The organism is Labrenzia sp. R5_0, assembly GCF_017743835.1.
GTDB classification, from domain to species: Bacteria; Pseudomonadota; Alphaproteobacteria; order Rhizobiales; family Stappiaceae; genus Roseibium; species Roseibium algicola.
This window is the reverse complement of the sequence record NZ_JAGHRK010000004.1, coordinates 1-230686: the sequence shown is the minus strand read 5'-3', so window position 1 is coordinate 230686 and position 230686 is coordinate 1. Positions and strand designations below refer to the sequence as shown.

Sequence of the window (230686 nt, the reverse complement as noted above, 5' to 3'; positions counted from 1 at the left end):
GCGTTCCCTCCACTCCCGATAAAGACTTGCCGGAAGCGCTTCTCCGGCCGTCAGGCCGTGGCGAAGATCGGGAAAGGAGGCGGGCGTAACAGCGCCATACTTCAGGATACGCCGGTAGAGACTGGGCACGGCGGCAAACAGCGTCGCCCTTGTGTCTGTCATCAGGTCCGGCCAGAGGTCCGGGTCTCGAGGCCCGTCATAAACAACACTGGTCGCGCCATTGGCCCAGGGGTCCATCAAGCCGGCACCCAGCGTATAGGTCCAGTTGAACGCTCCGGCATGAAGCAGTCGGTCGGAAGCGCCGATGCCATACCAGCCGGAATACATGGGCCGGCGCGCACTGGCGGCGCGCTGCGCATGCAGGACGCCCTTCGGCGTGCCGCTGGTACCGGACGTATAGACAAGAAAAGCCGGGGCGTCAGCGTGGGTCTCCGCAAAGTCTCCCGGCTTTGCCTGCTTCAGTTCGACCAAGGCCTCTGGACCCAGCAACGTCGCGCTGCCCGCGTTCGGCAGCACAGTATGTCCGTCGTGCAGCACCATCCGCGCGCCGCTATCGGCCAGGATCGCGTCAGCTTCGGATGCAGTGAGTTGGGAAGACGTCGGGATCGGCACGAAACCACCCGCAATTGCCCCGAAGAACGCCAGCGGAAAATCGCTGGAGTGACCGATCCTGAGAAGGATACGGTCACCGGACGAAAGATCCGTGGCACGCAAACCCGCGGCAACCGAAAGAACGGCCCGCGTCAGCGAGCCATAGCTCCATGTTTCCAGAAGGGCGCCACCGGCCCCCACCAGTTCCAGCGCCGTCTTGCCCGGGTCCGGGGTGGCGCTGGTCAGGCAATAGCGGGCTAGGTTCATTGTTACCGGGGCTTCTGCGGTGGCTGGCGAACCGATTACCGGGTCGGAACCGGGTGCTCGCCGCGGTAATCATAGAAACCGCGTTGGGTCTTGCGGCCGAGCCAGCCTGCTTCAACATATTTCACGAGCAGCGGGCACGGACGATACTTGGTGTCCGCCAGACCTTCGTAAAGCACCTGCATGATCGACAGGCAGGTATCGAGGCCAATGAAATCCGCAAGCTGCAGCGGCCCCATCGGATGGTTGGCCCCGAGACGCATGGCCTTGTCGATGGAATCAACAGAACCGACGCCTTCATAGAGCGTGTAGATTGCTTCGTTGATCATCGGCAGAAGGATACGGTTGACCATGAAGGCCGGAAAATCCTCTGCGACGGCAATCTGCTTGCCGAGACGGACGCAGAACCCTTTCGAGGCTTCGAAAGTCTCGTCTTCCGTGGCTATGCCGCGCACCAGCTCGACCAGCTCCATGACCGGAACCGGGTTCATGAAGTGGATGCCGATAAAGCGTTCCGGACGATCGGTCGAAGCGGCAAGACGCGTGATCGAGATCGACGAAGTGTTGGTCGCCAGGATCGCTTCGGGCTTCAGGATCGGACAAAGCTGCGAAAAGATCTTGCGTTTGACCTGCTCGTTCTCGACGGCGGATTCAATCACCAGGTCTGCATCACGCAGAAGATCGAGGTCTTCGGCTGCCTTGATGCGATCCAGCGCCGCGTTGCGCTCTTCCTCGGTGATCATGGACTTGGACACTTGGCGCGCCAGGTTGCCGTTGATCGAAGCCAGGCCGGATTCGATCCGTTCCATGGAGAGATCGCTCAATCCCACGTCGAAGCCCGCAAGTGCACACACATGCGCAATGCCGCTGCCCATCTGACCAGCGCCGATTACGCCGACTTTCTTGATTTCGACTGCCATCCTGAAAATCCGATCTTTAGAAAACATCCCGATTGGACGGGTTGCGGCTATTTTTGGCAAGTCTTGCGCCGAACAGCAAGAACCCCGGAGCGAAAACTGTTATTCGCCCCGGGGTCCGTGATCAATTTGCCGCAGGTGTTACTCGACGGCAGCCTTCAATTCCGGCAGCACGTCGAAGAGATCCGCCACGAGGCCATAGTCCGCGACCTGGAAGATCGGAGCTTCCTCGTCCTTGTTGATCGCGACGATCACCTTGGAATCCTTCATGCCGGCAAGGTGCTGGATGGCACCGGAAATGCCACAGGCAATGTAGAGATCTGGAGCGACCACCTTGCCGGTCTGGCCGACCTGCCAGTCGTTCGGGGCGTAGCCCGCATCGACAGCGGCGCGCGATGCGCCAACCGCCGCGCCGAGGGCATCGGCCACCGGCATGATGACTTCCTGGAACTTCTCGGAAGAACCGAGCGCGCGGCCGCCGGAGATGATGATCTTGGCAGACGTCAGTTCCGGACGGTCGGACTTGGAAAGCTCCTCGCCGACGAATTCCGATAGACCCGAACCGTCCGTTCCCGCAACGGTTTCAACAGCGGCAGAACCGCCTGCTTCCGCTGCCGCGAACGTGGAGGTCCGCACGGTGATCACCTTCTTGGGATCGCCGGATTTCACGGTCTGGATCGCGTTGCCCGCGTAGATCGGACGCTCGAAAGTATCCGCGTCGACAACAGCCGTCACGTCGGAGATCTGCATCACGTCCAGAAGGGCTGCGACGCGCGGCAGGGTGTTCTTGCCGTTGGCGGTTGCCGGGGCAACGATCGCGTCATAATCGCCTGCGAGGCCGACGATCAGATCGGCGGTCGGCTCGGCCAGCTGGTGCTCCAGCGCATCGCTTTCAGCAAGCAGAACCTTGGCGACGCCGGAAAGCTTGGACGCGGCATCCGCAACGCCCTGAACGCCCTTGCCGGCGACCAGCACGTGAACGTCGGCACCAAGAGCGACGGCAGCCGTCAGGGCCTTTGCCGTGGCATCGCTCAGTTCGCCACCGGCGTATTCGGCCACAAGAAGTGTTGTCATGTTTTATCCTCCTGCGACGGGTCTTAAAGGACGCCGGCTTCGTTCTTGAGTTTGTCGACCAGCTCGGAAACGGAACCGACCTTGATACCGGCCTGGCGCGATGCCGGCTCGGTGGTGGTGACAACGGTGAGGCGCGGCGTGGTGTCGACACCAAAATCGGCCGGAGACTTTTCGTCGATCGGCTTCTTCTTCGCTTTCATGATGTTCGGCAGGGACGCATAGCGCGGCTCATTGAGGCGCAGGTCCGTGGTCACGATGGCCGGCAGCTTCAGCTTTACGGTCTGCAGGCCGCCATCCACTTCACGGGTGACATCGACAGTGCCGTCGCCCAGATCGACCTTGGAGGCAAACGTGCCCTGGCTCCAACCGAGGAGGGCTGCCAGCATCTGGCCGGTCTGGTTGCAGTCGTCGTCAATCGCCTGCTTGCCGAGGATCACGAGACCCGGCTCTTCGGCTTCGACGATCGCTTTCAGGATCTTCGCGACTGCCAGCGGCTCGGTGGTGTCGTCGGTCTTCACCAGAATGCCGCGGTCGGCGCCCATGGCAAGGCCGGTGCGCAGCGTTTCGGTGGCCTGTTGCGGCCCGACGGACACGACGATCACTTCACTCGCCTTGCCCGCTTCCTTCAGCCGAAGGGCTTCTTCGACGGAGATTTCGTCAAACGGGTTCATGGACATCTTGACGTTGGCAAGATCGACGCCAGAACCATCCGCCTTCACACGGACCTTCACGTTGTAGTCGATGACCCGTTTTACGGGTACGAGGATCTTCATTTGGTCTCAACCTCTTGCTGGGCCGGCTTTCACCGCACCGCATTCTCCGGCTCTCTGCCCTCATGACGCTAGGTTACAAACGGCAGAATTGAGCCAATCGTGGCGCATGGCGGGGGACGGTACTGACCGACACGGCACCTGTCAATTGCGGTAAAAGGTCTAAGGCGGCAATTTGCCGGGCTTGGAAAAACATGCGTCGCAATGATGATAGTTCGGCAACGCAACAATGCGTGGAAAACCGGGGCTCAGTACAAAAAAGAAACCGCGCGCACCTGTTACGGCAACACGCGGCGACTTCTCTGTTTTCCTGGTCCCCGGTCAGATGCCGGGGGTCTGCGGCGAGAACTTGTCGGACACCGGTTCGGCGAACACGGTCACCCAGGTGCCGTTCTCGTCCCGGCAGGCCGTGCCACGAATGGAAAGGTCCAGCCTGCTGAAGGTGGTCTCGCGAAGGTACTCGCGGCACCAGTGCCCGCTCTTGCTGCGGTAGGTCTTGATCGGTGTCAGGATCTCGCGCCAGTCGCCTTCCTGCCCAACGAACACGGGCTCGCCGCTGACTTTCGTTTCCAGCGCTTCCTGGACGGTCTGTGCCAGGAGCATCCGCTCAGTTTCCATATGTGCTGCAAGAGAAGACACGGCACTGTCCATCCGCGTCTGCATCCAGTAGGTGGTAAAGCCGAATGTGCCGGCAACCATCACAAGTGCGGCGGCGATCTGGATCAGCACGCCTGTCCAGGACGCATGCGCGTGACGGGGCGCAGGACCTTCGCGCTTGGCGAATTCCTTTTCGATGAGTGCTTCGAACCGTGCCATTGATTCGTCAGGCACCGGCGCGGCAACCGCTTTTTGCAGAATGGTATTGTCCTTGGACATCTGCTCCAGCAGATCATGTCCGCCACCTGTCGCCTCGATCCGGCGAAGCAGAGCTGCACGCTCCTCTTCCGAACCTTCCTCGTCCAGGATCTTGCCGATATCCTTTGCAAGCAGGATCTGTTCGCGCTTTTCATCAAATGTCATCACATACCCCCTGGCATGCTGCGCAGCCTGACGCCCTGCGGGGCATCGTTCGTGTCCAGCCACTCGCGCAGTTTCAGTCTTGCGCGGGCAAGCCGGCTGGTTACCGTTCCAATCGGAACACCGAGTTCATCCGCCACATCCTTGTAGCTTCTGCCCTCAACGGCGATCTTCAGAAGGACCTCGCGGTTGTCTTCTTCCAGCTCGCCAATGAAATCCTGCACTTTCTGGAGTTCCAGGCTGTCGGCGGCGGCTTTCGCGCCGTCGTAGCTTTCCTCGAAATCCAGCATGGCAAGGTCGAAAAGCCTGGCCCGGTTTGCGGTGTCGCGAACCGAATTGAAGTACAGATTCTGCAAAATCCGGAACATCCAGCTGTCGAGCCGGGTGGCCGGATCGAACTGGTCGAGCGATCGGATTGCACGTTCGCATGTCATCTGCACCAGATCGTCTGCCTGATCCGGATTCCGGCACAGCCTTAAAGCAAAACTCCTCAGCTTCGGGAGCAGACGGATCATCTCCGTCTTTAACGTATCTTCAGGCAAGGAGTTCTCCGCAAAACCGCTCTCAGCGAGACAACACGTAAGGAGACCTTTTGATCCCGACTTTTTTTAGACTATCTTCGGGAAGAACAAAGATTGCCCAGGTGTTATGCGTGCGAAGGTCGTAAAACCGCTCTCGTCGACCGCTAAAAACCCCTTATTACGAATTGAATCGCATCAGATGAAACGCGCCCGCCAGATTACATTGCAAGACCGCCTCTCTGCGATGTTTCGCATACTGCCGGGTGTTGCAGCTGCGGCAATGATGTTCTCTCTTGTCTACTTCAGCCCCTTGTTCGACATGAAGGACAGCATTGCCGCGGCCGCAGATTCGCATGGTGATCGCGGCAGTCGCAGCGAACGCGGTGACCGTGGAGGCCGCAGCGAACGTGGAGACCGCGGCGGCGACAGCGGAAGCAAGAGCTCCGGTGGTGACAGCGGTAGCAAGAGTTCCGGCGGTGACAGCACCGGTGGCAGCAGTTCCGGTGGCGGCGACACAGGTGGCAGCCGTTCGGGCGGCGGCGACTCAACTGGTAACAGTTCGAGCGGAAAAAGCTCCACCGGTAACAGTTCGGCAGGAAACAAATCGGCCGGCAGAAGCTCGGAAAGCAAAGGCAACTCCGGTCGCAGCGGAGGCTCCTCTTCTCCTTCCTCCTCCCGCTCTTCGTCGGGTGGATCGTCATCCGGCGGTTCGTCGTCCGGCGGTTCGTCAGAACGAACTTCTTTTAGCTCTGCCACACAAAAGTCCGGTTCAGGCGGTTTTTTAGATCGCATCTTTGGCGGGCGTCAGTTTAATGGTGATAGCGAGCCTTCTGGTGGGTCCCTCAGCGCGCGGGAAGAACGGGAGGCTATCTCCAACGGCTGGCAATAGATCCAAGAGGCGGGATCGGACTTGATTTTTCGTGGGTTTCACGTTCCGAAAGGGACGTTTTTTCTGTTTTTTTTGGCAAATATCCTCACAGGCTGTTCCGTGGCGTCAGTGCAGGACACGCTTGTCTCCCTGCAGGAACCCGCCGCGGCGGAAACCCGCAAACCGGCTTCAAAACTGCAAGCATCGGACAAATACCGGGCTGAAACCACGCTTCAGGCTGCGCTGGAGAAGTCTGTTTCCGGCAAGGACCGAAGCTGGAGAAACCCCTCGAGTGGAGCGAGCGGCACAATTACGCCTCTGAAGACCTGGAAAAATACGTCGGGCGACTTCTGCCGCTCCTACCGCGAACGGATCAAGCTGGCTGACGGTCGAATGATCAGCCGCCGGGGAGTCGCCTGCCGCACCGCCGATGCTGTCTGGAAAGCAGCCTAGTTTCCTGACCGGTCCGCATTCTTTTTGAAAACTGTGCCTAGGCGATGTTTCGGTCGAACAGGGGCACACCCCTGCGCCGGAAAAACAAGATCAGCACGGCACCCGCCGCCATGCCGCCGATATGCGCGATCCAGGCGACATCGCTGTCGGACGCAATCACGGCATTGACGATCTGATAAAGGATCCAGCCGCCGAGCAACCATCCGGCGGAAAGGCGCAAGGGTATCCGGCCCAGTGCCAGCACCCACACCTTCACCCGCGGGTGCAGCATCAGATAGGCGGCAACAACGCCTGAAACGGCGCCGGACGCCCCGATCAACGGCACATCTGAATTGACGTCGATGGAGGCGTAGGCCAACCCGCCGGCTATCGCACACAGCAGATAGAAGACCAGGTAACGCAGATGCCCCATGGCATCCTCGACATTATCGCCGAACACCCACAGGAACAGCATGTTGCCGATGAGGTGCATGTAGCCGCCATGGAGGAAGGCATAGGTGACCACCGACATCCAGTCGGGCAGCATCTGCAGCTCCGGCGACAGATCCCGGATATCGAACAGGACAACCGGGATAAGGCCGAAGGAATAGGAGGACGCGGCCACCGCCTGCTGAGACCCCGCACCCTGATACAGAAGAAAGATCAGGATGTTGGCGGCAATCAGGAAAAGGTTCACAAAGGGGCGGGGAACATGGACCAGCCGATTGTGATCGTGAAGGGGAATGAACATTCAGCGCCAGGCCTCCGGCAAGGGGAACTGACCTAACGGTTCTGTCCAGGCACCCAAAGAACGTCCTGCTCACCCTTTTCATTCAGGTACCGCGAGGCAACGAAGAAATAGTCCGACAGGCGGTTCATGTAGCGCACGGCAGCGGGATTGATCTGCTCGCGGGCTGCCAGTTCCACCATCAGACGTTCTGCCCGGCGCGAGACCGTGCGAGCCAGATGCAGGTAGGCAGCGGCAGGACTGCCACCCGGCAGCACGAAGGAACGCAGCGGCTTGAGCTCCGCGTTGAGGACGTCAATCGCCTGTTCGATCGCCGTGACCTGGGCGTCGGTGATCCGAAGCGGCTCGTACCCAAGGTCCTCACCCGTTTCCGGTGTTGCAAGATCGGCCCCCAGGTCGAACAGGTCGTTCTGGATCCTGCCGAGCGTCTGGTCGACGTCCGGCGCAGACTGCCCGGTCTGAAGGCGAATCAGACCAACCACGGAGTTGGTCTCGTCGACGGTCCCGTATGCCTCGATCCTGAGGTCGCTCTTTCGGCGCCGTTCTCCGGAACCCAGCGCGGTCGTGCCGTCGTCACCCGTCTTCGTATAGATCTTGTTCAGAACAACCATTGTGCCCCCAGTTCCTCCAGTAGTGTCCGGTTATCTTGTCTTAGTGGCCGGTGCCGAAAAAGTAGAGACCGCCCATCACCAGGACAATCACCAGAAACTGAAGACCGACACGCCAGCGCATCAGGAGCTGCGAGCGGTTGGCCGGCCCGTGACGGAACATGTTCCAGATACCGAGCAGCAACACGAGTGCAACCGCGGCGAGGCCGACGGGAATGAGAAAGTTGATCAGATCTGCCATTTCGTTTTCCTTGTTTCACCACTGTCCGGCGCAGCCACCTGTCGGCAGGCAGCTATTCCTCGCCGTCGGCAGCCCAGATGCAGAACCGGTCGAGCAGACTGGTCGGCAGCACCCGTTTGGCCACCGCCATGACGGTGGTCGGAATTGTTACATGATAGCGCGCTTTCGGCCGATTTGCTTCCACCGCATGCACCAGCCGTTTGACCACGGCCTCTGGCGGCAGCTTGAACGGCCCGGGCTCTCCCGCCTCCATCCGGATGCGGCGCTTTTCGTAGGTCTTACGATGCCGCGACGCCTGCAGACCATCCTCGCCGATCCAGCGCTGAAAATTCGCCAGTGCGTTTTGCGTGAACCGGGTATCGATAGGACCGGGTTCGATCAGGCTGACGTGAATGCCGGTGCCTTTCAGTTCCTGGCGAAGCGTGTCCGAATAGGCTTCAAGCGCGAATTTGGAAGCGGTGTAGGCTCCGCGATACTTGAGTGCCACAAACCCCAGTACGGAGGAACACTGCACGATCCGCCCGGAACCGTTGGCGCGCATTGAAGGCACCAACCGGCGGGTAAGATCATGCCAGCCGATGAAGTTCGCCTCGAAAAGCGACCGCAGGGCTTCCGTTGGCAGGTCTTCCAGCGCACCTGGAACCGCATAGGCGCCATTGTTGAACACCGCGCTCAACGCACCATCGGTCCGCCGCAGAACTTCGCTTGCCGTCGCCTCGATGCTGTCCGGATCCTCATAATCCAGGCGAAAGGCTTCGAAACCAAGATTGCTCAACCCGTCAACATCCGCCTGGCTCCGCGCAGTCGGAAAAACACGCCAGTTGCGCCCGCGCATGATGTGGGCTGCCGAAAGGCCGATGCCGGAGGAACAGCCCGTAATCAGGATCGACCGGTGCGCGGAAAAACTCTCCGGATTGGCAATCATCAAATGGAAATCCTGCGGAGTGGAAGACGGTCCGATCCAACTCCTATCAGATAGGTTCGCCGGAAAGCAATTTCGGCACCGGCCCCGCAAAACCGGCAGCTTCCTTGATGAACTGCGTTTTCAGGCCCGGCATCCTGTCCACAATACCAAGTCCGAAATCGCGCATGGCGCGCAACACGTCATTGTCATTGGAAAACAGGCGGTTCAGTACGTCGGTGACAACGCCCATCTGGAACGTGTCGAACCGGCGCCAGCGCTGGTAGCGTTCCAGAACGTCGAAACCGCCGAGATCCTGCCCCAGACGGCGGGCATCCACCAGCACTTCGGCCAGTGCCGCGACATCCTTGAAGCCCAGATTGAGCCCCTGGCCCGCAATCGGATGAATGCCATGGGCGGCATCGCCGATCAGGGCGAAGCGCGGCTTGACGAAATCACGCGCCAGCTTCAGCCCGAGCGGATAGGCCCGGCGCGGACCGTCCAGCTCCAGTGTGCCGAGGTGATGTCCGAAACGGCGTTCCAGTTCCAGTTCGAAAGTAAAGTCGTCAGACCGCACAAGCCGGTCGGCGTCCGCTGTCTTTTCCGTCCAGACCAGCGACGACCGGTTGCCCGGCAAGGGCAGGATCGCAAATGGTCCGGCAGGCAGGAAATGTTCTTCCGCCCGACCGTTGTGAGGCCGTTCATGCTTGACTGTTGTGACGATGCCGGACTGGCCGTAGTCCCAGTTGACCGTCCGGATACCGGCAAGGTCGCGCAGGCGGGAGCGCACGCCGTCGGCTGCAACGAGCAGCCGGCTTTTCAGAAGGGTCCCGTCTTCCAGCGCCAGTTCGACGTGGTCTGGATGAGTGCGAAAGGTTTCCGCGGTTCCCGGTGCGAAAAAGCTCACGCCAAGCGCCTTGGCCGCCTTGTAGAGCGCAGGCATCATCACGCCGTTCGGCATCATGTGGGCAAAGGGTTCACCCTCCGCCGCCTCGCCGCCGAACGTCAGGAAGACCGGGCGAACCGCATCGCGAAGCTTGCTGTCGGTGACGATCATTTCGTTGATCGGCTGGGCCTCGCCCGCAATCTTCTGCCAGATGCCGAGTTGCGACAGCATGCGTGAGGCAGCTGCCGCGATGGCTGAGGCGCGAGGATCCTTGTGGAGGTCTTCCATCGGCTTGGGATCGACCACGGCACAGGTGAGGCCGGCATCGCCCTGCTTCAACGCCACCGCCAGAGACAGGCCGACATAGCCGCCGCCTGCGATCACGACATCGAACATGTCCGGGACGCTTTTTTTCCTCGCCATCGTCTTCTTCTCCTTGCCTTCGGTTTCCCTAAAGGCATCTTGACTTTAACGTCAACTGCCGTCCAAGAGTGCGGTGCCGGGGCTCCAAGCCTCGAACCAAATCACCTGCCGTCTATCTAACAGGGATCGCGCCGATGAACACGGCCATTGATAATCTTCTCCAGATTCTCGACCTGGAACCACTGGAACGCAACCTGTTCCGTGGTCGCAGCCCGCAGGTCGGCTGGCAACGCGTATTTGGCGGGCAGGTGATCGGCCAGGCGCTGGTTGCCGCCTCGCGCACCGTGGTGGAAGACCGTCACGTCCATTCCCTGCATGGCTACTTCCTGAGGCCCGGCGATCCGTCAGTCCCCATCATCTACGAAGTCGACCGCATCCGCGACGGTGGCAGCTTCACCACACGGCGCGTTGTCGCGATCCAGCACGGCGAAGCTATCTTTTCCATGTCCGCCTCCTTTCAGGTGCATGAAGAGGGGCTGGAGCACCAGATCGACATGCCGGACGTTCCGACGCCTGAAGATCTTCCCAGCGAACAGGAACTGAAGGAAAAATTCCTGTCGATGGCCCCGGAAAACATCCGCCGCTACTGGGAACGCGAGCGGCCGATCGAGATGCGCCCGGTCGACATGACCCATTATTTCAGCAAGAAGCCCCTGCCACCTCAGCAGTATGTCTGGGTACGTGCGACAGGCCCACTACCGGACGACGAACGCATGCACCATTGCGTCCTCGCCTATGCTTCCGACATGACGTTGCTGGACACCTCGCTGTTTCCCCATGGCACGTCCGTCTTCAGCCCGAAGATCCAGGCCGCCAGCCTGGACCATGCCATGTGGTTTCACCGCCCTTTCCGCGCCGACGACTGGCTGCTTTACGCCACCGACAGCACCTCATCTTCCGGCTCACGCGGGATAAACCGCGGATCTCTGTTCACCAGGGACGGGGCCCTGATCGCCTCGACCGCCCAGGAAGGACTGATCCGCCTGCGCAAGAAAGATTGAGTTTCCGAGACGATGGTGCAGTCACCGCTGGCAGCTACTCAAAACCCCAGAGCCTCATCCTGAGGAGGGCCTTAAGGCCCGTCTCGAAGGATGGGCCACTTGTTCCTGTGGGTGCCGCCCATTCTTCGAGACGCCGCTTCGCGGCTCCTCAGGATGAGGGATCCCATTGGAGAGCGCCGGGGTATTGCGGATCTGCCGCCTACCTCACCGGACTGGTAAAGCCCGACACCGCCAACGGATTGTCGGTCAGGGCCTGGTGATCCGGCGTATCGGGCAGCAAGGCGCCCGAAAAGGCCTCGAACATGCGCCTGACGAACCCTTCCGGCAGGTCCTTGGTGATGAACACCATGCGGGTTCTGTGATCCGCGTCCGGCCAGGCCTCCAGTGTCGCGGGCGGATGGAAGACATGCTGGACACCGTGGATGACGACCGGCCTTTCCGGATCCTCGGCCAGCTGCACGATACCCTTCACCCGAAGCAGTTTCGGTCCGTGCGCCGAACGCAGCAGATCGAGGAACATTTCCAGCGCGGACGCCGGCACCGGTCGATCTGTCGACAGGGTAAAGGCCCGGATGGCATCACTATGCCGGTTCACGTCATGAGCATGGGCATGGTCGTGGCCGTGGTGATGCCCGTGCGAATGGCCATGTGCATGATCGTGACCGTGATGGTGGTCATGCTGCTGGTCTTCGTAGGCTTCCGCGTTCAGCCAGGCAGCCACGTCCGGGATCTTGCTCTTGGGATCATAAAGACCGGCGTTGAAAAGATTTTCCACCGTCGCATCATTTGCTTGCGCGTCCAGCCTGCGGGCGCCGGGATTGAGCTGCTGCAAACGCTGCTTGAGGGCGTCGAAGGAGGCCCGCGCCTCTTCGCCTTGAACGAGATCGGTCTTGGTGAAGACCAGCCGGTCGGCAACAGCGGCCTGCTTGCGCGCTTCCTCGTGATTGTCGAGGGTCGACAGACCGTTGACCGCGTCCACAAGCGTGATCACGCTGTCGAGCCGGTAGCGCATCACCAGATAGGGATGCAGCATGACCGTGTGCAGGATGGGCGCCGGATCCGCCAGACCCGTCGTCTCGATGATCACCCGGTTGAGCCTGTCCATGCGGCCGTTATCCAGTCGGCGCAATAGGTTTTCGAGCGTCGTCACAAGATCGCCGCGAATGGTGCAGCACAGGCAACCGGAGGCAAGCTCCACGATGCCGTCGCCGGCCTGATCGACAAACAGATGATCGAGCCCGATCTCGCCGAATTCATTGATGATGACCGCTGTGTCCGCCATCGACGGGTCCTTCAGGATCCGATTGAGGAGCGTTGTCTTGCCTGACCCCAGAAACCCGGTCAGGACTGACAGGGGAATGGGGGGCTTCGGACCCTTGGTTTTTTGTCCTTCGGCAACCGGTGTCGGCGAGGCCATGGTATCTCTCCAGATGCATTCGCCGGTCCTTGATCGGACCCGGCGGACTTTCCGCAGACACATAGGCAGAAAGGCGGGTCAGCGCAAATGCTGGTCCCGCCACGTTGGCTTGTTCAGTTGGAAAAATGTCCGGCTGACGCCGAATCACCCCGCGTTGAGGATGATGTCTTCTTCTTCGGAGGCCGCTTCGGCGTCCTTCTTGTCGAGGGCGACAATTTTCCTGTCGGCCTCGTCCTCGGACAGATCCATCGGGGTCAGATCCTGGACGATGTCCGCTTCAGACGCTTCCAGTTCGGCTTCCACGTCTGTGTCGCTGTCAGCTTCGAACTCGAAGTCGTCCAGTTCCTCTTCCGCCTCGACATCAACCACGAGCCGGACAGCCTCCGCCGCCTTTCGCAAGGTGGCGATCACATGGTCGACCGAAACCCCTTCCTCCAGTTGATTGGCGGAAAGTTCCGCAAGGCTGGCCAGAGCCTTGATGGTGGCGGTGGATCTCGGTTCAATCATCATGCGATCTCTCGACCTGTTGTACCGGCATATTCTGTGCCGCAGTGGCATTTAGAGGTCCGGCAGGGAGCACGCCTTTGCCAGAAAAATGCTTACTGCAGTGTTAAGGAGTAGCGTAAATAAAAGGTTAACTCCGTTAACCGCAACGCTACATCATCGGCACCGTCAAAGATCTGGAAATCGAATTACTTGCGAGGACTTGGGGAAGGAACCGGAACGGTGAAATCCAGACCCTTGCGGAAGATCGATCCGGGTGAAGATTTCGAAAGTTCAACCGCGGCTCCCGGGCGTGACACGGTATCGCCACCCTGCGGAATTGCGCCTGCGGTTTTGGCATTGGCCGTCAGCTGCATCTTCGCCCGGATTTCGTTTTCTGCCCGCCGCACGGGATTGGCGACCGGCAGCGGTACGTCTTCCGCGGCAATATCCTCGCCCGCGATGGCTGCGACCGCTTCGCTGGCGGCACCGGCGGGAACGGTGCCCGGGCTGACGGAAGGCGACCCTTTCGGGTTGCCGAGGCCGACATCCAGCGGACGGTAGGCAATTCGGCGAGGGCCGAGCGTACGATCAAGGATCTTTGCCCAGTCCGGTTTGCCGTTGGACAGCTTGAAACCGCTGTCGTCGAGCTTGTCCTCATCGGACTTGTTGGCCTTGGCGAAGAACAGGAACCCGCCCTGCTTTTCCTTTTCCATGTCGAACCGGGCCATGTAACCCTTGGGACCTGGGCTCTTGTTGCGCCGGCAGTAACCGTCGGCCGGCGGATTGCCGCTGGTGCCCGAAAGGCTCGTTATGCTACGGCCGCCGCGCTTGCGGAACCCTTCGTCAAAAAGCTGGCGTGCAAAGGCGGTGCGCTCCAGACCGGAACCCGCGCCAAGGATAATCGCGATCAAGGTCTTGTTGCCGCGCGTCGCGGAGGCGGCAACATTGTACCCGGAATTGCAGATGTAGCCGGTCTTCATGCCGTTGGCGCCGGGCACGCGCAGCAGGAATTCCCGATTGGCCGACCTCAGGGTCTTCTTGCCGAAGCGGATCCCCGGGTGGTCATAGTAGTTTCGGGATTCCGGAAAGTCCCGGCGCAGCGCCAGGGCCAGAATGGCAAGGTCCCGCGCCGTGGTCACCTGCCGGTTGTCTGGCAGACCATGCGGATTGTAGAACCGGGTATTGGACATTCCCAGGCGCTGAGCTTCCGCATTCATCATGGCGATGAAGCCGGCTTCAGATCCCGCGATCGACTCGCCGAGCGCTACCGCAACATCGTTGGCCGACTTGATCAGAATGATCTTCAGCGCCGTGTCGACAGTGAACCGCGTCCCGACCTTGAACCCCATCTTGCTGGGTGGTTCGGCCGCGGAGTTCTTGGATTGCACCACCGCGCTGTCGAGCGAGGCGCGGCCTTCGCGGATCGCCTTGAAGGTGACATAGGCCGTCATGAGCTTGGTGAGTGAGGCCGGGTACCACTTGCGCGTGGCGTTTTCCTGCTCGATCACAGCGCCGGAACTCGCGTCGATCAGGACATAGGCACCTATATCCGCCCGTGCCTGGCTCATGGCCAGACTCATCACAAGAGCGGTTACGGTCAGACAAACGGAAGTCAGGCGGCCAATCGGGCTCAAAAACACGGTTTCCCTCGCTCGTCATCCAGCGGATGACACGTCGCAATTGGGCAATGGCAGTATGAATAGCTGCTGTCTTCTTAAAAAACCGGAACATCGGCGCGAGAGCAACCCCTTCCTCAAATCCACTCCACGCCAATCTTTCTTGCAATTGCCTTATTTTTGAGCAACTTTTGCGAGCAGGCATTGATAAGCTGCGGGAAACAGGGACTTTTTTCGCCGGTGTCGTCTTGCCTTTCCACTTGCCGGCCTTGGCCCGGCTCTTGCTAAGATTGCCGAGGGCATATTGCCCATTGCGGCCCGGCGACGGTCTGGACCAATTTGAACAGATGTGAAAAATAACAATGACTGAATGAGCCCGCAGGGGGGGCGGTCAAGCAATGTATGATGCTGGTCTGGCATCAGAAACGGGCGGGAAAGCCGTAGTTCTGCAGCGCGTGAAAGGCATCGGCAAGGTGCGTTTTTCGGCGCCGGATGGCAAAACCCGTCTGACCGATCTGTATCAGAGCGGGTCGGCCAAGGTTCGCCTGCCGAAGGTCTATGATACCCCTGCAACAGCCGTTCTCATCAACACCGCCGGTGGTCTCACCGGAGGTGACCAGCTCGACTATGAAGTCGGCGCTGACGCCGGTGTACACGTAATTGTGACCAGCCAGACGGCCGAACGTGCCTACCGCAGCCCGGGCGGCACCGCCCAGGTGAGCGGCCATTTCACGGTCGGACCCGGTGCGACCCTGGAATGGCTGCCCCAGGAAACCATCCTTTTCAACGCCTCGCGCCTTCGCCGCACGCTGCAGGCGGACCTGGAAGGTGACGCAAGGCTGATGATGGTCGAATCCTTCGTCCTTGGCCGAAAGGCGATGGGCGAGCAGGTCAAGTCCGTATTCTACCGCGACAGCTGGCGCATCCGCCGGGACGGGAAGCTGGTGTTTGCTGACGACATCCGGCTGGATGGCGACCCGGCCGACTCGCTGACCGGCCCGGCTACGGCCGCCGGCGCCCTGGCCGCGGCAACCTTTGTCGATTGCTCCGCCGATGCCGAAGACCGGCTCGCCAGGGCAAGAGAGCTGATCGAAACATTGCCGGATGGAACCGCCCAGGCGGCCGCCAGCGCCTGGAACGGCTTGCTGATAACCCGGTTTGTGTCCAATGATGGCCGCGGCTTGCGCACGGCCCTGATGTCGTTTCTCACCGGATACCGAATGACGGCGCTGCCGCGCGTCTGGTATTGCTGATTTGGAGGACTTTCTTTCATGAACCTGACGCCCCGCGAAAAGGACAAGTTGCTCATTTCCATGGCCGCGATGGTCGCCCGCCGCCGCCTGGAGCGGGGCGTGAAGCTGAACCATCCGGAAGCTGTCGCCCTGATCACCGATTTTGTTGTCGAGGGGGCCCGTGACGGGCGCACCGTTGCCGACCTGATGTCCGCGGGCGCCAAGGTACTGACACGCGACCAGGTGATGGAAGGCGTGTCCGAGATGATTCACGATGTTCAGGTCGAGGCCACCTTTCCTGACGGCACCAAGCTCGTGACCGTGCACGAACCGATCCGCTGACCGCAATTTCCAAGGAGACGCGCATGATCCCCGGAGAACTGTTTCCCGCCGAAGGCGAAATCGAACTGAACACAGGCCTTGAGACCGTGACGGTGGAAGTCGCCAACACGGGTGATCGGCCGATCCAGGTCGGCAGCCACTATCACTTCTTCGAAACCAATGAAGGCCTGTCTTTCGACCGGGAAAAGACCCGCGGCATGCGCCTGGATATTCCGGCAGGCACAGCCGTGCGCTTCGAGCCCGGCCAGTCCAGATCCGTGACACTGGTGCCTTATCGCGGCAGCCGCACGGTCTACGGCTTCAACCAGAAGGTCATGGGCGAATTGTGATCAGATCCGCATCATCTCTTTCGTTTTCGCTGATCGGGCTCGGTCTTCTGCTCGCCGGACCTGTCGCCGCGCAGGAAACACCCAACTGCGAAAATGCCATGACGCAGTCGGAGATGACCCAGTGTGCCAACATCGACTGGCTGAAGGCGGATGCGGAGCTGAACGCGGTCTACAGATCCGCAATGGAAAAGATGACCGAGACCGACGCTTATTTGCCGGAAGGGCTGAAAGGGGCGGTCGAAACATTGCGCGAGGCCCAGCGTGCCTGGATCCCCTATCGTGACAAGGCCTGCGACGCCTACGGCTTTCTGGCCCGCGGCGGAACCATGGAACCCATGCTGGTCTACGGCTGCCGCGCAGATCTGACCCGCAACCGCATCGACGAGTTGAGACAGCTCGGCGAAGGTCTGGGGAATTGATGCCTGTGCGCGGTGTGACCCTTCCTGCTTTAGCCCTGTTTCTGGCCACCGCCGGCACGGCGGTTGCTGAGGAAGAAAAGGTCAATGACAACATCGACTGCGGCTATCCGCTGACCGAAGCCGAACGCAGCTTTTGTGCCGACAAGGCCCTGAAAGACGCTGACACGCGCCTGAAGGAGGCCTTCGACCGGCTGCGTGCACGGCTGGTCGAGATCGATGCGGAATTGCCGGAACACCTGAAGGGCGCCCCCGCCAGCCTCGACGATGCCCAGGCCGCCTGGAAAACCTACGCCGACAAGGATTGCACCGCCTACAGCTTCCCCTTCAGGGGCGGCACACGCGGCAACGAACTGTACCGGAACTGCCTGATCGTCCTCACCATGAAACGCACAGAGGATCTGGATGCGACGGTTGAGGACTACGCGAATTAAACACACCGATTTCTGATCGCCGATTGGAGACTAGATATGGCCTACAAGATGCCCCGCGCCGCTTATGCGGACATGTTTGGACCGACAACCGGCGACAGGCTGCGCCTTGCGGATACCGATCTCATCATCGAGGTGGAAAAGGATTTCACCACCTATGGCGACGAGGTGAAGTTCGGTGGCGGCAAGGTTATCCGCGACGGCATGGGCCAGTCCCAGGCACCCCGTTCCGCCGGCGCCGTCGACACGGTCATCACCAATGTGCTGATCATCGACCACTGGGGTATCGTCAAGGCCGATGTCGGGCTGAAGGACGGCCGGATCGTCGGCATCGGCAAGGCCGGCAACCCGGATGTCCAGAACGGTGTCGACATCATCGTCGGTCCCGGCACGGAAGCGATCGCCGGGGAGGGCAAGATCCTCACCGCAGGTTCGATCGATGCTCATATCCACTACATCTGCCCGCAGCAGATCGATGAAGCCCTGTGCTCCGGCGTGACCACCATGATCGGCGGTGGCACCGGTCCGGCAACGGGCACCAACGCGACCACCTGTACGCCCGGCCCGTGGCACATCACCCGGATGCTTCAGGCTGCCGACAGCTTTCCGATGAACCTTATCTTCGCCGGCAAGGGCAACGCCTCCCTGCCTGCCGCGCTGGAAGAGCAGGTGATGGCAGGGGCTGCTGCCCTCAAGATCCACGAAGACTGGGGCTCCACACCGGCAACCATCGACAACTGCCTGTCGGTTGCCGATGAATACGACGTCCAGGTGATGATCCACACCGACACCTTGAACGAGTCCGGTTTTGTCGAGAACACCACCGCTGCGTTCAAGAACCGCACCATCCACGCCTTCCACACCGAAGGCGCCGGCGGCGGCCACGCACCGGACATCATCAAGGTGGTTGGCGAACCCAACGTCATTCCGTCGTCCACCAACCCGACACGGCCTTACACGGTCAACACGCTGGAAGAGCATCTCGACATGCTCATGGTCTGTCACCACCTGCACAAGGACATTCCGGAGGACGTTGCTTTTGCCGAAAGCCGCATCCGCAAGGAAACCATTGCGGCGGAAGACATTCTTCATGACATGGGTGCTTTCTCGATCATCTCCTCCGACAGCCAGGCCATGGGCCGCGTCGGCGAAATCATCATCCGCACCATGCAGACCGCGCACAAGATGAAGGTGCAACGCGGCCGCCTTTCGGATGAAACCGGCGAGAACGACAACTTCCGGGTCAAGCGCTACATGGCCAAGACCACCATCAACCCGGCCATCGCTCATGGCCTGGACGAGTACATCGGCTCGGTTGAGGTCGGCAAGCTGGCCGACCTTGTGCTCTGGGACCCGAAATTCTTCGGTATCAAGCCGGCGCTGGTGCTGAAGCTCGGCTCCATCGCGACCGCTCCGATGGGCGATCCGAACGGGTCCATCCCGACACCGCAGCCGGTGCATTACCGGCCGATGTTCGCCTCCTACGGCAAGATGCTGACGCACAGCCGTGTCACCTTCGTGTCCCAGGCGGCCTATGACACCGGCGTCAAGCACAAGGCAGGTCTCGACAGCCTGGTGCTTCCGGTCAAGAACACCCGTGGCGGAATCTCCAAAAAGTCGATGATTCACAACAACATGATGCCAAAGATCGAAGTGCATCCGGAAACCTACGAGGTGCGCGCCGACGGCGAACTGCTGACCTGCGAACCTGCCGAAGTGTTGCCGATGGCCCAGCGCTACTTCCTGTTCTAAGCTCCGCAAGAACGCGTTCGGGAGAGGAAAGGCATGTATAAGATCGTCGGATTTCCGCGGACCCGCGCCATGCGGGTAATGTGGCTGCTTGAGGAACTGGGCGAACCCTACGAGGTTGACCCGGCTCTGCCGCAGTCGGATACCGTCAAGGCGCTCAATCCAAGCGGCAAGGTGCCCGTGCTGGTCGACGGTGACGCCGTCATCACCGATTCCGTCGCAATCTGTACCTATCTGGCCGACAAGCACGGCCGGTTTACCTTTCCTGCCGGAACTCTTGATCGCGCCCGTCAGGACAGCATCACCCAGTTCGGTGTCGATGTGCTGGAAGGCGCGCTCTGGACCGCTGCGAAGAACACCTTCATCCATCCCGAAGATGTCCGTGTTCCGGCGGTCAAGGACGTCTGCCGGCGCGAATTCGAGCAAGGCCTGAAAACGCTGGAAACGCTGATCGGTGACGGTCCCTATGCCATGGGCGAAACCTTCACCATTGCCGACATCATCGTCGGGCACTGCTCCGGCTGGGCACTGGCCGCCAAATTCGACCTGCCCAAAGAAGGTCCGGTCTACGATTATTTCAAACGCCTCAGGGAGCGTCCCGCTTTCCAGGCCATGATGGCAAAGGTGATGGAAGCCGCATGATCCGCGTCGCGAAAATCCACAAGGCCGAAACTTGGACCGGCGATGTCACCGACCGGGTCACGCTTGACCGGGAAGACCGGTATCGGCGCAGGGCAGTCCTGACAGGCGCAGCCGGATTGACCTTCCTGCTGGATGAACCGATGGCGATCCATTTGCGCCATGGCGACGGGCTGGAACTTGAAGACGGTCGGATCGTCGAAGTTCTCGCAGAACCTGAGGCAGTGGTCGAAATTCACGCCGACGACACCGCCCACCTGGTGAAGATCGCCTGGCATCTGGGCAACAGGCACCTGCCGACACAGCTCATGGGCAACACCCTGCGGATCCGGCGGGACCACGTGATTGAAGACATGGTGGAAAAGCTCGGCGGCCGGCTGACCAGGCTATCCGCGCCCTTCGACCCGGAAGGCGGCGCCTACGGCCATGGTCGCACCCACGGCCACGATCATGGTCACGGTCATTCGCACGACCATGAGCACGGGCATAGTCACGACCATGGGTCCGGGCATTCCCATGACTGAGCCCTCAACGCCCCGATTACCCCTGTCGCCCCAGGCGCTTTACCGGCTGCAGGCCTTTCTGTCGCCAGCCTTTCCCATCGGCGCCTTTACTTACAGCCACGGGCTGGAACAGGTGATCGAGCAGGGCGGGGTGGCAAGTGCGGCGGAACTTGGCGTCTGGCTGCGTGAAATCCTCCGCTTCGGCGCTGGACGAAGCGACGCCATCCTGCTGAAGGAAACCTACCGGGCCGCTCTTGCGGGAGAACGAGCGACCGTTGACGAGCTGCGTGACCTGGGGCTGGCCCTGCAACCCTCCAGGGAGCGGCATCTGGAATCCAGTGCCCAGGGCAGCGCCTTTTTCAGAGCCGTGTGCAACAGCTGGATGCCGGAAGCGGGCACCGAGGCCACACGCCTGTTTCACGAATTCGCGGGCGAGGAAAACACCTCCTGGCCTTACCCGGTAGTGCTGGGACTGGCAGCTGCGGCTCACGGCTTGCCGGTGGATGCCGCGCTTCACTGTTTCCTGCATGCTTTCGCGGCCAATCTGATTTCCGTTGCCGTGCGGGTGGTGCCGCTTGGCCAGAGCGACGGCCAGAAGGTGCTGGCAGGTCTGGAACCGGTGATCTTCGAAATTGCAGAAGAGGCCGAGGCGGCAGGTCTTGACGATCTCGGCACCTCCACCTTCCTTGCAGATATCGCCTCCATGGCACATGAAACCCAGTATTCGAGGTTGTTCCGTTCATGACTTCCCAAAATGGTCCCTTGCGCGTCGGCATCGGCGGTCCCGTCGGTTCCGGCAAGACCACGCTGACCGACAAGCTGTGCAAGGCCATGCGCGACCGCTACTCGCTCGCCGTCATCACCAATGACATCTACACAAGCGAGGACGCCGAAGCCCTGATGCGCTCGCAGGCCTTGACCAGTGACCGCATTCGCGGTGTCGAGACCGGCGGCTGCCCGCATACGGCAATCCGTGAAGACGCCTCCATCAATCTGGCCGCCGTGGCGGACCTGACCAAAAGCATCCCGGATCTCGACCTGATCCTGATCGAATCCGGCGGTGACAACCTCGCCGCAACCTTTTCACCAGAGCTCGCCGACCTGACGATTTACGTGATCGATGTTGCCGCCGGCGAGGAAATTCCGCGCAAAGGCGGGCCGGGCATCACGCGCTCCGATCTCCTGATCATCAACAAGACAGACCTTGCGCCCTATGTCGGCGTCAATCTGGAGGTCATGGACCGGGATGCAAAGAAGATGCGCAAGGAACGACCCTTTGTCTTCGCCAATACAAAGGCGGGAGAGGGCGTCGAATCCGTGGTAGACTTCATCGTCCAAAAGGGTGGGCTGAACGCTTAAATCTTCGATGTTGATGGCCGAATGATCGCTGGCAGACAGGATGCCTGCGCGCATAACAATGCGCTCTGGTGCGATGCGGTCCTGAAAACCGCAGGTGCGAAAACCGAATTTCATGCAGGGTTCTGGTGCGCTCGGGACAAGGCCCTGCCGCTCTATCCGAACATCGTCACCCTGTCGCCGAAGCAGGGAGCGGATTTTTATGCCGCGCTGCCCGATTTGCCGCAGGGGGCCGGGGTGAAGGACAAGTTTCGACAGTCTGGACCTGGCACCTTACGGCTTTCAGAGGCTTTTTACCGGCACCTGGCTGTTTCGTCCGCCGCCAAGTGCCAAACGTGCCCCGATCAGCTCCGATTGGCACAAGGTGGCGACATCGGAAAGCCTGAAGAAGTGGCTGGCGGGCTGGAACGAGAACGAAAGCCTCCATGCCGTTTTCCCGTCCAGACTGCTGGAACGCAAAACCATCGATTTCGCCGCCATCATCAAGGACGGCAAGGTGAAGGCAGGAGCGGTCTTCAACACCGGTCCGAAGCTTGACGGCAAGGATATCCTTGGCCTTTCAAACGTCTTCTGCCGCAAGAGCTGGCTCTACAGTGCTCTGCATGATCTTCTGGAACCGTTTCCGAACAGGTCGATTTGCACCTACGAAAATGATGCAAGCGTGCTACCGGTCTATCGGCAACTCGGTTTCGAGCCTTGCGGACAGCTTTCCGTCTGGCTGAAACAGTAGCTCCGGACAGAGCGAAGCCCGCAACTTTACAGCTGCGGGCTCCGATTTTCGTTGATGACCGGTCGCGCTATTTCACCGTCACGGTCTGCCGCGCAACGATTTCCGCGTCACCTGCGGACAGCACGAAGCGCAGCTCGTAAGTACCCGGCTCTTCCGGTGTCCGCACCTCCACAACGCCGTTGGAGATGTTGTCCGCAATCTCCCAGGCCCCCGGTGCCGTACCCCAGGCATCCTGAGACGGTTCGGCGAAACCGATGAAGTTGCTGCTGTTGGCAGGGCCGCTCGCCTTTACGCTGACATAGCTGGCAGCCGGAACTTCGGACGGGCCCTCCAGCGTCACCTTCGGATCCGTGATCTTCAAAGGTTGGCTGGCCAGGATCTTCGATCCGTCGGACGTCGAGAGAATGTAACGCAGCTCGTAATCGCCCCGAGCCAACGGCGCGATGATCGAAACACTGTCCCCATCCGGACGTTCGTAGGTCACATAGGCCGAAGGGTCGGAGCCGACCGGCGCGATGCCGATCCAGTCGTCGGGCGCCTTCGGGCCGCTCCAGGTCACGTTCAGTCTGCCGGCCGCCTCAACCGTGCTGTCGGCCTGAAGCGTTGCTGCACTTTCGCCAACGGTTAGCGGTTGGCGCGTCAGGATCGTCTGGTCGATGCCGGTGACATAGATGACGTCATAGGTGCCGGCTTCGCTCGGTGCCTGAAGGGTGACGGGAGACCCATCGGCAGTGCCTTTCCAGCGGCCCTGGTAATCGTCAACCGTGCCGTCCTTCGGAACGATCCCGATCCAGTCCTCCGGCCCGTTCGGACCTTCAAAGGCAATCTCCACCGGCTGACCGGCGGCAACTTCGGGGGCGTAGGTCAGGATTGCCTGAACTTCGGTCACTTTGATCGGTGCCTTGGCCAGAACACGTTCACCGCTATCGGCCCAGACATAGACGATTTCATAGTCGCCCGGCTGGGTTGGCAGGGCCAGTTTGGCGGGATTACCGTCGCGCACATACACCCAGAGATCCCGTTCGAGCCTGTTTCCGTCCGGGGTGACGACACGCAGGAAATCACCATCCAGGCCCGGGCCTTCAAAGGCAACTTCCAGCAGCGAGGTTGCAGGTGCTTCAGGGGAGGCGGGCGTGACACGCGCCTCGGGAAGATTGCCGTCGAGAAGAACAGTCTGCTGTCCGCCCTTGTCGGACACCTCAAGCGATGCACCGCCTGCCTTTTCACCAAGTTCTGCACTGACGACGTAGGATCCCGGTTCGAGCTCGACCTCGACGCTGCCACCTGTCATGCCGGACGCCACCACGGTCTCGTCGTCGACGGTGGCCACTGTCCATTGCACGGGGCCTGAAACAGGCTGGCCGCTTTCCTTGTCCGCCGCTGTCAGGACTGTCACAGGCAGCGGCGCTTTTTCCTCAACCGCAGCGACGCTTTCCTTCAGCGCTTCGGTCAGGCCGTCGGCGTCCTTGGCGTTCCAGTAAGTGCCGCCTGTCAGATGCGCAATACAGGCAATCTTGGCCTGATCCGCCTTGGAAGCAATGTCGAAACCGATGACATGGGCCTTGAAATCGACACCGGACTTGGCAAGTGCCTCGGCGAGGGCGCAAGGATCTCCGCCGCAGGTCTCGATACCATCGGAGATCAGGATCAGCCGTCCCGGGCGGTCGTTCTGCGCCAGAAGTTCCGCGGCCTGCCGAAGTGTTTCGGTAATCGGCGTCTTGCCGCGCGGCGTGAGCGCCTTGACGCTTTGCACCAGTTTGGAGCGGTCCAGCTCACTCACCGGCACCAGCGTTTCCACATCGCCGCAATCGGCCTTGCGGCGGTGACCATAGGCCATCACGCCAGCCCTGGTTCCATCCGGAAGACCGGCAACAAAACCTTCGAAGGCAGACCGGGCAATTTCCGCTTTCGCGGTACCGTCGATCTGGCCCCACATGGAATTGGAAGAATCCAGGACGAACAAAAGATCAGAAGGTGTGTTCGTCTGTGCCCCTGCAGGGGACATGAACATCGTGCCGCCGATGAGGGCGGCTCCCATAAGTCGAAACACAGGTCGCTTTGAAAAGAGCATGAAACCTTGGGCTCCTGTAATGAATTTTCGAAAAAGCCTTATCCGGAAAGGAGATAGGCGAGACGGGCCGAATTTAGAGACACTTGCAATCCCGAAGTGTGATAAAAGTCGCAAGTAGACAGAATTGCCAAGGAAAAAATGACGTTGGGAGACCTGCAATGATGTTCGACGGTATCAACCTGATTGCAGTTGCTGCGGCCGCCATTGTGTCTTTCCTGTTCGGCGCGCTCTGGTACGGCATCCTCGGCAAGGCCTGGATGAACGCCGCCGGTCTGACCAAGGAGCAGACGAGGCCAAACCCGGTTGTCTTTGCAACGGCCTTTTTCTGCCAGATCATCATGGCATTCGTCTTTGCGGGCGTGATCTATCACACCGGTGGAACCGATATCAGGAACGGCATCATCTCCGCGCTGATGATCTGGGTCGGCATCGTCATGACCACGCAGATCGTCAACCACCGCTTTCAAGGGCTGTCCTGGAACCTGACGCTGATCGACGGCGGTCACTGGCTCGGGGTACTGCTTGTCCAGGGTATCGTGATCGGATGGCTGAGCTGACGTGATCGCCGGGAAATACGCGTAAATCCGTACGAGATTGAAGGTCTTAGGCCTTGCCATAGACCAAAGACTCGCCGACTAAAGTACCAAGTCTAGGTTCTGGACGCTTTGAGGGGCCATACGCATAATGGCCCCGGCAAAACAAGGCCGCGGAAGGGAGAACTCGCTTACCGCAGGTCCAATTGTGGTTTCTGGGAGGTTTCACATGACTGAGTCCGTATTTCCCGTTCCCGCGGAGGTTGCCGCGCGGGCGCATGTCGACAATGCCAAATATCAGGAAATGTATCAGCGTTCCGTGGAAGACCCCGACGGCTTCTGGGGTGAGCACGGCAAACGGGTGGACTGGATCAAGCCTTTCACCAAGGTGAAGAACACTTCCTACGACTATCACAACGTTTCGATCAAATGGTTCGAGGACGGCACGCTCAACGTTTCGGCCAACTGCGTTGACCGCCACCTGGAAAAGCGCGGCGACCAGCCCGCGATCATCTGGGAAGGCGACGACCCGAACGAGCACAAGGTCATCACCTACAAGGAACTGCACCGCGAGGTGAACAAGTTCGCCAACGTGCTGCACGGCCAGGGTGTCAAGAAGGGCGACCGCGTCACCATCTATCTACCGATGATTCCGGAAGCAGCTTATGCAATGCTTGCCTGCGCCCGCATCGGCGCTGTGCATTCCATCGTCTTCGGCGGATTTTCACCGGACAGCCTTGCCCAGCGTATCGAGGATTGCGCCTCTGAATGCGTGATCACGGCAGACGAGGGCCTGCGCGGTGGCCGCAAGGTGCCGTTGAAGGCCAATGTCGACAAGGCTGCTGAAAAAGCGCCGGTAAAGAGCGTCATCGTGGTCAAGCGTACCGGCGGCGACATTGCCATGCAGGCCGGCCGAGACGTCTGGTACCACGACGAGGCGGACCGTGTGTCCGACCATTGTGCACCGGCGGAGATGAACGCGGAAGATCCGCTCTTCATCCTCTACACTTCCGGGTCGACCGGCAAACCCAAGGGTGTGATGCACACCACCGGCGGCTACCTGGTCTACGCCTCCATGACCCATGAATATGTCTTCGATTATCACGAAGGCGACGTCTACTGGTGCACGGCGGATGTGGGCTGGGTCACCGGTCACAGCTACATCGTCTACGGCCCGCTTGCCAACGGCGCCACCACGCTGATGTTCGAAGGTGTTCCGACCTATCCCGGTCCGGGCCGCTTCTGGGAAGTGTGCGACAAGCACAACGTCAACATCTTCTACACGGCACCCACCGCGATCCGCGCCCTGATGGGCGCCGGCGACGAACACGTCACCAAAACCTCGCGCAAGTCCCTGCGTCTTCTGGGGTCCGTTGGCGAGCCGATCAATCCGGAAGCCTGGACCTGGTACTACAATGTAGTTGGCGACAAGCGCTGCCCGATTGTCGACACCTGGTGGCAGACCGAAACCGGCGGCATCCTGATCACCCCGCTGCCGGGCGCAACCGACCTGAAGCCAGGTTCCGCCACCCGTCCGTTCTTCGGCGTCCAGCCGGCGATCGTCGACGCGGAAGGCAAGTTCCTGGAGGGGGCAACGGAAGGCAACCTTGTCATCAAGGACAGCTGGCCGGGCCAGATGCGCACGGTCTATGGCGACCATGAGCGCTTCGTCCAGACCTATTTTGCCACCTACAAGGGCCTCTATTTCACTGGTGACGGCTGCCGTCGTGACGAGGACGGCTACTACTGGATCACCGGCCGCGTCGATGACGTCATCAACGTTTCCGGTCACCGCATGGGCACGGCGGAAGTCGAGAGCGCACTGGTGGCGCATCCGAAGGTTTCCGAGGCCGCTGTGGTCGGCTATCCGCACGACATCAAGGGACAGGGCATCTATGCCTATGTCACGCTGATGGAAGGCGAAGAGCCGAGCGACGACCTGAAGAAGGAACTGGTGAAGCATGTTCGTTCGGAAATCGGGCCGATTGCCTCTCCGGACCTGATCCAGTTCGCACCCGGCCTGCCGAAGACCCGGTCGGGCAAGATCATGCGCCGTATCCTGCGCAAGATCGCCGAAGACAGCTTCGACAGCCTGGGCGACACCTCGACCCTGGCCGATCCGACCGTCGTCGACGACCTGATCGACAACCGCCAGAACCGCGGCTGACCGGCACACTCCGGACTATGAAATGCAAAAAGGCTCGCCACCCGGCGAGCCTTTTCAGTTTGGTCGACCCGTCCCAAAAAGCTTCGATTACCTCGAAACGTAGATCTGCTGGATCTTCTTGGCGATATTGGCAAAGGCGTTGATCAGCTCGTCCGAACTCGTTGCCTTGTAGAAATTGCCCGTGCTGGCGCAGGACTGCATGTTTCTCGACCCGGCCGAGGTGTTGCTGGTGCCGAAATAGACGCCGAAGATCGAAATTCCTTCGTCCTTCATGGCCTGGCAAAGCGCGCGCTGAGCCGTTGAGGAATTGTTGCTGTAGCTCTCGCTTTCGCTGCGTTCCTGCCACTGATTGATCGTAACCGTCTCACACTTGTACTGCCAGCCATGGCGTCTGGAATAAACCCAGTCGCATTCTTCCCGTTCGCCGATGTATTCGTAGTACCGGTTGTTATCCCCGTCGGTCATGATGATCGCGAACTTGAGAACATCCTCGTTGTCATAAGGCTCCGGCTTGCTTGCAAGGGGCCATACGTCCGAATAGTTCGGCGAGATGCTGTTCCAGCCCCAGACCACGCCGGTCTGGCCTGCCGTACCGCCGTTATCATCCAGGTCGGCGATCGCATCGAGCAACTCGTCCCGGTCGGATGTCAGCGGGATCATCTTCGACGTGCTGGAACAATTGTTGCTGCCACCGCCGTAAAACACGGCCTTCGGCGGCGGATCGGTCTTGTCGTAGTAATTGTAGGTCTTGTCGGTGTAGCGAACTTCGTAGAGATCTTCGCCGTCGTCGTAATCCTGGCGTTCCGTCACGCATTTGCTGCTGTCGGCATAGCCGAAGAGGCCGCCCTTCACCTTGGAAGCGTAAGCTCCTAGGTTGACCCCCTGGCTGTATGGCACCAGCGAGATACGGACCTTGCTTTCGGATTCTTCGGTTCCATCCGGGATCAAGATGTTCACCAGGCCTTCGGAGGCATCCCGCAGCGTATCCATGTCGTTGCGCATGGACCCGGTAACGTCGACGACGAGGGCCAGTTCGACGTCAAAGCGTGAGTAGGTGACCTGTGAGCTCGTTCCGAAGCTGAATGTTTCCGGGCCGAGGGCACTCTTGCCGTATCCGCCCATGTCGATGAAGTAGTTCTTGAGAGAGGCCGTGGACGTTACCTTGATGGTGCCGTTGTCCGGATCGACGACGAAATCGAGATTGTCGATTGCCTCGTCCAGGAATTCGACGTCGGCCAGGTTGGCCTTGAAGGAATCCGCCAGTGCCTGTTTGATCTGGTCGTCGCTCATGACGCTGGTCGACAGGTCCGCCGCGACCGAAAGTGCCGCGGCATCAATCGCAAAGGACAGTTTTTCGCGCGCATTCACCGTTCGGGACACGTCGATGGTAATCCCCGCGATCACGACGATCAGGATCACCAGCATACCGAAAATGGGCAAAATGGATGCTTTGCGGTCGCCGGTAAACTCTGCAAGCAGGGGTCGGCAAATGAGACGCTTCAAATACTGCATTACTGCCTCGTCATTTTGTGAGACAGTTACTCTAGAAAAGTACCTAATTCCTTAAACGGAATGTAGAAAATAGGGGGTTGTTTCCGTTTGGTAAACCAATCGGAAAGAATCGAGACTGACGCTTTTCGCTGGCCGGTCGTCCGGCAGGTCTTATTTGGACAGGTAGATCGACTGGATCTTCCGCGCGATGTTTGCGAACGCTCCTATGAGTTCATCGGACGATGCAGCCTGATAGTAGTTTCCCTGGCTTGCGCAGGACTGCATGTTTTTTGCCCCTGCGGATGTATTGCTGGTTCCGAAGTAAACTCCGAAAACCTGGATATTGGCAGCCTTCATGGCCGCACAGATGTCTCGTGAGCGGACGGAAGAGGTGTTGTTGTAGCTTTCGCTTTCACCTGTTTCCCGCCAGGCGTTCACGGCCACTGTGCTGCATTGCCAGGTCGACTTGCCGTTTTTCTTGACCCAGCCGCACTGCTCCTCCTGTTCGATATATTGGTAATACCGGTTGTTGTCGCCGTCAGTCATGATGATCGCGAACTTGAGCGTATCGCCGTCTGAATAGGCCGCAGGCGCGCTGTCCGCAGGCCATACGTTGGCGTAGTTCGGCGACAGGCTGTACCAGCCCCAGGCAACCCCGGTCTGACCCGCGGTACCGCCAGTGTTGTTGAGAGCGGAAATCGCCGGCAGCAACGTGGAGCGGCTCTTGGTCAATGGCACCAGCTTGGACGTGGACGAGCAACTGCTGCTGCCCCCGCCAAAAAAAGTCTGTGCCGGAGGAGGGCTGGACTTCTTGTAGTAGTTATAGGGATCGTCCGTGAGCATGACCTCATAGGTGGAATAATCCTGACGTTCCGTGACGCAGTTGCCGCTGACGCTGTAGAAATCGCCGCCCTTCACCTTTTTTGCATAGGTGCCGAGGTTGACGCCCTGGCTGTAGGGAACCAGCGAAATGCGCACCTTGGCATCGTCTTCTTCCACGTCCTCGGGCAGCAGGATGTTGACCACCGCCGTCGAGGCATCGCGCAGCGTGTTCATGTCACTTGAGGACATCGAGCCGGTGACGTCCACCACAAGGGCCAGCTCCACATTGAACTTGGAATAGGAGACCTGTGAACTGGTTCCGAAGGCAAAGGTCTCCGGACCCAGGTTCTTCATCATGTAGCCACCGAAATCGATGAAGTAATTCTGCAGGCTGGCCGTCGAGGAGACCTTGATGGTTCCATTTTCCGCATCGACCACAAAGGTCAGGTTCTTGATGGCTTCGGTCAGAAACTCGGCGCCGTCCAGGTTGGACTTGAAGGAATCCGTCAGCGCCTGCTTGATCTGTTCATCCGTCATGAGCGATGTCGACAGATCCGCCGCCACGGACAGTGCGGCTGCATCGATCGCATAAGACAGCTTCTCACGGGCGTTGACCGTGCGCGAAACGTCCACGGCTGCGCCCATGACGACGATCAGAAAAATCACCATCAACGCAAAGATGGGCAGCACGGCCCCTTCACGTTGCGTGAGAAATCGTCTGTTTATTTTGAAATTCCAGAAAAGAAGAGACATGTATGGCGCCGCCTCAAGGGAGATAAAGACAGCTACTACACACTTTAAGAAAAAACAGTGAATGAACTTTGGGAACGAGGTTAAAGCCTCGTTAAAATCAAATATTCAACGGCATAAATACATCCACTGGATGTCAACTGCCAGTTGCCTGCAACGTGGAATAGGCGCTCCGACGCAGACGCTTTCGAGCCGTCACAAGGGCTTTTGATGACCCCGCCTGAAGGCTCGCAATACGTACCGGGGACTACGGTTCCAGCTCGGTATCCCAGTAGAGGAAATCCAGCCAGCTATCGTGCAGATAGTTGGGCGGGAAACCGCGGCCGTTGTTGTGCAGGTCCTGGATGGTCGGCTGGAACGGCATGTGCATCGGCCACATGTTCAGTTGCTGGCACGACTTGTTGGACTTGCGCAGATTGCAGGGGGAGCAGGCGGTGATGACATTGTCCCAGGTCGTCAGACCACCCTTGGAACGCGGCACAAGGTGGTCAAAGGTCAGCTCATCCTTGGAGCCGCAGTACTGACACTGGAATTTGTCGCGGAGAAAGACGTTAAATCGGGTAAAGGCAGGGTATCGGCTGGGTTTCACGAAGGTCTTGAGAGAGACCACACTGGGTAATCGGAACTCGAAGCTCGGACTTCGAACCGCTGCATCGTATTCGGCAACGATGTTCACCCGGTCCAGGAACACAGCCTTGATGGTATCCTGCCAACTCCACAGCGACAGGGGGTAGTAGCTCAAAGGCCGGTAATCCGCATTGAGCACCAACGCCGGATGGGCGCCCGACGAAACCGCTATCGTCACCTTCCGCTCCTCATTCCCAGAGCATGCCGAATCCACACGCGGATGCGTTGCTCTAACGACTTACGTTGGATCAACTTCCAGCAATCAGGTGCCAACTGACAGCGCGTTGACCTGTCGGAATGTCCGTTATCCGGTCAATCGGACAGCGGAACAGTCCTTTTGTGACGGGAGTATTGTAGTGCCGAGGTGACAGTCTTGTGAAGCCCGGGAAAATCATTTCTGAGTGCAGTTGTCGCCAGATCAGACCCGGCAAAGGATTTTTCTTAACTACATGAATTATTTACGCAAAAGCAAAATCCCCTGCGTCATTGTGACTGTTTTACGGGGAGAAGCAAAAAGGGCGCCTTGCGACGCCCTTTCTCATCAACCGAAATGCGGTCGAATCAATTCGTCGTCCACTCGCGGATATCGACAAAATGGCCGGCGATTGCCGCCGCTGCCGCCATGGCCGGCGAAACAAGATGGGTCCGGCCCTTGTGACCCTGACGGCCTTCGAAGTTGCGGTTGGACGTCGACGCACAGCGCTCGCCCGGCTTCAGCTTGTCCGCATTCATGGCAAGGCACATGGAGCAGCCCGGCTCACGCCATTCAAAGCCTGCTTCCTTGAAGATGACGTCCAGACCTTCTTCCTCGGCCTGTTCCTTCACCAGACCAGAGCCCGGGACAACCATGGCGCTGACGCCTGCTGCCACCTTGTGGTTGCCGATGACGGCCGCCGCAGCACGCAGGTCTTCAATGCGACCGTTGGTGCACGAACCGATGAAGGCGCGGTCGATCTTGATGTCGGTGATCTTGGTGCCCGGCTGCAGGCCCATGTATTCCAGGGCGCGCTTCTTGGACTCGCGGCGGTTTTCATCAGCGATTTCGGCCGGATCCGGCACGACACCTTCCACCGAGATGACGTCTTCCGGAGACGAGCCCCAGGAAACGATCGGCGGCAGGTTGGCGGCGTCCAGCTCGATGACCTTGTCGAAATAGGCGTCTGCATCCGAATGCAGGGTCTTCCAGTAGCCGAGAGCCATGTCCCAGGCTTCGCCCTTGGGCGCCTTGGGGCGGCCTTCGATGTACTTGTAGGTGATTTCGTCCGGTGCAATCAGGCCTGCGCGTGCACCAGCCTCGATGGACATGTTGCAGACCGTCATGCGGCCTTCCATCGACAGGGCACGGATTGCTTCGCCGGCATACTCGATCACGTAGCCGGTTCCGCCTGCGGTGCCGATCTTGCCGATGATGGCCAGAACGATGTCTTTCGCGGTGACGCCGGCAGGGATCTTGCCGTCGACCTTCACCAGCATGTTCTTGGCTTTCTTCTGGATCAGCGTCTGCGTGGCCAGAACGTGTTCCACTTCGGATGTGCCGATACCGTGGGCGAGGGAGCCGAAAGCGCCATGGGTGGAGGTGTGGCTGTCGCCGCACACAATGGTCATGCCGGGCAGGGTGAAGCCTTGCTCGGGACCCACGATATGAACGACGCCCTGACGCATGTCGAGTTCGGAATAATATTCGATGCCGAATTCCGCCGCGTTCTTGGCCAATGTGTCGACCTGCAGGGCCGATTCCGGATCATCGATGCCGTGACGGCGGTCGGTGGTCGGAACGTTGTGGTCGACCACGGCAAGCGTCTTCTCCGGCTGGCGCACCTGGCGGCCGGCCATGCGCAGGCCTTCGAATGCCTGCGGGCTGGTAACTTCATGCACCAGGTGGCGATCGATGTAGAGCAGACCGGTTCCGTCCGGCTGCATGTCGACCACGTGGTCGTCCCAGATCTTGTCGTAAAGCGTCCGTGCGTTGGCCATGGGTCTCTCCTCGGTCCATCCGAGCAAACGGTCAAACGGTCTAAAGTTTGCGAAATGCCCGGTGATGCCCGTCGCGGCGCGTCCAGCCGCAAGGGTCTATCCTCGTTTATCGTAGCTAGTGAATGACGCAGCGCCGCCTGAAGGTCAAGCGTTCCGAGTTGAGCTGAATTCAACTCAGATTGACCGGCGCAGGAAGAACGGGGCGCAAAACCCCGGATTTGCATCGGGCTGCGCCTGGGTTTGGCGCAAATGCAAAAAAGGCGGCCCGAAGGACCGCCTTTTCGAAACGTTTTGCCGGGTCGGCTTATTCGGCTGCGTTCTCTGCAGCTTCCTTGGCAGCGGCCTTGGCTTCTGCAGCAGCTGCCTTGGCAGCAGCCACTTCCGCACGCACTTCTTCGTTGAGGCGCTTGGAACGAGCATTGGTGTTTTCGACGATACGGGCAGACTTGCCGCGACGGTCGCGCAGGTAGTAGAGCTTCGCGCGACGGACCTTACCGCGGCGAACCACTTCAACGCCTTCCAGCATCGGGGAGTAGACCGGGAAAACGCGCTCGACGCCTTCGCCGTAAGAAATCTTGCGAACCGTGAAGCTCTCGTTGATGCCGCCGCCGGAACGGGCGATGCAGACGCCTTCGTAAGCCTGGGTACGGGTACGCGTACCTTCGGTGACCTTCACGTTGACGCGAACGGTATCACCAGGAGAAAATTCCGGCAGCTTGCGCTGCTCTTCGATTTTCGCCATTTCCTCAGCATTGAGCTGCTCGATGATGTTCATGGCATATTTCCCTTTTGAATTACAAAGCGGTCAGAGCGTTTTCCGGTTTTGGCCGGAAACGGGTTCACCGACTTTGGGCCATGTTGCTTGTCGGCTGGACTTTCCTGATTTTCCGGTCCTTTTGGTCCGGTTCAGGACGCAGGTCTTTCCAAGGAAAAGACACAACTTCACCCAGCTTCGGCGCGCGTATACAGGAAATTTGCGCCACTGTCATGCGGATTCTTCAATCCACGTCGTCTTCATCCGCCATATAGGCATCCCAGAGATCCGGCCGCCGCTCGCGTGTCAGGCGCTCGGCTTCGGCCATGCGCCACTCGTGGATCTTCCGGTGATTGCCCGAGGTCAGAACCTCGGGAATGGTCAGGCCTTCGAACTCGGCCGGCCGCGTGTATTGCGGGTGTTCCAGCAGGCCACCTTCGAAGCTTTCGGTTTCCGCACTGTCCATGTTGCCCATGACGCCAGGGATGAGCCGGACAACAGCGTCCAGCATGGTCAGCGCGCCGATTTCGCCGCCGGACAGGATGTAGTCGCCGACGGAGACTTCCTCCAGACCGCGCGCGTCGATCACCCGCTGGTCGACCCCTTCGAACCGGCCGCAGACGATAACTGCGCCAGGGCCTTCGGCAAGTTCATGCGCACGGTCCTGGGTAAAGGGCGCCCCGCGCGGGCTCATCAGGAGCCGCGGGCGCGGGTCCTCAGCGGGTGCCGCCGCATCAATGGCCCTGGCCAGGATATCGGCCCTGAGCACCATACCGGCACCGCCACCGGCCGGTGTGTCGTCAACAGAGCGGTGTTTGTCCGTTGCAAAGTCGCGGATCTGGCTGGTTTCCAACTGCCAAAGCCCCTTGTCCAGCGCCCGGCCCGAAAGGCTGTGGCCCAGGGGCCCTGGAAACATGTCCGGGTAGAGCGTCAGAATGGTTGCCTTGAACGTCATTACGCCTGTCAGTTCTGCTGATTGGCCGGTATGCCCGGGTCCAAACCCGGTCATTGGTTAACGAGCCGTTTACCGCTTTCCTAAAAACCTGTCGAATTCTTCAGGGTAGCCGCCGGAAAGAAAGCTCTGATTAAGGCTCGCAGTATAAAGTGGCAAGAGCGTTTCAATCGGGTTTATTGCCGTGGCAAAATTTCCAGTCCTGCGTTTCAAGCTTCCCCGTTTCATTCAGGTGCATGTCGACCGCCACTATCTCGACATTTCCCTGAGCCGCGTGCTGCCCCTGTTCGCCTTGATGACCTTCGGCGTGCTGGCCGGCCTTGTGTTCAACACCGGCGTCGGCCACCCCTATGACAAGGTCATCCATATCGGCTTTTTCGCACTTCTGACCCTGTCGATCCATGCGCTGTTCTGTTGCCGGCTGCGTATTTCCGCCGTCGTCGCCTTCGGCATGGGTCTCGCGGGTGAAGTGGTGCAAGGCTTCATTCCCCACCACGAAATGTCGTTGCAGGATGCCTTTGCCAACGGGATCGGGGTTGCACTGGTCGTCGCACTGATTGCGCTGAAGCGTTCCGAGGTTCGGCAGGCTGTTCGCCAGGACGTTCCCGCGGAGGAGCGCGAAGAGCTCAACCTACGCAAGATGGGCTTGCAGCCCGTGCCAACGCGTTACCTGTCCGGCTCGTCTTCAGAAGGCTCAGGAGCTCCTTCGGAGAAGTAATCCTCCGGCAGCGAAGCGCTGACCCGGCCGTTCTCCAGATCGATCTCCGGCACGAATTCCTTCGTGAACGGAACATAGAAGCTGCGGCCGCGTTTTGGCCGGACTTCCAGCAGATCGCCGGCTCCGAAATCCTGCACCGCAATGATCTTCCCGAGTGTCTCGCCAGTCTGGTCGAGCACATCGAGGCCGGTCAGGTCGGAATAGTAGAATTCGTCTTCTTCAGGTTCGGGCAGCTGGTCACGGTCGATAAAGAGATCGACACCGTTCAGCTCTTCCGCCTGGTTGCGGTCCGCGATCCCCTTGAACTTGGTGATCACCACCGTCTTCTGCACCCGCGCCCGTTCCACCTCGAAGGACCGTTTGCCGTCCCGGGTGGTCAGAATGCCATAATCGGCAAAGGAAAGCGGGTCATCGCCGTAAGGTTTGACCCGCACTTCCCCGCGAATGCCATGCGCCGCACCGATCTTGGCCATCAGTACCTTCTGATCGTCCTTGGACGTCATCTCAAAAGGCTCCCTGGCCAATGTCTTCCGGTGCGGCTTGGCGCATCTGCTTATTCGGCAGCTGCTTCTTCTGCCGGAGCGGCAGCAGCTTCAGCGGCAGCAGCAGCTGCTTCTTCTTCAGCCTGACGCTTGGCTTCAACGCGTTCCTTCGCCTTTGCGCCCAGCTCGGCTTTCTTCGGGTTGTTGCGCGGCTCACGCTTCAAGAGGCCGGCAGCATCCAGGAAACGGTGAACGCGGTCGGTCGGCTTTGCGCCGCTGTCCAGCCAATGCTGAATACGCTCGACGTTCAGGGTCACGCGGTTTTCGGAATCCTTCGGCAGCATCGGGTCGTAGGAACCGACCTTTTCGATGAAACGGCCATCGCGCGGGGAGCGGATGTCAGCAACAACGATGCGGTAATACGGGCGCTTCTTGGAACCGCCACGTGCCAGGCGAATTTTCGTAGCCATTTTTATGTCTCCAGTTTGTTCAGTTGCCGGCTTCAGCGGCAATGGCTTCGTGGTGCCGGATCACTTCCTTGACGATGAAGTTCAGGAATTTCTCGGCAAAGTCAGGATCGAGGTTGGCGTCGCCCGCAAGCTGGCGCAGCCGTTCGATCTGAATTTTCTCCCGCGCCGGATCAGCCGGCGGCAGGTCGTTGGTGGCTTTCAGCACACCCACTTTCTGGGTGCACTTGAACCGTTCGGCGAGCATGTGAACAAGAGCCGCATCAATGTTGTCGATGGACGCCCGAAGAGCCTTCAGTTCGCGCAAGGCGGGGCTTTCACCCAGCTTGTTCTCCGCTTCGCTCATCGTTTCTTGCCTTTGCCCATACCCGGAAACCCGGGAAGTTTCGGACCGCCGAGGCCCGGAAGGCCCGGCATGCCCATGCCTGGCGGCAGACCGCCGCCCAACCCGCCGGGCAGGCCTTTCGGCATTTCCATGCCGCCCGGCAACTGGCCGGACTTGGCCATTTCTTCAAGCTGCTTGGGATCGACATCCGGCATTCCGCCGCCGCCAAGGCCGCCCATCAGCTTGCCCAGCATGCCTTTGCCCTTGCCCATCTTCTTCATCATGTCCGCCATCTGGCGGTGCATTTTCAGAAGCTTGTTGACGTCGGCAACATCCATGCCCGACCCGGCTGCAATACGCTTCTTGCGGCTGGCCTTGAGCAGTTCGGGCTTCTGACGCTCGGCCGGTGTCATCGATTCGATGATGGCGACCTGACGCTTGAACATCTTGTCGTCGATGTTCGAGGCCTCGATCTGCTTCTTCATCTTGCCGATGCCCGGCAACATGCCCATCATGCCGGACATGCCGCCCAGCTTTTCCATCTGGCGCAGCTGCTCGGCGAGATCTTCCAGGTCGAAGTGACCCTTCTGCATCTTCTTCGCCATTTTCGCGGCCTGTTCCGCGTCGATGGCTTCTGCAGCCTTTTCCACCAGCGAGACGATGTCGCCCATGCCCAGGATGCGGTCGGCGATCCGGCGCGGGTGGAAGTCTTCAAGTGCGTCTGATTTTTCGCCGGTACCGATCAGCTTGACCGGCTTGCCGGTGACCGCCTGCATGGAGAGCGCCGCACCGCCGCGGCCGTCGCCGTCCATACGGGTCAGGGCGATACCGGTGATGCCGACGCGCTCATCGAAACTCTGCGCCAGGTTGACGGCGTCCTGACCGGTCAGGCTATCCGCCACCAGCAGGATTTCATGCGGCTGGGCAGCGGCTTTCACCTCTGCCATTTCAACCATCAGCGGCTCGTCGATGTGAATACGGCCAGCGGTGTCGAGCATGACCACGTCATAACCGCCGAGCTTGGCGGCGGACATGGCCCGCTTGGCAATTTCGACCGGGCCCTGGCCGGCAACGATCGGCAGCGTGTCGATGTCGTTCTGCTCACCCAGAACCTTCAGCTGCTCCTGGGCAGCCGGACGGCGGGTGTCGAGCGATGCCATCAGCACCTTGCGCTTGTCGCGCTGGGTCAGGCGACGGGCAATCTTGGCCGTGGTGGTGGTTTTACCGGAGCCCTGCAGACCGACCATCATGATCGCCACCGGTGCCGGAGCGTTCAGGTCGATCGGATGGGCTTCTTCACCGAGCATCTCGACCAGCTGGTCATGAACGATCTTCACGACCATCTGGCCCGGGGTCACGGACTTGACCACCTCGGCACCGACGGCGCGGTTGCGTACCTTGTCGGTGAAGGAACGTACGATCGGCAGCGCAACGTCAGCCTCGATCAGCGCGCGGCGGATTTCGCGCAGCGCCTCGTTGACGTCGTTTTCCGACAGCGCACCGCGGCCGGTGAGCTTGTCGAAAATACCGCTTAGTCGATCGGACAGGCTTTCAAACATCAGTAGTCCTTGAATAGTCTCGGTTTCGGGAAGTCTCCCGAACCATATGGGCAACCGCCGGTCATTTCCAACCGGATCAATCCGCGCAAAGCAGTTTGACACCCGAGGGCGCAACGCGCTGTCGGATGTTAACCTCCGGGAACTCTTTACACCTTTGCGGGTCCCGGTCGGCGGATCGAAATTTCAATCACTCATATGGAGTTCGCGGGGATATGCCCGAAACCCGGGCAAGAGTCAAGGAAGCGGCGGAAATTCCCGTTTTCCTTGATCCGGATTTCTGTCTCTACCCCGTCATCCCGTGGCTTGACCATGGGATCCATGCCGTTTCGCCTTATCGAACACCTGGTTTTCGGTTCAGGCCATGAACGCTTGGGTGCTGATCGCAATCGACGTCAGGATGGCGATGGTGAGGAGCACCGCGGCCAGACCCAGCAACAGACCGAAGATGACGACCAGTCCGTCACGCTCGACAATGCCGACGCCGGCGATGAACAGCGCGACCGCCGGAAACCAGCCGCTGAGCGGCACTGGCAGAAACAACGTGAAAGCAATGACGAACAACGCAAGCCCGAGCAAGCGCTCATGTTTTCGTGCAAACAGACCTTCGTACCGGTGGGCCAGCACGCGCTCCAGCCGCATTGTGACGGGGCGCAGGCGCACCATCGTTCGCCGCAGCTTGTTGTGATTGAGCGACAGGCGCGCAAGCGGCCTGGGCAGTTTCACGTGCGGAAAGCCGAGCACCATCTGGAACGTGGTGACGAGCACCGGCAGACCGGTGACGAGCGAGGAGCCGGGAGGCAACGGAAGAAGTGTCAGCAGGGAAAACAGCACGATCGCCCAGCCGAACGACGTCTCGCCCAGCGCCAACAGCAAATTGCCGAGCGTCAGTGTGCCGTCCCGGTGCTGGTCGCGCGATGTCCGCAGGATCGGCAGCGACAGCGAAGGTCTTCGGCGTCTTTCGCCCTGCATTCAAGATTTCCGTTACAGCTTCTGAGTCGCGCAGGGTCTAACATTCCATCTGCAATAAATCCAACGCCGAGTAGCACGGGTTGGCGTATTTTGCAGTTCGGCAGAGCGACCGGGTTCCGGACAGTCCGGCGGCATCAATCCCGCTTGGACGTCTCGTATTTGGCCGAAACCTCATAATAGTCGTTGAAGCCGATCCGGTCCCGCAGCTCCTTGAAGTCCATGAGATCCGGCGTGCGGTCCTGGTCGCTCTTCAGCTGCTGCAACGTCGCGACCATTGCCTTCATGGCGCTGGCCATCAGGGTCAGCGGATAGGCGGCAATGGCGTAACCGATGTCCCGAAGCTCTTCATGCGAGAGGTCGGGAGTTTCGCCGCCTTCCACGATGTTGGCCATCTTCGGACCCGGCAGTTCCCGGCAGATTTCCTGCATTTCGGCAACCGTCTTGGGTGCCTCGACAAACAGGATATCAGCGCCGAGTTCCTTGAACTTTGCCGCCCGGGCAATTGCCTCGGCAAGGCCGTGCTCATGACGGGCATCGGTCCGGGCAAGGATCAGGATATCGGCTCCTGCCTCCTTGGCATCCTGCGCCGCCCGGATCCGGTCAAAGGCTTCCTCGCGCGAAACGACCGCCTTGCCCGGTGTGTGACCGCAGCGTTTCGGAGCCACCTGGTCCTCGATCATCACCGCCGCAGCGCCTGCCTTGGCCATGCCGGTCACGGTCCGGCGCACGTTCATGGCATTTCCGTAACCGGTGTCGCCATCCGCCAGCAGCGGAATCCGGACCGCATCGGTGATGTTGCGCGCCTGATCGAGCACTTCGCCATAGGACATCAGCCCCAGATCCGGCTGCCCGATCCGCGATGCAGAGGCGGCAAAGCCGGACATGAAGGTGAGATCGAACCCTGCCTGCTCGATCAGCTTGGCGGACAAGGCATCATAACAGCAAGGCATGACGTGAAGTTTCGGCTGCTCCAGCAGCGCGCGAAGGGTAGCTGCCGGTGACGGCATGACAAAAACCTCAGAACTTGAATGGCAGATAGAGCGCGAGATCGGTCCAGACATACAGGATCGCGACCGAAATCAACATGATCACCAGGAACGGCAGCACGCCACGGGAGACGTCGGACAGCTTCGATCGCGCGACTGACTGGATGACATAGAGATTGAGCCCGACCGGCGGTGTGATCAGGGCGCATTCCACCATGACGACCATGTAGACGCCGAACCAGATCGGATCGAAGCCCAATGCCATGGCTGCCGGCAGCAGTACGGGCGTCATGATCAACACCATGGACAGCGCCTCGAACACCAGCCCCATGATCAGAAGCACGATCGACACCACGATGATGAATGCGAGCGGCGTATCGATGGTCTGGCCGATGAAGACCGAGATATCCTGCGGAATCCGGTAAAGCGTGATCGCCTTGCCGAACACCTTGGCCCCGGCAATGATCAAGACGATGGCAACGGTCGTCACCATGGCATCGAACGCGGCTTCCTTCAGACCTTGCCAGGTAAGCGTACGCAGGATGGGCCCGGTAATCAGAAGCGCCACGGCGAAGCCGATGGCTGCAGCTTCCGTCGGTGTCGCCGCGCCGCTGTAGATGGCGCCGATAACAACAAGCGCCAACAGGATCGACGGAAATGCCCGCACTGTTGCCCGCATGCGCTCGTCCCAGCTTGACGCCGGCTCCGGCGTGTAGCCGCCGAACCAGCGGGCATAGACCATGGAAAAAACGATGAAGAACACCACAAGCATAAGGCCCGGGCCAACACCTGCCAGGAACAGCGCGATCACCGATTGTTCAGTAACGAAGCCATAGACGATCATCGGGATCGACGGCGGGATCAGAATGCCGAGCGTGCCACCGGCGGCAAGCAGGCCGTAGACGAATTTCCGCTCGTAGCCGCGCTGGATCATTTCGGGGATCGCAACTGTTCCGATGGTGGCGGCCGTTGCCACAGACGATCCGGAAATGGCTGCGAAGATGGCGCAGGACAGGATGGTCGCGACGGCCAGTCCACCCGGCCAGTGACCGACCCAGGCATGAACGGCGGCAAAGAGATCCCGCCCTACCCCGCCTTTCAGCAGGATGTTGGACATCAGCAGGAACAGCGGTACCGCTAGAAGAATGAAGCCATCCAGCGTCGACAGGATCGCTTGGGGCGCCATCAGCGGCGAGAAACCACCGAGAATGAGCATTCCAAGGCCGAGACCGCCCAGCGCGAACGCCACCGGCACGCGGATCAGCAACAAGGTGAACAGCGAAGCGAGAATGAGAACTGTCGTCATTCCATCACCACCGCTTCATGATCGCCCGACTTGGGCTTCTGGCCCAGTTCAATAAGGGCCTGCACGAACAGAAGCGCAAACCCGACCGGAACGGACAGTTCGGAGATCCACATGGGAAGGTCCAGCATGGAGCCCGAGGTGCGGCCTCGCTCGAAGGAATCGTAGAAGATCCCGCCGCCTTTCCAGGCGACCAGGATGCTGAACACCGCAACAAAGCCCATGGCAACCACATGGCAGGCGCGGCGCCAGCCCGGGCTTAGCTGGTCTGTCAGCGCATCAACCGCAATGTGCCGACCGGCTTTCAACAGCCATGGCATGGCAAGCATGGTGCCCCAGATCAGGCACAGCTGAGACAACTCCGACGCCCAGATGGTCGGTGCAACGAAAAGATACCGGGCCAGAACTTCATACGTGAGCATGCAGCCCACGGCGACGAACAGCAGCGCGGCGATCCAGGCAAAGGCCTGAAGAAGAAAATAGAAGGCTTTCATGAAACCATCTGTCGATCGAGCAATCGGCAAGGCCGGGAAAAGACGGCCGGTGAAACCCGACCGCGAAAAGACACCGGAACTCCGGCATCCGTGACTGGAAGCGGCCAGCATGACAGCGGCCGCTTCCGTCGTTCACGATCCGCGGACCGTCAGAATTTCTGAGCGGCTTCGAGAACCTGCTTGCCGAGGGGGCCCGCTTTTTCGACGAAGTTGTCGTAGACCGGCTGGCTTACGCTTTTCCAGGCAGTCATTTCTTCTGCGGTCGGCGTGTAGATGGTCATGCCGTTCTGTTCCGAAATCTCGTAAGCTTCGGCTTCGATCTGGGACATCCGATCCCGCACATCGGCTTCCGCCTTGAGGGCAGCAGCCTCGATGATCTTCTTGTGCTCGTCCGGCAGGCCGTTCCAGAAATCGGTGTTCACCACGACAATGAACTCGATATCCGCATTGTTGGTCACGGTGATCGTGTCCATGACTTCCCAGAGCTTGCGGGATTTCACGCCGGAAACACCGGTCATGCCGATATCCACGGTGCCGCGCTGGTAGGCCAGATACTGTTCGGAACCGGAAATCAGCGTCGGCGCGCCGCCGGCAACCGTGACAAAATCGCCAAGCGTCTTGCCGAAGACGCGAACCTTCTTGCCTTTCAGATCTTCCGGGGTTTTCAGCGGTCCGCCGTTGGACAGCATGATGGAGCCGCCATACGCCTGCCACCACAGAACGGTGGAACCGGTTTCCGCGATTGCCTCATCCAGCGGTCCGCGCACGGGAGATCCCTTGGCTACGGCCGCACGAACCTTTTCTTCCGTGTCGAACAGGAACGGCTGATAGAAAACGTCGACGGCAGGAATGTCGCCGACATAACGCGTCAGCGACGCAACGCCCATTTCAATGGAGCCGCTGCCGACGGCTGCCGGAACTTCGTTGTCCTTGTAGAGCTGAGCGGAATCGTAGATCTCCACGGCAATGTCGCCGTTGGAGTTTTTCTCTACTTCTTCCTTGAAGAGCTGCAGATTCTGGCCGAGGTGGCTCGTCAGAGGCAATTGCAGCGAAATGCGCAAGGTTGTGTCTGCTGCTTGTGCCGAACCGGCTGCCAGGCCAAGCGCCATTGCCGCGCCAAGCGCCCAGGAAAGTACTTTCATGTTTTCCTCCCAAATTTATGAAATCACTCTGGCAAAGCCTCCCGGTCCGGTCAACATGAACTGGCGTATAGGTGTGTTTTAGAAGCAGTTTTGCCGATCGCCCGCGGGTCAGCTACCCTGCCGGTCATTCCAGGCGATTGGCAGGCCTAAAACCCGACGGCCTTGCTTTTTGCGGTGCACAGGCAGATAACGACAGTCTTTTGACACACACGCCTGCTGTCCTGACAGCCGACCGTTGCGGACGTCCAGTCTATGAATTATCGCGCCATTGCTTTGCCAATCGGACGATTGCTCATCCTGATTTCAGTTCTGATGATCGTTCCGGGTATCGCGGATGTGTTCGCCAGAAACTCGGACTGGCAGGTCTTTCTGGTATCGGCCCTGGTTCTTGGAACCGCAGGCTTGCTCATGACCATGGCTTTCCAGGGAGAACAGCCGCCGAGCCACTTTCGCGAAGCGATCCTGTTCGTCAACGCCGCCTGGTTCACCTTCTCCTTCGCCGGCGCCGTACCCTTCTACTTCAGCGGCCTCGGCATCAGCTTCACAGACGCCTTCTTCGAGACCGCCTCCGGCCTGACCACAACCGGTTCGACAATCCTGACGGGTCTCGATACGTTGCCGCCGGGCATTTTGCTGTGGCGGGCGCTGCTGCAATGGGTTGGCGGCATTGGCGTGGTTGCCATCGGGATCTGGCTTCTGCCGGGCTTGCGCGTTGGTGGCAGCCAGCTATTCGCGCTGGAATCGTCTGAAAATACCAGCAAGCCCTATGGCCATGTCGGCCCATTCGTCTACCGGCTGCTGGCCCTTTATGCCGGACTGTCGATTGCCTGCGCCACGCTCTACCTGCTGTGTGGAATGACCTTTTTCGAAGCCGTGATCCATTCCATGACCACCGTCTCGACAGGAGGCTTCTCCACGTCCGACCAGTCCTTCGGCCAATTCGACGGCCTCGCCGTTTATTGGGTCGCATCGGTGTTCATGCTGGGGTCCGCCGTGCCGTTCCTCTATCTGATCCGGAGTATCGAGCGACGGCATTGGGTAAAAGACGTCCAGATCATGCTGCTGCTTGCCATTGTCGCCGCAGCTTCGATCAGCGTGTTCCTGTTCGAGCGGTTCATTGGACATGACACACCGTTCCAGATGTTCACATTCGCGGTCTTCAACGTGGTTTCGGTGATCACCACCACCGGCTATGCCGCCAACGACTACCTGCAGTTCGGTCCGCCCGTGATCGCGATTTTCTTCGTGCTGACGTTCTTCGGCGGCTGTAGCGGCTCCACGTCCGGAGGCTTCAAGATGTTCCGGATCGCAATTCTGGGCAGTTACATCCAGGGCCTGTTCCGACGGATGATCCGGCCACACCGGGTGGTCGAGCCGAAATACCAGGGTCGGGCCGTGTCAAATCCGGTTCTGGAAGGTGTGCTTGTCTTCGCCGTTCTTTATGCAGGCGCTTTTGCGGCGTTTTCGCTGGTCTACATGATGCTCGGTCTTGATCTCGAGACGGCGCTCAGCGCCTCCATCACAGCCCTTGCGAATGTCGGTCCCGGCGTTGGCGATACCATTGGACCGTCCGGTACGTTCCAGTCCCTGCCGGATCTCGCCAAATGGTTTCTGGCGGTTCAGATGATCCTCGGTCGACTGGAAATCCTGGCAGGTATCCTGCTCCTGACGCCGGATTTCTGGCTGGACTGAAGCCTGGCCCAACCGGATTGGCTCAATTGTTCGAGTAAAGTTCGAAAGTCCCCTTCAAAACGGAAAACCACCGCCGGCGTGACCTTACCGACGGTGGTCTTGTTCGGGCAATCTGGCTGCTGACGCAGCCGACGGGGGGTTTGATTGCCCGAAGCCCGGTTACGGCTGGACGGAGGAGAACTCTTCCGGATCCAGAAGGCTGTCCTGATTGCTGTCAGCCGCGTTGAATGCATCTTCGGAAAGGGTCGGGACGGCTGCCGCGATTTCCTCAAAGCTGACATAACCGTCCTGATCGAGATCCACCGCCTCGAACGACATGCCCTGGGCAAGAGCTGCGGAAGACGCGGTAAAGGCACCGATCAGAAGAGCAGCAGTAAGACGTTTGGACATGATATGACCTCCAATGGTTTGGGTCTTGTCAGGTGTCCCGTGTGCCATTCGGCTTTGGGCTCACCTGTCGTTCCGTCCGTTCGCCAGGCCCCTGCGACCCGTCGAACCGGAACGAGACAAACACTGCGGGCCGATCGCGACCGGCAAAGGGCAGCTCTTTGAAACCTTCGCGGCAATGTTGTGTTCCGCCATGGGGATCAGCCACAGGTCGGTCAAACTACCGTCATTTTTAACGATTTTAGGCAGTTCTGGGGCTTCCGCTGGAAAAACCAGTCTGAATATCTATTTGATTTTATTTATAAATTCGAAACAAACTGGTTGAAATGGCTATCCATTCTTCGGTTCGCGACCAGTCCTGCAAACCGAAGCAATACCAATCCCGGTCTGATTGCCGTTCCGTGAAACGGCAGGCTTTGATCAGGTGTAGTCGCGCGAGCCAAAGATGGCGGATCCGACACGCACATGCGTGGCCCCAAAGCCGACCGCGACCGGATAGTCGGAAGACATGCCCATGGAAAGCTGCTCAAGACCATTGCGGGCGGCGATCTTTTCCAGAAGCGCGAAATGTTCGCCCGGTGCTTCGTCGACCGGCGGAATGCACATCAGGCCGACAATGTTGAGCCCGACATCTTCCTTGCACTCTTTCACGAAGGCATCGACATCCTTCGGTGCGATGCCTGCCTTCTGGGGCTCTTCACCCGTGTTTACCTGAATGAAACACGGCAGATCCCTGCCCTGCTTTTCCATCTCGGCTTTCAGTGCCCTTGCGATTTTCGGCCGGTCAACCGTATGGACGACATCAAAGGTCGTGACCGCTTCCTTGGCCTTGTTGGATTGCAGCGGGCCGATCAGATGCAATTCAATGCCATCAAAGTCCTCGCGAAGCCCCGGCCACTTGTGCATGGCTTCCTGCACCCTGTTTTCGCCGAAAACCTGCTGACCTGCCTCAAGCACCGGGCGGATCTCGTCCGCTTCGAAGGTCTTGGAAACCGCAATCAACGTTACCGACCCTTCCGGCCTGCCGAACTCGGCTTCGGCACTTCTGATATCTGCCTGGACGTTTGCCAGTCGGTCTGCTGCGGAGGTCATCAGTTGGTCCTTCAAATTGTCAGGTGCTCTGCCGGATCGCGCGTTCCTTCTCATAGGCCCGGTCGCCCCTTGATCTCAAGTGGTCTTTGCAAAGACTCAAGCAACCTGGCGTGACTGCACAGCCGGTGAATTTTCACGCCAGGTATTCAATCAGGTTCACCTTTTCCTAGAGGTTTGCCGATAGTGTCTCGCCGCTTGCATCAAATGAAGATGGAGGGCCCGGTGTGAGGCAACTCGGTTCATTTATCTGCATACTGATGTTGTTCTGCTTTCTGTACGTTCCTGCATCGCGGAGTGAAACCTTCACGTTCGCGGTTGGCGAATGGCCGCCTTTTATTGGCGCGAAGTCACCGGGCTTCGGAAGCCACACCCAGATCGTCAGGCGCGTAATCGAAAAAGCCGGGCATCAGGCGAAATTCGACTTTCTGCCCTGGCAGCGATCGTACCAGATGGTCAGGAACGGGACTTACGCCGCAACCTTTTCCTGGTCCTACACGGATGAACGAAGCGAGGAATTCTATTTTCCCGAACGGCCCGTCGGACTGGCAACCTACGTACATTTTTACAAGAAAGACCGGTTTCCGGACGGCATCGGGCCACTGGGCTTCGATGATCTTCGCAAGGAAGGGCTCTCCGTGGTTGCGGTCAGAAACTACTGGTATGAAGACATGCTGGAGGCTGCCGGTGTCACTGTTGAATATGTGTCGACGGAACAGCTTGCCTGGTCGATGCTTCTGCACGAACGGGCCGATGTCTATATGGAGAGCACGGAAGTCGGCATGATCCGGAAGGCCGTGTTCCTGGGTGACGAAGCAAGCCTGCTCGTTCACTCCCCCACCTTCCTGGAAGTGCCCATGTATCCCATGTTCAGCAGGAAACACCCGGACGGGCGGCGCCTGTTGGAAATCTGGGAAGCTTCAAGCCCGCCTGATCCCGAAACAACGCCGGAAGCGGCCATCCGATAGCTTTACGAATGCGGCGTTGCGAAATAAACAGGCATCTGCAAGATCAATCTCTTCTCACATGTTGACCCCGGACGCGATTTCTGGTGACAGTCCGGCAGTCAATCTTTCAGGAAATCCGCCGGATCCGGCGGCAAGAACAAACGGCACATTTGATGGCAACGGAACGGTACAATGCGCGCGAAGTCGAAGCGCGCTGGCAAAAGGTCTGGAACGACAAGGACGTCTTCGTCACCCACAACGACGATCCCCGCGACAAATACTATGTCCTTGAAATGTTCCCCTATCCGTCCGGCCGCATCCACATGGGCCATGTGCGCAACTACGCCATGGGCGATGTTGTTGCCCGTTACAAGCGCGCCAAGGGCTTCAACGTCCTGCATCCGATGGGCTGGGACGCTTTCGGCATGCCTGCGGAAAACGCGGCCATGCAGAACAAGGTTCATCCCAAGGACTGGACCTACGAAAACATCGCCACCATGCGCGACCAGCTCAAGATCATGGGCCTGTCGCTGGACTGGAGCCGGGAATTCGCGACTTGCGACGTCGCCTATTACACCCAGCAGCAGCGGCTTTTCCTGAAGTTCCTGGAGGCCGGCCTCGTCTACCGCAAGAACGCCAAGGTCAACTGGGACCCGGTCGACATGACGGTTCTGGCCAACGAACAGGTGATCGACGGTCGCGGCTGGCGCTCCGGCGCTCTGGTTGAGCAGCGCGAGTTGACCCAATGGTTCTTCAAGATTTCCGATTACTCGGAAGACCTGCTGGAGGCGATCGACACGCTCGACCGCTGGCCGGACAAGGTGCGCCTGATGCAGAAGAACTGGATCGGCCGCTCCGAAGGCCTGCGTGTGCGCTTCGAGTTCACCGAGGCTGCGCCCACCGGCGACAAGACGCTGGAAATCTTCACCACCCGTCCGGACACGCTGTTCGGTGCGTCCTTCATGGGCCTGTCGCCGGATCATCCGATCTCGACCAAGCTGGCGGAAAGCAATCCGGAGCTGAAAGCCTTCATCGAAGAGTGCCGCCGGGTCGGTACATCCGAAGAAGCAATTGAAAAGGCAGAGAAAAAAGGCCTCGATACCGGTCTGCGCGTCAAGCACCCGCTGGATGCCTCCATCGAGCTGCCGGTATATGTCGCCAACTTCATCCTGATGGACTATGGCACCGGCGCCATCTTTGCCTGCCCGGCACATGACCAGCGCGACCTGGACTTCGCCCGCAAATACGGCCTGCCTGTCACGCCCGTTGTGCTGCCGAAGGATGCCGATCCGGCAACCTTTGATGTAGCCGACGAGGCTTTCACCGACGATGGCACCATCTTCAACTCCGACTTCCTCAACGGTCTTTCCATTCCGGACGCCAAGGAAGCAGTGGCGAAGAAGCTGGAAGAGATCACCGTCGACGGCGCATCCCAGGCAGAACGCCAGGTGAATTACCGCCTGCGCGACTGGGGCATTTCGCGTCAGCGCTACTGGGGCTGCCCGATCCCGGTCATTCATTGCGACGATTGCGGTGTGGTACCGGAGAAGGACGAGAACCTGCCGGTCCAGCTGCCGGACGACATCAACTTCGACAAGCCCGGTAATCCGCTCGACCGTCACCCGACCTGGCGCAACACGTCCTGCCCGAAATGCGGCAAGCCTGCCCGCCGCGAATCCGACACCATGGACACCTTCGTGGACAGTTCCTGGTACTTCGCCCGCTTCACGGCGCCGGACTGCGATCAGCCGACCGACCCGGAAGCCGCCAACGGCTGGCTGCCGGTGGACCAGTATATCGGCGGTATCGAGCATGCCATCCTGCACCTGCTCTATTCCCGTTTCTTCACACGGGCGATGCAGAAGGTCGGTGCGCTTGATCTGAAGGAGCCGTTCAAGGGCCTGTTTACACAGGGCATGGTCACCCACGAGACCTATCGCGTCGGCGAAGGTGCGAACGGGCGCTGGATTGCCCCGTCCGAGATCCGTATCGAGGATGTCGACGGCAAGCGCCGCGCGGTTCTTGTCGAAACCGGTGAGGATGTGGCCATCGGCTCCATCGAGAAGATGTCGAAGTCGAAGAAGAACACTGTCGATCCGACCGACATCATCGACACCTACGGCGCCGATACCGCCCGCTGGTTCATGCTGTCCGACAGCCCGCCGGAGCGGGACGTGATCTGGACCGAGGACGGCGTGCAAGGTGCCTGGCGTTTTGTCCAGCGCGTCTGGCGCCTGATCGGCGACATTGCCGAGAAGATCGAACCTCGTGGCGGCAAGGCACCGGAAGTCGACGGCAAGGCGCTTGATCTGCGCCGGGCCAGCCACAAGACCCTTGCGGCCGTTTCCGCCGATCTGGAAGGCCTCGGCTTCAACAGGGCCGTGGCCCGCCTCTATGAGCTGGTCAACACCATCAGCAAGGTCTTCAACGAAGGCGACGCCGATGCCGGCACCGAATATGCCGTACGTGAAGCAGCCGACTACCTCGTGCAGATGATGGCTCCGATGATGCCGCACCTGGCAGAAGAATGCTGGTCTGCACTCGGCCACGACAATCTGATTTCGGAAGCAAGCTGGCCGCAGGCCGACGAAGCCCTGCTGTCCGACGACACCGTTACCTACCCGATCCAGATCAACGGAAAGAAACGCGGTGAACTGACGATTGCAAAAGAGGCTTCCAAAGACGAGGTCGAAGCGGCTACCTTGGCCCTCGACGCAGTCAAGAAGGCTCTTGAAGGCAAGGCGCCGAAGAAGATCATCGTGGTACCGCAAAGGATCGTGAATGTCGTTGTTTAACAACCTCTTCCAGAGCAGCGGCGCGTTGCGGCGCGCTGCCCTTTGCGCCGGACTGGCAACTGCCATGGCTCTGGGCGGATGTCAGGTCCGCCCGCTTTACGGCAGCAGCACGGGCGACTTCGGTTCCCAGCCCTCTCCCGTGGCGGCGGAACTTGCGGCGATCGACCTGGAATCCATCTCCAGCCAGTACGCCAACGACGATGCATCGCGTGTTCTCTACAATGAACTGACCTACCGGTTCGAACGTGGGGCAGGCTCTGGTGCCAAGAAATATCGTCTCAAGGTGTTGATGGACATCGGCAGTTCGGAAGTCGGTGTTGAACAGTTCTCCGACGTGCCTTCCGCCTACACGACCACGATGAACTCGACCTTCGTCCTGAGCGATCTGGCGACCGACGAGACCCTGATGACCGGCCGGGCGTTCAAATCCGCTTCCTACGACTTCTCCAACCAGCGTTTTGCCAACACCCGTGCCTATCGTGATGCTCAGGAACGTGTTGCCAAGGCAGTTGCTGACGATATCGCAGCCCGGATTGCCGGCTATTTCGCCAGCCAGTCGTAACACTGACCCCGGAGGCAAACGGCCGTGACCGTCCTCAAAGCCGCGGAGATTGACCGTTTCGTCGCCAATCCCCCGGAGGCTGGCGGCGTTGTCCTGATCTTCGGTCCGGATACCGGACTTGTATCGGAACGCGCCACCCGCCTCGTCAACAAGGCCTCCGAAGGCGAAAGCGATCCGTTCAATCTGGTCAAGCTTGATGCGTCCGATCTCGGTTCGGATCCGAATCGGCTGATCGACGAAGTTCTGACCGTTCCGCTTTTTGGTGGCCGCAGGATCGTCTGGGTGAAGGATGCTTCCTCCCGCAATCTCAATCCTGCAGTCGAACCCGTTCTGAAGCTGGACGACTGGCAGACGCTGGTGGTCCTTGAGGGCGGCGACATCAAGAAGGGCGTCGGCCTCAGAAAGCTGATCGAACCGCACAAACGCGCCGTTGCGCTGCCCTGTTATGCCGACAATGACCGGGGCATCGACCAGTTGATCGACGAGGAAACCCGCGAGGCCGGTCTTTCGGTTACCCGGGAAGCCCGGGCAGCACTGCACAGCCTGCTGGGCGGTGATCGCATGGCCAGCCGCGGTGAGCTGAAAAAACTCTGCCTCTATGCCCTCAACAAGGGCCGCATCGACAGCGAGGATGTCGAGGCTATCATCGGCGATGCATCCGCCTTCGAAATGTCAGAGCTGATTGATGCCGCAGCATCGGGAGACCTTGCCTTGCTGGACCACGGGCTGGAACGGCTCGCGGAAGCCGGCTCCAAGGCCTCGGTGATCGCCAACCAGACATTGAAGCATTTTCAACATTTGCACCGGATGCGAATCGATATCGAACAGGGCAAAAACGCCCAGGCCGTCGTCGATGGACAGCGACCGCCTATCTTCTTCTCCCGCAAGCCGAAATTCACCCAGCAGCTGCGGATCTGGTCCCTGACGGATCTGGAACGCGCCATGGACATTCTGAGCGAGGCTACACGCATTTCCCGCCTCAACGATGCCCTTGGTGTACCCGTCCTCTCCGAAGCCCTCCTGAAGCTCGGCAGAGCCGCCAGAGCGCGACAACAGCGGCGCTAACGAGCTTACCTGCTCCTCTCCCTGAGTCTCCCTGTATTCTTGGCGTTCACTCACACGCCTCCCTCATCCTGAGGAAGCGCGCAAGCGCTGTCTCGAAGGATGGACGGCAACCACCGGGACATGTGGGCCATTCTGCGAGACGGGCCTGATGACAGTCCTCAGGATGAGGGATGTTGGGATTACAGGCTGGCAAAATCAAAACAAAAAAGCCGGAGCAATAATCGCTCCGGCTCTAAAATTTAAAATAAATTCAATATCTTAGCGCGTCTCAACGCCCAGCTTCTTGCAGATCTCGTCGAGCTGTTCCAGCGACGTGTACTTGATTTTCAGGTCGCCCGATTCCTTGCCCGGCTTGTGGCCGACGACGACTTTCAGACCGAGCGTGTCGGTGAGGCGCTTTTCCAGTGCCTTGGTGTCGGCGTCCTTCGGGGCCTTCTCGGTCGGGGTCTTCTGGCCCATCAGTTTGGCGAGAGCATCCGGGTCCTGAGCGATCTTTTCGGTCTCGCGGACGCTGAGGCCTTTTTCGACGATCAGATCGGCAAGTGCCCTCGGGTCATCGATGGTGATCAGCGCCCGGGCGTGGCCGGCCGTGAGCAGGCCTTCGTGCAGATAGTCCTTTACCGAATTCGGCAGCTTCAGCAGGCGCATGGTGTTGGCCACGTGACTACGGCTCTTGCCGATCACCTTGGCGAGTTCGCCCTGGCTGTAGCTGAACTCGGCGGTAAGCTGCTCATAGCCCATCGCTTCTTCGATCGGGTTGAGATCGGCACGCTGGACGTTCTCGATAATGGCGAGCTCAAGCGCCTCCTGATCGGTCACGTCCCGAATGATGATCGGTGCTTCGTGCAGCCCGGCCCGCTGTGCGGCCCGCCAACGGCGCTCGCCGGCGATGATCTCGAAACGATTGGCCTTCCCTGCTGCCGGACGTACCAGGATCGGCTGGACGATGCCTTTTGCCTTCAGGGACTCGGAAAGATCCGCCAGGTCTTTCTCGGTGAAGGTTTTGCGCGGGTTGCGCGGGTTGGGCTCCAGATGTTCGATCGGCACCCTGCGGGAGTCGCGAATGATCTTTTCCGGCGGTGCGGCCGCTTCGGGAGCCGAATCCCCGATCAGCGCCGCCAAACCACGGCCCAAACGCTTGTTCTTGACGTCTCTTTCCGCCATACCGCACCTTTTTCTTTTTATATTTCAATAGGATATAGCATGGCAACTGTGCCTCTTCGCCGCCATGCATCAAGGCTCGCCAAAACGGAGCCGAATCGATCGGGCTTTATGCCGCGACGCGTCGCAGTTCGCGCTCACGCTGGATGATTTCAGACGCAAGCCGCAGATAGGCCTGGCTGCCGGCGCATTTCAAATCGTAAAGCAGCGCCGGCTTGCCATAGGACGGAGCTTCCGAAATACGAACGTTGCGCGGAATGATCGTTTCGTAAACCGCATCACCCATGGTTTCGCGCACATCGGCGACCACCTGACTGGAGAGGTTGTTGCGGCTGTCATACATGGTCAGAACGATACCATGGATGCTGAGTTCAGGATTAAGCGCGTTCTTGACCTGCTCAACCGTGCTGAGCAACTGGCTGAGACCTTCAAGCGCGAAGAATTCGCATTGCAGCGGCACCAGGATGGAGTGCGACGCAGACAAGGCATTGATCGTCAGCAGGTTCAGTGACGGCGGACAGTCGACCAGCACGTAGGTAAAGCCGATCTCCTGGAACAGACGCGAATGGGTCAGGTTCTCGATGGCACTGCGCAGGCGGAACGCCCGGTCACCCGTGGAGGCGATTTCCAGCTCGAGGCCCAGCAGATCCATTGTGGACGGCGCCACCCAAAGACGCTGCACCGCCGTTTCGCGAACGGCCTCTGCAAGGGAGCAGTCACCGCTCAGTATTTCATACGTCGACAGACCACGGTCGCGATGCTCGATACCCAGACCCGTTGAAGCGTTACCCTGCGGGTCAAGGTCAATCACGAGAACTTTTTCGCCAATCGCCGCAAGCGCCGTGCCGAGGTTAATGGCGGTCGTGGTTTTGCCCACCCCACCCTTCTGATTTGCTAGCGCGAGAACGCGCGGCATTTCGGGAAGCATGCTCATTGCTACAACACCTTCCTGGCTACTCCGGCCGGGCTGAAATATTCGAGAAAAGAAGCATCCGGCTCATTGGATCAACAAGACTGTCTTTTTCTATCATGTCGAACTGCCAACGGGCAGTAGCTTCGTTAACTTCTCGCTGAAAATCCTGACCTTTGTGGAAAACAGCCTTTGCGCCGGCTGCCGTAAACGGCTCTGAAAGCTGAAAAAGCAGATCCAGCGACGCCAAAGCGCGCGCAGAAACAGCGTCCACCTGACCATGCTTCCAATCTTTCGCAACCGATTCGATCCGGCCAGGATGCACTGTCCCCTTGGACCCTGTCTCCCTCAAGGCCGTTCTGAGAAATGCCACCTTGCGCTGGTTGCTCTCGATCATGTGCACATGTGCGTCCGGCTCATCGGCGAGCAGGATTGCGGTCACCACACCGGGAAACCCACCGCCGCTGCCGATATCAACCCAGGTCCTTGCTTCCGGATTACACCACTGGGTTTGCAGGCTATCCGCCACGTGACGGGTCCAGATATCCGGGATGGTCGACGGTGCAATGAGGTTTTGCGCAGGCTGCCATTTCAGAACGAGGTCGACGTAGATCTGGAGTCTATCCAACGTTTCACGTGAAACATCCCCAAACTTATGCACAACCTGTCCAGAGGTATTCAACATCACCGGGCGGCCCATCAGGCAGCCCCTTTCTGGCTCTGGCGCTTCAGATGCGACAGGATCAGCGTGAGCGCGGCGGGTGTCATGCCATCCATGCGAGAAGCCTGGCCAAGAGTGGCCGGACGTATGTCGATCAGTTTCTGGCGCACTTCATTGGAAAGACCAATGATCGCTTCGTAGTCGAAACCATCCGGGATCGACAAGGCTTCGTCGCGTTTCAAGGCTTCGATATCTGCCATCTGACGATCGAGATAAACGGCATAAAGCGCATCTGTCGCAACCTGCTCAGCGATCGCCGGATCAATATCCTTCAGTTCGGGCCAGATGTCCGTCAGGCCTTCGAAGGTGACATTGGGATAGGACAGCAGATCGAAGGCAGACCGGCGAATGCCGTCCTGGTTTACAGGCAGGCCCTTCTTCTGAGCTTCGGAAGGCGTCACGGTCAGTCTCGTCAGAAGTTCCCGCGCAGTGGCGATCCTGGCCATCTTGTCTTCAAAGGCTTCTTTACGTGTGGTGGACACACACCCAATAGCGATACCCAAAGGGGTCAGGCGCTGGTCCGCATTATCCGCCCGCAGGGACAACCGGTACTCTGCTCGCGACGTGAACATCCGATAGGGTTCGGTGATGCCCCTGGTGATCAGGTCATCGATCATGACACCGATATATCCCTCGGACCGGTCAACCACGAACGGCGCCTTGCCGGCAGCCTTCAGAGCGGCGTTGAGCCCGGCCACAAGACCCTGTGCCCCGGCTTCCTCATACCCGGTCGTACCGTTGATCTGGCCGGCCAGGTAAAGACCGGAGCACCGCTTGGCTTCCAGTGTCGGACGCAGCTCGCGCGGGTCGACATGGTCATATTCGATCGCGTAACCCGGCTGCAGCACCACCACATCTTCCAGACCCGGAATGGTCTTCAGAAACGCTATCTGCGCATCTTCCGGCAACGATGTGGAAATGCCGTTCGGATAGACGGTGTGATCGTCCAGTCCTTCCGGCTCCAGGAAAATCTGGTGCCCGTCCCTGTCGCCGAAGCGAACGATCTTGTCTTCGATGGATGGACAATAGCGTGGCCCCCGCCCCTTGATCTCGCCTGAATACATAGCAGAGCGAGAAAGGTTCTCACGAATGATGCGATGGGTCTCGGGCGTCGTGCGTGTGATGTGGCACGGGATCTGAGGTGTCTCGATCCTGTCCGTCAGAGTAGAAAACGGAATCGGGTCGTCATCGCCCGGCTGCTCTTCCAGCCTGTCCCAGTGGATCGTCCGGCCGTCCAGCCGTGCGGGCGTACCTGTCTTGAGACGCCCAAGATCGAAGCCGATTTCCTCCAGTGATTCAGACAGCCCGAGTGCCGGCGCTTCGCCGGAGCGGCCCGCGGGTATCTTCTTGTCACCGATATGAATGAGGCCCCGGAGAAATGTACCGCTCGTCAGCACGATGGCGCGGCAGTTGATCACCCGGCCATCGGCCAGTTCGATACCCGAGACAGAACGTTTTTCGCCGTCAACCGCAAACCGGATCTTGTGGGCTTCGCCTTCAACGACGCTCAGACCTTCGACAGCGGCAATCTCACGCTGCATCGCTTCCCGGTAGAGCTTGCGGTCTGCCTGCGCGCGCGGACCACGCACCGCCGGTCCCTTGCGCCGATTAAGCATGCGGAACTGGATCCCGCCCTTGTCGGCAACACGCCCCATCAATCCATCAAGCGCATCGATCTCGCGAACGAGGTGCCCCTTCCCCAGACCACCAATAGCCGGGTTACAGGACATCACACCGATGGTATCGAAGCGATGCGTGACCAGAGCAGTCGCGGCGCCAGCACGTGCCGATGCCGCTGCAGCTTCACAGCCGGCATGACCACCACCAATCACCACCACATCGAATGTCAGGTCCAGTTCGTTCATAGTCTCTACCGCTCACGAAACCCGACAGCAGAGCCTCGGGTCCGGGTTTTTCCGGTTCGGTTTTCGGGATCTTTCTCCGGCCTAGGCCAGACTATCACAGGCCGCGCAAACCGGCACTTGTTCGCCGAGACTTATACGTGTGACGCAGCTGAAGGTCAAAGCGGAATTCCGGTCAGCAGGCAGATCGTCTGGTGGCGCAGGTCATTTTGCACCCAAGGCAGAAAAAATGATTCACGTGAAACATGTTCCGGTAGAGAATCGATCCGCAGTTCCCCTGAGATGATTCACGTGAAACAGGTCATTTCCCGATACAGAAATCCCGGAAGATCACATCGAGCAAATCCTCGACATCGATCCTCCCGGTGATCCGCCCGAGAGCATCCGCAGCCCGGCGAAGGTCTTCCGCGCGCAATTCCGCCGGCAGGTGCACCATATCCACGGCAGCTCTCAGGCCGGACAGACAATCCTTGAGATAGTGACGGTGCCGTTCCCGGGTGGCCAGTGGTGCTTCGCCGACAGATATCGTTTCCTCGGCAAAACGGGTAAGCCGGGAAAAAAGCGGGTTCATACCTTCAGCGCTTTTGCTGGAACAAGCAATTTCCTGGATCGTTCCGGAAGAGTCTTGTTCCGGAAGAGTCTCAAGATCAGCCTTCGTTCGAACGGTCCAGACAGGCACGCTACGGCGAAGGCCTTCCGGAAGGCCGGCGACGACATCGTCCTGTTCCACCCCACCAGGCTCCACCGCCCACAGGATGAGATCCGCTCCCCGGCCCCGTTCCTCCGCCCGACGTATGCCTTCCTTCTCAACCACACCCTCCGTCTTCCGGAGGCCGGCGGTATCGACAAGCGTCACGGGATACCCTGAAAGATCCAGATGAACCTCGATCACGTCCCGGGTCGTTCCGGCTTCTTCCGTGACGATGGCGACCTCCCGTCCTGCGATGGCATTCAGGAGACTAGACTTGCCGGCATTGGGTGCCCCCATCAGCACCACCTGCAAGCCGGACCGTAGACGCTCGCCGCTGCGGGATTTCTCAAGGTGCTCTGCAATCTCGCCATGGAGCTGGGTTGCTTCCGCCCAGACTTCATCGGCAACGCTGCCAGGAACATCCTCTTCATCGGCGAAATCGAAGTCTGCCTCGATCATTGCGCGCATATGGATGAGACGCTTTCTCCAGTCGTCATAGAGCTTGCCGAGGGCTCCACCCATCTGACGGACTGCCTGCTTGCGCTGGCTCTCGGTCTCTGCGGCGATGAGATCTGCCAGGCCCTCAACTTCCGTCAGGTCCATGCGGCCACGATCGAAAGCGCGGCGCGTGAACTCCCCTGCCTCGGCAGGACGGCAATTCGAAAACCGGGAAAGTACGGACAGGAGGCTTGAGACCACGGCACGTCCACCATGGCATTGGAACTCGGCAACGTCCTCTCCGGTGAAGCTGGAAGGTCCTTCAAAGTAGAGTACCAGGGCCTCGTCGAGAACGTCCTTCGTTTCCGGATCCCGGAGCTTGGCCAGCATCGTCTTCCGCGGCTGTGGCACCTTGCCAGCCACCGTCTCAACGATCTCCCTGGTACCTGGACCAGACACACGGATCACCGCAACGCCCGAAGGCACAGCTCCACTGGAGAGCGCAAAGATCGTGTCAGCCATGGTGTCTTCCGGTTCGTGGTCGGGTCGTGGACCGCCTCTTTATCAACTCTCGTCACCGCGGAAAAGAACAAGCCTCGCCATTCCGCCGCCGAATCGAAGTTGCTGGCGATACGGCAATCTGTTTCACGTGAATCAATTGTCAGAAAGTACCTGGCTTGGACAGGAGCGGCTTTCCTCTCAAGCGCGGTTCTCGTGCCTCACACACAGCTTCGGTCAGAGTGTACCCAGTCTCCTTCATTTCCTGCTCCCCCTTCAAATCGGGTCTAGGACGGAAACACACTGAATGAGGGAATCGCATTTCATTTGGGGAGACTACGTCACAACCTCACAATCTGTTCGAAGGTCTAGGATCGAGGTCTTTCACCCATGTCGTCACACGATGTAAGTGGAGGCGGTTAAGCTCCTGAACACAACAGTAGGCGATGAGTTCGGAGCCGATTCAAAACAGGGGATTCACGTGAAACACCGCTTCCGGGATTTCTCCGTCGTCCTCTGGTCCAGACACTGCAATCAGGCATGACGTCGGGTTCGAATGTGGCCCGCAAGAAATGTGAGAAAGAAACACTCACCTCAGGTGAAAACTTCGTCTGTCGGATCGGAGCCGATTCAACGTGACGGATTCACGTGAAACAAATTCAACCCGTAACGCCGCCCCTCTTCTGTTTCACGTGAATCTATGCGCTGGCAGTATTCGTCTTGAAGTGATCTTACCCAGCGCCGGCATCTGGCAATCGGCTTCTGTCAGACTTTTCGAGAACATTCCGTTTGAAGCGGCATCCGTCTCGAAGGTTCGGATGCAGGAAATCGCCGGGTGTATCGCACCCCATTCCAATTCGGCTCGTCGGTTCCTGCGTGGGAACATTGTCGGGAAAGGCGTCAGTCACCAAGCGATATAGACACCGGCACCATTGGGCAGCACATCTTCGTCGTCGAAATCAAGCACGTCGAAACGGATGCGATGCGGTTTTGTTTCACGTGAATCTGATCAACACACCGGACCAGAAGTCAGACTTGCTTCGGGCCGGACATCCAGTCGGACTTCGTCAGGCGATAGAGCACATGCTTTGCGATCGGATGATCAGCCGGAAGACTGGGGTGAAGAAAGTCCCCATCCCTGTCACGTGTCATGCCGATCTTTTCCATGACCCTTTGCGACGGCAGATTGTCCGGGATGGTGAAAGCCACGATCTCTTCAAGACCGATGGCTTCAAAACCGAATCGAAGCCACTCCCGCGCAGCCTCGCCTGCATAGCCCTTCCCCCAGGCAGTCCGCTTCAGGCGCCAGCCGATTTCGACACATGGCTCGAATGGCAGGGGCGCCGCATAGGACGGAACGTTCAAACCGACGAAGCCGAGAAATTCTCCCGTCTCCTTGATTTCAATCGGCGCCATGCTGAAACCGTCCTTCACCGTCTTTTCCCGGCACCGCGCAACCAGCAAGTCTGACTTCTCCCGCGTCAGCACCTCAGGGAAAAATCTCATCACCTCGGGGTCGGCACAGAGCCTGGCAAACGGGTCCAGGTCTTCATCCTTCCATGGACGAAGCAGGAGTCGGTCAGTCTCTAACAGGAACGAAGCTTCAGGCATCAGAACGGGTCCGATTCAACAAAAGGCAGGATTCACGTGAAACACGGTGGTGGGGTGTTTAATTCTTAACAAAAAGTAAAGGCGCGAACCCTCGCGGGCCGCGCCTTTGAATAGAACCCGATCCGTTTGGGATCAAGTGTTCATGCTGTCGAAGAAATCGTCGTTCGACTTGGTCTGCTTGAGCTTGTCGAGCAGGAACTCGATCGCATCCACCGTCCCCATCGGGTTGAGGATCCGGCGCAGCACGAAGGTCTTCTTGAGACGTTCGGCCGGTACCAGAAGCTCTTCCTTACGCGTACCGGAGCGCTGGATATCGATGGCCGGGTAAACACGCTTGTCGGAGATCTTGCGGTCCAGGATGATTTCGGAGTTACCCGTGCCCTTGAACTCTTCGAAGATGACTTCGTCCATGCGGCTGCCGGTATCGATTAGTGCGGTCGCGATGATCGTCAGCGAGCCACCCTCTTCAATGTTACGGGCCGCACCGAAGAAGCGCTTCGGCCGCTGCAGGGCGTTGGCATCCACACCACCGGTCAGGACCTTGCCTGAAGACGGAACGACGGTGTTGTACGCACGTCCCAGACGCGTGATGGAGTCCAGCAGGATGACGACGTCCCGGCCATGTTCGGTCAGGCGTTTGGCCTTCTCGATCACCATTTCGGCAACCTGCACGTGGCGGGCGGCCGGTTCGTCGAACGTGGAGGAAACCACTTCGCCGTCGACCGTACGCTGCATGTCGGTCACTTCTTCCGGACGTTCGTCGATCAGAAGAACGATCAGATAGCATTCCGGATGATTGGTGGTGATGGACTTCGCGATGTTCTGCAGGAACACCGTTTTACCTGTGCGCGGCGGCGCGGTGATCAGCGCACGCTGGCCTTTGCCGAGAGGCGCTACCAGGTCGATAACGCGGGAGGAGAGATCCTTGATCGTCGGATCTTCGATCTCCATCCGGAAACGTTCATCCGGATAAAGCGGCGTCAGGTTGTCGAAGTGAACCTTGTGCCGGGCCTTTTCCGGATCCTCGAAATTGATGGTGTTGACTTTGAGAAGGGCAAAATACCGTTCGCCCTCTTTGGGGCTGCGGATCTGGCCTTCAACGGTGTCCCCTGTCCGCAGCGAAAAGCGGCGGATCTGCGAGGGCGAGACGTAAATGTCGTCCGGGCCCGGCAGATAGTTCGCATCCGGAGACCGGAGAAAGCCGAAGCCGTCCTGAAGGACTTCAACGACGCCTTCGCCGATAATCTCCACATCCTGAGCAGCTAGGTTCTTCAGGATGGCGAACATCAGCTCCTGCTTGCGCATGGTGCTGGCGTTTTCGACTTCAAGCTCCTCAGCAGTCTGGAGCAGCTCTGTCGGTGTTTTTTCTTTTAGGTCTTTGAGTTTCATTTCCCGCATCGAGTTGGGGTCTTTTTTTGTGTTGTTATGGATTTAGGTTTGGAAAGGTCGTTCTGCGCCGGATGGATGGGTCGGCCAGAAGATATCTGAGAGACTTTTAGGCGTGTCCAGATTGTACGGCGACCGCGGAGCGATTGAAAACGAACACTGTGCCGTATGAAGATGCGCGAAAGATACGTTGATTTGCAATAAAGCGCAAGCCCGGAATTCTGCCGGTTTTTTAGGCCACACTTAGAATTCGAAAGGTGAAAATGACGGCCGCATGTCTGCGGCTGTCTCTATTGCCTGTTTCGTGCCGCTTAAAACGGTTTGACGATGACGAAGATGACGATCCCGATCATCAGGACAGTCGGAACTTCGTTGAGTATCCGGTAGTAACGCTGCGGCCTTTTGTTCTCGTCGCGGGCGAATTTCTTCACACAGCTGCTGAGATGGCCGTGAACACCGGACATGATCAGGACAAACGTGAACTTGGCGTGGAACCACCCGTCCTGCCAGGCCTGAAGTTCCCAGGCGAGCCACAGGCCAAACCCCCAGGAGGCGATCATGGCCGGGTTGATGATGGCCTTCAGCAGCCGCCGTTCCATGATCTTGAAGGTCTCGGACTGTTCCGATCCGATTTCCGTGGCCGCATGGTAGACGAACAGCCGCGGCAGATAGAGCATGCCGGCCATCCACGCGATGATCGAGATGACGTGGAGCGCCTTGATCCAGAGAAAGAGATCCATGCGCTTATCCCTTCCTGACCAGCTCGACCATGCGGGCAACGTTTTCCGGATCCGCGTCCGGCGTCACACCATGCCCCAGGTTGAAGACCAGCGGACCTTTGTCGAAGGTGTTCAGGATATGGGCCACGCCCTCTTCCAGCGCCTTGCCGCCAGCCACCAGCCGCATCGGATCGAGATTGCCCTGGATCGGGACCTTCTTCTGAATGTCGAGCGCAACCTGGTCCGGAGCCGTCCAGTCGAAACCGACCGCATCCACACCCGTACCTTCCACGAATGCCATCATCCGAGCCGAGGAAGCTTTCGGGAAACCGATGATCTTCGCATCCGGCCGCACGGCCCGAACACCATCAACGATCCGGCGTGTCGGTTCGATCGACCAGCGCTTGAAACCGGCTTCATCCAGAACGCCTGCCCAGGTATCGAAAATCTGGACCGCATCCGCGCCCGCATCCAGCTGTCGGATGAGATAGCGGATCGAGGCGGTGACGAGCTGATCGACGAAACGCTGCATCAGGTCAGGATCGCGATAGGCGCCCACACGGGCGGCAACCTGGTCCTGGGTGGTGTGACCGGCAACGGAGTAGCAGGCAACCGTCCACGGAGCGCCACAGAAGCCCAGAAGCGTCGTTTCCTCTGGCAGCTCCGCACGCAGGCGGGAAACCGTCTCTATGACCGGTTTGAGATGATCCTCGGCGCGATCCTGTTCCAGACGATCCAGAAGATCGGAAGACAGCGGTTCCAGAACGGGACCACGTCCTTCTTCAAAACGAACCGGGTACCCGATGGCGTCCGGTACGACGAAGATGTCGGAAAACAGAATGCTTGCATCAAAACCATACCGGCGGATCGGCTGGAGAGTGACCTCTGTTGCAAGGTCGGGCGAATAGCAGAACTCCAGAAAGTTTGCCGCTTTCGAACGCACTTCGCGATATTCGGGAAGATAGCGTCCGGCCTGACGCATCATCCAGATGGGAGGCGGCCAGAGCTTTTCTCCGGAGAGTACCCGCATCACGGACCTGTCTTGGGATTTCATGAGGTCGCCTTTCCCACATTTCAAATCAATAAAGATTCTTATTTTGAATCTGTTTTTTCTATTTGTGCGTGGATTACCGGGATCATTTTCTATCCACAATCCATCAGCCTGATTTTCTCGGCGGGAAAAAATCCGCTACTTGTTAAGCAGATTTCCTCCCCAGGAGTCGATAACAGGATTACGAATTGAATTACAATCACTTGTCCGCTTGTTTACGTTTCGTTAAGGAATTGGGCGGCAGTGGACAATCTGTCGATATGTCACAGCGCCTTTGTGAATCCACATCCATGCACAACCGTTTCGGGATCAGTTTCCGCTCGTTTAAGCATTGTTAATAAATTCGGCTGAGCGGGCATAAACTTCGTGCTAGGCACTGGGTGGCAGACATCTTACCCAAATCATCAACAGGCCTGGGGATGACAACGTGAACAAGTCGAGACACTACTTCCATCTCCATCTCGTGTCCGACTCCACCGGCGAAACGCTGATGACAGTGGCCCGTGCGGCAACGGTCCAGTACGAGAACGTGCAGGAAATCGAGCATGTCTATCCGTTGGTGCGCTCCCAGAAGCAGCTCGACCGGGTAATCACTGAAATCGAAAAGGCACCCGGCATCGTCCTCTATACCCTGGTCGATGTGGAAATCGCCGGCCGGCTGGAACTGAAATGCCGCGAGCTGGGTGTGCCTTTCGTCAATATCCTGGATCCGGTCTTCGCGGTCTTCCAGTCCTATCTCAATGTCACCCAAACCCACCGGGTCGGCGGACAGCATGAACTGGATGCGGAATATTTTCGCCGGATGGAAGCGCTCAACTACACCATGTTGCATGATGACGGTCAGATCTGGGACGATTTGGAATCCGCCGATATCGTGCTGATCGGCATTTCGCGCACATCCAAGACGCCAACCTGCATCTATCTGGCCAACCGGGGCATCAAGGCTGCAAACGTTCCGCTGGTCCCGGGCATTGCCCTGCCCGAACATGTGAAGAAACTCAAGCAGCCGATGATTGTCGGTCTGATCGCTTCTGCCGAACGCATTCAGCAAATCCGCCGCAACCGTGTGCTGTCTTTGAATTCGGAAGGCTATAACGACACGTATGTCGACCGGAAGGAGATCTCCCAGGAGATCAACATGACCCGCAGGCTCTGCACGGAACATGGCTGGCCGTTGATTGACGTTACGCGTCGTTCTGTCGAGGAGACAGCTGCGGAGATCCTGACCCTTTTCAAGGAATTCAAATCAGGGCAGGAAGGCGGAGGAGAAACCGGGCGCGCCGGATAACCAACAAAAGGGATGGAAATGGCACTTGTCTTGGCAAGCGGAAGCAGGATCCGCGCTGATCTTCTGAAAAACGCCGGGCTCGACGTTGAGGTCGACCCGGCCGATGTCGACGAACGTGTTGTCGAAGCCCCGCTCCTGGAAGCAGGCTTTCCTCCGGAAGACCTGGCAAGCGTTCTGGCGGAAGCCAAGGCGAATGACGTCAGTGACCGCCGCGCCGGTGATCTTGTCATCGGCGCCGATCAGATTCTGGCGTTCGAAGGTGAAAGACGCACAAAACCGGAGGACATGGAAGCTGCGCGCCGGCAACTGCTCGCCTTTTCCGGCAAGACTCACGAACTGCATTCCGCCGTGGTGATTTCGAAGGATGGCGAAGCAATCTGGCGCCACGTTTCCACGGCACGCCTGACCATGCGCGAACTGAGCCCGGCCTTCATTGGCCATTATCTGGCTGCGGCCGGTGAGGACGTGCTTTCCAGCGTCGGCGCCTATCAGCTGGAAAGTCTCGGCGTGCAGCTTTTTGAAAAGATAGATGGAGACTATTTCACCATTCTTGGCCTGCCGCTTTTGCCTCTTCTGGCAGAGTTGCGCAGCCTGAAGGTGATCGAAACATGAGCGGATCCGTGAAAAAAGCGGCCATCACAGGCCATCCGGTCACACATTCCCGCTCTCCGCTGGTGCATGGATACTGGTTGAAGAAGCACGGCATCGCCGGAGAATATGGCAGGGTCGATGTTCCGCCGGAAACTGCCGAGGACTTCTACCGGAATTTTGCTGACGCGGGTCTGTCCGGCGCCAATGTCACTGTTCCGAACAAGGAAGTGGCTGCCGCAGCCTGCGACTGGCTGGACGATGCGGCAAAATCCATGGGGGCTGCCAACACGATCTGGCTGGACGACAGCGGCCGGCTGTGCGGGGCCAATACGGATGGTCTCGGCTTTCTCGGCAATCTTGATCAGCTCGCCCCCGGGTGGGACGTTTCACGTGAATCTGCCGTGGTCCTGGGGGCAGGCGGAGCCGCACGTGCCGTAGTGTGGGCATTGCTTTCACGGAAATTCACAAGAGTGCATATCGTCAACCGGACATTCGAAAAAGCAAAAGCCATTGCGGATATGTTTGGTTCCGGAACGATTGCCCATGAATGGGACAACCTGGGGACAGTGCTTGAAGAAGCCGATCTTCTGGTGAACACCACTTCGCTCGGCATGGCCGGCAAGGCGCCGCTGGAAATCGATCTGTCACCCTTGCCGAAGACGGCAATCGTCACTGACGCAGTCTATGCTCCACTGGAAACCGACCTGCTGCGCAGCGCGAAGGCGCGGGGCAACCAGACTGTGGACGGCCTTGGCATGCTGCTGCATCAGGCCGTACCGGCTTTCGAACGCTGGTTCGGGGTTCGGCCGGAAGTGGACGACACCCTGCGCAACATTATACTCGCAGACCTTGGAGTAACTGCGTGATCCGGATCGGCCTTACCGGCTCCATCGGCATGGGCAAATCGACAACGGCAAAAATGTTCGCCGCTGAAGGTGTTCCCGTGCACGATGCCGATGCCACGGTCCACGCGCTCTATTCGGGCCGGGCCGCGCCGCTGATCGAGGCGGCGTTTCCCGGCACGGTATTGGACGGCAAGGTCGACCGTACGCTGCTCTCTCCGCATGTGCTCGGCAAGCCCAAAGCCATGAAAAAGCTCGAAGCCATCGTTCACCCACTGGTGCGTGAGGAAGAGCAACTCTTTCTGCAACGCGCCCGGGCGGACCATCGGCGCATCGTCATGCTGGATATCCCGTTGCTGTTCGAAACCGGCGGTGAGGCCCGTGTGGATGTCGTCGTTGTTGTCACGGCGGATGCCGACATCCAGCGAGACCGTGTCCTGTCCCGGCCTGGCATGAGCGAAGACAGGTTTGAGGCGATCCTCGCCAAGCAGATGCCTGACGCAGAAAAACGCCGCCGCGCGCATTTCCTGGTCGATACCGGCCGGGGCATGGAAGCGGCCAAGCGGCAGGTGAGAGCGATCCTGAAGGCATTGGCCGCGACAGGGTGACGTCTCTCTGATCTCCTCTTGCACCGAAGCTCTTTTCAACTTCGCCCTCATCCTGAGGAGGGCCTGCAAGGCCCGTCTCGAACGATGGGCGGCATACTCCGAAACCAGTGACCCATCCTTCGAGACACCCGGCAATGCCGGGCTCCTCTGAATGAAGTGTTGGAGGGAACAGGCACGGGGGCACTGGGATCAAACGCCAGAACCCCAGAACACCGGGGAAAACCGCGCGCAACTCTTGCCACTCACCCTGCAAGCTGCACAGTGAATCCATAGGCAAAAGGCGGAAAAATGCGCGAGATCTCGTTCGATACGGAAACAACAGGCCTGAACCCGCGCGGAGGCGATCGGCTGGTGGAAATCGGCGGTGTTGAGTTGATCAACCACATCGCGACGGGCAATTCCTATCATGTCTACATCAACCCGCTGCGCGACATGCCGGAAGAAGCTTTCCGGGTTCATGGCCTGTCGGCGGAGTTCCTGTCCGACAAGCCCTTGTTCGAGCACGTTGCGGATGAGTTTCTGGAGTTCGTTGGCGATGCCACGCTGGTGATCCACAACGCGGCTTTCGACATGGGCTTCATCAACATGGAGCTGGAACGGGCCGGACGGCGCACAATCCCGAATACCCAGGTGCTCGATACTCTGGATCTTGCCCGCCGCAAGCACCCATCAGGGCCGAATTCGCTGGATGCGCTGTGCTCTCGCTATGGCATCGACAACTCCAAGCGCATCAAGCACGGCGCTCTTCTGGATGCGGAAATCCTGGCTGAAGTCTATCTGGAGCTTATCGGCGGCCGTCAGACGGCCCTTGGCCTGCTGACAGACGAGGAAGAAACCTCTTCTGCAGGCTCCAGCTTCGAACCTGGCGAACTCGGCACCTTTAACGCCCGCCAGCGTCCCTCGCCGTTGCAGCGCCTGCTGCAGGAAAGCGAACTTGAAGCCCACAAGGCCTTCATCGAAGGCATGGGCGACAGCGCGATCTGGTCAAAATACAACGGCTGAGGCTCGAAAGACCTCTTAAACGGATTTGGTGGATCAATTGTCCGCCAGCAACCAGCGCACTGTTTCAAAGTGCCGTTCGGCATAGCTGCTGCTGAATGCCCAGGCCATGGTCTGGCCGATGGTCCAATATCTTGCCCGCTCCCGGTCAAGCTCCAGTTCTTCCGACAGTCGGTCCAGGCGGTAACGCGCTTCGGCTTTCGAATGTCCGAATTCGAAGCTCCTGACGATCGGGCTTAGCGCAAAGGCAGGATCGCCGGCGAGAGGCTTCGGGTCGATGGCAAGCCAGGTATCTCTTTCAGAGGACAGAATGTTGTGTCCGTGCAGGTCCTGGTGGAGCAGGACCTCTTCCGTCTCTTTCTCAAGACAAAGGTCCTGCAAGGCCTTGCGCGCAGCGTCCACCAGGTATTGCTCGCAAGGCTTCCCGGCAGCCATCCAGTTATGGTCGAGGCTATCCCGCCACCGTGCGGCTTCATCGTTGAGGCGGGTAAACGGATCACCGGCGGGGATCGTCAGGAGACGCAGCAACCCGGCAACAACGCCAATCCGGTCCGTTTCGGTGTCGTCGGCCAGAAACTGTCCCGGCCTGCAGCGCTCCAGCAGCAGTGCGCCCAGTTCCGGCGCATGCTTCAAAAGCCGAACAGCACCCTTGCCGTTCCAGCGCCCCAGTGCCTCTGCTTCGTGGCGGCATTCGTGATCGGGAAACTGCAGTTTGAGGACAACATCCTCACCGTCGTGTCTTGCCGGAACGACGAGAGATACATTACCGCCAGAAAACGGGCTCCCAATTTCTGAAAGTCCGAAGTGTTCGCACGCGGTTTCAAGCAGCACCGGCAGCTTGTCGAGCCAGATACGGCCGGTTTCGGTCGCCCTCAGCCAGTCGAGACTGGCCGGCACGGCAACCGCGCTGCCGATGAAACGATCAGCCAAGACATGAGACTCGCAAACGGGTCAAAGCATCGACGGCAGAACACGATCCGGCGGGCGGTGTCCGTCCATGAAGGTCTTGATGTTGATGATGACCTTCTCGCCCATTTCGATACGGCCCTCGATGGTGGCCGACCCCATGTGCGGCAGCAGCAGAACGCTTTCCAGCTTGGCCAGCTTCGGATTGACCGCGGGTTCGTGCTCGAACACGTCCAGACCGGCGCCGGCAAGCTCACCGCTCTCGAGCATCCGGATCAGGGCGTTTTCGTCGATCACCTCGCCACGGGCGGTGTTCACGACGTAGGCATCCTTTTTCAGAAGCTTCAGGCGTCGGGCGGACAGAAGGTGGAACGTTCCCGGCGTGTGCGGGCAGTGGATGGAGACGACATCCATGCGCGCCAGCATCTGGTCAAGGCTGTCCCAGTAGGTTGCCTCAAGCTCTTCCTCGACACTTTCGGCAAGGCGGCGGCGGTTGTGATAGTGGATCGACATGCCGAAGGCCTTGGCACGGCGTGCGACGGCCTGGCCAATACGGCCCATGCCGATGATACCCAGGCGTTTTCCCCAGATCCGGTGTCCAAGCATCCAGGTTGGCGACCAGCCGGCCCAGTCGCCGGCTTCCAGCGCCTTGATGCCTGTGGCAAGTCGACGCGGCACGGCCAGGATCAGCGCCATGGTCATGTCCGCGGTGTCTTCGGTCAGCACGCCAGGCGTGTTGGTGACATTGATTCCCCGGTTGTTGGCACTCACGACATCGATGTTGTCGACACCATTACCGAAATTTGCGATGAGCTTCAGGTTTTCACCAGCCTGCGAGAGGACAGATGAGTCGATCCGGTCGGTAACGGTCGGCACCAGAACATCGGCGGTTCGCACCGCTTCCACCAGTTCCGCCTGGCTGAAGGGCCTGTCATTATCATTGAGACGCGTCTCGAAAAGCTCACGCATCCGTGTTTCGACCACGTCCGGAAGCTTCCGGGTCACCACAACGACAGGCTTCTTTTTCGCCATACCAATTGCCTTTCGCGCTTCGTTGAGGACTTGTTAACCTCAACGGTACCACTTTGACGCTGCGCGTTGCGCGAGCGGATGAGACCACCCCTTTTCCTTACCAGATGGTCCGGCAGAAACAAGGGATCGGTTTCAATCGCCGCGGATCGCCAACCGGCCAAAACGACCAAGCTGGTTTTCGCGCAAATTTTTCGGTAGAGATTTGCCTCAAATCAAAGATCAATAACAATTGGACAACCGGACAATATGGCTCGCTCGTTCCAGGCTACCCGGATCTTCCTCACTGTGATGACATTGCTGTGCGGTCTGCTCGCAACTTCGGTCGCTTCGCAGGCCCAGGGCACCACGACCGGCGCAAGCGGCCTGCCGGTGCCGAGATTTGTCAGTCTGAAGTCCGACCGGGTCAATGTGCGCATCGGGCCTTCGCGCGAACATGATATCGCGTGGACCTTCGTGCAGTCCGGTTTGCCCGTGGAAATCGTCGGTGAATTCGAGAACTGGCGCCGCATTCGCGATTGGGAAGGCAAGCAGGGCTGGGTGTTCCGCTCGCTGCTGTCCAGCCGCCGCACGGCTCTCGTCACCCCATGGGAAAAAAGCGACCGCACACCGCTGCGCTCCCGCTCCCGCTCCGACGCCGATATCGTTGCCGAACTGGATCCCTTCGTGCTGACGACGGTTTCCGAATGTGCCGGAGGCTGGTGCCGGGTCAACGGCGAGAATTATGACGGCTGGCTGGATCAGACCCGCCTGTTCGGTGTCTATCCGGACGAGCTGATCGGAGACTGACGTCCTCCTCCCTCGATTGCCTGGGTTTCCTGATCCCTCATCCTGAGGAAAAAGGAACGGAAATTCTCGAACAAAAAAGGCGGCCAACGGCCGCCTTTTGCATGTCTGGATTGTTGGACGGGCCTCAGTCGGCCTGAACTTCCTGAACCTTGAGCTCTTCCAGACGCGGCATCGACATGATGTTGTAGCCACTGTCGACAAAGTGCACTTCACCGGTCACGCCACCGGAAAGATCCGACAGGAGATACAGGCCGGTTCCGCCGATTTCGTCCAGGGAAACGGTCCGGCAGAGCGGAGAATTGCGCTTCTGGAAGTTGAACATCAGGCGGGCATCGGAAACGCCGGATCCTGCAAGGGTCCGAACCGGGCCTGCGGAAATCGCGTTCACGCGGATGTTCTGCTCACCGTAGTCCACCGCCAGGTAACGGACGGAAGATTCCAGAGCGGCCTTGGCAACGCCCATCACGTTGTAGTTCGGCATGACCTTGGTGGAACCACCATAGGTCAGCGTCACCATGGAACCGCCATTGGTCATCAGAGCGGCAGCCCGCTTGGCGATTTCGGTGAAGGAGAAGCAGGAGATCAGCATGGTGCGGGAGAAATTCTCCCGCGTGGTGTCGGCGTATTTCCCGCGCAGTTCCGTCTTGTCGGAAAAGGCGATCGCATGCACCAGGAAGTCGATGCTGCCCCACTCTTCCTTCAGCGTGTCGAACACGCTGTCGACCGATGCAATGTCTTCCACGTCGCACGGCACAAGGATCTTGGAACCGACGGAATCCGCCAGCGGCTTGGTACGGCGGCCGAAAGCCTCTCCCTGATAGGTGAAGGCAAGTTCGGCACCGTGATCGGCGAGCGTCTTGGCAATACCCCAGGCAATGGAGTGGTCGTTGGCAACGCCCATGATCAGGCCGCGTTTGCCCTTCATCAGATCAGACATTCAAAACTCCTCAGCCGTGAAAGCGCGACAGCGCGAGCGACGCGTTGGTGCCGCCAAAGCCGAAGCTGTTGGAAAGAACCGTGTCGAGGCCTGCATTGTCCACGCGCTCGGTCACGATCTCGCCCGGCTTCAGGGCCGGATCCAGCTCGTTGATGTTGGCAGACGCGGTCATGAAGTCGTTCTGCAGCATCAGCAGGCAGTAAATGGCTTCCTGAACGCCGGTTGCACCCAGGCTGTGGCCGGTGAGCGATTTGGTCGAAGACACCGGCGGCTGGTTTTCACCGAACACGCGGCGGATCGCTTCGATTTCGCCGATATCGCCGACGGGTGTCGAAGTGCCGTGGCTGTTGATGTAGTTGACCTTGCGGTCGCCCAGGGTCGAGGTGGCAAGGCGCATGCAGCGCTCGCCGCCTTCACCGGAAGGCGCCACCATGTCGTAGCCGTCGGAGTTGGCTGCGTAGCCGGTAACCTCGGCATAGATTTTCGCGCCGCGCGCCTTGGCGTGTTCCAGTTCTTCCAGAACCACCACACCGCCACCACCGGCAATCACGAAGCCGTCGCGGGTCGCGTCATAGGCCCGCGATGCGGTCTGAGGAGTGTCGTTGTACTTGGAGGACATGGCGCCCATGGCGTCGAACAGACAGGACAGGGTCCAGTCGAGTTCCTCGCCACCACCGGCAAACATCACGTCCTGCTTGCCGAACTGGATCTGTTCGGTGGCTGCACCGATGCAATGCGCCGAGGTGGAGCAGGCCGACGTGATGGAATAGTTGATGCCCTTGATCTTGAACGGCGTCGCCAGGCAGGCAGAGTTGGTGGAGCTCATGCCGCGGGTCACCATGAACGGGCCCATGCGCTTGGGCGACCCTTTTTCCAGCACGATCTGGTGCGCCTGGAACAGGTTCTTGGTCGACGGACCACCGGAGCCCATGATCAGGCCGGTGCGCGGGTTGGAGATGTCGGTTTCTTCCAGACCGCTGTCGGCAATCGCCTGCTGCATGGAGATGTAGTTATAGGCGGCACCGTCGCCCATGAAGCGCAGCTGGCGCTTGTCGATGAGCGAAGCGATATCGACATTCGGCATGCCGTGTACCTGGCTTCTGAAGCCGTGTTCCGCGTAATCCGGAGCGAAGCTGATGCCGGACTTGCCTTCTCGAAGGCTGGACAGCACTTCTTCGGTGTTTGCTCCGATGGACGACACGATACCCATGCCGGTGACGACAACGCGTCTCATTGCGGTCTCCTATTGTCTTGACTGCACCACAGCTCTCAGGGGGTGTGTCGAGAGCCTGCAGGCACATACATAATATGCAAACCGGCGCTCCCAATGAAAAAGAAGCGCCGGTGCCATCAATTGATCCTGCGAACGGGTGTCAGGTCTTTGCCAGGCCGACGCGCAAATCGGTCGCCTTGTAAATCTGTTCACCGTCCGCCTTCAACCAGCCGTCGGCAATGCCGAGAACCAGGCGACCCTTCATGACCCGCTTGAAGTCGACACCGTATTCCACCAGCTTCACGTCCGGCGTAACCATGCCCTTGAACTTCACTTCACCGGTCGACAGGGCCATGCCCTTGCCTTCAAGGCCCAGCCAGCCAAGGAAGAAACCGGTCAGCTGCCACAGGGCGTCGAGACCAAGGCAGCCCGGCATTACCGGATTTCCCTGGAAATGGCACGGGAAGAACCAGAGATCCGGCTTGATGTCGAACTCGGCGCGAGCGAACCCCTTGTCGAATTCACCGCCGGTTTCGGAAAGTTCCGTGATCCGGTCGAACATCAGCATCGGGGGAAGAGGCAGCTGGGCATTGCCCGGGCCAAACAGCTCGCCGCGGCCGCAGGCGAGAAGTGCTTCATAATCGTAGCTGGAGCGGCGATCGGTCATTCGGGATCCGTGTTTTGTCTCCTGCCAGGGAAATTCCCAGGGCAGGTTCGGTTTGTTTTCGGTTCGTTTGAGGCGCCTTCCTAACACAGGGGAACCATGACCGAAAGATGTCACTTGCGCGAAGTTACTCGGTTTTTTCGGGCGTTTCGCCAAGTTTTGTGCGTATTCGACGTAATCTGCGCATCCGGCTCCGGGACACCGGCTTGCGGCTGTTTGGTCAGCGCTTGCACGAACCTTCCGAACGCGCCGCAGTTGCGCCCTGATTTCCGCTCAGGTTGCCCTTTACGTTTAAAACTTGCATCTTGGGTACAAGAAATGGCAGATATAGGCCAATGTTAGTGAAAACGGCCCGGCGCAACGTTTGCGCGGTACATATTTGCGCCGTTTCAAGAAGCGACCCTGGACCTGGATCGGATCGGAATGACAACACTTGTGGTGCATGAAACCGGCGACAAGAAGAATGTGACCGACATGCTGCGGTCTGCAGGCCTTCGGCCGACGCGCCAGCGTGTCTCGCTTGCAGAAATTCTGTACTCCCGGGGCGATCGCCACATCTCGGCCGAGCTGCTTCATGAAGAGGCGGTCGACGCCGATGTGCCGGTCTCTCTCGCCACGGTCTACAACACGCTGCACCAGTTCACCGAAGCCGGTCTGCTGCGCGAAGTCGCGATCGACGGCAACAAGACCTACTTCGACACCAATGTGTCCGACCACCATCACTTCTTCATCGAAGGCGAAAACCGGGTGATCGACATTCCGGGCGAAGGTGTAGGCATCGGCGCTCTGCCGAAAGCACCCGAAGGCATGGAAATCGTTCGTGTCGACGTGGTCGTACGCGTTCGCGAGAAACGCTGATCGTCGCGATTGATTGCGGCGGCCCTCAGGCCAGACCGCTTTCCACATAACGCAATTTCCATTCGTAATAGTTGGAGGTCGTCCCGATCTCCGCCAGATGCCGCTGGCCATCCGGCTCGAAGCCAAGTTTCTTCAGGAGGTTGGCGGAGCGGACGTTTTCCGGATGCGTGATCGCGCACAGCGTGCGCAGCTTCAGTTCCCGGGTAACGAAGTCCAGCACGCTCTGCCCGGCCTCGCGCCCGAACCCCTTTCCGCGGTGGTCTTCCAGAAAGGCAAAGCCAAGGTCCGGGTACTTCAGTTCCTTGCGCACCACCAGACCGCACACACCAACCGGTGTCAGCGACGGTTTCAGATCCAGAATCCAAAGCCCGACTCCATGGGCGGCAAAGCGCGCCAGCGTCTTGTTCTTGATGTAGTTGGCCGCGTCTTCCTCGGTCTTGATACCGTGGTCGGCGATAAATCGGATGTAATCCGGCTCATTCATGAGCTGGTGGTAAAAAGCGGCATCATTGCTGGAAGGCAAGCGGAAGCGAAGCCTCTCGCTCACGGGAAATGGTCCAAGCGGGAAACTCACGCAACTGTTTCCTTTTCAATAAGGGCTTTGGTGCGCAGGGCAATATCCGGCACCGCATCAAAAAGTTCTTTCTCCGTGCTCCGGCACAGATCGTAAATCACACAGCGCCGGCACTCCGGTTTGCGCGCCTTGCAGATGTACCGGCCATGCAGGATGAGCCAGTGGTGGGCATGGAGCGCAAATTCCACCGGCACGACCTTCTCCATGGCTTTTTCCACGTCGAGAGGCGTCTTGCCGGGGGCAATGCCGATACGGTTGCCCAGGCGAAACAGATGCGTGTCGACGGCAATGGTCGGGTGGCCGAAGAAGATGTTCAGAACCACATTCGCGGTCTTCCGGCCGACACCGGCTAGCGCTTCCAGCGCTTCGCGGTCTTCCGGAACCTCGCCGCCATGGTCGCGGATCAGCTGCTCGGACAACAGGATGACGTTCTTGGCCTTGTTCTTGTAAAGGCCGATCGTCTTTATTTCCTCCCGCACCCGGTCCTCCCCGAGCGCCACCATCTTTTCCGGTGTGTCGGCAATCTGGAACAGGTGTCTTGTTGCCCGGTTCACACCAACGTCGGTTGCCTGGGCCGACAGCACCACGGCAACCAGAAGCGTGAAAGCATTGACATAATCCAGTTCGCCCTTCGGTTCCGGGTTGTCGGCATGGAAGCGCTGGAAGATCGCAAAGGTTTCCGCCTTCGTATAGCGGGACCGTTTCAACACCTTGCCGGGGTTGTCCACGGAGGGTGTTTTTCTCCGGGTCTGTTTGGATTTTGCGGGCCGGCGTGCTGCCGCAGTCTTGGAAGGGCTCTTTGCTTGCGTCATCTTCTCTCTATAATCATGCCTCATGAGCGAGAACAATCCGAAACCCCTGCAGGATGGCGAATTGCCGGATCAGGACCGGCCGTTTTTCACTGCCGTTCTGACCCCCCACCGGTCTCTGGGGCCAAACGGATTCCTGGTTCTCATGTGCTTCTTCGGCGGTGTCAGTTTCATCGCCGGTATTCTGTTTCTGCGTATCGGCGCCTGGCCGGTTTTCGGGTTCTTCGGACTTGATATCGCGCTGCTCTGGTTTGCCTTTCGGATGAACTACCACTCCGCCCGAACTTTCGAGGAAGTGGTCGTCTCGCGGCACGAGATTGCGATCCGCAAGGTTGGCCCGGGCAAGAAATACCAGGAATACCGTTTCAATCCCTTCTGGGTCCGCCTGACGGTGGACCGGATCGAGGACGAAGGGGTCGTCAAGGTGACCCTCCTCAGTCGGGGTGAACAGGTCGATCTCGGCAATTTCCTGAATCCCGATGACAGAACGAGTTTTGCCGGTGCCATGGCCAATGCGTTGTCCGTCGCCAAGTCAGGCGGTGTCTAGGCTCCTTCTTCAATGACTTTGGGCTGCACCTTGAGCGTTGCAAGCAGAACGGCCAGGGCCGCGGTTGCCGAAAGCGCCGCGGTGTAAAGCACGGTCTGAAAGCTGGCCGCACTGGCGATGAAACCCATCGAAATGCTGCCGATCATGCCACCGAGGAACAGGCTGTTCATGTAAACCGCCGTTGCCCGGCCCGGCCGGTCCGGTGCGAAGCTCTGCACAAAGCTGATCGCGACACCGGCAAACAGGCCATAATAAGTCCCTTCCAGTACCGCGATGGCCAGCACCTGCCAGAGCGCGGTCACCTGGGCAAACAGCACCATGCTGACCGCGGCAAGGCATGCTGCCAGCATCAGCACCTGCCGAATGCCGATGCGCTCGGCAAGGCGAACCGAGCCGAAGATGACAAAGACTTCCAGCAGGCATTTGACCGACAGTGCCAGGCCGGGTGTTGCGCCGGGCAGATGTGTTTCCTGCACGAAGAACAGCGGCATCGCCGAGACGAACAGAGAATTGGTGATGACAAAGCCAAGGCAGGTCAGCCCGGCAATCTGAAGACCCCAGTTGATCGGCGCCTTGCCGTTTGTCTTGGAACGCTCTCGTGCTGACCTGAAGTCAGCCGGAACGACAATGTACCAGAGTATCAGGTAGACAATACCGATTGCAAAGGCGCACAGGAAGGCGGCGGCAAAGCCGAAGGCTGCAACCACCGAAAAGGAGACCGCCGGCCCGATCATCCACGCAAGTGAAACCATCATGCGCAGCCAGGAATTGACCCTGGCAACGTCCATGCCCTCCTGTTCGGCAAAAAGGCGGCCGAAAGTAAAGACGACGCCCGCGCCCATGTTGGATAGGCTCATAAGGGGGGCGATCAGAACGAGCAGCATCACCAGACTGCTGATCTGGGTCAGCAGTGCCGCGAGCGTGATATAGGCGACCACAGAGACGACCAGCAGGCTCTTGACCGGGAAACGGTTGTCCAGTCGTTCGCCTGCCCATCGATTGACGGCCAGCGTCAGCGGCATCACCAGACCGGAGTAAAGCCCCACCTGCCAGGGTTCGGCGCCCAGCCCTTCCACAATGAAAAAACTCATCAGCGGCACCAGCGCCGAAACGCCGAGGCTGTTGGTGAATTGAAGAAGCAGAATCAGCAATGCCTGTCGGGGCAGTTGCAGGAGGGACAACATGACGATCGCCGGAAAAGTGAAATAAGCAAGAATTACAACCTAACTGGGTTGTATCGCCCCGTCACCGGTTTTTTTGCCGAACGCGCGTCTGCCGATTGCGCTGCCCATTTCGGAAAGTTTCGAAAACCAGACAATCCCGAACGCTATCGTCACTCAAATCAGCGGCACAATTCGAACCTGACAACTAGTCGTCAGGGGTCATCCGCAATGTCTTCAGCCGGTACAGCGCTTCCAGCGCTTCGCGCGGGGTCATGTCATCCGGATTGATTGATTCAAGAGCGACCGAGACGGGATCGGGTTCCGCAAACCCTGCCGGAGCGCTGGGCGCAGGCGCGGTCAGGCTTGCGAAAAGCGGCAGTTCGTCGATCAGGCTCTCAGCCGGCGAGCGGCGGTCCTGCTCTTCCAACTGGCTAAGCACCTGCTTGGAGCGTTCGACGACGGATACCGGCAGACCCGCCAGCTTGGCCACCTGAATGCCGTAGGACCGGTCGGCTGCACCCGGAACGATCTCGTGCAGGAAGATAACGTCGCCTTTCCATTCCTTCACCGAGACGGTGGCATTTGAAAGCCGGGCCAGCTTGGCGGAAAGGGCAGTCAGTTCGTGGTAGTGGGTCGCAAACAGGGCACGGGACTTGTTGACCTCGTGAAGATGTTCGATCGTTGCCCAGGCAATAGACAGGCCGTCGAACGTCGCAGTGCCACGGCCGATCTCGTCCAGGATCACGAGTGAGCGGTCGCCAGCCTGATTGAGGATTGCAGCGGTCTCGACCATCTCCACCATGAAGGTGGATCGGCCACGCGCAAGATCATCTGCCGCGCCGACGCGGGAAAACAACCTGTCGACCACGCCGATATGGGCTGCTGCCGCCGGCACATATCCGCCCATCTGGGCCATCACGGCAATCAGTGCGTTCTGGCGCAGGAAAGTCGATTTACCGGCCATGTTCGGACCGGTTATCAGCCAGATATGGCCGATATCCTCGTCCGCTTCCGGACCGAGATTGGCATCATTGGCAACAAAACTGTCGCCGCCGGATTTTTTCAGCGCCTTTTCGACCACCGGATGACGTCCACCCTTGATGTCGAAGGCGCGGCTGTCATCGACCACGGGCCGGACATAGCTTTCTTCCTGGGCAAGTTTCGCAAGCGCGGCCGAAACATCCAGAATACTGAGGCCGTGGGCGGCGGCCTTGATTGCTTCCCCTGCGTCGATGATCGCCTTGGCAAGCCGGTCGAAGATTTCCAGCTCGATGGCAAGCGAGCGTTCGCCGGCACTGGCGATCTTCGATTCCAGATCCGCAAGCTCCGTGGTGGTGAAGCGCATGGCGCCGGCCATGGTCTGGCGGTGGATGAACCGACCGGGATCTGCGGTCAGCTTTTCCGTCTGCGCGGAAGGCGCCTCGATGAACCAGCCGAGCACATTGTTGTGCTTGATCTTCAGCGACCTCAGGCCGAGTTCTTCGGAATAATCAGCCTGAAGCTTCGCGATGACCTTTCGGCTTTCGTCGCGCAGGGAGCGCAGTTCGTCCAGATCGGCGTTGTAACCGGTGGCGATGAAACCGCCGTCGCGTTTCAGAAGCGGCGGCTCTTCTTTCAGCGCCGTCGTCAATTCGCTACCGAGATGGTGCGGAGCCTGTTCCAGACTGGCGCGCGCAGCAGCGATTTCCGCCGGGATCGTTCCCGCCGTCGCACTGGTCTGGTCGAGCACTGCCCGCGCGGCCTCAAGCCCCTGCGCAACCGACAGGATATCGCGCGGCCCGCCGCGGTTGAGCGCGATCCGCGACAGGGCCCGGGCCATGTCCGGGGCACCTTTCAGTGTCTGGCGCAGACCTTCGCGCATGATTTCGTTTTCAAGAAAGAAGGCAACGCCGTCGAGCCTGTGCTGGATCGCATCGACATTGACCAGCGGTCCGGCCAGGCGGCTGGCGAGCAGGCGCGAGCCGCCGCCTGTCACTGTCCGGTCGATCGTCGCCAGCAGCGAGCCCTGCTTTTCGCCGGAAAGCGTGCGGGACAGCTCAAGATTGGCCCGGGTTGCCGGATCGATCAGCATGCGCCCGGCGCCGGCCTCGCGCACGGGCGGATCCAGCGGAGGACGTTCGCCGAGCTGGGTCTTCTCGATGTAGGCAAGAATGCCAGCGGCGGCGGAAAGCTCCGCCCGGCTGAAGGTGCCGAAGCCGTCGAGGGTCTTCACACCAAAGTAATGCGCAAGCCGGTCCGTGGCGGTGGAACTGTCGAAAAAGGCACGCGGCACAGGTGACAGCGCACCGCCGGCCTGTTCGGCTGTCAGGCGCAACTCGCTTTCCTGCAGCAGATTGTCCGACAGGATGAGTTCGCGCGGGGAAACCTGGGCAAGGTCGGCGGCAAGGCGCTGATGATCGGTTTCCGACACCTGGAAGGAGCCGGTGGACATGTCGATCCAGGCAAGACCATAGACCGCGCTGCCGTCCAGCGAGCCGCCCTTCAACCGGGTCAGCGCCATCAGGTAGTTGTTGGCACCGGCATCCAGCAGGCGCTCTTCCGTCAGCGTTCCGGGGGTGACGAGACGCACGACATCGCGCCGGACGACGGATTTGGAGCCGCGTTTCTTGGCCTCGGCCGGATCTTCCGTCTGTTCGCAGACCGATACCCGGTGCCCCTTGGCAATCAGCTTGTTGAGATAGTCGTCGGCTGCATGCACCGGCACGCCGCACATCGGAATGTCGGCACCCTGATGCTTGCCACGCTTTGTCAGCGTGATGCCGAGCGCGGCGGAGGCAACTTCGGCGTCTTCGAAAAACAGTTCGTAGAAATCGCCCATCCGGTAGAACAGAAGGCTGTCAGGATTGGCAGCCTTGATCTCCAGGAACTGGGCCATCATTGGCGTGACCTTGTTGTCCGCCGGGGTGATTTCTTGCGCGCTCTGTCCACTCATGCCTGATACCTAGCAAACTGAGCGGACCATTCCACCAAGGGCCTATTCCATCTTGGCTTGAGGCTTCATTTTCCAGGGGATAAGGTCGGGCTCCCGCCCCGTAAAGAGAGCGCGCAAGAGGAAACGCCCAAACCATGTCCGCCGACAAGAAACCGACCAAGACCAATGTCAGCTTCACCGACCAGGAAGCGCTGCAATTCCACCAGGAAGGCCGCCCCGGGAAGCTGGAAATTGCGCCCACCAAACCGATGGCGACCCAGCGCGACCTGTCGCTGGCCTATTCGCCCGGCGTGGCGGTGCCGGTGCGGTCGATCGCGGAAGACCCCAGCCGTGCCTACGACTACACCACCAAGGGCAACATGGTTGCGGTGATTTCCAACGGCACGGCCATTCTGGGCCTCGGCAATCTGGGCGCGCTTGCCTCAAAGCCGGTGATGGAAGGCAAGTCCGTCCTGTTCAAGCGCTTCGCCGACGTCGATTCCATCGATCTGGAAGTCGATACCGAAGAGGTTGATGAATTCATCAATGCGGTCCGTTATCTCGGCCCTTCCTTCGGCGGCATCAACCTGGAGGACATCAAGGCGCCGGACTGTTTCATCATCGAACAGCGCCTGCGTGAACTGATGAACATTCCCGTCTTCCATGACGACCAGCATGGCACGGCCATCATCGCGGCGGCGGGTCTCATCAACGCCCTTCACCTGACCGGTCGCGACATGAAGGACACGAAGGTGGTCTGCAATGGCGCGGGTGCGGCCGGCATTGCCTGCATCGAACTCGTGAAGGCAATGGGCATTCCGAACGAGAACGTCACTTTGTGCGACACCAAGGGTGTCATCTACAAGGGCCGCGAAGAGGGCATGAACCAATGGAAGTCCGCCCATGCGGTCGAAACCAAGGCACGCTCGCTCTATGACGCCCTCAAGGGCGCTGACGTCTTCTTCGGCGTTTCTGCAAAGGGCGCGTTGACGCCCGACATGCTGCGGGTCATGGCACCGAACCCGATCATTTTCGCCATGGCCAACCCGGACCCGGAAATCACGCCGGAAGAGGCGGCGGAAGTGCGCGACGATGCAATTGTCGCGACCGGGCGTTCGGACTATCCGAACCAGGTCAACAACGTGCTCGGCTTTCCCTATATTTTCCGCGGCGCGCTTGATGTTCAGGCCACCACCATCAACGACGCCATGAAAGTTGCATGCGCACACGCACTGGCGGAACTGGCGCGTGAGGAAGTGCCGGACGAAGTGGCCGCGGCCTATCGGGGCAACCGGCCGAAGTTCGGTCCGGAATACATCATTCCGGTGCCCTTCGATCCGCGCCTGATCCACACCATTCCGCCCGCGGTCGCCCAGGCAGCGATGGAGTCCGGCGTCGCCCGCAAGCCGATTGTCGATATGGAGGCCTACAAGCACCAGCTCTCCGCCCGCCGCGATCCTGTCGCCGGCACCTTGCAGCGGATCTTCTCCAAGGTGCGCCAGCAGCCCAAGCGGGTCGTCTTCGCCGAGGGCGAGGAAGAACCGGTCATCCGCGCAGCGACAAGCTTCGTGTCGCAGGGCCTGGGTGAGGCCATCCTGATCGGCCGCGAGGACGAGATCAAATCCATGGCCGAACGCGCCGGCATCGACATCGACCGGCCGGGAATTTCCATCCAGAACGCGCGGCTTTCCAACCGCAACAGCGACTACGCGCAGTATCTCTACGGCCGCCTGCAGCGCCGGGGCTACCTGCTGCGCGACTGCCAGCGCATGGTCAACAACGACCGCAACTACTGGGGTGCGATCATGGTCGCGCGCGGCGACGCCGATGCCATGGTAACCGGTCTGACCCGGAACTATTCCGTCGCCCTCGATACGGTGAAGGCCACCATCGATCCGAAGCCCGGTCACCGGGTCATCGGCGTGTCGCTGGCACTCGCCCGCGGCCGTACCGTGCTGATCGCCGATACGGCGGTGATCGACATGCCGACATCGGAAGAACTGGCGGACATCGCCGAGGAAGCGGCGCATGTCGCACGCAAGTTCGGCTACGAACCGCGTGTTGCCATGCTGGCCTATTCCACCTTCGGCCATCCAAAGGGCGAACGCTCGGAAAAGGTCATCGAGGCGGTCAAGATCCTCGAACGCCGCCGGGTCGATTTCGAATTCGACGGCGAAATGGCCGCGGACATCGCGCTCAACATGGACCGAATGGCCGCCTATCCGTTCTGCCGCCTGTCCGGTCCGGCCAACGTTCTGGTCATGCCGGCGTTCCACTCGGCATCCATCTCCACCAAGATGTTGCAGGAACTGGGCGGCGCCACGGTCATCGGCCCGCTGCTCGTCGGCTTCGACAAGTCGATCCAGATCGTTCCCCTGGGTGCCAAGGACAGCGATATCGTCAACATGGCCGCCATCGCGGCGTTCAATGTGACGTGAGGTGGTGATTATTCCGCTGAATTAGGGGCGCTCCGATCCCGGATCTCCGCTGCGCTGCGTCCGGGATGACGAAGATAGGTCTGGTAAAACCTTTCAGTCGTCATCCCGGGCAAGCAAAGCGCGACCCGGGATCGGGGAGCCACCCCAAACCTCTCGAAACCCGGAGTGGCCATCGTTTGACAGCCTGGGTCTACATCCTTGCCTCGCGACCGTTCGAAACTCTTTACACGGGCGTAACGACGGACTTGGCCCGCCGGATTTACGAGCACCGCGAAGGTCTGATTGAGGGTTTTTCCAACCGATACGGAACGAAATCCCTGGTCTGGTATGAACAGCACGAAGAGACCAGGGCTGCGATTGCCCGCGAAAAACAGATCAAGCGTTGGCGCCGGCAATGGAAATTCGATCTGATCGAGGAGATGAACCCGGACTGGCAGGATCTGTATCTGGTTCTAAATCAGTAACAACTACCTTGATCTCTCGGTCGTCATCCCGGACGCAGCGTAGCGAAGATCCGGGATCGGGGAGCCCCAAAGCGCTGCGGCAACACACATGGAAATCCAAAGTCCGGTGTCTCGTCGTACTCAAGCTGCAAGTCACTCGATAGAGGGGCGATAGCGTGCAATTGCGCCTTTTCGCTTCGCGACAGCTAATCTTTTTTGACAAACCCTGCCCCAACGGCGATACCTCGAAACCATGTCGGATATTAAAGTCAAAATCTGCGGTCTTTCGACCGAGGACACCATGGCGGCGGCGCTGGATGCCGGTGCGGATATGGTCGGGTTGATGTTCTTCCCGAAGAGCCCGCGTCATGTGTCGCTCAGCCAGGCCTGCCGGCTGGCCGATATGGCGCGCGGCCGGGCGGAGATCGTGGCGGTAACCGTCAACATGGATCTCGACGGCCTGTCCCGTATCAACGAGCTGGTGAAGCCCGATACATTCCAGTTTCATGGCGAGGAAGCTCCGGAAGCCCTGGCAGCGGCCAAGGTGATGCAGGGCACCAAGGTCATGAAGGCGATTTCGATTTCCGACCGTTCAGATCTGGAGCAGGCGCACTATTATGCTGTTGTGGCAGATCGTCTCCTGTTCGATGCCAAGCCGCCGAAAGGGTCCGAACTGCCTGGCGGTAACGGCGTTTCCTACGACTGGACGATCCTGAAAGACCTTGACCTGAAGAAGCCCTTCATGCTTTCCGGAGGACTTGATCCGGAGAACGTCGCCGAGGCGATCCGTTTGAGCGGCGTCAGCGAGGTGGATGTTTCCTCCGGCGTCGAGCGGGAAAAGGGCGTCAAGGACAGTGGTCTCATTCGCGCATTCTTGGCGGCGGCCAAGGGCGTCAAGGTTCCGGGCTGAAGCCCGGGTGAAGGAGTAAACGCGTGAACGATATGGCTAACAGCATCCGGACCGGTCCGGACGACCGCGGGCATTTCGGTATTTTTGGCGGCCGCTATGTTGCCGAAACGCTGATGCCGCTGATCCTGGACCTGGAACAGCACTACAAGGACGCCAAGAACGATCCGGCTTTCAAGGCCGAGATCGAGACGCTGAACAAGCACTACACCGGCCGTCCGTCGCCGCTTTATTTTGCTGAGCGTCTGACGAAAGAACTCGGCGGTGCCAAGGTCTATTTCAAGCGTGATGAGCTGAACCACACCGGGTCGCACAAGATCAACAACTGCGTCGGTCAGATCCTGCTCGCCAAGCGCATGGGCAAGACCCGCATCATCGCGGAAACCGGCGCCGGTCAGCACGGTGTCGCGACAGCGACAGTCTGTGCCCGCTTCGGCCTGCCCTGCGTTGTCTACATGGGCAAGACCGACGTGGAACGGCAGAAGCCGAACGTCTTCCGCATGAAACTTCTGGGCGCGGAAATCGTGCCGGTGACCGCCGGTGCGGGCACCCTGAAGGACGCCATGAACGAGGCGCTGCGCGACTGGGTGACCAATGTCGAGGACACCTACTACCTGATCGGTACCGCTGCGGGCCCGCATCCCTATCCGGAAATGGTGCGCGACTTCCAGTCGGTGATCGGCAAGGAGCTGCGCGAACAGATGATGGAAGCCGAAGGCCGGTTGCCGGATGCGCTGGTTGCCGCCGTCGGTGGTGGATCCAATGCCATTGGCCTGTTCCATCCGTTCCTGGACGACAAGGACGTGAAGATTTACGGCGTCGAAGCTGGTGGCCGTGGCCTTCAGGGGGAAGAACACTGCGCTTCCCTGACCGCAGGCAAGCCGGGCGTTCTGCACGGCAACCGCACCTATCTGCTGCAGGACGACGACGGCCAGATCCTGGAAGGTCACTCGATTTCCGCCGGTCTCGATTATCCGGGCATTGGGCCGGAGCATTCCTGGCTGAAGGAAATCGGCCGTGTGGACTATGTACCGGTCATGGACGACGAGGCCTTGGAAGCTTTCCAGATGCTGACGCGCGTTGAAGGCATCATCCCGGCGCTGGAGCCGGCCCATGCGCTGGCTCATGTCGTGAAACTGGCCCCGCAAATGGACAAGGACCAGATCATCGTCATGAACCTGTGCGGCCGGGGCGACAAGGACGTCTTTGCCGTCGGCCAGATGCTGGGCTTCGATCTCTGACAGGCCGCTTCGAACGGAACCCTGGAAAACCGCGTATCGAAAGGTGCGCGGTTTTTCTTTTGGCCGCTCCGGAGTGTCATCCCCTCCGCCAAGGGAAAGACCTCGCGCCTGCTGGTCATCAATGCGGGTTTTGGATAGGGCCGACGTTCCGCTTTAACCGGAATGATAACGGGGTTTGCCACCGGCCCCTAACGCCGGTTAACCAGCCCCGCCAGTTTGGAAATGCTGCAATGCAAACTTGTGCGTTGTGAATCCGCCGGGAAAGACTAAATCAGCCGCGAATGAAACAGGGTCGGCGCTATTGCCGGCCGCTTGAGGAAACCCCGAAATGGCTTTCGATCTTCTGACCGGCTTCGTCCGCGACTTTCGCGCTTCCCGCAAGGTTGCCGGCGAAATCGCACGCATGAACCACCTGAACGACGCCCAGCTTGCCGATCTCGGCCTGGAACGCAGCGAAATCACCAGCCGCGCCTTCGCCCGTCATTTCAAACGGCGCTAAGGCTGCAGCCAGTCAGGCACTGCGTTTGTAAGCAGCGCGCGGTGGCACGGCTATGGGTTTTGCCGTCAACATGGCTTCCAGCAACTGCTGGCGGCCCCGGGCGTCCAGACCGGTCGCCTGTTGTGCCAGCGCCGGGTCTGATTGCTCGGAAGAAACGTCGGCAACACCCTTGCGCTGGGCAAAACCCAGGTGAAAATCCCTCATCCGGCGCCACAGCTTTTCTGTGAAAGGCTGAGGAGCGGGTTCGAACAGGGAATGGGCCATTTTCAGCTCCTTATTTGTTTGGTGGCTCAGTGGTTCGTTTTACAATAGGTGCACGCAGTGCATTTTTCTAGGCGCAATTTGTGCACATTTCGCCTATCAGCCATGCATTTTTCGCGGGTCTGACCTGCGCTTCCACAGCTTGCTGCACTGCAAAAAAGCCATAAGGTGCGGCCCGGTTGCGATTCCGGATCGCGGCATCAATCTTTTTTGGTTTTTGAGATGAGCACCTTGCAGGCCCTCCATATCAGCGCGCCATCGGCAGCGCCCCTCGCCACCGTGTTTCGCGGTGCCGGAAACCCGTTCACGCGCTCCGGCCGGGCGAAGCCCATGGGCAGCGAACATGTCTACCGGGCGGATGCCGCCCTGCGCGCTATCGGCCTGATCGACTATCCAAGCCGCTGACCGGTCTGGGTTCGGAGCCTGTTTCAACGCTCCGAATCTGCATGAGACAATTGACATTGCACGCACTGCCCCCGTACATCGCTGAAACGGAAACGCCCCGGAGGGTCCCGGATGGCGCGAAAAAGGGTAGCAGTGAATGACGGATACGCGTATCGACCGCCGTTTTAAAGCCTGTGCGGATGCCGGCCGGCCGGCCTTGGTCACCTTTATAACCGCAGGCGATCCGGATCTGCAGACCTCGCAAGCCCTCCTGAACGCCCTTCCGGCAGCAGGTGCCGACGTTATCGAACTCGGCATGCCGTTTTCCGACCCGATGGCCGAAGGCATCCCGATTCAGCTTGGCAACCAGCGTGCGCTGGCTGCGGGGCACACCATGGACAAGACCCTGGACATGGTTCGTGAATTCCGCAAGCAGGACCAGGATACGCCGATCATCCTGATGGGGTATTACAATCCGATCTACGTGCGGGACCCGAAGGTTTTCGTGCAAGTAGCCAAGGACGCTGGTGTAGACGGCTTCATCATTGTCGATATTCCGGCAGAAGCAGATGACGAACTCTGCATTCCGGCCCTGGAAGCAGGTCTCAATTTCATTCGCCTAGCAACACCTACCACTGACGACAAGCGTCTGCCTGCCGTTCTGGCCAACACCTCCGGTTTCGTTTATTACGTCTCCGTGACCGGCATCACCGGCGCCAATATCGCCGATACCGGTCGGGTGACCACCGCGGTCAAGCGGATCAAGGGCCATACGGACCTGCCGGTTGCCGTCGGTTTTGGCGTGAAGACCGCAGACCAGGCAGCGGAAATCGGCAAGGATGCCGACGGTGTCGTGGTCGGGTCGGTTCTGGTCAATGCCATCCGTGACAGCCTCGATGAGGCCGGCAAGGCGACTGACAAAACCGTTCAGACCGTCGTCGACCTGGTGTCCGACCTGGCCTCCGGATGCGCCCGGTCAAGAACAGCCTGACTGGTCAGCCATCGGCTGGTCTGAATTGAAGGATTTCGGACGGACCCCATATCTCCGTCCAATGGTAACTCGAGTAGCGGGACGCGTTTGACGTGAACTGGATCAATTCTATCGTACGCCCCAAGATCCGTGATCTTTGGAAAAAGCGCGAAGTTCCGGAAAACCTTTGGATCAAGTGTCCGGAAACCGGTGAAATGGTGTTTCACCGGGATCTGGAAGCCAATCTCTGGGTGATCCCGAATTCCGGTCATCACATGCGCATCCCGGCGCGCAAACGCGTTGAGGCTTTGTTTGACGGCGGCAAATACACCGAGGTCGATACCCCGGAAGTGCATGCCGATCCGCACAAGTTCCGCGACAGCAAGCGCTACACCGACCGCCTGAAGGAAGCCCGCACCAAATCCGGCGAAGACGAAGCTGTGATCGTGGCCCAGGGCCAGGTCAACGGCATGCCGCTGACCATTGCCGTGCAGAACTTCGATTTCATCGCCGGCTCGCTCGGCATGGCCGCGGGTGAAGCGATCCTTGCCGGCATGCTGAAAGCGGTCGATGACAAGACGCCTTTCGTCATGTTTGCCGCTTCCGGCGGTGCACGCATGCAGGAAGGCATTCTGTCGCTGATGCAGATGCCGCGCACCACGGTCGGTGTGCAGATGCTGCGCGAAGCGGGACTGCCCTATATCGTCGTCTTGACCAACCCGACCACGGGCGGCGTCTCGGCCTCCTACGCCATGCTTGGCGACGTGCACATTGCCGAACCGGGCGCCCAGATCGGCTTTGCAGGCCGCCGCGTGATCGAACAGACCGTGCGCGAAAAGTTGCCGGACGATTTCCAGACTGCCGAATATCTTCTCGACCACGGCATGATCGACATGGTGGTGCCGCGCCAGAAGATGAAGGAAACACTGGCACGCATCTGCGGTATCCTGATGAAGCGGGAAGTCGAACTGCCGAAGCTTGAAGCGCCGAAGGAGCCGGCACCGGAAGCCGAAGCCAAGCCTGCCGAAACGGCTGCAGAGCCTGCCAAGGGCGCGGAAGCGGCCAGCTAGGTGGCTTCGTTACACGAATACGTCGCGAAAGCGGCCTGACACGACATTTCCGGGCTGTCCGCTTGTCTCGCGGGCGGCCTTCCCGTAAAGGCGTTAGTCAAACGCAACCGGGAAAAAGGGACCCTGCGGAGGGCGCCTTGGATCAAATCACGAAAATTCTGGACCGTTTGCTGGCGCTGCATCCGAAGGAGATAGATCTCTCGCTCGGTCGCATGTACCGCCTGCTGGAAGCGCTCGGGCATCCCGAACAGCGCCTGCCGCCGGTGATTCACGTCGCCGGTACCAACGGCAAGGGCTCGGTTACCGCCACCATGCGGGCGATCCTGGAAGCTTCCGGAAAACGCTGCCACGTCTACACCTCGCCGCACCTGGTTTCCTTCAACGAGCGCATTCGGCTCGGCTCGGATGGCAAATTCGTCTCCGATCCGGTCCTCTATGAGGCCCTGCACCGCTGCGAAGAAGCCAATGGCGGTGAGGAAATCACCTTTTTCGAGATCACCACCGCTGCTGCCTTGCTCCTGTTCGCGGAAAATCCCGCAGATGTGCTGCTGCTTGAAGTCGGTCTCGGAGGCCGTCTTGACGCGACCAACGTGATCGACCGGCCGCTTGCCACGGTGATCACCCAGGTTTCGATGGACCACGAGAAGTTTCTGGGTGACGACCTGTCGGTGATCGCTGCCGAAAAGGCCGGTATCATCAAGCCGGGCGTGCCGGTCATCTGCGCTGCGCAGGAAGACAGCGCCATGGCAACGATTGCGCGTCAGGCAGCGCGCAACAAGGCGCCGATCGAAGTGTTCGGGCAGGATTTCGCAGCCCAGGAAGACCAGGGCCGCATGGCTTTTCAGGACGAGGACGAATTGATCGACCTGCCTGTGCCCGTGCTTGGTGGCCGTCACCAGTTCTCCAATGCGGCTGTCGCCATTGCGGCGTTGAAGGCGGCGGGCATGTTGCCGGATGGCGATACGATTGCCCACGGCCTGAAAACGGTCAACTGGCCCGGACGGCTGCAGCCGATCACCAGCGGACCGTTGCATGACCTGTGCCCGGAAGGGTCGGAAGTCTGGGTCGATGGTGGCCACAATCCCGGCGCGGGCATTTCGATCGCCCAGTTCATGGGCGAACAGGAAGAGCGCTCACCCCGGCCGCTTTACCTCGTGTCCGGCATGCTGACGACAAAGGATCCCGTCGGATTCTTCCGTCCGTTCCACGGACTGGCACGCCACGTCGGCACCGTGCCGATCACCACGACACCCACCGCAAGGGAGCCGGAAGACCTGGCCGATCTTGCCCGCTGTGCGGGACTTGAAGCGACACCGTTTCAATCACTGGACGCAGCGCTGGCAGATGTGGCAGCTTGTGCGGCAAAAGATGGCGAGCCACCCCGGATCCTGATTTGCGGGTCGCTCTATCTGGCTGGTGAAGTTCTGGCGCGCAGCGGTCTGGCGCCGGTCTGAGGCGTCACCGGCCTCTGCCCGAGGAGGCCCTGAATGTTCGGTTTTGAAACCTGTCGCCCAAAGCTTGCAGGCGCTTTCCTGGGCGCTCTGCTCTTGAGCGTGCCTGCAAACGCGCTCACCGAACAATATGAGACGCCACCGGAGCAGGATCCGGCCACACTTCTCGACGGCAAGGAACTCGGCCCCGGCTATGCGGTTCTCTCGCCGGTGCGCGGCGACGGTTTCCTGCGGATTTATCAGGTTCAGACCGATCTCGGCGTCGAGCAGATCGAAGGCGACGGCATGCTCAAGCTGCGCCTGCACGAAATCCAGGTGCTGATTGCCCTCGACAGTCTGAAAAACGACGCAAGCTTCGTTGACGGCCTCAAGCAGGCGGCCATGAAGCCGGTCGAGTTCGTCGAAAGCACGGTGACCGATCCAGTGGGAACCGCAAAGAACACCGTTTCCGGTGTCGGCCGCATGTTCGGCCGCCTCACCAAGGGCGTCGAGGCCGCTGTCAGCGGCAAGGGCGGATCTCCGGCGGAACTTGCCAAGTCGATCACCGGCCAGGCCAAGGCCCGGCGCGAACTTGCGGTCGATGTGGGTGTCGACCCCTATACGTTTTACCGGCCGCTATCGGAAAAACTCGACGAAACCGCCAGCGTGACCACGGCAGGCAACTGGACGGTGAGCGCAATTACCAGCCTCCTGCCCGGAGGTATCATCGTCAATGCCGCGCGGCAGGCAGACAATTTCCGCAATCTCATCGTCGACAGCACGCCGACCGAACTGCAGGAACGCACCTCCAGCGTTCTGCGCGCCGTGGGCGTGCCGGAGGTGACGAACGCCAAGCTCATGGGCAATCCGTTCTACACGGCTTCGGAAAAGGCCGCGATCGCCTATCAGATGCAGGCGATGCCCGGTGTGAAGGACCTTTACCTGATTGCCGAAAAGGCGGCTGATGCCGACAGCCGGGATCTTGCCTATTTCCAGCTTCGTCGTGTCGTTCTCATGGAAACCTACAACAGCACGGTTTCGCCGCTGGGAGATATCAAGCTGGTGTCCGGCATCCCTGTCGCCCTGCGCCGTGACGGCATCGCCGCCATCGTCATGCCTTTTGATCATGTGGCCTGGACCCAGACCGTGGCGCAGACCTTCTCCGCCATGCACGAAGGCCTCGGCACCTTGCCCTTCCCGCCAACGGGCGTCGACTTCCTGATCACCGGCGACGTCACACCCATGGCCGCCGAACGCATCGCCGCATTCGGCTGGGAAATTACCGGCAACTATCCGATGCCGAAGGGGCCGGTGTTTTAGGGCATCCGGCTGTCATTCCGGACAAGTAAGGCGAGCCGAACGCAGATCCGGAATCCAGATGCTTTTCGCGCCGAAGGCGCGGCCGCTTCTTCTTTCAAGCGGGTTTCGCTTCGCTCATGCTGATGTCTGGATTCCGGATCTGCGCGCATCGACGCTGCGCTTGTCCGGAATGACGGACGGTGGGTTCATTTTGCCCCCTCAAACACACTCCAGAACCGGCCCGGACAAGCCGCTTTCCCAGCCGAGGATGGCGCGTTTGCGGGTGAGGCCCCAGTGGTAGCCGCCGAGTTTGCCGCCTTTTGCGAGCACCCTGTGGCAGGGGACGACGAAGGAGAGCGGGTTGCGGCCGACTGCGGTGCCGACAGCGCGGGATGCCTTCGGGTTGCCGAGGCAGGCGGCAATGTCGGAATAGGTGGTGGCCTTGCCCATCGGGATCTTCAGTAGGGTTTGCCAGACCCTGATTTCAAAATCGGTACCAATCATAACGATGTTGAGCGGCTGGTCCTCTTGCCACTTTTTCGGATCGAAGACGCGCCGGGCAAATTGCGCCGTCGCATCCTGATCCTGGACGAAAACGGCTGCGGGCCAGCGCTCGCACATGTCTTCCAGGGCGGAGGTTTCCTCGCCCGGATCGGCAAATCCCAGACCGGCCAAACCCTTGTCGGTGGCCATCACCAGAACCTGGCCGAAAGGGGAAGGATGAAAGCCGTAGGCAATTGAAAGACCCGCGCCACGATTGCGGTAATCACCAGGCGTCATGGCTTCATGGGTGACGAAAAGGTCGTGCAGCCGGCCGGATCCGGACAGGCCCACTTCGTAGGTTGCGTCGAGAACACTGGCGGACTCGCGCAGCAGCGCCTTGGCGTGATCCAGCGTGATTGCCTGCAGGAACTGCTTCGGCGTCAGTCCGGCCCAGCGCGAAAACACACGTTGCAGCTGGATGGGTTGAAGACCGGCTTCCCTGGCCAGCTGGTCCAGCGTGGGCTGCTCGCGCCAGTCTTCGGTGATCCGCTTCAAGGTGCGGCGAACGACGTCGTAGTGCTGCGCAGCCTCCTCGCCGATGGAGATCGGGGTTGGTTCGGACGTCAGGCTGGTAAGGTCGAGCGCTTTGGTCATGGCGGTTTCTTCATGCTGAACTTGAAGTCTGCTCCGATCTTAGTCGGCGAACAACAGGGGATCGACCCGATTTGCGATCCGTTTCATGATCCTTGGCGCTTTGGTACCAGTTTCCGCTTCACGCGGCCGGAATGACGGCACAGAAACCGGGACTGGCGTTCCTACCCCAGAACATCCTTGAACTCGCTGGCCGAAACCGCCGGTCCCTTGCGGGTGGTCAGAAGCAGGCTCGTCTCTGTGCCGGTAATACCCTCGATCAGGCGAATGCGATTGAGTGCATCGTCAAAGGCAGCAAGATCGCGTGTGGCGACGTCCAGTACCAGATCCCACTTGCCATTTGTGGAATGGATCGCGCGAACCTCCGTCATGGCGCTGAGCGAGCGGATCACCGGTTCGGTATTGTGGCCGTCTACGACCACAAGCGTCACCGCGCGGATCGGCAGATCGCGCCAGTCGTCGCGCAGGACGGCGGTAAATCCCAGGATTTCTCCCGTGTCGACCAGCTTCTCCATGCGAGAGCGCACGGTGGCGCGTGAGACCTTCAGATCACCTGCCAATTCGGACACTGACCTTCGCCCGTCATGGCGCAGAAGCGAGATCAATCGAAGATCCAGATCGTCCATTTTTCCATTCCGATAAATTGAGCTTATCAAAATGATAAATCTGGCTGCTCTTTTGATCAAGTGTCCGGATTTACTCCGCCGCGGCGTTTCAGCACACTTTTGACAGTTGAATTTTGGGGCGGAGCAGGACGTGAACGTCGTTGAGAAACAGATTGTGCTGGTTGGAGCTCCGGTGGATGAAGGCGCCGGTCAGCGCGGCTGCCTCATGGGACCGGACGCCTATCGAACCGCCGGCCTGCAGGAGACGCTGCAGGAACTCGGCCATTCGGTCGTCGACCAAGGAAATCTGAGCCCGGCGGAGGTTGGCAGCCTCACCCCTCCCAACAGGATACTGCGGAATTACCGCGCCTATGTTGCCTGGACCCGGGCGCTCCACCAGAAGGCGGCGGAACTTGGCGAAGGACCGGGTTTTCCGATTTATCTTGGCGGCGATCACGCCATGGCGGCGGGCACCGTTTCGGGTCAGGCAAGGGCGGCAGCCGCACTCGGGCGCCCGCTGTTCGTGCTTTGGCTCGATGCGCATTCGGATTTTCACACGCTGGACAGCACCGCCAGCGGCAACCTTCACGGCACGCCGCTCGCGTTTCTGTGCGGCCTGCCCGGGTTTGACGATCTGCTCGGCAGTCCGCTGGAACACACCTTGAAACCGCAGAATGTCGAGATCCTCGGCGTTCGCTCGATCGATGATGCCGAGCGCAACCTGCTGGTCAGCCACGGCGTCGGTGTCAGCGACATGCGCCGGATCGACGAGGAAGGCATCGGCACTCTTCTGAAGCCGTTTCTGGAGCGTGTAAGGGCGGAAAACGGCCTTCTGCATGTCAGCCTGGATGTCGATTTTCTGGACCCGTCAATCGCCCCGGCCGTCGGCACCACCGTTCCGGGCGGCGCGACCTTCCGCGAAGCCCATCTGGTGATGGAGATGCTGCATGACAGTGGTCTCGTCACCTCTCTCGACCTGGTCGAGCTCAATCCCTTCCTGGACGAACGCGGAAAAACCGCGCGTCTGATGGTCGAACTGACCGGCAGCCTGTTTGGCCGCCGGGTCTTCGACCGGCCGACAAGAAGCTTCTAGAGGACCGAACAATGTCAAACAGCCCCATCAATCTCCTGCCGTCGGATCTGGCCTATGTGCCCTTCGTCAGCGTCGACAACATGATGCGCAATGTCCGCGCGATTGGCGTCGAAACCTTCATGCGTGGCATCGCCGAATATATCGAGCAGGATTTCCTGCGATGGGAAAGCTTCGACAAGAAACCGCGTATTCCGGCGCATGCGCCTCAGGGTGTCATCGAGCTGATGCCGACCAGTGACGGCAAGACCTTCGGCTTCAAGTATGTCAACGGTCATCCCGGCAACACCCGTGATGGTCTGCAGACCGTTACCGGCTTCGGTGTTCTGTCGAACCTGACGACCGGCTATCCGGTGCTGTTCACGGAGATGACCATCCTGACGGCCTTGCGCACGGCAGCCAACTCGGCACTTGCCGCCAAATACCTGGCTCCCAAGGGGTCCACCACGATGGCAATCATCGGCAATGGCGCGCAGTCCGACTTCCAGTGCCTGGCGTTCAAGGACATGCTCGGGATCACCGACATCCGCGCCTACGACATCGACAGCGCTGCAAGCTTGCGCCTTGCCCGCAACCTCGCCAATTCCGGACTGAACGTGACTATCTGCAAGACGCCGGAAGATGCGATCGAAGGCGCGCAGATCATCACCACCGTAACCGCGGACAAGAAATCGGCGACGATCCTGACCGACAACATGGTCGGCACCGGCGTTCACATCAACGCGGTCGGCGGCGACTGCCCGGGCAAGACCGAGCTGCATCGCGATATCCTGCTGCGGTCCGATATCTTTGTCGAGTTCCCGGACCAGACTCATATCGAGGGTGAATTCCAGCAGCTCGACCGCGATCATCCGGTTACCGAACTCTGGCAGGTCTACGCCGGCAAGGCCGAAGGCCGCACTTCGCAGGACCAGATTACGCTGTTCGACAGCGTCGGCTTTGCCATCGAGGACTTTGCCGCCCTGCGCTACGTCCGCGATCTTCTGCCCAGAACCGGTCACTTCGAGAAGCTCGACCTGCTGGCTGATCCGGACGACCCGCGTGACCTATACGGCATGGTTCTCCGGTCTGCGGCCAATGGAGACAACCAGGCAGCGTGACCTGAGATCACGTGATTGTAGCAAACTGGACCACCGCTTCGGCGGTGGTTTTTTCTGGCCTTGGTCAACCGGCCTCTACCCCTGCTCTCCAGGGAAAGAAACGGTTCCGGAAAGTACTTGTGTCATCCCGGGAAAGCATGGCGGAACCCGGTCCGCGTGGTTCAGGGGAGGAAGTGGGACCCGACAAGGGTAATGCCAAAAAACGCCTGACATCAGTCACTTATTTTAAGGTTTTCGGTGTTGAGTTGGCGTCATCCTACCTTTTCGGGGACTTTTTGATGACATTCAGAATTTTGACCGGCCTCGGACTCGGCCTGCTTGCCGCTTCCGCTGTTCAGGCCAAGGAACAGTATTTTTCTTACAAGGACTGGAATGTAGAGATTCAGTCGTTTGATACGGGCGAAGACTTTCGTATCAACTGCACCATGTGGACCGGCGGCGACGGCCTGCCCACCGTAGGCTTTGCGACGTCCAACAGCGATGCATTGCCGCCGGACTTCTTCCCCGGTGTCCAGCTGACGGAACGTGCCGTCCGCGGCCATGCGACGGTTCTTCAGAATGACCAGAAGGTCAATTTCGTCTTTGATGACGGCGACAGCGCGCAGGCAACGGTCCAAGCCTATTTCGATGAAGACGGTTTCGCCGTCGCCCAGACCTATTTCCCGATCGAGGACGCTCAGCGCGTCCTGCAGGCGATGCAACGGAACGGGCAGATCGATATCGTCGGACCGAGCGGCCTCATCTATACCGCTTCCCTGAGCGGATTTACCGCGTCATATCGAAAAGTTGCCGAAGGATGCGGCTTTCCGGTTACCGGTGTTATCGACTAGCGGCGGCAGGTTCAGCGCCTCTTCTATTTCGGCAACCACGGCATCGGCCGCCGCACCCGGATCTTCGGCCCGGCTGATCGGGCGGCCGACCACCAGGTAGTCGCTACCAGCCTGAATCGCGTCCGCCGGGGTCATCACCCGGCGCTGGTCTCCGGCGTCGCTGCCGGCAGGGCGGATGCCGGGGGTGACGATCACAAGCTCGTCTCCAAGGATGGCGCGCATTTTTGTGGCTTCGGTGGCGGCGCAGACGATGCCGCCCATGCCAGCCACACGGGCGTCCTTCGCCCGCGCTTCCACCACATCGGCAATCGGGCCGCGATACCCTGCATCGACCAGGTCCTGCTCGTCCATGGAGGTCAGCACCGTCACCCCAAGCAGGCACAGATCGGGATTGCCCTCTTCCCGCAGGCCTTTCACGGCAGCGCGCATGGTTTTCGGGTAGCCATGCAGGGTCATGAAGGTCATGCCCATCTTGGCGACATTGCGTACGGCCTTTTCGATGGTGTTGTCGATATCGTGCAGCTTGACGTCCAGAAAGATCTTCTTGCCGTCACGCGCCAGGTCACGGGCGAATTCCAACCCGCCGGCAAACTGGAGTTCCATGCCGATCTTGTAGACACCGACCTTGCCTTCAGTCTGCTTTACCAGCTTCTCGGCCTCGGCAACCGTCGGCACGTCGACAGGCAACATCAGGCGATCCAGAGCGGTTTTCGGGGAGAAAGGGCTGGTCGGCATGGGCAGATCCTCGGATTTTGGGGCAGGTGCCAGTGCATAGCACCAAGGATCGCCCAGCGCCAGAACTACCCAGAACTACGCCTTGCCTGTGCGCTCGAATTCCGCAAAGGCATCCTTGTAGTCGTCATGCCAGCGCGACAGCGGCGGCCGGTTTTCAATGATATCGCCGATGGCCCATTCTGCCCGGCGATTGTCCCTGGTGCTGTCGACGTCATTGTCCGGGCACAGGATGTAGAAATCGCCCGCTGACATCCGCTCGATGAAATGATCGACGGTCTGCTCGCTGGTCCAGGCCGCGTCCGGCTTCTCCGGAAAGTGGCTTGCGGTCATGCCCGTGTAGGTGAACCCAGGCACGAACAGATGCACCGAAATGGGCGCACCGGCCTGCCGCAGTTCATGGGCAAGCTGTTCACTGAGCACTTTCACGGCTGCCTTGGTGGTGTTGTAGCCGGGGTTTCCCGGAGGTGTCGTGATGCCCTGCTTCGATCCGGTGTTGACGATGACCGCCGGGCGGGCAGCCTCGATCAGGCGCGGCGTGAAGGCATGGACACCGCGCAGGACGCCGTAGAAATTGATGTCCATCAGGCGAACCCAGTTGTCGAAGTCTTCCCAGGCAGAGGTCGGCAGGCTGATACCGGCGTTGTTCATCAGGACCGCGACGGGCCCGGTCTGAAAAGCCTTCTCGGCCAGGGCTTCCACCTGCGCCATGTCACCGACATCGGTCGGAACCGCGAAAATATCGACACCGACCGTACCGGCGGCACGCACCTTTTCCGTTGCCTCTTCAAGGGCCGGACCGGGCAGATCGGCAAGAATGACGCCCAGTCCTGCCTGGGCGAAGCGGGTGGCAGCGGCCAGTCCGACGCCGCTGGCAGCACCGGTAACGACGGCAATCCCGCCTTCTGAAATGGCTTTTTTGTACATGATGGATTTCCCCCAAAATGGATTTCAGGAACGCGGCGACAGACGAATGCCGATTTGCCTGTCTGCAAGATAGTCCGGCCACAGAACCCTTTCACTATGAAACCGCTATTTTCTTAGACGGTTCAGGCTGCTACAACACCGCGGTTCTTCTTTCCCATTACCCACGGGGCATCAGCACATGCGCACAGCGAGTGTATCGCGCGACACCAAGGAAACCCGCATCGCGGTCGAGATCAACCTGGACGGCACGGGCGCATACGACGTCCAGACCGGCGTCGGGTTCTTCGACCATATGCTGGAGCAATTGTCGCGACATTCGCTGATCGACATCAAGGCCCGTGCCGATGGCGACACTCATATCGACTTTCACCACACGGTCGAGGATACCGGCATTGCGCTGGGCCAGGCAATTTCCGAAGCGCTGGGCGACATGGCGGGCATCACCCGTTATGCCGATACCCATCTTGCCATGGATGAAGCGCTGACCCGCTGCGCGCTGGATGTGTCCGGCCGTCCCTTCCTGGTCTGGGACGTCACTTTCGACCGGGACAAGATCGGTGAATTCGACACGGAGCTGTTCGAGGAGTTTTTCCGGGCATTTGCGATGAATTCCGGGATTACCCTTCATATTGCCAACCTTTATGGCTCCAATTGCCATCACATCGCCGAAACCTGCTTCAAGGCGGTTGCGCGCTCCTTGCGCAAGGCGGTGGAGATCGATCCGCGGCAGGCAGACCGCATTCCGACCACCAAGGGCCAGCTCGGCAGCTAGGGCAGGAAACGGCGCATGAGCACATATGTTGTGATGGCTCCGCCAGAATTCGAAGACGTGGCTGGCGATCCTCGCCAGACCGACAAGCTCGCCTTCGTTCCGGACGGCTTCTCGACACTTGCGTTCCTGTTTGCCGTCATCTGGCTGCTGGTCAACCGCATGTGGCTGGTGCTGCTTGGCTATCTCGCCGCGACGCTGATGATCGAGTTGCTGGCGCTGTCCGTCAGTCAGGAAGCCATGGCCGTCGTTGCCCTCTTCACCTCCATCCTTTTCGGCCTCGAGGCCCAGGCGCTGCGCCGCTGGTCGCTTGAACGCAAGGGCTGGCGCGTTGTCGGCATCGTCGACGCGCACAACAAGAGCGAAGCCGAACTCCGATTTCTCCACAAGGCGGCTGACCGAGTGTCGCCGCCCAGACCTCAAATCGACCGGCAACAGCGCCCCGCCTCCCAACCGATCATCCCGAGGATCGGTAGCGAGCAGGTGGTGGGCCTGACCCTCGGTCCGGAGACCCGTCAATGACAATTGCGATTATCGACTACGGCTCGGGCAACCTGCGCTCGGCCGAAAAGGCGTTTGAGCGCGCGGCCCGCGCCCACGCCCACACGCCCGACGTTATCGTGACGTCCGACCCCGAAAGGGTACTGAAGGCCGACCGTGTCGTGCTGCCGGGTGTCGGCGCCTTTGCCGACTGCAAGCGCGGCCTGTGGGCTGTCGAAGGCATGCCCGAGGCGCTGGAACAGGTCGTTCGCAAGGACGGCAAGCCGTTCTTCGGTATCTGCGTCGGCATGCAGCTGATGGCAAGCCGCGGCCTGGAGTTCGAGACCGTGGAAGGCCTTGGCTGGGTCGAAGGCGACGTTACAGCCATGGAACCGGCAGACAAGACGCTGAAAATCCCCCACATGGGCTGGAACACCATTGATGTACGCCCGGAAAGCCACCCGGTTTTCAAGGGGCTGGAAACGGGACCGGATGGCCTGCACGCCTATTTCGTGCACTCGTTCCACTTTGCCTGCGCCAGGGCGGAAGACCGCCTGGCAACATTCGACTATGCCGGCACCTTCACTGCCATGGTGGCGAAGGACAACATGATCGGCACCCAGTTCCACCCGGAAAAAAGCCAGCGGCTCGGTCTGGAGCTGATCGCCAATTTCCTGGACTGGACCCCTTAATCTAAAAGCGCCTGGGAGGCCAACATGAGCAAAGGTTACTGGATCGCCCGTGTCGACGTGCATGACGCCGACGGATATCCGGCATACGTGGAAACGGCAAAGCCCGCTTTCGAGCGGTTCGGCGCCAATTTCCTTGCCCGCGGCGGCAAGACCGATGCCATCGAAGGCCCGGGCCGGGCGCGCAACGTCATCATCGAATTTCCGAGCTTCCAGCACGCGGTTGATTGCTATAATTCGCCGGAATATCAGGAAGCGGTGAAAATCCGCCAGAAAGTAGCCGATGGCGAAATCGTCATCGTTGAAGGAATTTAAAGCGACATGATCCTCTTTCCCGCCATCGATCTGAAGGATGGCCAGTGCGTTCGCCTGAAACTGGGCGACATGGACCAGGCAACCGTGTTCAACGACAACCCGGGCGCGCAAGCCCGGGCGTTCGAGGATCAGGGCTTCGAATGGCTCCATGTGGTCGATCTCAACGGCGCCTTTGCCGGCGAGAGCGTCAACGGCGCGGCTGTCGATGCCATTCTGGGGGCAACGAAGAACCCGGTGCAGCTGGGTGGCGGGATCAGGACGCTGGAACATATCGAAACCTGGCTGGACAAAGGCATCAGCCGCGTCATCCTGGGCACTGTTGCCGTGCGCGATCCGGACCTGGTGAAGGAAGCCTGCCGCAAGTTCCCCGGCAAGGTCGCCGTCGGCATAGATGCCAAGGGCGGTTATGTCGCCGTCGAGGGCTGGGCGGAAACGTCCGAACTTACCGCCGTCGATCTTGCCAGGCAGTTCGAGGATGCAGGCGTTGCGGCGATCATCTACACCGATATCGATCGCGACGGCGTTCTGAAAGGCCTCAATATTCCCTCGACGCTGGACCTTGCCCGCGCCGTCTCCATTCCGGTCATCGCCTCGGGCGGCCTTGCGTCGATCGACGACATTCACCGCCTGCTGGAGCCGGACTGCGCTATCCTGGAAGGGGCAATCTCGGGCCGTGCACTCTACGACGGCCGTCTCGATCCGAAAGAAGCCATGGAATTGATCCTGGCCGCGCGGAGCAAAGCATCATGACCTTGAAAGCCCGTGTCATTCCCTGTCTCGACGTCAAGGACGGCCGTGTCGTCAAGGGCGTCAACTTCGTGGATCTGGTCGATGCCGGTGATCCGGTGGAAGCCGCCAAGGCCTATGACGCGGCCGGGGCGGACGAGCTCTGCTTTCTCGACATCACCGCCAGTCACGAGGGCCGGGACACGATCTACGACGTTGTCCGGCGCACGGCCGAGGCCTGTTTCATGCCGGTTACCGTCGGTGGCGGCGTGCGCACGGTGGAAGACATCCGCAAGCTGCTGATTGCCGGAGCCGACAAGGTGTCGATCAACACGGCGGCCGTTACCAATCCGGATTTCGTGCGCGAAGCGGCGGAAAAATTCGGCGCGCAATGCATTGTCGTTTCCATCGATGCCAAGCAGGTCAACGCTCCGGGCGAACCGGAAAAATTCGAGATCTTCACCCATGGCGGCCGCAATGCCACCGGCATCGATGCTGTTGAGTTCGCCAGGAAGGTTGTCGAACTGGGCGCCGGTGAACTGCTGGTCACGTCCATGGACCGGGATGGCACCAAGTCCGGCTACAATATCGCCCTCACCCGGGCGATTGCCGATGCGGTGCCGGTGCCGGTGATCGCCTCGGGCGGTGTCGGCAACCTGGATCATATGGTGGAAGGCATCCGTGATGGCCATGCCACTGCGGTGCTGGCCGCCTCGATCTTCCACTTTGGCGAATACACCATTCAGGAAGCCAAGCACTACATGAACGACGCCGGCGTACCAATGCGCCTCGACGCCTGAAACGGCCTCAAGGGAACTAGCCGAATGACCGACTTCACTTTGGAAGATCTGGACGCCATTATTGCTGCACGTGCGAATAGCGCGGACGACAAGTCCTATACGCGCAAGCTCGTCAACAAGGGCGTTGCCAAATGCGCCCAGAAGCTGGGGGAAGAAGCGGTTGAGGCGGCGATTGCCGCCGTTCAGAAGGACCGGCAGGAATTGACGGCCGAGGCCGCCGATGTGCTTTATCACTTGTTGGTGGTTCTCAATGTCTCCAATGTCCCCCTCGGGGATGTTATGAAGGAGCTTGCGAGCCGTACGGGACAGACCGGACTGGAAGAAAAGGCGTCCCGGCCTCAGGAATAATCCAGGGCCTGCAGGCTCTGTACCGGATCCGGCGTTCAGCCGCGCAGCAGGAACTGCGAAGTAATGGATCAGAAAGTCGCCACGGCCCTGGACATGGATCTGTCCCCCTACCAGGTGTTCACCGAGCGCGAGTGGGCAAGACTGCGTGCGGACACGCCCATGACGCTGGATGCGCATGAGGTGGCCCAGTTGCAGGGCCTCAATGCGCCGGTTTCGATCGAGCAGGTCGAGACAATCTACCTGCCGCTCTCCCGTCTGCTTGCCTTCTATGCCGAAGCAACCATCAGCATCTTTCAGGCAACGCAGAACTTCCTCGGCACCCGCGACGGCAAGACGCCGTTCATCATCGGTGTTGCCGGGTCGGTGTCTGTCGGCAAGTCGACCACCTCGCGCGTGCTGCGTGAGCTACTTGCCCGCTGGCCGGCCAGCCCCAAGGTCGACCTGATCACAACCGACGGGTTCCTGTATCCAAACGCGGTGCTGGAAGCCGAAGGGCTGATGTCCAAGAAGGGCTTTCCGGAAAGTTTCGACAGGCCACGTCTGTTGAAATTCCTGTCCGACATCAAGGCAGGCAAGCGGTTCGTCCGGGCACCGGTCTATTCGCACTTCTACTACGATGTCATGCCCGGCCACACGGTGACGGTCGACCGGCCCGATATTCTGATTGTCGAAGGCCTCAACGTGCTGCAGACGCGCGAATTGCCCAAGGACGGGCGGGCGGTGCCGTTCGTTTCGGATTTCTTCGACTTCTCGGTCTATATCGACGCCGATGAAACCCTGCTGCTGAACTGGTATGTCGACCGCTTCATGCGCCTGCGCGAGACAGCCTTCCGCGATCCGGGATCCTATTTCCATAAGTATTCGCGGATCACGGATCAGGAAGCCGTCACGACCGCCAATCGCATCTGGAACGACATCAACCTGGTCAACCTGCGCGAAAACATCCTGCCGACGCGGCCTCGCGCCGACCTGATCCTGACCAAGGATTCCAGTCACAAGATTGCCAAGGTCGCCCTGCGCAAGATCTGAGCTGCAGCTGACGCCTGTCCCTCAGAGGAAGGCACCCAGCTTGGCCAGAACAAGATCCGGCACCTCGAGTTGCGGCAGGTGGCCGGCGTTCGGCAGCGCTTCGAATGTCGACTGCGGAATGGCGGCGTGCAGAGCCCGGCCCCGGTCGATCGGGATCCACGGATCGTCCTCTCCCCAAAGGATCTTCACCGGGCACCGGATGTCGCCGTAAAGCGGTTCGATCTCGTTGGTATAGGCTTCGTCTGCCTGGGCGAACTGGCGATAGAAGCTGCCGCGGCCTTCTTCGGTCAGCCAGGGCTTTGCCAGTGCCGTGCGGGCCTCGGCCCCGATTTCGTTGACAAGGGCGCCGCCGATATAGGCATCGACAACCGCGCGGTGGATATGCGGCGGGAGCCCGACAAAGGCTTCCACATGGCGGCCGACATGATCGAAGAACTCCGACCCCCAGGGGCTGAGGGCAACGACGTTCATCAAGACGTATTTGTCGAAATCGCAGCCGTGCAGAAGATGCGCCCGCAACGTTGTTGCCCCGCCAAAGTCATGGGCCACGACCGATGGCCGTTCGAGTTGCCAATGATCGAGCATTTCGGCAAAGACCTTGCCCTGAATGTCGAGGGACGTGCGTTGATCAGGTGACTTTGCCGACTGGCCGTATCCAGGCATGTCGTACCAGTGGACGCGGAACTTCCTGGAGAGTACCGGAATGAGCCGATGCCAGGACCAGGACGACCACGGCCAGCCGTGTGCGAGCACCAGCGACGGCCCTTCACCCGCCCGGCCCGCCATGACGACACCGGCAGATGTCCGGATTTCTTCGGAAAGGTGCCAATTCGTGGCGTCGTTCATAACCTGGTCTCCATTGAACATGCATCGGCAGACATGCGCTGGAGAAGGTCAGTGTCCGTCTCCCAGCGCCTTCCGCACGTGGTGTGCCACGTCGCTGCTTGCAACGGTTGAACGGTTGGTTTCGGTCTGGCCTGCCTTCAGGCTCGATGAAACCGGAAGGCAGGTCTGCCGAAAAGGTGTCAGGCGTCGCCGGGAATTCGCGCGATGACCTTGATTTCAAAATCGAAACCGGCCAGCCAGTTGACGCCGACAGCCGTCCAGTTCGGATAAGGCGCTTCTTCGAAAACCTCGTCCTTCACCTTCATCAGGCTCTCGAACTGGTTTTCCGGGTCCGTGTGGAAGGTCGTGACGTCGACGATATCGTCCAGTCCGCAGCCGGCCGCTTTGAGCACGGCTTGCAGGTTTTCAAAGGCCAGGCGCACTTGATCTTCGTAGTTTGGTTCAGGCGTGCCATCTGCGCGGCTGCCGACCTGACCGGATACAAAAAGAAGGTCGCCGGAGCGAAGAGCGGCCGAGTATTTATGCGTGTCATATAGGGCGTGACGACCTTCCGGAAAAACGGGTTGGCTCTTGGTCATGTTCTGTCCTTTCAGGGTTGGCGCTTCGGTGTGAAACCGGGCTTAACGGGGAGCGCTTATTGAGATACGCTGCGTATGAGAATAACTCACATACGCGCCGTATGTCAATTGGCATACGCGACGTATGCGAATTTGCGAGGTAAGGATGGCGCCTGGAAAACGAGCCGAAATGATGGAGGAAACGCGGGCAAAGCTGATAGCGGCAGGGCGAAAAGCCTTTGCCGAACAGGGCTACGCGGCTGCGTCCATGGATGACCTGACCGCTTCTGTCGGCCTGACGCGCGGCGCGCTTTATCACAATTTCGGAGACAAGAAGGGCCTGCTGCAGGCGGTGGTCAATCAGCTCGATGGCGAAATTGCAGCCGAAGCCAAGGAAGCCGCCAGCCGGCTTGGCGGGAGCGAATGGGAGTCGCTCATGGCAGAAGGCATCGCCTATATCGAGATGGCTCTGAAGCCGGAAGTGCAGCGTATCGTGCTGCTGGACGGACCATCGGTCCTTGGCGATCCGTCACAGTGGCCGAGCCAGAATGTTTGCCTGCAGACAACGACCAGTGCGCTTGAACGTCTGATCGCCGAAGGCCTGGTAAAACCCGTCGACGCGGAAGCCGCTGCGCGGCTTCTGAACGGCGCTGCCTTCAATGCAGCGCTCTGGATTGCGGCAAGCGATGACCCGCAAGCGGACCTGAAGAAGGTGATCGACGCTTTCAAGGTTCTTGGAGAAGGCCTTCTGACGACCCCGCCGGGCTGACATACCACTTGGAAGCAGACACGAAAAAGCCCGCAGCCTTTGAGGGACTGCGGGCTTTTTGCGTCTGGTGTCCGGACCTTAGGCCACGGAGCGCTTGCGGACTTCCTGCAGGAAGGTGCCGACCTGATTGCGCAGCATCGAAGCATTTTCCTTCAGCTGCTGGGCCGAGCTGTCGACCTTTTCCGCGGTGTCGCGGGTGTTTTCGGCAGCCGCTGCAACGGTCTCGATGTTCGTGGTCACTTCAACCGTGCTGCGCGAGGCTTCGGTCGCGTTGCTGGCGATCTCCTGCGTCGCGACGCCTTGCTCTTCCACGGAAGAGGCAATGGACGAGGCGATTTCGTTCATGTTGTTGATGATCTCGGTAACCGAGGAGATGGCACTGGCCGCATGACCGGTCTCATCCTGGATCGCCGTGATCTGGCTGGAGATTTCCTCGGTCGCCTTGGAAGTCTGGGTGGCCAGCTCCTTGACTTCCGCCGCAACGACCGCAAATCCCCTGCCGGCTTCGCCTGCGCGTGCCGCCTCGATGGTCGCGTTAAGCGCCAGGAGGTTGGTCTGCTCGGCGATCGCCTGGATAAGGTTCACGACCTCGCCGATGCGGCTGGCGCTTTCGGAAAGGCCATGCATGCGCTGGTTGGTTGCCTGGGCTTCTCCGGCAGCGCGGGCCGCAATCTCGCTGGAAGACTGCACCTGCCGGCGGATTTCGTTGACCGAGGCCGACAGTTCTTCCGCCGCCGCCGCAACGGTTTCAACGTTGTGGGCTGCCTGGGAGGAGGCGTTGGAAACGCGACCACTCTGTTCCGTGGTCTGTGCCGCGACGCCGGTCATGTCGGCGGAAGCAGCCTGCAGGTTCTGCACGGAGCTGTCGATGATGTTTAGCATTTCCATGATCTGACGATCGAAGTCGCCGCTGAGCTGCTGGATTTCGGCTCCCTTGCGGGCAGCGTCTTCCTGGCTGGAATTCTGCTGCTCTTCAAGCTCGCGCCGGGCAGCTTCGTTGCGGACGAAAACTTCCATGGCGCTTGCCATCTGGCCGATCTCGTCGCCGCGGTCGGTACCGTCGATCGTGATGCTGGTGTTGCCTTCTGCCAGGAGGCTCATGTTGCCGGTCAGAGCCCGCAGCGGGCGGACCGTGTTGCGAACAGCAACAACAGCGATACCGATGGCGATCAGGGCGCCGACCAGGGCCAGGGCGATGATCGCGGTGGCAGCACTCCAGTAGGCTTCGTCGAGGTCGTCAACATAAACCCCCGTGCCGACCATCCAGCCCCACGGCTCGAAGCCGGATCCCCAGCCGTATTTTTCAACCGGAACCTCGCCGTTCGCGCGCGGCCAGTAGTAAAGCAGCGATCCGCCGCCGGCCTTGGCATCCTTGATCAGTTCGGCAACGATCTTGACACCCGTCTGGTCGGAAAAACCAATCATGTTGGTGCCGACCAGCTTGGCGTTCGGGTGGATCAGGTTCATGCCCTGGTAGTCATAGGCGAAGACATAGTTGTCGCCTTCGAACCGGATGGCACCGATGGCGGCGCGGGCTGCGGTCTGCGCTTCCTCGCGGCTCATCTGCCCGCTTTTTTCCAGGCCGTGGTAATAGGCGGCGATTGAAACCGCGCTATCGGAAATTTCCTCGATCTTCTTGAGACGTTCGGCGAACATCGCCGAATAGAGGCTGTTGAGGCTCACCACGCAGATCGCGGCTGTAAACAGCAGGATGGTTGCGATCGGGAGGCTGATCTTCCAGGTAATGGGCCAACGGGCGAAGGACATGGTTAAGTGATTCCTATCGAACTCTGTCCGACAAGATTTCCTCTCAATAATTGACCAAATGCTTAAGAAGACTGCAGATTTATGCCGTTAAAACGATTAAGGCTCCGAAAACTGTCAGACAGTCCGGATTTCTACCAAGTATTAAACCTGTCGTTTTTTACAGGTGTGTCTGAAATTTATCTGCGGGCGCAGAACACATCCCGCAATCCGGGACGGGACCAGGTGGCATTCTGAACCTGGCCCTTCAGCACATGCCCCTGGGATTCGTAATAGAACGTGTTGGCGCTGCCCTGTCTCTGCAGGGTGACTGCGCCATAGCCCATTTCGGCAACGGTCGCGGACTGCATGTCCGGCGAGAACACGACATTCAGATCTATGCCGGCGGTGCAAAGGTAGTCGGCCACATTGGCGCGAGCCGTCTGCTGTTGCTGGAAATTCGGCTGGTTTGAGCCTTCGATGGATCCCGGGGGGACAGGGCCGGACGGGAAATCGTTGCCGGGCTGACCGTCGAAACCGCCACCGTTGGGGGCACCCCAGGTGCCGCCATTATTGTCGAAGCCGTTGTTGCCGAACCCGTTGTTACCAAAGCCGTTGTTACCGGGGGCGCCGAAGTTCGCCGGTCCGTTGATCACGACTTCCCGGTACGGGGTCTTGGTGACGTAAATACCCCGGCATTCGCCACTGGAGCCGCGCACGGTCCAGGCGTGGGAGACATAGGTCTGCTGTTCCAGGATCTGCCCCGGCTCAAGGCGCGCGTAGGGCCGCTCGCCACCGCGGTAATCCACCCAGCTCACCTCGATGGGCTGACGGCTGGCGTTGCGGAACACGATCTGACCAGGCCGGACGGCTTCGACCGACCGCACCCGGCCGGCCTCGGAGCAGGAAAGATCCGAGTTCGCTTCTTCCGCACCGCTGCCGTAGGCATCGTCCGAAACGATCTGCTGAGGCTGGGCGCAGGTGGCAACGAACAGGCGCACCGGGTTGGCGCTGCCTTTCAGGGAAACTTCGTGTGCAGGCAGGCCTTCGACCGCGATCGACAGGGCAGACTGCTTGATCATGGCCTCCCACAGCGGGTCGGTCATTTCAATGTTGACTTCGGGCAGCGACGTGCCGGCTTCATTGGCGCTGGAAGAACCGAAAGCATTGTAGACGCTGTCGAATTCGCCTGCGGAAATGCGCACGGCCTGCGGCATGCCTTCCAGAAGCCCGGCGGGAGCCTGCTGGAACGTGATCTTGGCAAACCCGGACTGGGTGGTGCAATCGGCCCGGAAATCCCGGTCGTCGGTTTGCGCTACGGCGTGCTGAAGCAGCGATGGTGTTCCGGGCTGCGTACCCGGTTCGGCCAGCCACTCGCGCGCCTCGTTCGGGCTTACCAGAACCGGTTCGGAATTGGCGGCACCCGGATAACCGTCACCGGTTACCGTATCGATGTCATCAGGCAGGGAGGCCGTTTCGGTGCCGGGTGCGGAAATCGGGGTATCGACCTGGTCGAGCGGCTTCAGCCCGCCCTCTTCGGCAGGCGGTTTGATTTCCTCAACGGATGGGGTCGATGATCCGTTGGAGTTGGAAGCGGTCTGCTGTCCTTCGGCAGGTCGATCCTGCTGGGAAGACTGTGTTGCCGCCGGAGCATTGGAAACCGGGCCGGCGGCCGTTCCGGAAGTTGTGCCGACGATGCGGGCGACCGCGCCCGGCTTGCCGTCGTTCGAGACGTCGACCACAAGCGTGCCGCCGGAGCAGAAGCTGGCATCCCGATGCAGGACGCGGCTGTTTTCCAGAGTGACCTCAAGCTTGACGTCACAGGGCGGCAACTTGTTGTCGCTGCCCATCGTGTCGATGACCACGCCCTTGTCGTCGCGGCTGATGATCGGCCGGTATTTCTTGTTCACGGTGATGGACCGGATGCCGGGTTGCGGCGGTTCCACGTTGATGCGCACGGTTTCGGGAACCGATTGAGCCTGTGCAGGCAAAGCCGACATCATAAGAACCACGCTGCACGCGGCCAGCAGGCCGGATTTCAGCGCGGGGGTAACAAGAGCATGGGCAGCATCAAGCCGCATAAGCGATCTCCGTGGGAGCGCAGGTTATCACCGTTTGGGAATACTTAGGCAAAGTGGCAGTCTAAGGGCAAGCCCGCAATGGCGGGAAGCCCCGGCTTTCTCAGCGCGGCGCGCGCTTTGCCAGGATCCTTTGCAGGGTTCGGCGGTGCATGTTCAGCCGGCGTGCGGTCTCCGAAACGTTGCGGTCGCAAAGCTCGTACACCCGCTGGATATGCTCCCAGCGGACTCGGTCGGCCGACATCGGATTTTCCGGCGGCTGCGCCTTGTCTTCGGGCTTGCGCGCAAGGGCGGCAACGATATCGTCCGGATCGGCGGGCTTTGCGAGATAGTCGATGGCCCCCAGTTTGACCGCCGTGACCGCAGTGGCAATGTTGCCGTATCCGGTCAGCACGATGGCGCGGGCATCCGGACGGCGCTGGCGAAGCTGTTCGATGACATCAAGACCGTTGCCGTCTTCAAGCCGCATGTCGACAATGGCGAAGGCCGGGGCGTTCTGGGCAATCTTGCCGGCTGCGTCCTGAACACTGTCGGCTGTTTCCGTCGTAAAGCCGCGTTTTTCCATGGCGCGTGCGAGGCGCTGCTGAAACGGCTTGTCGTCGTCAACGATCAGGAGGGTCATGTCCTCCGAACTGTTCAGGGCAGGTGTCTGGTCCGTCATTTGGCTCTACCGGTCTTATTCTTGCGTCTTCTCCTGCACCCCGGATGGATTCACGGGCACAGCATGCATTGTTTGCGCTTTATTGCCGTTATGGGGTGAAAAAGCCGTTTCGTCCACTCTGCCGTCCTGTTCAAACACCTTGCGCGGCCAGCTTACGCGGATATGAGCCCCTGTCTGGGGTGGGGCCGAATTTTCCAGATGCAGCTTGGCACCCGTGCGTTCCAGCAGGGTTTTGGCAATGAAGATGCCAAGACCAAGCCCTCCGCCGGTGCCGCGTTGCGGCGACTTTCCGCCGCGCACGGAAACGTAGGGGTCGCCGATCTTGCCCAGAATTTCGACCGAAAAACCGGGACCGTCGTCCTTGATGGAAATCGAGAGTGTCGTTTCGTCCCAACTGGCGGACACATCGACGCGGGTCTTGGCGAAGTCGACGGCATTTTCCAGCAGGTTGCCAAGTCCGTAACGGATTGCCGCGTTTCGTGTACCCACCGGCTCGGCGCCGGTACCGGACCCGGTGGAGTGGATCGCAACGCCCGTGCCCCGGTGCGGGTCGACCACATCTTCCAGCAGTTGCGACACCGGCATGCGCTGGTAGGTCCGGTCCTCCTCGCTCGACAGGCTCGTGAGCTGACGCAGGATGGACCGGCAGCGCTCGGCCTGTGAGCGGATCAGGTCCACGTCCTCGGCCCTGGGGTCGCTCGCCTCGAATTCGTCCGTCAGTTCCTTGGCCACCAGGTAGATGGTGGCAAGCGGTGTGCCGAGCTCATGCGCGGCCGCGGTTGCCAGTCCGTCAAGCGCGTTGAGATGCTGCTCACGGGCAAGCACGAGTTCGGTTGCCGCAAGCGCATCCGCCATCTGGCGGGCCTCTTCGGCCACCCGGAACGCATAGATCGCCATGAAACCGAGCGTGGAGACGAGTGCTGTCCAGATGCCGACGGAATAGACGATCGGAAGCGAGAAATCGTCGCCCACCGGCCATGGCAGAGGCAGGTGGAAAACCGCAACCAGGCTGGCGCAAACCGTGGCCAGAATACCGAGGATCACCGTGTAACGGGCTGACAGGCCTGTCGCGGACACCATCACCGGCGCCATCAGCAGGAACGCGAATGGATTGCCCAGACCGCCGGTCAGGAACAGAAGCCCGCTCATCTGCAGGATGTCATAGGCAAGCTGCAGGGCTGCGGCGCGTTCCGACAGGCGCATGGCCGAGGGCCAGCGGATCTTCAGGAAGATGTTGAGCCAAGCGGACAGGGCCACCATGGCAAAGGCAGGTCCGGCCGGCGTCGGATAGCCCAGACCGACATGCACGACCAGGAGCGCTGCGGACTGGCCGCCCACGGCAAGCCAGCGCAGGCGCACCAGCGTGTCGAGTTTCAGGCGCCGGTGCGGCAGGGTGATATTGGATGTCGGTTGTTCGTGCATCTGGACTTCTTGGAGAACGGCAACTTCCCTCTTTTGAAGCGGATTCCGGCGGCTGGCAAGGCCGGGGCTCTTGTGCCGACAAGGCGTAAGTGGTAGCCACCCGCTAACACGGCTGTCCGGATCACGCGGGCCGGCGGCCAGCCGGAGGGATTTAATAGCTCTTCATTTCAGATCAGCACCGCGCAACGGAATGAGATGATGACCGACACCAATGACGGCGGCGCGCAGCCGCAGGCGGAGAGCGCAGCAGCGCCGGGTATGCACATCCTTGGCCAGTACATCAAGGACCTGTCTTTCGAAAACCCGAATGCGCCGCGCTCCCTGGCACAGGGCGACCAGCCGAAGCTCGATATCAACGTCAACGTCGGTGCCCAGCAGATCGGTGACGACCAGTTTGAAGTCGTCCTGACCCTGACCGCCAAGGCAGAACGCCCGGACATGGTGATGTTCAACGTCGAGCTGGTCTACGCAGGCCTGTTCAAGATCACCGGCGTGCCGAAAGAGCACATGCATCCGTTCGTGATGATCGAGTGCCCGCGCATGATCTTCCCGTTCGCCCGCAACATCCTTTCCGAAGCGACCCGCAACGGCGGTTTCCCGCCGCTGATGCTCGACCCGATCGATTTCGCTCAGCTCTACCGCCAGAACATGGCCCAGCAGGCCGCTGCCCAGCAGGCGACTGAGCAGAAGCCGAACTAAGGTCGGTCAGACCACAGTTTCACGGAACCCGTCCCGGGCAACCGGGGCGGGTTTTTGTTTGCCCGAAAGACTGTCCGGTCAGACGTGAGGGAAGCGGCCAACAGCAGGTTTCTCACTCCCTGCGGGAGGGCGATCTCGTATCACGCCTCCTCCAGCAGCTCCGCCCAGGTTTTTGGAGTGTCGCCGTTGAGGGGGTTCTTCGCGGAACGCTTGTAGCGAATGGTTTCCATGCGCACGGTTCTGGCGTCGAAGAGGATCATCCGTCCAACCAGCCCCTCGCCCGTTCCGGTCAGCTCCTTCAGCACTTCCATGGCCTGCATGGCGCCAATGATGCCCGTCAGCGCACCCAGAATGCCGGCCTGGGCGCAGGTCGGCAGCAGGCCGTCGCGCGGCTTTTGCGGGAAGAGGCAACGGTAGGTCGGGTTGGCCGTGCCGTCCGGGCCGGTTTCAAAGGGCTTCAAGGTGGTCAACGAGCCGTCGAACTGGCCAACGGCGGCCGTCACCAGCGGTTTTTGCGCAAAGAAACAGGCATCGGACACCAGGTAGCGGGTGTCGAAATTGTCCGACCCGTCCACCACGAGGTCGTAACGGGAAACGAGCTGCATGGCATTGTGGCCGGCAAGGCGGGTGGGGTGCGGCTCGACCTTCACATTGGGGTTCAGTCGCGCAATCGCTTCGGCCGCACTGGCAACCTTGGGCTCACCCAGCTGGTCGGTATCGTGGATCACCTGCCGCTGCAGGTTGGAAAGAGACACCGTGTCGTCGTCGGCAACGCCCAGCGTGCCGACACCGGCGGCTGCCAGATATTGCAGCACCGGCGCGCCGAGGCCGCCGGCACCGATCACCAGCACGCGTGCATTTTTCAGCTTCTGCTGGCCGGCACCACCGATCTCCTGCAGCACGATGTGGCGGGCGTAGCGTTCCAGTTCGGCGGGCGAAAGCATGTCAGGTCCTGTCTGGCTGGTCTCGGGTACACATGGGGGTGGCGGCGGCGGCAGGTCAAGCCCGTACCCGCTCGGGAAATCCGGTCTCCGGCAGGTTTATCCGAGTATCCGGCTGACCAGCCGGGCGGTGTAGTCGACCATCGGGATCACCCTTGCATAATTCAGCCGGGTTGGTCCGATGACACCGAGAACACCGACGATACGCTGGTTGCTGTCCCTGTAGGGCGACACCACCAGGGAGGATCCGGACAGCGAGAACAGGTTGTTCTCCGAGCCGATGAAAATGCGCACCCCGTCGCCCTGTTCGGCAAGACCCAGCAACTGGATAAGATCCTTCTTGCTTTCAAGATCATCGAACAGCAGGCGAATGCGCTCCAGATCCTCAACGGCGTCCAGATCGGTCAGGAGATTGGACCGGCCCCGCACGATCAGCGTGCCCGGATCGGTGGCGCTTTCCCCGCCCCAGACCGCAAGACCCGCATCAATGACCTTCTGGCTCAAGAGATCCAGTTCGGCCTGGTCCGCATCGCGGACCTTTTCCAGTTCGGAGCGGATTTCCGACAGGGTTCTGCCCTTGATCTGGGCATTCAGGTAGTTGCTGGCCTCCACCAGAGCCGAGGACGGCAGGTCACCCGGCAGATCGACAACGCGGTTCTCGACGGACCCGTCTTCACTGACGAGGATCGCCAGGGCCTTCAGCGGTTCGATGCGCACGAATTCGATATGTTTCAGCCGCATGTCCGACTTGTGGGTCAAGACAACGCCGGCGCCCATGGACAGGCCGGACAGCATCTGACTGGCTTCCGTCAGCACCTGCTCGGCCGAATTCGCCTTTTGCGACGCCCGCACCTGGGCATCGATCGCCCGGCGCTCGTCCTGGGTCAGGTCGCCCACTTCCAGAAGGGCATCAACGAAGAACCGAAGCCCGATTTCGGTCGGCAGCCGGCCTGCGCTGGTATGCGGCGAATGCAGCAGGCCCATATGTTCCAGATCAGACATCACGTTGCGGATTGAGGCAGGGGACAGCGAAATGCCGAGCTTGCGCGAAACGTTCCGGGACCCGACGGGTTCGCCGGTCTCCAGATAGGTTTCCACGATCGAACGGAAGATTTCACGGGATCTCTTGTCGAGGTCGCTGAGGCTCAAGGCTTGTTCTCCGAATGTGACCACTCACCGGGGTCGACCGGGCTTTCATCAAAAAGATATAGGCGCAAAAGGGGGCTTGCGTGAAGTATCACAACGCAAGGCCTTTACGGCGAAGGAAGTTGGGGTCTACAAGGCCCCAACGAATACACTGGAGAAACGGCGGTTTTTCCGGAACGAAAGTCGAAAGGGATATGCATGCGTCCGTCCAAACGCGCAGCCGATGAACTCCGTGCGGTCACACTGGAGCGCGGGGTCTCCAAACATGCCGAGGGGTCCTGCCTCGTCAAGTTCGGCGACACCCACGTTTTGTGCACCGCCAGCCTGGAAGAGCGGGTTCCGCCCTGGTTGCGCGGACAGAACCGCGGCTGGGTGACGGCTGAATACGGCATGCTGCCGCGCGCCACGGGCGACCGCATGCGCCGCGAAGCCAGTGCCGGCAAGCAATCCGGCCGGACGCAGGAAATCCAGCGTCTCATCGGCCGGTCGCTGCGCGCCGTCGTCAATCTGGAAGCCCTCGGCGAAAACCAGATCACTGTGGACTGCGACGTCATCCAGGCCGATGGCGGCACCCGCACGGCGTCCATCACCGGCGCCTGGGTTGCCCTGCGCGACTGCATCGAGTGGATGAAGGCCCGTGACATGGTCTCCGGCGAGGTCCTGAAGGATCACATTGCCGCCATTTCCTGCGGCATCTACGAAGGTGCTCCGGTGCTCGACCTCGACTACGCCGAGGACAGCACTGCCGAGACCGACGCCAACTTCGTTCTGACCGGGTCCGGCGGCATCGTCGAAATCCAGGGAACGGCCGAGGGTGCACCGTTCTCCGAAGAAGAATTCGGCAAGCTCATGGGCCTGGCCAAGCTGGGCATCGGCAAGCTGGTCGATCTTCAGAAAATGGCCATTCTCTAAGGGCGCAAACCATGAGCCATCGCAAGCTGGAACCGGGCAAACTGGTTGTCGCAAGCCACAACAAGGGCAAGATCCGCGAGATCAACGAACTGCTTCAGCCTTATGGCTTCGAAGTGATCTCCGCCGGAGAGCTGGACCTGCCGGAACCGGACGAGACAGGTGTCACGTTCGAGGAAAACGCAGCCATCAAGGCCCATGCGGCGGCCAAGGCTTCCCGCTTGCCGGCCCTGGCTGATGACAGCGGCTTCTGCGTTGCGGCACTGAACGGCGATCCGGGCATCTATTCAGCGCGCTGGGCAGGTCCGGACAAGGACTTCGCGATGGCCATGCGCACGATCGAGGAAAAGCTTCAGACCCTGGGCGCAACGACGGACGACAAGCGCCGGGGATCTTTTGTTGCCGTGCTGTGCCTGGCCTGGCCGGACGGCAGCGAAGAGTTCTTCCGCGGCGAGGTCGAGGGACAGATCGTCTGGCCGCCGCGCGGTACGCAGGGCTTCGGCTACGACCCGGTTTTCCAGCCGGATGGCCATGAGCGGACCTTCGGCGAAATGACCTCGGAAGAAAAACACGGCTGGTCAAAGGACGGATCCGCCCTTTCACACAGGGCGCGGGCATTCCAGCTCTTTTCTGCCGGCTGCCTGGAAGGATAAAAAGACGTGACAGGTGTGGGGGCAGCCGAAGGAGGCTTCGGCATTTATATTCATTGGCCGTTCTGCGCGGCCAAATGCCCTTATTGCGACTTCAACTCCCATGTCCGTCACCAGCCGGTCGACCAGGCCCGTTTCGCGGCCGCGTTCGAACGGGAACTCTCTCATTTCGCCGATTTGACGAAGGGCAGGACGGTTCAGTCCGTGTTTCTGGGTGGAGGCACGCCTTCGCTCATGGAACCGGCGACGGTGGACCGTATCCTGAAGGCGGTTTCCGATCGCTGGTCGATGGATGAGAACGTCGAAATCTCGCTGGAGGCCAATCCTTCGTCGGTCGAGGCCGAGCGCTTTCGCGGTTACCGGGCAGCAGGTGTCAACCGGGTCTCGCTGGGCGTGCAGTCGCTCATCGATACGGATCTGAGACTGCTTGGCCGCCTGCATGATGCGCGCACGGCCCGCACCGCCATCGAAACCGCGCGGGCAACCTTCCCGCGCCTGTCGTTCGACCTTATCTATGCCCGGCCGGGTCAGACACTGTCCGGTTGGGAACAGGAACTGAACGAGGCCATCGCGCTCGCCGCCGATCACCTGTCGCTCTACCAGCTCACGATCGAGGAAGGCACGCCCTTCCATACGCTGTTTCACGCCGGCAAGCTGAAGATGCCGGATCAGGATCTCGGCGCCGAATTCTATGAACTGACGCAGGATGTGACCGCCGCTGCCGGTCTGCCCGCCTATGAAGTCTCCAACCACGCCCGTCCGGGCGCCGAATGCCGGCATAACCTCGTCTACTGGCGCTACGGCGATTATGTCGGCGTCGGGCCCGGTGCCCATGGGCGCATCACGGTGGGTGTCAGCAAGCTTGCAACCGCGACCGAGCGCCATCCGGAAACCTGGCTGGAAAATGTCGAAAGCCACGGTCATGCATTGACCGAAAACGCCGGTCTTTCCGAAGAGGAGCAGGGCGACGAATTCCTGCTCATGGGACTACGGTTGACCGAGGGGATCGACCTGAAACGCTACGAGCGTTATGCGAGCCGCTCCATCGATCCGCTTCGTCTGGCAGCCTTGATCGAGCATGGCATGGTGGAAGAAATCGGGGAAAACCGCATTCGCGCAACCCGTGAAGGTTTTTTCGTGCTCGATGCGGTGGTCGCAGATCTGGCCGCCTGAGCCGTTCTGGAACGCCGTTAATATAATGCTACCAAATTGATTTAAATGTTCTATTGGGTCTTTTGCATTGCACAGTGATTTGGTGCGAAAATGTCTTTCGCCGCGATCCTGAGCACTTAGGCGCGTATTCACATACCAATTAGAAGTATTGCGGGCTGCAACAGGCATAGCTATCCTGTTGCAATGCAATAGATGGTGTAAGAAGAGACGGGCCGAAAAAAATGTTTACGAACAATGCCAATGGGGCCGGCACCAATTGGTTCAGCAAAGGAGAGACGTCTTTGCCGTTTTACCACCTTTACGAACTGAACCACGCCGCGATGGCGCCCTTCAGAGCTTTGGCCGACATGACCCGGCTCTACTTCCAGAACCCGCTGAATCCGCTGACTCATACCAGCTACGGCCGTTCGATCGCTGCCGGCTGCGAGGTGCTTGAACGCACGACGCGCCGCTACGGCAAGCCGGAGTTCGGTCTCAAGGAAACCACCGTAAGCGGTGTGCGTGTTCCTGTACGTGAAGTCAGCGTCTGGAGCCGTCCGTTCTGCGACCTGATCCACTTCGAACGCGGGGTCACGACGCACCGCAACGATCCGAAGATCCTGATCGTCGCGCCGATGTCCGGCCACTACGCCACGCTGCTGCGCGGCACGGTGGAAGCACTGATGCCGAATGCGGATGTCTACATCACCGACTGGATCGATGCCCGCATGGTTCCCGTGCAGGAAGGCAAGTTCGATCTTGATGATTATATCGATTATATCATCTCGATGCTGCACTTCCTCGGGCCGGATACGCACATTCTGGGCGTGTGTCAGCCGTCCGTGCCGGTGCTGGCAGCCGTCGCTGTCATGGAAGACCGCGAAGACCCCTATGTACCCTCCACGATGACGCTGATGGGCGGACCGATCGACACCCGCGTGGCGCCGACAGCGGTCAACGACCTGGCGGTTTCCAAGGGCATAGACTGGTTCAAGAACAACGTCGTCATGAAGGTTCCCTTCCCGCATCCGGGTTTCATGCGGGACGTTTATCCGGGCTTCCTGCAGCTTTCCGGGTTCATGAGCATGAACCTCGACCGTCACGTGACCGCGCATCGGGACTTCTTCCAGCATCTGGTGGAAGGCGACGGCGACAACGCCGAAAAACACCGCGACTTCTATGACGAATATCTCGCCGTCATGGACCTGACGGCCGAATTCTATCTGCAGACCGTCGAAACGGTGTTTATCGAGCACGCGCTGCCGAACGGCACCATGATGCACAATGGCCGTCTGGTCGATTGCGGCAAGATTACCCGCACGGCCCTTCTGACCGTTGAAGGCGAGAAGGACGACATCACCGGCCGGGGCCAGACCAAGGCGGCGCATAAGCTCTGCACCAGTCTGGACGACGACATGAAAGCGCATTACGAGCAGCCGAATGTCGGCCACTACGGCGTTTTCAACGGATCGCGCTGGCGGTCCGAGATCGCGCCGCGGGTCATGGATTTCATCCGCTCCAACCGTACGGACCTGCGCAAGCCTGCCGCCAGGGCACCGGTCGCCAAGGCCGCTGCCCCGGCTCCTGCGGCTGCCGCCGCACCGGCTGCGAAAGCAGCTGCCGCACCGGCCGTGAAAGCAGCGCCTGCGCCTGCCAAGGCCAAACCGGCTGCAAAGAGCAGCGGCAATTCGCTGGAGAGCATCCTGCTGACCAAGCCGGACGGTGCCGCGGATGATCTGAAATCGATTAGCGGTGTCGGCCCGAAACTGGAATCGGCTCTCAACGAAGCCGGTATCTTCCACTTCTGGCAAATCGCCGGCCTGACGGAAGAGCAGATCGAGGCCCTGGACACCAAGCTGGATTTCCGTGGCCGTATCGCCCGGGACAACTGGATCGAGCAGGCTCGCCAGCTTTCCGAAACGGTGAGCTGAAACAAGCATCGGTGAAGGCACCCACCATGGGTGCCTTTGGCCGCGTGCCTTTAACTTGTCCCAAAAAGTCCGGTTTCTGGCGGCAGGCAGCCTGCTGCTATTGATTCTGGCCTTTCGGCCCAATACAAGTGCCGGTCAGACAGCGAGGCCGGAGGTTTCAGTAGTGCTCAATATTTTTATTGGTTTCGATCCGCGTGAAGCGATTGCCTATCATGTTTGCGCCAACAGCCTGACCCGGCTTTCGAGCGACGTGCTGGCGATTACGCCGCTGTCGCTGCACAATTTGAAGACCTACAACGAGACCCATACCGACGGGTCCAATCACTTCATCTACACCCGCTTCCTGATCCCTAGCCTGATGAACTACAACGGCTGGGCGCTGTTCATGGACGGCGACATGATCGTGCGGGACGACATTGCCAAGCTGTTCGCCATGCGCGACGAGAGCAAGGCGGTCATGTGTGTCCACCACGACTACCAGACCCGGCAGACCACCAAGTATCTCGGCTCGAAGAACGAGAACTACCCGCGCAAGAACTGGTCCAGCGTGGTGTTGTGGAACTGCGGTCACCCGGCCAACAAGGTGGTAACGCCCGACTTCGTGATGAATGCCACCGGCGCGCAGCTGCACCGGTTCACCTGGCTGGACGACGAGCTCATCGGCGAGCTGCCGAAGGAATGGAACTGGCTGCCGGATGAATTCGGCCCCAACCCCGACGCGAAACTTCTTCACTTCACGCTCGGCACGCCCTGCTTCCACGAATACGCCAACGCGCCGATGGCGGCTGAATGGCACCGCGAGAAGCTCCTGGCGAACTATTCGGCGCAACATGTGATCGACGGCCCATTCGACTGATCCGTTTCGCATTTCACATATAAATCAATGAATTAGACCTGGTCTGCAACTTTGCAGGCCGGGTTTTTCGTTGCGGGAATTCTGTGATCCCTGTCACGAATCCTTGAAGGAGCCTGCAATCGTCCCCACTTGGAAAGTCGTGGATGTCTGAAATGGATAGGACGATGACAACAGCCAAAAGTTGCATGATCAAACCTGCCTGGACGCCGGTAACTATCGGCCTGATGGTGCTGGGATTCGTGGCATTCTGGCCGCTTGGCCTTGCCATGCTTGCCTACATTTTGTGGGGCGACCGCTTTGAAGGCATGCTCCGCGATGCGAAAGATCAGTGGCGGGGCAGCCCGCTGAAGGGAGCCTTCGAGCAGATGAATACGACTGCCTATGCCCGCACGGGCAACGTCGCATTTGACGACTATCGCGAGCGCGAACTGAAGCGACTGGAAGAAGAGCGTGCCAAGCTCGACACCATGCGCGCCGAGTTCGATGATTTCCTCCGCGAATTGCGCCGCGCGCGCGATCAGGAAGAATTCGATCGCTTCATGGCCAATCGGGGCCGCAGCACTGGCGACGAAGCCACACCGCTGTAAAGTCTCCTCCTCCCGGATCCGTTCCCCGACGGCCAGACCAAGAGCGGCGCCTGAAAAGGCGCCGCTCTTGTCCGTTTCAGAACAGCCAGAATTGCAGCCGGCCTTCAGAAAGCCGGAATCTCAATCAATTTCCCCCCTTTAGAATTGCCGCGAAATCGCTCGCAAATTCGCTAAAATCGGAACAACTGATTCGATGGACCTTCGCCCTTGATGTTTCTCCGCGCCGGCAAGAAAACGCTGCCCGACCATATCGAGATCCAGACCGGTGCCAGTGCCGTGCGCATCCGCCTCAAGGCCAATCCGCGCGCGCAGCGGTATCTTCTGCGTCTGCCGGCCGACAGGTCCGGTCCGGTGCTGACCGTCCCCAAGGGCGGCGATCTTGCCCGTGCCGAGCGGTTCGCGCGCCAGCACATCGACTGGCTGATAGAGCGTCTGCAGGACAGGGCGGACCACGTCACGTTTCTGCCCGGGGAAATCGTGCCCCTGCGCGGCGAGGATCACGTCATCGTGCCAACCGGCAAGCTGCGCGGGTTGATTACCCTTGGCCGGAACGACGCCGGTTTGCCGGCGCTGTTCGTGCCGGGGGCTGAAGACCACATCCCGCGCAAGGTCACCACCTGGCTGAAGGAACAGGCCCGGGCGGACCTCTCGGCCCGCACAACACTCCACGCCACAACCATCGGCAAGAAGGTCGCGGCCATCAGCATTCGCGACACCACCAGTCGCTGGGGGTCTTGCGCCTCCAACGGACGACTTTCCTTTTCCTGGCGGCTCATTCTGGCACCAACGGAAATCCTCGATTATGTCGCGGCCCACGAGGTGGCGCATCTGAAGGAAATGAACCATTCGGCGCGCTTCTGGCGCCTGTGCGAACAGCTTGCCCCGCAAACACCGAAGGCTCGCGTCTGGCTGAAGCAGAACGGGGTTCGCCTGCACGGGTACGGCTGAAATTGCCTTCCTAGCCGCCCGACCGGCGCAGGCGCGCTGCAGACGGCCAACCGAACAGGTTGACGCAAAGACCCGATACCACCAACGCTGCCGCGCCCAGTTTCCACGGCTCCAGGGGTTCGCCCAGAACAAGGGCGGCTGAGAGCATGCCTACGATCGGTACCAGCAGGGTGAAGGGCGCCACGGTCGCCGCCGGATATCTTGCCAGAAGGCCGCTCCACACCGAAAAGCCCAGCAAGGTCGTCGGGTAGACGATGTAGAACAGAGCAAACAGCCCCTGCCACGAAACGGTTTCATAGACCTGCCGGTAGACGTCGAGACCCTCGACGAAGGCCGATAGCAGCAACAGCGGCAGCGGGGCCACAAGGCTGCCCCAGGCAACCAGCGACAGCAGATCAACGGTGCCGATGCGCTTGGTAACGAGATTGGCGATAGCCCAGGAACAGGCGGCCAGAACGACCAGACCAAGCCCGGTCAGTGTTGTGCTGCCCGTCAGGTTGAATGCCACAAGGCCAAGGCCCGCGGTCGCCAGCGTGGCTCCGGCAATCTGCGCCGGACGGGCCGTTTCACCCAGAAAGGCAACGGCCAGTGCTATCGTAATGAACACATGAACCTGCAGCACAAGCGAGGCCAGTCCTGCCGGTATTCCAAGGTGCATACCGGCAAACAGAAGTCCGAACTGCAGCGCGAACATGAACAGGCCGAACAGGACGACCAGCTTCATCGACGTGCGCGGCCGCTTCAGGAAAAGGACGGCCGGAAAAGCTGCCAGGGCAAAGCGCAATGCGGCAAACAGGATTGGCGGCAGTTCCTGCAGACCGATCTTGATCACCACGAAATTGAACCCCCAGACCGACACCACAACGAGCGCGAGCAAAATGTCTCGTCCCTTCAAGGCCGGGTCTCCGTCCGGCCTTCCGCCGTCGCTTGGCGCTTGTGCGCTTCGGTAATGATCGTCTTGTTGAGGATACGCACCTCGCCGACCATCAACAGGCGCATGTCGCGCACAATGTAGTCTGCAAGTTCGTCGTCCGAGATGGTCGTTCCGGGAATGTCGAGCCGGAAGCCCTGCCCCTGAATGCCGCCACCGTTCGAGAAATCGATCTCGAAATCGAAGCAGACCCGTTTTTCGTCATTTGTCTGGATGTGTGTCATGGCTTGTCTCCTCAAATGGACATAGCCAACCATCGGTCCTATTGTGAAATTAATTGTTCTGGTCTTATTGAAAAGAAAAATTACTCAATGGATGAGCATGTCCTGCGCACCTTCGTCGCCGTCTGTGACCGGCAGAGTTTCCGTGCCGCCGGCGAGGATGTCGGGCGCACCCAGTCTGCCGTCAGCCAGCAGATAAAGGGCCTGGAAGCCGAACTCGGTGTTCAATTGTTCAACCGCTCCACCCGTTCGGTCGAGATGACGCCGGCGGGACAGACCTTCTACAGCCATGCCTGCAGCCTGCTCAGCCGGCACCGCGAGGCGGTATCCGCCGCGCGCGGGGCTTCGGTGCTGCCGTACCTGCGCATTGGCGCAACGGACGACATCGCCGCCTATGGCCTCGTGCCTGTCTTGAGAGCGCTGGAAGACGGCCCGGAGCCCTGCTCTCTCGATCTGGAAACCCACTCCTCGCAGATGCTTCTCGCAAGTCTCGGCTCCCGGTACGATCTTGTCATCGTGATGTCGCCCCAGCGGTCCCGGACCGGTGACCTTGTTGCCAGCGTACCGCTCGTCTGGCTCGGCAGCGCGTCGCTTTCAACATCGCAAAATGCCCTGCCACTTGCGGTCTATGCCGACAGATGTGCCATGCGCGATGCCGCCATTGCCGCGCTGGACACGAGTTCGGTGAAATGGACGACCAAGGCCACCGTGTCCGGCCTTATCGTCATCGAGGCGGCTGTCCGTGCCGGCATCGCCGTGGCTCCGGCCCTCACCGGGTTCCATGCCGCCGACCTGCCCACAGTCACCTCGCTGCCTGTCCTGCCGCACCTGGAGCTTCGCATCGTCGCCGGAACGCCGGTGGGGGAAACATACCTGCCTTATGTGCGCGAAGGCCTGCAGGGGCTTCTGGAGGCAAAAGGGTAAGCGGCGGCCGGGCAAAACCAGTTGCAAACACGGGAGAATCTGCTTCGATTCCCCTGGGGACGCTGGGAGATGCAACATGAAAAGCTTGAGATATCCGATCAAAGTCGTCGCGCTGGCCTTGCTGGGCTTTGCCCTGCCGGGACTGACATTCTCCGGTCAGGCGATGGCCGACAGCTGCTGGAACCACAATGGCTCGCTCATGCGGCTTCAGGCGCAGGGCAATCAGCGATGGCTGTCCTATGAAGTGCCGAAACCGGTCCTGCGCAACGCTGGTGTCCAGCGCGGCACGCTGCTCTTCAACGGCGCCAAGAACGGCAACTGGTATTCCGGCACCGCCCGGGTGTTTTCCAAATACTGTCCGGGTTCACCGCTGGAAAATTTCGTCGAAGGTCCGGTGCGCGGCGACCAGCTTCAGGTCACTGTCACCGGCACCCGTGAAGTCTTCAACCAGTGCCGCCCCACCGGCCGCTACACCACCGACACGCTGGTGTTCACCTACAGCCATCAGTGCTGAGGTGGAATTAACGGATATGTGTCGCAGGTATTTCTGAGAAATGGAGCAAGTGGCCCATCCTTCGAGACAGGCCTCCGGCCTTCCTCAGGATGAGGAAGATGTGTGTTGAAGGCCAGGGAAGATCAACATAGTGAACCTCATCCTGAGGAAGGCTGAAAGCCTGTCTCGAAGGATGGGCTGCACACACACGGTCGGAACGCACAGTTCCACCGGCTGAAGCCTCAAACACGGCCTTATGAGCCGTGAACAACAGTGCCCGGATCAGCCGCCACCAAACAGATTGCGCAGCAGGTTCAGCGGGCCGCGGCGTTCGCCGTTGCCTTCGCCGCCGCCACCAATGGGGGCTGGCGGTATCGGTTCGCTGCCGGAGCCGACGGTTTCCACCGGGCCGGGCTTGCGCGGGGCGGAGACGGTTGCCGGTACATCCGGCACGCCGGGCAGGTCTGCCACGGGCAGGCCCTCGTGGGAGGCATCCATCACCTCTTTCCAGACCGTGGCGGGCAGCCCGCCGCCGGACGCCTTGCGCGTCGGTGAGTTGTCGTCATTGCCGAACCAGACGGCGGTGGTCAGATTGCCCGTATAGCCGATGAACCAGGCGTCGCGGAAATCCTGGCTGGTACCGGTCTTGCCTCCGGCGGGACGCCCGCTTTCCAGCCGTGCCTTGCGGCCCGTGCCGGTTACCAGGGTTTCCGACATCATCATGTTCATTTCGCCGACCAGACGGCGGTCGATGACGCGGCCGCGGCCATCGCCGGAGCGGGAATAGAGCGTCTTGCCGTCCACGGTCTTGATCCGCCGAATCACATGGGGGAGCACGCCATAGCCGCCGTTGGAGAACGGCACATAGGCACCGGCGATTTCCAGCGGCGTGACTTCGGAGGTGCCGAGCGCGATCGACAGGTTGTTCTTCATTTCCGAGGTGACGCCCAGCCGTTTTGCCGTGTCGGCAACGGTTCCCGCGCCAACCTCGTAGGTCAGCTGCGCGGCCACCGTGTTCAGCGACAGGCTGAGCGCTCGTGTCAGCGTCACCGGGCCGTAGTAGTCCTTGGAATAGTTCTGGGGCGACCAGTTGCCGAACCGGACCGGCTGGTCCTGGCGGATCGTCTGGGGTGAAAGGCCGTTTTCAAGCGCGGCCAGATAGACGAACGGCTTGAAGGACGAGCCCGGCTGCCGCTTGGCATAGGCTGCGCGGTTGAACTGGCTCTTGGAATAATCGGCCCCGCCAACCAGTGCCTTCACGGCGCCCGCGGTGTCCAGTGTTACGACAGCTCCCTGGGAGACGCCGTATTTCTCGCGGTTTTCCTTCAGGGCACTGCGCAGCGCCTGTTCGGCAGCTCGCTGCATCTTCGGGTCGATGGTGGTGTCGACCACGATGTCGGTTTCGATCGAGCCGATGAAATGCGGCAGCACGTCCATCACCCAGTCGGCGGCATAGTTCTCGCTGGCGGTGGTGTAGCGGCGCACCACCTTGGCGGGCGCGGCCAGGGCGTTCTTGGCTTCATCGCCCGTGATGTAGCCTTCCTCGTTCATGGCAGCGAGCACAAGCTGGGCGCGGTCTTCTGCGAGGTCCGGATTGCGGGCGGGCGAATAGCGCGAGGGTGCCTTGAGCAGGCCTGCGATGGTGGCAGCTTCCGGAATGGTCAAAAGCCGTGCCGATTTGCCGAAGTACCTGCGGGCAGCAGCATCCACGCCATAGGCGCCGGAGCCGAGATAGACCCGGTTCAGGTACATTTCCAGGATCTCGTCCTTGGAATATTCGGCCTCCAGCCAGAAGGCGAGCACCAGTTCCTGGATCTTGCGCTTGATCGTCCGATCCTGTTCCAGGAACAGGTTCTTGGCAAGCTGCTGGGTCAGCGTCGAGCCGCCCTGCTGCAGGCGGCCGGAGGTGAAGTTGGTGTAGACGGCGCGGGCAAGACCGACCGGGTCGACACCGAAATGGGAGCGGAAGCGCCGGTCCTCGATGGCGATGACGGCATTGGGCAGATAGGGTGGCAATTGCTCCAGGCGCACGGCCTCGCCGCCGGTGTCTCCGCGGTTTGCCAGCAATTCGCCATTGGCGGCGACAATCTTGACGTTTGGCGGTCGCGCCGGAACCTGCCATTCGGAGGTCGGCGGCAGAAAGGCGGCATAATAGCCGACCAGGCAGACAACGGCGATGGTGCCCCAGATGCCGAGCACCATGCTCCAGTAGAAGCCGCGCTTGAGAAGGCGACCGAAGGCAGTCGGTGCCTGGAACCTGTTCTTGCGTTTGGCCTTGCGCCGTTTGGCACCGGACCGGCCGCCGCCCCTTCCGTTGCCTCGGCCATTGCCGTTCTTGGCCGTCTTGCGGGTGGAGGAAGCGGGTTTTTTCTTGGCCGGAGCCTTGCGGGTCTTGCCCTTGCCGGACGACTTGGAAGAAGGCGCAGCTGGACGGTCCTGCGGGCTTAAACGCAGGTCGAGCAGGCTGCTGCCTGAATTTCCGAATGTCGGTTCAACACGCGGCTGGCGTTTCGCCCGAGGCGCCATTGATCCTTCGTCCCCTAACTCCGTACCAACCAGGGTTGGCGTTATCCGGCAAACGCCGGTTTCCCCGGAGATGAGCTTAAATTGCGGCGATTTAAGGGGGCGTTAAGGCTACGGGCTTTTGCACGGGCAAGACGACGGGATGTTCAGCTACAGGCGGCGCGCACTAGCTCGATAACCATCCCGCACAAAAGGCAGCAAACCCGCAGCATCGGGAACCGATAGCCGCTCAAACGCAGGAAAAATGCAAAGGCTTGTGCGTCCGCGATTCCGGCCAAGGGTCAAGCCTGGCCGGAAGGACGAAGGAAAGCTTGGCAGCAATCGTCGGAGCTAGCTGGAATAGCGGCTTGCGTCGGCGCCGTAATAATTGACGTAGCGCGTGTTCAGTTCGGACACCGGCATGATGATCAGCACATCCGTCGTGCCGAACTGGTGATCGATCACCGCCCCGTCGCCGATGAACGCGCCGAGGCGCAGATAGCCCTTCACAAGCGGGGGCAGGGCCCGCAGCGCTTCCTTGGAATTGAGATCCTCGGCCGGCATGCGGTTCATTTCGACATATCTGTCTTCCACCGCGCGCACGCGCCATTCTTCCGGGGCACGGGCATTGTGATGCAGGAAGGCGAGCTGGCCGGCGATGGCGTCCGGATTGGTGCCTTCGATCGAGGCACAGCCGAGCATGACATCGATGTTGTGGCGCAGAACATAGGACCAGATGCCATGCCACAGGAGCTCGACGGTCTTCTTGTTGCGGTAAGGCTTCAGAACGCAGGACCGGCCGAGTTCCATGAAGCGCTTGCCCGGGTTTGCGTCGATCAACGACTGGATGTCGTATTCGGCGGCGGTATAGAAACCGGCATGCTGATCGGCGATTTCCTGGCGCAGGATCCGGTAGGTACCGACGATTTCAGGCTTCAGGCGGCCCAGCTTGTTGCGCTTCTGCAAGTCGTGGTCGACCACGAGCAGGTGATCGCAATAGGCGTCGAAGGGGTCGGCATCACGGCGGGTTGCCAGCGTATGCGCATCGGCAATGGCCGACATTTCCTCGTAGAAAACGTCATAGCGCAGGCGCTGTGCCTTTTTAACTTCCTTGAAGTTGCGGGCCATCCGCACTTCCAGGGATCCGATCCGGCCGAGCGTTTCGCCTGTCTTGACCGGGGTCTGCAGCGCTGGCCCGATGCGCTGCGCGTTGGGGAGGTTGGCGTCCGGACGCATTGCCGGTGTGAATTTCCTGACCAGTTTCCTGGGAGAAAAAAGCCCTTGGCGCATTATGGACATTCCACCCTCGTGTATTCCTTATGGCGCACTGACAGGTTTCACAGGTTCTCGTCTGTTTCACTTGCCGAATTACCTTCGCCGGAACATTACGTCCGAACCCGGTCAGTGTGCTTCAAGCCTGCCGTAGAACATACTATTCCGACAGCTGGATGACACTCGGTTTTTTGCGCCGTGTTTTCCACGTGCAAGCTTAGCCCACTCTTGCGGCTTTGTGAATTTCTACGAGCGCCAGTGGAAGCGTTTCCACTTCCGGCTGTCGCGACAGGGAAAGTTCGCTGCGTCAGGCGCGGCTGATTTCGGCCAATGCGTCGGAAATCGCTTCTACGGAAAGCGGTTTCGTCAGATAGCCGGCAGCGCCCACTTCGGTCGCCTTGTCCCTTGCATCCTTCATGACATCGGCGGTCACGATCAGCACCGGCACATTGGCCCGGCCGGCGGCCTGTTCGTCGGACCGGATCTGGCGAATGGCCTGGAACCCGTCGAGGCCTGGCATGTGCAGGTCCATCAGGATCGCGTCATAAGCGCCGCTGGCGGCTTCCTCGACGGCCTTTTCGCCGTCGATCACCATCACCGGCACATGGCCGAGCTTGCGCAGCATGGCTTCGCTCAAAAGGCGGTTGATGTCGTTGTCTTCGGCCACGAGCAGGCGCAGCGGCCGGGCCGGAACCTTGTAGCGGTTCGGCAGGAAGCCGTTGCTGACGGGCTCCGCGCTTGCGTCCCAGGCGTGTTCCATGCCGTCGTCGTCCAGCAGGCCGGAAAAGATCTGGACCAGGGTCTCGATCCGCACCGGGCGGATCAGATAGGCGGCATAGCCGGCTTCGCGCAGATGTTCCAGGCGCTCGCGTTCTGGCGGAGCGATCATAACGACGGCAGGAGCCTTGCATCCGGTCAGGCGGGCAGAGGCCAGCCAGCCGCCGCTGTCGGACAGGGCACCGTTGTCGACCACCAGTAGATCGGCCTCGGCCAGCGCGGCATCGAGATCCGAACTGCCCGGTGCATGCACGGAAACATTGGCCGCGTGATATTGCAGCCGTCTGGCCAGCAGCGGGCATTCGATCTGGCTGGTGCTGACGAACACGATCCGGCGGCCCTCAAGCTTGGCCAGGCGTGGATCCGTGTCGGCAACAAGGGATTCGGGGATCGGCAAGGACACGCGGAACTGCGCGCCGCCGTCTTCGGAGGGCTGCGCGGCAATTTCGCCACCCATCAGGCCGGCAAGCCGCTGGGCGATGGCCAGACCGAGGCCGGTGCCGCCGAACTTGCGCGCCGGGCCATGGTCGACCTGCTCGAATTCCTGAAACAGCCGCTCGGCCTCCTGTTCGTCAAAGCCGATGCCACTGTCGCGCACGTCGATATCCAGAAAACCGCCACCGTCCGGATTGGGGCGACCTGTCAGTTCGACGGCAACGCCGCCCTCATCGGTGAACTTGATGCCGTTGCCGATGAGATTGTAGAGGATCTGGCGGACACGGGTGGCGTCCAGTGTCACCTCTTCCGGCAGGTTCGGGTCAAGCATGGAGCCGATTTCAAGCGACTTGGCGTGGGCTTTCGGAGCAAGCAGTTCAACGACGCTTTCCACCAGGGCGCCAACCCGAACCGGGGCAGCCTGAATGTCGAGCTTGCCGGCCTCCACCTTGGAAAAGTCGAGCACTTCATCGATCAGGAGTAGCAATGTTTCGCCGGAGGTTTCCAGCGCCTCGATATAGGCGCTCTGTTCCTTGGTCAGGCGGGTGTCGCGCAGGAGCGCGGCCATGCCGAGCACCCCGTTGAGCGGCGTACGGATCTCGTGGCTGACGGTCGCGAGAAAGCGGGATTTCGCCTCGTTGGAGCTTTCGGCGGAATGACGGGCAGCCAGCAGTTCTTCTTCGATCAGGCGCCGCTCGGTCACGTCGCGCAGAACGGTCTGCACCAGCTGGCGATCCGTCGTGGTGTCGCGCACCGGAATGTCGATACGAGAGAACCAGCGCGGGCCCTGAGCGGTATCGATGTGGAGATCCTGAAATCCCATGCCCGGGGTCGTCTTGTCCAGGGCCTGCGTGACGGCGCTTTCGAAACCCACTTCCTCAAGCAACGGAAGATGCAGGGTTGCGCCCGGCTGCAAGGCATGTCCGATCCCGAACACATCGTCTGCAGCAGAGTTCACATAGGTGATGGTGCCGTCCTGGTCGCGCCGGACGACGACATCGCCAAGCGTTGCCAGGATGCTGGCGTGACGTTCGTCGGATTCGCCAAGTTCCCAGGCGCGGTCTTCCAGTTCCTCGCAGCGTGCCATCAGGCGGCGGATCTTGTCATCCTTCACCTGTAACGCCTGCACCGAGCGCTGCATGTCGTCGGCAAACAGCCGCCAGACAGCCAGCCCGCCGGCAAAGAAGGTCAGACCAAGACCGAGAAACCGGTTCAGGCTGTCGCTGGAAACCATGATGAAACCGGCGGCAAGGCCGATGATCATGCCCGCCAGGGCAAGATGCTGCAGCGATTTGGCAGGCGCGGAGACGGGCGCGTCTGTTGCCCGTCGGCCTGGGCCGACTTCGGGACCGACGTCCTCCTCGTCGAGGGGTTTCGTGATGCTGGAAGAATATTCGTCTGTAGTTACGGTGTCCGCAGAGGAAAGCTTTTGCTCTTCGGCAAAGAATTTGTCCTGCGTGTCATCGGCTTCTGGCGCGGCATTGACGGCGCGTTCGCTGTTTTGACTGACCAAGATAACTACTCTCTACAAGATCCTGTTGCCTTGAGAGTGCGTGGTAAACTTTGAGAAACCGTTTCATTGCCTGATAAAAAAAGTAAATCGGGAATTTCGCGCCGCGATCATATCCAGTCTTTCAGCACCGGATGGGTCTCGACATTGGCAATTCCATCAAGGGCAGCAATACGGTTGCGAAGCTCGGCGAGGCTCTCCAGCGTCTGGGCGCGCACCAGCAGAACCATGTCCCTGTCGCCGGAAATTGAGCGGCACTGGAGAACCTCCTCGAATTTCGAAACCACCGGCGCAATCGCCGCACAGGTCGCCGAGCCTGTCCGGATCCACAGATAGGCTTCGATTTCGGCCGGCTCCGGATCGCTGATCCGGATCGTGTAGGCGCGAATGACGCCGGTTTCTTCCAGCTTCCGGATCCGGGCCTGAACGCTCGACCGGGCCAGGCCGACATGGGCAGCCAGCGTTTTCACAGGTGTCCGGCTGTCGGCTTCCAGTAGTTGCAGCAAGGTCCGGTCGATTGAATCCATGGGTCTTCTGTCATTGTCCTGTGTGTCGAACTGCCTGCGTTCACCGGCAATTGACCGGCCGAACCGGTCAAAATGCCGGAAGAAACGAGAGCCTGTCCGCGATAGCACCCTTGAGTGATTTTGCAGCGGGAGAGTTTCATGGATTTCCATCTCGATACAAGCAGCTTTACGGCGGAAAGAGCCTGGGGGTCACGTCTGATCGGTGAACTGGACGGCATCACGGTCCGCCTGCACTGGACGGACAAGCCCTACAAATGGCACGTCAACGACGGTCCGGAAGTCTTCGTGGTTCTGTCGGGCACGGTCGACATGCACTACCGCGAGGCCGGAACCGAGAAGGTTCAACGCCTGACCGAAGGACAGATCTTCTTCGCGAACGACGGCGATGCCCATGTGGCCCATCCCGTTGGAGAGGCAAGAGTGCTCGTGATCGAGCGCAAGCATAGCGTTTGACAGTGTAGATCACAGGGCAACCCAGGGAGCGGCTGCAGTGGCAATGCACAAACCGGCTGGAGAGCCCCGTCGGCCGGATGAAAGTCCCAACCTCTCACCCCACCCGGTCATTGCAGGGCTCGACCCTGCAATCCATCCCCTGACCTTCGCCCACCGCAAAGCTTTGCCGATTTGGAGCGTATCGGCATGGATCCCATGGTCGAGCCATGGGATGACGGAATTGAGGAAGGGGAAAAGGGCTGCCTTTTCATCCCGGGCAATGCGTAGCGAAGCGCGGGATTCAGCAATTGCTGTCGTCAGTACCGGCTCCCACGCGCTGCCATGATTTGTCATCCCGGTTTGACGCAACGCGGCAAGACCGGGATCCAGTACGCCGTGTCGTCCGAGGCGAATAATCGCAAATCAGCTGGATACTGGATCCCTGCCTGTGCGGGGATGACAAGTCGCCTTGCCATAACCTTTGCTCACGGCAAGGACTTTTCTCTTTGCGGCGGAATGGCATGGATCCCATGGTCGAGCCATGGGATGACGACCTGCAAGGGTATGAGACGGATCTCCGCTTTTTTCCGGGCAAGGCGCAACGGAGTAAGGTGGAACGTTGCGGATTGCGGTTACCCAAACAAAAAACCCGGCAGAAACCTGCCGGGCTTTCAGGATCAGGTTGTTGTCGCGTCGGTTTACCGGACGTCGAGGAAACCGATGATTTTGCGAACGTCCTTCAACACCGGTTCGGCGATGGCGGAGGCCTTTTCGGCGCCTTCCTTCAGGATGGCGTCGATCTGCGCCTTGTCGTCCATCAGGCGGCGCATTTCGTCGGTCATCGGCGAGAGTTTCGCCACCGCCAGGTCGGACAGGGCCGGCTTGAAGGCCGAGAACTGCTGACCGCCGTATTCCTTCAGGACGTCGGCCTTGGTCGCGCCGCTCAGGGCGGCATAGATGCCGACAAGGTTGTCTGCTTCCGGACGGCCTTCCAGGCCGCCGGTTTCGCTCGGCAGGGCGTCCGGATCGGTCTTGGCTTTCTTGATCTTCTTGGAGATCGAGTCCGCGTCGTCCGTCAGGTTGATGCGCGACAGGTCCGACGGATCGGACTTCGACATCTTCTTGGTGCCGTCGCGCAGCGACATGATCCGGGTAGCCGGGCCGGCGATCATCGGCTCGGTCATCGGGAAATAGAGATATTCCGGCAGTTCCGGAGACGGCGTCGGGTTCTCGATACCGATATCCAATTCCTTGATCCGGTCCGCAAAGTCGTTGTTGAACTTGGCGGCGATGTCGCGGGTCAGTTCAAGGTGCTGCTTCTGGTCGTCGCCGACCGGAACATGGGTCGCACGGTAAGCCAGAATGTCGGCAGCCATCAGGTTCGGATAGGCGAACAGGCCAACGGAAGCGTTTTCCTTGTTCTTGCCGGCCTTTTCCTTGAACTGGGTCATGCGGTTGAGCCAGCCCATGCGCGCCACGCAGTTGAAGATCCAGGCAAGTTCGGTGTGTTCGCGAACCTGGCTCTGGTTGAAGATGATCGATTTCTTCGGATCGATGCCGGCCGCCATATAGGCAGCGGTCACTTCACGGGTTGCCTGGGCAAGCTCGTGCGGATCCGGAAACCCTGCCGTGATGGCATGGCTGTCGACGACGCAGAAGATCGTCGGCATCTGATCCTGCAACGGAACCCAGCGCGAAACGGCGCCCAGGTAGTTGCCAAGATGCAGGTTGCCTGTCGGCTGGACGCCGGAAAAGACACGGGGCTGGAACTCCGCCATTTCAAATCCCTTTAGTGGTGCGGCCGGTTGGAAGGGCGCTATGAATGTTTGGGCGGGCCGGGTTTAAGCCCGGTCCGTTATGCATGCAAGCTGGAAACGGCGTGCGCCGGCGTTTCGCGGTCAGGTGTTGCGCCGTCTCAACGCTTTCAGCATGCCGACAAGGTCGGATCCGCCGCTGAGTTGGGTGAAGACGGCAAAGGTGACCATGCCGACGAGCACGAGCAGAACGAGACTGCCCGCACGCACCGCCAGCCACGGCGCCGATAGCCAGGAGGCCATGTAGATGGCAGCAAAATGCACCGCGACCCCCATCAGCAGGCTGGCGAGCACCACCAGCGACAGCCGCCGGAGCAGCTTGAAATCGGGCTGGAAATGGCCCCGTCGCCACAGGACGATGATCAGCAGGCCGGTGTTCACCCAGCCAGCCAGCGTTGTGGCCAGCGCGATGCCCACATGCTGGAGCATGGGAAACAGCGCGATCGAGAGGCCGACATTCACGACCATGCCGACAACGGCAAAGATCATCGGCGTCTTGGTGTCTTCCCGCGCGAAATAGCCGGGCGAAAACACCTTGTTGAGCACAAAGGCGGGCAGGCCAAAGGCAAATGCCGTCAGGGCTGCAGCCGTGCCTTCCACGGCGGCGGCATCGAAGCGCACCCGCTGGAACAGCACCGAGACGATTTCCTGCGGTATGACCGCCAGGGCAACCGCGGCCGGCAGGGTCAGCACCAGTGAGAACTCCAGTGCACGGTTGAGGCTGTGCTGGTAAGCGCCCATCTGCCCGGCGCGCAGTTGCCGCGTCAGGCTGGGTAAAAGCACCACGCCGATGGCGATACCGATCACCCCGAGCGGCAACTGGTAGAGCCGGTCGGCGAAATAGAGCAGCGCATTGGCGCCTTCCTGCATGGAGGCGATGATCTGGCCGACGGCAATGTTGATCTGGGTGACGCCGCCGGCAACGACGCCCGGAATGCCAAGCATCAGCAGGCGTTTGGCCGATTTGGTATAGCGCGGGCGGAAGACGGGGATCTTGAAGCCGAGGCGCTTCAGGTCAATCAGGACGACGATCAACTGCACGATCCCGCCAACGGTGACGCCGATGGCCAGAATGACCCCGAGCGCCGTGTCGTCCTTGATACCGAGATAAAGCACTGCGCCCAGTACGGCGCTCATCACCACGTTCAGCATCACCGGTGCGAAGGCAGCGGCGGCAAAGCGCTGATAGGTGTTGAGAATGCCGCCGATGAAGGCAAGCATCGACATGAAGATCAGATAGGGAAACGCGATCCGCGACATCAGAACTGTCAGGTCGTACTTGGTAGGGTCTTCCACGAAACCCGGTGCCAGTGCCCACACCACCAGCGGCATGAAGATTTGTGCAAAAGCAGTCAGCACCAGCAGGCAGAACAGCAGCGCTGCGCCGATTTCCCCGGCGAACCGCTTGGCGCCCGCATCGCCCTCTTCCTCGACCGTTCGCCCGAACAGCGGGATGAAGGCGGAGTTGAAGGCGCCTTCGGCAAACAGCCGGCGGAACAGGTTGGGCAGACGGAAGGCCACCACAAAGGCATCAGCAACCGGACCGGCCCCGACGACGGCGGCCAGAAGCACGTCGCGAACAAAGCCGAGCAGGCGGCTCAGCAGGGTCGCGCTGCCGACGGTTGCGAAATTGCGGACGAGACTCATGCCGGAAGGACTCCGAAGAGGAAGGTATGCACTTATGAAGCCTGCCGCTGAACCTTGCGGGTTGCCGGAGCTGCCGGATCGAGTTCCACATGGCCGTCGACCGCATTGGCAAGGCGCTCACGGATGATTTCCTGACGCCCGATGTTGGCAATTTTCTGTCCGGTGAGATCGGTGACGTAGAAAACGTCGACCACTTTCTCGCCGAAGGTCGAGATATGGGCCGAACCGATGTTCAGATTGAGCGTCGCGATGGAGCGCGTCAGGTCGTAGAGAAGGCCTGGCCGGTCGAGACCGGAAATTTCCAGCACCGTGTAATCGTCAGACAGCGCGTTGTTGACCAGCACTTCGCTGGCCACCTTGAAGGCCTTCATGCGGCCCTTGACGCCGGTCTTTTTGGAAACGGGCTCCGGAAGCCGCTCTTCGCCGCGCAGCGTGGTCTCGATCAGCTTGGCAATCCGCTCGCCGCGGCGCTTTTCGTCTTCGTCGTCCGGCAGTTCCCGGCCGATGAAGATCGTGTCCAGCGCGTAGCCGTCCGTGGTGGTGTCGATCTGTGCGTCAACGATATTGGCACCGGTCGTGTAGCAGGCCCCGGCAATGATCGACAGCAGGCGCGGATGGTCCGGCGCCATGATCGTCAGCTCGGTCACACCCTCGAAGGCGCGTGGGATGACCTGGAAGGCAAGCTGCCTCTTGTCCTTGTCGGCCTTGTGCAGAAGTTCGGCATGGGAGACCAGTCGCTCCGGCTCCGTACGCAGCCAGTAGGCCGGATAATGCCGGTTCAGATAGGCATTGCGGTCCTTGGCGGACCAGTGCTCCAGCTTGCTGCCGAGCTCTTCCTTGGCCTTGTCGATGGTCTGGCGATGCGACATCTTCGTGTGGCCGCCGGACAGATGGGGTTCGGTGGCATAGTACAGCGTGCGCAGCAGCTGGCCTTTCCAGCCGTTGAAGACGCCGGGCCCGACGGCGCGAATGTCGGCCACGGTCAGGATCAGGAGCAGTTTCAGCCTTTCGAGCGACTGCACCGTGTTGGCGAAATCCGTGATCGTTTTGCGGTCCGACAGGTCGCGCGACTGGGCAATGGTGCTCATGTCCAGGTGATGCTCGATCAGCCAGGCAACCGTCTCGGTTTCCGCGTCGTTCAGTCCGAAACGCGGGCACAGCTTGCGCGCGACCCGGGCGCCGGCGATCGAATGATCTTCCGGCCTGCCCTTGGCGATGTCGTGCAGGAACATGGCGACAAACAGCACCTTGCGGTTCTGCAACGTCAGGATCAGGTCGGTTGCCAGCGGATGGTCGTCGCCGGAATTGCCGCGCTCGATATCGGCCAGCACACCGATAGAGCGGATCAGGTGCTCGTCGACCGTGTAGTGGTGATACATGTTGAACTGCATCATCGCCACGACCTTGCCGAACTCGGGCACGAAGCGGCCGAGCACGCCGGTTTCGTTCATCTTGCGCAAGGTCTTTTCCGGCGCGTGCCGGGAGGTCAGGATCGACAGGAAAAGCCGGTTCGCTTCAGGGTCGGCGCGCAGGCTCCCATCGACCAGCTTCAGCGAATGCCGCATCAGGCGGGTCAGCTGCGGATGCATGTTGTAGTCGTGCTTGTCCGCGATCTGGAACACCCGCAACAGGTTGGTCGGATCGGTTTCGAACACGGTGTCGGATACCGCATTCAGGCGGTTGTTCTCCACCACGAAGCCGGTCGCCCCTTCAACGGGCTTGGCCGTTGCCGAAACGCGGCCTGCGCGCAGGCGGCGCATCATGCCGGTCAGGCCCTTGCCGCGCGGCTCCTTGACGTGCTCTTCCTCCAGCGCGGCGCAGATGATGCGGGTCAGATCGCCGACATCCTTGGCCACCAGGAAGTAGTGCTTCATGAAACGCTCGACATCCTTCATGCCCGGGTGCTGGGTGTAGCCGAGCCGGATCGCGATCTCGCGCTGGACATCGAAGGACAGGCGCTCTTCCGGCCGTCCCGTCAGGAAATGCAGATGGCAGCGGACCGCCCACAGGAAGTCGTCAGACTTCTTGAACCGCGCATATTCCGAGCGGGTCAGAACGCCTTTCTTGACCAGTTCCGACTGTCTGTTGACCCGGTAATGGTACTTGGCGATCCAGAACAGGGTATTGAGATCGCGCAGACCGCCCTTGCCCTCCTTGATGTTCGGCTCGACCAAGTAGCGCGAGGCACCCTGGCGCTTGTGGCGGTCATCGCGTTCCAGCAGCTTGGCGGCGATGAACTCCGAGCTGGTGCCTTCGACCACTTCCTTGTCGAAGCGCTGGACGAGTTCCTCGAAAAGGGCCTCGTCGCCCCAGATGTAGCGGGCTTCCAGAATGGCGGTGCGGATGGTCATGTCCGCCTTGGACAGGCGGATGCATTCATCGATATTGCGGGTCGCGTGGCCTACCTTGAAGCCCAGGTCCCAGAGCATGTAGAGGATATATTCCACCACCTGCTCGCCCCAGGGGGTCTGCTTGTACGGCAGCACGAACAGAAGATCGATGTCGGACCCCGGCGCCAGTGTGCCGCGACCGTAACCGCCAACGGCGGCAATGGCCATGCGCTCCGCGGCGGACGGGTTCTTGATCCGGTAGACGTGGTGCAGGGCGAAATCGTAGATCACGCGGATCAGCTCGTCCTGGATATAGGACAGCCGCCCGGCGCACAGCAGCCCGCCGCCGTCCTCGTCCAGCATCGCCTGGGCCTTGCCGCGAGCGTCTTTCACCACCTGCTTCAGCATCGCAAGAACAGCCGAGCGGGTCTTCATGTCCGAACCGTCGCCGTCATTGCCGGCGGTCAGCGCGGTGAGGCGATTTCTCAGGTCGTCGGCATCGATCAGTCCGGCAAGGTCTTCCTGGGAGAGTTTCATACTGGTCCAGTGTTCCGTTCAGCAGGCGCAGGTTTGCTGGAGGTTATATAGAGGATGGGGTTGAAGGACACGTAAATCCTGAACTGACCTGAAAGAGGCTGCGTTCCAAGCGGAACAGAAACAGCAATGCACCGCCATGCCATGGTTTGAACCTGGCGAGGGCATGCGTTGTCACACGCCGTCCTTCACGGCGGCAACCCGGAGCTGGTGCAGGAGGGCTGCAAGAGACTCTTCGGAAAGGCCTCCGATCTTCAACGCAAGCTGGTTGGCAAGTTCGGTGGCCTTCGGGTCCATGCCGGCCGTGTCGATGGTGACGCGCGGGTCGGACAGTTCGGCCAGGCGCTGGATTTCTTCCGCTTCATCCCAGATGACGTTGAAATAGGTGATGATTCGCTGCACCAGAAACCAGGTTGGCTTGCCGCGCTTGCCATGTTCCAGCGCGGACAGATAGGCACTGGAAACCGACAAGGCCGCTGCCATTTCCTTCAGCGACACATCCCGTTTTATCCTGAGTTCCCGGATTTTTGCGCCAAGTGGGGTCACGGCCCTACCTTCTTTTTCGAATGCGAACGTACAGTGCGCCGCCGCCGCCGTGGTTCGCGTGGGCTTCCTCGTAGCCAAGTACCACGGATCGCAAGTCGGGCATCGACAGCCACTGGGGCACCATTCTGCGCAAAACGCCGCGCTCGTCCATATAGGCGCGTGCGTCACCGCTGCCCTTGCCCGTGATTACCAGCACAACCTTATGACTTCTCGCCTGCGCCTGGTAGAGAAAGCCGCGCAGCCGGTCATGCGCCTGATGCTGGGTCAGGCCGTGCAGGTCTATCCGCGCATCGATGGCCTTCACACCGCGCACCAGCTTGCGGCGGTAGCGGTGTTCCAGCTGATGCAGCGGCAGCGGTGTTGGCGGTGCCTTGGCCGCAGCGGGAGCCTGGATCGCGGTCGCGGTTTTCAGCGCCTTTGCGGGTGCCGCCGGTTCGGTTTCGGTGATTTTCTCAAGCTCGGCCTTGAGCTCCTGAGCCCTGTCCGGATGCAGCGGCGTCAGGGTTTTGGCAACCTTGCCCCACAGTTCCCTGTCTTCCGGCGACAGTGTCCCTTTTTTGCCCCGTCTTGCCATCTCTCAGTCCGCCGCCACACCAGCGGGACCAAGACGGATGTTCGGCACCAGGATCGTGAAGTCGGCCTTGTGGCGGATTTCTCCGGCAATTGCGCCTGCCGTCTGCCCCGATCCGACGAAGATATCGCCCCGTGCCGGGCCCTTGATTGCCGATCCGGTGTCATCTGCCACCATCAGCCGCCGGAAAGGGCCGTCGTCGCTGTCGTGATCCTTCAGCGCGGAGGCAACGAAAACCAGGGATCCATAGGGAATGAAACTCGGATCGACCGCAAGGCTGCGGCCTGCCACAAGGGGAAGGCCCGCGGCCCCGACGGGCCCGTCGTTCACGCCGATTTCGTCGACCTCCCGAAAGAAGATGAAAGACCGGTTTTGCCGGAACAGCTGATCGCGCTCTTCCGGATGCGCTTCCAGCCAAGAACGAAGCCCGGCAGCCGTGAAGTCCTCCGGCGTGCCTTCTCCGCGCGTCACCAGCAACCGGGCAATGCCGGTGTAGGGGTGGCCTGTCTTGCCCGCATAACCGACCCGCATCGCGCTTCCGTCCGCAAGACGCAGCCTTGCCGAGCCCTGAACATGCACGAAATAGGCGTCGATCGGATCGGCAAGCCAGACGAGTTCGAGATTTTCCGGGTCGAGCTTGCCATCCATGATGGCGCTCCGATCCGGCATTTCGGTGACGCGTCCCTCAACCCGCCGTCCATAGCTGAGCGTTTCGGGCCAGTCCTGTGGCCGGTTTTCCGGCGTGATCGCCTCCAGGCCTTCCGGCTTTTTGAGCAAGGGATACCGGAATATCTCGGTTCTGACCCGCGAGGCGGCCAGTTCCGGCTCGAAATAGCCCGTCACAAATCCGCTCTGGGCAATTCGGTGCGGCGTGAACCGGCTTTCGAAAAAGTCTCGCGGTGCTTCATCACCGGACTTTGCCGCCTTTTCGGCATCGTTACAGAGCTTTTGCAGATCTGCTGCGGCGATGGAGGGAAAAACGGTGTCCTGGCTCAGGATTTCCGGTTTGCGGCACAGGCGCAGAAAACCGGCAAGGGCGGCGGCATGATCGTCGTTCTGCCAGCCCGGCAGACTGGAGAAGGAGATTGCCTCGAACCGGTCCGGGATCCGTTGGCCTGGTACCATGGCTGAGGCAGCTCCTGAAAAGAAAAGCGGCGCGGCCAGAACCGCGCCCTTTAGCAGTGAGACAAGCCGGAAGCCCGGCCGGGGCCGCGTGTTCCGCTTGCCCTGCATCGTGATTACTCTGCGGATTCGGTCGCGACCAGCTTCCAGTTCGGATCGCGGGACGTGGTGTCCCGGGCGAAGGTCCAGATGTCGATCACTTCGCTTACCTTGGCCGGATCGCCGTCGACCACTTCACCGGCCTTGTCGCGCGTGGCGGAAATCAGCTGGCTGTGGATCTTCACGGTTACCTGGGCGGTCGAATTCTTCAGTGCAGCTTCGACGATTTCGGCCTTGTCGATGCCGACAAAGGTCGATTCGATGGTCTCGCCACGTTTTTCGCGATCATCGATTGCCGTGACGAAGCCTTCATAGACTTCGCGGGACAGAAGGTTCTTCAGCGCTTTCTTGTCGCCGTCCGCAAACGCCATCACGATCATCTCGTAGGCCGCGCGAGCGCCTTCCAGGAAAGGTTCCGGCTCGAAGCTGCGGTCAACGGACAGGATCTGCTTCAGGGCGCTGTTCAATGCGGAGCCCGCCGGGGCAACCTTGTCGATCACGACGTCGCCACCACGACCGCTCTCCTCGACCGGCTCGGCCTCCAGCGTGGTCTGGTTCGGCATCGGGATGACATTGTCCTGATCGTTGCCGTTTTTGCGTTCGCGCGGCTGATCGGGCTTGGAATAGGGGTCGAATGGCGGGCGCTCATTGCCGGTGCGTTTGCCCAGCACCGATCGCAGTCTGAACAGAATGAAAACCGCAAGTCCCATCAGGAGGAGGTTCAACGGGTCAAAAATCTCGTTCATCGTAACTTCCGGTTACCCTTTTTGAGGCCCTAGAGCCGCCTGCTCTAACTGCCAGGTGAGCGCAGCCTCGTACGCAAGGCCTGTCTGCTTCCTATTTAGGGGGTCCTTGAACCAGCATCCAGACCCAAGAGCAAGACTGAATCTTTGCATTCATAGCCATTTCGTGACTGCCTGCTCGCATTTTTGCGAGTGAATGTCTACCTTAGGTCCGAATAGCTTATCAGACGATGGAGCTCCCGTGGGACTTTATATCATTGCCGCAATTCTTCTTCTGCCCCTGATCGAGATTGCGATGTTCATCTGGGTGGGAGGCTTGATCGGTGTGTTCCCGACAATCCTGCTGACGGTGATCACCGCGTTGGCCGGGACAGTGATGCTGCGCCAGCAGGGCCTGTCACTGCTGATGCGCATGCAAACGGAGCTGGATGCCGGCCGCACACCCGGAAACGAGGTGATGCAGGGTGCAATGATCGTTCTTGCCAGCATTCTGCTGCTGATCCCGGGTTTCGTCACGGATGCCATCGGCCTACTCCTGTTCATACCCCCGGTGCGCGAAGCGCTGGCACGGTTCATCATTGCCCGATCGAACGTCGTTATCGTCGAGGGAGGCGGCGGCATGCGCCGTCCGGATGATGGCGTCGTCGATCTGGATGAAGCCGACTGGAGCGAGAAAAGCAGCGGCACGGGTGGTGGCTCCGGCCAGCCGAAGCTCAGCCCCTGGCAGGATGGCTCGGACAACGCGAAGTCCTGATTTCCCAAACGCTCACTAAAACGTGACTGCTGGTGTATGCGTATAATTTACCAGTCAAGGTTATGTTTGCCCTGAATTGGACCCGAAACCGGACTGAAGCGGAGCAGGCAGCGGCAGAATGAGCGCCAGCCGTGTAGATTGGGTGGATACCGCCAAGGGCATCTGCATCATCTTCGTCGTGATGATGCATTCGGTGCTCGGCGTGGAAGCCGCCGCTGGCCAGACAGGCTGGATGCATGTGGTCGTCGCCTTTGCAGCCCCCTTCCGCATGCCGGATTTTTTCCTGATCTCGGGCCTGTTCCTGTCGAACGTCATTACCCGCGACTGGAAACTCTATCTTGATCGCAAGGTCGTCCACTTTGCCTACTTTTATGTGCTGTGGATGACGATCCAGTTTCTGGTGAAGGCGCCCGTCTTCATCGAGGAAACCAGCGTTCGCGCAACAGTGGAACTCTATTTCCTGAGTTTCATCGAGCCCTTCGGTACCTTGTGGTTCATCTACATGCTGCCGGTCTTCTTCGTCGTGTCGAAGGTCGCCCACGACAAGGGTGTGCCGTGGCAACTGGTTCTGGCCGTCGGCGCACTTCTGCAGATCGCGCCGATCCACACCGGCTGGCTTCTGGTCGATGAATTCGCGGCCCGTTTCGTTTTCTTCTATGCCGGCTTCGTTTTTGCTCCGCAGATCTTTGCCCTGGCCGACTGGGCGCGCGAGCGGATCGGGATCAGTCTCGCGTGTCTGCTGGTCTGGGGCCTGGTGAACGGCACGCTGGTCTATGCCGGCTGGGCGCATCTGCCGGTCATTGCCCTTGTTCTTGGCGCGGCCGGTGCAGGTGCCATCATCCTCACCAGCGCGTTGATCGTGAAATGGGGCCGGCTCGGTTTCCTGCAGCATTTCGGCGAAAACTCGATCGTCATCTATCTCGCCTTCTTCTTCCCCATGGGCGTGACGCGGGTGATTCTGCTGAAGCTGGGCATCCTTGATATCGGCACAACGTCGTTGATCGTGACGCTGGTGGCGTCGGTCAGTCCGATAATCCTGTTCTGGCTGATCCGCCGCACGAACATCGGCTGGTTCCTGTTCCGCAGGCCCGCCTGGGCCTATCTCAGCGGAACCTTTGGCGGGAAACGTCAGGCACAGGCAGCTGAGTGATCGGCAAGCTTGGAATTTTTAACTTTAGGACTTTTCTCCAGAACGGCCTGCGGGCATGATCCGCGCCATGTCGACGCAAAGCACCTCCTCCGCCCTCACCGCCGATGACCATCTCATCCTGGTCGACGGGTCCACGTTCATTTTTCGCGCCTATCACGCGCTGCCACCGCTGACGCGCAAGCCGGACGGGCTTCCTGTCGGGGCGGTTTCTGGCTTCTGCAACATGCTGTGGAAGCTGCTGCAGGAAGGCCTGACACCGGAGGAAGGCGACGAGCCCACCCATTTCGCGGTGATTTTCGACCATTCCGCGCAGACGTTCCGGAACGAGATTTATCCGGAATACAAGGCCCACCGGCCGGACCCGCCGGAAGATCTGGTGCCGCAGTTCGGCCTTATCCGCGAAGCGACACGCGCCTTTTCGGTTCACTGCATCGAGCAGGAAGGCTTCGAGGCGGACGACCTGATCGCGACCTATGCCCGTGAGGCTGCCGAACAGGGTGCGCGCGTCACCATCGTTTCAGGCGACAAGGACCTGATGCAGTTGATCGGCCCGAAGGTGGGCATGATCGACACCATGAAGAACAAGACCTTCGGCGAAGCCGAGGTGTTCGAGAAATTCGGCGTCGGTCCCGACAAGGTCATCGAGGTGCAATCGCTGGCGGGCGACAGCGTCGATAACGTGCCCGGCGTGCCGGGTATCGGCCTGAAGACCGCGGCCCTTTTGATCAACGAATTCGGCGATCTGGAAACGCTGCTCGCCAAGGCCGACACGATCAAACAGAACAAGCGCCGGGAAAACCTGATCGAATTTGCCGATCAGGCGCGAATTTCCAGGCAGCTCGTCACTCTCAAGCAGGATGTGCCGGTCAAGGTGCCGGTGGGCGAATTGTCGGTAACCGATGTTGACGGACCCAAGGCGCTCGGATTCCTGAAGGCGATGGGGTTCACCACCCTCACCCGGCGCGTTGCGGATGTGACCGGTGCCGATCTGGATACGGTCGATGCATCGGACCTCAAGGTTCCGGGATGGGATGTTCCGGACCACAAGGGCCGGATGATGGAGCGCGCAGCCGGCAGTGACAGCGCAGGTTCGGAAGCTGCAAAAACCCCGGGCGACGCCGATCCGGACAATTCCGGCCTTCTGGTACCGCAGACGGTTGCCGATGCACGCGCCCAGACGATCCGGGCGATCCCGGTCGACAGCAGCGCCTATGAAACCGTCACCAGCCTCGACCGCTTGAAGGAATGGTGCGACGCGGCCTTTGAAAAGGGCTACGTCGCCTTCGACACCGAAACGACATCGCTGGACGCCATGCAGGCAGAGCTTGTCGGTGTTTCGCTGTCCACCGAGCCCGGCAAGGCCTGTTATGTGCCGCTTGGCCACGTCGACGGCGAGGGTGATCTTCTTGGCGGTGGCGGTCTTGTCGAAGGCCAGATCCCGCTGAAAGACGCGCTGGAAGTGCTGAAGCCGATGCTGGAGGACCGTTCGGTTCTCAAGATCGCGCAGAACCTCAAGTACGACTGGCTGGTGATGACACGGTACGGTGTCGACATTACGCCTTACGACGACACGATGCTGCTGTCCTACACGGTCGATGCCGGCAAGGGCGGCAACGGCATGGACGAACTGTCCGAGCGCTGGCTCGATCACAAGCCGATCCCGTTCAAGGAAATCTGCGGCTCCGGCAAGTCGATGATCACCTTCGACAAGGTCGCCATCGACAAGGCAACCGCCTATGCGGCGGAAGACGCCGATGTGACGCTTCGTCTCTGGCTGATCCTGAAGCCGAGGCTCGCTTCCGAGCATATGGCAACCGCCTACGAGACGCTGGAACGGCCGATGGTGCCGGTGCTTGCGCGCATGGAAAAGCGGGGCATCTCCGTCGACCGGCAGATGCTGTCGCGTCTTTCGGGTGAATTCGCGCAAGGCATGGCGGGCAAGGAAGCCGAGATTTACGAGCTGGCCGGTGAAAGCTTCAACATCGGTTCGCCCAAGCAGCTTGGTGATATCCTGTTCGGCAAGATGGGTCTTCCCGGCGGCAAGAAGACAAAGACCGGCGCCTGGTCGACCTCGGCGCAGGTTCTGGAAGATCTGGCCGCGGAAGGGCACGAACTGCCGTCGCGGATCGTCTCCTGGCGCCAGCTCTCCAAGCTGAAATCAACCTACACCGACGCCCTGCCCGGTTACATCAATCCGGAAACGGGGCGTGTGCACACATCCTACGCGCTGGCGGCGACCACCACCGGGCGTCTGTCCTCGTCTGAACCGAACCTGCAGAACATTCCGGTCCGGACCGAGGAAGGCCGCAAGATCCGCAAGGCCTTCATCGCCGAAAAGGGTCACAAGCTGATCTCGGCCGACTACAGCCAGATCGAGCTGCGCGTCCTGGCGCATATGGCCGATATTCCTCAGTTGAAGAAGGCGTTCGACGACGGGCTGGACATTCACGCCATGACGGCAAGCGAAATGTTCGGCACACCGATCGAAGGCATGGACCCGATGGTCCGCCGCCGGGCCAAGGCGATCAACTTCGGCATCATCTACGGCATTTCCGCATTCGGCCTCGCCAACCAGCTCGGCATCTCGCGCGGCGAAGCGGGCGACTATATCAAGACCTATTTCGAGCGTTTCCCGGGCATCAAGGACTACATGGAAGCGATCAAGAAGCAGGTTCATGCGAACGGCTACGTGACCACGATCTTCGGCCGCAAGGCGCATTATCCGGAAGTGAACACCAAGAACCCGAACATGCGCGCCTTCTATGAACGCGCCGCCATCAACGCCCCGATCCAGGGGTCTGCCGCGGATATCCTGCGCCGGGCGATGGTGCGTATGGAAAACCGGCTGGAAGGCTCAAAGCTGGATGCGCAGATGCTGCTGCAGGTGCATGACGAACTGATCTTCGAAGTGCCGGACGCGCAGGTGGAAGCAACCATTCCGGTGATCAGGGACGTGATGGAAAATGCCTGCGATCCGGCGCTGAAACTTTCCGTGCCGCTTCAGGTCGATGCCCGCGCCGCCGACAATTGGGACGAAGCGCATTAGAGCGCATTGTGTTTAAGCTGAAAAAATCCTGCATCGCTTTTTGCGTTGAAATCTCTGATTTCAGACTGCGAAAAGCGATGCTGACAAAACGCGATTTACTCTGGGTGCCTCAGTCCCGACAAGAGAGCAGGCCTCAGGCCTGCTGAGCGCGGCGCCGGAAAAGCGGCTGGATCAGCCGGCGATAGGCAAGCGCAAAGCCTGTGTAGAAGAGAAACACCGACGCCAGCGAGGCAAGCCCCGCGAGCGTTTGGCCGATGAAGCCATAGACCTCGCCGGTGTGCAGAAATCTCAGGAAGACCCTGGCGCGCCGGCCTGCCGGCTGGTCTTCAGCGCCACTGACGCCCAGCACCTCACCAGAAACCCTGGAGACCGTATAGGTCGTCTGGCGGGAAAGCTGGGTGCCGTTGCCTGTATCGACGGTCATCACCACGCGTGCAGCCTGTCCGTTGGGCAATTTGACCGAAAGTGTCTGCCAGTCCGGTTGGGCTTGTTTCAGCGTGTCGGCAATGGCCTGCAGGCTGACGGCTTCACCCTGAGCGCGGTTCTGACCCTGGCGTTCTTCACCGGCAGCGTGACCGGTAGCTGCGGGCGAAACCGGCCCGAAGACGGCGGCCACCATGTTGCTGGCCCAGGGATAGGAAATGACGACGCCGGAGACCACAACGGCAAACAGCGGTACGAGCGACCAGATGCCGAAGACATGGTGCCAGTTGTAGTCGCGTGCCTTCGCGGTCGGCAGGTTTCTACGGAAGAGAAGGTTCAGTTTGACGATCCGCCAGGTCCATTTCTTCGGCCACCAGAGATAAATTCCGGACACCAGAATGAACAGGAAGCCGAGATTGGCAGCACCGGTCACGGCCCGCCCAAGGCTGCGGTTTTCACCTGTAAGGGCAAACCAGCGGTGCAGCGCGGTCACCGTGCCAAAGAAGGATTTTGTGCCCTCCGCGGCATTGTCGATCCGCTCTCCGGTATAAGGGTTGAGCAAATGGTTCTCGCGGCGGCTGACCGAAAGTGTGGCCGGGGCGCCGTCCTGCCTTGGCAGAACCAGCGAATTGCCGGGTTGGCCGCCGTTGGCCAGAACGGCAGTTGCCAGTTCGTCGACAGAGAGGAGCTGCGCATCGGCCGGTTTTACGACTGCGCGGCTTTCCATGTAGGAGATGATCTGGCGCTCGTAGGTCAGGACCACGCCGGTGGCTGACATCAGGAGGATAACGAGACCGAAGGCGACCCCGACGACGAGATGCGCCCAGAAAATGATGCGTTTGAAAGACATGGTGCTGCTGCCCGTTTCAGACCGGATTTGACGGTTGCCGGGTCCTCCTCCACCGGCTTCAACAGGCCTAAGCCGAAGATCTCGCTGCGTCAAAGGCAACAGCAGGGTGTTTGGCCGAGAATTTGTAACCAGTTGTCGCCACGGCGAAGAACCGGGCGCTTGGTGATTTCCGTCAGCAGCTCAAAAGCCCAGGGTTTCCGGGGGTCCACATCAGGTCCCGGTGCCAAAACCCTCAGGAGTGTCCCAAGCCGCATACAATTTGCCGCACCACCGGCTGGACGGAAAAGGCTTCGATAGTGACGGGAGCGGGTGACAGGGAGGTCTTGAGGACGCGGTGCGAATTCACCCGATGACGAAATCCGGGGCGCGAGCAAGAAGCGCTGCCGCCTCTCGAACAGTGTTCTCCACGATCCTTGCCGCCGGTTGAACGGTTTTCACAAGATCGAGGGATTCTCCGGCAATCAGGGCGCGAACGGAATAGTCGTCCGGATCGGCAGCCTCATAGGTTTTCTGGATCTTGTGAGCCGCGCCGGACAAGCCTGCAGGATCTTCCAGCCAGGGGCGGGAAAACGCATTTTGGACAACCCGTCCTGTGAATTGCGACGGCCAGTCAAGACCGCGAGCAACGTCGAACACACTGGACCGGGCCGTGTCGTCTCCGTGCGCCTTGGTCAGGGCAACCTTGGCCTTTTCCGATCCGTTCGCCTCGACGCTTGCCCAGAAACGGGTCCCCATCATGACACCGTCCGCGCCCAGCATGAGGGCTGCTGCCAGTCCGCGCCCGTCCGCAAGCCCGCCGGCCGCCAACACGATTGCCTCCTTGCCGGCGGCATCGCGAACCGCGGGAAGAAGGGCGGACAGGCCCCGGTCCATGCCGTGACCGCCACCTTCCTGGCCTTGGGCGACGAGAACGTCCGTTCCGGCCTTCAGAGCCTGTTCGGCCTGGTCCAGCCGTTGCACCTGCCAGATTGTGGGAATACCGCGCTCCCTGGCGGCCTTTACGATCGGCTGCGCGTCACCGAAGGAAACGAACAGGGCCGCCGGATTGCGGTCGAGGATCCGATCCACGAGGGCCGGTTTTCTCAAAAGACTCCAGGTGATGACACCAAGACCGACCCTCTGGTTTCCGGCCGCATCGAAGGCAGCGTCGATCCAGTCCGGGTCGCCGTAACCGGCGCCGATAATACCGAAGCCACCGGCGCGGCTGACTTCAGCGGCCAGATGGCCGTCCGAAATCCTGTCCATCGGCGCCAGCACGACCGGATGGGAAACGGCAAAGCGGCGGGTAAAGGGCGTATCGAGCAGCGGTTTCATGGAGACACGCTGCCATGAAAATCATTTCAGGAAAAATGATTGAAGAAGGAATTTGATATCTCTAATTTGGATAGTATGGACATCGTGCTTTTGAAAACACTGATGGCAGTCGCCGAGACAGGCTCCTTTTCGGGGGCTGCCCAGGCGTTGAATTGCGTGCAGTCGAACGTCACCTCCCGAATTCGGCGGCTTGAGGAACAATTCGGCCAGAAGGTCTTCCAGCGCAGCAAGGCCGGGGCCCGGCTGACGGAATTCGGTGAACAGGTCCATGCGCGCGCGATCGTGCTTCTGCAACAATTTGCGGCGGCCGAGCGTGATCTTATGGAAGCTGCCGGAGCAGGTGCGCCGCTCAGGCTCGGCTCCATGGAAACAACGGCGGCCGTTCGCCTGCCCGCTCTTCTCAAACGTCTGAGGGACAAAAGCGCAGCACCGCTTTCCCTGACGACCGGCCCGACCGCAGACCTGCTGTCAAAGGTGTGGGATCAGAAGATCGATGCCGCCTTTGTCGCCGGGCCTGTCGACAAGGCCAGGTTTCAGGCGGTTCGCGCCTTCAGTGAACAGCTTGTCTGCGCCATTGGTCCGGCCACTTCGGAGCAGGGCCCGCTGTTGGCCTTTCGCCATGGCTGCAGCTACAGGGCGGCGGCGCAGGCGTGGCTCGGCAGTATCGGCCAGAGCGACAGGGAAGTAACGGAAATGGGCACGCTGGAAGGAATTCTGGGCTGTGTGGAGGCCGGTCTCGGGTTCACGGTTGCTCCGGAAAGCGCTGTCCTGGGCTTTCGCAATGCCGACCAGTTGACGACGACCCCGCTCCCGCCGCCTTTTGGCGAAACCGTCACCTATCTTGTCTGGCGCCTCGACCGCAAACCAGTCGAGGCGCACAGGAAGCTGCTGGAAATCCTGGCAGAACGGGCCTGAGGCTTCAGGCCGTCAGACCACCCGCAAATCCGGCTGTATCTTGCCCGCCAGCGCCGAGCGCGGCGCGATGGCGTTCTGCAGGAGGTCGTTGAGATGCTCTTCCAGGTAGTCGACGATGGGCGATTGCGTTGTCGACTGGGTGTAGATCGCGAGCTGTGTTGCCGGAAGCTTCGGAAAACCATCCTGCTCCTTCAGGATCTTGAAGCCTTCCAGAATGGCTCCCGACGGCAGGCAGCAAAGGCCCGCGCCCGACAGAACGGCCACCTGGGCGGCGGCAACGCTGGTGGTGGTAATGCGCTCGTACCACTGCCGTCCTGCGCGGGCGAGCGAACCGAAGGAGATTTCCCGGAACGGGCAGGGCTCGGGAAACATGATCAATGGCAGTGGATCGGTTAGCGGGCAGTTGTCGCCAACCGCCCAGTGCAGCGGCTCCTCGAAAATCTCGACCGGCATCTGCTTGGTAGACGAGACAAGGGCTATTGCGAGGTTGATTTCGTTGTTGGACAGCATTTCGTGCAGTGTGGCGCTGTCGGCGACCGTCATCTCAAGTTTCACGTTGGGGTGAATGCGCACGAAATTGCAGAAAATCGATTGCAGCTGGCCGGTCGCATACCATTCTGGCAGGCCGACATGCACCGTGCCGGTCAGTTCCGGCGCAGACAGGCGCAACCTGGCTTCCTCGTGTGAGCGCAGGATTTCCGTGGCGTGTTGATAAAGGATACGCCCGGCGGGCGTGAGGTTCATTGTGCGGGCACTGCGCTCGATCAGCGGTTTGCCGACCCGTTCCTCCAGACGCCGCAGCTGAGTGCTGACGCAGGGTTGTGTGCGGTTCAACCGAGATCCCGCATGTGTGACGTTGCCTGCTTCTGCAACAGCCACAAAGGCTTCCAGCAACTCGATATTAAAACGGCCTATGGTCATGTCCCTGCCTCCGTTTTAGCGCAAGACGACCTACGCGGTTTTCCGCCGGTCCAGCGCCACACAAGCATAACGTTCCATTATGGGGCGCTTCAATTATAAATTTAAGGGTCGGTAAAAAATCCCGTAATCCGAGAGTCTCTTTTGTCAAAACAGGTATCCGCCATGACTTTAGCGCTTTCCTATGGCCAGCCGGAGCATGGGCCAGATCACCAGACGACCGGCCCCCTTTCGCTGCAACAAAGAGTTCACAGGGCAATTGCCTGCCACACGGAATTCAGTCTCGATACGATCCTGACCCAGGACAACCGGGTGAAATACACAAACGAAGGCAGTTCGGAGACCGCAACCGGTCCTCTGGACGAGGTGTTTCAGCTGATGCGCCAGCTGAACGAGACCGGCATCGCATCGGACACGCTTGGCCGAATTCATGAAGACGGCAGGTCTTTTCGGGCGGCGCTGGAAGAAAGCTGCGGGCGGATTGCAACCGAGCTTGCAGGCGAGCGGCTGGTGTATGTCGAACTGGGTCCGGAGCCGGTCAAGACCGGGTTCATTCTCAAGACACTGCAGGGCCTGGGCGTCATCATAGATCGTTATATCGCCGTCGACATCAACCCGATGTCGGCTGCGCCGATGCGGGCAGCCCTCGCGGCGATCCTGCCGGACACTCCACTTGAGTTTGTCACCGCGCCTTTCGAGGCCTGCCGCCTGGAAGACATGATCGAAGACGGTGCGCCGCCCGCCCTCGTGACAATGCTCGGTTTTCAGGAAGGCAATGACGATCCGGCAGTGGTCAACGGCTGGCTGCGGGACATTACCCGGCCAGGAGACCTGCTGCTGTCCGAAAGCCAGCTCTACACCATCGAACAGACCGACAAGATCTCCGGTTTTTACGCCCACCCGGCCATGCAGCGGTTTTCGCGCATCGCGTTCGAACGGGCGGTGGACCGCAGTTTGCCGACGCTGAATCGCTTTTTTTTGCTGCCCGTCGTGTTCGAAGATGGCCAGAGTGCGCAAGTGGCCATTCTGGCCGAGGAATTCGCGCATTCAATCAGCGGAAGAAACTTGCATGTTTCCAACTTCTGCCTGAAACTCACGCGCGATCAGTATCGCTCGTACCGGCAGGAGGGTGGCCATTTCGAAATATTCGGCGAGAGCTACACGGATGACCAGACACTTCACTTCCAGCTCTCCCGCCGGGTTTGAGATGACCTTGGCACAGACCCGCGGTCTTACTGCCGCGGGCCTGGCCATCGTCGCTGTTACCTACGGACTGGCACGTTATTGTTTTGGCCTGTTCCTGCCGGAAATCCGTCAGGAATTCGCGCTTTCGCCGGAAACGGTCGGCCTGATCGCCGGTCTGTCCTATCTGGGCTATCTGGCGGCGACTTTCGTCGGTTCCTGGCTGTCGACGGTGTTCGAACCGCGCTTGCCGATCCTGCTTGGCGGCCTCGCCGCCACAACAGGCATGGCCATGATCGCCCTGGCACAGACACCGTTCATACTGGCGCTTGGCGTCTTCGTTGCAGGTGCAAGCCCGGGCCTTTCCTATCCGCCTTTTTCCGATGTCATCGTGCGTCATACGGAACTCAGCCGGCAGAACAGCGTCTATGCCTGGATCAACTCCGGCACCGGTTTCGGCGTTGCCTTTGCCGGGCCGCTGGCACTCTTCGCCGGTGGTGACTGGCGGCTCGCCTGGCTGGTTTTCGCGGTTATCGCCTTCAGTGTAACGATCTGGAACGCAGCCACCTTGCCCAGGCGCAGCGTGCATCTGGAACATGCCCGTCCCAGGGTTTCCGTCTGGATCCTTATGGATCGGACAGCGCGCGGACTGTTTGTCGCGGCATTTCTTTTCGGCATCGTCACCGCCGTCTACTGGACCTATGCCGTCGAACTCCTGACCATGCTGACGGGCAATCCACGAGACGCAATCCTGTTCTGGATCGTGTTGGGCATTTCGGGCGTTACCGGCTGTTTCGCCGGTGGTCTTGTCGATCGCTGGGGTTTGCGGGCTGCCTATCGTGTCCTGGCGGTTCTGGTCGGGACCGCAATCGGCACTCTGCCGCTGCTTGTGGAAACAAGACTCGGGATCTACGTGTCAGCGGCCTGTTTCGGCGTCGGTTTCATCGTGATGACCGCCCTTTTCGGCATGTGGAGCATGAGGCTGTTCCGGCAGGCACCGTCCATCGGGTTCGGCTTTACCTTCTTCCTGATTTCCCTGGGGCAGGGGGTCGGGCCCGTGCTGAGCGGCTTTCTCATTCCGGTTGTCGGCCATTCGGCGCTTTTCTTCGCAGCCGGGCTTCTGTGCTGCGGCCTGGCGGGCTTTGCGGCCGGAAGGCAGACCGAAGGGGTCAGACCATAACAGCGGGTTATGGTGGCCAACGCCCACATAACCGCTATGTGCTGGCCTTTCCCGGAAATTGCAAGCATGTTGGCAGCACGCTATGATTGATGAACAGAATGCGATTGGATCGATGATACTCACCGCCGCCAACACCGCCGGGGCCAAGCTCGACATGGAGCTATGTCGGGCCCTCTATGAAAAAGACCCCGACCGGCTCCTTGAACTTGTGTCCGACTGGCTGGAAACCAACGGTTTGCAGCCGAGTGAAGACTTTAAGGTGCCCGCTTATCTGGATGCTGTTCTGACCCGCGCCAACTTCACTGTTGCCAGCGGAAGCAAGCTGCGCGTGCTGGTATCCTGACCGGCAGACCTCGTCTGTTCCATATTTGTTCTTGCGTCTTTTATCGACATATGCTTCGTTGACCTGCATCTGTAAGTAGAGGTGAATATGGTCAGCCGGATCACGACGGTCGCGTTTCGGGGCATCGAGGCAGTTCCGGTAGACGTGCAGGTACATGTCGGGCCGGGCATGGTTGCCTTCACCATCGTCGGCCTGCCGGACAAGGCCGTTGCAGAAAGTCGGGAACGAGTTCGCGCGGCGCTTGCCGCTTCAGGCCTGGCCCTGCCGGCCAAACGCGTCACAGTCAATCTCGCCCCTGCCGACCTGCCCAAGGAAGGCTCGCATTACGATCTGCCGATCGCGCTGGGCGTTATGGTCGCCATCGGCGCAATACCGGCTGAATTTCTGGAAAGATACGTTGTTCTGGGCGAGCTTGGTCTCGACGGCACGCTTGCGCCTGTTGCCGGTGTCCTGCCGGCCGCCATGGGTGCCAACGGCATCGGCAAGGGCCTCATCTGCCCGGAAGCCAGCGGCGGCGAGGCCGCCTGGGCCGACGCAGACATGGACATTCTCGCGCCCCGCTCGCTGATCCAGCTCGCCAATCACTTCAAGGGAACACAGGTGCTCTCCCGGCCGGTGGCCCGGCTGCGCGGAAATGCCGGTGTGCTGCCGGACCTTGCGGAGGTCAAGGGACAGGAAAGCGCCAGACGGGCGCTGGAGATCGCCGCTGCCGGCGGGCACAACCTGCTGATGACCGGTCCTCCCGGCTCCGGCAAATCCATGCTGGCGCAGCGCCTGCCGTCCATCCTGCCGGCCCTGACCCCGCGCGAGCTTCTGGAAGTGTCCATGATCGCCTCGCTCGCGGGCGAGTTGGCCGAAGGCAAATTGACCGATCGACGTCCCTTCCGCGCGCCGCATCACTCCGCCTCCATGGCCGCCCTTGTCGGTGGCGGGATGCGCGCCCGGCCCGGTGAGGTCTCGCTCGCCCATAACGGAGTGTTATTCCTCGACGAGCTTCCCGAGTTCAATCCGCAGGTTCTCGACAGTCTGCGCCAGCCGCTGGAATCGGGCGAAGCGGTGATCGCCCGCGCGAACCACCGGGTCACCTATCCGGCCCGCATCCAGCTTGTGGCAGCCATGAATCCCTGCCGCTGCGGCCATGCGGGCGAGCCGGGCCACCAGTGCCGCCGGGGCGAGCGCTGCGTCACCGACTATCAGGCCCGGGTATCCGGACCGCTGCTTGACCGGATCGACGTCAGGATCGATGTTCCGGCCGTTACGGCGGCAGACCTGATCGGCCCCGCGGCCAGCGAGCCGTCCGCCGTCGTGGCTGCTCGGGTCGCTGAAGCGCGCAGCATCCAGGCAGCGCGCTTCCTGGAACTTGGCCTTGCCTGCCGCACTAATGCCCAGGCGCCTGCATCGATTGTCGAAACCATGACACGGCCAGATGACAAGGGGCTCGCTTTCCTGCGCGATGTTGCCGAGCGTCTTGCCCTGAGCGCACGCGGATATCACCGCGTCCTCAAACTCGCCCGCACGCTGGCCGATCTGGACGGTGCGGATCAGGTTGGCCGCATTCACCTGGCGGAGGCCTTGAGTTATCGCGGCGAAGACATGTCCCGCAAGGCGGCGTGAAAGCGTTGATCGTGACACCGCGAGGGATTGTCTGACGCAATGACAGCAGACGTCATCATCATCGGCGGCGGTGTTGCCGGGCTGAGCGCGGCCTGTTTTCTGTCCGAGTTTGCGCAAGTAACGCTTCTGGAGCGCGAGCCGGCACTGGCAACGCAGTCTTCAGCCCGCACGGCAGGGCAATTCACGGCCGGCATTTCCGCCAATACAATGCGCGCGCTGGCCGCGGCAAGCCGTGCGTTCTTTCAGGTGCCGCCGCCGGGATTTTGCGAGCAGACGCTTGTCGTGCCCCGCGGCTGCCTGACGGTTGGGCGTGAGGAGCATCGGCATGTTCTGGACAGGCTGATGGCAAGGCTGCAGGAGGCCGGGTCGGACTGCAGGTTTGTTGACAGACAAGAGGCTTTGGCCCTGTTTCCGGCCCTCCGGCCGGAACGGGTTCATGGGGGAGTTTTCGAAGCAGATGCGATGGATATCGATGTCGATCTGCTGCTTCAATCCTATCGCAAGGCGGCTGCTGCCAATGGCGCTCGCTTCGTCTGCAAGGCGGAGGTCACTTCCATCCGGCGGATTGCCGACACATGGCAGGTGACGGCCGGAGACCAGACGGTGGCGGCGCCCGTTCTGGTCAATGCGGCCGGGGCCTGGGCGGACCGGATTGCGGATCTTGCCGGTGTCCCGGCGCTTGGCCTCAAGGCCTTTCGCCGTTCGGCCTTCACGTTTCCGCTTCACCGTCAGGACGCCGGTGTCTGGCCACATGTCACGACGGCTGATTACACCTGGTACGTCCATCCGCAGCCGCACGGCTTCACGGCGTCACCGGCAGAGGCCGATCCTGTTTCTCCGGGAGAGGTTTATGCAGATGATCTTCGACTTGCAGAGGCGATCCAACATATCGGCATCGACACCGAGCTGGCCGTGCCGCGTCCATCCGCAAGCTGGGCAGGACTGCGCACGTTTGCGCCTGACCGAAACCCGGTCTGCGGCGGATTTCCCGATCATCCGGGGTATTTTGTCAGCGCAGGCCAGGGCGGATGCGGGGTTCTGACATCCCCGGCAATGGGCAGGTCACTGGCGGCCCTCGTTGCCGGTCGGGACCTGCCGGGTGATCTGTCCGCCTGCGGTATCACACTGGACCAGCTTGCACCCGGACGGTTCCTGCAGGCCTGATCTTCTTCATTTGACAAAGACGGCAATTTCCAGGAAAAAATTCCTCAAGCCAGTCGGGGTTCGGCAAGCCAGATAACCTGTAATGCCGGAGATACCCCTTGCGTTTTCTATCCAGCCTTTGTTTTTGCGCAGCCCTGTTGCCAACCTTGTTGCCCGGCGCCCTGTCCGCTGCCGAGATTACCCATGCCATGGGCACCACCGAGGTGCCGGACACTCCGCAGAAGATTGTCGTTCTCACCAACGAAGGCACCGAGGCAATGCTCATGCTGGGCAAGACGCCTGTTGGGGCTGCGTCATCCTGGTATGGCGATCCCTGGTACCCGCATCTGGGCGACCGGATGGCCGGAGTTGAAGTTGTGGGGACGGAGCTTGCGGTCAACCTGGAACGGCTGGCCATGCTCGAGCCGGATCTGATCCTCGGCAGCAAGAAGCGGCACGAGGAAATCTATCCTCAGCTCTCCGCCATTGCGCCCACGGTGTTTGTGGTCAATGCCACGGATTTCAAGGACAACATGAAGCTCTATGCCAGCTCGGTCAGCATGGAAGCGGAAGGCGAAGCGCTCGTCAGTGCCTATGAGGCCGACGTTGCCCGGTTGCGCGCCGCCCTCGGCGAGAATGCCGGGGACACGGTTTCCGTCGTCCGTTTCGTGCCCGGCCAGCTTTACGTTTATCGCCATGACAGTTTCTCCGGTGTTGTACTGAACGACATCGGTTTCAAGCGGCCCGAGGTACAGGCGCAGGACGGTCTGGCTCTTGCCGTCGGCAAGGAAAGCATCCCGAACATGGAGGCCGACCGGATGTTCTACCTGACATATGACACCGGCAATGGAGAGGGCACGGCCCTGGAGGGCGAGACGCTGAAAGACCCTCTTTGGGCCAATCTGGAAGTCGTCAAGACAGGAAACGCCCACAAGGTCGATGACGGTGTCTGGGCAACGTCGCAGGGCATTCTTGCAGCCCGCGCAATGCTTCGGGACATCGCCCGGATCTACGGGACGGATGTCGACCTCAGTTCCAACTGAACTCCTGTGAGGCAAGGTGGCCCGGATGAAAAGATTTGACCTGGGCCACCTTGCCGTCCCGAGCGTCTGCCACGGAGCAGAAATGATTGCCGGAACGAAGAAATACAACCCGGTGGACAAATCAGGTTGTATTTCAAAAGGATGCCGTCACACCACCGTGACGGACAACGGCCGGAAACCTTCCCTTCCCTGAAAATAAGAGCTAGCCTTACGTAGGGTAATTAAACGCATCGGCAGTTGAAGAGCCGGACCATGCGTTTGACCCACCAACGCGAGAGGGCAGGCTGAATGGCCTCGAGAGAACCGGCACGGCCGGGCAAATCGGAAACCGGTGGAGACGCGGGGCTGATCGACAGCATCGCCCGTACCAATGCCGAGGCCATTTGCACGGTTCCCGGTCTGGCGCGACGCCCACAGCACCCGAAACATCACGGCTGTGTCCGCGCCCGCTTCAGTATCGGCGAAGTGCCGGAGGACTTGCGTCACGGTCTCTTCGCCTTGCCGGGCACATATGACGCCCTTGTCCGGTTTTCCAACGGCCGCCAACTGGATGACCGGAAGCGGGACGCCCACGGCATGGCCATCAAGGTGCTGGGCATCGACAGGGAGTGGCTGTCGGCTGAAAACCCGGACGGCAGGGTGCAGGACTTCATTCTCGTCGACCATGAAACCTTTTTCACCGGTGACCTCGGCGACTACGACGACATCAACACCCTGGTGCTGAAACGCGGTCTTGCCCGCCTGAAGCCCTTGTCCCGGCTTCTGTTCACGGGCTTCTATCTCTTCGGCAGGATCCGGGCCTTTGTCTCTCATCGCCCGGTGTCTCCGCTTGCAAGCCGATACTTCAGCACCACGCCTTATCGGCTTGGCGATCTTCTGGTGAAATATACCGCAACGCCAAGGCCGGTGCCGGTGGATCCGCCTGAGGTCAAATCCGGACGCAATCAACTGGCCGTCGCGCTGAGGGAAACCCTGATCCGTTGCCCGGTCACTTTTGAATTCGGCGTCGATGTGCAGATAGATCCGGCCGCGCAGCCGGTTGATGATCCGTCGATTGCCTGGTCGGCGGTGCCGGGCGCGCGTCACGAAAAGCTGGCGACGCTGGAAATCTTTCAGCAGGACGTCGATCAACACGCCCCACTGGCGGAGAACATCGCCTTTTCACCCTGGAACAGCCTGCCGGCGCACGAGCCCGTCGGCGCCATCAACCTTGCCCGGCGACAAGCCTACGAGAGTGCCGCTCGCAAGCGGCATGAAGTCAATGGCGTTGTTCCACCCGTCTTTGCCGGCATTCCGGAAAGCTACAAGATGCAACAACCCTCCGTATCGCCCAGAAACGACGGCATGCCGCTTTGGTTGGCGATTGTCGCCGCGCTGCTGCTGAGCGCCTGCCTGGTCCTGGAAGGCAAGCGCCTCACCATCAAGCCGGGTCCGCCACAAACCTTTGACAATCCGGTCGCCGAATTCAAATACGGTTCCATCGGCGCCGAATGGGACGGTTTCCCCTATATGGTCTGGCGCGAATTGCCGGCGATTTTCAAGGACGAGTTGCCTGAAGGCTGGCGCACATTCGGCTTCATCGAGGAACCGGGACAGGAACTTCCGATCGGCTTCAGCATCCGGCGCGTCGGTGTGCCGAGGGTCGGTTTCAATTGCGCCACCTGCCACAGCGTGGAAGTCACCGCCGGCGGCAACACGATGTTGCTGCTGGGTGCACCTGCCGAAAAGCTCGATATCCAGTCCTACATCCTGTTCCTTGGCTACGTTGCTGCAAGCGACAAGCTGACGGCGGATGCGGTGATCGAAAGCGCCGCGCAGGCCGGCAGACCTCTGGGCCCAATCGACCGTCTTCTGGTGCGCACCATTCTGGTACCCGGCATCAAGGACCAGGCCGATGGACTGGCGACCGCTTTCAGCTGGATGAAGGTGAAACCGCAGCATGGCCCCGGGCGCACGGACGCGGGCAACAACTGGCGCGCGCGCTGGGGCTATGGCCCGGAAAAGGACGAGGCTGTCGGAACGGTCGACTTTCCCTCGGTCTGGAACCAGGGCATCCGCGAGGGCGGCTGGTTCCACTGGGACGGCAACAACAATTCGCTGATCGAGCGCAACTATTCCGCCGCCCTTGCCGGCGGCGCCAAGGAATGGCTGCTGCAACGCGGGCTGATCGATGCCCAGGCGGAATGGCTGCGGGACCTGCCGCCGCCCGCCTACCCCTTGCCAGTCAATGCTGACATGGCAGCAGACGGCGCCGCGATTTACGAAAGGGAAGGCTGCGGCACCTGTCATGACCCAGGAGGCGAGAGCTTCGGGCAGGTCACGCCGCTTTCGGACCTTCAGACAGACCCGGCACGATCTGATCTCTTCGACGAAGCCTTCGTCAGCCGCTTCGGCGATGTCGGCAAGGGGTACACCTGGCGGTTCTCGCACTACCGGGCAACGGACGGCTATGCAAACACGCCGCTGGACGCCATCTGGGCACGCGGGCCCTATCTCCACAATGGTTCCGTACCGACACTTCGGGCGCTTTTGTCACCGCCGGAAGACCGTCCGGCGACCTTCTATCGCGGCTGCACGGATTTCGATCCGGTGGACGTCGGCTTTGCCTGCGAAAGTGGCTTCCTGTTCGACACGCAACTGACCGGCAACGGCAATGGTGGACATCTTTACGGCACCGGTCTTTCGGACGGCGAGAAATCCGCACTGATCGAATATCTCAAATCCAAGCAATATGCGGGGCGGTCATGAGGCTTAGCGCATCCTTCAAGGGAACGTTTCTCGACATCATCTGCCTGCTCGTTGGGACGATCATGGCCTATCGCGGTGTCGAGGAATTCTTCCGCTACGATTTCGATCCGATACATATGGTCCTCGGGCTGGCGCTGGGGGCCGGTGCCTATGCCAACTGGCTCATGTTCCGGCGGCTGCGCATCGGTTACTGGATCTTCATCGGCGGCAATGTGGTCGTCGCCTTTGTGTTCATATTCGTGCTGCAGGATGTCTGGCACCACCACGTCTGGCCGCATATCCTCTATGCCCTGGTGTTCGTGCCGTTTCTGGATCAGCTCGGCGTCCGTTCCGAGAGGGACGTTCTGCGGGATCCGCCGGTGCACAAGCGGATCCTCGGTTTCATCGGCGGCCAGGCACTGAAACTGGCCGAGGCCTTTCCCGCCCTCGTCCGGCTGGTCAAACGTTGCGGTCCGCTCAGCCGGGTGATCAACCGTCTTGTCATCAACGGCATCTCGAACGCGCCTCCCGGCCGTCCGCTTCCGCTCTCCCTCTGGACGCCGCATGACCCGGAAACGCATCTGGAAATGGTTGCGGGCCCAAAGGATCCGGAAAAGACCACCAGCACCTTCGCCAGCTGGCCGGGTCTGGTTGACCGCCGCTACACCGGCCGGCACCTGCCACCCGTCGATCAGGATTTTGTCGATGCCCTGCCGGAAGTGCCGAGGGTGGCGGAACTTTGCCGGCGCAAGGCGATGGTCGAGAGCGACACCAGCACGCTGTTCTGCTTCTTTGCCCAGTGGTTCACCGACAGTTTCCTGCGCACTCATCCGCTGAACAAGCGGCTGAACACCTCGAACCACGAAATCGATCTTTGCCAGATCTATGGTCTTGGCGAGGAAACCACCTCGTTTTTACGGGAAGGCGCTTTTCTGAAGTCCCGGCAGACGTCCGTCGGCGAGCTGCCGCCGCTGCTCGCGGGCCCGGATCTGGCAGTCAAAGCCGAGTTTGCCGGCATTCATTTCATGCCCATGTGGGCAACGACCTTCCTGGGGGCCGATCCGGAATGGGGCGCGGCGAAAAAACTTCGGGAACTCCTGGCTGGTATCGGGGATTGGGCCGTCACGCCGGAGCGCTGGAAATGCCACTATGCGGCCGGCCTGGAACGGGCCAATTCCACGATCCTCTACAGCGCGCTCAACACGATCTTCCTGCGCGAGCACAATCGTCTCGCGCGCGAGATCGGCAAACGGAACCCGCACTTCGGTCCGGACCGCGTCTTCGAAACGGCCCGCAACATCAACATCGTCAAGCTGCTCAAGGTCATCATCGAGGACTATATCAACCACCTTGCCAATTCGCCGTTCAAGATCTTCGTGGAGCCTGGCGATGCGGACAAGCGCCTGTGGTACCGCACCAACCGGATCTCGCTGGAATTCGATCTGCTTTACCGCTGGCATGCCATGGTTCCGGATCGGTTCCTGTTCCAGGGCGAGGTACTGGAAAACGAGAATTTCCGTTTCAACAACACGATCATCGAAAAACACGGCGTCGAGGCGGTCATCGATGCGGCGGCGAGCCAGCGGGCAGGCAAGCTGACCCTTCACAACACCCCGTTCTTCCTGCAAGGCGCGGAAGAGCGCACGCTGGCGTTTGCCCGCAGGTTCCGGCTCGCCCCCTTCAACGCCTACCGCGCCTCCTGGAAGCTGCGTCCGTACGACAGTTTCCTAGAACTGACCGGAGGCGACGCCGGTCTGGCGGGAGAGCTGGAAGCACTCTATCCCGACTGGAACGGCGTGCGCGGCATCGACCGGGTCGATCTTCCCATCGGACTGCTGGCAGAAGACCAGATGCGGGCGCGCCCCCTGCCGCCCCTGCTTCTGGCCATGGTCGGGTCCGACGCCTTCTCCCAGGCACTCACGAACCCGCTTCTGGCAAAGAATATCTTCGGTCCGGAGGTCTTCACCGAGTATGGCATGACGGAAATCGAGGCGACGTCCACCTTCCAAAACATTGTCGATCTCAACGTTGCCGCCAACGCCAGAAGGCCGAATGCGAATTTCACCATCAACAAGGACACGCTTCTGACCTGGCCAGGCTGATATTCTTGGCCGGGCTTCCCCGCTGCACAGGCTTTACGAACGCAGAATTGCGCCGGCAAAATTTGCAAAGCCTGCCCGAAAGGCTATCGTGAAGTGCTGTGTCAAGGGAGGATGACATGCGCGACCTTGAACATGTGAGTGAAATCGACCGCGTATTGAAGGGGTACGAGACCGGCAGGGATGGGCTGGTGTCGGAAAGCTGGCGGCGCTGTGTCCAGACGTACGGCATGGATCCGGCGCGTCCGGAACCGGCACATATCGTCACCGAGCAGCAACTGCGCGAACATCAGGAGCAGTCAGAGCGGTTGATCGCGACGGCTCGTTCCGGCCTGCGCACCCTGTTCAAGCAGGTGGCCGGGCACAACTACGTACTGCTGCTGGCCGATGCCAAGGGTGTGTGCGTCGACTTCTTTGGCGATCCGCGGTTCGAGGACGATCTCCGGCAGGCGGGCCTTTATCTCGGGTCCGACTGGTCTGAGGATCTTGCGGGAACCTGCGGTGTCGGCTCCTGCATCGTGACGGGGGAAGCCGTCACGATCCACCAGAGCGATCACTTCGGGCTGTCGCATACACCGCTGTCCTGTACGGCGGCGCCAATCTACGACACCTGCGGCAAGCTGGCGGCGGTTCTGGATATTTCCCTCCTGCGCTCCCCAAGCCCGAAATCGAGCCAGAACCTCGCGATGAACCTGGTGAAGGCTTCCACCCGCCGGGTCGAGATGGCCAACCTGATGGCGACCACGCGCAAGGAATGGGTCTTGCGCTTCTCGACATCGCCGGAGTTTCTGGAAGTCGATCCGGAAGCCGCCATCGCCCTGGACGACAGCGGACGGATAACGGGAATGACGCACGGCGCGCTCGCCTGTCTGGCCCCGACCGGCTCCACAGACCTCATAGGAAGCCGGATCGACATGTACCTGGACCTGGATGTCGACGATCTGCCATCCCTGATGCGAGGCCGCCCGGCGGAAGATCGGGTTCTGCGCCGGCGCGACGGTGGTGGGTTATACGGTCATGCCATCGCTCCGCAAGCCGCTCGCATGGCACGCAGCCCCGTTTCCGGGAGCTTGCCCACGCCGCTGCGCGGCATCTGCGGGCAGGATGCGACGCTGTCGCAGGTGGTGTCGAAAGTTGCCCGGCTTGCACCAACGCAGGTTCCCATCCTGCTGTCTGGCGAAACCGGAACGGGCAAGGAATATCTGGCAAGGGCCATCCATGTTCTGGGTCCTGCCGACCGGTCGTTCCATACGCTCTGCTGTTCCGCTCTGAAACCGGAAAAGGTCGGCGCCTTGTCTGATGCTGCAGCCGGAACGCTGTTCCTGCGTGGGATCGAAGATCTTGACAAGGCGGGCCAGGCTGCCTTGCTTGCCTTGCTGGAACATCGAAGTGACCTTCGCGTGGTCGCCACCACGCGGCAGGATCCGGCAGGTTCCACAAGCATCCGCGCACTGCGGCCGGAACTCTATTTCAGGCTTGCCGGGTCTCTCATCCGGATCCCGCCGCTCCGGCATCGCCAGGATTTCGACTGGCTGGTCGATCGTCTGCTGCGACGCTCTCCGCGGGACCTGCGCCTGTCACCTTCGGCACGCGCCGAACTCAGCGGCCGGCATTGGCCGGGCAACATCCGTGAACTCGCGACCTTGCTGGATGTCGCGACAGCGCTTGCAGAAACCGATGTGATCGACCTTACCGATCTGCCGCAGGCGTCTCTGTCCAGACGCGTCGAAACCGACCCGAAACAGGATCTGGAAGCACTTCTGGACGCCTGTGGCTGGAACATGTCCCAGGTCGCCCGAAGGCTTGGCGTCAATCGGTCGACGGTGCTCCGGCGGATGCGCTCTCTCGGCCTGGAGCCACACCCCAAGCCGCGTGCATGACTATCTGTTGCGTCCTGTTGCGTGCGCAACAGCAAACGGAGTTTCTGCCCCTTAACGTCATCAATTGACGGGCGTTCCATGGCAAAATGCAGGGGCGCTCTGCATTGTTTCCTCCATAAACAGGGAGGAACTGGAATGCTCGACAAACCATTGGTTCACGAGACCGAGACTTTTCTCAACACTTTCGGCAAGGCGCTGGAAGACGGCAAGATCGACGCTGCAACGGACATGTTCCTGGACGATTGCTACTGGCGGGACCTGATTGCCTTTACCTGGAACATCAAGACCGTCGAGGGCAAGGATCAGGTCCGCGACATGCTGGAAAAGCAACTGGCCTCCACCGGGCCGAGCAACTGGCGCATCGCGGAAGGTGAAATACCGACGAAAGAGGGCGATGTCGTCACGGCCTGGATTCAGTTCGATACCGAACGGGCCCGCTGCTTCGGCCTGATCCGGCTGAAAGGCGGCAAGATCTGGACCCTGCTGACAACCATGGCCGAGCTGAAGGGCCATGAGGAGCCGAAGGGCTTCAACCGGCCGCTGGGGGCCAAGCACGGCGCCAGCAAGCACCGCACCAGCTGGAAGGAGGAGCGCGAGCGTGAACTGGCGGACCTCGGTTACAAGACCCAGCCCTATTGCCTGATCATCGGTGGCGGCCAGGGCGGCATCGCGCTCGGCGCGCGCCTGAGGCAGCTCGGTGTGCCCACAATCATCGTGGAAAAGAATGACCGGCCCGGCGACAGCTGGCGCAACCGCTACAAGTCCCTCTGCCTGCACGATCCCGTCTGGTACGACCACCTGCCCTACATCAAGTTTCCGGAAAACTGGCCCATCTTCAGCCCCAAGGACAAGATTGGCGACTGGCTGGAAATGTACACCAAGGTCATGGAACTGAACTACTGGACCCGGACCGTTGCCAAATCCGCAACTTACGACGAAGCAAAGAAGGAATGGACAGTCGTCGTGGATCGTGACGGCGAGGAAGTGGTTCTGAAACCGAAACAACTGGTCATGGCAACCGGCATGTCGGGCAAGGCAAACGTTCCGAAATTCCCCGGCATGGACACCTTCAAGGGCGACCAGCATCATTCGTCCAGACATCCGGGGCCGGATCAGTATCGCGGCAAGAAGGCGGTCGTGGTCGGCTCCAACAATTCGGCGCACGATATCTGCGCAGCGCTTTGGGAAAATGATGTCGATGTGACCATGGTGCAGCGGTCCTCCACCCATATCGTGCGCTCGGACACCCTGATGGATGTTGGCCTCGGCGCGCTTTACTCGGAAGAGGCGGTCCGGTCCGGCGTGACGACGGAAAAGGCGGACCTGATCTTCGCCTCACTGCCCTACCGGATCCTGCACGAGTTCCAGATCCCCGCCTATGCCGAGATGAAGAAGCGGGACGCGGACTTCTACGAAGGGCTGGAGAAAGCCGGGTTCTGGCTGGACTGGGGCGACGACGAAAGCGGCCTTTTCCTGAAATACCTGCGCAGGGGCTCCGGCTACTACATTGATATCGGCGCCAGCCAGCTCATCATCGACGGCGAGATCAAGCTGAAGCGTGGCCAGGTCACCGAGATCGTGGAAGACGGTGTCATTCTGGACGATGGCACGAAACTGGAAGCGGACGTGATCGTCTATGCCACCGGCTACGGTTCGATGAACGGCTGGGTTGCCGACCTGATGGGCCAGGACATGGCCGACAGGGTTGGCAAGGTCTGGGGCCTTGGTTCCGACACCACCAAGGACCCGGGCCCCTGGGAAGGCGAACAGCGGAACATGTGGAAACCGACCCAGCAGGAAGCGCTCTGGTTCCACGGTGGCAATCTGCACCAGTCGCGCCATTACTCCCAGTATCTGGCGCTACAGCTGAAGGCGCGGATGGAAGGCCTGCCGACCCCGGTCTACGGCCTGCAGCAGGTGCATCACCTGTCCTGACCGGAAACGCGGACAGGACCTGACCAAATGGAAGAGCCGGGGGAAATGTCCGCCGGCTCTTTCCTTTTTCACGACACCTTCACCCACACCCTCACCATCGTCATCCCGGACGTAGCGCAGCGAAGATCCGGGACCGGGGAACCACCAACGCGTGGCTGCAACAGGTTAGCGTCCATATCGAAACGTTCGTGCCTCCCCGATCCCGGCTCGCGCTTCGCTTGGCCGGGAAGACGACGTGAGGTTGGTGACAGAATTGCTTGGAAAGCGGCCTACCATTTCACGAGTGCGGAGAGGCCCTGGAACAGCGTCTCCCTACCCCACCGAAGGCTTGAACCTTTCCCGCCCCGAGACGAACCGGTCTCAGCGCGTATAAGAGCTTCGGCAACGCCGGAAAAGAACAACGTCAAAATCACTTTTACCGCACCGGTTTGGCGCCTATTGTGCGAAAAAAACCACAGCAATTCCCGTCAGGATACGGTCCATGAGCAGGTTCTGGAGCCCCATAGTCAGCAAGCTGGTGCCTTATACGCCGGGTGAGCAGCCAAAGGACCGCAGCTTCATCAAGCTGAATACGAACGAGCATCCCTATGGCCCGTCGCCTATCGCGCTCGGGGCAATCCGCGCAGCTACCGAAGACAGCCTGAGGCTCTATCCCGATCCGTCAGCCGGTGCGTTGCGGGCAACGATCGGGGCAAGCTTCGGTCTGGGTGTGGATCACGTTTTTGCAGGCAACGGCTCGGACGAAGTCCTGGCCCATGCCTTTCACGGCTTTTTCAGTGGCAAGGACAAGCTGCTGTTCCCCGATATCACCTACAGCTTCTACAAGACCTATTGCGAGCTTTACGACATTTCGCACCGTTCTGTGCCACTCGATGATGATTTCCGGATTGATCCGGCCAGTCTTGGTGGGCCGTGTGGTGGCATCGTGCTTGCCAATCCGAACGCCCCGACCGGCATTGCGCTTGATCTTGCAGCGGTGCGAAGCGTTCTTGAGCAAAACCCGGATGTGGTGGTGCTGGTTGACGAAGCCTATGTCGATTTCGGCGCGGAGAGCGCCGCTCGTCTGGTTCCCGAGTTCGACAATCTTCTGGTGGTACAGACCTTTTCCAAGTCACGCGGCCTGGCGGGCCTGCGTGTCGGATTTGCTCTTGGTCAGCCGCACCTGATCGAGGGGCTGCAGCGGATCAAGGACAGTTTTAATTCCTACCCACTCGACCGCCTGGCGCTCGCGGGAGCAGAAGCCTCCTGGCAGGACACCGCCTGGTTCGAGGAGACCCGGCGCCTTGTGATCACGGAACGGCATCGGATGGCGGAAGGCCTGCGCTCTCTCGGGTTCAACGTGCTGCCGTCGGCAGCCAATTTCCTGTTCGTCTCGCATGAAACAAGGGCAGCACGGGATCTTCTGACAGGCCTCAGGGATGAAGGTATTCTGGTGCGCCACTTCAACAAGGACCGCATCGACAACTGGCTGCGCATTTCCATTGGAACGGAAGAGGAGGGCGAGGCCTTGCTGAAGGTGATGGCAGGACTTGTCGCCGGCTAACCTCTTCCATTCTCGCCGTTTCTTGCAAAACCACGAGGACGAACCCATGTCTCGAACATCGGTTCAAAAGGGAGACAATGCATGCTGGTCACCACCACCAACACCATTCAGGGCAAGGATCTGGACTACAAGGGTCTGGTGACGGGCGAGGCGATCCTTGGCGCGAATATCTTCAAGGATTTCTTTGCCGGCATCCGTGACATTGTGGGCGGCCGCTCCGGCGCGTACGAGGAAGAACTTGGCAAGGCGCGCAAGATTGCCATCGACGAAATGTGCCAGCAGGCCCAGGCAATGGGCGCCAATGCGGTGATCGGCGTCGACCTCGATTACGAAACCGTAGGCCAGAACGGCTCCATGCTGATGGTCAGCGCCACAGGGACCGCGGTCTTCATCCGCTGATCCTGCCATGTCATCCGACATTTTCATTTCTCCCGGCTTCCCGGAAGACCAGCGGCCCGTTGCCGCCCGCCTGTTCTGGCAGGCCTTTTCCGGCAAGCTCGGCAAGGTACTGGCCCCGGAAGAAAAAGCGCTTCGACTTGTCGAGCGCATCCTCAACCCGGATTTTGCCATCAGCGCTCTCGACCGGGAGGGACGGCTGCTAGGCCTTGCCGGTTACAAGACCCGGGACGGAGCTCTTGTCGGCGGAAGCCTCGCCGACATGACGGCGGTTTACGGCGCGTTCGGCGGCCTCTGGCGCGGGCTTCTTCTGGAAGTTCTGGAGCGCAGGATCGAGCCGGACTGCCTGCTGATGGACGGCATCTTTGTGGCCGAAAGCGCCCGCGGCCGCGGCATCGGCGGCACCTTGCTGAAAGCCATTGGCGAAGAAGCACGCCAGCGCTCGCTCACCCGTGTGCGGCTGGATGTGATCGACACGAACCCAAGGGCAAAAGCTCTTTACGAGCGCTCGGGGTTCAAGGCAGTTGGGGAAGAAAAGACCGGGTTTCTCGAACTTCTGTTCGGTTTTTCCTCCGCGACACGTATGGAAAAGCAGGTTTAGGGAGTTCAGCCAGGTTCAGAGCCAGTAGTTTTTTGGTTGCCTCAACCCCGCCCTTTCCCCCCTTCCGCAATGATGCTCTAGTTGGCCGGTCCCCAACAGGAGCCTTTGAATGTCCTCACACGGTTATGAAAGCGGGCGATTGAACCTGCCCTTTGTCGGCATCTGCACCTTCGGCAAGTATCCCTATCAGCCGGATTGGGACGCCATCGATGCGGATGTTGCCGTCATGGGGGCTCCGTTCGACTTCGGCACCCAGTGGCGTTCGGGCGCGCGTATGGGGCCGCGTGCGATCCGGGAGGCCTCGACGCTGTTTTCCTTCGGCCATGCGGGTGCTTATGATTTCGAGGACGACATCACCTACCTGCCGGCGGAAACCACCCGCATTGTCGATCTGGGTGATGCCGATATCGTCCATACGGACACGATTGAAAGCCACAGACGCATCGAATTCGGCGTACGCAAGATCCTTAAGGCCGGTGCCTTGCCGGTGGTGCTGGGCGGCGATCATTCGGTCAACATTCCCTGCATCAACGCCTTTGATGGCGAAGACCCGATCCACGTCGTCCAGATCGATGCGCATCTGGATTTCGTCGACGAACGTCATGGCGTTCGCTACGGCCATGGCAACCCGATGCGCCGCGCGGCGGAAAAGCCTTATGTCACCGGCCTGACGCAGATCGGCATTCGCAACGTCTCCTCCACCTCGCGCGATGGCTACGAGGACGCCCGCAGGATGGGCTCCGACATCCTGTCCGTGCGGCAGGCCCGCAAGCTCGGCACCGAGGCGCTTCTGGCCCGGATACCGGCCGGCAAGCGCTATTACCTGACGCTCGATATCGATGCTTTCGATCCGTCCATCGCACCGGGCACGGGCACGCCGAGCCACGGCGGATTTCTTTATTATGAAGTGCTGGAGCTGCTCGACGGTCTGGCAAGACAGGGCGACATCGTCGGCATCGATCTGGTGGAAGTTGCGCCGGACTATGACCCGACCGGTTCCACAAGCACCCTTGCGGCACAGGTTCTCATGAACACCATCGGCAGGGTTCTGCATCACCGCAAGACATGAAAAACCCCGCCGGCCGAAGTGAACCGGCCGACGGGGTGAAATTTCGCGACTGGATGCTCAGAGGCCGTCGAACAGAGCGGTGGAAAGATACCGTTCTGCGAAGGACGGAATGATCACCACGATGTTCTTGCCTTCCATGCCTTCGCGCTGACCGACGCGGATGGCAGCGGTGAGCGCGGCGCCGGAAGAAATGCCCACCGGCAGGCCTTCGGTCTTTGCCACTTCCCGGGCCATGGCGAAGGCATCTTCGTTGGCGACGGTCTGGACTTCATCGTAGACGGAGGTGTCGAGCACGCCCGGCACGAAACCGGCACCAATGCCCTGGATCTTGTGCGGACCGGGCTGGCCACCGGAAAGCACGGGGCTGTCGGCCGGTTCGACGGCAACGACATGAAGGCCCGGCTTGCGATCCTTCAGCACCTGGGAAACGCCGGTGATGGTGCCGCCGGTGCCGATGCCGGAGACGAAGACGTCAACGCCACCTTCGGTATCGTTCCAGATTTCTTCCGCGGTGGTGTTGCGGTGGACTTCAGGGTTGGCGGCGTTTTCGAACTGCTGCGGCATCACCGCACCGTCGATTTCGCTGATCAGTTCCTCGGCGCGGGCGATTGCGCCTTTCATGCCTTTTGGCCCTTCGGTCAATTCCAGCTCGGCGCCCAGGATCTTGAACATCTTGCGGCGTTCCACCGACATGGTCTCCGGCATTACCAGGATAAGCCGGTAGCCCTTGGCGGCAGCGACAAATGCCAGCGCGATGCCTGTGTTGCCGGAGGTCGGCTCGACGAGTGTGGTCTTGCCCGGAACGATCTGGCCGGCCTGCTCCATCGCCTCGATCATCGCAACGCCGATCCGGTCCTTGACGCTGGAAATCGGGTTGAAGAACTCAAGCTTCGCCAGGAGGTTGCCCTTGACACCGTGCGCCTTGGCCAGTCGGTCCAGCCGGACGATCGGTGTATCGCCGATGGTCTCGGTGATGGAGGAATAGATTTTTCCGCGACCACTGGTCTTGATCGTCATGGCAGGTCTCCCAAGTTGGCCGGATCTTCTTCCGCCGGCATCGTTCGACTATCGGAGCGATAAGATAGTACGGGTTTCGGCAAGTTATAAGGGGCCGAAAGCACCTTTGCGATCCTGCGGGTAAAACCTTTTTCCAGAAAAGCTTCAGGTCTTGGAAAAGAGCAGGTCCGGCAGATCCGCCATTGCCTCGAACAGGACGGCCCCGGCGCCCTGCATGGCCTCGCGGTCGCAGGCGGGATCCTCGACAAAGGCATAGACGCCCATGCCCGCTGCCCGGGCTGCCAGAACGCCGGGCAGGCTGTCCTCGATAACCGTACAGTTTTCCGGGGCGTGGCCCATGGTGCGTGCTGCCAGCAGGAAGACATCCGGCGCGGGCTTGCCGCGCTCGCAGTCCTGTGCGGAAAACAGCCGGCCTTCCAGCCGGGGCAGCAGACCGGAACTGCCGAGCGTTGTGCGCATCTTTTCATATTTGCCGGAAGACCCGACGCAATAGGCGACGTCGCGCCGGTCGAGTTCGTCCAGCACGCCGGCGACGCCTTCGATCGCCGGAACACCCGCCTTGAAGCTCTCCAGATCGCGCAGCCGAACCTGGTCCGGCCAGTCGGCAGGCAACACCTGACCTGTCAGCTCTTCGATCATGGACTGGACGTCTTCCAGTGTCCGTCCCATGAACCTGCGCTGACAATCCGGCCCGGTCATCGGAACGCCAAGCTCGCTGATGATCGCGGCCATGTTGGCGTTGGCCATGCGTTCCGTATCGACCAGAACGCCGTCGCAATCGAATATGATCAGCTCGGACATCACGCGCGGCCAGTCGAACCGAAACCGCCGGACCCGCGCTCGGTCTCCGAGAGAACCTCGACTTCGACAATGTCCGCCTGCAGAACAGGTGCAATCACCATCTGGGCGATCCGGTCTCCCCGTGAAATCTCGAAGGGGTCGTCACCGAGATTGATCAGGATCACCTTCACCTCGCCGCGGTAGTCGGCATCAATGGTGCCCGGCGTGTTCAAGACGGTGACGCCATGTTTGGCGGCAAGGCCTGACCGGGGGCGAACCTGAGCCTCAAAGCCGGCGGGCAGAGCCATGGCAAGACCAGTTGGCACCAGGGCACGGGCACCAGGTGCAAGGGTTATCTTGCCGTCAACGGCTGCCAGAAGGTCAAGTCCGGCGGCCAGCACCGACTGATAGGCGGGCAGTGGCAGATCGCGACCGTGCTCCAGTCGCTTCAGTTCCAGGGTAACAGGCATTGAAAGTGTCCGGCAGTGAGCGTTGCTGGCGAGTGACGATATTCGCCGGTCCGTGTCAAGGCTGGCGGGCATTCACGAAACTTCGCATGAAAATCAGATATCTACTTGAAGTCGTAATCCTCACCTGAAACACTCTGACGCATCGTAACGTGCCAGCGATTGGGAGATTGGCAACATGAGACGATTGATTTTTGCATTTACCACCGGGTTGATGCTGGTCGCTGCACCGGCTGCCTTCGCCCAGACCGTCGGCTATGCCGACGCCATCAAGATCCTGGCCGCCAGCTGTGGCAAGGACATCGAATCCTATTGCAAGTCCGCGACACTGGCCAACAACGGCATCACCCAGTGTCTTGAACAGAATCAGTCCAAGGTTTCGGAAAAGTGCAACGCCGACCGTCTGGTCGTGACTTCGCTCATTCAGGCACGGCTGGCGGCCCAGGCGGAAGCGCCCAAACTGTGCCAGCGCGATGCCGCGCAATATTGCAAGGGCGTCAAGGCCGGTGCGGGCCATCTTCTGCGCTGCCTGCTGAAGGCCCAGCCTTCCGTCAGCGAAAAATGCAACACGGCCATTGACCTGGCCGGCTACCGCTAACTCGGCACCGGGAGATTTTTCATGAACAAGATACTTCTGGCCGGTTTGTCGGCCGCCTTTCTCGCCGTGTCCGCTTCGGGCCTTGCAGCCCAGACCAAGCTGAGCCGCAACGAGATCATCAACTCCCTGCAGGGGGCCCAGCAGAAGGTCGATCTTACGGCCGATGAACTGCAGAAGGCAGCGCTGGAAAATATCCAGAAATATCCGGGTGCAAACGCTCCCAACACCTTGCCGCTTGCCGACAAGCTGGCCTCTCTGCGCCAGTTCAACGTGGAAATCACGTTCGATTTCGACAGCGCGCGCATTCGCCCGGAATCCTATGAAACCGTTGGCCTGATCGCGGATGCCCTGCACACGCCTTATCTGCAGGGGCAGACTTTCTTCATCGTCGGTCACACGGATGCAAAGGGTGCACGCGAATATAACCTGGAACTTTCGCTGAAACGGGCGCAGGCGGTACGTGAAGCACTGGTGACCACATTCCGCGTACCGGGCGACTATCTGTTCGCTGTGGGCCTGGGTGAGGAACAGCTGCGCGATCCGTCCAAGCCGGATGCCGCCATCAACCGGCGCGTTCAGCTGATCAACCTGGGTTACAGGTAAGGGCCGCTCGGGCGGGTTTGGGCCAGGCGTTCTGAAGCCCGCCTGATACCGGCAAGCAAGGACACATACCTCTCCCGTAAGCGGAAGCGGTATGACTGAACAGTGGAAATCGAAGGCAGGGATTGTTCACATGTGTCGAACGAGCCTTCTTCCCTTTCTGGTCTAATCCTTCCGGTCGAATAGCTTATCTTCTCGGGTAGAAACAATTCTCCCGAGGAGTGGTCCCATGTCGGCTACACCAAACCGTATTTCGCCCGTCTTTTTTGCTCACGGTGCGCCAACCCTGGCACTTGAAGACACCGCTGCCAGCCGGTTCCTGAAGAGTTTTGCCGCAAGCCAGCCACGCCCCAAGGCAATTCTGATCCTGTCCGCGCATTGGGAAACAGACGGTTTGAAGCTGTCGGCGCCGGGACCGCTGCGGACCTATCATGACTTCCGCGGCTTCCCGCGCCCGCTCTACGAGATCTCCTATCCCGCAAAGGCCGATGTGGATCACGTCGACGAAGCGGCACGCCTCCTGGAAGCTGCCGGCCACGATGTGGAACTCGACAGTCATTGGGGGCTTGATCACGGGGCCTGGGTGCCGCTGTCGCTTGCCTATCCGGATGCCGACATTCCGGTCGTGGCGATGTCTCTACCGCACGGCAGCACGCCCGCATCCGTCTATGCGCTCGGCCAGGCGCTGGCACCGCTCAAGGACAAGGGCGTGTTGCTGGCAGGGTCCGGCAGCACCACGCACAACCTGCGTGAATTCGGGCCGCAAGGCTCGCCAACGCCTGTGTGGGCGTCTGATTTCGACCGCTGGCTGGACGATGGCCTCAAGTCCGGATCGATCGGATATTTCGACGATATCCAGAGCGCTCCGAACTTTCGCCGCAATCACCCGACGGACGAGCACCTTCTGCCGCTGTTCTTCGCCTTTGGCGCAGGCGGAACGGATGCAAAGGCCCAGCTTCTCCATAGAAGCTACGAGTACGGCTCCATCAGCATGAGCTACTTCCGCTTCGCAGCCTGACCAGCCCCATCGACCGCCCCTGCTCCGGCAGGGGCGCAGGCCTGCAGAACGGTTTCGGTGAAACAAGGCAGAAAGCTGCCGGTCAGAAGCACCCGTCCTTCATCGCGTACGTTTGTGAAATTGTTTGGCTCAGCTCAGTCCGAGCCGAGCGCCTCGGCTGCGCGGGCGATGATCCTGCGGGCTACCTCACCCTTGTCCATTTCCGGCCAGTCTTCGACGCCGTCACGGCTGACGACGCGAATGGTGTTGGCGTCGCCGCCCATGATGCCTGTCTGCGGACTGACGTCGTTCGCGATGATCCAGTCGGCCTTCTTGCGTTCCAGCTTGCCACGGGCATTGTCGATCAGGTTTTGCGTCTCGGCGGCAAAGCCGATCAGCAACTTTGGCCTCAGGTCCGGATGATGACCGACAGTCGCCAGAATGTCAGGGTTTTCCGTCAGCTCCAGCGCGGGCGGTTTGCCGGTGCCATCCTTCTTGATCTTCTGGGCCCCCTCGCTCGCGACACGCCAGTCGGCGACGGCGGCGGCCATGATGGCGATATCCGCCGGCAGATTGCCTTCCACCGCCTTTAGCATCGCGGAAGCGGACTCCACGTGGATGACATGGATATTGGCCGGATCCGGCAGTGTTACCGGGCCGGACACCAGCGTTACCCGAGCGCCCGCTTCATAGGCGGCGCGGGCCAGCGCATGGCCCTGCTTGCCGGAAGACCGGTTGGCAATGTAGCGGACGGGGTCGATCGGCTCATGGGTCGGGCCTGAGGTGATCAGAACATGTTTTCCGGCAAGCGGCAGACTGCCGGCCCGGATCGCCTCTTCCCGCAGCACGGCCTCGGCAGCTGCCACGATCTCCAGCGGCTCGCTCATCCGGCCGGTGCCGGCTTCGCCCCTTTCCGCCATTTCGCCGGATGCTGGGCCGCAAAAGGCAATGCCACGCGCCTTGAGTATCGTCCGGTTCCGCTTGGTCGCCTCATGCTGCCACATCTTCGGGTTCATGGCAGGGGCAACCAGAACAGGCTTGTCGGTTGCAAGCAGCACGGCTGTCGCCAGATCGTCGGCAATCCCGTGGGCCATCTTGGCCATCAGATCGGCGGTGGCGGGCGCAATCAGGATCAGGTCGTGGTCGCGGGCCAGGCGGATGTGGCCGACGTCGTGCTCGGCCTGCCGGTCGAACAGGTTGGTGAAGACGGTTTCCGCGGCCAGAGCCCCGGCAGCCAGAGGCGTGATGAATTCTTGCGCGCCTTTCGTCATCACCGGGATCACCCGGGCGCCGCGTTCCTTCAGCCTGCGGATCAGGTCAAGGGACTTGTAGGCAGCGATACCGCCGCTGATGATCAGGACGATCTGTTTGCCGCTCAGCATCTTAACTCAGCACTCCTAGGGTGTCGGCGGATAAGATCAGAATCCGGTGCGGAAATCCCGTGGTGCCGGAGAAATCACCTGTGTGCCCTGCCCGGTGATCTGGTAGACGGCAAGGCCCCGCTGGTTGAGGCCATTGGATTGGAAGCGGAACAATCCGTCAATGCCGATGAAGCCATCGCGGTTGGTGATGATGTTCTGCTGGAAGCGCTGCTGTCCGGCGGAGCGGATCAGGCCCGCGGCCAGCGTGACACCGTCATAGACCAGGCTGGCATTGCGCGGCGGCGCGGAGCCATAGATGCTCTGGTAGCGTTGGGCAAAGGCCAGGAAACCCTTGTCCTCCGGCCCGGCGAACCAGGCACCCGCAAGCACCGGGTTGTTCTTGACCTGGGGAGAGTCCCACTGTCCGGTCCCGAGCAATTTCACATTGCCCAGATTGGCGCCCTGGCTGACCAGGGTCTGCACGACAACTGCCGGCACACCGCCCCCGGCCGGTACGAACAGGGCGTCTGCATTGTTCAGAACCGATTTCAGCGCCGTAGTCTTGGCAACAAGATCGGATGTGTCCGATCCGTTCATGGAATAGCGCTGGATCGATGCGATCCTGCCTGCTCCGCGGCCGACTTCCTGGCGGAACGCCGCCTCGACGATGGCACCATAGGAGCCTTCGGGGATCAGGGCGGTATAGGAATGTCTCTTCTGGCTGTTGGCATAGCCGACGACCCGTTTCACGTCGCTTTCCGGCAGGAAGCTGAGCAGATAGACGCCCCGGGATGCGACGGAGGTGTCGGTAGAGAAGGCAATGACCGGAACGCCGGTTGCCCGCGCAGCCTGCGCAGCGCCGGATACCGCAGGTGAGAACACCGGGCCAAGGATCAGTTCCGCGCCTTCCGAAATGGCAGCCTGCGCTGCCGCGCGTCCGCCTTCGGACGTGCCGCCGGTATCTTTCACCAGCAACTGCACATCCGCGCTCGGGAAGTTCTGCAGCGCCAGTGAGGCGGCGTTCTTGAAAACCGTACCGATGGAGGCATTGCCGTCGGAACTTGCCAATGGCAGCAGCAATCCGATGCGCACCCCGCCCGTGCCGATGATTTCACCAGTCGGTTGCGGCTGGGCACTTGGCTGGATCTGGTCACCCGGAAGAGAGCCGAGCGTGGACCCCATGCAGCCACCCAGCAACATCGTGCTGGCTCCAGCCAGCGCCGTTTTCAAGAAAACACGTCTGTGCTGTTGCACGATGTCGCCCCGTCTTGCACTTGCCATATTTGTTGGTTCACCCTTTGGGAAAGACTTACGTATTCGCTACAGGCCTGTAAAGATTTAGTGGCCTTTCAATGGCATATCGGCCCGATCAACGGTGGATTTGCCTTGCATCGGTTGTATTGAAAGGCTAGCGCAAGGGCGCAAACGGGGCCGATGCTGCAATTCGCGGCGGACAAGAGGAAAGGCAACATGGTCAAGGAAACAGCCGGGCCGGCTGCGGACAAGAACCGCTACAGCCTCTCCGAAAATGTCTTCACTGCACCCAATCTGGAACCCGCGCTCTACATCGTGTCCACGCCGATCGGCAACCTCGGCGATATTACCGTCAGGGCCCTGGAAACGCTTGCTGCAGCAAGCGTAATCGCTTGCGAGGATACGCGGGTCACGGCAACGCTCACCCAGCGGTTTTCGCTGAAAACGCCGCTTCTCCCGTATCACGAACACAATGCCGACAAGCAGCGGCCGAAGATCCTGGAAGCTCTGGCGGAAGGCCGCGCCGTGGCGCTGGTGTCCGATGCTGGCACGCCCCTTGTTTCCGACCCGGGCTACCGTCTGGTGCGTGATGTGGTCGCAGAAGGGCATAAAGTCATCCCGATCCCCGGTGCGTCGGCACCGCTGGCTGGCCTTGTCGCCGCGGGTCTGCCGAGCGATACGGTGCTTTTCGCCGGCTTCCTGCCTCAAAAGGGAGGCCCGAAGACCCGACGGCTGGAAGAGCTGGCCAAGGTGCCTTCGACGCTGATTTTCTTTGAATCTCCCCATCGCACCGCCGCGACCCTGGCGCTGATGGCGGAACTGCTCGGCCCCGGCCGCGAAGCCGTAGTCGCGCGCGAGCTGACCAAGCGGTTCGAAACCTTCGAGCGTGGCACTCTGGAAGACCTGAGCACCCGGTTCGAGGGCCGGCAGGTCAAGGGTGAAATCGTCATTCTTGTCGGGCCGCCGGAAGACAAGCCGGAAGCCGAGGTGGACGATCTGGATGCCTTGCTGAGTGAGGCGCTCACCGAAATGCCGGTCAGTGCCGCGGCCAAGAAAATCTCGAAAGCGACGGGGCTTGACCGCAACGAGGTCTATAAACGCGCGCTGGAACTGAAGGCGGACGACGCCTGATGGCACGTCGTCCCGGCGGAGCCGGAAGGCAACCGGCAGAAACCGATCGCCGCCGCCGGGCACATGCCCTGGGCCTTTCTGCCGAAACCCTTGCCGCCTGGTACCTGCGCCTCACCGGCTGGCGCATTCTCAAGCGCCGCTACAAGACAAAGGCTGGCGAGATTGATCTCATCGCCAAGCGGCGCAAGACAGTCGCCTTCATTGAGGTCAAGGCCCGCAAATCGCGGCAGGCGGCGCTGGAAGCCGTCACGCCCGCCAGCCAGAAGCGCATCTCGCGTGCCGCGAAGATCTTCGTCACGGAACACCCGAAGGCCGGGTTCTTCACCCTGCGCTTCGATATTATCGTCGTCCGGCCCCGCGCCTTGCCCGAGCGGATCGTGAATGCGTTTCAGGCCTGGGAGTAGTTCGGGGCGCAATTTTTTGGCTGCCGAGAAAATTCACCTTCGGCGTCACGCCGGACGAGCGCAGCGCGGATCCGGGGCGTGCTCGCTGCCCTGCTTGCTCACAGTGGTCTCAATGCCCCGGATGTTTGCGCCACCTTGCGAGCACTCTTGAAACGAGCAGGCCCCGGGTCTCCCGTCGGTCGCCGGGGTGACGCTGACTATGGCCGAGAGACTTCACCTCATTTGCCGGTGCCCGGAGCCACAGGAACCGAACTCGGATCCTTCTGACCTCCCCCTCTGGACAAAGCCGACTGCGCACCGCATATCTGGACCAATCGTTCTGAAAATCCCAAAGGCGCTCAAGCGGCGCCGCCCGCCGGGAGTTGCCTCATGGCTTTGAAAGTTGCGGTCCAGATGGACCATGTTTCGTCCATCAACATTGCCGGCGACAGCGCCTTCGCAATGATGCTGGAAGCACAGTCTCGCGGACATGAACTTTATCACTACACGCCCGACCGTCTGGCGATGCGCGGTGACGAAGTGTTCTGCGCACTGGAGCCGATCGAAGTGCGCGATGTGAAGGGTGATCACTTCACATTGGGTGAAAAGAGCCGGTTCAACATGCGCGAGATGGACGTGGTGCTGATGCGCCAGGATCCGCCGTTTGACCTCTCCTACATCGCCGCGACCCATATTCTGGAAAAGATCCATCCGGACACTCTGGTGGTCAACGATCCTGCAGCCGTTCGCAACGCGCCGGAAAAGCTGTTCGTGACCGAATTCGCCGACCTGATGCCGCCGACCCTGATCACCAAGGACAAGTCGGAAATCGATCTGTTCCGGAAGGAATACGGCGACATCGTCATGAAGCCGCTGTTCGGCCATGGTGGCGCGGCTGTCTTCCGCATCACCCAGGATGACCTCAACTACGGTTCGCTCTACGACTTCTTTGCCGCGACCTTCCGCGAGCCCTGGGTCATTCAGCAGTTCCTGCCCAATGTGAAGCACGGCGACAAGCGCATCCTGTTGGTTGATGGCCAGTTCGCCGGCGCGGTCAACCGCGTTCCGGCCGCGGGCGACCTGCGCTCCAACATGGTGCGGGGCGGTGCGCCGACCGACAGTGAGTTGACCGAGCGCGAACGCGAGATCTGTGCGCGCCTCGGGCCTTCGCTGAAGGAGAAGGGCCTGATCCTGGTGGGGATTGATGTCATCGACGGCAACCTGACAGAAATCAACGTCACCGCCCCCACAGGCATCCGCGCCATCCGCAATCTCGGCGGACCGGATGTGGCTGGCATGGTCTGGGACGTGCTGGAAGCGAAGGTGAAGGGCTGAGCAGCCCTTCCCGCCAGCCAGTTCGAATATCCGCTTGACCTCAATTTAAGTTGAGGTTGTAGAGCTTTCTCTCCTTTCAAATCCCAAGGAGAAAAGCATGAAATCGGACACGGAATCCCGGCCTATCTACCGCGTAGACCGCTTTGAAGTGCCGCTCGAGGCGCGAGAGGTTCTACTGGAACGGCTCAATGTCATTCGCGGCCTGCTTCAGAACATTGAAGGGTGCCGCCAGAACCTTGTGCTTGAGCAGCCTTCCGGCGAGGGGATGGCAAAATTCGTCACCTTTGTCGAATGGCAGAACGAAGAGGTCTTTCTGGAGGCAAAAGCCCGGATTGCCGATGAATACCGCAAGGTCGCGTTCGACCCGCAGGCCTTCCTGAAGCAAATCGGTGCAAAGGCGGTCATGGCGAACATGAACGCTGTCTGATGTCTGACGGTACGAACGGGAATACCCGCATGCGGAGGTCGCGCGCACAGCCCGCGCCAAGGCAAAAAAAACCTCCGCATGGGGGTGCGGAGGTATAAAGAGTTTGTGCTTAGACAATGCAACAGAGGGCCTACTCGGCAGCCTCTGTATGTAAAACCCGTTCCACATGGAATCGTTCCTTGGAAAAACGTGATTCACGTGAAATTTTTCAAGTTTCTACTTCAGGCTGTCGTTATCGTATTGAAAAGACGGGATTAATCGGGCCAAGGACGCTCAAGATTTTTTTCCATTGATACCCGCTGAAACCCCGGATCGCGCTGTCAGCGAGGCGCAACACCCGGAAATGGCGTGACTTTTCGTGTTCCCCTGGGGCATGTCGCTTGGCAGGGCGGCCACTCCTTCGGGCCGTGCAAACAAGATCAAGTCCTGAGCCGGGTCCGGGCTTTGCTGCGTCGGAAAAAGAATAATCTGGCCCGCAGGGCAAAACAAAGGCCGCTTTCCCGAAGGACAGCGGCCTTTCAGAAGCAACCTGCAAGTGGGATTATTCGGCTGCTTCAGTCTTGATGACGCCGCGGCGGATCTGGTCTTCCTCGATCGATTCGAACAGGGCGCGGAAATTGCCTTCACCAAATCCTTCGTCACCCTTGCGCTGGATGAACTCGAAGAAGATCGGGCCGATCACGGTCTTGGAGAAGATCTGCAGCAGGATCTTGGTCATGCCGCCGTCGATCACACCCTCACCATCGATCAGGATGCCGTGGCGCTTCATCCGCTCGATCGGCTCGTCATGGCCGTTCACCCGGGCATGGGACATCTCGTAATAGGTTTCCGGCGGGCCGGGCATGAATTTCAGGCCGTTGTCCGCCAGAAGGTCCGTGCTCTGGTAGATGTTGTCCGTGCCGACAGCAATGTGCTGGATGCCTTCGCCGTTGTACTTCTTCAGGTATTCCTCGATCTGGCTGGTATCGTCCTTGGATTCGTTCAGCGGAATACGAATCTTGCCGCAAGGGCTGGTGATCGCACGGCTGACGAGACCGGTGATCCGCCCGTCGATGTCAAAGAAATGGATCTGTTTGAAGTTGAACAGGTCGCGATAGAAGTCCCACCACTTGTCCATGTTGCCGCGATAGACGTTGTGGGTGAGGTGGTCGAGATAATAGAAACCGACGCCCTGCGGCTTCGGGTCGAACTCGCCCAGCCAGTTGAATTCCCTGGAATAGGCCGAGCCTTTGGCGCCGTAGGTATCCACGAAATAAAGCAGCGAGCCGCCGATGCCGACAATTGCCGGAACGTCCAGGGTCTTGTCGTCGCCTTCATAAGGCGTCGCACCTTTGGCAACCGCATGCTCGAACGCCTTTTGCGCATCGACGACGCGCCAGGCCATGGCAGGCGCGCACGGGCCGTGCGTGTCCACGAACTTCATGCCGAAGCTGCCCGGTTCGGCATTCAGCACGTATGTGACGTCACCCTGGCGATAGAGCGTGATGTTCTTGCTCTTGTGCTTTGCAACGGGGAGGTAGCCCATCTTGCGGAACAGTTCGTCCAGCTTTTCCGGTTCCGGATGGGCGAATTCGACAAATTCGAAGCCATCGGTCCCTGCCGGATTTTCAGACGTGATCTGTGCCGGCGGCGCGTCGTGCGGGAACGGTCCCATGAAAGTCCTCCTCGGTAAAACGGGTCATTGCAGCCAGAATGCCGTGAAGGGCGCGCAGTGTGTGTGCAATCCACGTGTTTTCGCGTAAGATGATGCACGAAACATGCAGGATATTTCGGAGTGACGCATGACCATTGCACTGGATGGCTTTGATGTGAAGCTGCTCGCCGCCTTGCAGAACAATGCCGCCCTCACCAATGCCGAACTTGGCGACGTGATCGGCCTGTCCGCAAGCCAGGTTTCCAGGCGGCGGCAGAAACTGGAAGAAGCGGGTATCATCCGCCGGTATCGGGCGGCACTGGATCCGGAAGCTCTGGGTCTGATGGTGACGGCCTATGTCGGCGTGACACTTGGCGCGCATTCCAGGGAAAACGCCCGCAAGTTCCGCAACATGGTGACCGCCATGCCGGAAGTGCAGGAGGCCCACACGCTGACCGGCGATGTCGATTACATGCTGAAGATCGTGGTGCCGGACCTGAAGGCGCTCAGCCACATCATCAACGACGAGCTACTGCCTCAGGAGGCGGTCCATCATGTGCGCTCGTCCATTGCCATGGAAACCTTGAAGGACGACAATCTGCTGCCGCTGAAATGATCGCTCAAAGCCCCAGCCAGCCCATGAGATCGGTCCAGAAATCCTTGCGCAGGCCTTTGAGATCCGGTGCCGGGTTGCCGTATGGGTCCGCCAGGCAGACATCGGAAAACCCGGTCTTGCCGGAGAGAAGACATCGTTCCGGTTCACAGGTGATCGTGTCGGAGAGATAGATCCGTTTTCCCGCAAAGGTCTTGAATGCGAGTTCCGGTTTGTCCTGCCTTGTTCCCGAGGTGAAGACATAGGTCGGAAACTCGCTGCCGCGCGGCTGGCCCCGGTCCTGGATCGCATGGATGTACAGCAGGCTTCCGGGCGCGTCTTCACGCGAACAGCCTTTGATGTTGAACGCATAAAGATTGCCGGTCGTGCTTTCGCCTGCATCGGCAAGCGTGCGCGAATAGGCGCTCAGCAGATCCTCCTGCCAGATCTTGCGGTAGGTATCGGCCTCGTCGTTCAGCGACAGGGCATGCGCACTCCCGCTCCCCAAGGTCCCGGCGATGAGGCAGCATCGCAGGGAAAGACTGCGGACTGAGGCGAGAAAGTTCAAGATTGTTCTCGTTGTTGTCTGGAAGACAAGCTTTGTGGATTGGAGAAGTGTGTCCGAGTGTAACGCAAACTTGCGTCCCTTGCAGAAAATCCCATTTGATAGTGCAACCGTGATTTAAGCCGTTCCACGCGGCAATTTTAAGGAGCCGAATATGTTCGACGCAAAATCCTTGCTGGATCAGTTTCTGGGGACCCAGGGCGGTGGTCAATCCGGCCAGCGCGGGACTGCCCGCAAGGGCGGATCCGGTGATCTCCTGTCCCAGGGCAAGGATTTTCTGTCGTCCCAGGGCGGCGGTCTGGCACTCGGCAGCCTGGCCGGTCTCATGCTTGGCAGCAAGAGCGGACGCAAGCTCGGCAAGAAGGCAGTCACCTATGGCGGGCTCGCGCTGGTTGCCGGCCTTGCCTACAAGGCCTACCAGGGCCACAAGGCCAACCAGCAGAACGCGCCGCGCCCGCAGTATCCGGCCGATGATCCGATCCCGCTGGAAGCACCGCGCGGCACCGCCTTCGATCCGTGCGAGCATCCGGGCGGCGAACATCAGGCCGCAATCGCTTTGCTGACGGCAATGATCTCCGCCGCAAAGGCCGACGGTCATATTGATCGCGACGAACAGGACCGGATTTTCGACAAGATCGACGAGGCCGGACTGGACAGCGAGGCGAAGGCGTTCCTGATGGACGAATTGCGCTCGCCGCTTGATCTGGACAAGGTCGTGGCAAGTGCAACTTGTGAGGAGACTGCGGCCGAAATCTACGCCGCGTCGCGTCTTGCCATCGATCCGGATCACCCGGCGGAAAAGGCCTACCTGCAGATGCTCGCTGCCCGGCTTGGTCTGGAGGACGGCCTCGTTCAGGAGATCGAATACGCCGTTCGCGAAGCGCAGATGGCGGGATGACCGGCAAAACGGCGTGAAGAAAATCGGGCGTCCCGTGACCACAGATCACGGGACGCCCTGAATAACCGGCACATGCCGCGCGGCCGTCGAAAAGGCAAGCCGCGAAGCGAGCCTAAAGGCACGCAGCCCTGTGGGGGAGCCGCACACCACCCCTGGCCGGCTATTTCCCTGTGTTCTCCTCGATCAGCTCGATGGCGCGATTGTAAAGCCCTGTGCCGTCCATGCCTTTTTCGTCCATTTCGGCCACCCATTTTTCAATCGTCGGTGCCGAGGCTTCCTTCCAGCGGGCAACTTCTTCCGGTGGAAGGACAATCATCGTCGCGCCCTTCTCGATCGCTTCGTCGCGAGGCTTGGCATCGTCCCGCTGCATCTGGCCACCTGCGAATCCGGACAGTTCAAGACCGGAGTTCTTGTCGATGATCGCCTTCAGGTCGTCGGGCAGTCCGTCATAGGCCGCCCGGTTCATGCCCAGCACGAAGGTTGCCGTGTAAAGAGCATCGTCACCGAAGTCCGTGTGGTTGCTGACGAGTTCGTTGATCTTGAGTGCGCCGGTCACCTCCCACGGCACCACGGTGGCATCGATAACGCCCTTGGACAGGGCTTCCGGAACCGCCGGCACAGGCATGCCGACAGGTGTTGCCCCGAGTGAACTGAACATGTCGTTGGTCACCCGCGTCGGCGCCCGCAGCTTCACGCCGTTCAGGTCGTCGAGCGAGTCGATCGGGTCCTTGGAGTGGATCAGCCCGGGTCCATGCACCCAGAGCCCCAGAACCTTCATGTCCTTGAAGTCCTGGTCCAGCATGGTTTCTTCCGCCAACTGCCAGAAGGCACGCGACACGGCCTCGGCATTGGTCATGACGAAGGGCAGTTCGAAGACTTCCGTCCTTGGAAAGCGGCCGGGCGTATAGCCAGGCAAGGTCCAGACGATGTCGGCGATGCCGTCGATGGCCTGGTCGACCAGTTCCGGCGGCTTGCCGCCAAGCTGCATGGCGGGGAAATGCTGGAACTCGATCCGCCCGCCCGATTCTTCCTCGATCCTGGCCATCCACGGTTCAAGGATGTTCTTCGGCACACTGGCTTGCGCCGGCAGCATCTGGTGCAGCCGCAGCGTGACCTCCGCTGCCACGGCCTGGCCCGCCGTAAGGCTCAGTGAAAGCGCGGCCACGGCAACCGCTCCCACGGTGAGCGCACCTGCGGCCACCGATCTCATCATCCGGTACTTCGACATGGTTTCCTCCCTTGTTCGAAATGGTTTCCTCACGCCTGCTCGTCCGGCAGATGCACCACCAGTCCGTCGAGCGCACCGGTCAGCCTGATCTGGCAGGACAGGCGGGATGTTTCGCGCAAGTCGGCGGCCGCGCATTCCAGCATGATTTCCTCGCCGTCCGTGCGCGCGCCGGTCTTGTCGCTCCACGCCTCGTCCACGTAGCAATGGCAGGTGGCGCACATCATGGCGCCGCCGCATTCGGCAAAGATGCCATCGACCCCGTGGCTGACAGCCGTTTCCATGACGCTCGCCCCTTCGCTCGCTTCTATGGTCTTCCGGCTGCCGTTCGGCTGGACGAAGGTGATCTGCACCATGCGGTTTTCCTTTCAGCCGGCTCTAATCCGGCCCGGTTGGTTTCTTTTTGTCAGCTCAGTTTGACGGGCAGGTTCAGGGGGCCACGGAAACCGAAACCGCTCCAGACAACGTCTTCGGGCTTGTCCAGCGTCATGCCGGGGAACCGTTCGAACAGCATCGGCAGCATGATCTCCCCGACAGTCCGCCGCGAGATATGGGCGCCGGCACAATGGTGCGGGCCGCTGCCGAAGGCCTGATGCGGCGCTTTCTTTCGAAAGGCGTTGAAGGTTTCGCCGTCCTCGTAGAGATCCTCGTCGCGATTGGCCGAGGCCTGGATGGTCATCAGCGTCACGCCTTCGGGAATGTCGATGCCGTCGATTTCCAGGTCCCGGGTCGCCCGGCGAGACGACGCCTGGATCGGCGCGACCCAGCGGACACCTTCCTCGAATGCATCCGCCCAGGCGTCCTGCCGCTTCACTTCCTCAAGCTGGTCCGGATTGGTCAGCAGGCCATAGATGATGGTTGCCAGCGCATCGCGCGGCTCGTTGATGCCGCCACCGATGGCAATCTTGATGTTGGCGTATATCTGGCTTCTGGGGATCGGGTCGCGGGCATTCAGCATGACGGAGAACGCGGAGTTGTTGGGCTCTGCCAGATGCCGGGCAATCAGGCTGTCGAACACGGCATCCATTTCGGCATTGGCCGCATCGGACCGGGCAAACGGTTCGTCCGCGAAGCCGAAATTGCCGGCGCCGTCGATCAGCACCTGCGACCAGCGCTGCATGTCGGCGTCGCCGACTTCGTCGAGACCCAGGATGTGAGCCAGGATCCGTGCCGCCACCGGTCCGCACAGGTCGGTGAAAAGGTCCACCGTTTCGCCTCGTGGCAGCCGGTCGAGATACTCCGCGGCAATCTTGCGGTAGAGATCGGCCCAGTCTGTCTTGATGACCTTGGGCGAGAAAGCCGGCTGCATGGCCATGCGCTCGCGCCGGTGTTCCTCGCCGTCCTTGCGCATCAGCGTGTGGGCCAGAAAGGCGCGCCGCATCGGTGTGACAGGATCGTCCGAACTGTAAAGCTCGGGATCGTCCTTCACCATCTTGGTGTGTTTCGCCTTGGTCAGAAAGATACGGTTTGCCGCCGGAACCTGAACGATCGGCGTTTCGGCCCGCATCCGCTTGTAGATCGGATAGGGGTCGCGCGTCAGGTCCGCAAGCGTCAGCGATTCGTCGACAGGTGCGACCGCCATCTGCCTTCTCCTCCCAAATCCGGCACTGACGGCAGGTTAAGCGGGCAGAATAAAATCAAGCAATACGATTGACTTTATAGTTGCCATCGAATTTTTTGATTTTACAAATCGTGGCGAGTGTTCTTGCCGGATCCGGGGGGGAAATTGCCGATGCCGGGCGATCCGTTGGAAGTCGATTTTCGGGCGCTGCAGGTTCTGGTCTGGGTGCACCAGCTCCGTTCGTTCACGCGTGCGGCGGAAGAACTCGGCGTCAATCAGTCAGCGGTCAGCTACACGATCAACAAGCTGCGGGACGTGTTTCAGGATCCGCTGTTCGTCCGCCAGGCCCGTCGGCTCCAGCCGACACAACGCTGCGAAGATATCGTCCATCAGGCCAAACGGTTGACGGCCGAGTTCCGGCAACTGGTCGCTCCGCCGGACTTCGATCCGAAGACGGCGGCTCAGACCTTCACCATCGCCTGCAACTTCTATGAACGCGTGCTGATCATTCCGGAAATCGTTCATTTTCTGAAGCGCGAAGCGCCCAACCTGGACCTGGAGATCATCGATGCGTCGGGGATCGGTCACGAGCGCCTGCTGCGCAATGAGGCGGATCTCCTGCTTGGTCCGTTCGAACGGTCGGACCCGCATTTCTACAGGCGCGACCTCTATCAGGATCGCTACGTCTGCCTGCTCGATCCGGAGCATCCGAAAGCCGGAGCGGCACTGAGCCTGGACGATTATCTGGATCTCGACCACGTGCTCGTCACCTACGGCGGTCAATGGCGGTCACGCTACATCATCGAGCTTGAGCGCATGAACAAGGACTTGAAAGTCGCCTTGCGCGTGCCGAGCCCGGCCGGGCTGGAGCGTCTGGTCGCGGGATCGAACCTCGTCGCCACGGTGCCGGAACGGTTGTCCAGATCAGTTGCGGATGGACTTCATGTGGTTCCCTGCCCGGTGGAAACGTCGGTGACGATCAGCCTCGTGTGGACCACGCTCAACCACCGCGCACCGCTGCACATGTGGGTGCGCGACATGGTCTACCGGCTGAACACACGCGCCCGGAAGGCGGATGATCCGTCTTCCGGGCTGGGTATCTCGCGGTAACAGGCTTTCAGCCTATCTCCGTCACGTGGGGCTCGGTCCCACATAATGCGACGAAGGCCGGATCAACTTGCCGGTTTCCTGCTGTTCCAGAACATGGGCGCACCAGCCCGGTGTCCGGCCGACGGCAAACAGCGGCGTGAACAGGGTCCGGTCGATGCCGATCGCGTCCAGCAGGACGGCGGTATAGAACTCCACGTTGGTTTCCAACGGCCGGTCGGGCTTGGCAGTTTTCAGTGCGGCAAGCGCTGCCTGTTCGATCTCCTCCGCCAGACGCACTTTCGGGTTCTCAGGCCCAAGCAGGCGCAGCCCTGCCTTCAGGACGTCCGCGCGCGGATCCCTCGTCCTGTAGATCCGGTGACCGAATCCCATCAGCCGCTCCTTGCGTGCCAAGGCTTCGCCGATCCAGGCAGCTGCGTTTTCCGGACTGCCGATAGCATCGATCATGTCCAGCACAGGGCCCGGCGCGCCGCCATGCAGCGGCCCGCTGAGGGCGCCCATCGCACCAAGAACGGCCTGTTTCAGGTTCGCCTGGGTCGAGCCGATCACGCGCGCCGTGAAGGTGGAAGCGTTCAGCCCGTGATCCAGGATTGTCACAAGATAGCGATTGAGCGCGGCGGCATGGTCGGCAAGCGGCAGCTCGCCCGTCAGCATGCGCAGAAGATCGGTTGCGGTCTCCAGGGTGCTGTCCGGTGCGATCGGCGTCTGTCCCCTGGCAATCCGGTGAGACGCAGCCAGAAAGACGGGCAATGCGCCGCTGATCGCAATCGCGTCGGGCAGGCCGGTGGACATCGGCAAGGCAGCCAGGCCCAGCTGCATGCGTTCATAAACGCCGAGGCTGGAAGGGGCAGCTTCAAGAACCGGCATGACGGCAAAGGCGGCCCTCCGGGCTTCACCGAAAGCCTCACGCAGGGACGAGGCCTCAGGCATCTGGAAATCCTGCCACAGATGCCGGACGGCTTCCTCGAAGCTCAGCTTGCCGGCCAGATCTTCGATATGGCGGCCATAGAGGATGAGGACACCCTTTTGGCCGTCGACATGGCTGAGCATGGTGGTGGCGGCAACAACGCCCTCCAAACCGGCTATCGGGTCCGGCGTCATCCGGGCGGGGTTCGGCGCTTCGGTCATGGCTATCTCCTTTTCTTTCCCGGTCAGATAGAAAGAGAAGATTGCATTGATCAATGTTGATAATTAAAATCAATGTATGAGTAAGCCGATCTACCTGTCCGCCCGTGAAGCCGCTGCCGAACTTGGTGTTCAGCCCGCGACTCTCTACGCCTACGTCAGCCGGGGGCTGATCAATTCCGTTGCCGGCCCAGGCAAGCAGCGCCGCTACGACGCGGTGGATGTGCGCCGCATGAAAGGCCGCAAGGCTGCCGACGACTACTCCGGTGCCCGGCCCTTGACCGGCGACCCGGTGCTGGAAACCGAACTGACGCTGATTTCGGAAGCCGGTCCGGTCTATCGTGGCCGGCCGGCGGTCGATCTGGCGCAAACCTCCACGCTTGAAACCGTTGCGACCCTACTCTGGGCGTCGCAGGAAGACCCGTTTGCCGAAAGCGCTCCATTGCCCCCGCCCAACCTGCCGGAGGGACTTGCGCCTCTGGACCGGCTGATGGTCGCCCTTGCCGCCTGGCCGCTGCAGGACAAGGCCGCCTACACGCAGGCACCCAAGCTTCTGCAGGTGAAAGGCGCTGCCCTGCTGCGCTACGCGGTTGCAGCTCTCCTCAACGCAGATCCGGTCGACGTGCCGATCCACACGCAGATTGCCAACGCTTTCGGCGTGTCGTCTTCGGCGAAGAACGTGATCCGGGCGGCGCTGATCCTGTGTGCCGACCACGAGCTCAACACCAGTGCCTTCGCGACGCGCTGCGCTGCCTCCACCCGGGCGCCCCTTCACGCGGCGCTCATTTCCGGTCTGGGGGCCTTTGCCGGTCCGCGCCACGGTGCTGCATCCGACAGGACAACGGCATGGCTGTCCGATGTCGGGCCGGACACCGACATAGAAACCCTGCTTTCGGACCGGTTGAGCCGGGGCGAGCCCCTGCCCGGCTTCGGTCACACAATCTACCGCGGTCCGGATCCGCGCGCCGCTTGCCTGCTCGACGTGCTTTACCGCAGCGAGCCCGCGCATCCCTTCGTTCAGCGTCTGCCGGGTTTGATTACGGTTGCGCGTGACCTGTTTGGCGAAGCGCCGAACATCGATCTTGCCCTGGCGGCCACACAAAAGACCTATGACCTGCCGAAGGACGCCGGCAAGATCATCTTCTGCGCTGCCCGCATGACCGGATGGATCGCTCATGCACTGGAGCAATATGCGGCGCCGGAACAGATCCGGCCTCGGGCCGCCTATGTCGGCGAGCGGCCGGAATAAGCCTGGTCCATCTGCGGGATGCTTGTATCGGGGCGTCTTTGCGACTACTTAAAACGGGCACCTTCGAGGTGCGTCCCATGGAGATTGGATGTCAGAGATTGCGTGAGCAGGCTCTCTGAAGATCAGAGAGCCTTGAATACATGAACCGGTGCCTTGGCGGGCGCCTGATGACGTGTGTTTAATTCACGAGACAATCCAATGGTACGGAACTATTCCGACTTCTTTCCCGCACGCCCCGGAAACGATGGGCCGGACAAAAACACTTCACGGCTTCTTTCACTTGGCTGGCGGCCCTATTTTGCACAACAGATCAGCTCCGACGAGCTGACGGCAACACCGCCCGTCCGTGTTGTCGAGGTCCATCGAAACGCGTTTCACGTGGTCGGCGAAGGGCTTGACGAAGCGATCCTGCCTGTCAGGAACGCCACGGTAGGCGACTGGTTGCTGCTGGACCGCGCTCATCCGCCGTCAAGCCGGGTGCTGGAGCGACAGAGCCTGCTCAAACGCCGTGCACCTGGAACCGATCGACAGATCCAGCTGATCGCAGCCAACATCGACACGGTGTTCGTGGTGTCTTCCTGCAATCAGGACTTCAATATCGCCCGGCTGGAGCGGTACATCGCCCTTGCATTCGAAGCCGGTATCGATCCGGTGATCGTCCTGACCAAGTCGGATCTGGCGAGCGATCCGGAAAACTATGTCGATCAGGCTCGGACGATTTCGAACTCGGTTCCGGTCGTGACGCTGGACGCGCGTGGCGATGAGCCGGGCCTGAAACTCGCGGCCTGGTGCAAGCCGGGCAAAACAGTTGCCTTCCTTGGCTCTTCGGGCGTCGGCAAGTCGACGCTAACCAACGCGCTTTCAGGCACCGAGGACATAGCCACGCAGGCTATTCGCGAAGACGATGCCAAGGGCCGTCACACGACGACCCACCGGCAACTTCACGTGGTTCCAGGCGGCTGTCTGGTGCTGGATACACCGGGCATGCGTGAACTGCAGCTGACGGATGTGGCAGCCGGGATCGATGATCTGTTCTCGGATCTGAACGAACTGGCATCCCGTTGCCGCTTCACTGACTGCCGGCACGAGACGGAGCCCGGTTGCGCTGTTCAGGCCGCGCTGGAGGAGGGCACCCTGGAACCTGGCCGGCTGAACAGGTGGCGAAAGCTGAAGGCGGAAGAAGCCTTCAACTCTGCAAGTCTGGCGGAGCGCAGGTCCAAGGACCGGGCATTCGGCAAGATGGTTCGAAGTGTCATGAAGCAGAAGAAGCAGAAAACCTGGGGCTTGGAGTAGCGGGTCTGGAAGGCCAAGGCTTACGTGGCTGCTGACATCCGGGGCCGGGCTCTGCCCGGCCCCGGATCAATGCTTTCCAGCGCACCCGGAGTTGGCAAGCAGCTTGGTCACAAAGTCAGCCGCATGTGGACGATCCGCTTGTCGCCGCGCTGTTCCTCATGGGTTTCCGCGAAGCCCGCACGCTGGTACCAGGCCCGGTTTTCGGTCATGAGCACGTTGGTATAGAGCCGGATTTCGCTCAGCCCGATGTCCGCTGCCCGCCGCCGCGCCCAGTCGAGCAGCTGCCTGCCACGGCCCTTGCCCTGCTCTTCCGGATCAACGGCGATGCTTTCGATCAGGAGATGGTCCGGATGCCGGATCAGAACGAGGCTGGCGGCAAGAGAGTTGCCGGAGCGGAGCACCCAGACGTCGTCCTGCCGTATATGCGGGGCATAATCGGCGGTCATTGGCACGGGCACGGCGTTGATGACCGGGATATAATGCGCATAGGCCCGCCGGGCGAGTTCGGTCATTGCGACTGCATCACCCGGGTTCGCCAGGTCAAAGCCTTCGGAAACTTGTTGGGCGTCCATTACGGATCAGGGCCTTGTTTTCATGAAGGATTCGAAATCGGGAATTCCTTCCGGCATGGTTTCGGTCCTGTCGAAACAGCCGAACGTGCCACCGTCTTTCATGTCTTCGGCAGCAGCAATGAAGGCGCGGTAGGCAAGCCGTGCCAGACCTGCCCCGATGGAGACACGCGCAACACCCATGTCGCCCAGTTCCTTGCGGGTCAGGTGGAAGTTCTTGCGCCCGGCCAAGACGTTCATCGGCGCTTTCACGGCGGCCAGAACGGCGGCAATCTGTTCCTTGTCCTTCAGCTCCGGCGCATAGACGCAATCGGCACCCGCCTCTGCAAAGGCGTTCAGCCGCTTGATCGTCTCGTCAAGTTCATGCTGCGTCTGGACGGGCCCTTCACTGCGGGCAGTCAGGACGAAATCCGGAGCCAGCCGGTTCTTGGCATCCACCGCCGCCTTGATCCGCTCCACCGCCAGCTCCAGATCGTAGTAGGGATGTTTCGGATCGGTCGTGTAATCCTCGATGGAGCAGCCGGCGAGGCCAACCTCGATCGCCCCTTTGACCGTTGCCACCACATCGTCCGGGCTGTCGCCGAACCCGTTCTCCAGGTCACCGTTCACCGGCACGCTGGTCGCGGCAATGATGTCGGCGGCATGTCCGAGCGCATCGTCGCGCGTGATCAGTCCTTCGGCATCCTTAACGCCTTGCGTCCAGGCATATCCGGCGCTGGATGTGGCCATCGCGTCAAACCGCAACCCGTCCAGAATGCGGGCTGTGCCGATATCGAAGGGATTCGGCATCAGGAAAGCACGCCCTTTTTCGTGAAGAGCTTTGAAGGCGGCACGGCGTTTGGCTGCGGTCGGCATGGCCGGATCTCCCTTGAGGTGTATTTCGCAAAGATTACCGTTAAAGTTTAAATCGGCAATGCGATCCCTTTATGATGGGTGCGATGTTGCTCAGGTAAGATCCAGTTTAGCCAGAATCGGGGCGCCAGTTTGGAAAAACCGTGATTCCAGCGAAACGCCTTGTCTTTGCGTTCGCAGCGCCGTTTGATGGTGAAAGCGCCAGCAGGCAGATCCAGGGAGGTTGCCATGCCGGAAGATCCCACGACACTTTCAGATTTCAACGACCCGATAACAACAGTTGACCAGCTCGAAGCCCATGCCGGAACCGCGCCTAAAAAGGTAAGGGTAAAGGAGATCAAGGCACTGGATAGCCTGTGCAGGCAGTTCATTGCACGATCCCCCTTTTGCCTGATCGCGACGGTTGATCCGGAGGGCGTGATCGATGTGAGCCCCAAGGGGGACCCGGCCGGTTTTGTCACCGTCTTGAGCGACAAATTGCTGGCGATCCCCGACCGCCCCGGAAACCGCCGCCTCGACAGCTACCACAATCTGCTGAAGGACCCGCGCGTCGGACTTATTTTTCTGATCCCGGGCAAGGGCGAGACCTTGAGGGTGTCGGGCAGAGCCCGCATCGTCCGGGATGCCTGGTTGCTGGAGCGGATGCAGGTGGAGGGCAAACAGCCGGCGATGGCGCTGGCAGTGGAGATCACCCGGGCATTCATGCATTGCCCGAAGGCGATGGTCCGCTCGAAGATCTGGCAACCGGAAAGCTGGCGCAATGCCGATGACCTGGGCGACATCGGCGATGCGATGATCCGGCATGGCAAGCTGAAGCAGACCCCGGAGGCTCTTCTGGAAGAAGCCACCTCCGAAGGCTTGCTCAGGCTTTATTGATCAGGTCCATGCGGTGCGTGAAACCCTTGCCGCGTAGCAGCCGCGGCGAGCAAAATGCAGGTGAATGTAGTCGACTTGCGGATTGTCGAAGAACGTCCGGATGACACCTTCCAGCTCACGGCCTTCAACGACTTCCGCGTCGATCATCTCGTGGGCCCGGTTGAAGGCTCGTGCCGACAGCAGGCGCTTCGCCACGACTTCCGGGATCGTGTCCGGGTCCGGATGGCTTTCCTTCGCGCCATCGGCGACAAAGATCGCATGCCGGGAGCGGTAGGGCGTTTCGCCAGGTTGATGCTCGAAATTGAGCAGGTAAACCCGGGTACCCGGGGCTGCATCGGCAAGTGACACACGGCAGGGAAACGCGCCGTCCGAAATGTGCACCTGAATGCCCTTCTGCGCGAGTTCCGTGTCACTCAGGTTGCTCAAATGTGCAAACTCGGTGGCGGGAAGAGGCTCGATCTGAAACATGGTGTTGTCTCCTCAATGGTTGTGAGAAGACCCTAGGCGGCTCAAAACGCCCAAACGACCCGATTTGCGAGCGCGAATATATTTTCCCGCTGCCGGTCTGTCAGACCGGGTTTTTGACACCTGCCCGGCGTGCCATACCCAGGGAAACCGGCGCGGTTTCTTCAAAGCCGAATTGGGCATAAAGCGCATTGGCCGGAACATCGGCGATCAGGCTGACATAGGCCGAGGGCGGGAATGCGCTTTCGATATGGGCAGTCAGGGCTGCCATGATGCGCTTGCCAAGGCCCTGCCCCTGGTAGGCGGGCAAAACCGCGATATCCGTTACCTGGACAAAACAGCCGCCGTCACCAATGAGACGCCCCATGCCGATCGCTTCATCGCCGTCAAAAAGCATCACGCAAAACAGGCTGTTCTTCAGCCCGATTTCCGCCGCGTCCCTGCCGTAGCCGCTCAGCCCGGAATCGACCCGCAGGCGCAAATAGGTATCGATGTCGGGGACCTGGGTCTTCAGCGAGATTGTCATGCAGTGTCCTGGAATCGGCTGCAACAAGGAGGGAACGCGACCCTAGCCGATCGCACCGGCGCTGGCCATCGGAATAGACATGCTCAAGCCGGACAGGGGCTGTTGACCCCAGGCACGCTGCTTTGCATTGAAGGCTCAGGACAAACGACATCTTGCGTTCCTGCGGTGTTCTAACCGATAACGGCAGGTGGCTGAGAAAATTCGGCCGCGTACCGGAACGAGAAGACTGAGCAGACGTGGATTTTTTCAATCTCCAGCCCGGGGAATGGCAGGCCCTTCTCTTGACCCTCAAGGTCGCTTCTGCCGCCCTCGCTGTCGCGCTGCCGCTTGCCGTTCTGATGGCCTTCGTACTTGCCCGCTACCGGTTCACCGGCCACGGCGCCGTCAATGCTCTTGTGCATCTGCCGCTCGTCTTGCCACCGGTGGTCACGGGCTACGTGCTGCTGCTGACCTTTGGCCGCAAGGGTCCGGTCGGATCGTTTCTGGACAGTGTCTTCGGTGTCACCTTCGCCTTCAACTGGACCGGTGCAGCGCTTGCTGCCGGTGTGATGGCTTTTCCGTTGATGGTCAGGCCGATCCGAATTTCCTTCGAAGCCGTGGACCCGAAACTGGAAGAAGCGGCCAAGTCTCTCGGTGCCCATCGCCTGACCGCCTTTCTGACGGTCACCCTGCCTCTTGCCCTGCCGGGAATTCTCGGTGGCGCGATCCTGGGTTTTGCAAAGGCCATGGGCGAATTCGGTGCGACCATAACCTTCGTCTCCAACATTCCGGGGGAGACAAGAACCCTGTCTCTGGCGCTCTATACCGCCACCCAGACCCCTGGTGGAGAACTGGCTGCCTTCCGCCTGACGCTGATTGCGGCCTTTGTCGCCTTTGCGGCGCTGATCGCCTCGGAAGCACTGGCGCGCCGATTGCGCGCGCGCATGGGGGGCGGTCATGCTTGATGTCGACATCACCGGCCGTGTCGGTCAGCTTGATCTTGAAGCCCGGTTCAACAGCCGTGGCGGGGTGACATCGCTTTTCGGCCAGTCGGGGGCCGGCAAGACAACGCTCACCAACATGATCGCCGGGCTGATCAAGCCGCTCAGCGGACATATCACCGTCAACGGCACGACCCTTTTCGACGCGAACAAGAATATCAACCTCTCGGTGCAGGCACGCAGGATCGGTCACGTCTTTCAGGATGCCCGGCTGTTCCCGCATCTCAGCGTTGCCTCGAACCTCACCTATGCGCGCTGGGCGGGCCGCAGGCCTGGGACCCGGGACATGGCCGAAGTGGTCGATCTGTTGGGGTTGGCTGGGCTCCTGGAGCGAAAACCCGGAACTCTTTCTGGCGGCGAGAGGCAACGGGTGGCCATCGGGCGAGCGCTTCTGTCGGACCCGCGGCTCCTGATCATGGACGAGCCGCTGGCCAATCTCGATCAAGCGCGGCGAAACGACATTCTTCCCTATCTGGACCGTCTGTGCGTGGAAGCGGGAATCCCGATCCTCTATGTCAGCCATTCCATCGAGGAAGTGGCGCGCCTGTCCAACACGCTCGTGATCCTGTCTGATGGACGCACGCCCGCCTTTGGACCGGTGGCCGACATGCTCGCGCGGACCGATCTGGGCCGGGCAACCGGCCGTCACGAGGCCAGCGCGCTGCTGGAAGGTACCGTCACCAGATGTGACCCGGACTGGGGCCTGACCGATGTCGATATAGGCGGAGCCACACTGCAGATACCGGATATGGCAGCCGTGCCGGGCGATGCGGTGCGCCTGCGCATCCGGGCCAGGGACGTTGCCCTGGCAGTCAAACCGCCGGAGGGCCTGTCCATCCGCAATGCCTTCGCGGCGACAATCCGCAGTATTTCGAGTGAAAGCGGTCCCTATGCGGAAATCCTTTGCTCCGTCAGCGGACAGGTGCTGCGTGCCCGCATCACCCGCGCGTCCGTTGCCGACCTTGATCTCCACACAGGCAAGGACGTCACGGTTCTGATCAAGAGCGTTGCCATTGACCGGCGCCAGCGTGCACCGGCCCTGTCGGACACGGCTACCGGGGAGGATTTCGCTGGATAAGGCTCCCGCTTCACGCGGCGCGCGGCTTGTTTATACTGACGCGATGTTGCGCAAGACCAAGCGCCGGACCTGGCGCAGGCTGAAGATCGGTATCGGAGCGGCGGCGATCCTGTCGACGGTCGCACTGATGTGGCTGACCGGGCTTGCCAGCTTGCGGATCACGCTTGCGGAGGTGGAAACCGGTGCGCGGGCCAATCTTGCGGTTCAGACAGCCGTTCTCGAAAGACTTCTCGACAAGTTCCGCCTGCTGTCTCCGCTGTTGGCACGTGGTCCGGATATCGGTCAGTTGCTGATGAGCACGGGCAGGTCTGGAGACCCCGGCATCGCCGCGATCGCTGCCGGCATGTCGGGCGCGGAAGAGATCTGGCTTATGGACAGGCAAGGCAATGTCGTGGTCTCCAGCCAGGATGGTGTGCCGACGGGCTCCTTCGGCGGGGCGGAACGTATCGGACATGCCTTCGAACAGGCCCTTCAGGGCCAGCTCGGCCGGCAGCTCATCCCCGGTACGCCAGAGGCCGCATCGAACTATGTCTTCGCCTCGCCGTTGCGCCGGGGTAGCTCCATCGTCGGCGTGATTGCCGTCCGGGTCAGTCTGGAAGACGTCGAGCAGGCCTGGGCACTCAGCAAGGAACCGCTGGTCGCGCTGGATGGCAGTGGCCGGATTGTGGTCACCAATGTGCCCGCATGGCGCGGCAAGCGGATGGACGAGCTTTCTGTCGGCCGGGATATCGCCGACATGTCGGTGGCTGAGCGCATCGAGGTCCTGCTGCCGGCAACGCCGTCTCCCTACTATTACCTGCAATTGACGGAGAACTTGGCCGTTCTCGGTTGGCAGGTCAGAACGCTTGTGACGATCGAGGATGCCCGCCAGCGATCCGGCTGGGCCATGCTGGTCGCGCTTCTGGTCTGTGTGATCGCCGCCGGAGGTATCGCCATCCTGATCGTCAGGCGGGAAGAATTCGTGCGCCAGGAACGGCGCAACCGGGCGAGCGCACTGCGCCTGGAGCGCCGTGTGCAATCACGGACAGCGGATCTTCGCCGCACCAACGTCCTTCTGGAACAGGAAGTGCGCGAGCGCGAACAGGCTGAAGCCGATTTGCGTCTGGCCCAGGCCGAACTCGTGCAGGCAGCCAAGCTGGCAACGCTCGGCAGGATGTCTGCGGCTCTCAGTCACGAGTACAACCAGCCACTGGCAGCTATCCGTTCCGATGCCGAAGTGGCAGGCATGCTGATCGAGCGGGGGCGTGCGGACGAAGCCCTCGGCAATCTCTCGCGGATCGAAGGCATGGTCAGCCGCATGGCCGAAATCGCCAAGACGCTGAAAGGTTTCACGCGCAAGTCTGGCACCGACATCAAGCCGGTGTCCCTGCGTCAGGTGATCGACGAGGCAACGCTTCTGCTGCAGCCACATATCAAGCAGAGCAAGGTGCGTCTCGATCTGGCGCTGCCGACAGAAGATATCATCGTCAAGGGCGGGCGCATCCGCTTGGAGCAGGTGGTCATCAATCTCCTGTCCAACGCACTGGATGCCGTCAGCGGCAACGCCGCATCGCTTGCCATGCCCGAAGTGCGGCTGGAACTGAGGCAAGAAGGCAGCGAAGCGGTTCTGACAGTCAGTGACAATGGCACAGGCATTGATGCCGATGTGCTGCCACAGATCTTCGACCCGTTTTTCACCACCAAGGATGTCGGCGCCGGGCTCGGGCTGGGCTTGTCGATTGCCTACAAGATCGTTCATGACTTTTCCGGATCGCTGAAGGCGGCGAATCGCGACGGTGGCGGTGCGGTGTTCACCATGCGCCTGCCGGTGGCCGATGAGCATGTCCTTGCAGCGGAATGAAATGAGATAGGCGTTAATGGATCAGGCGACCGTCCTACTGATTGACGATGAAGCGGACCTGCGTGGCTCCTTGAGCCAGGGGCTGGAGTTGTCCGGCCAGGCGGTGTTTGCAACCGGTGAACCGGAAGAAGCCCTGGAGCGGGTCAACCGCGGGTTCTACGGCGTGCTTGTTACAGATATTCGCATGCCCGGAACGGACGGGTTCCAGGTCATGAAGCGGGCCTTCGAGATCGATCCCGCCCTGCCCGTGGTGCTGATCACCGGCCATGGCGATGTGCCACTGGCGGTCGAGGCCATGCGCGCCGGTGCCTATGATTTCATGGAAAAGCCCTTTTCCGTTTCGCGCCTTGCCTCCGTGGTGGAACGCGCGCTCGACAAGCGCCGGCTGGTGCTGGAAAACCGCAAGCTGCGCGAGGAGCTGGCAGACCGAACGGGCCTGGAAAGCCGTCTCGTGGGGCGCACCGCCGCCATGGAACTGCTTCGCCGCAATGTCACGGCCCTGGCGGCAACCGATGCCGATGTGCTGATCCTGGGGGAGACCGGCTCCGGCAAGGAGGTGGTCGCCCGGGCACTGCATGACGAAGGCCCCCGCAAGGAAAAGCCTTTCGTCGCCCTCAATTGCGGGGCGCTTCCCGCCGAAATCATCGAATCTGAACTCTTCGGCCACGAGAAGGGCGCCTTTACCGGTGCCAGCGGACAGCGCATCGGCAAGCTGGAACATGCCCATGGGGGCACCGTGTTTCTGGACGAAATCGAATCCATGCCGCTGGAACTGCAGGTCAAGCTGCTGCGCGTGATCGAGACCCGGACAATCGAACGGCTCGGCTCCAACAAGGCGATCGAACTGGATGTGCGCTTCATCGCGGCCACCAAGGAAGACCTTGAGGCCGCCGGCAAGGAAGGCCGGTTCCGGCTGGACCTGTTCTACCGGCTCAATGTCGTCAACGTTGCCATTCCACCGTTGCGCGACCGGCTGGAGGATATCCCCCTCCTGTTCCGGCATCTGGCGGTGGAAGCCCGGGCACGCTACCGGCGCGAGATCCCGGACATCAACGAGGAATATCTCGCCGAGCTGATGGCGCGGGACTGGCCGGGCAACGTCCGCGAGTTGCGCAATGTCGCCGACCGTTTCGTGCTCGGTGTCGAGCTGGTCAACGCGCCCAGCAGCGGTGCCGGATCCACCTTGTTCGAACAGGTCGCGACATATGAACGGGCGTTGATCGTCGCCGAACTCAAGCGCAACGACGGTGCCATCAAGCCCACTTACGAGAACCTTGGGCTCTCGCGAAAGGCGCTTTACGAGAAAATGCGCAAATACGGTCTCGGCAAGGACGAAGCGCTTTCCGTCTGACAATGACCTGATTTCCTTGCCGTCCCGGCTTGCTGGGCGGGTCGGCAAAACGAATGGCCGAAAAAAGTTTCGGGCCGGTGTCACAAATCGCTGCCCCCGGTCGTCAACCCTGTGTCACACCCTGAAACCTGAATGGAAGACACGCCAATGACGACCTCTAATGCCATCAATCACTACGAAAATGTCCCCGATATCGTGAAGCGTTTCGTTGCTGCCAGCGGTGAGATCGGCAAGGCAGGGCTGGAGCCGAAACTGCGGCATCTCATCGATCTGCGTGCCTCGCAGATCAACCAGTGTGCCTATTGCGTGAAGATGCACACCCAGGAAGCGCTCGACGCGGGCGAGACCCAGGAGCGTTTGCAGCGCCTGACGGTCTGGCGGCACGTTGATGACTACACGCCGGCGGAGAAGGCGGCCTTTGCCTGGACGGAAGCCTTGACCAGTCTTCAGGTCGATACGAACTATGAGGCATTGCGCGGTGAATTGCGCCGCCACTTCGATGACGCCGAGATCAGTGCGATCACCGCCGCGGTCGCAATGATCAATCTGTGGAACCGGGTACAGGTATCGAACCACTGACATGAGTGACGCTCCAGGCATCGATGTTTTCGAGACGGTACGCCCGAAGCTGATGGGGCTGGCCTATCGCATGCTCAGCTCCATGGCGGATGCCGAGGATGCGGTGCAGGACACATACCTGAAGTGGCAATCCACGGATCGTGCCGGCATCCTGAATCCGGAAGCATTCCTCACCACGGTCTGCACCAATTGCTGCCTGGACACTCTCAAGGCCGCTCACAGGAAACGGGTCGACTATGTCGGCCCGTGGATCCCCGAACCGCTTCAGTTCGAAAGTGGCTCGGACCCGGAGACCGACCTGGACAGGGCACAATCCCTGACGACAGCGTTCCTCCTGCTGCTGGAGCGCCTCAGCCCGAAGGAGCGCGCCGCCTACCTGCTGCGCGAGATTTTCGCAAAGCCGTATGACGAAGTTGCCGAAACTCTGGGGGTTACCGAACAGGCCTGCCGCCAGTTGGTGTCCCGCGCAAGCAGACATGTGCAGGGTCCGACCTCCCGTTTTGTTCCTCCAGCCGATCATCAGGACCGGATCCTGTCTGCCTTTCTCACCGCAATTGAAACAGGATCCACGGACCACCTGACGGGCCTTCTCGCCGAAACCGTACAACTCCAGTCCGATGGTGGCGGCAAGGCAACGGCCATGAGCCGGATCCTGGAAGGCGCGGACGAGGTCGCTCGCTACGCGGTTCTTATTCTTGGCCGCCTCTGGGAGCCCTGCCAGATCAAGATACTGGATCTGAACGGAACGCGTGGCCTCGTCATGTTCTACGGCGACGAGATCGTGACAGCCGTGATGTTCGCCTATGACGCCGATGGGCGGCTGGAGCGTATCTACAACATGCGCAATCCGGACAAGCTGGCACGCCTGAAGGTCAAGCTGCGCCACGACCGTTCTTCAGGCGCTATCTGGCACTGATAATTCGGCGCTTTACGGCTTAAAATATGATGTAGCAGGCCGGAAATGTGTCGGTTTCGACACATCCGGTTTCATGCCATGTGTCTGACTCGACCCATAAACGAAAGTCTCTCCCGACCAGGTTCATTTGAAACTTTTTGTTAACCTGCAGAAATCGGCGCTTTTTGTTGCTCTTCCGGCACTTGGCACGGACTTTGCCAATAGGGTGCCGACCAGCCACCACGCTGTCCGGCCCGAATGGCCGTCATACTGAAATGTCTGGGAGGACATCCGATGAAAAAATTCGCTCTCGCCGCAGCTACCGCGGCGTCTCTGGCCCTGTCTGCGAACGCTTATGCGGCTGACGATTGCAATGACGGTGAAATCGTCATCAAGTTCAGCCACGTGGTTGCCGCAACCGGCCACCCGAAAGGCGACGCTGCCACGCTGCTGGCGGAACGCGTCAACGACGAGATGAACGGCAAGGCCTGCATGCAGGTGTTCCCGAACTCTCAGCTGTTCGACGACGACAAGGTAATGGAAGCTCTTCTGCTCGGCGATGTTCAGCTTGCTGCGCCGTCGCTTTCCAAGTTCGAAGCCTACACGCTGAAGTTCCGCCTGTTCGACCTGCCGTTCCTGTTCCAGGATCTGGACGCCGTCGAGCGCTTCACCACCGGTGAAAACGGCAAGGAACTCCTGAACTCCATGACCGACTACGGTTTCCAGGGCCTCGGCTACTGGAGCTCCGGCCTGAAGCAGTTCTCCGCCAACAAGCCGCTGCTGGTTCCGGACGATGCAAAAGGCCTGAAGTTCCGCGTGCAGACCTCTGACGTGGCTGTTGCCATGATCGAAGCCATGGGCGCCAACGCTCAGAAGCTGGCCTTCAAGGAAGTCTACGGTGCACTGCAGACCGGTGTTGTGGACGGTCAGGAAAACTCCTGGTCCAACATCTACACCCAGAAGTTCTTCGAAGTGCAGGACGGCATCACCGAAACCAACCACCAGCTGCTTGCTTACCTGCTCGTCACTTCCGACGAGTGGCTGGACAGCCTGGATCCGGAAGTTCGTGACCAGTTCCTGACCATCGTGGAAGAAGTCACTGCAACCGCAAACGGTAACGTGGCAGCTGCTGAAGCCCAGAACCGCCAGAACGTTCTGGATGCCGGTTCCACCATTCGTGAACTGACCCCGGAGCAGCGCAAGGCATGGGTTGGCGCCATGAAGCCGGTTTGGGACAAGTTTGAAGGCGATATCGGTAAGGACCTGATCGACTCCGCCGTCGCTTCCAACAACGCCAGCTAAGGCTGACCTGAAACAACTCCTGGAAGGGCCGGATCGTCCGGCCCTTCTGCCAAGGTCCCGCGGCCGCACGCGCAACCATGCCGGCGGACACGCTGATAACCAAGAGGCCAATTCGGGGGAAACGCATGCAACGCGTCGACAATTGGGTCACGCGCTTCGAGGAAGGTGTACTCGCCTTTCTCCTGGCCGCCATGACCATCGTATCCTTCACCCAGGTGGTGGCGCGATACGGCTTTAATTCCGGCTGGACCGGTGCCCTGGAATTCACACGTATCCTGTTCGCCTGGCTGATCCTGTTCGGCATGAGCTATGGCGTCAAAATCGGCTCGCATCTGGGCGTCGATGCGGTCATCCGCCTGTTTCCCAAGCCGGTGTTCCGCGCTGTTGCCGTGTTCGGTGCGCTCTGCGGCGTTGTCTACGCGCTGACGCTGCTCTGGTCGGAATGGCTGCACATCTTCGGTCTCGATACCAGAGGCGGCGCGATCGACTACTGGTCCAAGATGTACAAGATCGGCATCGGTCTCGACGACCTGCGCTATCCCGACGCGATCATTGAAACCTTCGGCACGAAAGAGCGTGTTCAACGCTGGATCGCCTATCTGATCCTGCCCATCGGCCTGTTCCTGTTCATGTTCCGCTGCATCCAGGCGGCCTGGCAGATCATTACCGGCGAGCGCGAGATGATGATCGCCGCGCATGAGGCGGAAGACCTCGTCGCTGAAAACAAAGACGTCTTGAAGGACTGAGGCCGGGGCAATGGAAGCAGCAATTCTCTTCATTCTCGTCCTCGGCTTCTTGTTCCTGGGCGTTCCGATCTCCATTTCGCTCGGCTTGTCCAGCGTTCTGGCGATTGCCATCTTCTCCAACGATTCCATCTCGTCGGTGGCGCTGCAGCTGTTCACGGCGTCGCAGAACTACACACTCCTGGCGATTCCCTTCTTCATTCTGGCATCGGCCTTCATGTCGACGGGCGGTGTTGCCAAGCGCATCATCCGCTTCTCGATCGCGTCCGTCGGTGCGATCCGGGGCGGTCTGGCGATCGCCGGCGTCTTCGCCTGCATGCTGTTTGCAGCTCTGTCAGGCTCGTCGCCCGCAACCGTGGTCGCGATCGGTACCATCGCCATCGCCGGCATGCGGCAGGCAGGCTACACGAAGGAGTTTGCCGCGGGCGTTATTGCCAATGCCGGTACGCTCGGCATCCTGATCCCGCCTTCCATCGTCATGGTGGTCTATGCGGCTGCAACCAACGTTTCCGTTGGCCGGATGTTCCTTGCCGGTGTGGTTCCAGGGCTGATCGCCGGTCTGATGCTGATGATCGCCATCTACGTCATGGCACGCGTCAAGAACCTGCCGGCCCAGCCGTGGCCGGGCTTCAAGGAAATCTGGCATGCCATGATGGAAGCGGCCGTTGGCCTGTTCCTGATGGTCATTATCCTGGGCGGCATTTACGGCGGTATCTTCACCCCAACCGAAGCTGCGGCAGTGGCGGCCGTTTACGCCTGTCTGGTGGCACTCTTCGTCTATCGCGACATGGGCCCGCTCAGTGGCATTCGCTGGGTGCAGGAACAGGACGGCCCTCTGGGACTGGCCGGTTTCAAGACCATCACCTACGGGTTTGCCGCAATGTTCGCCTGGTCGAGCATCGCCGGCATGGTCACGGACAGACAGGGTTTCTACGGCATCGACAGTGCCATTGTCCTGCTGGCTGCGCTGATTGGCTATCCGCTTCTGCGTGGCCGTGTCAGCCCTGCCGAGCTGCCGTCCATCTATGGTATCGGCGCAAAGATCTGGGGTCGGAATATCGGACTGATCGTCTGGAAGTTTCTTCCGGCCATGTTCCACAAGGACACCAAGAAGGTGATGGTGGATGCGGCGAAGACGACCATCATGCTGATGTTCATCATCGTCAACGCCCTGCTGTTTGCCCACGTGCTGACATCGGAGCGGATTCCGCAGGCAATCACCGACTGGATGGTCGGAGCCGGTTTCAACTGGTTCACCTTCCTGATCGCGGTTAACCTGCTGCTGCTGCTTGGTGGTCAGTTCATGGAACCGTCGGGCCTGCTTCTGATCGTGGCGCCGGTGGTCTTCCCGATCGGCATGGAACTCGGCGTCGATCCGGTTCACCTCGGCATCATCATGGTCGTGAACATGGAAATCGGCATGATTACGCCGCCAATCGGGCTCAATCTGTTCGTCACATCGGGGATAACAGGGATGAGTCTGGTGCAGGTGGTCAAGGCGGCTGCGCCGTTCGTGCTCATCCTGCTCCTGTTCCTCATCTTGGTGACCTATGTCCCGGCCCTGTCCACCTGGCTGCCCTACAGCCTGATGGGACCGGAAATCATCACAAACCGGTAACGACCCGGACCATCCAGAAACTCGAACGGCGGGCCTTGCCCGCCGTTTTTTTGTTTGCCGGGCCCGGGAGGGAGCCTTCACGTCCTTCACCGGGCCTCATTCCCGTCACCTCATCCTGAGGAAGGCCAAAGGCCTGTCTCGAAGGATGGGCGGCACACTCCGAAACAAGCGGCCCATCCTTCGAGACGGCCGGCTGTACCGGGCTCCTCAGGATGAGGCTGATGGGAATGGGGGAGGTGGGAGTGGAGATCGTGGAACAAAAAAAGCCGGCCCTCAGGACCGGCTTGAAAGGCTCTGTTTCAAAAATCGCTTAGACGATGCTGCCGAGTTTCATGGCAACGCTCATGTCACCTTCCACCTGCATCTTGCCGCCCATAAAGGCAGCCGTCGGATTCAGATCACCCGAGAGAAGGTCACCGAGGTCTTCGGCGGACATCTTGATGGTGCAGTCTGCCTCGTCATCTTCGTTGGAAACGCTGGAGCCTTGCAGGAAGATGATACCCGTTTCCCCAAGATCGAACTTGACGGATTCTTCAATGCCGCCATCGGCAACCTTTGCGCGGACACCTTCGGTAAGCTGTTCCAAGGACATGTCGTTTTCTCCCGTTTGAATTGGGCCGGAGCCCGTCTTTGTCCTCTTGAAGCATGACGTTTACGTAATCGTCAAGTAGAAATCTGTGTCGAAAGAGATGCGCCGCCGGGAGCGTTTCGCCACACGCTCCGTCATCCCATGGCTTGACCATGGGATCCATGTCGTTTCACCGGCAGTGCGGCCGCCGTGATCATCGCATGGATTGCCGGATCAAGTCCGGTAATGACGGAGAATTTCAACATTTCGCGGTGCCAGAGGCAATGCACCTGACAGGATCGTCAGATCAATGATTGTCCCGCGGCAGCCCCTTGGTATGCGCGACGTCCTGGTATTTAACCGCCGGCTCCAGAACCATGCCCTTGTCGAACTGCCCGATCATGGCGCGCTGGATCTCCTGCCAGGGTGTCTGGCTCTCCGCAATCTTGAAGCCGCCCGCCGCTTCCAGGTCCGTGCGTCGTTGCGCAAGTTCCTCATCGGAAATCAGGATGTCGGCAGTGCCTTTCCTCAGATCGATGCGCACACGGTCCCCGCTTTTCAAAAGCGCGAGTCCACCCATGGCGGCAGCTTCCGGTGATGCGTTCAGGATCGACGGCGAACCGGATGTGCCCGACTGACGGCCGTCGCCGATGCAGGGCAGAGATGTAATCCCGCTTTTGATCAGGGCTGCGGGTGGCTGCATGTTGACCACCTCGGCACCGCCCGGATAACCGATCGGGCCGGTGCCCCGGATGAACAGCATGCAGTGCTCATCGATCTCAAGGTCCGGATTGTCGATGTTGTCGTGGTAATCCTCCGGCCCTTCGAACACAACGGCACGGCCCTCGAACGCTTCCGGATCGTCCGGATTGGAGAGATAGCGGTCGCGGAACTCTTCCGAGATCACGCTGGTCTTCATGATGGCGCTGTCGAACAGGTTGCCCTTCAGGTTGATGAAACCAGCCTTGTCTTTCATCGGATTGTTGAACGGCTTGATGACGTCCGGCAGGTCTGTGACAACACCGTCGCAATTGTCGCCGATGCCCTTGCCGTTGACAGTAAGCGCGCCCGGATGCGGCAGCTTGCCATTTCGCATCAGCTCCGCGACGACAGCAGGCACGCCGCCTGCGTGGAAGTAATCCTCGCCGAGATATTCTCCGGCTGGCTGCAGATTGACCAGCAGCGGCACGTCATGGCCGATCTCCTGCCAGTCGTCGTTGTCCAGTTCAACACCCAGATGGCGGGCAATGCCGTTCAGGTGGATCGGTGCATTGGTCGAACCGCCGATGGCCGAGTTGACGACAATGGCGTTCTCAAACGCTTCGCGGGTCATGATGTCGGAGGGTTTCAGGTCCTCGCGCACCATGTCGACAATGCGTTTGCCGGTCTCGTAGGAAATTGCACCGCGCTCACGGTAAGGCGCCGGAATGGCGGCCGCCCCCGGAAGCTGCATGCCCAGGGCTTCGGCCAGCGAGTTCATGGTCGTTGCCGTGCCCATGGTGTTGCAGAAGCCGACGGACGGCGCTGCAGAGGCGACGAGATCCATGAAACCCTTGCGATCGATCTCGCCTGCGGCAAGCATCTGGCGGGCCTTCCAGACGACGGTACCGGAACCCGTGCGCTCGCCCTTGTACCAGCCGTTCAGCATCGGACCGACGGACAGCGCGATGGCCGGAATATTCACCGTCGCGGCGGCCATCAGGCAGGCAGGTGTGGTCTTGTCGCAGCCGATTGTCAGCACCACGCCGTCGATGGGGTAACCGTACAGCAGTTCAACGAGACCAAGATAGGCCAGGTTCCGGTCCAGTGTCGCGGTTGGGCGCTTGCCGGTTTCCTGGATCGGGTGAACCGGAAATTCGAAGGCAATACCACCGGCCTCGCGAATACCTTCGCGCACACGCTTTGCCAGCTCCAGATGGTGGCGGTTGCAGGGCGAAAGGTCAGAGCCGGTCTGGGCGATGCCGATAATCGGTTTGCCCGACTGCAGCTCTTCACGCGTGATGCCGAAATTCAGGTAACGCTCGATATAGAGCGCGGTCATGCCCGGATTGTCGGGATTGTCGAACCAGGCGGCGGACCGCAGTTTCGGTGTTTTGGTGTCGCTCATGTCGCGTCATCTCTCAATGCACTCACAAAGTGTCAAAATCCGATAAACACCAGCTCCATGAGGCTGTAAAGGCGCTGAAACCCGATTTCGGTTCCACAATCTGAGAATGCGCCCGTCATGTATTCCGGTGCAGCGTATCTGCAATGGAAAATCGGGCAAATGTCCAAAGGACGGCAAGACAGATAGCAAAAAGAACGGGTGCGGCCGACAGCGGAAGGAGGGTCAAGGCACCGCACAGGCCGGCGAAAAGCCAGAGACCTGACAGCAGCCGGCGGGCGTGCACTGCCAGCAGATTGCGGCGCATGGCCAGCGCCTTCAGGGCAGGGAAGGCTCCAATGTCGTCGGTGTCGCTGACAGCAAGGGGGGAATGCCTTGCATCCGTCCCGTCCTTTCCGGGCGTGGCGCCTTCGCGCAATTCCAGCGCCATACGGTCCTGCGACAGGGTCAGGACCAGGGGGGGCATGTCCGGAAAGCAGCGGGAGGGGGCCTCGGGCGCGGTTTCTCCCGGCTTCGGATCATCGGTCAGCTCTAGGCCAAGCATGCCCGCCAGCGCGCTGCGTGTGTTGGGGCTGTCACCACTGAACAGCCACGGCACGAGGCCCTCTTTGCGCAGGGCCATCCCCGCAACGCCGGCATCCTGACGCAATGTGCCTTCCAGTCCTAAAACACCCACGACGCGTCCCCCGACAGCGACACGCAGCACCGTCTTGCCGTCTGCTTCCAGCGACCGGGCAATGGCGTCGGCGGTAAAACTGTCGATCTTGAGGCGCTTCAGGAGGTCCGTCGTGCCGATCACCACGGTCTGTCCGCCGAGCAGCGCAACAACACCCAGACCAGGTGTCGGTTCGAACCGGTCCGGCATCTTGAGGGCGACTTGCCACTGGCTGGCCAGTTCGCGCAGGGCCTGGGCGACCGGATGGGATGATCCGGCCTCAGCGGAGGCGGCAACGGCCAGGAGCGTTTTCGGCTCGTTGTTGAAGGCCATGACATTGGTGACCATCAGGTTGGGTCCTGACATCACGGCAGCCTTGTCGATGAGGATATCGCGGGCATGAGCGACCTTTGTGAAGGCGCCGGGGGCAATGTCACGGGCGCCTGCCGCCAGTGCTGCCTTGTGAAAGACCTTGTCCGCGAATGCGTTGATTCCGTCGATCAGTTGCGGCCAGGAAAGAAGCAGCGCGGCTGCAAGAGCGGCCGGGGCCTCGGTCCTGTCGAGGACCCACCACCAGGTACCGGCAGCCAGCAGCGCCAACAAGACAGACCATGCCGCTTGTGGCACTCCGCTGAGGTCACCCCTTGGTGGCAGCAGAACCACACCGAACGCCCGCAGCACCATCAGGAAAGCTGCGGCAAGGGCGGGTGCATTGGTCTGGGGCGATGTCGGACCGGACAGGTGGAGGCCGGTCGAAACGGCAAGCAATCCGGTGCTGACCAGCGCCGTGAAAAGCGTCAAGGGCCGGCCGACAGAGGTGTTAAGCGAAAAAGAGAGGCCGAGAAGCGAAAAAATCGCGGAAAACATGCTGAAAATTAAGGCGCTGTAGGAACCGAAAACCAAAACTGACGTCGCGGCGTCAGAAGGTTCTCCGCCTGCTGCCGCCAGAGCCAGAACAAGGCACACTACGGCAATGACAAGAAAAAATGCCCAAAGAACTGAAATCAATGATGTTTTCGGCATAGCCGGTCGGCTCTCGTATCTGGAATTCTTCTGCTGGAACCGGGTCGTGGGCCAACTGGAGATACAAACGGCACGCCCTGGGGACCGTCTGAAAATGCGGGAGCGGCCGGAGACAGGCAATGCCGCAGAGTCAGTTCGGTAAGCATGTTGCCTGTCCCAGTCGCAGTGCATCGGAATGGGTGCTGACCATTTGTGCAGCGTGGAACTTGAGCGAAACTGAATTGCGGGTAGTATAAAAGGGTAATTTTTTAAACGGCCTGCAAGTATTGAGGGCCTGTATTTAATAGTCCTCAGGACGAAGATTATTTCGGGGTGTGGTATATTAATGGGAGAGCCGAAAGGTTCTCCCTTTTACGTTTAGGCGCGCCGAAAAAACATGGTCAACATCTGTTAACAATCGGGTCCGGACTGAAAGTCAGAGTGAATCTATTTGGATGCAGATCGTGGTGGCGCCCTGGGCGGCAAAAACTGCCCGGTTCGGACTGGATTGTGACTAACGTTTTGCGGACACCGGAGAATCGGGGTGGGGCCTGGAGTCAAGTCAGCGACTCGGCCGAATCCGAAAAAAGACTCATCTTCAAAGACTTGGGAAGGCCGGCGACAACGCCGCCGGTTCCTTCAGGCCGTTGCGAGGTTTGCCCGCGACAGCAACTCCAGTGACGGCATCAGGTTCAGGAGTTCGCGGGTATAGGGGTGTTGCGGCGCTTCGAAGAGCTGGTCGCAGTCTGCCACCTCGCACAACTCGCCATGGCGCATGACGCCGATGCGGTTGCACATCTGCCGGATCACGGCCAGATCGTGGCTGATGAACAGCATGGTCAGCCCAAGTTCTTCCTGAAGATCCTTCAATAGGTTCAGGATCTGCGCCTGGATCGACACGTCGAGTGCCGAGGTGGGCTCGTCACAGATCAGGAACCTGGGCCGCGTCGCGAGCGCCCTTGCGATGGAGATGCGCTGGCGCTGACCGCCGGAAAACTCGTGCGGAAATTTCCTGCCGGCCGCCGCGCCAAGACCGACATGATCGAGCAGGTCGTCGACGATCTGGCGCACTTCCGCATTGCTTGACGCCAGACGGTGGAACTTGATCGGTTCCGCGATGATGTCGCTGACGCGCATGCGGGCGTTCAGCGAGGAATAGGGATCCTGAAAGATCATCTGCATCTGGCGACGCATCGCCAGAACGTCCTTGCGATTCTTGAGCGACGTCAGTTCGGTCTTACCGAACAGGATCGACCCTCCGGTCGGCTGGTAGAGGCCGGTGATCAGGCGCGCGATGGTCGATTTGCCCGACCCGCTCTCGCCGACAAGACCGAAGGTCTCGCCTTCGTTGATGTCGAAACTGACCTTCTTGACCGCCTGGAAGTATTTGCGCTTGGACGGGAAGATCGAGCCACGGGTCTCGAACCGCATGTCGAGGTCCGTTGCCTTGACCAGCGGACCGGATACTTTTTCATAGTCGCGTGCCTTGCCGAGCCAGTGTGTGGCGATGTCGATCTGCTTCTGTGGCGTGCCGGCCTTTTCGATGTAGTTGACCACCGGAAACCGCTCGACCTTGATATCAGGGCGTGGCACGGCGGAAATCAGGCTCTGGGTGTAGGGGTGTTCCGGAGCGCCCAGCACCTGGGTCGTCTCGCCGTATTCCACCAGTTCACCGTGGTACATCACCGCCACATGGTCCGTGATGTCGGCAATCACGCCCATGTCATGGGTGATCACCAGCATGGCGACGTTACGCTCCCGGCACAGCTTCCTCATCAGTTCAAGGATCTGCGCCTGGATGGAAACGTCGAGCGCGGTTGTCGGCTCGTCCGCGATCACCAGTTCAGGTTCCGCACACAGCGCAAGCGCGATGACCACCCTTTGGCGCATGCCGCCGGAAAACTGATGCGGATACTGCTTGATGCGTTCGGGCGCATCTGGAATGCCCACGGCCTCGATCAGTTCGATCGCGCGCTGGCGGGCCTGCGATCCGGAGAGCGGTAAATGGGTGCGGATCGTCTCCACAAGCTGGCTTTCCACCGTCTGCAGCGGATCGAGAGACGTCAGTGGATCCTGGAAAATCATGCCGATCTTTCGGCCGCGCAAACGACGCTTTTCCTTGTAGGGCAATTGGTCGATGCGCTTGCCGTGAAGATAGACTTCACCGCCGGCTATGTGTCCAGGTTCCTGCAGCAGCCCGATCACCGCGTTGCCGACTGTCGACTTGCCTGCACCCGATTCTCCGACGACGCCGAGAACCTTGCCGGCATCGACGCTCAAAGTAACGTCATCGACGGCGACGAAGACGGATTTTCGGCCCGGAAACTCGACCCTCAGGTCCTTGATATCGAGAACGCTCATACCGGCCTCACCTGAGTTTCGGGTTGAGGGCGTCGCGCAGCCAGTCGCCCAGAAGGTTGACGTTCAACACCAGCAGGGCCAGTGCAAGGCCCGGGAAGATCGCGATCCACCACTCCCCCGAATAGAGGAAATCGTTGCCGATGGCGATCAATGTGCCGAGGGACGGCTGGGTAGGCGGCATGCCGACACCCAGGAACGAGAGCGTTGCTTCGGTCACGATGGCAAGTGCCAGGTTGATGGTCGCGATCACCAGCACCGGTCCGGTGACGTTCGGCAGGATATGGCGCACCATGATGACGACCGAGGGAATGCCGATCACACGGGCGGCCTGAACATATTCCTTGTTCTTCTCCACCATGGTGGAACCGCGAACCGTGCGCGCATATTGCACCCAGAAGGACAGCGCCAGCGACACGATCAGAATGTAGAAGGCGAAGACCTCCCGGTCGATCGCGCCGAAAATGCCATGCGCGACACCGTCGATCAGAAGGGCGATCAGAATGGCCGGAAACGTCAGCTGAACGTCGGCAATACGCATGATGATCGCATCCACCCGACCACCCATGTAGCCCGCGACCAGCCCCAGCGAGATGCCGATGAAGGCGGCGACGACAACAGAGCAGAAACCAACGATCAGCGAGATCCGCATGCCGTAGAAGATGCCGGAGAGCATGTCGCGGCCCTGATCGTCCGTTCCCAGGAGGAAGCGGGGATCGGCATATTCCATCCAGACCGGCGGAACGCGGGCGTCCATGATGGAAATCGACGCCAGGTCGAACGGATCATGTGGAGCAATCCACGGCGCCAGGAACGCAAGGAGGAACAGGATTGCCGTGCCGGTGGCAGCGACAACGGTGACCTTCGATTTCAGGAACGAATGAAAGAGATCGCTGTCGAGCGCGCGGGTCATTCGCCCCGGTTCCTTGACCGGTGCCGCTCTGTCCTGAACGCTGGATTTTGCTTCTTCGTTGGTGACGAAAGGCATGGCGTCGGTCTCCCTTATGGCCGACCGACCCGCAGACGCGGATCGATGAAGAAGTAAAGGATGTCGACGATGAAATTGATCGTCACGAACAGGAAGGCTGTCAGCAGCAGATAGGCGGACATGATCGGAATATCGACGTTCTGCACGGCCTGCAGGAACATCAGACCCATGCCGGGCCACTGGAAAACGGTCTCGGTGATGGTCGCGAAAGCGATGATCGCGCCAAGCTGCAGACCGGTGATGGTGATGACCGGAACGAGCGTGTTCTTGAGAGCATGCCGGAAGTTCACCAGCCGGTCCGGCAGACCGCGCGCCCGGGCGAACTTGATGTAATCGGTCCGGATGACTTCCAGCATCTCGGCTCGGATCAGCCGCATGATCAGGGTCATCTGGTAGAGGCCGAGCGTGATGGAGGGCAGGATCAGCGCCTTCAGGCCGGAGATGGTCAGAAAGCCGGTCGTCCACCAGGATCCGATCTGCACGGTCTCACCGCGTCCAAAGCTCGGCAGCCACTGCAGGGTGACGGAAAACAGGAAGATCAGCAGGATCCCGATGAAGAACGTCGGCAGCGAGATGCCGATCAGCGAAACTGACAGAAACAGCTTGGAAACGGGCGATTCCCGATTGAGCCCGGCGTAGATGCCCATGGGAATGCCGACAACAAGCGCAAACACCGCAGACGCGAAGCTGAGTTCGAGCGTGGCGGGTATGCGCTTGGCGAAAAGCTCGGAAACCGGCTGACGGAACTGGTAGGACGTGCCGAAATCGAATTGCGCGGCCTTGGTGACGAAACGGAAGAACTGGACCGGAACCGGGTCGTTCAGACCCAGGCGCTCGCGCAGGGCCTCCCGTTCTTCGATCGAGGTTTCGATGCCGACCATCTGGTTGATGGGATCGCCGACAAAGCGGAACATGGTGAACGCGAGAAGGGCGACCACCAGCATGACAATCATCGCCTGCACGATGCGGCGCGTTGCAAATCCAATCATTTCGGCTCTTTGAATGCTTTAGTCATGAAAATACGCCCCCGGCGGAGTTGCCGGGAGCGTCATTTGCTGTGCTTCAGGATCAGTTCTTGGTCACGAAGCGGAACTGGAACTGGTTGTCGGCACGCTGGACAAGGTCCAGCTTGTCGGAAACGCCCCATGCCAGGCTCTGCTGGTGCAGCGGGAGGTAGTAGGCGTTCTCGTGGCTGATGCGGAAAGCTTCAGCAATCATGGCGTCACGCTTTTCCGGATCGATCTCGACCAGGATTTCGTCGGTCAGCTGGTCGATCTTCTCGTCGCAGAAGCCACCGTTGTTGAACGGCGAGCCTTTGCCGGATTCGTCGCGGCAGTTCATCAGGTTGTCCAGAACGTTCCAGCTGTCGAAGGATCCGGGGGTCCAGCCAAGCAGGTAGAACGACGTATCGTAACCACCGGAAGCAAGGATCTTGGCGAAGTATTTCGCCTTTGGCTGGGCGTTGAGGTTCACCTTCACACCGATACGGGCCAACATGGCGGCAACCGCCTGGCAGATAGCCTCGTCGTTGACGTACCGGTCATTCGGGCAGTCCATGCCGATGGAAAAGCCGTCTGCATAGCCGGCTTCGGCCAGCAGTGCCTTGGCGGCTTCCGGGTCATAGGGATAACGCTCGAAATCGGCGGACTTGGAGAACAGCAGCGGCGAAACCATCAGGGCAGACGGGTTGGACAGGTCCCGCATGACCTTCTTCTTGATCCCCTCGATGTCGATCGCCTGGTAGAAGGCCTTGCGCACCCGGGCATCCTTGAGCGGGTTCTTGCCCTTGACGTCGGAATAGAGCAGCTCGTCGCGCATCTGGTCCATGCCAAGGAAGATCGTGCGCAGTTCCGGGCCGGTCAGCGCCTTGGTTCCCGCATTATCGTTGATGCGTTTGATGTCCTGCACCGGGATCGGGTAGACCATGTCCATCTCGCCGGACAGCAGCGCGGCAACGCGCGTTGCATCGGAACCGATCGGCGTGAATTCCACCGTGTCGATGTTGTGTTTGGCTTCGTCCCACCAGCCGTCGTATTTTTCGTAGACGGTCTTCACGCCGGCTTCATGGCTGACGATCTTGAACGGTCCGGTGCCATTTGCATTGAGCGCGGCATGGTTCGCAGAAGTGTCGGACGCCGAGGTGACTTTCACCGCGTCGTTCTCCGTCGTCCACTCCTTGTCCATGATGTAGAACGTGTCCCACTCGTAATGCAGGATCGGGTTCGGACCGGTGAGAACGAAATCGACCGTGTAGTCGTCAACAATCTCGACCTTGGCATCAGCCGGGACGCGGGTGGTCAGGTCAGACCCTTCCGAGCGCACGCGGTCGACGGAAAAGGCAACGTCTTCGGCAGTGAAATCGCTGCCGTTGTGAAACTTTACGCCCTTGCGCAGGTGGAAACGCCAGCGGTTCGGATCGACGATTTCCCAGCTCTCGGCCAGGGCCGGTTCAATGGCCAGATCCGGACCACGGCGCGTCAGGCCTTCATAGGTATTGCCGAGCGACGACAGGGTGAAGGTCTCGTTGAGACTGTAGGGATCAAGCGCGTTCAGTGCACCCTGAAAGGCAAATTTCAGCGTTTCAGCATGAACAGCAGTCCCCGTTCCCGCCGCAAACAGCGCTGCGGCGATGACAATTTTTCTTTTGTTCATAGTCCCCTCGTTTTCCGGTTTCGGCTTTGCTCCACGGCCGCACCCCCCTGCCAGGACCATGCGGCCATGTTGTCAAAAACGACTATGACATCGTAAATCTCTGTGTTCAAACCCGTTTAGCTGTCAAATTGCGACATTCTGTCAATCAGCTTGTCGAGGAAGGCGGCGCAGCGGTCGAGTTCGGAAAGCTCGATAAATTCGTCGGGCTGATGGGCCTGATCGATGGATCCGGGACCGCAGACCACGGTCGAAAGTCCGTGATCCTGGAAGATCCCGCCTTCGGTGGCATAGACCACGACGTTGCGGCTGTTGTCGCCGGTCAGACGCCTGGCGGTCGTTTCCGCCAGCCCGTCCGGTTCCTCTCCCAGCCCGGGCACATAGGCAAGTTCTCTCACCTCGATGGCGCAGTCCGGCGAGATCGCTTTCATTCCCGGCAGAACCTCATTTTCGATGAACGCCCGGTAGGCGGCGACCCAGTCCTTCGCGTGTTCACCCGGCAGCAGACGGATATCAGTCACGAATTCGCAGTGCTGGGCCGTGATGTTGTGCGCCTGGCCGCCGGAAATGGTGCCGCAATGCAAGGTGGTGTAGGGCGGTTCGAACGGGCAGTCCGGATCGGCCTTGGCCCGGTTCTCCGCGGTTCTGGCATCCAGCCATCCGATCAGCCTGGCCGCTGCCGAAATCGCCGAAACACCCCGGTGCAACTGGCTGGAATGGACCGGATGACCTTGGATGCGCGTCTTCAGTACTGTAATGCCCTTGTGGCCCGTAACGACCTTCATGCTGGTCGGTTCGCCCACAATCACCACCGAAGGGCGCGGGCCGTTTGCCAGCATTTCAGGGATCAGCACCCTGGCCCCGTCGCAGCCGGTTTCCTCGTCATAGGACAGCGCGATATGGATGGGCCGTCTGAGCGGTGCATTCAGAAAATCCGGAACCTTGGCAAGTACAGTTGCCGCGAAGCCTTTCATGTCCGCCGCGCCACGGCCGTAGAGGCGGCCGTTTTCCTCCCAGGCGGAAAAAGGATCGTGAGACCAGTTCTGGCCCGCCACCGGAACCACATCGGTGTGGGCAGACAGGACCGTTCCGCCGTCGATATCCGGACCGATGCGGGCATAAAGAGCGGCCTTTTGGCCCGTTTCATCCAGCGCCCGCCCTGAAGCGACACCCCATTGGCTGAGATAGTCTTCGACGAAGGTGATCAGATCGAGGTTGCTTCGATCCGAAACGGTGTTGAAGGAGATCAGTTTCTCCAGCATTTCCCGAGGCGTGTAGGTCCGGCTCACGTGGTCTCCAGTGGTTTTGTGACAGGGAGGATGGGTCTCAGGCGGGAACGGCGTCAGCGAGATGGAGACCATCTAAGCTTTTCACCGCAAGGATTTGCAAGGGAATTTCCTTGCCGCGCACCTTGATCTCGGCCTCTTCGGCACCGTCGATCCGCGCGCCTGCCGCATCGACAACAGCCTTGGAAACAACCATGAAGCTGCCGTGGTTCTTGTTCTCCGTTTCCAGCCGGCTTGCGGTGTTGACCACGTCGCCAAGCGCAGTCAGCCCGCCGCGCTTGCCTGCTGTTCCGGCGGCGCCGATGCGACCGAGAATGGCCGGCCCCAGATGCAGGCCAATGCCGAGCCGGATCGGATCGCGAAACTGCGGACCCTTCTCCTTGTCGAGCGATTTCATGACCTTCTCGATACGGCGGCAGGCGGCAAGAGCCTGCCGGGCGCCGGTTTCCGCGTTGCTGTCCATGCCGAAGATGGCCATGATGCCGTCACCAATGAACTTGTCGACATAGCCGCCCTCCTCCCGGATCGCGGCTGAGGCCTGGTCTAGGTAGCTGTTGAGCAGATAAACCACGTCATAGGCCAGCTGGCTTTCGGTGATGCCGGTGAAATTGCGCAGGTCCACGAACATGACCACCACATCCTGCTCGACGCCCCAGTAATAGGCGTCCTTCAGGTGTTCGCCGATAATTGCACTGGCCTTGACCGGAACAAGGGGCTGCACTTCCACGTTGCTTTCCGGGCGCGCCTGGCAGGCAAGCCGAATGTCGCTTCCCGCGCCGATCCGCGTCAGCACCGCAGCTTCGGCAACACTCGGTTTCGGCAAGGTTTCGCCGCCCTCCAGAATTTTCACCCGGCAGGTGGAGCATCTGGCCCGCCCGCCGCACACCGATGCGATCGGTATGTCGTTCATGCGGCTGATTTCCAGCAGCGTTGCGCCCGGTTGCGCCTTCACCGTCAGTCCGCCTGGATAGACCACGGTCAGGCTGCGCGCTTTCAGGCTGAGAAGGTAACGGATCAGGATGGCCAACAGGCTGACGGCAATCAGGCCGAACACGACCGCCCGGAACTGAACGACGACCTCGCTGGCCCACAATTGCTGGTCCGGAGTGATTCGGAGGGTTACGTCACGGCTGAGGGCCAGCCGGCGGGCACCTTCAATCCAGCCCCAGATGGCAAGCACCGGCATCGCAAAGGCAAACCCGGCCGCCAGCGGCTTCAGCCTCTGGTAAGCCGGATAAAGGCGCAGGAAGAAGTGCAGGCCGATCATGGCGTGGGTCCACACCATGAGCAGCAGAATAGACTGATTGACCGCCGCATTCGGCCACAGCAGCGTCAGCATCTGCTCGTAGAGCGGCAGGAAGCCGAACTCCTTGGCAACGCCCATGGTCGTGGTGACATGCGGTATCAGGAGCCAGGGAATGTAAAGACCGAGGGCGAGCTGCAGAAGCTCCCAACGGGACATCTTCAACGTTCGCCGTTTGCTTGTCCGCCACAAGGCGAGCAGCACATGGGTCAGCGCGGCGAGGATGAGGATAGTTTCGCCAACCGGGCTTCTCCAGACCCAGTAGTGCCAGACCGAGGCCTGGTCCATGGCCTGGAAGGAAATGATGCCGAGGGCGTGATTTGAAAAATGGCTGAGGCAGAATGTGAACAGGATCAGGCCGCTCCACAGCCGGAGCCGCTGACGCCAGTTCCCTCCGGCGACCATGACACTGTCGGACTTCTTGCCCGGTCTTGCCGCCGAAGCGGACTTTTCAGAAGATTTGGCGGCCGTCGCGGGCCTGTTCGGCCGGCTTGTGCCGGGGGCCTCTTCCTGCATGTATTTTCAGTCTCCGGTCTGGCCGTTCCGGCCTTCTGCCGGTCTGCCCTGTCAATTGCCACTTGAAGCGCGGGGGGCAGCCGAGGTCAAGGAGGCAAAAAGGAAATGCGGTGAACTGCCCGTGAAGGCACGCGAAACGGGGAAAACTCCTCGGTATGCAGGCATTGTCAGGTCAAATTTCGCAAAATTTCGGGTTTTCTTCGGCTATGACCTTGCATCCCGGGCGTCAGTCGGCACATTCCGGGCCGGACATCCAACAATCGGGAAGAGGCGATGAAGGTCTACGGCATCAAGAACTGCGACACCGTCAAGAAGGCGCGGAAGTTTCTGGAAGAGGCCGGCGTGCCTTATGAGTTCCACGACTACAAGAAGGATGGCGTCGATGCCGATCGACTGGCCGGCTTTGTCGGTGAATTCGGATGGGAGTCTATCCTGAACAAGCGCGGCACCACCTGGCGGCGCCTGGACGAAGCAACGCAGGACAGCGTTGTCGACGCCAAGAGCGCGCTCGACGTGATGATCGAGAACCCGTCCGTTATCAAAAGGCCGATCGTGGCAGGCGAAACCAAGAATTTCGTCGGCTTTGACCCTGTCGCCTGGGAAATGGCACTGGAACTGGGCGAACTGAAGTAGCGTTTGCCGCCACTGGCCAATCAGGCCCGGTAGATACCGGGCCGGGCTTTTGCCTGCCAGGCGGTTACCAGGTCCGGCGCGGGCCGGTGTCGATGTGGTAGTGGCCGGAAGAATAGTGCTTGTATCCGCCAACTTCCGGCTGTGATTTCAAGAAGGCAATGACGGACGACGGGTTGCCACGGACCGAAAAATCGACCGCCCGGCAGTTGAGGTGATAGGAATCCCTGGCGCCACCCTTCCACCAGTTCTCAAGCCACCAGCGCTTGGTCGAGCTGACAGTCACTTTGCCATAGCGGGATGCAACCCGGTTTAGAACCTTCTTCAGCTTGCGCGGCACGCACCAGGAACTGTCGTTATAGTCGATGGAATTGTGGGATGCGGTCATCCAGCCCATGCCGGTAACACCGGCGACGGTTCCGCAGCCGGCAAGTGTGACAGTCAATCCTAGGAATACGATCCAGGCGGTGAGGCGCTGACGCATGACGGGCGGCCTTCGGTTACTGATTACAATCTCGTCCCCCGCGCGCAGGCTGATTGAATTTTATTAAAATTCTAATGAAAAACGTGGTTAACGCGCTTTCGAAACAAATGTTTCAGGAGCTAACGTTTTCTGATACAAATGCGTCAACCCAATGTGGGCTGTCCCGTCAGTTGTCGGATGCGTTTGCCATGTCTCATGTTTTTCCCCGCCACACCAAAGCCGATCTCCCCGTCGCAGTAACAGGGGACGGTTGCTACATTCTCGATCGGTCCGGAAAGAAATATTTCGATGGATCCGGCGGCGCCGCGGTCTCCTGTCTCGGGCACAGCGATCCGGATGTGATCGCTGCCATCAAGGCCCAGGTGGACCGGATCGCCTTCGCCCATACAGGCTTTTTCACCAGCGAACCTGCAGAGGAACTGGCGGATCTCCTGATCGGAAAAGCTCCGGGTAATCTGGACCGCGTCTATTTCGTCTCCGGTGGATCGGAAGCCATGGAGGCGGCGCTGAAGCTGGCGCGTCAGTACTTTCTGGAGAAGGGTGAAGCGTCACGGCACCGGGTAATTGCCCGCAGGCAGAGCTACCACGGCAATACGCTTGGTGCGCTGGCAACCGGCGGCAACCAGTGGCGGCGGGAGCCTTTTGCACCGTTGATGATCGATACCACCCATATTGCCCCCTGTTACGAGTATCGGGACCGCCGCGAGGGGGAAACCGCCTTCGACTACGGCCAGCGGATCGCCAACGAACTGGAAGCGGAAATCCTTCGGCTCGGGCCGGAAAACGTCATGGCTTTCGTTGCCGAACCGGTTGTCGGTGCGACGGCGGGTGCCTTGCCGCCGGTCGAAGGTTATTTCAAGCGGATCCGGGAGATCTGCGATAATTACGGCGTGCTTCTGATCCTGGACGAGGTCATGTGCGGCATGGGCCGCACGGGCACCCTGTTCGCCTGTGAGCAGGATGGTGTCGCGCCGGATATTCTATGCATCGCGAAAGGGCTCGGAGCCGGCTATCAGCCGGTCGGTGCCATGCTGTGCACCGCTGCCATTTACGAAGCCATCGAGACCGGATCGGGCTTTTTCCAGCATGGCCACACATACATCGGCCATCCGACCGCCTGCGCCGCCGCGCTCGCCGTGTTCAGGAAACTGACCGGCGGCGTTGCCGACCAGGTGATGCCGATGGGCGAGAAACTGACGACGGCGCTTAACGATGCTTTCGGTCAGCACCCGCATGTTGGTGATATTCGCGGCCGCGGACTTTTCCGGGGCATCGAAATCGTCGAGGACCGGGCCAGCAAGGCGCCGTTTGATCCGAAGAGGGGCATCAACAAGGCGCTCAAGAAGGCAGCATTCGAGGCCGGTCTAATCTGCTACCCGATGGGCGGGACGATTGATGGGGTGAGCGGCGACCATATCCTGCTGGCGCCGCCTTTCATTCTCGAGGACACCCATGTCGGAGAGATCACCGACAAGCTCAACCAGGCGTTCAAGGCGGTCTTCTGAACATGAGTGCGCTTTTTGTTCCGCCTCCTTTGTCATTGATCATGGTGGCTCCCAACGGTGCCCGCCGGACCAAGGCGGATCATTCCGCCCTGCCGATGACCATCGCTGAAACGGTGGTGGCGGCAAAGGCGTGTCTTGAGGCTGGAGCCGGTGCGCTTCATGCCCACGTACGCGACCTTACCGGTGCCCATGTGCTTGACGCCGGGCTTTATCGTGAACTCTTGTCGGAAATGCGTGTTGCGGTGCCGCAAATGCAGGTTCAAATCACCACGGAAGCTGTTGGAAAATACACTCCGGAAGAGCAACGCGAACTGGTCTACAAGGTCAAGCCGGATGCGGTCTCCGTCGCGATCCGGGAGATGGTTCCGGAAGGCGGGGAAGACCAGGCAAAAGCCTTTTACCACTGGGCGTTCGACCATGAATGTGCGGTCCAGCATATCGTCTACAGCGCGGATGATCTGGACCGGTTTTTCGACCTGGCGGCAGCCGGCACCCTGGCAGGGGAAAGCCATCAGCTGCTGTTCGTTCTGGGGCGCTATGCGGCAGGCCAGGAAAGCACACCGGAAGATCTGGTGCCGTTTCTGGAAAAGCTCGCGGAACGCGGCAAGGGGCAGTCGCTGGACTGGGCGGTCTGCGCTTTCGGACACCGCGAGACGGAGTGTCTGGTGGAGGCGGTCCGGCGGGGCGGCAAGACCAGGATCGGTTTTGAAAACGGCCTGTGGAACAGGACCGGAGAACGCGCGATAGACAATGCCGACCGGGTCAGCGATCTGGTATCGGCCCTGAAGGAACACAGTCTGATGCCTGCCTGATCGTTCGGGCCGGCATCCGGCACGAAGCAAAATCAGCGGGCTGCGGCCCTCAAGGTTGGAGACTGGAAAATCATGGCGGATAGCCTTTACGTTCTGACGCTGTCCTGCGCGGACAAGCCTGGCATTGTGGCGGCAGTCACGACGGAACTGGCGGATTTTGGCGCCAATATTGCCGAAAGTGACCAGTTCTGGGACCGGGTAACCAACCAGTTCTTCCTGCGTATTGCCATTCTGGCTCCGGAAGGCGTGACCCTGGAAAGCGTTCAGAGGGCGCTTGACCCGGTCATCAGCCGTTTCGACATGAAGGCCAAACTGGTCGACACGGCCAAACGGCCGAAGGTCATCGTCATGGTGTCCAAATTCGACCATGCCATGTTGCACCTTCTCTACCAGATCCGCGTCGGCTGGATGGATGCCGAAGTGGTCGCGATCGTTTCCAACCACACCGATAGCCAGCGCACGGCCGAGCACGAAGGCATTCCGTACCACCACTGGCCGGTGAACAAGGAAAACAAGGCCGAGCAGGAAGAGAAACTGCTGAAGCTGGTCAAGGAAACCGGAGCCGATCTGGTGGTTCTCGCCCGCTACATGCAGGTGCTTTCCGACAGCCTTTCCAAGCGTCTGTTCGGCAAGATCATCAACATCCACCACTCCTTCCTGCCGAGCTTCAAGGGCGCAAAACCCTATCACCAGGCGCATGCTCGCGGCGTCAAGATGATCGGGGCCACCGCTCACTATGTGACGCCGGATCTCGATGAAGGCCCGATCATCGAGCAGGACGCCGAACGGGTAAGCCATGCGCTCTCCGCGGACGATTTCGTCGCCCGTGGCCGCGACATCGAATCCCGCGTGCTGGCCCGTGCCGTCAAGTATCACCTGGAAAACCGGGTGATGATCGTCGGCAACAAGACCATCGTGTTCACGCCGTAAGGCAAGCCTTGGTGCTCGAAAAGCAATTGGCCCCGGTCGTCCGATGGATGGCCGGGGCTTTTTCATGATCCGGAAGCCTGGGTTGGGGGCCGGGTGTCCTCAGGCAACCACTGCCATCGGCGCGGTGACAGGCATGCCGTCGCGCTTCAGTTCCGCATGAACCCAGTCGCGGAACAGGCGGACCTTGCGGCTGGTGCGTAAGGCGGGCGGGTAACTCATGTACCAGCTTTCGTCATCGGCATGGCAGGTCAGCTTGAACGGCTGGATCAGCTGGCCGTTTTCAAGGGCGGTCTTGCAGAAATAAGGGGTCAGGATCGCGACGCCCTGTCCTGCGATCGCCCGGTTGGCCTCGAGCGCCTGTGACCCCATGCGCGAGCTAGGGTGACCGCTCAGGTCGACATTCGGCAGTCCCGCTGCCTCGAACCACATCTGCCACCACGGGTCCTGCGGATCGACCAGCGGTAATTTCAGAATGTCCTCGGGCTTTTTGACGCCGCCGATCGTGTCCGCAAGCTTCGGGCTCAGCATCGGTGTAAAGTCCGCGCGCACGATTTCATGGGCGAGCCAGTTTTTCGGAGGGGCCTTGCAGGCGGAAATCACGACGTCGGATTCGTTGAACTCCGGTTCAGCATGCGGGCCATAGGGAACGATGCGCACGCCCACGTCCGGGTTCTGCATCTGGAACTCGAACAGGCGGTTTGACAGCCAGTTGACCGCAAACGTGGTGTTGCTGGAGACGACAAGCTGGCCGGCGTTCTTTTCGGAAATATCCTCGAAGGCACTGCGAAGCGAGGAGAACGCATCCACCACCCGCGCCGCCAGTTGCCCGCCATTGTCGGTCAGCTCGATCTTGCGGGCCTTGCGGGTGAACAGTTGAAAGCCGAGACGATCTTCCAGGATCTTGATCTGGTAGCTGACAGCCGCCTGGGTCATGCCCAACTCGTCGCCGGCCTTGGTAAAACTGAGGTGCCGGCTTGCAGCTTCAAAGGCCCGGATTGCGGAAAGTGGTGGCAAATTCACTGACATGCATAAGTCTCCCTTATGCATGTCTATTGAATTTTCGTTGGTAAGACAACCGGAACCCTTCGATATGTAACTCACAAGAAACAGGAGTTATAGACGTGTTCAGGCTCTCCCAGACGAAATCGGGCTGCGCGACCCATCAGCAAGACTTGGGCTTTTCATTAAGGTCGCTTATCGGTTCTCTGTTCGCAAGGATGGCAACCCGTGGCCGCAAGCGTTTGAACGTGGCTCATCTGCCGGACGAGCTGCGCCGGGATATCGGGCTTGGCCCCAACCCGCATGAAACGTCGTTCGAGGCGCGTTGGCAAAAGGAACTGAAGGACCTGCAGCGGTAGAGCTTACCCGCTGCCTGACCTTCACCCGGCCGCGGTCTCCCCTGTGGCCGGTCGGGCAGATCCGGAAGGCGCATGCTGCCGGATCTGTCTCGCTTCACGCAGTGCCTCCGGTCAGGTCAGTTTCTTGAGCGCTGGCAGAATGGTCTCATAATCCAGCGTGCCGCCGGTGAAATGGCGCATCAGCAAGGTGCCCATCAAAAGGCACAGCACGCTGTCGGCCGCCTCGCTCCCCGCAAGGCTTCGAACGTGCCCGCGCAGCTGGTCATTGGCGAGCTTCATTGCCGGATCACTGGCGATTTCTTCCCCCGTCTTGCCGCGCAGGTAGTCGAACAGCAGCGAGATTTCGGCTGCAAATCCAGGCTCCAGGCTCCGGGCAAAGTCAACCAGTGCTGACGCGGGCACCCGTGAAGCATCATTCGCGCCGGCCTCTGACGTCATCTGCGCCATGACTGTTTCGGTGCAGGTCAGGAACAGGCTCTTCTTGTTTGGAAAGTAGTGATAGAGCGCGCTTTTCGACAATCCCAGGGCTTCTGCAACGCGGCGCATGCCAAGGCCGGAGTAGCCGAGTTCGGAAAAAAGCGGCGCAGCCTTGCGCGCAAGTTCCAGCCGGTAGGCCTCGTGATCGATCTGTTTCGGCATTATTTCGTCCAGTTGGTCGATAAACATATTGACCACCTGATGGTGCGTCGTCTAGATCTCTTTTTAGTCCAGTTGGACGAAAATAAATTGACGGTCCACAAGCTCCAAAAATCGAGCTGTCGGATCGAAGGAGTATTCATGGCGCAATCCGGAGGCGTGAGTCGCAAGCACGAAAGGTCCCTGCTGCAAAAATGTGTCTTCGCAGCACTTCACCTCATCTGTGTGCTCTTAAGCATCTGGCTTCTTCTGGGCGGTGGATGGGTACGGGTCGGTGCCTGGTTCGGGTTGGAACTCACCCTCGCCGATCCGCAGCGTGGTCTGCTCCTGCTTGCCTGCACTCTGCTCTATTTTGCCCGCCATCTGTTGACCCTGTTCTACCTGCTTGCCCGGAAGGTGGCTTTTCCGGAGGTCTTTGGACTGGGAGCCTTCATCGCCTTCTTCGAAATAGGCTTTTTGTTGCTCGGCAGCGGTGCCTTTCGGCAGGTCGCCGTACCCTTCTCTGTTCTCGATGGTGTGGCGCTTGCAATGGTGGTCGGCGGTTCGTTTCTCAACAGCTGGTCGGAACTGCAGCGCAAGTGGTGGAAACGTGATCCCGCCCATCACGGGCAATGCTACACCGGGGGCCTCTTCGCCTCATCGATGCATATCAACTATTTCGGCGACACGGTGCTGTTCACAGGCTGGGCTCTGCTCACCCACAATCTTGCGGCGCTTGCCGTGCCGGCATTCATGGCGGTTTCCTTTGTGGTCTTTCATATCCCGGCGCTCGATGCCTATCTCTCGCGGAGATATGGCCCACAATTCGACGCCTACGCAGCCCGCACGCACAAGTTCATCCCGTTTGTTTATTGACTGACACGCAGCCTCAGATCAGCAGTGCCCAAACAGTCGCCGCCAACATGGCGATTGCCATGGTCACCGTAATGGCTCGCATGAGCGGGCCTTCGCCGATCAGGGCGAGGATCGACACGCCAACCAGGGCCCATAGGGAATGAAACACCATCCCGCCGAGGGTAAAGCCCGCCACCAGGATCATCGCGTTTTCGTGGATCCCGAGCCCGTTGCCGGCCAGGAAGGTTGAAAAGGCGACCAGGTTCATGGCCCAGGTTTTCGGGCTGAGCGGGTGTATCAGCAATCCTTCCCAGAAACTGGGCAGCGCGACCTCGCCCTTCGGCTTGACGCTGAGACAAACGATCCGCCAGGCAAGATAGGTCATATAGGCCATGCTCAGCACCTTGAAGACAGTCACCACCGTGCCGCCTCCGGCCATCACATGGCCAAGGCCATAGGCAACGCTGAGCTTGAGCGGCAAAGATCCGATCTGCGAGGCGACAATCACGGGAAAGGCGGTGCGGTACCCTGCGGATGCGCCGATGGCCAGAAAGGTCAGGTTGCCCGGACCGGGTGTCCCTGTCATGACAATGACGAACACCGCGAAGGCGAGAAACGTGGCGTAATCCATGGGTATCTCCTGACACAGTATCGAGTGTTTCGATACAATCGATACAAAATAGCGGAGATACTAATTGTCTTGAGGTATTGTATCAGTCAATGATAACATTGTTCTCATGACAATGTGGATCCCGAACATCGAAGCGGCCGGTGGCCCGATCTATCTGGCGATCGCGGACGCGTTGGAAGCCGACATCAAGACCGGGGCGCTTGCCCAGGGTGACAGGCTGCCGCCGCAGCGTGAACTCGCCTATCAGCTTGGCGTGACGCTCGGCACCATTACCCGTGCCTACGGCGAAGCCGAGCGGCGCAGGCTGGTGAAGGGAGAAACCGGACGGGGCACCTATATTGCCTCTGAAACCCAGAAGGTTTCGCCCCTTGCCCCGAAGGAAGACGAGCCGGAAACCTGCGATCTGGCGCGAAACTTTGCCTATCCGCATCTCAACCCGAGTCTTTCCGACGGGCTGACGCGGATGGCGCGCACGGTGGGGATCGACCGGTTGAACGGGTTCGTACCGTCTGAAGGGCTCAAGGCGCATCGCGAAACCGGGGCGCTCGTCTTCAAGGACTACGGTCTGGAAGCCGACCCGGACCGGGTCGCGGTTACCTGTGGCGCGCAGCACGGAATTCAGGTCACCTGCCAGGCCCTGTTCCGCCCGGGCGATGCGGTTGCCGTCGACCGGTTCACCTACCCGTCGATCTTCAGTTCCTTTGCCAGCATCGGCCTGAAGCCGGTGCCTTTGCCCGCATTGATACGGGCCGATGGCGGCTTTGGCGCCATGGATCCGGCAGCGCTTGCCCAGGCCGCGAAGACGCATGGTGTCAAGGGCGTGTTCCTGATGCCGAACATGCAGAACCCGACCACCCACACCATGTCTGTAGAAGAACGGCAGGATCTGGTGGCGGTTGCCCGGCAATTCGACCTGAAGATCGTCGAGGACGATCCCTATACGCCTTTTCTGCCGGACGCTCTGCCCGCCTTCGGTGCGCTGGCGCCGGAGCGCACGGCCTCAATCGCCAGTATCTCCAAGGTCTGTTCACCCGGAAGCCGGATTGGCTTCGTCCATGTGCCCGGGCCTTTCGGTGACAGCATTCGCAACAAGATCGGTGAAAGCACCTGGATGGCCTCCCCCATCACGGCAGAACTGATTGCCGGCTGGGTGCGCGAGGGAGATCTGTTCAAGACGTTGCGCCTGAAGCGCAAGGCAAACCGCACGAGGTTCCTGGCGGCGCGTGACCTGCTCGCGCCGCATTTCCTGCAGAGCGACGTCAACAAGGTGTTCGGCTGGCTGCGCCTGCCGGAAACTGTCGATCCAGACGCGCTTCAGAACGCGCTCGGGCACCAGGGCATTTCGGTCTTGTCATCCCGGTATTTTCAGGCGAAGGACCACCAGCCGGCGCCCTATCTGCGCCTGACCTTCGGATCCGAACAGTCCGACGACCGTTTCCGCTGGGCCCTCCAGCGCATCAGATCCACCATCGGCCAATTGGCCGAATTGCCCGATCTCACCCGCCCGGTAGGGTAAGGCCTTGCGGTAATGTGTGATTTTGCCAGGCACCTGTCAGTCTTTGACAAGCCGGCAGATCCGACCGATAAGCTGCGCGCAAAACAGGACCGGCCCTTGCAAGGAGTGCCGTCCGCGACGAGGTGACATGGCATTCTGGCCCAAAAGCAGGAAACTCAAGGACAGGCCCAGTGTCTGTAATCCCGACGCCAGTCCCTACGCGGTCTTCGATCAGGTTGGCCTGAGTGTCGGCAAAGAGCATATCCTGCAGGATCTCACCTTGCAGCTTGCCGAAGACCGGATCGGCATCATCGGCCTGAACGGGTCCGGCAAGAGCTCTCTTGTACGCCTGTTGAACGGGTTGCGTACACCGACGAGCGGCAACCTCACGCTTTTTGGAGCCCCCTCCGCCGAGGCGGAACTGGAGTTGCCGCGTCATGTCGGCTTCGTGTTCCAGAACCCGGATCATCAGGCCATTTTTCCCACGGTGGAAGAAGAGATCGCCTTTGGCCTCACCCAACTCGGGGCCGGCAAGGAAGAAAGCCGCAGCCGCGCGCGGGCGTTCCTCGCCCTGCATGGCTGTGAGGGGCTGGCCGGCAAACCGATCACGGAACTTTCCGGCGGTCAGAAACAGCTCGTCTGCATCCTGGCGGTTCTGGTCATGGAGCCGCGCCTATTGGTGCTGGACGAGCCGATGGCCAGCCTCGATGCACTGACGACAGTGCGGATCCGCCAGAAAATCCTGTCACTGCCGCAGAAGATCGTTCTCGTCAGTCACGATCTCAGCCAGTTCGACGGTTTCGACAGACTGCTCTGGCTGGAGGACGGACGTTTGCGCATGGATGGCGCGCCGGATGTGGTTCGGGCGGCGTTCCAGGAAGACGTCGTCTCGCGGCAGGGCATGGATGTGGAGGTTGCCGAGTTATGATGTCGGTCTATCTCCAGGGCAACAGCTGGGCCCACCGGATGCCCGCGGGCCTGAAGCTTCTGGCTGTTGCCGTCGCCAGCCTGCTGCTGCTGCGATACACATCATTTTGGGTTCTGCTGCCGGCTCTTGCAGGTGTTCTCCTGTGTTATGCCTCCCTCGGGCGCGAGGGACTGGCGCAACTGAAGCTCCTGCGGGCAATGTCGTTTCTGCTTGCCGTGCTGCTGGCGCTTCACTGGGTGTCCGGAAGTCTTCTGGAAGGGGTTACGATCATCCTGCGGCTTGCGATCATGATCCTGGCTGCAAACTTCGTTTCGGTGACCACCCGCATGGACGATATGCTGAATGCCGTCCAGCCGCTGTTCAGGCCGCTCGAGTTCCTCGGTTTCTCTCCCCGCAAACCGGCGCTGGGCGTTGCACTGGTGCTTCGCTTCGCGCCCTATATGCTCGTCGTTTTCGGTCAACTACGCGAAGCCTGGCAGGCGCGAACAGGCACGCGAAATTCGTGGCGTCTGCTGGCGCCTTTCGCCATTCAGTCCCTGAGCATGTCGGATCATGTTGCCGAGGCACTGAAGGCGCGGGGCGGCTCGGAAGGCTTGTCAAGATGACCGAAAAGAAGCTCCATATGGCTGGCATTCGGCCAAAAACTGGGATATCCCGCCCACAGATGACGTTGCCTGACCCTCATGTGGTAAGATCCGCGCGAGGTTGAACGGCAGCACCCTTGTTAACGAGAAGAAGGTCGATTTCATCATGGCTGACAGGTCTCTTGTGCACGTTGCTTTCTATGCCGCGCTGATTGCCGCCCTGGGGCTGGTTCCGCCGGTGGCGATCGCCTTTCTCGGCGGTGTGCCGATCACGGCGCAGACCCTCGGTGTCATGCTGGCCGGTGTCATGCTCGGCCCCATCCGCGGTGCGCTTGCCGTGCTGCTTTTCCTGTTTCTCGTCGCGCTGGGCTTGCCGTTCCTGTCCGGCGGCCGCGGTGGCCTTGGCGTCTTCATGGGTCCGTCTGTCGGTTTCCTGATCGGCTGGCCGGTCGGAGCTCTCGTGGCCGGCTTGATCATGCAGTCGACCCGCGAGCTGAACATTCTGGCGTCTTCGGCAATAGCGGCTGCGGTCGGCGGCATTCTGGTGGTCTACGCTTTCGGCATCCCGGGTGTTGCCATCATGGCTGGACTTTCCCTTCCGAAAGCCGCGCTTGGCAGCGCAATCTATATTCCCGGTGACCTGGTCAAGGTCGCACTTACGGCGCTCATCGTTCAGACCGTCGCACGCGGTCTGCCGGGTGCCGTGTTGTCCCGGTCTTAATTCCGAAGATCCAGCAAGGCCACGTCATGGCCTTCGTCGGCGACAGTCTCGACCGGTTTGCCAGTGAGAAAGCCACTGGGGCCGCACTCACATGCGGTCCGAATTCTCTCTCCTGGCAGGAGCTTGCAGTCCGGATCAACCGGATCGAGGCAGTGCTTTATGATCGGACCGACCATGCAAGCTATGTGGTTCTGCGTCTTCGGGACCCTGGGGACCTGGTCGTCTGCTTCTTTGCCTGCGCCCGCACCGGGCGTGTCGCCACGGTCATGGACCCGGACTGGCCTTCAGCCCAGGCATCAGCAGTTCTGGAAGCGGTTGGGCCAGACCTCGTCATCGATGACCAGTCTCTGCCGGTGTTGCTGACGGCTGATACCGGTTCCACTGAAACACGAAGATCACCGGAAACTCCACCTGAGATCCTGCCGGACGAGGACGACCTCTTTTATGCAGGCTTCACCTCCGGATCGAGCGGTGTCCCCAAGGGCTATGTGCGCTCTCACAGATCGTGGCTCGAAAGCTTCAAACTGTCGGCACAGGCCTTCGGTATTTCGAAAGGCAGCCGCGTCGTCCTGCCCGGGCAGCTCACGCATTCACTTCACCTTTATGGCGCTGTCTGCGGCCTCGCCTGCGGCCAGCAGGTGGTGCTCACGCCGCGGTTCGATCCGCGCGTCGTCCTCAGGGAACTTGGCAGCGCCCCTGAAGGCTCTGTCCTTTATGCAACGCCGACCCAGCTGCACTTTCTGGCCGAGGCTGCCCGGCGCAGCGGTCCCATCGCTGCGGTGAAACAGGTTCTCGCGAGCGGGGCCAAATGGCGTGAAGCCGACCGGCAGGCCTTGAAGTCGGTATTCCCCGAGGCACGCCTTTTCGAATTCTACGGGGCTTCGGAAACCAGCTTCATCACGCTGTCCTCACCTGAGGACAATGTCCCTGCAGGCTCGGTCGGGTGTGCCGCGCAAGGGGTCGATATCGTGATCGGTGACCCTTCGGCCCCCGCTGCCCCTGGCCGGGCCGGGCCGGTCTGGGTGCGGAGCGGACTGCTGTTTTCGCACTATATAAGCGGCACATCGCCGGACACGCTCTGGCGGGACGGTTGGCTCACCGTCGGCGATCACGGTTTTCTCGATGAGCGAGGCTTCCTGTTTCTGACAGGACGGGGAAACCGCATGGTCATCACTTCCGGGCTGAATGTTTATCCGGAAGAGGTTGAGGCCGTATTGGCCGAGCATCCCTCCGTTGCCCTTGCAGTCGTCGCAGGGGTAGCGGATCAGGTGCGCGGTCACCGGCTGGAGGCGGTGGTTGAGCTGGGTGCGCCTTTGGCGGGGTCAGAGCAGATCTTGCTGCGCCATTGCCGCGAACGTCTCGCACCCGGCAAGGTGCCGAGGCATATTCACATCAGGGCAAAGATGCCGCTGACGCCAGGGGGCAAGCCGGATATTCGGAAGGTCGTGGCCGATTTGGCGAAAACCGGAGGCAGCGGGTGACGCAGACACGCAAGGCAGTGATCGCAGCAGCACGGCGGACGGCGGTTTGCCCGCGCGGTGGCGCACTTGCCTTGTTGCAGGCCGACGAGCTTGCCGCACCCGTTCTTGCACAGCTCGTCGTTGACGCCGGAATAGAGCCAGAAGAGGTCGACTACGTCTTTCTGGGCAATGCTCTTTATGGTGGCGGCAATCCGGCCCGCCTTGCCGCGCTTCGCGCCGGGTTGCCTCAAACGGTTCCCGCTCTCACCATCGATACGCAGTGCTGCTCGGGACTTGATGCGATCGTCATGGGCGCAAGATTGATCGAGGCAGGTGCGGCGGACATTGTTCTGGCAGGAGGAGCGGAAAGCTTCAGCCGGTCGCCGATCCGGATGACCAGACCTGTCGATCCGGCAGCTCCACCCGTTGCTTACGACCGTCCTGCTTTCGCGCCCGCGCCATTCGGCGACACGGATCTTGCAGATGCAGCTGCAAGGCTCGCCGCTGAAACGGGAACGTCACGAGAAGATCAGGCGGTCTTTGCTGTCACCTCACACGACAAGGCGAGGTCGGCAAGGGACTACCTTCGCGGGCGTTTGGTCAATGCCGGAGGGAAACTTCCGGAAGAGGACGGGTTCACGAGACACCTGTCGCTCAAGACAGCCCTCAGGGCACCGCTGCTGAACGGCGATAACGAAACCGGTCTTAGTGCCGCAACGATCGCCTGCGAAGCAGACGGCGCTGCCGCGGTATTGCTGATGTCCGAGGGAGCCTTTCAAGAACGCTTTCATCTCAATTCAAACGAGAGCCGGATGACAGGCTTGAAAATACTTGCGAGCCGAAGTGCCGGCGGTAACCCTGCCGAACCGGCTCTGGTTCCGATAGAGGTGGCGAAGGCCATGTTCGCAGAACTGGGTATGGATGCGACGGAGCTGGCTGCTACAGAACTCATGGAAGCCTATGCGGTTCAGGCAATGGCGACAGCAACGCACCTGGGTCTTGAATCTGAAGGCCTGAACCGGATGGGCGGCGCACTTGCAAGGGGGCATCCGATCGGCGCATCAGGCGCAATTCTGGCTGTGCACCTGTTTGATGTGCTGACACGCAAGGAGATCCCTGCGGAAGGTGCGCGGAACGTGGGCATGGCGCTCATTGCGGCAGCTGGTGGACTGGGCTCGGGGATAGTGGTTTCGCCTGCTGTGCGCAAAGGTGGATAACTATTAAGTATCTGAAATATTGTGTCTTTTCGCGTTTTATGAAAGTTTTTTCGCTTTTTTTGATTTTTTTCGAAAACCGGTGTTGACGGGTTGGGTTGGTCTGCGTATAACCCGGTTCATCGACGGCGGCAACGTCGCTGGCGACAGGGTTTTGTGACCTTAATTCCAGAAAATTGGTCCTAGTGGCCGGGCTTGATGGTTCGGCGAGTGGCTTGTTTTTGTTGAGTTCTGGTTACGGCTTGAGAGGTTTTGGTGCCTCTGTTCTTTGACAATTTGATTATTGAAGGAAGGGAAGCGTAGGCGGCGTTGGCCTTGCGATCATCGGATGTTTTCGGATGTCTGATGGTTTTAAGGAGTTACGCAGGTACGCTGATCTTTCAAACAAGG

Annotated in this window: 223 protein-coding genes (1 of these 223 cut by a window edge); 115 read left to right on the top strand and 108 right to left on the bottom strand. The window is 60.3% G+C overall.

The annotated features are described in order from the left end of the window. The 6 genes from J7447_RS20990 to J7447_RS20965 form a co-directional block, all read right to left on the bottom strand. Window positions 1–858, bottom strand: partial view of an AMP-binding protein gene (locus J7447_RS20990; protein ID WP_209170800.1) — the 5' portion only. 633 nt of this gene lie to the left of the window's left edge; only the first 858 of its 1491 coding nucleotides appear in the window; it begins with the start codon at window positions 856–858; its stop codon lies off the left edge, out of view. Between the two features lie 35 nt (window positions 859–893). Beyond that, a complete protein-coding gene (locus J7447_RS20985) occupies window positions 894–1775 on the bottom strand; it encodes a 3-hydroxybutyryl-CoA dehydrogenase (protein ID WP_023002521.1) in 882 nt (293 codons plus the stop codon). A 138-nt stretch (window positions 1776–1913) separates the two neighbouring features. After that, window positions 1914–2846, bottom strand: a complete 933-nt coding sequence (locus J7447_RS20980; RefSeq protein ID WP_055660182.1) for an FAD-binding protein — start codon at window positions 2844–2846, stop codon at window positions 1914–1916. 23 nt (window positions 2847–2869) lie between these two features. Further along, entirely contained in the window at window positions 2870–3619 is a 750-nt protein-coding gene (locus J7447_RS20975) for an electron transfer flavoprotein subunit beta/FixA family protein (RefSeq protein WP_023002519.1), read from the bottom strand. A 318-nt stretch (window positions 3620–3937) separates the two neighbouring features. Further along, window positions 3938–4636, bottom strand: a complete 699-nt coding sequence (locus tag J7447_RS20970; protein WP_023002518.1) for a hypothetical protein — start codon at window positions 4634–4636, stop codon at window positions 3938–3940. Further along, window positions 4636–5175, bottom strand: a complete 540-nt coding sequence (locus J7447_RS20965) for an RNA polymerase sigma factor (RefSeq protein ID WP_031270011.1) — start codon at window positions 5173–5175, stop codon at window positions 4636–4638. Before J7447_RS20965 ends, J7447_RS20970 begins: the two co-directional genes overlap by 1 nt. Window positions 5176–5353: 178 nt before the next feature. Here J7447_RS20965 and J7447_RS20960 point away from each other — a divergent pair, with 178 nt between their 5' ends. Beyond that, window positions 5354–6043, top strand: coding sequence for a hypothetical protein (locus tag J7447_RS20960; RefSeq protein WP_209170799.1), 690 nt, complete (start codon window positions 5354–5356; stop codon window positions 6041–6043). Window positions 6044–6142: 99 nt separating this feature from the next. Further along, the gene (locus J7447_RS20955) at window positions 6143–6475 is read left to right on the top strand and encodes an RT0821/Lpp0805 family surface protein (protein ID WP_075282759.1); all 333 of its coding nucleotides are present in this window, start codon (window positions 6143–6145) and stop codon (window positions 6473–6475) included. A gap of 37 nt (window positions 6476–6512) precedes the next feature. Here J7447_RS20955 and J7447_RS20950 read toward each other — a convergent pair whose 3' ends face one another. Genes J7447_RS20950 through J7447_RS20930 form a run of 5 tightly spaced genes read right to left on the bottom strand, consistent with a single transcriptional unit; the run spans window position 6513 to window position 10261 of the window. Beyond that, window positions 6513–7205 carry a rhomboid family intramembrane serine protease gene (locus J7447_RS20950; protein ID WP_152505077.1) on the bottom strand — a complete coding sequence of 231 codons (693 nt, stop codon included), beginning with the start codon at window positions 7203–7205 and terminating at the stop codon, window positions 6513–6515. A gap of 32 nt (window positions 7206–7237) precedes the next feature. Further along, a complete protein-coding gene (locus tag J7447_RS20945) occupies window positions 7238–7813 on the bottom strand; it encodes a cob(I)yrinic acid a,c-diamide adenosyltransferase (RefSeq protein ID WP_209170797.1) in 576 nt (191 codons plus the stop codon). A 40-nt stretch (window positions 7814–7853) separates the two neighbouring features. Then, the gene (locus tag J7447_RS20940) at window positions 7854–8051 is read right to left on the bottom strand and encodes a twin transmembrane helix small protein (RefSeq protein ID WP_023002512.1); all 198 of its coding nucleotides are present in this window, start codon (window positions 8049–8051) and stop codon (window positions 7854–7856) included. A 52-nt stretch (window positions 8052–8103) separates the two neighbouring features. Then, the gene (locus J7447_RS20935) at window positions 8104–8976 is read right to left on the bottom strand and encodes an SDR family oxidoreductase (RefSeq protein WP_209170795.1); all 873 of its coding nucleotides are present in this window, start codon (window positions 8974–8976) and stop codon (window positions 8104–8106) included. A gap of 46 nt (window positions 8977–9022) precedes the next feature. After that, a complete protein-coding gene (locus J7447_RS20930) occupies window positions 9023–10261 on the bottom strand; it encodes a ubiquinone biosynthesis hydroxylase (protein WP_209170793.1) in 1239 nt (412 codons plus the stop codon). A gap of 134 nt (window positions 10262–10395) precedes the next feature. Between J7447_RS20930 and tesB the strand changes: the two genes are divergently transcribed. Next, a complete protein-coding gene (tesB, locus tag J7447_RS20925) occupies window positions 10396–11262 on the top strand; it encodes an acyl-CoA thioesterase II (RefSeq protein ID WP_209170791.1) in 867 nt (288 codons plus the stop codon). A 199-nt stretch (window positions 11263–11461) separates the two neighbouring features. Here the strand turns inward: tesB and J7447_RS20920 are convergent, their stop codons facing one another. The 3 genes from J7447_RS20920 to J7447_RS20910 all read right to left on the bottom strand — a co-directional run bounded on the left by J7447_RS20920 (window position 11462) and on the right by J7447_RS20910 (window position 14733). Continuing rightward, window positions 11462–12679, bottom strand: a complete 1218-nt coding sequence (locus tag J7447_RS20920; protein WP_209170789.1) for a GTP-binding protein — start codon at window positions 12677–12679, stop codon at window positions 11462–11464. A 144-nt stretch (window positions 12680–12823) separates the two neighbouring features. Next, entirely contained in the window at window positions 12824–13189 is a 366-nt protein-coding gene (locus J7447_RS20915; RefSeq protein WP_055660196.1) for a hypothetical protein, read from the bottom strand. Window positions 13190–13371: 182 nt separating this feature from the next. Next, complete coding sequence (locus J7447_RS20910) at window positions 13372–14733, bottom strand: D-alanyl-D-alanine carboxypeptidase family protein (RefSeq protein WP_208984651.1); 1362 nt, start codon at window positions 14731–14733, stop codon at window positions 13372–13374. Between the two features lie 446 nt (window positions 14734–15179). On the opposite strand from J7447_RS20910, the gene J7447_RS20905 reads away from it, so the two are divergent. The 11 genes from J7447_RS20905 (at window position 15180) to J7447_RS20855 (ending at window position 22508) form a co-directional block, all read left to right on the top strand. Continuing rightward, window positions 15180–16034: an urease accessory protein UreD gene (locus J7447_RS20905; RefSeq protein ID WP_209170786.1), complete on the top strand. Its 855-nt coding sequence runs from the start codon at window positions 15180–15182 to the stop codon at window positions 16032–16034. 18 nt (window positions 16035–16052) lie between these two features. Then, window positions 16053–16355 carry an urease subunit gamma gene (locus J7447_RS20900; protein WP_006936842.1) on the top strand — a complete coding sequence of 101 codons (303 nt, stop codon included), beginning with the start codon at window positions 16053–16055 and terminating at the stop codon, window positions 16353–16355. 23 nt (window positions 16356–16378) lie between these two features. After that, on the top strand, window positions 16379–16684 hold the full coding sequence (locus J7447_RS20895) for an urease subunit beta (protein WP_023002504.1): 306 nt from the start codon (window positions 16379–16381) through the stop codon (window positions 16682–16684). Continuing rightward, window positions 16681–17103, top strand: a complete 423-nt coding sequence (locus tag J7447_RS20890; RefSeq protein ID WP_023002503.1) for a lysozyme inhibitor LprI family protein — start codon at window positions 16681–16683, stop codon at window positions 17101–17103. Before J7447_RS20895 ends, J7447_RS20890 begins: the two co-directional genes overlap by 4 nt. Then, window positions 17103–17534: a lysozyme inhibitor LprI family protein gene (locus J7447_RS20885; protein ID WP_209170784.1), complete on the top strand. Its 432-nt coding sequence runs from the start codon at window positions 17103–17105 to the stop codon at window positions 17532–17534. Before J7447_RS20890 ends, J7447_RS20885 begins: the two co-directional genes overlap by 1 nt. Before the next feature lie 36 nt (window positions 17535–17570). Then, window positions 17571–19283: an urease subunit alpha gene (gene ureC, locus J7447_RS20880; protein WP_023002501.1), complete on the top strand. Its 1713-nt coding sequence runs from the start codon at window positions 17571–17573 to the stop codon at window positions 19281–19283. A 33-nt stretch (window positions 19284–19316) separates the two neighbouring features. Continuing rightward, window positions 19317–19922 carry a glutathione S-transferase family protein gene (locus J7447_RS20875; RefSeq protein ID WP_209170783.1) on the top strand — a complete coding sequence of 202 codons (606 nt, stop codon included), beginning with the start codon at window positions 19317–19319 and terminating at the stop codon, window positions 19920–19922. Continuing rightward, window positions 19919–20443 (top strand): urease accessory protein UreE, encoded by a 525-nt coding sequence (locus J7447_RS20870; RefSeq protein WP_209170782.1) that lies wholly within the window; start codon window positions 19919–19921, stop codon window positions 20441–20443. The genes J7447_RS20875 and J7447_RS20870 overlap by 4 nt, the downstream gene beginning before the upstream one ends. Next, window positions 20346–21167, top strand: a complete 822-nt coding sequence (locus J7447_RS20865; RefSeq protein WP_286189407.1) for an urease accessory protein UreF — start codon at window positions 20346–20348, stop codon at window positions 21165–21167. Before J7447_RS20870 ends, J7447_RS20865 begins: the two co-directional genes overlap by 98 nt. Then, entirely contained in the window at window positions 21164–21781 is a 618-nt protein-coding gene (ureG, locus tag J7447_RS20860) for an urease accessory protein UreG (protein WP_023002497.1), read from the top strand. Before J7447_RS20865 ends, ureG begins: the two co-directional genes overlap by 4 nt. Window positions 21782–22142: 361 nt before the next feature. Beyond that, complete coding sequence (locus J7447_RS20855) at window positions 22143–22508, top strand: hypothetical protein (RefSeq protein WP_209170780.1); 366 nt, start codon at window positions 22143–22145, stop codon at window positions 22506–22508. A 67-nt stretch (window positions 22509–22575) separates the two neighbouring features. On the opposite strand, the gene J7447_RS20850 is transcribed toward J7447_RS20855, so the two are convergent. Further along, window positions 22576–24579 (bottom strand): VWA domain-containing protein, encoded by a 2004-nt coding sequence (locus tag J7447_RS20850; RefSeq protein WP_209170778.1) that lies wholly within the window; start codon window positions 24577–24579, stop codon window positions 22576–22578. A gap of 158 nt (window positions 24580–24737) precedes the next feature. On the opposite strand from J7447_RS20850, the gene J7447_RS20845 reads away from it, so the two are divergent. Next, a complete protein-coding gene (locus tag J7447_RS20845) occupies window positions 24738–25136 on the top strand; it encodes a DUF1761 domain-containing protein (protein ID WP_023002494.1) in 399 nt (132 codons plus the stop codon). Between the two features lie 205 nt (window positions 25137–25341). Beyond that, window positions 25342–27279: an acetate--CoA ligase gene (acs, locus tag J7447_RS20840; protein WP_023002493.1), complete on the top strand. Its 1938-nt coding sequence runs from the start codon at window positions 25342–25344 to the stop codon at window positions 27277–27279. Window positions 27280–27366: 87 nt separating this feature from the next. Here acs and J7447_RS20835 read toward each other — a convergent pair whose 3' ends face one another. The 6 genes from J7447_RS20835 to trmD form a co-directional block, all read right to left on the bottom strand. Continuing rightward, window positions 27367–28791: a TadE/TadG family type IV pilus assembly protein gene (locus J7447_RS20835; RefSeq protein ID WP_023002492.1), complete on the bottom strand. Its 1425-nt coding sequence runs from the start codon at window positions 28789–28791 to the stop codon at window positions 27367–27369. Window positions 28792–28941: 150 nt separating this feature from the next. Next, window positions 28942–30282: a TadE/TadG family type IV pilus assembly protein gene (locus tag J7447_RS20830; protein WP_209170777.1), complete on the bottom strand. Its 1341-nt coding sequence runs from the start codon at window positions 30280–30282 to the stop codon at window positions 28942–28944. Between the two features lie 307 nt (window positions 30283–30589). After that, complete coding sequence (locus tag J7447_RS20825; RefSeq protein ID WP_006936861.1) at window positions 30590–31147, bottom strand: HNH endonuclease; 558 nt, start codon at window positions 31145–31147, stop codon at window positions 30590–30592. Between the two features lie 383 nt (window positions 31148–31530). After that, window positions 31531–32943, bottom strand: coding sequence for a 3-isopropylmalate dehydratase large subunit (gene leuC, locus J7447_RS20820; RefSeq protein ID WP_023002489.1), 1413 nt, complete (start codon window positions 32941–32943; stop codon window positions 31531–31533). 304 nt (window positions 32944–33247) lie between these two features. Continuing rightward, complete coding sequence (rplS, locus tag J7447_RS20815) at window positions 33248–33718, bottom strand: 50S ribosomal protein L19 (RefSeq protein WP_023002488.1); 471 nt, start codon at window positions 33716–33718, stop codon at window positions 33248–33250. A 223-nt stretch (window positions 33719–33941) separates the two neighbouring features. Further along, a complete protein-coding gene (gene trmD / locus J7447_RS20810; RefSeq protein ID WP_209170776.1) occupies window positions 33942–34652 on the bottom strand; it encodes a tRNA (guanosine(37)-N1)-methyltransferase TrmD in 711 nt (236 codons plus the stop codon). A 181-nt stretch (window positions 34653–34833) separates the two neighbouring features. On the opposite strand from trmD, the gene J7447_RS20805 reads away from it, so the two are divergent. After that, window positions 34834–35367 carry an antibiotic resistance protein VanZ gene (locus J7447_RS20805; RefSeq protein ID WP_075282740.1) on the top strand — a complete coding sequence of 178 codons (534 nt, stop codon included), beginning with the start codon at window positions 34834–34836 and terminating at the stop codon, window positions 35365–35367. Here J7447_RS20805 and rimM read toward each other — a convergent pair. The 9 genes from rimM to dctP all read right to left on the bottom strand — a co-directional run bounded on the left by rimM (window position 35316) and on the right by dctP (window position 43094). Next, a complete protein-coding gene (rimM, locus tag J7447_RS20800) occupies window positions 35316–35870 on the bottom strand; it encodes a ribosome maturation factor RimM (protein ID WP_023002485.1) in 555 nt (184 codons plus the stop codon). The genes J7447_RS20805 and rimM overlap by 52 nt on opposite strands. 50 nt (window positions 35871–35920) lie before the next feature. After that, window positions 35921–36319 (bottom strand): 30S ribosomal protein S16, encoded by a 399-nt coding sequence (gene rpsP, locus J7447_RS20795; protein WP_023014459.1) that lies wholly within the window; start codon window positions 36317–36319, stop codon window positions 35921–35923. Window positions 36320–36338: 19 nt separating this feature from the next. Continuing rightward, window positions 36339–36662 carry a chorismate mutase gene (locus J7447_RS20790; RefSeq protein ID WP_023002483.1) on the bottom strand — a complete coding sequence of 108 codons (324 nt, stop codon included), beginning with the start codon at window positions 36660–36662 and terminating at the stop codon, window positions 36339–36341. Further along, window positions 36659–38200, bottom strand: a complete 1542-nt coding sequence (ffh, locus tag J7447_RS20785; protein WP_023002482.1) for a signal recognition particle protein — start codon at window positions 38198–38200, stop codon at window positions 36659–36661. Before ffh ends, J7447_RS20790 begins: the two co-directional genes overlap by 4 nt. A gap of 354 nt (window positions 38201–38554) precedes the next feature. Next, entirely contained in the window at window positions 38555–39169 is a 615-nt protein-coding gene (locus J7447_RS20780; RefSeq protein ID WP_023002481.1) for an exopolysaccharide biosynthesis protein, read from the bottom strand. Between the two features lie 134 nt (window positions 39170–39303). After that, entirely contained in the window at window positions 39304–40176 is an 873-nt protein-coding gene (locus J7447_RS20775; protein ID WP_023002480.1) for an isocitrate lyase/PEP mutase family protein, read from the bottom strand. Window positions 40177–40186: 10 nt separating this feature from the next. Next, a complete protein-coding gene (locus J7447_RS20770) occupies window positions 40187–41461 on the bottom strand; it encodes a TRAP transporter large permease (protein ID WP_023002479.1) in 1275 nt (424 codons plus the stop codon). After that, complete coding sequence (locus tag J7447_RS20765) at window positions 41458–41952, bottom strand: TRAP transporter small permease (protein ID WP_023014458.1); 495 nt, start codon at window positions 41950–41952, stop codon at window positions 41458–41460. The genes J7447_RS20770 and J7447_RS20765 overlap by 4 nt, the downstream gene beginning before the upstream one ends. A gap of 149 nt (window positions 41953–42101) precedes the next feature. After that, window positions 42102–43094 carry a TRAP transporter substrate-binding protein DctP gene (gene dctP / locus J7447_RS20760; protein WP_023002477.1) on the bottom strand — a complete coding sequence of 331 codons (993 nt, stop codon included), beginning with the start codon at window positions 43092–43094 and terminating at the stop codon, window positions 42102–42104. Between the two features lie 252 nt (window positions 43095–43346). Between dctP and J7447_RS20755 the strand changes: the two genes are divergently transcribed. Further along, on the top strand, window positions 43347–44786 hold the full coding sequence (locus J7447_RS20755; protein WP_031269993.1) for a TrkH family potassium uptake protein: 1440 nt from the start codon (window positions 43347–43349) through the stop codon (window positions 44784–44786). 159 nt (window positions 44787–44945) lie between these two features. On the opposite strand, the gene J7447_RS20750 is transcribed toward J7447_RS20755, so the two are convergent. Both J7447_RS20750 and J7447_RS20745 read right to left on the bottom strand, forming a co-directional pair. Next, on the bottom strand, window positions 44946–45176 hold the full coding sequence (locus J7447_RS20750; protein WP_023002475.1) for a hypothetical protein: 231 nt from the start codon (window positions 45174–45176) through the stop codon (window positions 44946–44948). A gap of 417 nt (window positions 45177–45593) precedes the next feature. Beyond that, on the bottom strand, window positions 45594–46265 hold the full coding sequence (locus tag J7447_RS20745) for a YggS family pyridoxal phosphate-dependent enzyme (protein WP_209170775.1): 672 nt from the start codon (window positions 46263–46265) through the stop codon (window positions 45594–45596). A gap of 257 nt (window positions 46266–46522) precedes the next feature. Between J7447_RS20745 and J7447_RS20740 the strand changes: the two genes are divergently transcribed. The 4 genes from J7447_RS20740 to holA all read left to right on the top strand — a co-directional run bounded on the left by J7447_RS20740 (window position 46523) and on the right by holA (window position 51631). After that, on the top strand, window positions 46523–47230 hold the full coding sequence (locus J7447_RS20740; protein ID WP_209170774.1) for a transporter substrate-binding domain-containing protein: 708 nt from the start codon (window positions 46523–46525) through the stop codon (window positions 47228–47230). Window positions 47231–47382: 152 nt separating this feature from the next. Beyond that, window positions 47383–50004, top strand: coding sequence for a leucine--tRNA ligase (gene leuS / locus J7447_RS20735; protein ID WP_075282762.1), 2622 nt, complete (start codon window positions 47383–47385; stop codon window positions 50002–50004). Continuing rightward, window positions 49991–50566, top strand: coding sequence for a hypothetical protein (locus J7447_RS20730; RefSeq protein WP_209170773.1), 576 nt, complete (start codon window positions 49991–49993; stop codon window positions 50564–50566). Before leuS ends, J7447_RS20730 begins: the two co-directional genes overlap by 14 nt. A gap of 24 nt (window positions 50567–50590) precedes the next feature. After that, window positions 50591–51631, top strand: a complete 1041-nt coding sequence (holA, locus tag J7447_RS20725; protein WP_055660240.1) for a DNA polymerase III subunit delta — start codon at window positions 50591–50593, stop codon at window positions 51629–51631. Between the two features lie 258 nt (window positions 51632–51889). Here holA and J7447_RS20720 read toward each other — a convergent pair whose 3' ends face one another. The 9 genes from J7447_RS20720 to hemE all read right to left on the bottom strand — a co-directional run bounded on the left by J7447_RS20720 (window position 51890) and on the right by hemE (window position 62682). Further along, window positions 51890–52795 (bottom strand): ParB/RepB/Spo0J family partition protein, encoded by a 906-nt coding sequence (locus J7447_RS20720; RefSeq protein ID WP_209170772.1) that lies wholly within the window; start codon window positions 52793–52795, stop codon window positions 51890–51892. 106 nt (window positions 52796–52901) lie between these two features. Next, entirely contained in the window at window positions 52902–53726 is an 825-nt protein-coding gene (locus J7447_RS20715; RefSeq protein ID WP_286189403.1) for a ParA family protein, read from the bottom strand. Between the two features lie 19 nt (window positions 53727–53745). Further along, window positions 53746–54387 (bottom strand): 16S rRNA (guanine(527)-N(7))-methyltransferase RsmG, encoded by a 642-nt coding sequence (gene rsmG, locus J7447_RS20710; protein ID WP_209171095.1) that lies wholly within the window; start codon window positions 54385–54387, stop codon window positions 53746–53748. A gap of 14 nt (window positions 54388–54401) precedes the next feature. Further along, window positions 54402–56288, bottom strand: a complete 1887-nt coding sequence (mnmG, locus tag J7447_RS20705; RefSeq protein ID WP_209170770.1) for a tRNA uridine-5-carboxymethylaminomethyl(34) synthesis enzyme MnmG — start codon at window positions 56286–56288, stop codon at window positions 54402–54404. Between the two features lie 298 nt (window positions 56289–56586). Then, window positions 56587–57936: a tRNA uridine-5-carboxymethylaminomethyl(34) synthesis GTPase MnmE gene (gene mnmE, locus J7447_RS20700; RefSeq protein WP_209170768.1), complete on the bottom strand. Its 1350-nt coding sequence runs from the start codon at window positions 57934–57936 to the stop codon at window positions 56587–56589. 1005 nt (window positions 57937–58941) lie between these two features. After that, window positions 58942–59523 carry a GNAT family N-acetyltransferase gene (locus J7447_RS20695; protein ID WP_209170766.1) on the bottom strand — a complete coding sequence of 194 codons (582 nt, stop codon included), beginning with the start codon at window positions 59521–59523 and terminating at the stop codon, window positions 58942–58944. Window positions 59524–59655: 132 nt separating this feature from the next. Then, window positions 59656–60921, bottom strand: a complete 1266-nt coding sequence (gene rho / locus J7447_RS20690) for a transcription termination factor Rho (RefSeq protein ID WP_023002463.1) — start codon at window positions 60919–60921, stop codon at window positions 59656–59658. Window positions 60922–61220: 299 nt separating this feature from the next. Further along, window positions 61221–61649 carry a protoporphyrinogen oxidase HemJ gene (gene hemJ / locus J7447_RS20685; protein ID WP_209170765.1) on the bottom strand — a complete coding sequence of 143 codons (429 nt, stop codon included), beginning with the start codon at window positions 61647–61649 and terminating at the stop codon, window positions 61221–61223. Between the two features lie 4 nt (window positions 61650–61653). Beyond that, window positions 61654–62682 (bottom strand): uroporphyrinogen decarboxylase, encoded by a 1029-nt coding sequence (gene hemE / locus J7447_RS20680; RefSeq protein ID WP_077291366.1) that lies wholly within the window; start codon window positions 62680–62682, stop codon window positions 61654–61656. Between the two features lie 424 nt (window positions 62683–63106). On the opposite strand from hemE, the gene J7447_RS20675 reads away from it, so the two are divergent. From J7447_RS20675 to dnaQ, 5 genes are all read left to right on the top strand, one after another. Continuing rightward, window positions 63107–63967 (top strand): pyruvate, water dikinase regulatory protein, encoded by an 861-nt coding sequence (locus J7447_RS20675; RefSeq protein ID WP_077291365.1) that lies wholly within the window; start codon window positions 63107–63109, stop codon window positions 63965–63967. Window positions 63968–63979: 12 nt separating this feature from the next. Further along, window positions 63980–64579: a Maf-like protein gene (locus J7447_RS20670; protein WP_031269981.1), complete on the top strand. Its 600-nt coding sequence runs from the start codon at window positions 63980–63982 to the stop codon at window positions 64577–64579. Beyond that, window positions 64576–65424, top strand: a complete 849-nt coding sequence (locus J7447_RS20665) for a shikimate dehydrogenase (RefSeq protein WP_209170761.1) — start codon at window positions 64576–64578, stop codon at window positions 65422–65424. Before J7447_RS20670 ends, J7447_RS20665 begins: the two co-directional genes overlap by 4 nt. Continuing rightward, window positions 65421–66008 carry a dephospho-CoA kinase gene (coaE, locus tag J7447_RS20660; RefSeq protein WP_209170759.1) on the top strand — a complete coding sequence of 196 codons (588 nt, stop codon included), beginning with the start codon at window positions 65421–65423 and terminating at the stop codon, window positions 66006–66008. The genes J7447_RS20665 and coaE overlap by 4 nt, the downstream gene beginning before the upstream one ends. 288 nt (window positions 66009–66296) lie before the next feature. Further along, window positions 66297–67010: a DNA polymerase III subunit epsilon gene (dnaQ, locus tag J7447_RS20655; protein WP_075282750.1), complete on the top strand. Its 714-nt coding sequence runs from the start codon at window positions 66297–66299 to the stop codon at window positions 67008–67010. A gap of 33 nt (window positions 67011–67043) precedes the next feature. On the opposite strand, the gene J7447_RS20650 is transcribed toward dnaQ, so the two are convergent. Beyond that, window positions 67044–67937 carry an aminoglycoside phosphotransferase family protein gene (locus J7447_RS20650; protein WP_209170750.1) on the bottom strand — a complete coding sequence of 298 codons (894 nt, stop codon included), beginning with the start codon at window positions 67935–67937 and terminating at the stop codon, window positions 67044–67046. Between the two features lie 21 nt (window positions 67938–67958). Then, the gene (locus tag J7447_RS20645) at window positions 67959–68945 is read right to left on the bottom strand and encodes a D-glycerate dehydrogenase (RefSeq protein WP_023002454.1); all 987 of its coding nucleotides are present in this window, start codon (window positions 68943–68945) and stop codon (window positions 67959–67961) included. 288 nt (window positions 68946–69233) lie between these two features. Between J7447_RS20645 and J7447_RS20640 the strand changes: the two genes are divergently transcribed. Then, entirely contained in the window at window positions 69234–69731 is a 498-nt protein-coding gene (locus J7447_RS20640) for an SH3 domain-containing protein (protein WP_031269978.1), read from the top strand. A gap of 124 nt (window positions 69732–69855) precedes the next feature. On the opposite strand, the gene fabI is transcribed toward J7447_RS20640, so the two are convergent. From fabI to fabA, 3 genes are all read right to left on the bottom strand, one after another. Continuing rightward, window positions 69856–70668 carry an enoyl-ACP reductase FabI gene (gene fabI / locus J7447_RS20635; RefSeq protein WP_023002452.1) on the bottom strand — a complete coding sequence of 271 codons (813 nt, stop codon included), beginning with the start codon at window positions 70666–70668 and terminating at the stop codon, window positions 69856–69858. A 10-nt stretch (window positions 70669–70678) separates the two neighbouring features. Continuing rightward, window positions 70679–71902 (bottom strand): beta-ketoacyl-ACP synthase I, encoded by a 1224-nt coding sequence (fabB, locus tag J7447_RS20630; RefSeq protein ID WP_031269976.1) that lies wholly within the window; start codon window positions 71900–71902, stop codon window positions 70679–70681. A gap of 139 nt (window positions 71903–72041) precedes the next feature. Further along, a complete protein-coding gene (gene fabA, locus J7447_RS20625) occupies window positions 72042–72548 on the bottom strand; it encodes a 3-hydroxyacyl-[acyl-carrier-protein] dehydratase FabA (RefSeq protein WP_023002450.1) in 507 nt (168 codons plus the stop codon). Window positions 72549–72968: 420 nt separating this feature from the next. On the opposite strand from fabA, the gene irrA reads away from it, so the two are divergent. Next, window positions 72969–73403 (top strand): iron response transcriptional regulator IrrA, encoded by a 435-nt coding sequence (gene irrA, locus J7447_RS20620; protein WP_023002449.1) that lies wholly within the window; start codon window positions 72969–72971, stop codon window positions 73401–73403. Window positions 73404–73428: 25 nt separating this feature from the next. On the opposite strand, the gene J7447_RS20615 is transcribed toward irrA, so the two are convergent. Then, window positions 73429–73950 (bottom strand): GNAT family N-acetyltransferase, encoded by a 522-nt coding sequence (locus J7447_RS20615; protein WP_161633274.1) that lies wholly within the window; start codon window positions 73948–73950, stop codon window positions 73429–73431. Between the two features lie 23 nt (window positions 73951–73973). Next, complete coding sequence (gene nth / locus J7447_RS20610; RefSeq protein WP_209170748.1) at window positions 73974–74789, bottom strand: endonuclease III; 816 nt, start codon at window positions 74787–74789, stop codon at window positions 73974–73976. Between the two features lie 22 nt (window positions 74790–74811). Here nth and J7447_RS20605 point away from each other — a divergent pair, with 22 nt between their 5' ends. After that, the gene (locus tag J7447_RS20605; RefSeq protein ID WP_055660267.1) at window positions 74812–75333 is read left to right on the top strand and encodes a DUF2244 domain-containing protein; all 522 of its coding nucleotides are present in this window, start codon (window positions 74812–74814) and stop codon (window positions 75331–75333) included. On the opposite strand, the gene J7447_RS20600 is transcribed toward J7447_RS20605, so the two are convergent. Next, window positions 75330–76517: an MFS transporter gene (locus tag J7447_RS20600; RefSeq protein WP_209170747.1), complete on the bottom strand. Its 1188-nt coding sequence runs from the start codon at window positions 76515–76517 to the stop codon at window positions 75330–75332. The two genes, J7447_RS20605 and J7447_RS20600, sit on opposite strands and share 4 nt — an antisense overlap. Window positions 76518–76701: 184 nt before the next feature. Continuing rightward, on the bottom strand, window positions 76702–79428 hold the full coding sequence (mutS, locus tag J7447_RS20595) for a DNA mismatch repair protein MutS (RefSeq protein ID WP_286189402.1): 2727 nt from the start codon (window positions 79426–79428) through the stop codon (window positions 76702–76704). 134 nt (window positions 79429–79562) lie between these two features. On the opposite strand from mutS, the gene J7447_RS20590 reads away from it, so the two are divergent. The 5 genes from J7447_RS20590 to J7447_RS20570 all read left to right on the top strand — a co-directional run bounded on the left by J7447_RS20590 (window position 79563) and on the right by J7447_RS20570 (window position 84935). Further along, on the top strand, window positions 79563–81845 hold the full coding sequence (locus J7447_RS20590) for an NADP-dependent malic enzyme (RefSeq protein ID WP_023002443.1): 2283 nt from the start codon (window positions 79563–79565) through the stop codon (window positions 81843–81845). A 176-nt stretch (window positions 81846–82021) separates the two neighbouring features. Further along, window positions 82022–82309 (top strand): GIY-YIG nuclease family protein, encoded by a 288-nt coding sequence (locus J7447_RS20585; RefSeq protein ID WP_209170746.1) that lies wholly within the window; start codon window positions 82022–82024, stop codon window positions 82307–82309. Window positions 82310–82541: 232 nt separating this feature from the next. Then, on the top strand, window positions 82542–83198 hold the full coding sequence (locus tag J7447_RS20580) for a phosphoribosylanthranilate isomerase (protein WP_023002441.1): 657 nt from the start codon (window positions 82542–82544) through the stop codon (window positions 83196–83198). A gap of 32 nt (window positions 83199–83230) precedes the next feature. Beyond that, complete coding sequence (gene trpB, locus J7447_RS20575; protein ID WP_139314179.1) at window positions 83231–84436, top strand: tryptophan synthase subunit beta; 1206 nt, start codon at window positions 83231–83233, stop codon at window positions 84434–84436. Between the two features lie 328 nt (window positions 84437–84764). Then, entirely contained in the window at window positions 84765–84935 is a 171-nt protein-coding gene (locus J7447_RS20570; protein WP_023002439.1) for a DUF1127 domain-containing protein, read from the top strand. A gap of 12 nt (window positions 84936–84947) precedes the next feature. Here the strand turns inward: J7447_RS20570 and J7447_RS20565 are convergent, their stop codons facing one another. Further along, window positions 84948–85199 carry a hypothetical protein gene (locus J7447_RS20565; RefSeq protein WP_209170745.1) on the bottom strand — a complete coding sequence of 84 codons (252 nt, stop codon included), beginning with the start codon at window positions 85197–85199 and terminating at the stop codon, window positions 84948–84950. A 219-nt stretch (window positions 85200–85418) separates the two neighbouring features. Here J7447_RS20565 and J7447_RS20560 point away from each other — a divergent pair, with 219 nt between their 5' ends. From J7447_RS20560 to J7447_RS20540, 5 genes are all read left to right on the top strand, one after another. Then, window positions 85419–85601 carry a hypothetical protein gene (locus J7447_RS20560; protein WP_023002437.1) on the top strand — a complete coding sequence of 61 codons (183 nt, stop codon included), beginning with the start codon at window positions 85419–85421 and terminating at the stop codon, window positions 85599–85601. Between the two features lie 136 nt (window positions 85602–85737). Beyond that, window positions 85738–86571: a tryptophan synthase subunit alpha gene (gene trpA, locus J7447_RS20555; protein WP_023002436.1), complete on the top strand. Its 834-nt coding sequence runs from the start codon at window positions 85738–85740 to the stop codon at window positions 86569–86571. A gap of 92 nt (window positions 86572–86663) precedes the next feature. Continuing rightward, window positions 86664–87620 (top strand): acetyl-CoA carboxylase, carboxyltransferase subunit beta, encoded by a 957-nt coding sequence (accD, locus tag J7447_RS20550; protein WP_168687277.1) that lies wholly within the window; start codon window positions 86664–86666, stop codon window positions 87618–87620. Window positions 87621–87757: 137 nt separating this feature from the next. Further along, window positions 87758–89074 (top strand): folylpolyglutamate synthase/dihydrofolate synthase family protein, encoded by a 1317-nt coding sequence (locus J7447_RS20545; protein WP_031269969.1) that lies wholly within the window; start codon window positions 87758–87760, stop codon window positions 89072–89074. A 33-nt stretch (window positions 89075–89107) separates the two neighbouring features. Beyond that, window positions 89108–90370, top strand: coding sequence for a hypothetical protein (locus J7447_RS20540; RefSeq protein WP_023002432.1), 1263 nt, complete (start codon window positions 89108–89110; stop codon window positions 90368–90370). A gap of 198 nt (window positions 90371–90568) precedes the next feature. Here J7447_RS20540 and J7447_RS20535 read toward each other — a convergent pair whose 3' ends face one another. Then, complete coding sequence (locus J7447_RS20535; protein WP_075283231.1) at window positions 90569–91486, bottom strand: bifunctional helix-turn-helix domain-containing protein/methylated-DNA--[protein]-cysteine S-methyltransferase; 918 nt, start codon at window positions 91484–91486, stop codon at window positions 90569–90571. Window positions 91487–91647: 161 nt separating this feature from the next. Beyond that, window positions 91648–92109: an Lrp/AsnC family transcriptional regulator gene (locus tag J7447_RS20530; protein ID WP_023002430.1), complete on the bottom strand. Its 462-nt coding sequence runs from the start codon at window positions 92107–92109 to the stop codon at window positions 91648–91650. Window positions 92110–92239: 130 nt separating this feature from the next. Between J7447_RS20530 and rocF the strand changes: the two genes are divergently transcribed. From rocF to J7447_RS20515, 3 genes are all read left to right on the top strand, one after another. Then, window positions 92240–93181 carry an arginase gene (rocF, locus tag J7447_RS20525; protein WP_209170744.1) on the top strand — a complete coding sequence of 314 codons (942 nt, stop codon included), beginning with the start codon at window positions 92240–92242 and terminating at the stop codon, window positions 93179–93181. Window positions 93182–93192: 11 nt separating this feature from the next. Further along, window positions 93193–94278, top strand: a complete 1086-nt coding sequence (locus J7447_RS20520) for an ornithine cyclodeaminase (protein WP_062485961.1) — start codon at window positions 93193–93195, stop codon at window positions 94276–94278. 278 nt (window positions 94279–94556) lie between these two features. Continuing rightward, complete coding sequence (locus J7447_RS20515; protein WP_139314178.1) at window positions 94557–95108, top strand: hypothetical protein; 552 nt, start codon at window positions 94557–94559, stop codon at window positions 95106–95108. On the opposite strand, the gene pyrF is transcribed toward J7447_RS20515, so the two are convergent. Together pyrF and J7447_RS20505 are read right to left on the bottom strand one after the other, a co-directional pair. Further along, window positions 95052–95843, bottom strand: a complete 792-nt coding sequence (pyrF, locus tag J7447_RS20510) for an orotidine-5'-phosphate decarboxylase (RefSeq protein ID WP_062485957.1) — start codon at window positions 95841–95843, stop codon at window positions 95052–95054. The two genes, J7447_RS20515 and pyrF, sit on opposite strands and share 57 nt — an antisense overlap. Before the next feature lie 75 nt (window positions 95844–95918). Continuing rightward, entirely contained in the window at window positions 95919–96767 is an 849-nt protein-coding gene (locus tag J7447_RS20505) for an SDR family NAD(P)-dependent oxidoreductase (RefSeq protein ID WP_075283227.1), read from the bottom strand. A 178-nt stretch (window positions 96768–96945) separates the two neighbouring features. On the opposite strand from J7447_RS20505, the gene hisB reads away from it, so the two are divergent. The 8 genes from hisB (at window position 96946) to coaA (ending at window position 101923) form a co-directional block, all read left to right on the top strand. Continuing rightward, window positions 96946–97539, top strand: coding sequence for an imidazoleglycerol-phosphate dehydratase HisB (hisB, locus tag J7447_RS20500; RefSeq protein ID WP_023002424.1), 594 nt, complete (start codon window positions 96946–96948; stop codon window positions 97537–97539). 15 nt (window positions 97540–97554) lie between these two features. Beyond that, a complete protein-coding gene (locus tag J7447_RS20495; protein ID WP_209170743.1) occupies window positions 97555–98058 on the top strand; it encodes a DUF2628 domain-containing protein in 504 nt (167 codons plus the stop codon). Further along, window positions 98055–98708, top strand: coding sequence for an imidazole glycerol phosphate synthase subunit HisH (gene hisH / locus J7447_RS20490; RefSeq protein WP_209170742.1), 654 nt, complete (start codon window positions 98055–98057; stop codon window positions 98706–98708). Before J7447_RS20495 ends, hisH begins: the two co-directional genes overlap by 4 nt. 24 nt (window positions 98709–98732) lie before the next feature. Then, window positions 98733–99020, top strand: a complete 288-nt coding sequence (locus J7447_RS20485) for a DUF1330 domain-containing protein (protein ID WP_023002421.1) — start codon at window positions 98733–98735, stop codon at window positions 99018–99020. A 6-nt stretch (window positions 99021–99026) separates the two neighbouring features. Further along, complete coding sequence (gene hisA / locus J7447_RS20480) at window positions 99027–99770, top strand: 1-(5-phosphoribosyl)-5-[(5-phosphoribosylamino)methylideneamino]imidazole-4-carboxamide isomerase (protein WP_023002420.1); 744 nt, start codon at window positions 99027–99029, stop codon at window positions 99768–99770. Next, the gene (gene hisF / locus J7447_RS20475) at window positions 99767–100546 is read left to right on the top strand and encodes an imidazole glycerol phosphate synthase subunit HisF (RefSeq protein WP_023002419.1); all 780 of its coding nucleotides are present in this window, start codon (window positions 99767–99769) and stop codon (window positions 100544–100546) included. The genes hisA and hisF overlap by 4 nt, the downstream gene beginning before the upstream one ends. 24 nt (window positions 100547–100570) lie before the next feature. Next, window positions 100571–100894 (top strand): phosphoribosyl-ATP diphosphatase, encoded by a 324-nt coding sequence (locus J7447_RS20470; RefSeq protein ID WP_023002418.1) that lies wholly within the window; start codon window positions 100571–100573, stop codon window positions 100892–100894. 63 nt (window positions 100895–100957) lie between these two features. Continuing rightward, on the top strand, window positions 100958–101923 hold the full coding sequence (coaA, locus tag J7447_RS20465) for a type I pantothenate kinase (RefSeq protein ID WP_023002417.1): 966 nt from the start codon (window positions 100958–100960) through the stop codon (window positions 101921–101923). A 21-nt stretch (window positions 101924–101944) separates the two neighbouring features. On the opposite strand, the gene J7447_RS20460 is transcribed toward coaA, so the two are convergent. Together J7447_RS20460 and J7447_RS20455 are read right to left on the bottom strand one after the other, a co-directional pair. Beyond that, on the bottom strand, window positions 101945–102769 hold the full coding sequence (locus J7447_RS20460; RefSeq protein ID WP_209170741.1) for an alpha/beta hydrolase: 825 nt from the start codon (window positions 102767–102769) through the stop codon (window positions 101945–101947). 179 nt (window positions 102770–102948) lie between these two features. Then, window positions 102949–103347, bottom strand: a complete 399-nt coding sequence (locus J7447_RS20455; protein WP_031269960.1) for a RidA family protein — start codon at window positions 103345–103347, stop codon at window positions 102949–102951. Between the two features lie 169 nt (window positions 103348–103516). Between J7447_RS20455 and J7447_RS20450 the strand changes: the two genes are divergently transcribed. After that, on the top strand, window positions 103517–104095 hold the full coding sequence (locus J7447_RS20450; protein ID WP_286189400.1) for a TetR/AcrR family transcriptional regulator: 579 nt from the start codon (window positions 103517–103519) through the stop codon (window positions 104093–104095). Window positions 104096–104173: 78 nt separating this feature from the next. Here the strand turns inward: J7447_RS20450 and J7447_RS20445 are convergent, their stop codons facing one another. From J7447_RS20445 to J7447_RS20430, 4 genes are all read right to left on the bottom strand, one after another. Beyond that, a complete protein-coding gene (locus J7447_RS20445) occupies window positions 104174–105862 on the bottom strand; it encodes a cache domain-containing protein (protein ID WP_209170739.1) in 1689 nt (562 codons plus the stop codon). Window positions 105863–106038: 176 nt separating this feature from the next. After that, window positions 106039–107919 carry a hypothetical protein gene (locus tag J7447_RS20440; protein ID WP_023002412.1) on the bottom strand — a complete coding sequence of 627 codons (1881 nt, stop codon included), beginning with the start codon at window positions 107917–107919 and terminating at the stop codon, window positions 106039–106041. A 100-nt stretch (window positions 107920–108019) separates the two neighbouring features. After that, on the bottom strand, window positions 108020–108577 hold the full coding sequence (locus J7447_RS20435; protein WP_031269958.1) for an ActR/PrrA/RegA family redox response regulator transcription factor: 558 nt from the start codon (window positions 108575–108577) through the stop codon (window positions 108020–108022). A gap of 15 nt (window positions 108578–108592) precedes the next feature. Continuing rightward, window positions 108593–109999, bottom strand: coding sequence for an ActS/PrrB/RegB family redox-sensitive histidine kinase (locus tag J7447_RS20430; protein WP_023002410.1), 1407 nt, complete (start codon window positions 109997–109999; stop codon window positions 108593–108595). A 198-nt stretch (window positions 110000–110197) separates the two neighbouring features. Between J7447_RS20430 and secB the strand changes: the two genes are divergently transcribed. After that, window positions 110198–110698, top strand: coding sequence for a protein-export chaperone SecB (gene secB / locus J7447_RS20425; RefSeq protein WP_031269955.1), 501 nt, complete (start codon window positions 110198–110200; stop codon window positions 110696–110698). 140 nt (window positions 110699–110838) lie between these two features. Here secB and moeB read toward each other — a convergent pair whose 3' ends face one another. Next, window positions 110839–111642, bottom strand: a complete 804-nt coding sequence (gene moeB, locus J7447_RS20420; protein WP_055660309.1) for a molybdopterin-synthase adenylyltransferase MoeB — start codon at window positions 111640–111642, stop codon at window positions 110839–110841. Between the two features lie 96 nt (window positions 111643–111738). Next, window positions 111739–112812, bottom strand: coding sequence for a heat-inducible transcriptional repressor HrcA (gene hrcA / locus J7447_RS20415; protein ID WP_031269953.1), 1074 nt, complete (start codon window positions 112810–112812; stop codon window positions 111739–111741). Between the two features lie 171 nt (window positions 112813–112983). On the opposite strand from hrcA, the gene rph reads away from it, so the two are divergent. The 7 genes from rph to J7447_RS20380 all read left to right on the top strand — a co-directional run bounded on the left by rph (window position 112984) and on the right by J7447_RS20380 (window position 119818). Continuing rightward, on the top strand, window positions 112984–113697 hold the full coding sequence (gene rph / locus J7447_RS20410) for a ribonuclease PH (protein WP_023002406.1): 714 nt from the start codon (window positions 112984–112986) through the stop codon (window positions 113695–113697). 11 nt (window positions 113698–113708) lie between these two features. Next, entirely contained in the window at window positions 113709–114347 is a 639-nt protein-coding gene (rdgB, locus tag J7447_RS20405) for an RdgB/HAM1 family non-canonical purine NTP pyrophosphatase (RefSeq protein ID WP_023002405.1), read from the top strand. A 15-nt stretch (window positions 114348–114362) separates the two neighbouring features. Continuing rightward, window positions 114363–115517 carry a radical SAM family heme chaperone HemW gene (gene hemW, locus J7447_RS20400; protein WP_353653811.1) on the top strand — a complete coding sequence of 385 codons (1155 nt, stop codon included), beginning with the start codon at window positions 114363–114365 and terminating at the stop codon, window positions 115515–115517. A gap of 281 nt (window positions 115518–115798) precedes the next feature. Next, complete coding sequence (gene phaZ, locus J7447_RS20395) at window positions 115799–117427, top strand: polyhydroxyalkanoate depolymerase (RefSeq protein ID WP_286189398.1); 1629 nt, start codon at window positions 115799–115801, stop codon at window positions 117425–117427. Window positions 117428–117590: 163 nt separating this feature from the next. Beyond that, a complete protein-coding gene (locus J7447_RS20390; RefSeq protein WP_055660566.1) occupies window positions 117591–118283 on the top strand; it encodes a glycosyltransferase in 693 nt (230 codons plus the stop codon). Window positions 118284–118447: 164 nt separating this feature from the next. After that, complete coding sequence (locus tag J7447_RS20385) at window positions 118448–118870, top strand: DUF2852 domain-containing protein (RefSeq protein WP_023002401.1); 423 nt, start codon at window positions 118448–118450, stop codon at window positions 118868–118870. Window positions 118871–119080: 210 nt separating this feature from the next. Next, window positions 119081–119818, top strand: a complete 738-nt coding sequence (locus J7447_RS20380) for a SprT family zinc-dependent metalloprotease (RefSeq protein ID WP_152505037.1) — start codon at window positions 119081–119083, stop codon at window positions 119816–119818. 10 nt (window positions 119819–119828) lie between these two features. Here the strand turns inward: J7447_RS20380 and J7447_RS20375 are convergent, their stop codons facing one another. Together J7447_RS20375 and J7447_RS20370 are read right to left on the bottom strand one after the other, a co-directional pair. Beyond that, window positions 119829–120713 (bottom strand): EamA family transporter, encoded by an 885-nt coding sequence (locus tag J7447_RS20375; protein WP_209170736.1) that lies wholly within the window; start codon window positions 120711–120713, stop codon window positions 119829–119831. Next, entirely contained in the window at window positions 120710–120973 is a 264-nt protein-coding gene (locus J7447_RS20370; protein WP_209170735.1) for a hypothetical protein, read from the bottom strand. The genes J7447_RS20375 and J7447_RS20370 overlap by 4 nt, the downstream gene beginning before the upstream one ends. A gap of 87 nt (window positions 120974–121060) precedes the next feature. Between J7447_RS20370 and J7447_RS20365 the strand changes: the two genes are divergently transcribed. Together J7447_RS20365 and J7447_RS20360 are read left to right on the top strand one after the other, a co-directional pair. Continuing rightward, the gene (locus tag J7447_RS20365; protein WP_209170734.1) at window positions 121061–121894 is read left to right on the top strand and encodes a LysR family transcriptional regulator; all 834 of its coding nucleotides are present in this window, start codon (window positions 121061–121063) and stop codon (window positions 121892–121894) included. A gap of 76 nt (window positions 121895–121970) precedes the next feature. Next, window positions 121971–122408 carry a hypothetical protein gene (locus J7447_RS20360; RefSeq protein ID WP_209170733.1) on the top strand — a complete coding sequence of 146 codons (438 nt, stop codon included), beginning with the start codon at window positions 121971–121973 and terminating at the stop codon, window positions 122406–122408. 261 nt (window positions 122409–122669) lie between these two features. Here J7447_RS20360 and J7447_RS20355 read toward each other — a convergent pair whose 3' ends face one another. From J7447_RS20355 to J7447_RS20340, 4 genes are all read right to left on the bottom strand, one after another. Beyond that, on the bottom strand, window positions 122670–124913 hold the full coding sequence (locus J7447_RS20355) for a PBP1A family penicillin-binding protein (RefSeq protein WP_209170732.1): 2244 nt from the start codon (window positions 124911–124913) through the stop codon (window positions 122670–122672). Between the two features lie 327 nt (window positions 124914–125240). Next, a complete protein-coding gene (locus J7447_RS20350) occupies window positions 125241–126179 on the bottom strand; it encodes a GNAT family N-acetyltransferase (protein WP_206909141.1) in 939 nt (312 codons plus the stop codon). A gap of 289 nt (window positions 126180–126468) precedes the next feature. Beyond that, a complete protein-coding gene (locus tag J7447_RS20345) occupies window positions 126469–128886 on the bottom strand; it encodes an ATP-binding protein (RefSeq protein ID WP_209170731.1) in 2418 nt (805 codons plus the stop codon). A gap of 107 nt (window positions 128887–128993) precedes the next feature. After that, entirely contained in the window at window positions 128994–129410 is a 417-nt protein-coding gene (locus tag J7447_RS20340) for an Lrp/AsnC family transcriptional regulator (protein ID WP_209170730.1), read from the bottom strand. Between the two features lie 138 nt (window positions 129411–129548). Between J7447_RS20340 and J7447_RS20335 the strand changes: the two genes are divergently transcribed. Continuing rightward, a complete protein-coding gene (locus J7447_RS20335; RefSeq protein WP_152505029.1) occupies window positions 129549–129863 on the top strand; it encodes a cupin in 315 nt (104 codons plus the stop codon). A gap of 677 nt (window positions 129864–130540) precedes the next feature. Here J7447_RS20335 and trpS read toward each other — a convergent pair. From trpS to J7447_RS20300, 7 genes are all read right to left on the bottom strand, one after another. Continuing rightward, window positions 130541–131620, bottom strand: coding sequence for a tryptophan--tRNA ligase (trpS, locus tag J7447_RS20330; protein WP_023002390.1), 1080 nt, complete (start codon window positions 131618–131620; stop codon window positions 130541–130543). A gap of 120 nt (window positions 131621–131740) precedes the next feature. Continuing rightward, complete coding sequence (murJ, locus tag J7447_RS20325; protein WP_062485891.1) at window positions 131741–133303, bottom strand: murein biosynthesis integral membrane protein MurJ; 1563 nt, start codon at window positions 133301–133303, stop codon at window positions 131741–131743. Window positions 133304–133335: 32 nt separating this feature from the next. Next, window positions 133336–136170, bottom strand: a complete 2835-nt coding sequence (locus J7447_RS20320; protein WP_023002388.1) for a [protein-PII] uridylyltransferase — start codon at window positions 136168–136170, stop codon at window positions 133336–133338. A gap of 171 nt (window positions 136171–136341) precedes the next feature. After that, a complete protein-coding gene (locus J7447_RS20315; RefSeq protein ID WP_023002387.1) occupies window positions 136342–136713 on the bottom strand; it encodes a helix-turn-helix transcriptional regulator in 372 nt (123 codons plus the stop codon). Window positions 136714–136717: 4 nt separating this feature from the next. Then, the gene (locus tag J7447_RS20310; RefSeq protein WP_055660331.1) at window positions 136718–137287 is read right to left on the bottom strand and encodes a Smr/MutS family protein; all 570 of its coding nucleotides are present in this window, start codon (window positions 137285–137287) and stop codon (window positions 136718–136720) included. A 3-nt stretch (window positions 137288–137290) separates the two neighbouring features. Then, the gene (locus J7447_RS20305; RefSeq protein WP_209170729.1) at window positions 137291–138409 is read right to left on the bottom strand and encodes an MltA domain-containing protein; all 1119 of its coding nucleotides are present in this window, start codon (window positions 138407–138409) and stop codon (window positions 137291–137293) included. Between the two features lie 113 nt (window positions 138410–138522). After that, a complete protein-coding gene (locus J7447_RS20300; protein ID WP_023002384.1) occupies window positions 138523–139251 on the bottom strand; it encodes a Tim44/TimA family putative adaptor protein in 729 nt (242 codons plus the stop codon). A 238-nt stretch (window positions 139252–139489) separates the two neighbouring features. Between J7447_RS20300 and J7447_RS20295 the strand changes: the two genes are divergently transcribed. From J7447_RS20295 to polA, 3 genes are all read left to right on the top strand, one after another. Further along, window positions 139490–140002, top strand: a complete 513-nt coding sequence (locus J7447_RS20295) for an FxsA family protein (protein WP_209170728.1) — start codon at window positions 139490–139492, stop codon at window positions 140000–140002. A 118-nt stretch (window positions 140003–140120) separates the two neighbouring features. Then, window positions 140121–141152, top strand: a complete 1032-nt coding sequence (locus J7447_RS20290; RefSeq protein ID WP_209170727.1) for an acyltransferase family protein — start codon at window positions 140121–140123, stop codon at window positions 141150–141152. A 55-nt stretch (window positions 141153–141207) separates the two neighbouring features. Next, entirely contained in the window at window positions 141208–144198 is a 2991-nt protein-coding gene (gene polA / locus J7447_RS20285; protein WP_286189394.1) for a DNA polymerase I, read from the top strand. Between the two features lie 133 nt (window positions 144199–144331). Here polA and J7447_RS20280 read toward each other — a convergent pair whose 3' ends face one another. Beyond that, a complete protein-coding gene (locus J7447_RS20280) occupies window positions 144332–145471 on the bottom strand; it encodes a PepSY-associated TM helix domain-containing protein (RefSeq protein ID WP_209170725.1) in 1140 nt (379 codons plus the stop codon). Between the two features lie 342 nt (window positions 145472–145813). After that, on the bottom strand, window positions 145814–146785 hold the full coding sequence (locus J7447_RS20275) for a nitronate monooxygenase (RefSeq protein WP_209170724.1): 972 nt from the start codon (window positions 146783–146785) through the stop codon (window positions 145814–145816). A 39-nt stretch (window positions 146786–146824) separates the two neighbouring features. On the opposite strand from J7447_RS20275, the gene J7447_RS20270 reads away from it, so the two are divergent. Then, on the top strand, window positions 146825–147700 hold the full coding sequence (locus J7447_RS20270; protein ID WP_209170723.1) for a LysR family transcriptional regulator: 876 nt from the start codon (window positions 146825–146827) through the stop codon (window positions 147698–147700). A gap of 12 nt (window positions 147701–147712) precedes the next feature. Here the strand turns inward: J7447_RS20270 and J7447_RS20265 are convergent, their stop codons facing one another. Continuing rightward, the gene (locus tag J7447_RS20265) at window positions 147713–148621 is read right to left on the bottom strand and encodes a LysR family transcriptional regulator (protein WP_023002376.1); all 909 of its coding nucleotides are present in this window, start codon (window positions 148619–148621) and stop codon (window positions 147713–147715) included. Between the two features lie 162 nt (window positions 148622–148783). Between J7447_RS20265 and J7447_RS20260 the strand changes: the two genes are divergently transcribed. The 14 genes from J7447_RS20260 to speB all read left to right on the top strand — a co-directional run bounded on the left by J7447_RS20260 (window position 148784) and on the right by speB (window position 167373). Next, complete coding sequence (locus J7447_RS20260) at window positions 148784–149824, top strand: hypothetical protein (protein ID WP_055660346.1); 1041 nt, start codon at window positions 148784–148786, stop codon at window positions 149822–149824. A gap of 7 nt (window positions 149825–149831) precedes the next feature. Further along, window positions 149832–150980, top strand: coding sequence for an MFS transporter (locus J7447_RS20255; protein ID WP_209170722.1), 1149 nt, complete (start codon window positions 149832–149834; stop codon window positions 150978–150980). A gap of 82 nt (window positions 150981–151062) precedes the next feature. Beyond that, a complete protein-coding gene (locus J7447_RS20250) occupies window positions 151063–151323 on the top strand; it encodes a hypothetical protein (RefSeq protein ID WP_023002373.1) in 261 nt (86 codons plus the stop codon). An 87-nt stretch (window positions 151324–151410) separates the two neighbouring features. After that, window positions 151411–152937 (top strand): YifB family Mg chelatase-like AAA ATPase, encoded by a 1527-nt coding sequence (locus J7447_RS20245; protein WP_209170721.1) that lies wholly within the window; start codon window positions 151411–151413, stop codon window positions 152935–152937. Between the two features lie 39 nt (window positions 152938–152976). After that, entirely contained in the window at window positions 152977–154101 is a 1125-nt protein-coding gene (locus tag J7447_RS20240) for an FAD-binding oxidoreductase (protein ID WP_209170720.1), read from the top strand. Between the two features lie 98 nt (window positions 154102–154199). Continuing rightward, window positions 154200–155123 carry an iron-siderophore ABC transporter substrate-binding protein gene (locus J7447_RS20235; RefSeq protein WP_286189393.1) on the top strand — a complete coding sequence of 308 codons (924 nt, stop codon included), beginning with the start codon at window positions 154200–154202 and terminating at the stop codon, window positions 155121–155123. 288 nt (window positions 155124–155411) lie between these two features. After that, complete coding sequence (locus J7447_RS20230) at window positions 155412–157871, top strand: hypothetical protein (RefSeq protein ID WP_209170719.1); 2460 nt, start codon at window positions 155412–155414, stop codon at window positions 157869–157871. Beyond that, entirely contained in the window at window positions 157868–159952 is a 2085-nt protein-coding gene (locus J7447_RS20225; protein ID WP_209170718.1) for a peroxidase family protein, read from the top strand. The genes J7447_RS20230 and J7447_RS20225 overlap by 4 nt, the downstream gene beginning before the upstream one ends. A gap of 116 nt (window positions 159953–160068) precedes the next feature. Then, the gene (locus J7447_RS20220) at window positions 160069–161829 is read left to right on the top strand and encodes a sigma-54-dependent Fis family transcriptional regulator (protein ID WP_209170717.1); all 1761 of its coding nucleotides are present in this window, start codon (window positions 160069–160071) and stop codon (window positions 161827–161829) included. A 135-nt stretch (window positions 161830–161964) separates the two neighbouring features. Then, the gene (locus tag J7447_RS20215) at window positions 161965–163764 is read left to right on the top strand and encodes an NAD(P)/FAD-dependent oxidoreductase (RefSeq protein WP_023002351.1); all 1800 of its coding nucleotides are present in this window, start codon (window positions 161965–161967) and stop codon (window positions 163762–163764) included. Window positions 163765–164245: 481 nt separating this feature from the next. After that, window positions 164246–165307: a histidinol-phosphate transaminase gene (gene hisC / locus J7447_RS20210; protein ID WP_209170716.1), complete on the top strand. Its 1062-nt coding sequence runs from the start codon at window positions 164246–164248 to the stop codon at window positions 165305–165307. An 81-nt stretch (window positions 165308–165388) separates the two neighbouring features. Beyond that, entirely contained in the window at window positions 165389–165706 is a 318-nt protein-coding gene (locus tag J7447_RS20205) for a heavy metal-binding domain-containing protein (protein ID WP_023002348.1), read from the top strand. Between the two features lie 7 nt (window positions 165707–165713). Further along, window positions 165714–166304 carry a GNAT family N-acetyltransferase gene (locus J7447_RS20200; protein WP_209170715.1) on the top strand — a complete coding sequence of 197 codons (591 nt, stop codon included), beginning with the start codon at window positions 165714–165716 and terminating at the stop codon, window positions 166302–166304. A gap of 109 nt (window positions 166305–166413) precedes the next feature. Further along, window positions 166414–167373, top strand: coding sequence for an agmatinase (speB, locus tag J7447_RS20195; RefSeq protein ID WP_023002346.1), 960 nt, complete (start codon window positions 166414–166416; stop codon window positions 167371–167373). A 57-nt stretch (window positions 167374–167430) separates the two neighbouring features. On the opposite strand, the gene cysK is transcribed toward speB, so the two are convergent. The 3 genes from cysK to dut all read right to left on the bottom strand — a co-directional run bounded on the left by cysK (window position 167431) and on the right by dut (window position 169640). Beyond that, complete coding sequence (cysK, locus tag J7447_RS20190) at window positions 167431–168390, bottom strand: cysteine synthase A (RefSeq protein ID WP_075284154.1); 960 nt, start codon at window positions 168388–168390, stop codon at window positions 167431–167433. 144 nt (window positions 168391–168534) lie between these two features. Further along, window positions 168535–169191, bottom strand: coding sequence for an HAD family hydrolase (locus tag J7447_RS20185; protein WP_205838620.1), 657 nt, complete (start codon window positions 169189–169191; stop codon window positions 168535–168537). Then, window positions 169191–169640: a dUTP diphosphatase gene (dut, locus tag J7447_RS20180; protein WP_023002343.1), complete on the bottom strand. Its 450-nt coding sequence runs from the start codon at window positions 169638–169640 to the stop codon at window positions 169191–169193. The genes J7447_RS20185 and dut overlap by 1 nt, the downstream gene beginning before the upstream one ends. A gap of 175 nt (window positions 169641–169815) precedes the next feature. On the opposite strand from dut, the gene J7447_RS20175 reads away from it, so the two are divergent. The 3 genes from J7447_RS20175 to J7447_RS20165 all read left to right on the top strand — a co-directional run bounded on the left by J7447_RS20175 (window position 169816) and on the right by J7447_RS20165 (window position 171853). Beyond that, window positions 169816–170235, top strand: a complete 420-nt coding sequence (locus J7447_RS20175) for a hypothetical protein (protein ID WP_208992429.1) — start codon at window positions 169816–169818, stop codon at window positions 170233–170235. A 21-nt stretch (window positions 170236–170256) separates the two neighbouring features. After that, complete coding sequence (locus tag J7447_RS20170) at window positions 170257–170838, top strand: OmpA family protein (RefSeq protein WP_023002341.1); 582 nt, start codon at window positions 170257–170259, stop codon at window positions 170836–170838. Window positions 170839–171064: 226 nt separating this feature from the next. After that, complete coding sequence (locus J7447_RS20165; protein ID WP_152505011.1) at window positions 171065–171853, top strand: class III extradiol ring-cleavage dioxygenase; 789 nt, start codon at window positions 171065–171067, stop codon at window positions 171851–171853. Between the two features lie 134 nt (window positions 171854–171987). Here J7447_RS20165 and coaBC read toward each other — a convergent pair whose 3' ends face one another. Then, the gene (gene coaBC / locus J7447_RS20160; protein ID WP_209170714.1) at window positions 171988–173214 is read right to left on the bottom strand and encodes a bifunctional phosphopantothenoylcysteine decarboxylase/phosphopantothenate--cysteine ligase CoaBC; all 1227 of its coding nucleotides are present in this window, start codon (window positions 173212–173214) and stop codon (window positions 171988–171990) included. Between the two features lie 36 nt (window positions 173215–173250). Beyond that, a complete protein-coding gene (locus J7447_RS20155) occupies window positions 173251–174474 on the bottom strand; it encodes a penicillin-binding protein activator (protein ID WP_023014453.1) in 1224 nt (407 codons plus the stop codon). 189 nt (window positions 174475–174663) lie between these two features. Between J7447_RS20155 and rsmI the strand changes: the two genes are divergently transcribed. The 4 genes from rsmI to J7447_RS20135 all read left to right on the top strand — a co-directional run bounded on the left by rsmI (window position 174664) and on the right by J7447_RS20135 (window position 177723). Beyond that, window positions 174664–175578, top strand: a complete 915-nt coding sequence (gene rsmI, locus J7447_RS20150; RefSeq protein WP_209170713.1) for a 16S rRNA (cytidine(1402)-2'-O)-methyltransferase — start codon at window positions 174664–174666, stop codon at window positions 175576–175578. Continuing rightward, a complete protein-coding gene (locus J7447_RS20145) occupies window positions 175578–175982 on the top strand; it encodes a YraN family protein (protein WP_023002335.1) in 405 nt (134 codons plus the stop codon). Before rsmI ends, J7447_RS20145 begins: the two co-directional genes overlap by 1 nt. 369 nt (window positions 175983–176351) lie before the next feature. Continuing rightward, window positions 176352–177296, top strand: coding sequence for a glutathione synthase (gene gshB / locus J7447_RS20140; protein ID WP_023002334.1), 945 nt, complete (start codon window positions 176352–176354; stop codon window positions 177294–177296). A 97-nt stretch (window positions 177297–177393) separates the two neighbouring features. Further along, window positions 177394–177723: an antibiotic biosynthesis monooxygenase gene (locus tag J7447_RS20135; RefSeq protein ID WP_209170712.1), complete on the top strand. Its 330-nt coding sequence runs from the start codon at window positions 177394–177396 to the stop codon at window positions 177721–177723. 541 nt (window positions 177724–178264) lie between these two features. Here the strand turns inward: J7447_RS20135 and hppD are convergent. Next, window positions 178265–179377: a 4-hydroxyphenylpyruvate dioxygenase gene (hppD, locus tag J7447_RS20130; RefSeq protein ID WP_023002332.1), complete on the bottom strand. Its 1113-nt coding sequence runs from the start codon at window positions 179375–179377 to the stop codon at window positions 178265–178267. A 127-nt stretch (window positions 179378–179504) separates the two neighbouring features. Here hppD and J7447_RS20125 point away from each other — a divergent pair, with 127 nt between their 5' ends. Then, window positions 179505–179972: an Lrp/AsnC family transcriptional regulator gene (locus tag J7447_RS20125; protein WP_023002331.1), complete on the top strand. Its 468-nt coding sequence runs from the start codon at window positions 179505–179507 to the stop codon at window positions 179970–179972. A gap of 4 nt (window positions 179973–179976) precedes the next feature. Here the strand turns inward: J7447_RS20125 and J7447_RS20120 are convergent, their stop codons facing one another. Continuing rightward, window positions 179977–180516: a hypothetical protein gene (locus J7447_RS20120; RefSeq protein WP_145903837.1), complete on the bottom strand. Its 540-nt coding sequence runs from the start codon at window positions 180514–180516 to the stop codon at window positions 179977–179979. Window positions 180517–180667: 151 nt separating this feature from the next. Between J7447_RS20120 and J7447_RS20115 the strand changes: the two genes are divergently transcribed. Beyond that, entirely contained in the window at window positions 180668–181411 is a 744-nt protein-coding gene (locus J7447_RS20115; protein WP_023002329.1) for a tellurite resistance TerB family protein, read from the top strand. 160 nt (window positions 181412–181571) lie between these two features. Here the strand turns inward: J7447_RS20115 and J7447_RS20110 are convergent, their stop codons facing one another. Genes J7447_RS20110 through J7447_RS20100 form a run of 3 tightly spaced genes read right to left on the bottom strand, consistent with a single transcriptional unit; the run spans window position 181572 to window position 184218 of the window. Then, window positions 181572–182639: a TRAP transporter substrate-binding protein gene (locus J7447_RS20110; RefSeq protein WP_235814946.1), complete on the bottom strand. Its 1068-nt coding sequence runs from the start codon at window positions 182637–182639 to the stop codon at window positions 181572–181574. A gap of 29 nt (window positions 182640–182668) precedes the next feature. Next, the gene (locus tag J7447_RS20105) at window positions 182669–182992 is read right to left on the bottom strand and encodes a 2Fe-2S iron-sulfur cluster-binding protein (RefSeq protein ID WP_152505005.1); all 324 of its coding nucleotides are present in this window, start codon (window positions 182990–182992) and stop codon (window positions 182669–182671) included. Window positions 182993–183042: 50 nt separating this feature from the next. Next, window positions 183043–184218, bottom strand: coding sequence for a cytochrome P450 (locus J7447_RS20100; RefSeq protein WP_209170711.1), 1176 nt, complete (start codon window positions 184216–184218; stop codon window positions 183043–183045). 150 nt (window positions 184219–184368) lie between these two features. Between J7447_RS20100 and J7447_RS20095 the strand changes: the two genes are divergently transcribed. Continuing rightward, window positions 184369–185307: a LysR family transcriptional regulator gene (locus J7447_RS20095; RefSeq protein WP_023002325.1), complete on the top strand. Its 939-nt coding sequence runs from the start codon at window positions 184369–184371 to the stop codon at window positions 185305–185307. A gap of 21 nt (window positions 185308–185328) precedes the next feature. Here the strand turns inward: J7447_RS20095 and J7447_RS20090 are convergent, their stop codons facing one another. Then, window positions 185329–186432, bottom strand: a complete 1104-nt coding sequence (locus J7447_RS20090; protein WP_209170710.1) for a citrate synthase/methylcitrate synthase — start codon at window positions 186430–186432, stop codon at window positions 185329–185331. A gap of 76 nt (window positions 186433–186508) precedes the next feature. On the opposite strand from J7447_RS20090, the gene J7447_RS20085 reads away from it, so the two are divergent. Beyond that, a complete protein-coding gene (locus J7447_RS20085; protein WP_075284145.1) occupies window positions 186509–187678 on the top strand; it encodes a citrate/2-methylcitrate synthase in 1170 nt (389 codons plus the stop codon). A gap of 198 nt (window positions 187679–187876) precedes the next feature. Beyond that, window positions 187877–188971, top strand: a complete 1095-nt coding sequence (gene rsgA / locus J7447_RS20080; RefSeq protein WP_209170709.1) for a ribosome small subunit-dependent GTPase A — start codon at window positions 187877–187879, stop codon at window positions 188969–188971. A gap of 107 nt (window positions 188972–189078) precedes the next feature. On the opposite strand, the gene J7447_RS20075 is transcribed toward rsgA, so the two are convergent. From J7447_RS20075 to J7447_RS20065, 3 genes are read right to left on the bottom strand one after another with little or no spacing between them, the layout of a single operon-like run. Continuing rightward, window positions 189079–189543: a GNAT family N-acetyltransferase gene (locus J7447_RS20075; protein ID WP_209170708.1), complete on the bottom strand. Its 465-nt coding sequence runs from the start codon at window positions 189541–189543 to the stop codon at window positions 189079–189081. 6 nt (window positions 189544–189549) lie between these two features. Beyond that, complete coding sequence (locus J7447_RS20070) at window positions 189550–190395, bottom strand: isocitrate lyase/phosphoenolpyruvate mutase family protein (protein WP_209170707.1); 846 nt, start codon at window positions 190393–190395, stop codon at window positions 189550–189552. 47 nt (window positions 190396–190442) lie between these two features. Beyond that, entirely contained in the window at window positions 190443–190622 is a 180-nt protein-coding gene (locus J7447_RS20065; protein WP_162493103.1) for a hypothetical protein, read from the bottom strand. On the opposite strand from J7447_RS20065, the gene J7447_RS20060 reads away from it, so the two are divergent. After that, window positions 190621–191268, top strand: a complete 648-nt coding sequence (locus J7447_RS20060; RefSeq protein WP_209170706.1) for a pyridoxamine 5'-phosphate oxidase family protein — start codon at window positions 190621–190623, stop codon at window positions 191266–191268. The genes J7447_RS20065 and J7447_RS20060 overlap by 2 nt on opposite strands. Here J7447_RS20060 and J7447_RS20055 read toward each other — a convergent pair whose 3' ends face one another. Both J7447_RS20055 and J7447_RS20050 read right to left on the bottom strand, forming a co-directional pair. Beyond that, on the bottom strand, window positions 191269–191736 hold the full coding sequence (locus J7447_RS20055; protein ID WP_209170705.1) for a DUF1203 domain-containing protein: 468 nt from the start codon (window positions 191734–191736) through the stop codon (window positions 191269–191271). Window positions 191737–191836: 100 nt separating this feature from the next. Then, window positions 191837–192259 (bottom strand): GNAT family N-acetyltransferase, encoded by a 423-nt coding sequence (locus J7447_RS20050; RefSeq protein WP_209170704.1) that lies wholly within the window; start codon window positions 192257–192259, stop codon window positions 191837–191839. Between the two features lie 236 nt (window positions 192260–192495). On the opposite strand from J7447_RS20050, the gene modB reads away from it, so the two are divergent. The 9 genes from modB (at window position 192496) to J7447_RS20005 (ending at window position 202645) form a co-directional block, all read left to right on the top strand. Continuing rightward, window positions 192496–193203 (top strand): molybdate ABC transporter permease subunit, encoded by a 708-nt coding sequence (gene modB, locus J7447_RS20045; protein WP_055660401.1) that lies wholly within the window; start codon window positions 192496–192498, stop codon window positions 193201–193203. After that, window positions 193196–194317: a molybdenum ABC transporter ATP-binding protein gene (gene modC, locus J7447_RS20040; RefSeq protein ID WP_209170703.1), complete on the top strand. Its 1122-nt coding sequence runs from the start codon at window positions 193196–193198 to the stop codon at window positions 194315–194317. The genes modB and modC overlap by 8 nt, the downstream gene beginning before the upstream one ends. A gap of 43 nt (window positions 194318–194360) precedes the next feature. After that, entirely contained in the window at window positions 194361–196157 is a 1797-nt protein-coding gene (locus J7447_RS20035; protein WP_023002314.1) for an ATP-binding protein, read from the top strand. A gap of 16 nt (window positions 196158–196173) precedes the next feature. Further along, on the top strand, window positions 196174–197508 hold the full coding sequence (locus tag J7447_RS20030) for a sigma-54 dependent transcriptional regulator (RefSeq protein ID WP_023002313.1): 1335 nt from the start codon (window positions 196174–196176) through the stop codon (window positions 197506–197508). Window positions 197509–197655: 147 nt separating this feature from the next. Next, window positions 197656–198087, top strand: a complete 432-nt coding sequence (locus tag J7447_RS20025) for a carboxymuconolactone decarboxylase family protein (RefSeq protein ID WP_031269919.1) — start codon at window positions 197656–197658, stop codon at window positions 198085–198087. 1 nt (window position 198088) lies between these two features. Next, window positions 198089–199003, top strand: a complete 915-nt coding sequence (gene sigJ / locus J7447_RS20020; protein ID WP_023002311.1) for an RNA polymerase sigma factor SigJ — start codon at window positions 198089–198091, stop codon at window positions 199001–199003. A gap of 273 nt (window positions 199004–199276) precedes the next feature. After that, window positions 199277–200284 (top strand): DctP family TRAP transporter solute-binding subunit, encoded by a 1008-nt coding sequence (locus J7447_RS20015; RefSeq protein ID WP_023002310.1) that lies wholly within the window; start codon window positions 199277–199279, stop codon window positions 200282–200284. A gap of 125 nt (window positions 200285–200409) precedes the next feature. Beyond that, window positions 200410–201030 carry a TRAP transporter small permease gene (locus J7447_RS20010; RefSeq protein WP_023002309.1) on the top strand — a complete coding sequence of 207 codons (621 nt, stop codon included), beginning with the start codon at window positions 200410–200412 and terminating at the stop codon, window positions 201028–201030. Window positions 201031–201040: 10 nt separating this feature from the next. Continuing rightward, window positions 201041–202645 (top strand): TRAP transporter large permease, encoded by a 1605-nt coding sequence (locus J7447_RS20005; RefSeq protein WP_023002308.1) that lies wholly within the window; start codon window positions 201041–201043, stop codon window positions 202643–202645. A gap of 310 nt (window positions 202646–202955) precedes the next feature. Here the strand turns inward: J7447_RS20005 and J7447_RS20000 are convergent, their stop codons facing one another. The 9 genes from J7447_RS20000 to J7447_RS19960 form a co-directional block, all read right to left on the bottom strand. Further along, window positions 202956–203237, bottom strand: coding sequence for an SCP2 sterol-binding domain-containing protein (locus J7447_RS20000; RefSeq protein WP_023002307.1), 282 nt, complete (start codon window positions 203235–203237; stop codon window positions 202956–202958). A gap of 283 nt (window positions 203238–203520) precedes the next feature. Further along, complete coding sequence (locus J7447_RS19995) at window positions 203521–205320, bottom strand: IlvD/Edd family dehydratase (protein WP_209170702.1); 1800 nt, start codon at window positions 205318–205320, stop codon at window positions 203521–203523. A gap of 115 nt (window positions 205321–205435) precedes the next feature. After that, window positions 205436–206773 carry an HAD family hydrolase gene (locus J7447_RS19990; protein ID WP_209170701.1) on the bottom strand — a complete coding sequence of 446 codons (1338 nt, stop codon included), beginning with the start codon at window positions 206771–206773 and terminating at the stop codon, window positions 205436–205438. An 840-nt stretch (window positions 206774–207613) separates the two neighbouring features. Beyond that, complete coding sequence (locus tag J7447_RS19985; protein ID WP_077291308.1) at window positions 207614–209335, bottom strand: ABC transporter ATP-binding protein; 1722 nt, start codon at window positions 209333–209335, stop codon at window positions 207614–207616. Window positions 209336–209342: 7 nt separating this feature from the next. Next, the gene (locus J7447_RS19980; RefSeq protein WP_209170700.1) at window positions 209343–210320 is read right to left on the bottom strand and encodes an ABC transporter permease; all 978 of its coding nucleotides are present in this window, start codon (window positions 210318–210320) and stop codon (window positions 209343–209345) included. Between the two features lie 14 nt (window positions 210321–210334). Further along, window positions 210335–211309, bottom strand: a complete 975-nt coding sequence (locus tag J7447_RS19975) for an ABC transporter permease (protein ID WP_023002301.1) — start codon at window positions 211307–211309, stop codon at window positions 210335–210337. A 79-nt stretch (window positions 211310–211388) separates the two neighbouring features. Next, window positions 211389–212972 (bottom strand): ABC transporter substrate-binding protein, encoded by a 1584-nt coding sequence (locus tag J7447_RS19970; RefSeq protein ID WP_031269916.1) that lies wholly within the window; start codon window positions 212970–212972, stop codon window positions 211389–211391. A 116-nt stretch (window positions 212973–213088) separates the two neighbouring features. Then, window positions 213089–214258: an acetylornithine deacetylase gene (gene argE / locus J7447_RS19965; RefSeq protein ID WP_353653806.1), complete on the bottom strand. Its 1170-nt coding sequence runs from the start codon at window positions 214256–214258 to the stop codon at window positions 213089–213091. Window positions 214259–214295: 37 nt separating this feature from the next. Then, on the bottom strand, window positions 214296–216074 hold the full coding sequence (locus J7447_RS19960; RefSeq protein ID WP_209170698.1) for an adenylate/guanylate cyclase domain-containing protein: 1779 nt from the start codon (window positions 216072–216074) through the stop codon (window positions 214296–214298). Window positions 216075–216347: 273 nt separating this feature from the next. Between J7447_RS19960 and J7447_RS19955 the strand changes: the two genes are divergently transcribed. Beyond that, window positions 216348–216707 (top strand): ArsC family reductase, encoded by a 360-nt coding sequence (locus J7447_RS19955; protein WP_023002296.1) that lies wholly within the window; start codon window positions 216348–216350, stop codon window positions 216705–216707. A gap of 64 nt (window positions 216708–216771) precedes the next feature. Here the strand turns inward: J7447_RS19955 and J7447_RS19950 are convergent, their stop codons facing one another. Then, complete coding sequence (locus J7447_RS19950) at window positions 216772–217188, bottom strand: D-Ala-D-Ala carboxypeptidase family metallohydrolase (protein WP_023002295.1); 417 nt, start codon at window positions 217186–217188, stop codon at window positions 216772–216774. Between the two features lie 188 nt (window positions 217189–217376). Between J7447_RS19950 and J7447_RS19945 the strand changes: the two genes are divergently transcribed. The 3 genes from J7447_RS19945 (at window position 217377) to purU (ending at window position 220435) form a co-directional block, all read left to right on the top strand. Then, a complete protein-coding gene (locus J7447_RS19945; RefSeq protein WP_209170697.1) occupies window positions 217377–218693 on the top strand; it encodes an aspartate aminotransferase family protein in 1317 nt (438 codons plus the stop codon). 2 nt (window positions 218694–218695) lie between these two features. Next, window positions 218696–219505, top strand: a complete 810-nt coding sequence (locus tag J7447_RS19940) for a 3-keto-5-aminohexanoate cleavage protein (protein WP_209170696.1) — start codon at window positions 218696–218698, stop codon at window positions 219503–219505. A gap of 72 nt (window positions 219506–219577) precedes the next feature. After that, window positions 219578–220435, top strand: coding sequence for a formyltetrahydrofolate deformylase (gene purU / locus J7447_RS19935; protein ID WP_023002292.1), 858 nt, complete (start codon window positions 219578–219580; stop codon window positions 220433–220435). A 99-nt stretch (window positions 220436–220534) separates the two neighbouring features. On the opposite strand, the gene J7447_RS19930 is transcribed toward purU, so the two are convergent. Continuing rightward, window positions 220535–221461 (bottom strand): LysR family transcriptional regulator, encoded by a 927-nt coding sequence (locus J7447_RS19930; protein ID WP_023002291.1) that lies wholly within the window; start codon window positions 221459–221461, stop codon window positions 220535–220537. Window positions 221462–221652: 191 nt separating this feature from the next. On the opposite strand from J7447_RS19930, the gene J7447_RS19925 reads away from it, so the two are divergent. Beyond that, window positions 221653–221793 (top strand): hypothetical protein, encoded by a 141-nt coding sequence (locus J7447_RS19925; protein WP_209170695.1) that lies wholly within the window; start codon window positions 221653–221655, stop codon window positions 221791–221793. Window positions 221794–221904: 111 nt separating this feature from the next. Here J7447_RS19925 and J7447_RS19920 read toward each other — a convergent pair whose 3' ends face one another. Beyond that, entirely contained in the window at window positions 221905–222432 is a 528-nt protein-coding gene (locus J7447_RS19920) for a TetR/AcrR family transcriptional regulator (RefSeq protein ID WP_209170694.1), read from the bottom strand. On the opposite strand from J7447_RS19920, the gene J7447_RS19915 reads away from it, so the two are divergent. After that, window positions 222412–223284, top strand: a complete 873-nt coding sequence (locus J7447_RS19915) for a DUF1295 domain-containing protein (protein WP_209170693.1) — start codon at window positions 222412–222414, stop codon at window positions 223282–223284. The two genes, J7447_RS19920 and J7447_RS19915, sit on opposite strands and share 21 nt — an antisense overlap. Before the next feature lie 13 nt (window positions 223285–223297). On the opposite strand, the gene J7447_RS19910 is transcribed toward J7447_RS19915, so the two are convergent. Further along, entirely contained in the window at window positions 223298–223894 is a 597-nt protein-coding gene (locus tag J7447_RS19910) for a LysE family translocator (protein ID WP_023002287.1), read from the bottom strand. Between the two features lie 106 nt (window positions 223895–224000). Between J7447_RS19910 and J7447_RS19905 the strand changes: the two genes are divergently transcribed. The 6 genes from J7447_RS19905 to J7447_RS19880 all read left to right on the top strand — a co-directional run bounded on the left by J7447_RS19905 (window position 224001) and on the right by J7447_RS19880 (window position 230299). Further along, window positions 224001–225410, top strand: coding sequence for a PLP-dependent aminotransferase family protein (locus tag J7447_RS19905; RefSeq protein WP_209170692.1), 1410 nt, complete (start codon window positions 224001–224003; stop codon window positions 225408–225410). A 127-nt stretch (window positions 225411–225537) separates the two neighbouring features. Beyond that, window positions 225538–226317: an ABC transporter ATP-binding protein gene (locus J7447_RS19900; RefSeq protein ID WP_209170691.1), complete on the top strand. Its 780-nt coding sequence runs from the start codon at window positions 225538–225540 to the stop codon at window positions 226315–226317. Then, the gene (locus J7447_RS19895; RefSeq protein WP_023002284.1) at window positions 226314–226922 is read left to right on the top strand and encodes an energy-coupling factor transporter transmembrane protein EcfT; all 609 of its coding nucleotides are present in this window, start codon (window positions 226314–226316) and stop codon (window positions 226920–226922) included. Before J7447_RS19900 ends, J7447_RS19895 begins: the two co-directional genes overlap by 4 nt. A 145-nt stretch (window positions 226923–227067) precedes the next feature. Next, complete coding sequence (locus J7447_RS19890; protein ID WP_209170690.1) at window positions 227068–227622, top strand: biotin transporter BioY; 555 nt, start codon at window positions 227068–227070, stop codon at window positions 227620–227622. Window positions 227623–227648: 26 nt separating this feature from the next. Beyond that, window positions 227649–229103 carry an AMP-binding protein gene (locus J7447_RS19885; RefSeq protein ID WP_209170689.1) on the top strand — a complete coding sequence of 485 codons (1455 nt, stop codon included), beginning with the start codon at window positions 227649–227651 and terminating at the stop codon, window positions 229101–229103. Further along, window positions 229100–230299, top strand: coding sequence for a thiolase family protein (locus J7447_RS19880; RefSeq protein WP_209170688.1), 1200 nt, complete (start codon window positions 229100–229102; stop codon window positions 230297–230299). The genes J7447_RS19885 and J7447_RS19880 overlap by 4 nt, the downstream gene beginning before the upstream one ends. Window positions 230300–230686: the final 387 nt, after the last annotated feature.

Coding starts and splice junctions, on each gene's coding strand:
- J7447_RS20985 (WP_023002521.1), bottom strand. CDS start 1,775: ATGGCAGTCGAAATCAAGAAAGTCGGCGTAATCGGCGCTGGTCAGATG.
- J7447_RS20980 (WP_055660182.1), bottom strand. CDS start 2,846: ATGACAACACTTCTTGTGGCCGAATACGCCGGTGGCGAACTGAGCGAT.
- J7447_RS20975 (WP_023002519.1), bottom strand. CDS start 3,619: ATGAAGATCCTCGTACCCGTAAAACGGGTCATCGACTACAACGTGAAG.
- J7447_RS20970 (WP_023002518.1), bottom strand. CDS start 4,636: ATGACATTTGATGAAAAGCGCGAACAGATCCTGCTTGCAAAGGATATC.
- J7447_RS20960 (WP_209170799.1), top strand. CDS start 5,354: ATGAAACGCGCCCGCCAGATTACATTGCAAGACCGCCTCTCTGCGATG.
- J7447_RS20950 (WP_152505077.1), bottom strand. CDS start 7,205: ATGTTCATTCCCCTTCACGATCACAATCGGCTGGTCCATGTTCCCCGC.
- J7447_RS20945 (WP_209170797.1), bottom strand. CDS start 7,813: ATGGTTGTTCTGAACAAGATCTATACGAAGACGGGTGACGACGGCACG.
- J7447_RS20940 (WP_023002512.1), bottom strand. CDS start 8,051: ATGGCAGATCTGATCAACTTTCTCATTCCCGTCGGCCTCGCCGCGGTT.
- J7447_RS20935 (WP_209170795.1), bottom strand. CDS start 8,976: ATGATTGCCAATCCGGAGAGTTTTTCCGCGCACCGGTCGATCCTGATT.
- J7447_RS20930 (WP_209170793.1), bottom strand. CDS start 10,261: ATGGCGAGGAAAAAAAGCGTCCCGGACATGTTCGATGTCGTGATCGCA.
- tesB (WP_209170791.1), top strand. CDS start 10,396: ATGAACACGGCCATTGATAATCTTCTCCAGATTCTCGACCTGGAACCA.
- J7447_RS20920 (WP_209170789.1), bottom strand. CDS start 12,679: ATGGCCTCGCCGACACCGGTTGCCGAAGGACAAAAAACCAAGGGTCCG.
- J7447_RS20915 (WP_055660196.1), bottom strand. CDS start 13,189: ATGATGATTGAACCGAGATCCACCGCCACCATCAAGGCTCTGGCCAGC.
- J7447_RS20910 (WP_208984651.1), bottom strand. CDS start 14,733: ATGAGCCAGGCACGGGCGGATATAGGTGCCTATGTCCTGATCGACGCG.
- J7447_RS20905 (WP_209170786.1), top strand. CDS start 15,180: ATGTATGATGCTGGTCTGGCATCAGAAACGGGCGGGAAAGCCGTAGTT.
- J7447_RS20900 (WP_006936842.1), top strand. CDS start 16,053: ATGAACCTGACGCCCCGCGAAAAGGACAAGTTGCTCATTTCCATGGCC.
- J7447_RS20895 (WP_023002504.1), top strand. CDS start 16,379: ATGATCCCCGGAGAACTGTTTCCCGCCGAAGGCGAAATCGAACTGAAC.
- J7447_RS20885 (WP_209170784.1), top strand. CDS start 17,103: ATGCCTGTGCGCGGTGTGACCCTTCCTGCTTTAGCCCTGTTTCTGGCC.
- ureC (WP_023002501.1), top strand. CDS start 17,571: ATGGCCTACAAGATGCCCCGCGCCGCTTATGCGGACATGTTTGGACCG.
- J7447_RS20875 (WP_209170783.1), top strand. CDS start 19,317: ATGTATAAGATCGTCGGATTTCCGCGGACCCGCGCCATGCGGGTAATG.
- J7447_RS20870 (WP_209170782.1), top strand. CDS start 19,919: ATGATCCGCGTCGCGAAAATCCACAAGGCCGAAACTTGGACCGGCGAT.
- J7447_RS20865 (WP_286189407.1), top strand. CDS start 20,346: ATGGTCGCACCCACGGCCACGATCATGGTCACGGTCATTCGCACGACC.
- ureG (WP_023002497.1), top strand. CDS start 21,164: ATGACTTCCCAAAATGGTCCCTTGCGCGTCGGCATCGGCGGTCCCGTC.
- J7447_RS20850 (WP_209170778.1), bottom strand. CDS start 24,579: ATGCTCTTTTCAAAGCGACCTGTGTTTCGACTTATGGGAGCCGCCCTC.
- J7447_RS20845 (WP_023002494.1), top strand. CDS start 24,738: ATGATGTTCGACGGTATCAACCTGATTGCAGTTGCTGCGGCCGCCATT.
- acs (WP_023002493.1), top strand. CDS start 25,342: ATGACTGAGTCCGTATTTCCCGTTCCCGCGGAGGTTGCCGCGCGGGCG.
- J7447_RS20835 (WP_023002492.1), bottom strand. CDS start 28,791: ATGCAGTATTTGAAGCGTCTCATTTGCCGACCCCTGCTTGCAGAGTTT.
- leuC (WP_023002489.1), bottom strand. CDS start 32,943: ATGGCCAACGCACGGACGCTTTACGACAAGATCTGGGACGACCACGTG.
- rplS (WP_023002488.1), bottom strand. CDS start 33,718: ATGAACATCATCGAGCAGCTCAATGCTGAGGAAATGGCGAAAATCGAA.
- trmD (WP_209170776.1), bottom strand. CDS start 34,652: ATGACGTTCAAGGCAACCATTCTGACGCTCTACCCGGACATGTTTCCA.
- rimM (WP_023002485.1), bottom strand. CDS start 35,870: ATGACGTCCAAGGACGATCAGAAGGTACTGATGGCCAAGATCGGTGCG.
- rpsP (WP_023014459.1), bottom strand. CDS start 36,319: ATGGCTACGAAAATTCGCCTGGCACGTGGCGGTTCCAAGAAGCGCCCG.
- J7447_RS20790 (WP_023002483.1), bottom strand. CDS start 36,662: ATGAGCGAAGCGGAGAACAAGCTGGGTGAAAGCCCCGCCTTGCGCGAA.
- ffh (WP_023002482.1), bottom strand. CDS start 38,200: ATGTTTGAAAGCCTGTCCGATCGACTAAGCGGTATTTTCGACAAGCTC.
- J7447_RS20780 (WP_023002481.1), bottom strand. CDS start 39,169: ATGCAGGGCGAAAGACGCCGAAGACCTTCGCTGTCGCTGCCGATCCTG.
- J7447_RS20775 (WP_023002480.1), bottom strand. CDS start 40,176: ATGCCGTCACCGGCAGCTACCCTTCGCGCGCTGCTGGAGCAGCCGAAA.
- J7447_RS20770 (WP_023002479.1), bottom strand. CDS start 41,461: ATGACGACAGTTCTCATTCTCGCTTCGCTGTTCACCTTGTTGCTGATC.
- J7447_RS20765 (WP_023014458.1), bottom strand. CDS start 41,952: ATGAAAGCCTTCTATTTTCTTCTTCAGGCCTTTGCCTGGATCGCCGCG.
- dctP (WP_023002477.1), bottom strand. CDS start 43,094: ATGAAAGTACTTTCCTGGGCGCTTGGCGCGGCAATGGCGCTTGGCCTG.
- J7447_RS20755 (WP_031269993.1), top strand. CDS start 43,347: ATGAATTATCGCGCCATTGCTTTGCCAATCGGACGATTGCTCATCCTG.
- J7447_RS20750 (WP_023002475.1), bottom strand. CDS start 45,176: ATGTCCAAACGTCTTACTGCTGCTCTTCTGATCGGTGCCTTTACCGCG.
- J7447_RS20745 (WP_209170775.1), bottom strand. CDS start 46,265: ATGACCTCCGCAGCAGACCGACTGGCAAACGTCCAGGCAGATATCAGA.
- J7447_RS20740 (WP_209170774.1), top strand. CDS start 46,523: ATGTTGTTCTGCTTTCTGTACGTTCCTGCATCGCGGAGTGAAACCTTC.
- leuS (WP_075282762.1), top strand. CDS start 47,383: ATGGCAACGGAACGGTACAATGCGCGCGAAGTCGAAGCGCGCTGGCAA.
- J7447_RS20730 (WP_209170773.1), top strand. CDS start 49,991: ATGTCGTTGTTTAACAACCTCTTCCAGAGCAGCGGCGCGTTGCGGCGC.
- J7447_RS20720 (WP_209170772.1), bottom strand. CDS start 52,795: ATGGCGGAAAGAGACGTCAAGAACAAGCGTTTGGGCCGTGGTTTGGCG.
- J7447_RS20715 (WP_286189403.1), bottom strand. CDS start 53,726: ATGAGCATGCTTCCCGAAATGCCGCGCGTTCTCGCGCTAGCAAATCAG.
- rsmG (WP_209171095.1), bottom strand. CDS start 54,387: ATGTTGAATACCTCTGGACAGGTTGTGCATAAGTTTGGGGATGTTTCA.
- mnmG (WP_209170770.1), bottom strand. CDS start 56,288: ATGAACGAACTGGACCTGACATTCGATGTGGTGGTGATTGGTGGTGGT.
- mnmE (WP_209170768.1), bottom strand. CDS start 57,936: ATGGCTGACACGATCTTTGCGCTCTCCAGTGGAGCTGTGCCTTCGGGC.
- J7447_RS20695 (WP_209170766.1), bottom strand. CDS start 59,523: ATGCCTGAAGCTTCGTTCCTGTTAGAGACTGACCGACTCCTGCTTCGT.
- rho (WP_023002463.1), bottom strand. CDS start 60,921: ATGCGGGAAATGAAACTCAAAGACCTAAAAGAAAAAACACCGACAGAG.
- hemJ (WP_209170765.1), bottom strand. CDS start 61,649: ATGGATCTCTTTCTCTGGATCAAGGCGCTCCACGTCATCTCGATCATC.
- hemE (WP_077291366.1), bottom strand. CDS start 62,682: ATGAAATCCCAAGACAGGTCCGTGATGCGGGTACTCTCCGGAGAAAAG.
- J7447_RS20670 (WP_031269981.1), top strand. CDS start 63,980: ATGGAAATGGCACTTGTCTTGGCAAGCGGAAGCAGGATCCGCGCTGAT.
- J7447_RS20665 (WP_209170761.1), top strand. CDS start 64,576: ATGAGCGGATCCGTGAAAAAAGCGGCCATCACAGGCCATCCGGTCACA.
- dnaQ (WP_075282750.1), top strand. CDS start 66,297: ATGCGCGAGATCTCGTTCGATACGGAAACAACAGGCCTGAACCCGCGC.
- J7447_RS20645 (WP_023002454.1), bottom strand. CDS start 68,945: ATGGCGAAAAAGAAGCCTGTCGTTGTGGTGACCCGGAAGCTTCCGGAC.
- J7447_RS20640 (WP_031269978.1), top strand. CDS start 69,234: ATGACATTGCTGTGCGGTCTGCTCGCAACTTCGGTCGCTTCGCAGGCC.
- fabI (WP_023002452.1), bottom strand. CDS start 70,668: ATGTCTGATCTGATGAAGGGCAAACGCGGCCTGATCATGGGCGTTGCC.
- fabB (WP_031269976.1), bottom strand. CDS start 71,902: ATGAGACGCGTTGTCGTCACCGGCATGGGTATCGTGTCGTCCATCGGA.
- fabA (WP_023002450.1), bottom strand. CDS start 72,548: ATGACCGATCGCCGCTCCAGCTACGATTATGAAGCACTTCTCGCCTGC.
- irrA (WP_023002449.1), top strand. CDS start 72,969: ATGACAACACTTGTGGTGCATGAAACCGGCGACAAGAAGAATGTGACC.
- nth (WP_209170748.1), bottom strand. CDS start 74,789: ATGACGCAAGCAAAGAGCCCTTCCAAGACTGCGGCAGCACGCCGGCCC.
- J7447_RS20605 (WP_055660267.1), top strand. CDS start 74,812: ATGAGCGAGAACAATCCGAAACCCCTGCAGGATGGCGAATTGCCGGAT.
- J7447_RS20600 (WP_209170747.1), bottom strand. CDS start 76,517: ATGTTGTCCCTCCTGCAACTGCCCCGACAGGCATTGCTGATTCTGCTT.
- mutS (WP_286189402.1), bottom strand. CDS start 79,428: ATGAGTGGACAGAGCGCGCAAGAAATCACCCCGGCGGACAACAAGGTC.
- J7447_RS20590 (WP_023002443.1), top strand. CDS start 79,563: ATGTCCGCCGACAAGAAACCGACCAAGACCAATGTCAGCTTCACCGAC.
- J7447_RS20580 (WP_023002441.1), top strand. CDS start 82,542: ATGTCGGATATTAAAGTCAAAATCTGCGGTCTTTCGACCGAGGACACC.
- trpB (WP_139314179.1), top strand. CDS start 83,231: ATGGCTAACAGCATCCGGACCGGTCCGGACGACCGCGGGCATTTCGGT.
- J7447_RS20570 (WP_023002439.1), top strand. CDS start 84,765: ATGGCTTTCGATCTTCTGACCGGCTTCGTCCGCGACTTTCGCGCTTCC.
- J7447_RS20565 (WP_209170745.1), bottom strand. CDS start 85,199: ATGGCCCATTCCCTGTTCGAACCCGCTCCTCAGCCTTTCACAGAAAAG.
- J7447_RS20560 (WP_023002437.1), top strand. CDS start 85,419: ATGAGCACCTTGCAGGCCCTCCATATCAGCGCGCCATCGGCAGCGCCC.
- trpA (WP_023002436.1), top strand. CDS start 85,738: ATGACGGATACGCGTATCGACCGCCGTTTTAAAGCCTGTGCGGATGCC.
- J7447_RS20540 (WP_023002432.1), top strand. CDS start 89,108: ATGTTCGGTTTTGAAACCTGTCGCCCAAAGCTTGCAGGCGCTTTCCTG.
- J7447_RS20535 (WP_075283231.1), bottom strand. CDS start 91,486: ATGACCAAAGCGCTCGACCTTACCAGCCTGACGTCCGAACCAACCCCG.
- J7447_RS20530 (WP_023002430.1), bottom strand. CDS start 92,109: ATGGACGATCTGGATCTTCGATTGATCTCGCTTCTGCGCCATGACGGG.
- J7447_RS20520 (WP_062485961.1), top strand. CDS start 93,193: ATGTCAAACAGCCCCATCAATCTCCTGCCGTCGGATCTGGCCTATGTG.
- J7447_RS20515 (WP_139314178.1), top strand. CDS start 94,557: ATGACATTCAGAATTTTGACCGGCCTCGGACTCGGCCTGCTTGCCGCT.
- pyrF (WP_062485957.1), bottom strand. CDS start 95,843: ATGCCGACCAGCCCTTTCTCCCCGAAAACCGCTCTGGATCGCCTGATG.
- J7447_RS20505 (WP_075283227.1), bottom strand. CDS start 96,767: ATGTACAAAAAAGCCATTTCAGAAGGCGGGATTGCCGTCGTTACCGGT.
- hisB (WP_023002424.1), top strand. CDS start 96,946: ATGCGCACAGCGAGTGTATCGCGCGACACCAAGGAAACCCGCATCGCG.
- J7447_RS20495 (WP_209170743.1), top strand. CDS start 97,555: ATGAGCACATATGTTGTGATGGCTCCGCCAGAATTCGAAGACGTGGCT.
- hisH (WP_209170742.1), top strand. CDS start 98,055: ATGACAATTGCGATTATCGACTACGGCTCGGGCAACCTGCGCTCGGCC.
- J7447_RS20485 (WP_023002421.1), top strand. CDS start 98,733: ATGAGCAAAGGTTACTGGATCGCCCGTGTCGACGTGCATGACGCCGAC.
- hisA (WP_023002420.1), top strand. CDS start 99,027: ATGATCCTCTTTCCCGCCATCGATCTGAAGGATGGCCAGTGCGTTCGC.
- hisF (WP_023002419.1), top strand. CDS start 99,767: ATGACCTTGAAAGCCCGTGTCATTCCCTGTCTCGACGTCAAGGACGGC.
- J7447_RS20470 (WP_023002418.1), top strand. CDS start 100,571: ATGACCGACTTCACTTTGGAAGATCTGGACGCCATTATTGCTGCACGT.
- coaA (WP_023002417.1), top strand. CDS start 100,958: ATGGATCAGAAAGTCGCCACGGCCCTGGACATGGATCTGTCCCCCTAC.
- J7447_RS20460 (WP_209170741.1), bottom strand. CDS start 102,769: ATGAACGACGCCACGAATTGGCACCTTTCCGAAGAAATCCGGACATCT.
- J7447_RS20455 (WP_031269960.1), bottom strand. CDS start 103,347: ATGACCAAGAGCCAACCCGTTTTTCCGGAAGGTCGTCACGCCCTATAT.
- J7447_RS20450 (WP_286189400.1), top strand. CDS start 103,517: ATGATGGAGGAAACGCGGGCAAAGCTGATAGCGGCAGGGCGAAAAGCC.
- J7447_RS20445 (WP_209170739.1), bottom strand. CDS start 105,862: ATGTCCTTCGCCCGTTGGCCCATTACCTGGAAGATCAGCCTCCCGATC.
- J7447_RS20440 (WP_023002412.1), bottom strand. CDS start 107,919: ATGCGGCTTGATGCTGCCCATGCTCTTGTTACCCCCGCGCTGAAATCC.
- J7447_RS20435 (WP_031269958.1), bottom strand. CDS start 108,577: ATGACGGACCAGACACCTGCCCTGAACAGTTCGGAGGACATGACCCTC.
- J7447_RS20430 (WP_023002410.1), bottom strand. CDS start 109,999: ATGCACGAACAACCGACATCCAATATCACCCTGCCGCACCGGCGCCTG.
- secB (WP_031269955.1), top strand. CDS start 110,198: ATGACCGACACCAATGACGGCGGCGCGCAGCCGCAGGCGGAGAGCGCA.
- moeB (WP_055660309.1), bottom strand. CDS start 111,642: ATGCTTTCGCCCGCCGAACTGGAACGCTACGCCCGCCACATCGTGCTG.
- rph (WP_023002406.1), top strand. CDS start 112,984: ATGCGTCCGTCCAAACGCGCAGCCGATGAACTCCGTGCGGTCACACTG.
- rdgB (WP_023002405.1), top strand. CDS start 113,709: ATGAGCCATCGCAAGCTGGAACCGGGCAAACTGGTTGTCGCAAGCCAC.
- J7447_RS20385 (WP_023002401.1), top strand. CDS start 118,448: ATGACAACAGCCAAAAGTTGCATGATCAAACCTGCCTGGACGCCGGTA.
- J7447_RS20380 (WP_152505037.1), top strand. CDS start 119,081: ATGTTTCTCCGCGCCGGCAAGAAAACGCTGCCCGACCATATCGAGATC.
- J7447_RS20370 (WP_209170735.1), bottom strand. CDS start 120,973: ATGACACACATCCAGACAAATGACGAAAAACGGGTCTGCTTCGATTTC.
- J7447_RS20365 (WP_209170734.1), top strand. CDS start 121,061: ATGGATGAGCATGTCCTGCGCACCTTCGTCGCCGTCTGTGACCGGCAG.
- J7447_RS20360 (WP_209170733.1), top strand. CDS start 121,971: ATGAAAAGCTTGAGATATCCGATCAAAGTCGTCGCGCTGGCCTTGCTG.
- J7447_RS20355 (WP_209170732.1), bottom strand. CDS start 124,913: ATGGCGCCTCGGGCGAAACGCCAGCCGCGTGTTGAACCGACATTCGGA.
- J7447_RS20350 (WP_206909141.1), bottom strand. CDS start 126,179: ATGCGCCAAGGGCTTTTTTCTCCCAGGAAACTGGTCAGGAAATTCACA.
- J7447_RS20340 (WP_209170730.1), bottom strand. CDS start 129,410: ATGGATTCAATCGACCGGACCTTGCTGCAACTACTGGAAGCCGACAGC.
- J7447_RS20335 (WP_152505029.1), top strand. CDS start 129,549: ATGGATTTCCATCTCGATACAAGCAGCTTTACGGCGGAAAGAGCCTGG.
- trpS (WP_023002390.1), bottom strand. CDS start 131,620: ATGGCGGAGTTCCAGCCCCGTGTCTTTTCCGGCGTCCAGCCGACAGGC.
- murJ (WP_062485891.1), bottom strand. CDS start 133,303: ATGAGTCTCGTCCGCAATTTCGCAACCGTCGGCAGCGCGACCCTGCTG.
- J7447_RS20320 (WP_023002388.1), bottom strand. CDS start 136,170: ATGAAACTCTCCCAGGAAGACCTTGCCGGACTGATCGATGCCGACGAC.
- J7447_RS20310 (WP_055660331.1), bottom strand. CDS start 137,287: ATGGCAAGACGGGGCAAAAAAGGGACACTGTCGCCGGAAGACAGGGAA.
- J7447_RS20305 (WP_209170729.1), bottom strand. CDS start 138,409: ATGGTACCAGGCCAACGGATCCCGGACCGGTTCGAGGCAATCTCCTTC.
- J7447_RS20300 (WP_023002384.1), bottom strand. CDS start 139,251: ATGAACGAGATTTTTGACCCGTTGAACCTCCTCCTGATGGGACTTGCG.
- J7447_RS20290 (WP_209170727.1), top strand. CDS start 140,121: ATGAGCGCCAGCCGTGTAGATTGGGTGGATACCGCCAAGGGCATCTGC.
- polA (WP_286189394.1), top strand. CDS start 141,208: ATGATCCGCGCCATGTCGACGCAAAGCACCTCCTCCGCCCTCACCGCC.
- J7447_RS20280 (WP_209170725.1), bottom strand. CDS start 145,471: ATGTCTTTCAAACGCATCATTTTCTGGGCGCATCTCGTCGTCGGGGTC.
- J7447_RS20275 (WP_209170724.1), bottom strand. CDS start 146,785: ATGAAACCGCTGCTCGATACGCCCTTTACCCGCCGCTTTGCCGTTTCC.
- J7447_RS20265 (WP_023002376.1), bottom strand. CDS start 148,621: ATGACCATAGGCCGTTTTAATATCGAGTTGCTGGAAGCCTTTGTGGCT.
- J7447_RS20260 (WP_055660346.1), top strand. CDS start 148,784: ATGACTTTAGCGCTTTCCTATGGCCAGCCGGAGCATGGGCCAGATCAC.
- J7447_RS20250 (WP_023002373.1), top strand. CDS start 151,063: ATGATTGATGAACAGAATGCGATTGGATCGATGATACTCACCGCCGCC.
- J7447_RS20245 (WP_209170721.1), top strand. CDS start 151,411: ATGGTCAGCCGGATCACGACGGTCGCGTTTCGGGGCATCGAGGCAGTT.
- J7447_RS20240 (WP_209170720.1), top strand. CDS start 152,977: ATGACAGCAGACGTCATCATCATCGGCGGCGGTGTTGCCGGGCTGAGC.
- J7447_RS20230 (WP_209170719.1), top strand. CDS start 155,412: ATGGCCTCGAGAGAACCGGCACGGCCGGGCAAATCGGAAACCGGTGGA.
- J7447_RS20225 (WP_209170718.1), top strand. CDS start 157,868: ATGAGGCTTAGCGCATCCTTCAAGGGAACGTTTCTCGACATCATCTGC.
- J7447_RS20220 (WP_209170717.1), top strand. CDS start 160,069: ATGCGCGACCTTGAACATGTGAGTGAAATCGACCGCGTATTGAAGGGG.
- J7447_RS20215 (WP_023002351.1), top strand. CDS start 161,965: ATGCTCGACAAACCATTGGTTCACGAGACCGAGACTTTTCTCAACACT.
- hisC (WP_209170716.1), top strand. CDS start 164,246: ATGAGCAGGTTCTGGAGCCCCATAGTCAGCAAGCTGGTGCCTTATACG.
- J7447_RS20205 (WP_023002348.1), top strand. CDS start 165,389: ATGCTGGTCACCACCACCAACACCATTCAGGGCAAGGATCTGGACTAC.
- J7447_RS20200 (WP_209170715.1), top strand. CDS start 165,714: ATGTCATCCGACATTTTCATTTCTCCCGGCTTCCCGGAAGACCAGCGG.
- speB (WP_023002346.1), top strand. CDS start 166,414: ATGTCCTCACACGGTTATGAAAGCGGGCGATTGAACCTGCCCTTTGTC.
- cysK (WP_075284154.1), bottom strand. CDS start 168,390: ATGACGATCAAGACCAGTGGTCGCGGAAAAATCTATTCCTCCATCACC.
- J7447_RS20185 (WP_205838620.1), bottom strand. CDS start 169,191: ATGTCCGAGCTGATCATATTCGATTGCGACGGCGTTCTGGTCGATACG.
- dut (WP_023002343.1), bottom strand. CDS start 169,640: ATGCCTGTTACCCTGGAACTGAAGCGACTGGAGCACGGTCGCGATCTG.
- J7447_RS20175 (WP_208992429.1), top strand. CDS start 169,816: ATGAGACGATTGATTTTTGCATTTACCACCGGGTTGATGCTGGTCGCT.
- J7447_RS20170 (WP_023002341.1), top strand. CDS start 170,257: ATGAACAAGATACTTCTGGCCGGTTTGTCGGCCGCCTTTCTCGCCGTG.
- J7447_RS20165 (WP_152505011.1), top strand. CDS start 171,065: ATGTCGGCTACACCAAACCGTATTTCGCCCGTCTTTTTTGCTCACGGT.
- coaBC (WP_209170714.1), bottom strand. CDS start 173,214: ATGCTGAGCGGCAAACAGATCGTCCTGATCATCAGCGGCGGTATCGCT.
- J7447_RS20155 (WP_023014453.1), bottom strand. CDS start 174,474: ATGGCAAGTGCAAGACGGGGCGACATCGTGCAACAGCACAGACGTGTT.
- rsmI (WP_209170713.1), top strand. CDS start 174,664: ATGGTCAAGGAAACAGCCGGGCCGGCTGCGGACAAGAACCGCTACAGC.
- J7447_RS20145 (WP_023002335.1), top strand. CDS start 175,578: ATGGCACGTCGTCCCGGCGGAGCCGGAAGGCAACCGGCAGAAACCGAT.
- gshB (WP_023002334.1), top strand. CDS start 176,352: ATGGCTTTGAAAGTTGCGGTCCAGATGGACCATGTTTCGTCCATCAAC.
- J7447_RS20135 (WP_209170712.1), top strand. CDS start 177,394: ATGAAATCGGACACGGAATCCCGGCCTATCTACCGCGTAGACCGCTTT.
- hppD (WP_023002332.1), bottom strand. CDS start 179,377: ATGGGACCGTTCCCGCACGACGCGCCGCCGGCACAGATCACGTCTGAA.
- J7447_RS20125 (WP_023002331.1), top strand. CDS start 179,505: ATGACCATTGCACTGGATGGCTTTGATGTGAAGCTGCTCGCCGCCTTG.
- J7447_RS20115 (WP_023002329.1), top strand. CDS start 180,668: ATGTTCGACGCAAAATCCTTGCTGGATCAGTTTCTGGGGACCCAGGGC.
- J7447_RS20110 (WP_235814946.1), bottom strand. CDS start 182,639: ATGTCGAAGTACCGGATGATGAGATCGGTGGCCGCAGGTGCGCTCACC.
- J7447_RS20105 (WP_152505005.1), bottom strand. CDS start 182,992: ATGGTGCAGATCACCTTCGTCCAGCCGAACGGCAGCCGGAAGACCATA.
- J7447_RS20100 (WP_209170711.1), bottom strand. CDS start 184,218: ATGGCGGTCGCACCTGTCGACGAATCGCTGACGCTTGCGGACCTGACG.
- J7447_RS20095 (WP_023002325.1), top strand. CDS start 184,369: ATGCCGGGCGATCCGTTGGAAGTCGATTTTCGGGCGCTGCAGGTTCTG.
- J7447_RS20090 (WP_209170710.1), bottom strand. CDS start 186,432: ATGACCGAAGCGCCGAACCCCGCCCGGATGACGCCGGACCCGATAGCC.
- J7447_RS20085 (WP_075284145.1), top strand. CDS start 186,509: ATGAGTAAGCCGATCTACCTGTCCGCCCGTGAAGCCGCTGCCGAACTT.
- rsgA (WP_209170709.1), top strand. CDS start 187,877: ATGGTACGGAACTATTCCGACTTCTTTCCCGCACGCCCCGGAAACGAT.
- J7447_RS20075 (WP_209170708.1), bottom strand. CDS start 189,543: ATGGACGCCCAACAAGTTTCCGAAGGCTTTGACCTGGCGAACCCGGGT.
- J7447_RS20070 (WP_209170707.1), bottom strand. CDS start 190,395: ATGCCGACCGCAGCCAAACGCCGTGCCGCCTTCAAAGCTCTTCACGAA.
- J7447_RS20060 (WP_209170706.1), top strand. CDS start 190,621: ATGCCGGAAGATCCCACGACACTTTCAGATTTCAACGACCCGATAACA.
- J7447_RS20065 (WP_162493103.1), bottom strand. CDS start 190,622: ATGGCAACCTCCCTGGATCTGCCTGCTGGCGCTTTCACCATCAAACGG.
- J7447_RS20055 (WP_209170705.1), bottom strand. CDS start 191,736: ATGTTTCAGATCGAGCCTCTTCCCGCCACCGAGTTTGCACATTTGAGC.
- J7447_RS20050 (WP_209170704.1), bottom strand. CDS start 192,259: ATGACAATCTCGCTGAAGACCCAGGTCCCCGACATCGATACCTATTTG.
- modC (WP_209170703.1), top strand. CDS start 193,196: ATGCTTGATGTCGACATCACCGGCCGTGTCGGTCAGCTTGATCTTGAA.
- J7447_RS20035 (WP_023002314.1), top strand. CDS start 194,361: ATGTTGCGCAAGACCAAGCGCCGGACCTGGCGCAGGCTGAAGATCGGT.
- J7447_RS20030 (WP_023002313.1), top strand. CDS start 196,174: ATGGATCAGGCGACCGTCCTACTGATTGACGATGAAGCGGACCTGCGT.
- J7447_RS20025 (WP_031269919.1), top strand. CDS start 197,656: ATGACGACCTCTAATGCCATCAATCACTACGAAAATGTCCCCGATATC.
- sigJ (WP_023002311.1), top strand. CDS start 198,089: ATGAGTGACGCTCCAGGCATCGATGTTTTCGAGACGGTACGCCCGAAG.
- J7447_RS20015 (WP_023002310.1), top strand. CDS start 199,277: ATGAAAAAATTCGCTCTCGCCGCAGCTACCGCGGCGTCTCTGGCCCTG.
- J7447_RS20010 (WP_023002309.1), top strand. CDS start 200,410: ATGCAACGCGTCGACAATTGGGTCACGCGCTTCGAGGAAGGTGTACTC.
- J7447_RS20005 (WP_023002308.1), top strand. CDS start 201,041: ATGGAAGCAGCAATTCTCTTCATTCTCGTCCTCGGCTTCTTGTTCCTG.
- J7447_RS20000 (WP_023002307.1), bottom strand. CDS start 203,237: ATGTCCTTGGAACAGCTTACCGAAGGTGTCCGCGCAAAGGTTGCCGAT.
- J7447_RS19995 (WP_209170702.1), bottom strand. CDS start 205,320: ATGAGCGACACCAAAACACCGAAACTGCGGTCCGCCGCCTGGTTCGAC.
- J7447_RS19985 (WP_077291308.1), bottom strand. CDS start 209,335: ATGAGCGTTCTCGATATCAAGGACCTGAGGGTCGAGTTTCCGGGCCGA.
- J7447_RS19980 (WP_209170700.1), bottom strand. CDS start 210,320: ATGCCTTTCGTCACCAACGAAGAAGCAAAATCCAGCGTTCAGGACAGA.
- J7447_RS19975 (WP_023002301.1), bottom strand. CDS start 211,309: ATGATTGGATTTGCAACGCGCCGCATCGTGCAGGCGATGATTGTCATG.
- J7447_RS19970 (WP_031269916.1), bottom strand. CDS start 212,972: ATGAACAAAAGAAAAATTGTCATCGCCGCAGCGCTGTTTGCGGCGGGA.
- J7447_RS19960 (WP_209170698.1), bottom strand. CDS start 216,074: ATGCAGGAAGAGGCCCCCGGCACAAGCCGGCCGAACAGGCCCGCGACG.
- J7447_RS19955 (WP_023002296.1), top strand. CDS start 216,348: ATGAAGGTCTACGGCATCAAGAACTGCGACACCGTCAAGAAGGCGCGG.
- J7447_RS19950 (WP_023002295.1), bottom strand. CDS start 217,188: ATGCGTCAGCGCCTCACCGCCTGGATCGTATTCCTAGGATTGACTGTC.
- J7447_RS19945 (WP_209170697.1), top strand. CDS start 217,377: ATGTCTCATGTTTTTCCCCGCCACACCAAAGCCGATCTCCCCGTCGCA.
- J7447_RS19940 (WP_209170696.1), top strand. CDS start 218,696: ATGAGTGCGCTTTTTGTTCCGCCTCCTTTGTCATTGATCATGGTGGCT.
- purU (WP_023002292.1), top strand. CDS start 219,578: ATGGCGGATAGCCTTTACGTTCTGACGCTGTCCTGCGCGGACAAGCCT.
- J7447_RS19930 (WP_023002291.1), bottom strand. CDS start 221,461: ATGTCAGTGAATTTGCCACCACTTTCCGCAATCCGGGCCTTTGAAGCT.
- J7447_RS19925 (WP_209170695.1), top strand. CDS start 221,653: ATGGCAACCCGTGGCCGCAAGCGTTTGAACGTGGCTCATCTGCCGGAC.
- J7447_RS19920 (WP_209170694.1), bottom strand. CDS start 222,432: ATGCCGAAACAGATCGATCACGAGGCCTACCGGCTGGAACTTGCGCGC.
- J7447_RS19910 (WP_023002287.1), bottom strand. CDS start 223,894: ATGGATTACGCCACGTTTCTCGCCTTCGCGGTGTTCGTCATTGTCATG.
- J7447_RS19905 (WP_209170692.1), top strand. CDS start 224,001: ATGACAATGTGGATCCCGAACATCGAAGCGGCCGGTGGCCCGATCTAT.
- J7447_RS19900 (WP_209170691.1), top strand. CDS start 225,538: ATGGCATTCTGGCCCAAAAGCAGGAAACTCAAGGACAGGCCCAGTGTC.
- J7447_RS19895 (WP_023002284.1), top strand. CDS start 226,314: ATGATGTCGGTCTATCTCCAGGGCAACAGCTGGGCCCACCGGATGCCC.
- J7447_RS19890 (WP_209170690.1), top strand. CDS start 227,068: ATGGCTGACAGGTCTCTTGTGCACGTTGCTTTCTATGCCGCGCTGATT.
- J7447_RS19885 (WP_209170689.1), top strand. CDS start 227,649: ATGGCCTTCGTCGGCGACAGTCTCGACCGGTTTGCCAGTGAGAAAGCC.